Source organism: Alcanivorax quisquiliarum (assembly GCF_023051175.1).
Lineage (GTDB): Bacteria > Pseudomonadota > Gammaproteobacteria > Pseudomonadales > Alcanivoracaceae > Isoalcanivorax > Isoalcanivorax quisquiliarum.
This window is the reverse complement of the sequence record NZ_JALKII010000002.1, coordinates 403,173-633,858: the sequence shown is the minus strand read 5'-3', so window position 1 is coordinate 633,858 and position 230,686 is coordinate 403,173. Positions and strand designations below refer to the sequence as shown.

The window sequence follows — 230,686 nt, the reverse complement described above, 5'->3', positions numbered from 1 at the left end:
AACGAAGTGGATCGCTTCCCGGTATTCACCGTGGAGCGCATCACCCACCGGCGTGATCCGATCTATCACAGCACCTATACCGGCCGCCCGCCCGATGAACCGGCAGTGCTCGGCGTGGCGATGAACGAGATTTTCGTGCCTATTTTGCGCCGGCAGTTCCCCGAGATCTCCGATTTTTATTTGCCGCCGGAGGGCTGCTCCTACCGCATGGCGGTGGTGACCATGAAGAAACAATACCCCGGCCATGCCAAGCGCGTGATGATGGGCGTCTGGTCTTTCCTGCGGCAATTCATGTACACCAAGTTCGTGATCGTCTGCGACGACGACATCAATGCACGGGACTGGAAAGACGTGATCTGGGCAATGACCACGCGCATGGACCCGATCCGCGACACTACCCTGGTGGACAACACGCCGATTGATTATCTGGATTTCGCCTCGCCGGTGTCCGGCCTGGGTTCCAAGATCGGCTTCGATGCCACCAACAAATGGCCGGGCGAAACCGACCGGGAATGGGGCCAGCCGATTGTCATGGACGAGGCCGTGAAACAGCGCGTGGACAGCCTGTGGGACGAGCTGGCGATCTTGCCGGCCGAAACGGACGCTACACGTTAGCCCGCGGCCGAGCCTGGCGGGCCAGTGGCACTGCACGCGCAGTGACACCGGCCACCCCCGGCCTCCCGGCCACCCGAAAAGCGCCCTCGCAAGCCGCTATCCACTACCGCCGGAGCGCAGCTCCCGCAACGCCTGCCGCAAGATCAACGTGGCGCTGTGCAGAAACAGCCCGGCCATGGCCCCGGCCACCAGCAGATCCGGCCAGCCACTGCCCAGCCAGGCCACCAGCCCGGCAGCGCCCAGCACCGCCACGTTGCCGATGGCATCGTTGCGCGAGCACAGCCACACCGAGCGCACATTGGCATCGCCATCGCGGTAACGCAGCAGGATCAATACACTGGCGACGTTCGCCGCCAGCGCGAGCAAGCCGATCACGCCCATCACTTCCGGCTGTGGCTGGTGCACGGTGAACGCCTCCCATAATGTGCTCCCCAGCACCCAGCCGCCGATCAGCAGCAGCGACACACCCTTTGCCAACGCCGCGTAACTGCGCCAGCGCAGCGGCTTGCCCAGCACCCAGAAACTCAGGCCGTATGTCAGGCTGTCCGCAAGAAAATCCAGCGCATCGGCCTGTAGCGCACGGGAGCCAGCCAGCGCGCCGGCCAGCATCTCGATCACGAACATGCCGCCATTGAGCACCAGCACCCATATCAGAGCGCGGCGGTAGCCGGCGCTCATGCCATCGAAAGCGGCGCCGTGATCGTGCCCCGAGGCAACACTGCTGTGGCAACGCGTAGAGGGGCAATGCGTAGACATGACAACTCCAGATCAGCACTATCAATACTCGACAGGCTAATACCTATAGCAACTGGAGGTTCAAGCATGTCCGCGCTCAGTATCGGCCAGTTGGCTCGCGATACAGGCTGCAAGGTGCAGACAATTCGTTACTACGAGGAGATCGGCCTGTTGCCGCCAGCGGCACGCAGTGCCGGGAATCAGCGCCGCTACAGCCAGGCGCAGCTGCGCCGGCTGCGCTTTATCCTGCATAGCCGGGAGCTGGGCTTTGCGATTGCGGATATACGGCAGCTGCTTGAGCTGGCCGACCAGCCGCAGCAGCCCTGCGCCGAGGTGGATGCGCTGGCAGAGCGGCACCGGGCCAATGTGCGCCAGCGCATCACCCGCTTGCGCGCCATGGAGCAGGAGCTGACGCGCATGTTGCAACATCATCAGCATGGCGAGATTCGCGAATGCCGTGTCATTGACGTGTTGGCCGATCACGCGCTATGCAGCACCGTCCATGCGCCTGCGCCGGGCCTTGCACCGGGCGACGATGACGAGCACAACGCGATAAATCCTGCCGAATCTCGCTGACAGCGCAGCGGCACGCAACGGCCCGCAACGTCAGGCACCGACGCTCAACTAGCCCGCTACGGTGGCCAGCGGCGCTATCGCTCGTTAGCATGGGGGCTCATTCACCAACCGACCGGATGTTTCATGCAAATTGCAGAGAACGCCGTAGTGGCGATCCACTACACCCTGACCAACGATGCGGGCGATACCCTGGACTCCTCCCGTGAACGCGACGAACCGCTGGCCTACCTGCACGGGCATGGCAATATTATTCCGGGTCTGGAAAAGGCACTGCTCGGCAAGCAGTCTGGCGATACGCTCAAGGTTACTGTCGAGCCGGCCGAAGGCTACGGCGAGCGCCATGAAGGGCTGATTCAGGAAGTGCCACGTGAAGCCTTCCAGGGCGTGGACGAGCTGGAGCCGGGCATGCAATTCCAGGCCAGCACCGATGCCGGGCCGCGCATGTTCACCATCACCGACGTTCAGGACGACGTGGTGACGGTAGACGGCAACCACCCGCTGGCGGGCGCAACGCTGCACTTCGACGTGGAAGTCGCCGACGTGCGTGCCGCCAGTGCGGAAGAGCTCAGCCACGGCCACGTGCACGGCCCGGGTGGCCACGAGCACTGAGTCGGCTGGCCGGCGACCCTGCACGCCGCGCCCGTCGTTGAGGGGGCGCGGCGTGCAGCCGTTCGACGACCGATCAGCCACCCATCGGGTGGCAATCGCCTAAGCCTGAACCATCAAAAGTGCAGCACCGTGCGAATGCTCTTGCCCTCGTGCAGCAGATCAAATGCTTCGTTGATCTTCTCGAACGGCATATCGTGCGTGACGAACTCGTCGATCTTGATCTCGCCGTTCATGTATTGCTCCACATAACCCGGCAGCTCGCTGCGACCTTTCACGCCGCCAAACGCCGAGCCGCGCCAAACACGGCCCGTCACCAGCTGGAACGGCCGCGTGGAAATCTCCTCGCCTGCACCGGCCACACCGATGATGATCGATTCGCCCCAGCCCTTGTGGCAGCACTCAAGCGCCGAACGCATCACGTTGACGTTACCGATGCACTCGAACGAGAAGTCCACGCCACCGTCGGTCATGTCGACGATCACCTGCTGGATCGGATCGCTGTAATCCTTCGGGTTGACGAAATCGGTGGCGCCGAACTGACGCGCCAGCTCGAATTTATCCGGGTTCACGTCAATAGCAATAATGCGTGCTGCTTTCGCCATCACCGAGCCCTGAATCACTGCCAGACCAATCGCACCCAGGCCGAACACTGCGACCGTCGCCCCTTCGTGCACCTTGGCCGTGTTGAGCACTGCGCCAATGCCGGTGGTCACGCCGCAGCCGAGCAGGCAGATCTTGTCCAGCGGTGCTTCCTTGGAGACTTTCGCCAGCGACACTTCCGGCAGCACGGTGTATTCCGAAAACGTCGATGTACCCATGTAGTGGTGCAGCATCTTGCCGTCCAGCGAGAAGCGCGAGGTGCCATCCGGCATCAGGCCCTGGCCCTGAGTGGTGCGCACGGCGCCACACAGGTTGGTCTTGCCCGAGAGGCAGAATTTGCACTTGCCGCACTCGGCGGTATACAGCGGGATCACATGATCGCCCGGCTGCAGGCTGGTCACGCCCGGCCCGACCGCTTCGACGATCCCGGCGCCTTCATGCCCCAGCACAGAAGGAAACAACCCCTCCGGGTCTTTGCCGGAGAGCGTGTAAGCATCAGTGTGGCAGACGCTGGTGGCGACAATACGCACCAGCACCTCACCCGCTTGCGGGTCTTGCACGTCGATTTCCGTCAGCGTCAGGGGCTTGCCAGCCTCCAGTGCGATCGCGGCGCGTGATTTCATGGGAGCACTCCTTACAACAGAGCCGGCAAAGCCGGCAACAAATGACTTAAAGTGGACGGCAGTGTAGATTATTGCCCCCTGCCGGATAAAGGTGCCGGACATCACAACATCATTGCCGTGGAGCAACAATGAAGCAATGGAGCAGCATCGAAGCGTTTGTCGAAGTGGTGCGCCAGGGCTCGTTTTCCGCCGCAGCGCGCCAACTCAAGGTGTCGGCCTCTCACATTAGCCGGCTAGTGAGCCAGCTGGAAGCCCGGCTGGGCGTGCCATTACTTTATCGTACCACCCGGCAGATTCGCCTGACCGAAGCCGGCGAGCTGTACCACGCCCACTGCCGCCACGCGCTGGATGGTTTCCGCGAGGCCGAGGCCGCGCTCGGCGATACCCTGGCCAGCCCGCGCGGCTTGCTGAAGCTGACCGCCTCCACCACCTTCGGCGAGCGCCATATCGCGCCGCTGGTAAATCGTTTCATGCAATGCCACCCGCAACTGGAAGTGCGTATGCACTTTACCAACCGCCGCGTGGCGCTGATCGACGAAGGCTATGACGTGGCCATTCGGCTGGGCCAGTTACGGGATTCCAGCCTGATTGCGCGCCGCCTGTGCGAGCGCCGCGAGCACGTGGTCGGCAGCCCTGCTTATTTTGCCTCGCACTCGCCACCGGCCCATCCCAACGAGCTGACGCGCCACGCCTGCCTGCTGGGCTCGCTGGATAGCTGGCGTTTCATGATCGATGGCCAACGGCGAGAAATTCGCGTGACGGGTCGCTGGCAAGCCAACTCCGGCCCGGCGCTGCTGGATGCCACGCTGCGTGGGCTGGGCCTGAGCCAGTTGCCGGATTATTACGTTGATGAATACATCGCCAGCGGGCAGCTGATACCGGTGCTGGCGGATTTCCGCTTTGCTGATACGGCGGTATGGGCGGTTTATCCGCGCCACCGGCAACTTTCACCCAGCGTGCGCCAACTGGTGGATTTTCTTGCGCAGCAATTGCAGCAACCTGCTGGACAGGGCAGCAGCGTGGCCATGCCGGATTCAAGCATCGCGCCGGAATGAGCATCAGCACGGCACCAGGAAAAGCGGCGCGCAAGATCGGGCACCGCATCAGGTCAAGCGCTGCGTCAGAATAAAAACAACATCAGAATAAACTCAGCGCCAAAAACCTGGTAACAGAAAAGTCAGTATCAAAATATACTGCGCCTAGCCCTAGCAGAACAGACGCAGCGCCACCTCGAACATCGGCGCTGTGCAGCGGCGCCAACTACATCAGGAAGCCAATTGCCTGGCCAGCAACATGCCCAGATACAGCGCGCCGATACCAAGGATCAGCGTGCTGCCGATATACAGCCCGGCCACGGCAATTTCGCCTTTCGTATAAAGCGACACCACCTCCAGCGAGAAGGCCGAAAACGTGGTGAAACCACCGAGCACGCCAGTAACGAAGAAAAGCTGAAGCTGCGGCGGCACCCCGTCGCGGGCGGTAGCCCACCAGGCCACCAACACGCCCAGCAGCAATGAGCCGATGATATTGACCAGCAGCGTGCCCAGCGGATAGTGAAACGAGTTGCCCGGCAACCGGGCCACCAGCAGGCTGACTCCGTAACGCATCACTGCGCCGAGGCCACCCCCTGCAAAGACGACAAGAAATCCCATGCTGGCCAGCCTTCCGGGGCGCAAGCGTGTTGCGACATCAACAGAAAAGCGGATCGCTCAGGCTATTGCCCGTGCGATCCGCCACGATTCACCGTTATCCGGTTATCCACCCTGAATGGCACCAGCCGCGCTGCCGGCAGATCACCCGACGCTGGCGAGCGACGCACGCACCGCCGCCACGCGCCCAACGGCCGACAGCACTGCCTGCAAAGCAGCCGAGGTGGTATCGTCGGCCATGGCTGCGGCACTGCTGAACTCATCGCCGACCCGCACCCGCACACACGCCATGGCGCTGGCATCGGTGCCTTCGTTCAGCGCGAATTCGTCGAAGCCTTCCACGGCAATATCTTGTCCCGTGCAGCGTTTGATGGCTTCCACCAATGCCTCGACACCCCCACGGCCCTCGGCAGCCAGCACCGTGGTGTCGTCGCCATCACCGCCGATGCTGATGCGGGCATCCACCACATCGCGCTCGCGATTCAGCTCATAGGCGTGCAGCTGCCAGCCTGCCGGCGTGGCCAGATAATGCTTGTTGAACAGCGCATGAATCTGCTCGCCGTTCACCTCGCCTTCCTGCTCTTCCGCCTGCTCCTGCACCACGCGGGAAAACTCGATTTGCAGCCAGCGCGGCAAGGTTATGCCGAAATCACGCTCCAGCACATGCAGCACACCGCCCTTGCCGGATTGCGAATTGATGCGCACGACTTCTTCGTAGCGGCGGCCCAGATCACGCGGGTCGATGGGCAGATAGGCTATCTCCCAGACATCGCCTTCCTGATAAGTGCTCAGGCATTTGCGGATGGCATCCTGGTGGCTGCCCGAAAAGGCCGTGAACACCAGCTCACCCGCGTAAGGATGCCGCGGGTGGGTGCTGATTTCCGTCACCGATTCCACTGTCTCCGCAATCTCGCGGATATTGGAAAAATCCAGCATCGGATCAACGCCCTGGCTGTACAGGTTCATCGCCATGGTGACGATATCCATGTTGCCGGTGCGCTCGCCGTTGCCCATCAGGGTGCCTTCCACACGATCCGCCCCGGCCATCACGCCCAGCTCGGCAGCGGCCACACCGCAGCCACGGTCGTTGTGGGTGTGCAGGGAAATCTGGATGTGCTCCCGATGATGCAAGTTGTCGTTCATCCACTCGACCATATCGGCGTACACGTTCGGCGTGCTCACCTCCACGGTGGCCGGCAGATTGATGATGACCGGCTGGCCTTTATGCGGCTGCCACACATCGATCACCGCGTTCACGACCTCGGCCGCCACCTCGAGTTCGGTGCCGGTGAAACTCTCGGGCGAATACTGGAATATCCACTCGGTCTCCGGCGCCTGTGCAGCGTGACGCGCCACCGATCGCGCTCCGTTGACGGCAATCTCGCGGATGCCGGCAACATCCATGCGAAACACCTTCTCCCGTTGCACACGCGAAGTGGAGTTGTACACATGCACCACCGCGCGGCGTGCGCCCTTGAGTGCTTCATAGGTGCGCGCAATCAACTCTTCACGAGCCTGAGTGAGCACCTGAATGGTGACATCTTCCGGCACCAGATCTTCTTCGATCAGCTTGCGCACGAAATCGAAGTCAGGCTGCGAGGCGGCGGGAAAACCCACTTCGATTTCCTTGAAGCCCACTTTCACCAGCAGCAGGAACAGGCGCGTTTTCTGCGCCACGGTCATCGGCTTCACCAGCGCCTGGTTCCCGTCGCGCAGATCAACCGCGCACCAGTTCGGCGCACGCTCGATGACCTTGTCCGGCCAGCGCCGCTGGGGCCGGGCGATGGGTGTAAAAGGGCGGTATTTGCGGTGGTCGAATGCCATGATCTGTTGTCTCCGCTGGTGCTATGTCTGCTTGCTGGGCCTGCTTGCCGGGCCTTGAAAAACCAAACGGGCCAGGGGCCCGTCTGCCACAGGGCGATACGCCCTGCCTGTGTCGGTCTGCCGTGGCGCTTGTGGCGCTGGCGGCTGCCCGGATAGGGCGGGTGGCGACACAATGCCCTGGGCTTGTGGCCGGGGGCTCGTGTCGACAAGGAACAGTCTAGGCGTCTGCGCCCGCAATGTGCGTGCTAATCTCGGGTGATTTGGCATTGATTCGGTGATAAATTGCTATCAACCCATCTATTTCGGTGATTTATTGCCATGAAAGACAATTATGTGAAACTGGATCGCTTCGACCAGCGTATTCTCGCCGCCTTGCAGCGTGATGGCGGCCTGAGCAACCAGCAGCTGGCGGAAGAAGTGGGCCTGTCTGCCTCGCCCTGTTCGCGGCGGGTACAGAAACTGGAGGAGGCCGGGATTATCCGCGCCCGTACTGCGCTGCTTGAGCCACGGGCGCTGGGGCTGGACATGACCGCGCTGATCCAGATCAGCATGGATCGCCACACGCCAGAGCGCCTGGAAAACTTCGAGCGCACTGTGGCGAGCTATGAAGAAGTGCAATGGTGTTACCTGATTACCGGCCAGGCCGCCGACTATGTACTCAAGGTGATGGTGCCGGACATGGAGCGCTACCAGCAGTTTCTGCTCAACAAGATTACTCGCATCGAAGGCGTCAGCGGCGTGCAATCCAGCTTTGTGATGCGCAAGGTAGTGGATTCCACCGCCGTACCGCTGGGCTATTTATAGTTATAGCCTTTTAGCCGGCCGCGACTGTGCCGCAGCGTGAGCGCTCGGCTATGCCCGCCCTGCCAAAAAAACCGGTGCCGGGCGGTGCCCGCGTCACTCCGAGGCTGCCTGCGCCTGGGCCTGCTCACGCAGCTGGCGCAACCGTACACTCGCCTGATAGTTGATCAAGCAGATACCCACCAGCCCCACCATCGGCACCAGCAGCGAGCCGACCAGTAACAGCACCGCCCACACGGCGCCGCGCACCACATATGCCAGCATCGCCATGAACACCACTGCCGCCGTGCCGGTGGCCAGCATCAGCGTTGTCAGGTGCCTCAACGTGGTATCGGCCAACGACACATCGCCGTAGCGCAACCCACCGAGCAGCAGCGCGACCCCGAGGCTGATCGCCACCATGATCCACATGGCCTTGCGGCGGTAGGTGATGAGATGCTGCTGGCGCTGATTGTCGTTCACGAGTGGCTCCTGAAGAGTAAGGCAGCGTAAAACAGGCGCCATGATAACGCGCCGCCCAGGTGATGCCGAGTCGGCGCGGCTGTTTCCGGGCCGTATCCACTGCTCAACTGCCGCGCAAGCATGACGTTCGCACCAACGAATGAAAACCATTTCCATTTATAACTGGTAATCATTATCATTCGCAAAACTTGGAAAAACGGACTCTGCTCATGCGCTTCCACCCTCCCCTGCATCGCCCCGTGCGCCATGGCTGTGCCCTGCTGCTGCTCGGGCTGGCAGTGTCCACACCCGCGAGCCAGCTGCTGTCCCCGGTGGTGGTCACCGCCACACGCACTGACAAAACCCTGGACGACACCCCGATCCGCACCGAGCTGGTCACCCGCGACGAGATCGAGCGCACCCACGCACGCAGCCTGAAAGAGGCGCTGGAAAATATTCCCGGCCTGCAATTGCGCGAAATCCACGGCAAATCCGGGTTCGAGGTGTCGTTGCAGGGGCTCTCCAGCGAGCAGGTGCTGGTGCTTATCGACGGCCTGCCGATCACCGCCAGTACCGGTTCCACCGTGGATCTGAGCCAGTATGCGCTGGCCGATGTGGAGCGTATCGAGGTCATCAAGGGCGCCGCTTCGGCACAACACGGCAGTGCCGCCATGGGCGGAGTCATCAACGTCATTACGCGCCGGCCGGCACCGGGCTTTGCCGGGCAGGTAACGCTGGACGGTGGCAGCTACGGCCGGCAAAACCCGTCTGGCCGCACGCTAGATCTCAGCCGCCAGCACGGCCAGGCCATTGTCGAGGGCGGCTCGGAAACATGGCGGCTGCGGCTGGGCGCAGACCGCCAGGATGGCGACGGCTTCACCCTCGACCCGGATGCCTGGCGCCAGCAAGGCGATGCGGTGCTGCGCGATCAGCTCAGCGGCTATCTCGGCTGGCAACCCGGCAGCGGCAAGCGAGTGTGGCTCGATGGCAACCGTTACCGGGAAGATGCCGAGCAACGCTTCACGTTGCTGGCGCCGCCGAATCTGGTGCCACAACGCAAACTTGAACAGATTGAACGTGACCGCCTCACCGGTGGCGCGGAATGGCGCTATGAGAGCGGCCTGGCCTGGCAGATCAAGGGGCTGGCGGAGCAATACGACAGCCACTCGGTGACGCGCTCCAATACTGTCGCCACCGCTGATCGCCGCGCCGCCCTGGATACCTCGCACCTGAGCACGCAGCTGGACCTGCCGCTGTGGCGTCGCCAGCTGTGGCAGATCGGCGCCGATCTGCACGAGGAGGAATTGCAGCAAAGTGTGAACGGCAGCTCCGAGCTGGATGGTGATCGCGTCACGCGCAACAGCCGCGAACTGTTCGTGCAGAACGACATTCTGCTCACCGAGGCCACCGAAATCGTCCTCGGGGTGCGCTATCAGGACGATTCGGATTTCGGCGGCCACACAGCGCCGAAAATTGCCCTGCGCCATGATTATCTGGATGGCCGGCGCTGGCGCGGCACGTTGCGCACCAGCGTGGGGCAAGGCTATCGGGTGCCCAATCTCAAGGAGCGTTATTTCCGCTTCGATCACAGCAACCTGGGCTATCGCGTGGTCGGCAACCCGGCCCTTGAGCCGGAATCCTCCACCAGCTGGCAGCTGGGCAGCACCTTGCAAAGCGATCGCATCACGCTGGATATCAATGCCTTCTACAACCGCGTGCGTGATCTGATCCAGATTGATGAAGAAAACGGCAGCACGGTGGGCGGCATCACCGAATACAGTTACGACAACATCGCCAGCGCCCAGACACTGGGGCTGGAAAGCAGCCTCACCCTGCAACTTGGCCCGCGCACCCGCACGCGCCTGGCCTACACCTGGACTGACACTGAAAACCGCGACACCGGGGAGAGCCTGACGCGCCGCCCGGCGCATATTGCGCTGTTGTCGCTGGATTGGACGCTGCCCTCGGAAACCACCTCGATCTCGCTGCGCGGCCGCTACCAGAGCCGCGAGCTGGTGAGCACCGAAGACCGTACCTGGTCATCCGCCTGGGCCACCATGGATCTCGCCATCAATCAGGACATCACGCCGCTGCTCCGCGTGTTCGCCGGTATCGACAACCTGTTCGACAAGCAACGGGATTTCAGCGACAGCACTGATTTCGGCCCGCTCTCCGGCCGCTTCGGCTATCTCGGTGTGCGTTACCAATGGGGCCGTTGATGCCCTGGCACGCCACCGTCTCCGGCGCCGGGAGCGCCGCGCACAGCACTGTGCGCCCGGGCGCAGCAGGTCACACCTGGGCGCTGGGCCGCGCCTGTTTTTCTCGCGCTGCCGCAACGCGCCTTTTTACCCCTTGTCGCTTTTTTACCCCTTGCCCCTTTACCCCTTGCCACAGTGGAGACTCGAACCATGACGGACCGCACCTTCTCTCGCAGCACAACCGCTCGCAACACACTGCTGCAATACGGCGCCCTGCTGTTGCTCGCCGCTGGCCTCGCGGCTTGCGGCGGCAGTAGCAGCAGCCATCGCGGCGGCAACAACGACGGCCCGCCCACGGATGACACCGCCTTTACCGACACCGCCAGTTGGACGTTCCAGTTGCCCGGCAATGGCGGCCAGCTTTGCTTTGATTTCGATACCAATACACAAGTTGACGACTGCACCGGCACCGGCTGGGATGTACGAGTGCGTAGCGGTGGCCGCAGCGCGACGTTCTGGACGAATAGCGGCACCACCCATGCCGCCGGCCAGGGCGGCGCCTTTGCCGGCCCGTTCGACTACAGCTGGAGCGCGCTGCAAGACTGGCAAAGTGGCCTGACAGATGGCGATGGCACCACCATTCCGGCAAACCTCTATGTTGCCGATGGCACCAGCGGCGTGTTTGTCGGCGACAACGGCATTCAGGCCGCCGCGTTTGAATATGGCATCGGCGGCGGGCACCAGTTGTTTCCCAATTACCGGGTGTTTCTCATCACCACGGACAGCACTGATGCCAGCAACGAGAGCAACGAGAGCAACGGCAGCACGCGAGTGTTCGCAGTGCAGATTACCGGCTATTACGGCGGCCCCTCCGGCACTGCTTCCGGCTACCCTTCCCTGCGCTGGATCGAGCGCACCGATGGCGCCAGCGTGCAACAGGAGACCATCAATGCCTCCGGCGGCGAGTGGATTCATTACGATCTCGTCAACCAGACGGTGGTGGATGCACCGAACGCCAGCAACTGGCAGATCGCGTTCAACCGCTACAACATCAAGCTCAATGGCGGCGAATCCGGCGACGGCACGGTAGCCGGTTACCTGGGCAAGACCCCCGCCGGCTTTTACGACAGCGAAGGCCAGCCCATTGCCAGTGCGTTTCTCAACAGCAGCCCCGCCGCCACACTGGCCGACCTGACCGCCGCCGATATGGCCACACCGGCCAACGCTCATGCCTGGGTCAGCGACGGCACACAATCACGCCTGAACGCGGCCTACCGTGGCAGCCATCCGGCACCGCTGGATTTCGGCTGGTACACCTACTACTCGCAGGCGGCCGATGCGCAGGCAGTGCTCGGGCCAGACGCCGCGGGCCACATGCTGGCCGCCAATCCCGAAAACGGTGGCATGATCCGCTCCGGCACCGGTGACAGCTATGCCCGCCTCCACGTCACCAATATCCAGTACGCCGATATCAGCGACAACAGCAGCGCGCAAACCTGGACGATCGAATTCGACGTGCAGCCGGCGCATTGAACGGCAAACACCGGGGCGTGCCACGGTGCCCCGGCGTCTGATAACCCTGTTAACCAGTGGCCGGCCGTTAGTGGCTGGCTAGCAGCTGGTTAGTGGCTGGAAAACACCGACACCCCGCCGGTGTCATCCAGCAACAACACGTCATAGGCATCGTTGGCGCGCCCCGGCACTTCCATGCCGGGCGAACCGATCGGCATCCCCGGCACCAGCAGCCCTCGCCCTTCGGGTGCCTCGGCCAGCAGGCGTTTCACATCGCTCGCCGGCACATGGCCCTCAAGCAGATATTGCCCGACCGTAGCGGTGTGGCAGGAGGCATAACGCGCCGGCACGCCCAGCCGCGTCTTGACCTGATGCATGGCAGGCTGCACGACATCGCGCACGCTGAAGCCGGCCGCGCGCATATGCGCAATCCAGTCACCACAACACCCGCAGCTGGGGCTGCGCCATACGGTCACTTCAGGTAGGGCCGCTTCAGGCAGGGCCGCTTCGGATAGCGCCGCTTCCGCACGGGCCGAGCCTGGCGGTGCCCCTTTCGACACGCTCGCTTCCGGCAGCGCCGCGCCAGACAAGGCCGCCTCGGCGCCCATGGCCAGCATCGGCGTACCACCCACCAACACGCCGGCCAGCAGCCAGCGCAATATCAATCTGCGTGATAATTGAGAAAAGCTCATGCTGTGCCTCGCGTAGCAATTTATCAGTGGCCGCTTTCCGGTCGCTGCTTTCTGTTCATTGTGTTCTGGCCAGTGCGTTCTGACCGATACTTTCCGAACGATACTTTCTGACCGCTGCTTTGTGCATTCTGTACATTTTTTCTGTGCATTACGTCGATCACTCCAGGCTAATCCCTGCACGCTGATCGACAACGACTGCCATCAACGATGACGCCAGCCAGCATTGACCTTACCATGATGGGAAGGTCAATCATGTCAGCCTGCACCTGCCTTACAACGGAGACGCCACCATGCCCGATCAACCCCGCGATGATACGTCGCCTCGCACGCTGCGCCTGCATATCGAAGGTATGCACTGCGCATCCTGTGTCGGCCGCATCGAGGGCGCGCTCCAGAACGTGCCGGGTGTGCAAAGTGCGCAGGTCAATCTCGCCACTGAAACTGCCGAAGTGGCCGGCAATGCCGCGCTGCCGGCCGAGACGCTGGTGACGGCGGTAAAAAGCGCCGGCTATCTGGTGCAAACCCAGCAGCTCACCCTGAATATCGACAAGATGACCTGCGCCTCCTGCACCGCCCGTGTGCAAAAGGCGCTGGCGGCAGTGCCCGGCGTCCTGTCGGCGAGCGTCAACCTGGCCAGCGAACAGGCCAGCATCACGGTGCTCGAAGGCACCGCCCCCTCGCTGCTACGCGATGCGGTGCGCGAGGCCGGCTATCAGGCCAGCCTGCCCTCGGCGGATGGCCCGGATCGGGAAGCCCGCCGCGAGCAGGAGGCGCGCAACCTGAACCGTGATTTCTGGCTGGCCCTGGTGCTGACGCTGCCCGTGTTCATCATGGAAATGGGCAGCCATCTGTTCCCGCCGTTTCATATCTGGCTGATGCTGAAACTGGGCCATGACACCAACAACCTGATCCAGTTTGTGCTCACCACACTGGTGCTGATCGGCCCGGGGCGGCGCTTCTTCACACAGGGCGTGCCGGCGCTGTGGCGGCTGGCACCCGACATGAACTCGCTGGTGGTGGTCGGCACCACGGCAGCGTGGGGCTATTCCGTGGTGGCCACCTTTGTGCCGCACTGGCTGCCCCGTGGCACCGATAACGTCTACTTCGAGGCCGCTGCCGTGATCGTCACGCTGATCCTGTTGGGGCGCTATCTGGAAGCCCGCGCACGCGGCCGCACCAGTGATGCGATCCGGCATCTGGTCGGCCTGCAACCGCGAGTGGCGCGGGTGCGCCGCGATGGCGCGCTGCATGACGTGCCCATCGCCGAGATCGACGTCGGCGACGAACTGGTGGTGCGCCCCGGCGAAAAAATTGCCGTGGACGGCGAAGTGATCGACGGGCGCTCGCACATTGATGAATCCATGCTCAGCGGTGAATCCGAGCCAGTGGTGCGCGAAACCGGCGACGAGGTGATCGGCGGCACGCTCAATACCAGCGGCACGCTGACCTACCGCGCCACCCGTGTGGGCAGCGACACGGTGCTGGCGCAGATCATCCAGATGGTGGAAAACGCGCAGGGCGCACGGCTGCCGATCCAGGCGCTGGTGGATAAAGTCACCCTCTGGTTCGTGCCTGCGGTCATCGGTATCGCGCTGGCCACCTTTCTGGTGTGGCTGGTGTTCGGCCCGCCGCCGACGCTGGCGATGGCGCTGGTCAATGCCGTGGCAGTGCTGATCATCGCCTGCCCTTGTGCCATGGGCCTGGCGACGCCGACATCGATCATGGTGGCCACCGGCCGCGCCGCCAGCATGGGCATTCTGTTCCGCCACGGCGAGGCATTGCAGGCGCTGCGCGAGACGCAGGTGATCGCCTTCGACAAGACCGGCACTCTCACAGTGGGCCGCCCGCAACTGACCGATCTGGAGCCGGCCGAGGGCGTTGATCGCGACAGCGCACTGCGCCTGATCGCCGCCGCCGAGCAGGCGTCGGAGCATCCCAGTGCCCGTGCGCTGGTCGAGGCCGCAACAGCAGCGGGCCAGACCCTGCCGCCCGCCAGTGATTTCCAGGCCCGCGCCGGCTTCGGTGTCAGCGCAGAGGTGGAAGGTCGCCAGGTGCGAGTGGGCAATGCCCGCCTGATGGCAGAGGCGGGGATTGATACCGCGCCGTTTCGTGAGCGGGCCGACACCCTGGCCGGAGCCGGCAAATCACCGCTGTTCGCAGCCCTCGACGATCAGCTGATTGCCGTGCTGGCGGTGGCGGATACGCTCAAGCCCGGCGCCGCGGAAACCATCCGGGCGCTGCATGCACGGCAAATCGAGGTGGTGATGATTACCGGCGACAACCGCCGCACCGCCGAAGCCATCGCCCGCGAGGCAGGCATTGATCGCATGTTTGCCGAAGTATTGCCGGATGGCAAGGTGGCCGTGATCGAAACGCTGCGCGAGGGCGGCCGCCGTGTTGCATTTGTCGGCGACGGCATCAACGATGCGCCCGCGCTGGTGGAAGCCGATGTAGGCATTGCCATCGGCACCGGCACTGACGTGGCCATTGAAAGCGCTGACGCCGTGCTGATGTCCGGCGACGTGCTCGGCGTTACCCGAGCGGTGGAGCTGTCGCACGCTACACTGCGCAATATTCGCCAGAACCTGTTCTGGGCGTTTGCCTATAACGGCGCCCTGATCCCGGTGGCAGCCGGCGTGCTGTACCCGGCCTTCGGCTTGTTGCTATCGCCGATGTTTGCCGCCGGCGCGATGGCCATGTCGAGTGTTTTCGTGCTCACCAATGCTTTGCGGCTGCGGCGCTTCACGCCGGGCCATTGAGTCGGTTTTTTTGAAACGGGTTTAGAAGCGGGCCTCGAAACAGATATTGAAACCCGCCCTGCAGGAGGCGCACATATGAACATCGGCGCAGCGGCAACAGCGACCGGCATTTCGGCAAAGATGATTCGCTATTACGAATCCATCGGCCTGCTGCCGGCGCCAGCACGCTCGCCCTCCGGTTACCGGCATTACACCGATGACGATCTGAACAGGCTGCACTTCATCCGGCGTGGCCGTGACCTGGGTTTCTCCATGGCGCAACTGACGGAGCTGTTGAGCCTGTGGCGCGATCAGGATCGCGCCAGCGCCGATGTGAAACATATTGCCGAGCAGCATATCGAAAACATGAACCAGCGTATCCGGCAGATGCAGGAAATGGTGGCCACGCTTTCGCACCTGGCGCGTAGTTGCCACGGCGATGACCGGCCGCACTGCCCGATCATTGATGCGTTGCAACACCCCGAAGACGCGACGGGCAGGAGGTAGCCATGGCCGAAAAAACACTACTGATCGTCGCTCATGCGCCATCCGAAAATACCCGCCGTCTGGTCGAGGCTGTTTTGCACGGCAGCCGCCACCCCGATCTGGAAGCCGACGTGACCAGTCGCTGGGTGCCGCCGCTGGAAGCCGGCCCGGAAGACGTGCTCAGCGCTGATGGCATTATCCTCGGCACCACGGAAAATCTCGGCTACATGAGTGGCGCGCTGAAGGATTTTTTCGACCGCACTTACTACGCCGTGCTGGAAGAAAAACAGGGCCTGCCCTGCGGCGTTTTCATCCGCGCCGGCCACGATGGCACCGGCACCCGGCGCGCACTGGAGAGCATCCTGACCGGGCTGCGCTGGCGTATGGTACAAGAGGTGCTGATCTGCCGGGGCGATTGGCAGGACGATTTTGTGACGCAATGTGAAGCTCTTGGCCTGGCACTGGCAGCGGGCCTGGATGCAGGTATTTACTGATAGCGAGTCTCTCGACTTCTTAACCTTCCAATCGCTCGACTCTAACCGTTTGTCTGCCACTCGCTTGCCTCTCACCCGCTTGTTTAATCGCCGGCTTGTCTATCAGACTCGCATTTTCTGACGTCTCGTTTCCCGATCTTTCGCCAGCTGCCCGCGCGTCTCATCGCCTGGCCGGAACCAAAAACCGGCATATCCGCCGTCGCAATAAAGCAAAATGCAACGCTGCGGCTGCGTTGCCCTGCCTAACCCTGTTCCGCTCCGCGCCGTTTTGCTCTGCGCTACATAATCCCTTCACAACCGCTACCATGAACACATTGCCATCGAATCCGGAGTGCGCATGTCTGTTTCCACAAGTCAGATTCTGGTGCTCGCTGCCATCGGCTTGCTTCTGCTGAATATCGGCTACGTCAAACGTGCCTCTCGGGCCGGCATGGTGATGCTGTGCCTGGGCGTCATTTGCATGGTGCTGGTGATCAGCGGCGGGGTTTACGTGGGCTTGCACGGCGGTTCGGCAACGTTCTGACACACCGCAATCGTGCTTGCGTTAACGTTTTGCCGGGCGATGGTCGGGGCTGATAGCGTTCATGCATCACAACGCGATCTGCCGATGGCGGGATGAAAGACAGCTGCTCTCCCCTTGTGGGACAAACGGAGAGGGGAGCGAAAAGCTGATTCGCTTGCCCTTCGGGCCTACCTGCGGCTGTTCTGCGCTTCGCTTGTCCCACGAGAGAGAGACTAAAGAGAGCGGTATTTTGGACAACCCCGTAGGTGCTTTCACGGATATCGAAAATGCCTCCAAAGAAATCAATACTGAAGTTTTCTTAGCCCCTCTCCCCTTGTGGGAGAGGGGTTGGGGAGAGGGGGGATTATGGCAAGAATATATACTCGGCACTTTATTTGGAACGAAACTGGCTAGCGCTCGGTATTTTTTGGCTGTGGAGTTTTTATGGAAATTTCTACTGAAAATAAGTGAAAGTAGCGCAACATGTAGCGGGCATCGTAACAACTGCATGTTCGTCGCCCCCTCTCCCCCGACCCCTCTCCCACGAGGGGAGAGGGGAGTAAAAAAGACCGGCATTTTGGACAACCCATTGGTGCTTTCTCGGATAGCGAGAATGCTTCCACGGACATCGACATAGCCGCCACGCCTTATCGTCGCCGGTCAGCGCAGCCGGCCAGTGCCGAGGGTCAGTACCGAGAGCCAGCGCCGAGCGTCAGTACCGCGAGTGAGTGCCCGGAGCGAGTGCCGAGAGTCAGCGCCGCTGGATATTCAGGCTGTAGCTGCCAGCCCCGGTATCGTCGTAACTCTGTGCCACCAGCAGATATTCACCGGCCTCCAGCGTCAGGTCCAGCCGTGCATCCAGGCCGCCGCCGCTGTCGTCATCGGCAGCGCCCATGTCTGCGCTGTAAAGCGTCAGGGCGGCATCCAGCGCCTGGGACTGCATATCCAGCTGGTAACGCCCGGCGTGGGCAATCACCAGGCGGTATTCGTCCCGCTGCCCTTGTGCCAGGTTGGCTTCGTGGCGGCTGCCGTCGCGCAACACCGGCAAGCCGCGCAAACGCTGCGGCAGATTCACCGGCGTCACTTGTGCCAGCAGTGTGAACAAGCCGCCTTCGCCGCCGATATCCGCTGCCTGCAGCTGGTATTCACCTGGCGGCAGCAGCGCTTCGATGCGTGCATCCAGCCCGCGCCCGCCTGGGCCGCTGTCGTCATCCATGAAAAAGATGCCGGCGCCGCTCAGCTCCAGATAGCTGTCGATCTGCGCCGAGCGCATGTCGATCACCACTGACGACAACTGCGTTACCGCAAGTTGATAATCCAGCGGCGCACCTGCGGCCCAGCCGGTGACGGGGGCGCCGGACAGTAGTTCGCCGCCCAACTGCAACGCGTCGTCGGTGGGCAACGGCAGGCGCTGCACCGACAGGGTGTAGCTGCCGCTGGCCTGTGTCTGCGCCCAGCCTGTTTCGATGCTGTATTCGCCGGGCGAGAGCACCGTGGAAATGCGTGCGTCCAGCCCGCCGCCACTGTCATCGTCCTGCGTCTGGATACCGTCGCCCGCCAGTTTCAGGTAGGCATCCAGCTCGTGCGAGCGCTGCGCAATGTGGAAAAGCCCCGCATCTTCCACCGTGAGGGTATAGCGGTTCGTGGCACCATCAAGCCAGCCGGTAATTTCGTCTCCGGGCACAACGGCGCCGCCTTGACGCGTTTCGACTTTCATCGCCGAAACGCGAAACGGGCCGAAGGCGTCGCTGTCACCACCACTGACCGCCAGCACATAGGTGCCCGCCTCATCGGCCCGGCGCGTCAGCACTACTTCATCGCTGCGATAGCCGTATCCGGGGCGGCCAAGGCTGCTGCCGATAAAGTCGCCCGCCGGGCCATGCAACGACAGCTCGCCCTGCAAGGCACCGGCGAGCGTGAGGCGCACCACCTCGTCCGCCGCCAGCGTCAGGCGAAACGTCTGGTAACGGCTGCCGTCTTTCAGATTCACGGGGCTGTTGCTGGTCAATTCGCCGCGTGCGGTATCGCCCAAGGCGAGCGGCGCAGAACTGCCGCCTGTCGGCAATTGCGCACAGGCGCTCAGCAGCGCGGTCGTAGCCAGTAATGCGGCGGAAGTTATTCGGGAAGTTTTCATCAACCGGTTTCCAAAGGGGTGGCCAAGAGGCGAGACTCAGCCGGCAATCTAGCAAAAGCCCCGCTGATGCGCTCTATCTTTCGGATACGTGCCATCACGCATGCCGCCGCCCAGCGGATTCCGGCTGCGATATCCATCAGACGCTCCCGGTTTCCAACGTCGTGCCCGGTATCGGATTTGCGCACCCGAACCGTAAAAACATTCACGGCAACCGCTATGATGCCACCCGCCCGAGAGGCGCTGCGCAATTCAGCTTCCGCCCACAGCGCTCGGATGCGCCGTGGCTGCCTTGCCTCTCGCGCTCAACGCGCCGCTTCAAACGGCCAACAGTTCATGGCATTCAGGGTATCGGTACTGGCTCGTAACATGACCGTACAACGCAGCCGGCCTCACAAAGGCGCGCTTGCAGATGCCCTTTATGCCCACCCCTTTCGCCTTTAGCGTCATTAGCTCTTCATCAGAGGACGCGCCATGCAGATTGTCATCGCGCCGGATTCCTTCAAGGAAAGCGCCTGTGAGCACGATGTTGCGCACGCCATCGCCGCTGCGTAAACCGCGTCTATCCCGATGCGACACTGTATTGCCTGCCGATTGCCGATGGCGGTGAAGACACCACCGGCTGGCGGGATCGGCTTTGCGCTAATGAGCGTGCCGGGTGCACAACCTGAATCCTGTATCGCGCTGCTGCTCGACGCGATCGGCCTTGATCGTTATCTCGAACATGCCGATCTGCTGATCACCGGCGAGGGCCGCATCGATGCGCAAACCGGCCACGGCAAGGCGCCCAACGGCGTGGCCCAGCGCGCACGCCATTCCGGTGTGCCTGTCATTGCACTGGCCGGCTCGGTGCCTGCCACGGCACCGCCGCCCGGCTCACCGTTTGATGTCTGGTTCAGTGTTCTCCCTGGGTCAGTGCCGCTACCGACGGCAATGGCGAGCACCGCCGCTTATCTGACAACCGGCAGCGAGCACATCATGCGCTTGCTGGCCAGCCGCATCCGATAGCGCGCCGCTGAAGCCCATGCGAAAGCCGGGTATGCGGGCCATCGTGCGCTCCTGTTTTCACCAGCGCACGACCGTGCGAATGTCGAAACCGTTTCCATCAGTAAAATAGCGCCATCGCTCCAACGGTTTTGCCAAACCGCTGCGCCATCCGCCTCGCCGGTCAGTGACAAATGCCGGCAACCGCCTAGACTGCCGCTCCACCTTCAGGTTTCCCGGAGCCCACCGATGCGTTTGCCGTCGCTACCTCGCCCCCGCCAACTGACTCAGGCCGCCAGCAACGCCCGCGCCTGGCTGCGCCGTGATCCGGCCGTGATGCGTGCCGGGCAAACACCTTTCCAGGTGATCCATCAGCATGACATCGCGCAGCTACGCTATTACCCGCCGCTGCCAGCCGGCCAGATCGACGTCGATGGCGAGCCGCTCGACGTCGCCCGGGATCGCCATGCCATCCCACTGGTGCTGGTGGCACCGCTGGCGGTCAACATGCTGATCTATGATCTGTTCCCCGAGCGCAGCCTGGTACGCTATCTGCGGGCACGCGGCTTCGAGCTGTATCTGGTGGATTGGGGCCGGCCGACCCGTGCGCACGATCACTGGAATCTTGGCACTTACATAAGCGAGCTGTTGCCGCAGATGCTGAGCAAAGTGCGCGAGCACAGCGGCGAACAAAAACTGTCACTGCACGGCTGGAGCTTCGGCGGGCTGTTCAGCCTGTGCCACACGGCGCTCAGCGATGACAAAGATATCGTCAATCTGGCGCTGATCGGCGCCCCCTGTGATTACCACGCCAACGGCGCGCTCGGCGTGCAGTATCAGCGCCTGGCGGCCGCCATGGGCTGGCTTGAGCAGCGTGCCGGCTGGCAGGTGCACCAGAGCAAACCGGGCCGCTGGCGCTCACCCGGCTGGGCCAACAGCCTCGCCTTCAAGCTGACCTCGCCGGTGGCCAGCGCGCGCAGCTACATAGAGCTGATCGCCAACCTGCGCGACCATGAATTTGTCAGCAACCATGCCACCAACAGTGCGTTTCTGGACGATATGGTGGCCTATCCCGGCGCGGTGATGCAGGACATCATCCAGTACCTGTGGACCGACAATGTACTGCCGACCGGCCAGTTGCCCATCGCCGGTTGCGATGCCCGTTTCTCTGCCGTGACGGCGAACACGCTGCTGGTCAGCGGGCGCCAGGACATGATCGTGACACGCGCTTGCACGGCGCCGATTCAGCAGCTGGTCAGCAGCAAGGATGTTTCGCTGATCGAAGTGCCCGGCGGGCACACCGGCATTCTGGGCGGCAGCCAGGCGGCCCGAGCCATCTGGCCGGCGGTGGCAGACTGGCTGGCAGAGCGCTCCGGCACGGCGACCGATAGCGCCCGCGCAACCGCCTGACGCAACCCTCGAGCGGTGCCGTGTATCACACCCGGATACGCGGCGCCGGCAGCCACTGCTCCAGCGTGGCAATATTGTCGGCCTCGGCCGCCATCGCCGTGCCGGGCACGGTGTTGGCCACCCAGCCTGCCAGCGGCAGGCCGTCACGCATGATCGCCTCGGCGGTGAGCAGGGCGTGATTCAGGCAACCCAGTCTCATCCCCACCACCAGGATCACCGGCAGTTGCAACGCCACTGCAAGATCGGCCATTGTTTCGCGATCATTCAGCGGCACCCGCCAGCCGCCCGCGCCTTCCACCAGCAGCAAATCCGGCTTCGCCGCCATCGCCCCGCGCACATAACCTGCAATGCGCGTGGCGGCCAGGGTGCGCTGCTCCCGCCGTGCGGCCAGATGCGGCGCCATCGGTTCGCGCAGCAGGATCGGGTTGACCTGTTCGTAGGGCAGTTGCACGGAAGATGCTGCCATCAGTTGCTGCGCGTCCTCGTTGCACCACTCGCCGGCCACCTGCTCCGCGCCAGCCGCCACGGGTTTCAGGCCTAGTGTGGAAAGCCCCGCTGCACGCGCTTGCCGCAGCAGCGCACAGGCCACCCAGGTCTTGCCGGCATCGGTGTCGGTGCCGGTAAGAAAATAATGGCCGCTCAAGAGAGATGTCATGGGTTCATGCCTCGCGATGTGCCGTCAGGCCGGTTTGCGCAGCACGGCGTAAAGGACCTGCCAACTCAGCGGCAGGCCCTGAGAGGTGCGCAACTGCTCATAAGCAGACTGGAACGCGGCATAGCGGCGGCGCCCGGTCAGCCCGGCCGGCGCTGCCCGCACCACATGCCCGGCGCCGGTAGCACGCAGCATGGTGGCGATGGCGCGCACATCCGGGTAATGCTCGCGCACCTGATGCGTGTGCGCCGTGTCGACCTGCAGGCCGGCCGCCTGTAACGCCGCCAGCCAGTCGTCGCTGCGCTGAAACCGGTTCACATGGGGCGCATCGTCCGCCGCGGCCCAGCTTTCCCGCAGCTCGGCCAAAGTGCCCGCCACCGGCAGGCAAAAGGCAAACACGCCACCGGGCGCCATCACCCGTGCAATCTCCGCTGCCAGCGGCGGCAATGCCGTGCACCACTGCAAGGCAAACGAGGAAAACACCAGCCCGGCACTGGCGGCGGCCAACGGCAGTTGCATGGCATCTGCGCATACCGGCTGGCATTGCCCGACAAAGCGGCCACGTGCCACGCCTTCGTGCAACATCGGCTCGGCAATATCCAGCGCCAGCCAGCGCGTTTTCGGCAGTTGCTCGCACAGGGCGCGGGTAACAGGCCCGGTGCCGACGCCAAGATCAACGGCCCAGGCGGGCGCCAGATCTTCCGGCAGCATGCCTTTGAGGGTGCGCGCTGCCGCCAGTTGCAACCGCGCATGGGCATCGTAGCTGCGTGCTGCCCGGCCGAAGCTTTCTGCTACCGCACGGCGCGTCGCCACCGGCTGCTGTGGCGCTTGCTCAGCGGACAATGCCGTGCTCCCGGTAAAAATCGGTCACCGCTTGCAGATACAGCGCCGGGGCGGAAATAAACGGCACATGCGCCAGCTCGCTGAGGGTCGCCAGTGTGGCATCAGGGTGCAGCGCTCGAATATCGGCCTGCACCGCGGCGGGCACCAGATGATCGTGTTCACCGAACAACATCAGCAGCGGCGCCTTCAATTGCGCAAGCTGCTCACGCAAATCGGTATCGCGCAAGATATCCAGCCCGCCGCGCAATGCCCGCCCGGCCGGCAGCCCGCAGAAGTAGAGAATGTCTTTCAGCTTGCGCACATCGTCGCGCAATGTGGTGCTGCCTTTGCAATTGAGAGCCAGGAAACGGATCAGGGTGCCGTGTTCGTCCTCTCGCAGCACCTCGGCAAACTTTGCCAGCACCTCGGGCGCCATGGCAGCGGGCCAGCCGGGCGCCGCCGTGAAGCGCGGCGAGGTGCCGGTAGTCACCAGAGACTGCACACGCTGCGGGTGGCGCAATGCCAGTTGCAGCGCCACCAGCCCGCCCAGTGACCAGCCCATCACATGCGCACGCTCGGGCATGACGGCGGCCACCTGATCGACCAGAAAATCCAGTGTGTAATCCGCAGCCGGCAACGGGCTTTGCCCCATACCCGGCAAATCGATCACCGTGACCTGAAAGTGCGCCAGCAAGCCCGGCATGATGTCGTCCCAGACGATCGAGTGCAGGCCCCAGCCATGTAGCAACACCAACTCGCCAACAGGCGTTTCGCGGGTGCTGCGGTAGGTGTTGTGAAATGGAACCAGTGCCGACATGACGAGTGCCTTTGCGTGTCGTGAAGAATGTCTTTGTGTGTCGAAAAAGCGCCTTTGCGTGTCGATTGCAATCAATCGGGTGTATCGCCCGGCGCGTCGCCCAGCGCGGCCAGCAGGCGGGCAACATCCTCCGGCTGGTGCGCGGCCGACAGCGTGACCCGCAACCGCGCCGTGCCTTCCGGCACCGTCGGCGGGCGAATCGCGGACACCAGCACGCCCTGCTGTTTCAGCGCATTGCTCAGGCGCAAGGCGGCGGCATCATCGCCGATCAACAGCGGCTGGATCGGTGTTGCTGAATCCATCAGTGCGAAGCCCTGCGCCTGCGCGCCATGGCGAAACTGCGAAATCAGTTGATGCAATTTGTCCCGGCGCCAGCTTTCCGCACGCATGATCGCCAGGCTCTGCAACGTGGCTGCGGCCAGCGCCGGCGGCATGGCGGTGGTGTAAATATAAGGCCGGGCGAACTGGATCAGTGTTTCGATCAGCGCTTCGCTGCCGGCAATAAAAGCACCGAAGGTGCCCAGCCCTTTGCCCAGCGTGCCCATGTGAACCTGCACCCGCCCGGCCACGCCTTGTGCGGCGGCGGTGCCGGCGCCCTGCGGCCCGAGCACACCGAAGCCGTGTGCGTCATCGACCATTACCCAGGCGCCGTGCCGTTCGGCCACGTCGCACAGCGCGGCAAGCGGCGCGGTATCGCCATCCATGCTGAACACGCCATCGGTGACCACCAGCTTGCGGCGCGCATCAGCCTTCGCCAGTTGTGCTTCCAGACTGCCGGCGTCGTTATGCAGATAGCGGCGAAAACGCGCGCCGCTGGCCAGCCCGGCATCGATCAACGAGGCATGATTAAGGCGATCCTGGAACACCGCATCACCCTTGCCCAGCAAGGCGCCGATGGCACCCAGATTGGCCATGAAACCGGTAGAAAACAGCAGCGCACGGGCCTGCCCGGTTGCCTTCGCCAGCTGCTCTTCCAGCGCGTGGTGGTAATGGCTGTGGCCACACACCAGATGCGAGGCGCCGCTGCCCACACCCAGCTCGGCGGCAGCAGCCTGCAAGGCCGCGATAACTTCCGGGTGGTTGGCAAGCCCCAGGTAATCGTTGGAACAGAAATTCAGATAACGCCGACCATCGATGACCGTTTCACGGCCAGCAGGCGCGGCGGTGTTCAATCGCTGCCGATAACGATGCTGGCGCTGGCGTTCAGCCAATGCCGCACCGAGATCGAAGGGACAAGCCTGGTTCATCTTGCGTGCTCGTGTGGCGCGCTCACGCCGAGGCACTCGTGCACGCGCATCAGGCGCGTTTGTCGAGTACTGGCTTGGCCGGGCGCCGGCTCATGGCGTCATAAAACAGCCCCTGCTCCTCGGCTTCCTGCTCAGCGATCTGCCGCTGCAAGGCATCCTCGGCGGCCTCGTCGGAATAATCGCCCAGCAACTCAAGCGGGTGAATGCCCAGGCGTCGGAACAGCTCGCGATCGTGATCGGCTTCCGGGTTGTCGGTGGTCAGCAGGCGCTCGCCGTAGAAGATCGAGTTGGCACCGGCCATGAAGCACAGCGCTTGTGTCTGATCATTCATTTCCTGACGCCCGGCAGAAAGGCGCACAAACGATTGCGGCATCAGGATGCGTGCCACGGCAATGGTGCGCACAAACTCGAACGGATCAAGATCATCCACATTCGCCAGCGGCGTGCCTTCGATCTTCACCAGCATATTGATCGGCACCGATTCCGGGTGGTGCGGCAGGTTGGCCAGTTGTTGCAACAGGCCAACGCGATCCTGACGCCCCTCGCCCATGCCGACAATACCGCCACAGCAGATTTTCATGCCGGCATCGCGCACATTGGCGAGGGTGTTCAGGCGGTCGTCATAGGTGCGGGTGGTGATCACCTTGCCGTAATACTCCGGCGAGGTATCCAGGTTGTGGTTGTAGTAATCCAGCCCGGCGTCGGCCAGCGCCTCGGCCTGCTCCTGATCGAGCATGCCCAGTGTCATGCAGGTTTCCATGCCCAGGGATTTCACCTGGCGCACCATCTCCAGCACATAAGGCATGTCCTTGGCACGCGGGCTGCGCCAGGCGGCGCCCATGCAGAAACGCGAGGCGCCTTTCTGTTTTGCCTCGCGGGCTTCAGCTACCACTTTCTGCACTTCCAGCAGTTTTTCCTTTTCCAGCTCGGTGTTGTGGTGGCCGGATTGGGAACAGTATTTGCAATCCTCGGGGCAGGCGCCGGTCTTGATCGACAGCAGCGTGGATACCTGCACGGCGTTGGGATCGAAGTATTGCCGATGCACCGTGGCCGCCCGGAACAGCAGATCATTGAAGGGCAGATCGAACAGCGCCTGGATCTCCTCACGGGCCCAGTCATGGCGTACAGGCGCCATGGCGAATGTCGTCGGTAAATTGAGGGCTTCGGCGTTCATGCTCGCATCTCCGGGCGAATTATCATTGGCGCAGGCTAGGTTTTCACCCAGGAGCTGTCAACCACATGAACGCAAGCAAAGTTTACAAGAGGTCAATTATTGATCTTTTCCGTCTCGGCAGTTGCGTGCTCTGCCGCCACAGCGCCAGCGTGCAATCCGGCCTGTGCCACAGCTGCCGCGCAACACTGCTGCCGGCGCCAGCGCCAGCCTGCCGCTGCGGCCTGCCCTGCCCGAGTGCCGCGCCCGGCGGCGAGACGGCGCAAGCCGCGCCGTTATGCGGCAATTGCCTGGCCCGGCCCCCGGCCTTTTCCAGAATCTGTTGCGCGCATAGCTATGCCTTCCCGCTGGATCAGCTGTTCAACCGCTACAAGCACCGCCGCCAACTCTCTGCCGAACGGGCGCTGGAGCAACTCTGGCAGGCCGCGCTGCCATTCCCCGGCCCGCTGCCGGATGCCCTGGTGCCGATGCCCTCCCACTGGCGGCGGCGCTGGTGGCGCGGCTTTGATCCTGCCGCCCGGCTGGCACAGCAGGCCGGCGAACAACTGGCGCTGCCGGTACTGGACGCGTTGCGCCGCACCCGCGCAACGCCCCGGCAGCAGGGCCTGACGGCGGCCCGCCGGGCACGCAATCTGCGCGGCGCGTTGGTGGCTTGCCAGCCGGTCGCAGGGTTGTCGCTGGCGTTGGTGGATGATGTGGTCACCACCGGCAGCAGCGCGCGCGAGGCCAGCGCCCTGCTGCTGGCGTCCGGCGCCACTGACGTGCAAGTCTGGGCGCTGGCACGCACGCTGCCCGGTCGCAACTGGTGAGTCTTTAACGAGTGAACTTTACTTTCCTGTGAACCGTGCCCGCCGTACTGGCCGGGGCGCAGCGCAAAGGGGATGATATTGCCTTCGCTCATATCTCCCGCAGGTGCTGCATTGATTATCCAGATTGCCCAGGGGCATCAGCCGCCCCCGAATCCCGATGGCGTGACCGTTGTGATTGATGTGATCCGCGCCTTCACCACCAGTTTTTATGCCTTTCGCGGCGGCGCCAGCCGCATTTTGCCGGTGCCCGACCCGCAGGCGGCGTTTGCACTGCGCGAGCGCTATCCTGACGCGCTGCTGGCTGGCGAGATTGACGCGCTCCCCATTGAAGGCTTCCAGTTCGGCAACTCGCCCTGGGAAATCAGCCAGGCCAATGTCAGGGGGCGCACACTGATCATGCGCACCACCAATGGCGTGACCGCAACGCTGAACGCCCGCCCTTGTGCTGCCCTGTTCGTGGCCGCGCTGGTGAATGCCGCCGCCACCGCTCGGGCCATCAAAAAGCTCGTCCCGGAAAAAGTGGTGCTGGTGGCCTCGCACCCCACCGGCGATGAAGACGTGGCCTGTGCGGAATATATCAGCCACCTGCTGGGCGGCAGCGGCATCACACAGGACGAAGCCATCGCCCGCACTCGTAACGCACGCGCCGCGCAGAAATTCTACGCCGGCACTCATCCGCGCCTGCGCGCTGTCGATATCGACATGGCCGCGCAGTGCGAAGCGGAGGGCTTTGCCATGCGCGTCGCCGATGACGATGAGCTGACCATTCAGGCGCTGCCCGCCTGAACATCTGATTCTGCCCCGGAGGCCACATGATCCAGTGGAACGAACAACAACAAATGATCCGCACCATGGTGCGCGGCTTCGTGGAAAAGGAGATCGTGCCGCAGCTGGATGCGATCGAATACGAAGGCGTGCCGCCCTACGATCTGTTGCGCAAGATGATCCGCACGTTCGGCATGGATGTGCTGGCAACCGAGCAGTTCAAACGCCAGATTGCGCGCGAGCAATCCGGCAACGAAGCCGGCGAGCACGCCGAGAGCAAGCAACACGACCCGGCAGCAGCCGCCGAACAGGCCGCCATGCGGATGATTCCGATCATCGAGCTGTGCCGCCACGCACAGGGACTGGTGACGGCCATGGGAGTATCCATGGGGCTCGCTGGCGGCGCCATCATGAGCAAAGGCACACTGGCGCAGAAACAACGCTGGGCGCTGCCGCTGCTGACGCTGGAAAAAATCGGCGCCTGGGCGATCTCGGAGCCCGATGCCGGCTCGGATGCGTTCGGCCAGATGCACACCCTGGCCCGCCGCGACGGGCAAGGCGGCTATCTCATCAACGGCAGCAAGACCTGGACCACCAACGGCCCTTATGCCGACACCATCATTCTGATCTGCAAGCTTGATGAAGACGGCGTGGCGCCGGCCCAGCGCAAGATCGTGGCGTTCATTCTTGATGCCGGCATGTCGGGACTGACGCAATCGAAACCGTTTCAGAAGATGGGCATCGGCAGCTCGCCCACCGGCGAGCTGTTTCTCTCCGATGTGCAGGCCGGCCCCGAGCGGCTGCTGGGGGAAAGCGAGGAAGCCTACGGCCGCAGTGGCGCCAAGGGCACCTTCATGCAGGAGCGCGCCGGCATTGCCGCCATGGCGCTGGGCATGGTGGAGCGGGCGCAAGAGCTGTCGGTGCAATATGCCCGCGACCGCGTGCAATTTGGCCAGCCCATCGGCGCCAACCAGCTGATCCAGCTGAAGCTGGCGAAGATGGAAGTGGCGCGCATGAATCTCCAGAACATGGTGTTTCGCTATATCGAACTGGTCGGCGCCGGGCAACAGATGAGCCTGGCGGAAGCCTCCGCGATGAAGCTGTATGCCGCTCAGGCGGCCATGGAAGTCGCCACCGAGGCCGTGCAGATTCACGGCGGCTACGGCTACATGCGTGAATCACGGGTGGAGCAATTGATGCGCGATGCGAAGATTTTGCAGATATACGCCGGCACCGACGAGATGCAAGTGCTGGCCATCGCCAGGGATCTTCTGAACCGCTGAACCTGCCCGGCGGTGGGGCTGGCGAGCCGGTTGGCTGTGCTATCATCGCCCGGCGAACACATTTCGACAGGGTGGATAATGAAAATAATCAACGCACCCGTATGGTTGGCTCTGCTGGCGCTGTTGGGCGGCTGCCAGGCTCTACAGGGCGAACGCGACGGCGACACCTACCATGCCCCGGCGGCGGCTTACAGCATTGATCTGGGCATCAACACCTTTCGTGGCAAGGTCACACTGGACGAGCGCTGCGACGCGCACGGCGGCTCCACCACCTTCTGGGATGGCAGCGGCCGGCAATTTCGCATTGATTACCTGCACGCCGAAGATCACCCGCTGGCCGAGGCGCCGCGCTTTGCCTCCGACATGACCCGCCTCAATCTGGTGCTGAACAATTACCTGCGCCAGCGGGTCGCGAGCGCGCCGATGGTCACTTCCGTGGAACCGGCGCACCGGGAGCTGCTGGACACCAGCTCGCCACGCACCTTGTTTGCGGTGGTGCGGCTGGATATCGACCCGGCCCGTGAACCAGGCAGCAACGCCGTGGACGGCCCGCACTATTATGGCTTTTTGTTGTTTCGCCAGGGTGAGATGATTTATGTGCTCCAGCACCGGCAACCGGTGCTGATGCCCGAGAAAATGAAATCAGTGCTGCTGCGGCTGGCCGAAGCACTGACTATCCCCGGCCAACTGCGCAGCGACACCGATACCAGGCGCTTGCGTGCCACGCTGGCGCGCATGGCACCGGCCGGCAAGCAGTCCCCGTTGCGGCTTTGCACGCCAGGCAACTGACGGAGCGCTGTTGGCAAGCGCTGGTACCCGCCGCCGGGCTTCGGCCCGGCGCCGCAAAAAGGAGATTGCCATGGAGTTGGGAAAGCAGCATTGTGTCGCCTGCCAGGAAGGCGCCGAGGCCGCCACGGACAAGGAAATCCACGCTTTGCGTGGGGAAATACCGGAGTGGAAACTGATCGGGGAAGATGGCGTGCAGAAATTGCAGCGCCAGTTCAGTTTTCCGGATTTCGTCAGCGCGATGGCCTTTACCCAGCGTGTCGCGGATCTGGCGGAAGCCGAAGGACACCACCCCGCGCTGCTGACCGAGTGGGGTAAGGTGACCGTCACCTGGTGGACGCACAAGCTGGACGGCCTGCACCAGAACGATTTTATCTGTGCCGCCCGCACCGATGCCCTGATCGAATAATAGCGACTCATCAGCAGGGCAGGCGCGGCACGTTACACCCGCCGCCACCGGCGCTTGCCGGGGGCGGTTTGTGCATGAGGCTTGCCAACATTGAACAGCGTTTCTCTTCCTTCCGGCCCGTCCGGCTCGCCCGGCCGCGCCCTGCTCGGTATCGCCGCCGCTGGCCTGCTCGGCCTGCTGATGTTTTCCCCGACCCTGCTGCTGCATTACCAGATCCAGACGCCGGAAGCTGAAGCAGAAGAAGACACTACACCGCCCATCTGGCCGCTGCCCGATGACGAGACGGCGCTGCGCAAGGCGCAACTTATCAATTTGTTATTGCCGGCGATCCAGGCCAACAACCGCGAGCTGCTCGCCTTGCGTGCCGAGGCCGAGGCAATTCACCAGCGTTTTCGCGCCCGGCGGCTCACCGCGCAGGATTTCGACTGGCTTGTGGCCCAAGCGCGCCGTTATCGGCTGGAGCCGCCCGCCACGCCGGCCACGCTGACAGAAGACTGGTTCGCCACCCTGCTGCGGCGCATTGATATCGTGCCGGCCTCGCTGGCACTGGCTCAGGGCGCCATCGAATCCGCCTGGGGCACCTCGCGCTTTGCCGAAGAAGGGAACAATTATTTCGGCCAGTGGTGCTTCACGCCGGGCTGCGGCATGGTGCCGGCGCGGCGCCCGGCCGGTGCGCGCTATGAAGTGCAGCTGTTCGACACGCCGGACGACGCGGTACGCGCTTACATGCTGAACCTCAACAGCCACCCCCGCTATCGGCATCTGCGGCTGCTGCGCGAGCAGGCCCGCGCCCAGGAAAAGCCCATTTCCGGCCACACCCTGGCCGCCGGCCTGGAGGGCTACGCGGAAATTGGCGATGAATATATCTCGCGCCTCCGCGCCGTCATGCGCAGCAACGATTTCCGGCGCTTCGAGAGTTTCTGACGCGCCGGGCCGCCCACTTACTCGCTATACCAGCTCTCGCCACGGTGCATCCACAGCCAGGAATACCAGTAGAAACGGCCCTGGCCGGCGCTGGCGGTACAATTCACCAGCGTGCGGCCCGGTGTCAGATCGCGGCCCGGCGTGACGCGCAGTTGCACGCCGTCGCTGTGCACCTCACGCACAATCCCGGCGGCACCGCCGGCGAAGCAATTGACGTTGCGTTGCGCCCAGTCTGCGGGCAGCACCAGCGTCAGGGCTGGCCGCTTGTCGGTAGTAATCCCTGAGGCCGGCGACACCTGCTGCACCGGCATCGGCAGCGCCCGCACCTTGTCGCCGAGGCTGTCCCAGCCGGCGTAATGGCGGTTTACCGGAATACGCGGCACGTTCTGCCAATCCACCGGCGCGCCCACCGCGCCGCTGCGCTGGGCAAAACCGATATAACCCAGCTCGCGTAACAGCTCACGCACCTTGGCGTCGTGCTCGCCGTAGGGATAGGCAAAAAACTTCGGCGGCGCTTTTTCCAGCCACTGCGCCAACAGCTCCTCTGCCTGAGTGATATCCTCGCGCAGCCGCGCCAGCCAGGCACGCTCGGATTCATCCGGCTGACGGCGCACCATGTGCAAATGCTGGTGGCCGTGGTTGGTCAGCAGCCAGCCTTCGCGCTCAAGTGCACGCAGATCATCCGCGCTCATGATGTTGCCGCCTTGGCCGACCGCTTCGGTGGCGACGAACACGGTGGCGGGCCAACCCTGCTGTTTCAGCAGCGGCAAGGCATTCTCAAGAATGCTGCGGTAGGCATCGTCGAACGTGATCGCCGCCAGGCGGCTTTGCGCCGGCTCGCCCGCACGCACCCGCTCCACCAGCTCATCCAGACGCACCACCTGAAAGCCTTCGTCCGCCAGCTTCTGCAAGTGCTCGGCAAATTGCGCCGGGGTGACGGAGGTGGCCGCCGGCGTGCGCTCCGAGACATGATGATAAAGCAGGACGACGGCGGCCTGGGCGGGCAGGCTCAAGGCCAGCGCAAGGCAGGCTGCCGCTGCTTGTAGCAGAAATCTGTTCAATTGCGTCATTCCCCTGTCAGTTTCGGTTAGCCGCCGTTGTGCGGGTCGGTGCTAGCATGGGCCTCGATCATGAGCCGCACGGCTCTGTTTTCTTCTGCTTTTCTCGGCCATGGAGACTGCCATGTCGCTCTCACGCGAACAACTCGATACCCTGAAAACGGCAGCTGCCGCACCGTTTCCCTTCGTCAGCCGGGTCGGCGCTGTGGTGGAGGAGCTGGAAGTCGGTTACTGCAAGATGCGTATGCCGTTCGAGCCGAACGTGAACCACGTCGGCACCATGTATGCGGGCGCGCTGTTCACGCTGGCGGAGCTGCCCGGTGGCACCATCTATCTCAGCAGCTTCGATACCAAGCGCTTTTATCCGATCGTGAAAGACATGCAGATCCGCTTCCGCCGCCCGGCCACCACCGATATTACCGTGGAAGTGCGTATCAGCGATGAAGAAGTGCAGCGCATCCAGAGCGAAGCCGACGCGCAAGGCAAGGCGGATTTCGAATGGGAGTGCGAGCTGAAGGACGCCACTGGTGAAGTGGTGGCCATTTCGCGCAACACCTATCAACTGCGCAAGATCGGAATCTGACCATGATCGCTCCTGCTCCCTGGCAATTGCGTGGCCGCGCCTATGCATTCGCCCTGAAAGCCGGCCCCGACCAGCGTGTCGATCAGGCCGGCGCCGCGCCACAGCTTGGCGCACCCGGCGGCGGCCGCAGCATCATGATGTTTGTCGATTACGAGACATCCGATGTCGGCCCCTATCACGAGCTGCTGTTCATTCCCGGCCATTATCGCTTCCCCGACGGCCGGCGCTATTCCTCCATTGGCCGCATTTATGTGTCCAGCCAGGCCAGCGTCGACAACGGCCGCCGTAATTGGGGCATTCCCAAGGAGCTGGCAGATTTCGAGGTGGTGCGCGGCAACCGCACCGATGCGGTCACGATCTCGCTGGGTGGCAAGGCGTTTTGCCGCTTGCAGCTGTCCCACGGGCGCCTGGGGCTGCCGGTATCCTCCACCTGGCTGCCACAACGGCAGCTCACGCTGGCGCAGCTGCTGGATGAAAAGATGTTTCGCTATACGCCGGTATCACGCGGCCGGCTGTCCCTTTCCCGGCTGCGGGAATTCTGGGCCGATGGCGAGCACTTTCCGGCTCTGAGCGCCGGCCGCGGCACCGTTGGTGGCTACATGAGCAATTTCCAGATGACGTTTCCGGTGGCGAAAATTACCGAGCTTTGAATCGCACCTGCCCATGGCCATCGGCGGTCATGCAGAACAGCCGATGGCTGACTCGAAGGGCTAGAAAATACATTGTCGACTTTCGTGGAGCCATTTCAGATCTCCGCGAAAGCACCAAAAGGTTATTCAAAATAGCGCTGCTTTTGCTCCGCTCTTTCCTTGTGGCAAAGCCACCCATAAAGGCTCCACCGAAATCGATGATGAACCATAGAAGAGCCCCGCCACAGGGCGGGGCTCTTCTATTCAGGGGCGGCTTCTTTTGCGGGCCTTTTGCTTGCGGCTGTCGGGCCGAGAGCAGCCACTCAGCGGGCGCTGAACTCGTGCACGGCATCAATGAAAACACCTGCGTGCACGGGATCCACTTCGGGGGTGATGCCATGGCCGAGGTTGAAGATATGCCCGTTGTGCGGGCCGAAATCCGTCAGGATGCGTTTCACTTCGGCGCGGATCGCATCCGGCGAGGCGTATAGCACGGCCGGGTCCATGTTGCCTTGCAGGGCGACGCGATCGCCCACGCGCTCACGCGCCTTGCCGATATTGATCGTCCAGTCCAGACCCAGCGCATCGCAGCCGGTGGCCGCCATATCTTCCAGCCACAGGCCACCGTTCTTGGTGAACAGGATAACCGGTATCTTGCGGCCTTCGTGCTCGCGGATCAGGCCATCGACAATGCGCTGCATGTAATCCAGCGAAAACGTCTTGTAGGCTTCCGCCGACAGCGAACCACCCCAGGTATCGAAAATCTGCACCGCCTGCGCGCCGTGGCGAATCTGCGCGTTCAGATAATCGATCACCGATTCGGTCAGCTTTTCCAGCAACCGGTGCGCCAGCTCCGGCTGGCTGTAGGCCATCGCTTTCAGGTGGCGAAAATCCCGTGACGAGCCGCCTTCCACCATATAGGTGGCCAGCGTCCAGGGGCTGCCGGAAAAGCCGATCAGCGGCACCCGGCCACCCAGAGCGTGGCGAATGGTGCTCACCGCCCGCATCACATAATCCAGATCCGTTTCCGCCTTCGGCACCGGCAGGGCATCGATATCGGCTTCCGTGCGCACGATCTTGCGGAAGCGCGGGCCTTCACCCGTCTCGAAATACAGCCCCAGACCCATGGCGTCGGGAATGGTGAGGATATCGGAAAACAGGATGGCGGCATCCAGCGGGTAACGCTCCAGCGGTTGCAGCGTGACTTCGCAGGCCATCTCGGCGTTCTTGCAAAGATCCATGAACGAGCCGGCCTTGGTGCGCGAGGCGCGATACTCCGGCAGGTAGCGTCCTGCCTGGCGCATCATCCACACTGGCGTCATATCGACTTCCTCGCGATTCAGCGCACGCAGGAAGCGGTCATTCTTGAGTGTCGGAAAGCTCATTGCTTGATCCTTGTCGGCAGACGCCGGGCTTGCCCGGCGTGAATTCACTGCACACACAACAAGGCCCGCCTGTGCGGGCCTTGTTGTGCTCGTAAGGTGGTGCGCCTGAGAGCTCAGACGCCCAGATAATCCAGTATACCCCTGGCGGCCTCACGGCCTTCCCAGATCGCCGTGACCACCAGATCTGAGCCTCGCACCATATCACCACCGGCAAATATTTTCTCGTGGCTGGTCTGGAACGGGAACGCCTGCTGCTCCGCTGCCAGCACCCGGCCGGCATCGTCGAGGGCGATTTCATGGCCCTCGAACCAGGCCGCAGGGCTGGGGCGAAAACCGAACGCAATCACCACCGCATCGGCCTCCAGCACCGTCTCGGAACCGGGTACCGGCTCCGGCAGGCGCCGGCCGTGGGCATCCGGCTCGCCCAGGCGAGTTTCCACCACTTGTACACCAGTGACCTGCCCGTGCTCGCCCACGATGGCGATCGGCTGCCGGTTGAAGAGAAACTGCACGCCCTCTTCACGCGCGTTGGCCACCTCACGGCGAGAGCCGGGCATGTTTTCCTCATCGCGGCGGTAGGCGCAGGTAACGCTCGCCGCACCCTGACGAATGGCGGTGCGATTGCAATCCATGGCGGTATCGCCGCCGCCCAGCACCACCACCCGTTTGCCGGCCATATCAATGAAATCCGCTGCGCTTTTCTCGAAGCCCAGGTTGCGGTTGGCGCTGGAAATCAGATACGGCAGTGCCTCGAACACGCCCGCGAGTTGCTCGCCGGGAAAGCCGCCTTTCATATAGGTGTAGGTGCCCATACCCATGAAAACCGCATCGAACTCGGCCAGCAGCGCATCAATAGTGATATCGGTGCCGATGTCGGTATTGAGACGAAATTCCACACCCATGCCTTCGAACACTTCCCGGCGCTTGGCCATTACCGGTTTTTCCAGCTTGAATTCGGGTATGCCAAAGGTCAGCAGGCCGCCGATTTCCGGGTAGCGATCGAACACCACCGGCTTGACGCCGTTGCGCACCAGCACATCGGCGCAGCCCAGCCCGGCCGGGCCGGCGCCAATCACCGCCACGCGTTTGTCCGTCCACACCACACGCGACATATCCGGGCGCCAGCCCATGGCCAGTGCGGTGTCGGTGATATATTTTTCGGTGGCGCCGATTGTGACCGCGCCGAACCCATCGTTGAGCGTGCAGGCGCCTTCACACAACCGGTCTTGCGGGCAGACGCGCCCACATACTTCCGGTAGCGAATTAGTCTGATGGCACAGCTCCACGGCTTGCAGCAGATTGCCTTCGGCAATCAACTTCAGCCAGTTCGGAATATAATTGTGAACCGGGCACTTCCACTCGCAATACGGATTGCCGCAGGCGAGGCAGCGGTGAGATTGCTGCTCCACTTCTCTGGTTTCGTACGGATAATAGATTTCCGCATACTGCCCGCGACGTAATTCCGCCGGTTTCTTTTTCGGGTCCTGCCGTGGCACGTCGAGAAACTGAAAGCTGTTGTCGAGACGTTCAACCATCGCTTTTTCTCCGCTGTTGCCCGGTCACGCCGGATTGGCCCGCATACTCTTGAGGAGGTTCTCAAGATTCGCAGCCTTCGGTTTCACCAGCCAGAACTTGCGGCTCATGCCGTCAAACTCATCCAGCACATGCGCGCCCCATTCACTGCCGGTCTCAGCAACGTATTCCCGCAGCACCGTGCGCAGATGGCTGCGATGGGCCTCCATCGGCTCCGTGCTGATGCGATGCAATTCGATCAGCTCCGGGTTGATGCGATCAAAGAAACGGTTATGCAGATCCAGCACATAGGCGAAGCCGCCGGTCATGCCCGCACCGAAGTTGTAGCCCGTCTCACCCAGCACCGTGACATATCCGCCGGTCATGTATTCACAGCAATGATCGCCCGCACCCTCTACCACCGCATGGGCGCCGGAGTTGCGCACGGCGAAACGTTCGCCGGCCAGACCGGCGGCAAACAGTTTTCCGCCCGTGGCACCGTACAGGCAGGTGTTGCCGATAATGGCTGTTTCCTGAGTGTGGTACGTGCTGCCCGCCGGCGGCCGGATAACCAGCTTGCCGCCCGCCATGCCTTTACCCACGTAATCGTTGGCATCCCCTTCCAGATAGAGGTGCAAGCCGCCAGCGTTGAACACGCCAAAGCTCTGGCCGGCCGTGCCCACGAGGCGCACTTTCACCGGTGCTGTTTCCATGCCCAGATTGCCATGGCGGCGGGCTATCTCGCCGGACACTCTGGCGCCAATGGAGCGGTTGCAGTTGGTGATCGGATAATGGAACGAGCCGCCGCTGCCGCGCTCGATGGCCGGCAGGATATCGCGCACCATTTGCTCGGCCAGTTCGCCTTTGTCGAAGGGTTCGTTGCGCGGTGTCTGGCAGAACTGCGGCTTGTCTGCGGGCACTTGATCGTTTCGCAATACAGGCAGCAGATCCAGTTTCCCTTGACGCGCTGTCTCGCCTTCGAGGCGCCGCAGCAGATCGGTGCGCCCGATCAGCTCCGCCAGGCTCCGCACGCCCAGCGCTGCCAGCAGCTCGCGCACTTCCGTGGCCACGAAAGTGAAATAATGAATCAGCATTTCCGGCCCGCCGACAAAATGCTCCTTGCGCAAATCTTCCCGTTGGGTGGCGACGCCGGTGGCGCAGTTGTTCAGGTGGCAGATGCGCAGATATTTACAGCCCAGCACGATCATCGGCACGCTGCCAAAACCGAACGACTCGGCGCCCAGTATCGCCGCCTTGACCACATCCACGCCGGTCTTCAGGCCGCCGTCAGTTTGCAGGCGAACCTTGCCGCGCAAATCATTGCCGCGCAGTGCCTGGTGCGCTTCCGCCAGCCCCAGCTCCCAGGGCGAGCCGGCATAACGGATCGAGGTCAGCGGGCTGGCCGCCGTGCCGCCGTCATAACCGGAAATGGTAATCAGATCAGCGTATGCCTTGGCCACCCCCGCCGCGATGGTGCCGACGCCCGGCTCCGATACCAGTTTCACCGACACCAGCGCCTCGGGATTGATCTGCTTGAGATCAAAAATCAGCTGCGCCAGATCCTCGATGGAATAAATATCGTGATGCGGCGGCGGCGAGATCAACGTCACGCCCGGCACCGAATGGCGCAATCGGGCAATCAATGCGTTCACCTTGCCGCCGGGCAGCTGGCCGCCTTCGCCAGGCTTGGCGCCCTGCGCGATCTTGATCTGCAGTACTTCAGCATTGACCAGATATTCCGGCGTGACACCAAAACGCCCCGAGGCCACCTGCTTGATCTTGGAAACCCGCTCCGTGCCATAGCGCGCCGGATCTTCACCGCCCTCGCCGGAATTGGAACGCCCGCCAAGACGATTCATGGCAGTGGCAATCGCCTCGTGGGCTTCCGGCGACAACGCGCCCAGCGACATACCGGCAGAGTCAAAGCGCAGCAGGATATTTTCTATCGGCTCCACATCACTCAGCGGTACTGGCGTGACATCGTCACGCAGTGCCAGCAGATCACGCAGGGTCGCCACCGGGCGCTTGTTCACCAGCTCGGCAAAGCGCTGATACGCCGCGTAATCACCGCTGTTGACAGCATCGTGCAAGGCGTGGATCACGTCCGGATTGAAGGCGTGATATTCCTTGCCGTGGATATATTTCAGCACGCCACCCGCATCCACCGGCTTGCGCTGTTTCCAGGCATCGCTGCGCAGCGATAGAAAATCCGCTTCGAAATCGCTGAAATCCGCACCGCCGATCCGGCTTGGAACACCAGTGAAACAGAGCTCCACCACGTCATCGGCAATACCGATGGCCTCGAACAGTTGCGCACCGCGATAAGAAGCAATAGTGGAGATGCCCATCTTCGACAGGATCTTCATCAAGCCTTTGTTAATGCCTTTGCGGAAATTTTTCTGTAGCTCTTGCACATCGCCGAGCAGCTCGCCCGTGCGCGCCATATCCTCGATCACATCGTAGGCCAGATAGGGATAGACCGCCGTGGCGCCAAAGCCGAACAGCACCGCGAAATGGTGCGGATCGCGCACCGTCGCGCTCTCCACAATAATATTGGCATCACACCGCAACCCGAGGTGGCTGAGATGGTGATGCACGGCGCCGGTGGCCATGGCCGCATGAATGGTCAGCTTGTCCGGCTCGATGCCGTGATCCGACAGCACCATCAATACCTTACCACTGCGCACCGCCGCCTCGGCGCGCGCGCATAGATTCACGATGGCCTGGCGCAAACCGGTGACCGCGTCGTAATGCAGCGATAACCGCTCGCTGCTGTAGCCGGGCCGCTCGATGCTGAGCAAGGCAGCAAATTTCGAGTGCGACAGGATTGGCGTGGAAAGAATCGCCCGGTCGGCATGTTCGGCGGTTTCTTCAAACACATTGCGCTCGGCACCGACGCAGGTTTCCAGCGACATGACGATGGCTTCGCGCAGCGGATCAATAGGCGGGTTGGTGACCTGCGCAAATTGCTGCCGGAAATAATCATACAGGGGCCGCACGCGGCGCGACAGCACGGCCATCGGCGTGTCATCCCCCATGGAACCGACCGCCTCCTGCCCGTTTTCCGCCAACGGCCGCAGCACCTGATCGCGTTCTTCAAAGGTGATCTGAAACAGTTTCTGGTATGCCAGCAACTGCTCGGCCGGCACGTTATCAAGGCGCGGTGTCTCGACGCCGTAATCTGCTTCGATACGCAGGCTGTGATTTTTCAACCACTCGCGATATGGCTGGCCCACCTTCAGGCGCGCATCAATATCTTCCGTGCGCAGCAGCTCGCCGGTTTCGGTGTCTACCGCCAGGATCTGCCCTGGCCCGACCCGGCCCTTTGCGACGACATCTTCGGCGGCATAACTGTACACACCGATTTCCGAAGACAGTGTGATGAAACCGTTGCGGGTAATCACCCAGCGCGCCGGCCGCAGGCCGTTGCGATCCAGCATGCAGACCGCGTAGCGCCCGTCGGTGAATACCAGCCCGGCGGGACCATCCCATGGCTCCATGTGCATGGAGTTGTATTCATAGAATGCGCGCAAATCGGCATCCATGGTTTCCACGTTTTGCCAGGCCGGCGGCACCATCATGCGCACGGCGCGAAACAGATCCATACCGCCTGCGAGCAATATTTCCAGCATGTTGTCCATGCTGGAGGAATCCGAGCCGCTGCGATTGACCAACGGCCCGAGTTTCTCCAGCTCCGGCAACAATTCATTGGCAAACTTCGGTGTGCGCGCTACCGACCAGTTGCGGTTACCGGAAATGGTGTTGATCTCGCCGTTGTGTGCCAGATACCGAAACGGCTGGGCCAAGGGCCAGCGCGGCATGGTATTGGTGGAGAAACGCTGGTGGAAAATAACAACTGCGGTGGCCATGGCCGGATTCCCCAGATCGGGGTAAAACCGGGGCAGATCCACCGGCATCATCAGGCCTTTGTATGAAACGACGGAGGAGGAGAGGGAGCAAACGTAGAAGTATTCATCAGTGCCGAGTCGGTTTTCGGCGTGGCGGCGGGCGAAGAACAGGCGACGATCAAGCTCTGCCTGCGATAACCCTGCCACGCCTACCAGCACCTGGGCAAAGCCCGGCATGCTGGCCGTGGCAATGGGGCCGAGGCAGGCGGCATCAGTGGGTACCTCCCTCCAGCCATATACCTCCACCTGCTGACGCCGAAGCTCTTCCTCCAGCACCGCACGTTGCAGGGCTGCCTGCTCGGCCTCCGGGTGCAGAAACAACATGCCGACGCCATAGTGCTCTGGCAGGGTGACGCCCTGTTCGGCTGCGATGTGTCGAAAGAATGAATCCGGTTTCTTCAGCAACAGCCCGCAGCCGTCGCCTGTCTTGCCGTCTGCGTTGATGCCGCCGCGGTGCGTCATGCAGGTCAGCGCTTCGATTGCAGTACGCAGAAGCTCGTGGCTGGCCTGACCCTCGGTGTGAGCGATCAGGCCAAAGCCGCAGTTATCCCGATAATCTCCGGGACCACAAAGCCCCTGCACCAGCCTTGAATTCTGCTGCATCCAATAGATTCCTCTTCAAATTCATATAGTTACAGAGGAGAAACAGACGCCCGGCGTGCGACGCCGAAAAAAAAGGGAGGCCATCTTACATACGGAAAGGGCATGCGCACAAATCAAATTTTCCGCTGAGCAAGAGAAAAGGCGCTACTGATCCGCACACCAGCCCACCATTGTGCGCCCATCACGGCCGGTGTGGCGAGCGAGCGGGCTCGTGAATTGCCGGGTTGCCAAGCACCATGGAAGTGCTGTCGTCAGCGCATAACGGCTGCTATGGGAGTGCTGTAGCAGGCTGCTGCGAGGAGTGGTATGCAGAGCGGTATGAGAAGCGCTATTGCGCGCGCCATGACAAACACCATGGAGAGCGGAGCGCGCTAGGGCAACTGTCGTAGCGTGTACCCGGACGAGCGCACAGGAAAGCGCCGTGCAAGGAGCCGATCGCGGGGAATTCTGTGCGGGCATGCTGCGCAGCAAGCGCCGCTCGGAAAGCGCTGTGCTGACGTTTGCCCAAGCTACCGTCTACCAAGCGTTTTCTACCAAGCCCGCTTTTATCAGCCTGTCTTTTATCGAGCTGTCTGCATCGAACTGTCGCTATCGGTAACACGGCGCAGAACTGCCTTGGCACTAGCACCCGGCAAGCCGCACCGCTTCAGATCTGTCGCCCGGCGAGGGAGGCCGCAAGAACCTGGCACAACAGGATACATGGCAGATCGCAGGCGCCGAGGCGAAAGAGTCGCGTCAACAAACGTGCATCATGCGGCCTTGGCGGAGTGTAAGTGCCCACCACCGCACGCGAGATGCCGCATCAGAAGCGGCGAAAGCGGGAAAAGAGCCCGACCTGACGCACCCGTGGTGCGCTCGATTGCCCCCCTCAGTTGCCGCGCATCTCTTCCTGAATGGCACTGATCTGCCGTGGAAACGGGCCAGCGGCGGCCAGTCTGGCCGGCAACTGCTCGCGGCCGCTGGTGGCAGCAGCTCGATCCGCGTAGGGGCCGGCCAGCACGATGAATACGTTGCGGCCATTACGGTTGCCACGATAGTAGGCTGCCTGTTGCGCGCCGAGCTGATCTACCAGGGCACGGGCGGCATCTTCCGTACTCGCCAGGGTGACTTGCAGCATCCAGGCATCGCCAGCCGCGCCGAGTAGCCATTCTTCACGGCGATAACCCAGCTCGGCATCCAGGCCCGATAGTGATGGCGGCTGATCGGCGCGCACGATTTGTGGCGCGGCGGGTTCTGGCGCGGCGGGGGCCGGTTGTGGGGCAGCGGGAGCGGGTGTCGGCTCTGCTATTGTGCTGGCAGGCTCTGGCCGCTGCGCGGGCAGCTGTGCTGGCGCAGGTGCCTCCGCCTGACGCGGTGCCGCGCTGGGCGCCTCTGTTGTCTCGGCGGGCGAGGCAGCGGTATCGTTTGTCAGGGGTTGCGGCGTGTCCGGCGGCGGCGAAGCAGGTTGCGTAGGCTGCGCAGGCCGGCCTGTGGCTGGCGTGCTACCCGCCTCGGCAACAGCTTGCCCGCGAGGCGGCGCGGTAACCGTATCCGCCACGCCATGGGCCGGCAACGCCAGGCTCACGATCTCTTCCCCGGCGTCATCACGCGGCCAGAACAACAACACTACCAGCAACAGCCCGCCGACTGCGGCCAAGTGTTTCCAGGGCAAGCGTACGCCGCTCAATCGCGAGCCGGGCGAGAGCACCGGTGGCGGCGCCTGAGCCAGCAGAGCGCCCGGCCAGCCGCCGCTTTCTTCCCGGCGCAGCTCGGCGTCTTCATCGTCCAGCTCTTCACCGATCACATATCCGAGAAAAGCGGCGCATTCATCGGCGGTGAGCGGCGCAAGCTCCACTTCGTCGGTGGCTTCCAGCCCGCCATGGGCCAGCTTGCCGGCCAGGCCGGGCAAACCGCCCAGCAGCAATGCAAACCTCGGCCCCAACCGCTCGCGCAGCAACACCAGGGTCGTCAGGGCTTCATCGCCCAGCTGTTCGGCGTTATCTACCACCAGCACCAGCGGCTCGCTGGCCAGCGCACGCTCCAGTGTGGCGGCAAAATCTTCCTTGGTGACACCAAAATGGCTCAGCAGCGCCCGCATCAGGATGTTGCGGGTGGGGGTATCGCGGCCATCCACACGCACCACGGCGGCGTTATCCACCAGCGACATGGCGGCCTCGCCCAGCAGGCGCGACACGCCGGCGCCTTCAGGTGCGGCCACTACTACGCAGCCGCCGCGCAAGCCGGCATCACACAGCAGATCAAGCGCTTCCAGTCGGCCAGCGCCACGGTAGAACGGATAGTCCTGATTCAATGCTGACACATCTTCTCCAGCAGGCGCTCAAGAGCCTGCGCCGCGAATTGATCGGTAACCACCGCGCTGCCGATCGCTTTCAACAGCACCAGACGCAGGCGGCCATCCATGACTTTCTTGTCCAGCGCCATCAGATCGCGAAACTGCGCGGCGGTCACGCCCGGCGGTGGCGCCAGCGGCAGCCCGGCACGTGCCGCCAGGGCACCGATACGCTGCACATCCGCCTCGCTGATCCAGCCCAGATCAGCCGAGAGCTGCGCCGCCATCATAGTGCCTGCGCCCACCGCCTCGCCGTGCAACCAGTCACTGTATCCGGTCGCCGTTTCGATGGCGTGACCGAAAGTGTGGCCCAGGTTCAACAATGCACGGTTGCCCTGCTCGGTTTCGTCTTCCGCCACCACCTCTGCCTTGTTGCGGCAGCTTTGCAGTATCGCCTCGGAGAGCAGCGCCGGGTCGCGGGCTACCAGGCCATCCATATTGACCTCAAGCCACTGATAAAAATCCGCATCGCGGATCAGGCCATACTTGATCACTTCTGCAAGGCCGGCACTCAGTTCGCGCTCCGGCAAGGTGTTCAAAACGGTGGTATCAATCACCACCGCGCGAGGCTGGTGAAAAGCGCCGATCATGTTCTTGCCACGCGGGTGGTTCACGGCTGTCTTGCCGCCCACGGAGGAATCCACCTGCGCCAGCAGGGTGGTGGGCACCTGTAAAAAATCCACCCCGCGCTGATAACAGGCTGCCGCAAAACCGACCATATCGCCAATCACGCCGCCGCCCAGCGCGATCAAGGTAGTGGTGCGGCTGTGCCGCTGCGACAACAGCGCGTCAAAAATGGTTTCCAGCGTGGCCAGCGTCTTGTACTGCTCACCATCCGGCAAAATCAGCGTATTCACATCCAGCCCGCTCAGGCTCTGGCGCACGGCATCCAGATACAGCGGGGCGATGGTTTCATTGGTAACGATCAGCGCCTGGCTGGCGCGAATGTGGCGGCGCAGCAGATCCTGCTCAAGCAGGCTCTGGCCAATATAGATGGGGTAGCTGCGCGCACCCAGTGCAACATCAAGCGTGTGCATAAATTCCTCCTGCAAGCAGCCATTATCCGGTGCACACCGGGAGGATGGAAGGTGTCTCGCAGCTCGCCGGGCTATCGCGCTGCGCCCACCATACCGCGCTGTTCAGGCCAGCCTGGGGCCACGTTCAGGCCGAGTGGCTGTGCAGGCACTCCAGTAACTGATCGGCGACCTTGCGCAGATTGCCCGATGCGGTGGGGATCACATAATGCGCCACTTCCCGATAAAGCGGATCACGCACGGTCATCAAGTCCGTGAGCACGCGCTCCGGGTCGGCGGTCTGCAACAGGGGCCGGTTGCGATCATGGCGAGTGCGCGCCAGTTGCACATCCACTGGCGTCCACAGGTAAAACACCACGCCACGCTCGTGTAGATAGCGGCGGTTGGCCTCCCGCAGCACGGCGCCACCACCAGTGGCGAGCACGATTTCCGGCAAGCGGGTCAGATCCTCGATGATTTCCTCTTCACGGCGGCGAAAACCTTCCTCGCCTTCCATGTCGAAGATCCACGGGATATCGGCGCCGGTGCGGTCAACGATTACCTTGTCGGAATCGTGAAACGGGCGGCCCAGCTGCTGCCCCAGATAACGGCCCAGAGTGCTTTTGCCGGCACCCATCGGGCCTACCAGAAAAATGGACGGCAATGCTGGGCTCATCAGTATCCTTATCTACCTGCGTAGGCATCTTTCAACAGGCGCGGCGTGATGAAGATCAGCAGTTCCTGCTTGTCATCACTGGAAAAATCGCGCCGGAACAGGCGGCCGATCCAGGGCAGATCGCCAAGGAACGGTGTTTTTTCCACGCCTGAGCGTTTCTCCTGCTGGAAAATACCACCAAGCACCACCGTTTCGCCATCATCCACCAGCACAGTGGTTTCCACGCGGTTGGTGTTGACGCTGGGGATACCCGCGATGACGCTACCCACCGAGTCGTTATTGACCTTGAGATCCATGATGATACGGCCATCCGGCGTGATACGCGGCGTCACTTCAAGACGCAGCTCGGCACGAATGAAGGAGACCGCCGTAGCACCGCTGGACGATGCCTCCTGATAACCAATCTGTGTACCGGAAGCAATCACTGCCGGCTGCTGATCGGCCGTCAGCACTTTCGGCGTAGCCACAACTTCGCCCTGCCCCTCTGCCGCCAGCGCGGAAAGCTCAAGTTCCAGAATACCGGCATTCACATCCACGAAGCCCAGTGAGAAACGGGTGGCACGGTCGTTGATGGCGCCGAAATCCACCACCATGTCGCCTGGCGACTCGACTTCGATGTCGTCACCGTTGAGCACACCGATGCCGAAGTTCAGCGAGTTGGTCGCATTACCCGTAAAGGAGAAGCCCCGGCCATCTTCTGCGATACGATCGCCCTGGAATGCCAGCCCGCCCCAGCGTACGCCCAGTTCATCGGTCAGGTCGGAGGTCGCGATCACCACGCGGGCTTCGATCAGCACCTGCTGCACGGCCACATCCAGAATACGGATCACTTCACGAATATCTTCCAGCTTGCGCTCGGTATCCTGAATGATCAGCGTATTGGTGCGCTCATCCACGGTGACAGAACCACGGTTGGACAGCAGTGAACCTTCGGTCTTGATCAGCGATTCCATATCGCTGGCCTTGGCATAGTTGATGCGCACATATTCGGTGCGCAGCGGCGCCAGGGATTCGATCTGCGCCTGGCTCTCAAGCTCCAGCTGTTCGCGAGCGGCGATCTCGTCAGCGGGAGCTACCAGCAGCACGTTACCGATCTGGCGCTTGTCCAGGCCCTTGGTTTTCAGGATCAGATCCAGTGCCTGATCCCAGGGCACGTTCTGCAAGCGCAGGGTGATGCGGCCGGACACGGTGTCCGAGGCAACCAGGTTGAGGCTGGTGAAGTCGGCAATCAATTGCAGCACCGAGCGCACTTCGATGTCCTGAAAATTCAGCGACAACTTTTCACCTGTATATTGGAAAGCGTCCCGGCGACGGCGTGATTCTTCTGCTTCTGTTACCGGCTTCACGTTGACGCTGAATTCGTTGTCGGCCTGATAAGCCAGATATTCCCAGTTGCCGGATGGTTCGATGGACAGCAGCCCGGTTTCACCGTCGGCGGAGGCATCCACATACCGCACCGGCGTGGCGAAATCGGTAACATCGAGACGGCGGCGCAGCTCCTGGGGAATGCTGGCGCCGACGAAACGCACCTGAATGCGGCCACGCTCTTCTCGCACATCAACCGGGATGGACGGGTTGGAGAGCGTCACCACGATGCGGCCTTCGCCGCCTTCGCCACGGCGGAAATCAATCTGGTCGACGGTATTGCTCCGCCCTGCCAGGCTGGCCGGCGCCGCCTCATCCGTTTCGAATACTTGCGCCTGCTGCGCCTCGGCACCGATGGTGAGCACCAGCTCGTTGCCTTCGACGCGGGTGTCGTACCCGGTCGGCTGCGTCAGGTTGACGATCAGGCGCGTCCGATCCTGCGCTTCAACGACCGTCACGCTGCGGGCGTTGCCGGTGCCCAGATTATGGTTGCGGCTATCAAGCGCGCTTTTCGCCCCGACCAGATCCAGCGCAATCCGCGCCGGCCGTTCGATGCTGTAGCTGCGCACGTCCGGCGGAGTCTGATCGAAGCTCAGACGCACCTCGACCCGGTTGCCCGGCAACGTGGAATAATTGATGTCCTGCAAGCTGGCCGCATTTGCTGGCGACGCCAACAGCACCCCAGCCAGCCCCAGTAACACAGCCCCGATCCAGTTTCGCATTGTTGTCGTTTCGCCCATGCTTTTCATTACCGGCCCCCAGCAAGCCTTATTCCGAGAGCGTGACGCCGCGTGGCCTTTCGACCCAGCCGTCATGCCCGTCCGGCACTATTTCAATCATTTCGATTCGGGTCTCGCTCACATCTGTGACGCGACCAAAATTACGGCCCATATGGCTGCCCGAGCGCACCCGGTTGACCGAGCCCGTCGGGTCCAGGATCAGCGCCTGCAAGGGTTCGCCCGGCCGCGAAATAGTACCGACCATGCGCAGCGAATCCAGCGAGAAGCCTTCCAGATATTCACGCGGACGTGTCATGTCCGGTTCCACTTGCTTGCCTTTCGGCAGATCTCGCGCCACCTCTTCCACCGGGCGCGAAAACGGCGCACGCAGCTGATGCGCTGCGTAAGAGAAGGTGGCAATCGGTTTGAACTCCGGCGGCGGCTCGATACGGCCACGCGGGCGCGCCTTGATTTCCGCGATGCGGGCATCAAGCTCCGCCAGGTTGGCAGAGTCACTGCACCCGGCCAGGCCGAGCAGCGCCGGCAACACCAGCAGCAGGCAGCGGAGCGTACGGAATCTGATTGTCATATCGCCCCCCTCAACGCCGGCGTGTATTACGGTTTGCTGGCGCTGGTGGCGGCGCCGTTGCATACCGATAGGTTTTCGCGGTGATATTCATCGCCAGCAGATTGGTGGCCTCGGGGCTGCCGCCCCGGCCCCGGCTGGCCGGCGCATTGATCTCGAAATCGTGCAGCGTCACGATCCGCGGCAGCGCTGCCACGCCACTGACGAACGCACCAAAACCATGATAATCGCCGCGCACGGTGATCTGGATCGGCAATTCCGCATAGAACTCGCGCTGGGTTTCCTTGGCCAGCTCGATCTTGTCGAACTCCAGGCCACTGCCCAGACCAGTATGGGTAATATCTTCCAGCAGGCCGGGCACTTCCGTTTCCCGCGGCAGCTGTTGCAGCAAGGTGCCGAAAGTTTCTTCCATCTCGGCCAGTTGCTCGCGGTATTGATCCAGATTGTGCGCCCGGTGCGCCCGGCTCTCCAGTTGCTGCATCAGATTGCTTTCTTCCGCCTGAGCGCGAGATAGCTGATCGTTGAGGCCCGTGATGCTGAAGCTGTAACCCAGCACCAGCACCAGTGCCAGCACTATGACGGCTGCACCTATCTTTACCGGCGCCGGCCAGGAGCCGACGTTTTCCATATCCAGATTCTGGAGTTTCTCGAACAGCTCCTGGATATCAATATCTTTCAGATCGGAGGCTTTCATTGTTTTTCATCCCCCTCGGCCTTCGGCGCACTCTGGCTGACAGTCAGCACAAAGCGGTTCGCCTGGCTGGTGCTGTCCACTGCCATCACGCTGATCAGCGTCGGCTCACCAAACCAGACGGAATCCCCCAGATTCCGCATTAACCGGGAAATCCGGTTATTCGATTCGGCCACACCATTGATAGTGTAAAGATCGCCGGCCCGCTTCACCGAGGTGTAGTAGACACCGTCAGGCAATGTGCGTACCAGCTCGTCGAATACATATACGATAGTCGGCCGGGTGCCTTGCAGCTCCTGGATCACCCGCATCCGCTCGACCAGCTCGGAGCGGCGCTGCTCAAGCTCGTCGATCTCGCGAATCTGCTGGTTCAGCTCGGCTATCTGCTTCTGGATATGCTGGTTGCGGATGCTCTGGCTGTTGACGCTGCCCTGCACGGCCCCCTGCCATACAAACCAGATCAGGCCACCGAGAATCGCTGCCAGGATCAGCAGCATGGCAAATTCCTGCTGCCGCTTCTTGCGCCGTGCTTCGCGCCAGGGAAGCAGGTTGATGGTGGTCGTTCTCATTCGTCGAAGCTCCTCAGCGCCAGGCCGCAGGCGATCATCAGCGCCGGGGCATCGTTTGCGATACTGGCCGCACTCACCTTGCTGGCGAGGGTCATGTCGGTGAACGGATTGGCCACCGAACAGCTGGCGCCGATCTTGTCCTGCACCAGCTCGGGCAGCCCGGCAATGGAGGCCGAACCACCGGCCAGCAGGATATAGTCCACTTCGTTGAACTGGGTGGAGCCGTAGAAGAACTGCAACGAACGGTTGATTTGCTGAACAATCGCTTCCTTGAACGGCTGCAGCACTTCGGTGTCATAATCGTCCGGCAGCTCGCCGGTTTTCTTCGCCAGCCCGGCCTCTTCCATGGAGATGCCGTAGCGGCGCTGGATTTCTTCGGTGAGTTGCTTGCCGCCGAACAATTGCTCGCGGGTATAGACAGTGCGGCCCTGATGCAGCACATTCAGGGTCGTCATGGTGGCACCGATATCGAAAATGGCGACGGTTTCCAGCTCATCGCCGTGCGGTAGCTGTGGCAGCACCAGCTGAAACGCTCGCTCGATGGCGTAGGCCTCCACATCCACGCCACCGGGTTTCAGGCCGCCGATCTCGATGCAATCCACACGGCGCTGTACGTTCTCGGTTCGTGACGCCACCAGCAGCACTTCGACCCGGTCGGGGTTATCCTCCACCTGGCCCATGACGCAGAAATCCAGCCGTACTTCATCCAGCGGAAAAGGAATGTACTGATCGGCCTCGACCTTGAGCTGGTTCTCCATCTCGTCTTCATTGAGCGAAGCATCCATCTCGATGGTCTTGGTAATGACAGCGGACGCCGGCACGGCCACCGCAGCCAGCTTGGAAGCCGGCCGGGCACGGGACAGCAGCCGCGCTATTGTTTCACCGACGCTGGGCTCGTCATTGATGGTTTTCTCGACCACGGCATTGGGCGGCAACGGCTCGACACCGTAGCTGTCTACGCGATAGCGATCGCCGCTTTTGGACAGCTCCAGCAGCTTGACCGCCGTGGTGCTGATGTCGACCCCCAGGACCCTCTGGGCCTTCTGACTCAGGAAAGGCAGCACGTTTTATTCGCCCCGACAAGTTATTATTTAGGTTTTTCCCAGTAGAAAGATATAGTTACGATGGTTTTATGCCTAACCACTTTAGGAACAAGTAATAACAGAAGTGATGTTAGATCACAACAACCATTACCGCGTATAATGACGCGCTTCACGGAGAAGAGTCTTACGTTTCTCCTAAGACTTCCATCTTAGCCTGCCCGAGTTGCTATGCTGTTAACGAAAACCTGGTCCCGCCTGCTTCTGGCCGCCATGATCCTCTCCGCCAGCGGCGCTGCCATGATCCTGTCAGCCAGCTTTTTATACCTCGGGCCGCATCTGCCCCCAGCCGCGCAATTGCGCGAAACCACCTTTCAGATTCCACTGCGGATTTATGCCAGCAGCGGTGAGCTGATCGGCGAGTATGGCGAGCAGCGCCGCACCCCGATCAGCTTCGATCAGGTGCCCCCGCAGTTCGTGCAAGCGCTGACCTCGGCCGAAGATGAGCGCTTCTTCCGCCACAACGGCGTTGATCTCAAGGGACTCACCCGCGCCGCCAGCGAGCTGCTGCGCTATCGGGAAATCCGCTCCGGCGGCTCCACCATCACGATGCAGGTGGCGCGCAACTTCTTCCTTTCGCGAGAGCAGAGTTTTCTGCGTAAATTCAATGAGATAGTGCTCGCTATTCAAATCGAGAACATCCTCTCGAAAGAAGAAATCTTCGAGCTGTACATCAACAAGATCTATCTCGGCCACCGGGCCTACGGCGTCGAGGCTGCGGCGCAAGTCTACTATGGTAAATCGCTCGGTGAACTGGATCTGCCGCAGCTGGCGATGATCGCCGGCTTGCCGAAAGCGCCCTCGGCCTACAACCCGCTGACCAACCCCCAGCGCGCTTTGGCACGCCGCGACTGGATTCTGGAGCGCATGCTGGAGCGCCGGCGGATCAGCCAGGAGCAGTACGAACAGGCCGTGGCCACGCCCAACACGGCCCGCCACCACGGCACCGCGTTGGCCGCCGAAGCCTCGTACGCCGCAGAAATGGTGCGCCAGGAAGCTCTCGCATTAATCGGCCCGCGCATCTATACCGATGGCATTCGCATCACCACCACGCTCGACGTTGCCATGCAGAAAGCAGCCGTCACCAGCTTGCGTCACGGGCTGCATGTTTACGACGAACGGCATGGCTGGCGGGGCGCCGAAGGCCACGTGGATATTTCCGCACTGCCGCCGCTGCCGGCTGACAGCAGCGGGCTGAGCGCCGGCGAGGCCAGCAGTGACACCCCCGAGAGCGATACTGAAGACACCACTCCGCAGCCAGCCCGCCTGGCCGAGGTATCGCCGGCCCAGGCGCAATGGGCAACGGCGCTACATGATTATCAGCGCATTGGCGAACTGGAACCCGCGCTGGTAGCAGAGGTGCAGGCCGAATCCGTACGGCTGGTGCTGCCCCACGGCCAGCTCGCCGTGCTGCCCTGGGCGCAGATGGAATGGGCGCGCCCTTATATCAACGCCAGCACCGTCGGGGCCCGGCCGAAAAAACCATCGGATGTGCTTGCGCCGGGCGACATCGTGCGCCTGCGCCCGGTAGCCAATGAAGGCGCTGAAGGCAGCGGCGAAACAGTGTGGCGGCTGGCGCAAATCCCCGCCGCACAGGCCGCGCTGGTGGCGCTGGACCCGCAAACCGGCGCCATTCGCGCCATCCAGGGCGGCTACAGCTTTGCCCTGTCGCATTACAACCGCGCCGTTCAGGCCGAGCGACAAGCCGGATCCGCCTTCAAGCCGTTTGTTTACGCCGCTGGCATTGACCGGGGCATCACACCGGCCACGCTCATCAACGATGCACCGATAGTGTTTCAGGATGATCTGCTGGAAGACGCCTGGCGGCCCACCGGTGCCAGCAACCGCTTCTACGGCCCGACCCGAGTGCGCGAGGCGCTGGCCCGCTCGCTGAATCTGGTTTCCATCCGCCTGTTGCAACAGGTGGGCATCGGCAACACGCTGCGCACGCTGAACGACTTCGGCCTGCCTGCCGGCCGCTTTCCGCGCGACTTGTCGCTGGCTCTGGGTAGCGCCAGCGTGACCCCGCTGGAAATGGCCACCGCCTACACAGTGTTTGCCAACGGCGGCTACTATCTGCCGAGCTGGCTCATGCACCAGATTCACGACAACGAGGGCAATCTGCTGTGGCAGGCGCCGGAAGTTGTGCTGTGCGAGCCCGACGCCTGCGGCGTCAACTGGCAGGGCGCACCCCAGCAGATCGTGGAAACAGACAGTGCCGAAGCCATCGCCTCGCCACTCGCCACGGACGAACCCGAGCAGCCGGCACCCCTGATTCCGCCGGCACCGGAATACACCTGGCAACCGCGCACACTGGATGCACGCACCGCCTGGCTGATGGATTCCATGTTGCGCGACGTGATCCGTCGCGGCACCGCCGGCGCCGCACGCTCCCTCGGCCGCTCCGATCTGGCCGGCAAGACCGGCTCTACCAACGACTATATCGACGCCTGGTTTGCCGGCTACACCTCAGGCGGCGTGGTCGCCACCGCCTGGACAGGGTTTGATACGCCAGCAACCCTCGGCAACGGCGAGTTCGGCGGCCGTGTGGCGCTGCCGATGTGGATTGATTTCATGGGCCAGATACTGGATGCGGTGCCGGAGCAAGCACTGCCGCAACCACCGGGCATCGTTTCCGTGCGCATCAACCCGGACAACGGCCTGCGCGCGCGGCCGGGCGACAGCAGCGCTATCTTCGAATACTTCCGCGATGACAGTCTGCCGGAGTTCGACGACAGCCTGAGCGCCCCCGGCTATAGTGGTGGCGAGGAGCAGGTGCGGCCGGAAGACCTGTTCTGAGGCTACCCGCTGTCGCGGAACGCCTTGGCCAGACAGGCATGAGAAAGCGGGCACAATGCCCGCTTTTCATTGATAGAGCCTGAATGGCTCTTTCCATGGCGCTTTCTTTGATCAGCTATTTACTAATCACTTTTAGCCCTGCGCTTACAGCTCGCCGGGAAAAATGTCCTCTACCGTCACCAGCGGATAGTGGCCCGGATACCCTTTGCGTGCCACACCACTTTCCACTGCCGCCTTGGCCACGGCGGCCGATACCACGCCCAGCAGGCGCGGGTCGTTTGGCTTGGGAATGATGTAATCCGGCCCGAAGGTCAGCGCCTCACCCGCGTAGGCGCGCCTGACCTCTTCCGGCGCCGTCTCGCGCACCAGCGACGCAATCGCATGGACTGCTGCCAGCTTCATTGCTTCATTGATGGCGCTGGCACGCACATCCAGCGCGCCACGGAAAATGTAGGGAAAGCACAGCACGTTGTTGACCTGGTTCGGATAATCCGAGCGGCCCGTGGCGATAATCAGATCCTGACGCACCGAGCGTGCCAGCTCCGGGCGAATTTCCGGATCGGGGTTCGCCAGCGCAAACACAATCGGGTTCGGCGCCATGCTCTCTATCATTTCTGCCGTGACCATATCCGGCCCGGATACGCCGATGAACACATCCGCGTCGCGCATGGCATCAGACAGCGTGCGCTTGTCCGTATCTACCGCAAATGCGGCCTTGTACTGGTTGAGATCGTCGCGACGGCTGTGAATCACGCCTTTGCGATCCAGCATCAGGATGTTCTCACGGCGCACACCCATCTCGATCATCAGCCGCACCGATGCCACGCCCGCCGCGCCTGCGCCGACACACACCACCACGATGTCCTCGACCTTCTTCTTCTGTAACACCAGCGCGTTGAGCAGGCCGGCACAGGCCACGATGGCGGTGCCGTGCTGATCGTCGTGAAAGACCGGGATATCGCACTGCTCTTTCAGGATGCGCTCGACCTCGAAGCACTCCGGCGCCTTGATGTCTTCCAGGTTGATGCCACCGAAAGTGGTGTGGATGCGCGTCACGGTATCAATGAACGCCTGCGAATCTTCCGCTTCCACCTCGATGTCGAACACATCAATGCCGGCAAAGCGCTTGAACAGGATGCCCTTGCCTTCCATCACCGGCTTGGAGGCCAGCGCGCCGAGATTGCCCAGCCCGAGGATCGCGGTGCCATCGCTGATGACGGCGACCAGGTTGCCTTTGGAGGTATAGCGATATGCCAGCTCCGGTTCACGGGCGATTTCGCGCACCGGCTCCGCCACTCCGGGGCTATAAGCCAGCGTCAGATCCGCCCCGGTATCAGCCGGCTTGGTAATTTCGACGCTGATCTTCCCCGGGCGCGGCTTGGCGTGGTAATCAAGCGCCGCCTGCTTGAAATCGTCCGACATGGTGAGCTCCCTGGTCTTCCCAAAAGCCCGGCTATTGCACCGGGAAGTCTAAAAAAACTAAACATGCTGTTCGGTGGCCCCAAAACACAAAAAGCACCCGCCAGGGTGCTTTTTGAGCTGCTGCTAACTTGTGAGTGTCAGCGGGGCGGGTCAGCTCTTCTTGCGTGAGCTGATCACACCAAAGCGTTGTTTGAACTTGTCGATCTGCCCGCCGGTATCAGCCACCTTCTGGGTGCCAGTGTAGAACGGATGGCACTTGGAGCACACGTCCACCAGGAAATCTTCCGTACGGGTGGAACGGGTATGCATGACATTCCCGCAGGAGCAGGTAATGGTCACGTTCTGGTAATCCGGGTGAATCTCTGCTTTCATGGCTCGACTCCGTACAGTGTCGCTACCCGATCCGGCCTTCGTGAAGGGATGTCTCCTGGTCACGAAAACTCAGTCAGGCACCACACATTGGCTTGCGCCGGGCAAAAGGGAACGCGAATACTACCAGCTTGACGACATTCCGCAAGTCAAAAACACCACCTGCACACCACCAGAATAGAGAGAAGGAAGGCTCCGTTGGCGCAGCATAACCTGATCAGGGTCGCGGTCCCGGTGCCACTGCGTCGGCTGTTCGATTATCTGCCGGCCGGCGGGCCACTTCCCGCGCCCGGCTGCCGTTGCGAAGTGGCCTTCGGCAACCGACGCCTGATCGGCGTAGTGTGGGAGATTGCCGCCCCCGGCGACACCGATCAGCCGTTGAACAAACTGCGCCCGATAGAGCGCGTGCTGGATAGCCGCCCGGTGCTGGATAGCGACCTGCGCGAGCTGTGCCAGCGGGCCGCCACTTATTATCAGCACCCGATTGGCGAGGTGCTGCAAACCGCCTTGCCCGTGCTGCTGCGCCAGGACACACCGGCAGATCGGCCCGGCGAGCTGGTCTGGCGCCTGACCGCCCGAGGCCGGTTTGCCGACCCAGCCCAGCTTTCTCGCGCACCACGACAACAGCAAGCACTCACCATCCTGGCGGAGCACCCGCACGGCCTGAGCCGGCCGATGCTCACCAGCCTGGGCCTCACGAGCCCGCCATTGCGTGCACTGGAAAAAAAAGGCTGGGCGGAACTGGTGCTGGACGAGCCCACACCGCTGCCGCCCACCAGCCAGTCGCCCCTGGCGGAACCACCACTGACCGCTACCCCCGAACAGGACGCCGCCATCCGCGCCATTATTGCCAGCGAGGGTTTCGCGCCCTTTTTACTCGATGGCGTCACCGGCTCGGGCAAGACCGAGGTGTATCTGCAAGCGATGGCGCACCAGCTGGCGCACGGCCGGCAAGTGCTGGTGCTGGTGCCGGAGATCGGCCTGACGCCGCAGACCATCCGCCGATTCCGCAGCCGCTTCAGCGTGCCGGTGACGGTGTTGCACTCCGGGCTCTCCGATCGCGAGCGCTTCAAAGCCTGGTGCGACGCCCGGGATGGCCAAGCACGCATCGTGCTGGGCACCCGCTCCGCCATCTTCACGCCGCTGGCGGCGCCGGGGCTGATTATCGTCGATGAAGCCCACGACACCTCCTTCAAGCAGCAGGACGGTTTTCGCTATTCCGCCCGTGATCTGGCCGTGTGGCGAGCACAGATGCTGGATGTGCCGGTGGTGCTCGGCACCGCCACCCCGGCGCTGGAGACGCTTTACCAGGCGCAGTCCGGCCGCTATCGCGCACTGCGCCTGACGCATCGCGCCGGCGAGGCGCGCCCGCCAGTGATCCAGCTGGAAGATTGCCGCGGGCTGCCCGCCGATACGCCCTTGAGCCCACGCAGCCTGGAGGCACTGGGCGCCACCCTGAAAGCCGGCCGGCAGGCGCTGGTGTTCATCAACCGGCGCGGCTATGCACCGATGCTGCTGTGCCAGGATTGCGACTGGCAATCGGAATGTGGCCGCTGCGATGCCCACATGACCTGGCACCGGGCGGCACGCGAGCTGCGCTGCCATCATTGTGACCATCGCCGCCCGATCCCGCACCGCTGCCCGCAATGCGGCTCGCAACATCTGCGCGACATGGGCGCCGGCACCGAAAAGCTGGAAGCGTTGCTGCGGCGGCAATTTGCCGACGCCCGCCTGATTCGCATCGACCGTGACACCACGCGCCGCAAAGGCAGCCTGGATGCCAGCCTGGAGGATATCCAGCGCGGCGGCGCGGCCATTCTGGTGGGTACGCAAATGCTCGCCAAGGGCCACCATTTCAGCGCGCTGGATCTGGCCGTGATGCTGGATGCCGATGCCGGCTTTCTCAGCGCCGATTTTCGCGGCCCGGAACAAGCCGCGCAGCTGATCCTGCAAGTGGCCGGGCGCACCGGCCGCAGCGATCGCCCAGGGCGGCTGTTATTGCAGACACGCCAGCCGGATAACCCGCTGCTGCAACTGCTCTGCCAGGGCAACTATCACCGCTTCGCCGAACAATTACTGGCCGAGCGGCGCCAGACCGGCCTGCCGCCCTTCGGCTTTCTGGCGCTGGTGCGAGCAGAATCGCTCCAGCCGGACGCCGGGCTGACGCTGCTGCAAGATGCCGGCGACGCCCTGCCGCTGGACGGCGGGCTGCAATTGCTCGGCCCGGTGCCGGCCCCCATGGAACGGCGCCAGGGGCGCTTTCGCAGCCAGCTGTTGTTACTGGCGCCCACACGCGGCCTGCTGCACCGGCAGTTGCCACCGTTGCTGGCGGCGCTGAACGCCCACCCGCTGGCACGAAAATGCCGCTGGCACCTGGATGTCGATCCCACCGACCTGCTGTGAGACTTGCGACGAGGCGGGGCGGGGCGAGGACAGAACTGATAGACAGGCAAGAGGCAAGCTGCCGGCATTTACCGTACAATCCCGACCCCGCACCCGCAGCACGAAAGCGCCATATGAAAGAGAAAATCATCCAGCGTGTCGAAGACGCACTCGCGCAATTGCGCGCCCAAGGCACCCTGCCGGAACAGCCGCAGCCCGCAGTGCAACTGGATCGCACGCGTGACAAGAGCCACGGCGACTTCGCCACCAACATTGCGTTGCTGCTGGCCAAGCCGGCCGGCATGAAACCACGCGAGCTGGCCGAGGCGATCGTCGCCGCCCTGCCGGCTGATAGTACCATCAGCAAAACCGAGATCGCCGGGCCCGGATTTATCAATTTTTTTCAAGCGGGCGATGCTCTGACCGCCAGCCTCTCAGCGGCGCTGGCCGACGAGCATCTTGGCGTTGCGCGCGCGGCCCGCGCCCAGACGGTAGTGGTGGATTATTCCTCGCCCAATCTCGCCAAGGAAATGCACGTCGGCCATTTGCGCTCGACCATCATTGGTGACGCAGTGGCGCGCACGCTGGAGTTTCTCGGCCACAAGGTAGTGCGCCAGAATCATGTTGGCGACTGGGGCACACAGTTCGGCATGTTGCTGGCCTATCTTGAAGAACAGCAAGATCAGGCCGAGCTGTCCGCCGAGCTGTCCGATCTGGAAAACTTCTATCGCGCCGCCAAGCAGCGTTTCGACGAGGATGCCGAATTCGCCGAGCGCGCACGGGCGTTGGTCGTCCAGCTGCAATCCGGCGACAGTCATTGCCTGAAGTTGTGGCACGATTTCAATCAGGTATCGCTGCGCCACTGCTTCGAGGTCTACGAGCGGCTCGGTGTGAGTCTGCAGCCGGAAGATGTGCGCGGCGAGAGCGCCTACAACCCGGATTTGCCACATATAGTATCGGCCCTGGCCGACGCCGGGCTGTTGCAGGAAAGCAATGGCGCCCGCTGTGTTTTCCTCGATGAATTCAAGAACAAGGAAGGCGAGCCGCTGCCGGTCATCGTGCAGAAAGCCGATGGCGGCTACCTGTACGCCACCAGCGATCTGGCCGCGCTGCGCTACCGCGCTCGAGAGCTGGGCGCAGATCGCATTCTCTATTTTGTCGATCAGCGGCAGGCTCTGCATTTCCAGCAGGTATTCCAGGTGGCACGCCTGGCCGGTTTCGTGCAGCCGGACACCGAGCTTGCGCACATGGGTTTTGGCACCATGAACGGCCCGGACGGGCGCCCGTTCAAGACCCGCACCGGCGGCACCGTGAAGCTGGTCGATCTGCTCACCGAAGCGGAAGACCGTGCGCTGGCACTGGTGCAGGAGAAAAATCAGGAGCTGGATTCCGAGGAGCTGTTCAACATCGGCCGCGTGGTCGGCATCAGCGCAGTGAAATATGCCGACCTGAGCAAACACCGTAGCAGCGACTACATTTTCAATTTCGACCAGATGCTCAGTTTCGATGGCAACACGGCGCCTTACCTGTTGTATGCCTACACCCGTGTGGCCAGCATTTTCCGCCGCGCCGAGATCGACCCGGCAGCGCTGGCCGCAGACGCGCCGCTGACACTGGAAGCCGAGCAGGAAACCGCGCTGGCAACGCTGTTGCTACAGTTCGGCGAAACACTGCACCAGGTGGCCGACAAAGGCGTGCCGCATGTGCTGTGTGCCTATCTCTACAATCTGGCCGGGGCATTTTCGAGCTTCTACGAACACTGCCCGATCCTCACCGCCGAACAGCCACTGCGCGATAGCCGCTTGCAACTGGCCTGGCTGACCGCGCGCACCCTCAAGCAGGGCCTGGCGCTGCTCGGCATTCAGACACTGGAGCGAATGTAGCCATGGCGCGCAAACCTGCACCCCGCCGCGGCGCCAGCAAGGCCGCCGCCAGCCGCCGCACCGTGCCCGGCTGGGTGTGGCTGTTCACCGGCGTTGTCAGCGGGCTGTTCATTGCCTTTTTGTTCCACCTTGGCCAGCGGCAAATGGCCGACCAGCAGCCTCGTACCGCCGCCAGCGAAGCAGCAGCACCGGCCGCCGAGAGCGCAGGCAAGGACAGCAAAGATGGCAAGGAGCCACGCTTCGACTTTTACGCCGTGCTGCCGCAGATGGAGGTGATCGTCCCGAAAGGCGACGACGCACCAGCCCAGCAAAGCCGCCCCAGCCAGCCCAGCGACAGCCGCACGGCGAGCAGCGCTCCGGCACGCGCCCGGCAGCACTTTCTGCTCCAGGCGGGCAGCTTCCGGCGCGACCAGGATGCAGATCGCCGCCGCGCCGAGCTGATCCTGCAAGGGTTCGACGCACGAGTGCAGCCGGTCAATCTGGAATCCGGCGATACCTGGCATCGGGTGATGATCGGGCCATTCGACAACAGCAACGCCATGCACCGTGCCCAGGACAAGCTGGCCACGGCCGGCATCGAGACATTACCGATCCAGGTCAAAGACCCCGGTTGAACTGACAGTGCTGCGGCACCGGGGGCGTGGCTCGCCGGCGCCGCAGCCAGATCGCGGCGCTCCCTGACCGGCGTCGCTGACCAACCTTTCGGCCAAGCTCTGGCCAGCGTCTGCCATGCCGCACCCGGCAGTGGCCAAAGAACTTGAGTTCCCCCTGCCGGCCCCCCATATCCCCTTCCACACACCCGTGGCGAAGGAGCCCCCATGGAACAGTATCGCGGCACCACCATCGTATCCGTCCGGCGCGGCAACAGCGTCGTCATTGGCGGCGATGGGCAGGTGAGCTTGGGAAATACCATCATGAAAGGCAACGCCCGCAAGGTGCGGCGCCTGTATCACGGCCAGGTGATTGCCGGGTTTGCCGGTGGCACCGCCGATGCCTTCACGCTGTTCGAGCGCTTTGAAGCACAACTGGAGCGGCATCAGGGGCAACTGGTGCGCGCTGCCGTCGAGCTGGCCAAAGACTGGCGCACCGACCGTGCCCTGCGGCGGCTTGAAGCGCTGCTCGCTGTGGCCGACAAAGACAACTCGCTGATCATTACCGGCAACGGTGACGTCATCGAGCCCGAAAACAACCTGATTGCGATTGGTTCCGGCGGCGCTTTTGCACAATCCGCGGCGCTGGCATTGCTGGAGAACACCGAGCTGCCCGCCCGCGAGATCGTCGGCAAGAGCCTCACCATTGCCGGTAACATCTGCATCTACACCAATCTCAATCACACTTTTGAAGAATTATCCTGGTGAGCGACATGCCCTCTTTGACTCCCCGCGAAATTGTTTCCGAGCTGAACCGCCACATCGTCGGCCAGGATGCGGCCAAGCGCGCCGTCGCGCTGGCGCTGCGTACCCGCTGGCGGCGCATGCAACTGCCGCCCGAGCTGCGCAACGAAGTGGCACCGAAAAACATTCTGATGATCGGGCCGACCGGGGTCGGCAAAACGGAAATCGCTCGCCGGCTGGCACGCTTGTCCGATGCTCCCTTCATCAAGGTAGAGGCCACCAAGTTCACCGAAGTCGGCTATGTGGGCCGCGACGTGGAATCCATCATTCGCGACCTGATGGAAATGGCGATCAAGCTGCTGCGCGAAAAAGAAATGAAGCGCCAGCAACACCGCGCCGAGGATGCCGCCGAGGAGCGCATTCTCGATGCGCTGCTGCCGCCGGCTCGCGGCAACGACACCCCCACCGATAACAGCACCCGCCAGCTGTTTCGCAAAAAACTGCGCGAAGGCGAGCTGGACGATCGGGAGATTGAAATCGACCTGGCGGCGCAGCCGGTGGGCGTGGAAATCATGGCGCCGCCCGGCATGGAAGAGATGACCAGCCAGCTGCAACAGATGTTCTCGCGCATGGGCGGCGGCAAGCGCAAATCACGCAAGATCAAGGTGGCCGAAGCGCGTCGGCTGGTGCGCGACGAAGAAGCTGCCCGGCTGGTGAACGAAGACGAGATCAAGCTGCGCGCTGTCGATCTGGTGGAAAACAACGGCATCGTTTTTCTGGACGAGATCGACAAAGTGGCACGGCGTGGCGAATCCAGCGGCACCGATGTCAGCCGCGAAGGCGTGCAGCGCGATCTGCTGCCGCTGATCGAGGGCAGCACCGTGAGCACCAAATACGGCATGGTGCGCACGGATCACATTCTGTTCATCGCCTCCGGCGCGTTTCACCTGAGCAAGCCGTCTGATCTGATCCCGGAGCTACAAGGCCGGTTGCCGATCCGGGTCGAGCTGAGTGCGCTCTCGGTGGCGGATTTCGAATGCATTCTGACGGAGCCCAACGCCTCGCTGACGGAACAATATCGAGCGCTGCTGGCCACCGAAGGGCTGAACGTGGAATTCACCCCCGATTGTATTCGCCGCATTGCCGAGGTGGCCTGGCAGGTCAACGAGCGGGTCGAGAACATCGGCGCTCGGCGCCTGCACACAGTGCTGGAAAAACTGCTCGAAGAAATCAGCTTCGATGCCGACGATCTGGCCACGCAGTATCATGAGAAGCCTCTGATCATCGACGCTGCCGCCGTAGATCGCCACCTGGGCGAGCTGGCTGGTGACGAAGACCTCAGCCGTTATATTCTCTGAGCACGCTGTTCTCGGAGCACGCTGTTAGCCGATCACCCTATTCACCGATCAGCCTGACCACAGCAACAGGCGCGGCCAGCCGGCCGCGCCTACTCCCCCCGCGCCCCGCCTGCTATGATCGCGCCTCACACCCGGACGGTGGCGGCGATGGCAGCTGGTGCACGTTTACAACAGACTCTGGATCGTTTCTTCGCCCTGCAACAGCATGGCGACGATGTGCGCTTCCGGCAGCGCCTGCAACGGCTGCAAACCTGGCAGAGCGAGCGCTTGTACCAAAGCCATCGCGATATTCTGGAACAGCCTGAGACCGCCCCGGCCGTGGAGTTTCTGTTCACGGACGTCTATGGCGGCCGTGATCTCAAGCCGGTTGCGGAAAATATCCGCCGCGCCCTCCCGAAAGCACTGAAGCTGCTGCCTGATCGCGTCATGCTCACCTCCGCCACGGTGCTGGAAACCGCCGTGCTCACGCAGGAGCTGGATGAGCACCTGGCCGCTATCTTGCAGGCGCAGCTGGATCAGCCGTTGACGGCAGAGCTTTACGCTGCGGCCTACCGCAGCCAGGGCCGCGAGGCCGAGCGCGCCCGCCAGCTGACGTTGGTGGCCGAGATCGGCGCCCAGATTGATCGTTATGTGCGCAGCCGCATGATCCAGACCACTTTTCGCATGGTGCGCCGGCCGGCCCATGCGGCCGGCCTCGGCAGCCTGTATGATTTCCTCGATCACGGTTTTCGTGCGATGCGCCCGCTGCGCAGCGTCGATGGCCTGCTGCGCCAGCTGGCGGCGCGCGAGCAGCTCATCATGCAGCGGCTACTGGCCGGCCGCGAAGCGCCTTTTGCCGCACCCTTTACCGAGCCTTTGGCACCCTTCACGGAGCACTGACCATGGCGGACGACAACACCACCCATTTTGGCTATCAGCAAGTGCCGCTCCAGGAAAAGGCGAGCCGCGTGGCCGGCGTGTTCCGCTCGGTGGCGCCGAAATACGATCTGATGAACGATCTGCTGTCGATGGGCATTCACCGCGCCTGGAAGCGCTTTACCATCGAGCTTGCTGGCGTGCGGCCCGGCCACACCGTGCTGGATCTGGCCGGCGGCACCGGCGATCTGGCGATCAAGTTTTCGAAGATCGTCGGCGATACCGGGCAGGTGGTGCTCGCCGATATCAACGAGGCCATGCTGGCCGTGGGCCGCGATCGTCTGTTCGATGCCGGCTGTTCGCACAACACCCGCGTGGCGCAGGTGAATGCCGAGGCGCTGCCATTCGAGGACAACACCTTCAACACCATCACCATCGCCTTCGGCCTGCGCAACGTGACCGACAAGGAAAAAGCACTGCGCTCGATGCTGCGTGTGCTCAAGCCGGGCGGCCGGCTGCTGGTGCTGGAGTTTTCCAAACCGGTTCATGCACCGCTCTCGAAGCTGTATGACTTTTATTCCTTCAACGTGTTGCCCCGACTGGGCAAGGCAGTGGCCAACGACGCCGACAGCTACCGCTACCTGGCCGAATCCATCCGCATGCACCCGGATCAGGCCACGCTGAAATCAATGATGGAAGACGCCGGCTTCGCCCGTTGCGACTATTTCAACATGACGGGCGGCATCGTCGCTCTGCACCGCGGCTTCAAGGTCTGATCATGACGGCACCCACCCCGCGCCCACCCGGCCTGCTTGAAACCACCGTACTCGCCAGCGTCGAGCGCGCCGTCAATGCCGCCCTGCGTGCCGACCCCGCCAGCCTGCACGCGCTGGCCGAGCACAGCGGCCGGCTGGTGGCGGTGCAATTGCGCTTCCCGCCGCGCACCGTGTTCATGCTGATTATCGAGGACGGTATCGAGCTTTATCACAGCAGCGATGCCGAGGCCGATGTCAGTGTCAGCGGCGGCGTGCTGGAGCTTGCCGCCCAGTTTCTCGACTGGCATAACGCGCCCGGCGTGATCGGTGGCCCGGTGAGCATTCGTGGCGACCGCGAGCTGCTGCAAGCCCTGACCACCATTGCCCGGGAGCTGGAGCTGGATTGGGGAGCACTGCTGGCGCCGGTACTAGGCAACGAACTGGCACAACAACTGGATTACGGCGCACGGCAATTCTTCAGCTGGGCCCGGCAGGGGCTGACTCGCCTTGCCCGCCAGGGCGGCGACTATCTCAGCCAGGAAAGCGGGCTGCTGCCCAGCCGCCACGCCCTGCGCGAATTCGGCCGGGATGTGGAAGAACTGGAGATGGCCACTGAACGCCTGGCGGCACGCTTTGAACAATTGAAAGCACGCCGGCGCGAGGCGGGCGCATGAGCCTGGCCCTTCGCATTCTGCACGTGGTGCATGTGATCTGCCGCTACCGGCTGCTATCGCTGCTGCCCGCTCACCCAGCCCGACTGCCGCTGGTCATCCTGCAATATCTGGTACCGTCCAGCTGGTTCGGCCCGCGCCGCCTCAGTGAAGGAGAGCGGCTGCGCGCCGCGCTGGAACAGCTTGGCCCGATCTTCATCAAGTTCGGTCAGCTGCTGGCCACACGACGTGATCTGCTGCCGCCGGAATGGACGGACGCGCTGGCGCGGCTGCAGGATCAGGTGGCACCGTTCCCGGTGGCGCTGGCGCGAGCCCGCATCGAAGCAGAGCTGGGCCAGCCGATCGAGGCGGTGTTCAGCCGCTTCGATGATACGCCGCTGGCCTCTGCCTCGATTGCGCAGGTACACAGCGCGGCGCTAGCCGACGGCACCGAGGTGGTGGTGAAGATTCGCCGCCCCCGGCTGGGGCATATCGTCGAGCGGGATCTGGCGGTCATGCTGTTTGGCGCGACCTGGCTCGAGCGACTGTGGGCCGATGCCCGCTATTTTCGCCCGCGCCAGGTGGTGCAGGATTACGCCTTCATCATTCGCGCCGAGCTGGATCTTTCCGCCGAGGCGCGCAACAGCGAGCTGATGCGGCGCCAGTTCCTGTTCAGCCCGCTGCTGTTCATCCCACCGATTCATATGCAGTACACCACGCCGAGGATGCTGGTGATCGATCGCATCCACGGCATTCCGGTGAATGACATCGAGCGCATCCGCGCCGCCGGCATCGACCCGAAGGTGCTGGCGGAGCGCGGTGTCGAAATCTTCTTTGCGCAGGTGTTCCGCTACAACTTTTTCCACGCCGACATGCACCCCGGCAATATTTTCGTGAACCCGGCGCGCCCGGATTCACCCCAGTATCTGGCCATTGATTGCGCCATTGCTGGCCGCCTCGGCCCGCATGATCTGCAAGTGCTCGGCCGCATGGTGCTGGCGGTGATGCGCGCCGATTACGCCGGGCTGGTGGATGCGGTGATCCGCGCCGGCTGGAGCACGGCGCCGATCGACCCGCACCGCTTCGAGCGGGCGGTACGCGAAATTGTCGAGCCGCTGGTATCGCAGCCGCTGGACAAGCTCGAATTTGCCCCGCTGGTGATGCGCCTGTTCGATACCGCACGCGCGTTCCATATCGAGGCGCCAGTGCAGTACATCCTGCTGCTGAAGACGCTGGTGCATATCGAAGGGCTGGGCCGCAGCATCTACCCGCAACTGGATATCTGGCGCACCGGCCGGCCACTGCTGGAAGCCTGGATGATGGAAACCTACGGCCCTTCCGCCACGCTGCGTAAATTGCAGCAGCGCGGGCCGGAGTGGATTGCCCAGTTGCCGGAAATGCCGGATCTGCTGCGCGACGCGCTGGAGAACCTGCGCCACCTGCCGTACCAACAGCGCCAGCTGGAAGCCCGCCTGGCCGATGGGCAGGCACGGCACCGCCGCAAACTGCTTGCCGGCCTCGGCGGGTTGGGCTTGCTCGGCGGCAGCCTTGTGCTCACGGGCGCATGGCTCGGTGCCGCTGCGGTGGGCGGCGCCGTGCTGCTGCTCTGGGCCGTGCGCCGTTAGGTTGCTGCGAGCTGTCAGGCTGCCGCTCTCTGTGCAGACCGTGCAGACCGTGCAGCCGGTACAGACGGTACAGACACACCGCTGCCATATTATTCTGCTAAACTCGGCAGTCAGATATAAGCTTGCGCACCGCAGCCTGACGCGCCTTCCGTAGCGCAACGGAGCGCCACGTCGGCGCGGCGGCCCTTGCCAGATAATGAGGCCCCACCAGGTATGTACGGCGCCCGCGCCAGGAGTAGAAAAAGCCCATGAGTGACGTATTGACCCGGCTGCATCAGGTGCTCGATGCCCGCAAAGACGCGGAGCCGTCGTCGTCCTATGTGGCCAGCCTGTATCACAAGGGGCTCAACAAGATTCTGGAAAAGGTCGGCGAGGAAGCCGTGGAAGCCATTCTCGCTGCCCGGGATACCGAGGCCGGCGGCGATCCCCAGGCGCTCATCAACGAGACTGCCGACCTCTGGTTTCATACACTGGTCATGCTGGCCAAGCTCAATATCGGGCCAGAGCCAGTGCTGGCCGAACTGGAACGCCGTTTCGGCCTGTCCGGGCATGATGAAAAAGCCGCCCGGCCATCGCAGGACACCTGATTCGGGCGGCACCCACCGCCTTCCTCTCGCTCAGGAGCACAACCATGTTATCCGGTATCAGTCTCACCCAATTGCTGATTATCCTCGCCATCGTGGTGCTGCTGTTCGGCACCAAGAAACTGCGCAATATCGGCGGCGATCTTGGCGGCGCCGTGAAAGGCTTCAAGCAGGCTGTGAAAGAAGGCGAGGATGAGCAGAAAAAGCAGATCGACGGTAACAATACCGCGCAGCGCGAACAGAGCACCACGCTGGACGAGCACGGCAATCCGGTGCAGGACAAGGACAAGGCCTGATTGATGTTTGATATCAGCTTTGCCGAACTGGCGCTGGTATTCATCATCGCGCTGGTGGTGCTTGGCCCCGAACGCCTGCCGAAAGCGGCCCGCAGCATTGGCCACTGGATGGGCCGTGCGCGGGCGGCGTTCAATCACCTGAAGAACGAGCTTGACCGTGAAGTGGTCAACCAGGAAATGCAGGACATGTTCCGGCAAAAAGCGGACAGCCTGCGCAAGGAAGTCGAGCAGATGAACCGTTCACTGAACGAAAACCTGCTCGAGCAGAAACAAGCCGAAGGCAGTGAAACGGCGCCGCCGGCCGCGCCCGCCGCTACGCTCGAAACACAGCCCGAACCAGAGCCCGGCACCACGCCTGCCGTAACGCCGGGCACCAATGAGCCGGGCGATATCGGCACCACGCCGGCCGCAGAGACGTCACGCCCGCCCGCCGCCAACCGCGCACCAGAACAGGACAAGGCATGAACCGCGAGGATCAACCGCAGACGCTGATCGGCCACCTGCTGGAGCTGCGCTCACGCCTGCTGCGCTGCATTCTGGTCATCGTCGCGCTGTTTCTGGCACTGTTTTATTTTGCCAGGGATATTTATGCGTTTGTGGCCCAGCCGCTGATGCGAGCGCTGCCGGAAGGCACATCGATGATCGCCACGGATGTTACCGCGCCCTTCATGGTGCCGTTCAAGCTGACGCTTTACCTGAGCGTTCTGCTGGCGGTGCCGTTTATCCTGCATCAGGCGTGGGGCTTTATCGCACCGGGGCTGTACCGGCACGAGCGCCGGCTGGCCTTTCCGCTGCTGGTCAGCAGCGTGCTGCTGTTTTACGGCGGTGCTTCCTTCGCCTACTTTATTGTTTTCCCGCTGATCTTCGGTTTTTTCACCAGCATCGCGCCGGAAGGCGTGGCCATTGCCACGGATATCGGCAGCTATCTGGATTTCGTGATGACGCTGTTCATCGCATTCGGTGCTTCGTTCGAGCTGCCGATTGCGATTGTGCTGCTGGTCGCGTCGGGCATCACCACGGTGGACAGCCTGAAGGCAAAACGGCCTTATATTATCGTCGGCTGTTTCGTGGCGGGCATGCTGCTGACTCCACCCGATGTATTGTCACAGGCTTTACTCGCAGTACCGATGTGGTTGCTGTTCGAAATCGGCCTGCTGGTGGCTCGCTGGGTCAAACCGCGTGAGTGCGAGGCCGGGGACGGCAATAATCAGCCTGCCGGCTCGGGCAGCGACTGAGCGCCACAGGCGTCTTCCATAAACCGTACCAGCCGATCACGCACCGATTCATCCCGCCCGGCCGCAATATGCTCGCCCAGCAATGCCTGAAACTGCTTGGGTTGGGCGGCGGCGGCGTACAGCGCCTCGCCTTCGCGAAACGGAATAATACTGTCGTCCCGGCTGTGCAAAATCAGCAGCGGCATCGGTGAGAGCGCGGCAATATGATCGGCCGCGTCCCACTGCCTGGGGATGGTCGGCGCCACCACGAAACTGAACGGCCACAGCAACCAGCTCCGGCGCATGATATCGGTGGTGATGCCGCGAAAGCTGGTAAAGCCCGCTTCGAACATAGCGCAATCCGGCGCCTGGCCTTTATCGGCCGCAAGTACCGGAATGGTCATGCTCGCTCCCAGGCTTTGCCCGAACACCACCAGCGGCCCTTGCACTCGGCCAGAGGCGCGCAACCAGTCCAGCCCGAGCTGGATATCCGCCATCGCCTCCGGCAGCCGTGGCTTGCCTTCCGACAGACCATAGCCCCGATAGTCCAGCAGGAAAACCTGATAGCCCCGCGCCGGCAACCAGGCCACGTTCATCAAATGCGTACTGATGTTCTGCGCATTGCCGTGCAGGAAGTAGACGGTGCCGGCAACCTCTTCGGTCTGCGCCGGCAGCCACCAGCCGTGCAGCCGCAGGCCGTCGGGGTGCAGGAGGATAATATCTTCATAATCCAGCCCCTGGCGGGCCGGGTTCTGCACCCAGGGGCTCATGGGATAAAAGAAGATGCCGGTGCAGCCGCTGAGCAGAGCCGCCAACAACAGCAACAAGGTGCTCCGTTGCCAGTAGTGCCTGCCCATTGTCGCCCTCTCCTTTTGCACGCTATCCCATCGGCCGCCCACGGCGGCCATCAATCAAAATAATGCCGCCAGGACAGGCGCCACTCTGTGTCACCATCGCCGCGCCAGCCGACGCGCTCAAGTTCCAGGCGCACCGCATTGCGGCGCCCCAGCGGCACGTTTGCAGTGAGGCTGGTGCGGTGGCGATACGCATCGTTGGTCAGGTAATAGCCCTGCGCGCCGACGCCCAGCTCTGCCACCGGGGTGTACCAGACCAGTCCGCTGGTCAGGCCCGCAGCGGCCTCGATAAAATTGTCCCAGCCGCCGCTGTTTTCCGCACGAAAAGTGGCGTAGGCATAGGGCACTACATCGCCCACCCGCCAGCTCATGCCGGGGCCGCCCTCGATAAAGCGTGCCAGCCGGCGCTGGCCGCCCGCCTCGGCACGCTCGATGCCGCCGTGCACATACCAGGACACCGGCTTGAAGAACGGGCTGCGCGGCGCCAGCGAGCGGATATTCACCACATCCAGCCGCTCCAGATAAAAATCGTCTTCTTCGTCACTGCGCAGGCGGATATTCAAGCCCTCGATCTGCGCACCACGCAGAAAGCCGGTGTTGTTGTCGAACCAGTCGTGATAGGTGAAACGGTATTGCAACTCACCGAAACCCGCGTCATCCCGAGCGCCGCCACTGACCGCAAACATTTTTGTCGGATGGCCCGACTCCGGCGGGGTGGGTGGTGGCGGCACGGTGGGCGGGCCATCGGCCGGCTCGGCGTGCACTCGACGCAGCAGCGCCATGCTGCGGCGCGCCACGTCTGCGTCGCGATCTTCGGTGCGATGCCGGAAGCGCAGATACTCATACGCTGTTTGTGCCACCAGCCGGCGCTGTGCGGACGGCATGCGCTGGTAGTCATCAGTTTCGGCAAGCGACGGGTCTTGCGCCAGCTTGCGTGCCAGCCGTTGCGCCGGGCGCGGTAACTGGCCCGCCAGGTGCGCAAGCTCGTTGGCCTTGGATGGCCGGTATTCGCGGCCATCCACCAGACCGGCATCGATCATGCTGCGCACGGTGTTCACCGGCACTTCGGCAAAGCGGAAATCCTCCAGCAATGCGGTGCCCGGCCGCGCCACTTCCATCAGTTCCAGCAATCGGAAGGAGCAGTTTTCATCGAAGAAATAATATTCGAAGCGGGTGTCTTTCAACTCCCACAAATGGTCGATCAGCCAGCTCAGTTCATCACGGTCAAGCGACAGCGGATATTCCCACATATCGCGGTTTTCCAGGTGCGCATAATCCTGAATCTTGTTGACGTAAGGCACGATGGAAAAATAACCGGGATAACCGCCGGCCAGGCCACGGTAGATATAAAATATCGAGTTGTCGCTGCCATCCACCATGGCGCCAAAATTCACCGCCCAGGACAGCCAGACACCCTCGGCATCAGGCCGATCCAGGCGCAACAATGTGTGCCCGAACATGGAAGACGGGCTGTTCAGATACGCCGCCGGAAAAACCAGCACGGCGCGGCCATCCGGCACGTCCGAGCGCCACTGCAAAAACTCGTCACAATGGGCAAACGGCGCGGCCTCTTCGGGCCAGCCGAGTGCTTCGGCAATAAAACGATAGCGGGCGGGAAAACGGCATCGGGCTACGCTGCCCTGAGGCGCCAGCGCGGCGATACTGGCCGCCAGTTCTGCGGCCGGATGTTCACGGCCATCTTCAGCCAGAAAAAAACTGTCGTCGACAATATAGCTGTTGCCACGTTGCCGCCAGGTCGCGCCCTGATTGATATGCAGCAGTGCCTGCCATCGCGGCTCGGCTGCCAGCTCGGCAACAGTCGGGGCGGCATGAACGGTGGATGCCGTAGCGGCTACGGCGGCACATAACAGGAATAATAAAGGCAGACGCATCGGGGAAAGAATCGCTATGCACAGTGATCAGACGGATCACAATAAAATGCCCTGCCTTGAAGGCAGGGCATTGTCGCGGAGCAGCTGCCTTATACGGAGTATTTGGCCAGCGTCTCGTCAGACTTCATCAGCGCTTCGATGCTTGCAAGCACTTCCGCTGCGGTCACGTCTTCGCTCGGGAAGATCACGGCGAAGTTCTGGTGCAGCACCTGGCTGAAGTGTGAACGGTCTTCGGTGGTGATACCCATGGCGACAGACAGTGCAGTCAGGGCTTCGCCCTCACCGACGGCCACGTCACGCGCCACTTCTTCCAGCACGCCATTCATGGACAGCAGGCTCTGGCCGCTGTAGGTCAGGGTGCCGCTGGTGTCACAGCCGTTGGTGCCGGTGGTCATGCCGAAGGTGGCGTTACCGGAAGTACCATTCACCAGAGATGCCAGCAAGTGCATCGGCAGGCCGCTCTGGCCTTCGAACAGCAGGTTGCCCCAGCCACAACCCGGGCCGCCCGGTGCAACAGCGGATGCAGACATAGAAGCCCCCAGCAGGGCACTGGCCAATACGAGACGTTTCATGCGTATTCCTCCACGATATTTTTTTGAATCCCTCCGCTCACATTGGCGTGAGCTGGAATCATCATAGAGCAGCACTTAGGCAAAGCAATAGCGCTTTTCGCGCACTGGTTCACTGACTGAAACATAAACACGACAAACCGGATCAAGTGGACTCAAGCAAAAAAGTCACCGGCCCGTCGTTGATCAACTGTACTTGCATGTCGGCGGCGAACACGCCTGAGCGTACTGGCACGCCGGTTTCGTCGAGCGCCGAGGTGAGCGCCGAGAGAAATGCCTGGTACAGCACTTTGGCGTTCTCGGGCGCTGCCGCCGGGCCGAAACCCGGCCGGCGCCCGCGGCGGGTATCGGCAGCCAGTGTGAATTGGGAAACGACCAGCAGTTCGCCGCCTGCGTCGCGCACATCAAGATTCATTTTTCCTTCGCTGTCGGCAAACACGCGATAGCCGACCACCCGTTCGGCCAGCCGCGCCACCGTATCCATGCTGTCACCCTGTGCAATACCGACAAACAGCAACAGGCCCGGCCCGATCTCACTTACCGGCTGGCCACCGATATGTACCGATGCCGCGCTGACGCGCTGTAGCAATACTCTCATGCCCACTCCTGTCTGCCCTGAGGGATTTAGCCTCGCCTTCTGCCGCACCGCTGGCAGGCACCCGTGCCATGGCGACCGTCCCAACTGGCCCTGGCAGCGGCGATCAGGATAAAGTGCGGGCTCAACGGGGAAGCTCACATCATGAATAAACATTCAAAGCGCAAAGCATACGTCGCGCTGCCATGGCTGCAAGCCATGCTGACGATCTGGCTGGCCGGCTGTAGTGCACCACCCGCCGAAGAAGGCATCCGCGAAGCGTTGCACGAGATGGCCGAAGCCATCGAGGCGCGCCAGGCCGGCCCGGTGGTGCGGCGCTTGAGTGATGATTTCAGCCTGCACCGCAGCAGTGGCGAAATGGACAAGGAGCAAACGCGCCGACTGCTGACCGCCACGTTGCTACGCTACCCTGACATCCATCTCGCGCTGACCGGCATCAGTGTGCTGCCCGACGGCGCCCGGCATGATCAAGCGCAAGCTGCCTTCTCCGTGCTGGCGACCGGCGGCAGCGGTGCGCTTCTGCCCGAAACGGGCCAGTTATATCGTGTCGAATCACACTGGCAGCTGGATGGTGGCGACTGGATACTGCTTCATGCCAAGGCAAGGCGGATGCTGGAGTGAGAGGCGCGGCGAATGCCGGAATGATCGGCGCGACGCCGTAACTTGCCGGGCCAAAACCGCCCAGCGGCAGCACACGCGGCCAGAGGGGCTCGGCCACAGCGCAGTCACTCATCGGGCGCGGTGGGCAGATCGTTCAAGCCCAGCTCGCGAATCTTGCGGGTGAGCGTATTGCGGCCCCAGCCGAGCAGCACGGCTGCATCGCGGCGGCGGCCGCCGGTGTGCGATAGCGCCACCTCGATCAAGGCGCGCTCGAACGCCGGCACGGCCTGTTCGAGAATATCCTGCTCGCCGTTGCCTAACGCTCGCTCGGCCCACTGTCGCAAGGATTTTTCCCAACTGCTGCCGCTTTCCTGCCGCATCTCGTGGGAACGCATCTCCGGCGGCAGATCATCCACCATCACCTCGCGCCCGGTGGCCATTACCGTCAGCCAGCGGCAGGTGTTTTCCAGCTGCCGCACGTTGCCCGGCCAGGCCAGGGTGGCGAGATATCGCTCGGTATCCGGGTGCAGTGTTTTCGCTTCCACGCCCAGCTCGCCGGCAGCGCGATTCAGAAAATGCCGGGCCAGGCGCGGGATATCCTCCCGCCGTTCCGCCAGCCGGGGAATATGAATGCGGATGACGTTCAGCCGGTGGAACAGGTCTTCGCGGAAGCTGCCATCCTTCACCTGTTGTTCCAGATGCTGGTGCGTGGCGGCGATGATGCGCACATCCACCTTGATCGCGGTGGTGCCGCCAACACGATAAAACTCGCCCTCCTGCAACACGCGCAGCAATCGGGTTTGTGCTTCGATCGGCATATCGCCGATTTCATCCAGAAACAGCGTGCCGCCATCGGCTTGCTCGAAACGCCCCACGCGCTGGCTGTTGGCACCGGTAAAGGCACCTTTTTCATGGCCGAACAGTTCCGATTCGATCAGGTCTTTCGGAATCGCTGCCATATTCAGAGGCACAAATGCCCGCTCACGCCGCAACGAGTGCCGGTGCAGGGCATGGGCCACCAGCTCCTTGCCGGTGCCCGACTGGCCGTTGATCAATACCGTGACGCTGGAGTGCGAGAGCCGTCCGATGGCGCGAAACACCTCCTGCATTGCCGGTGCCTCGCCAATGATTTCGGCTGGCGGCTCGCTTGTCGGCGCCTCGGCCTGGCCGGCATCGCGGCGAGACTGTGCATGGTGCCGGGCGGCGCGCTTGACCAGCGTCACGGCCTCGTCCACATCAAACGGTTTGGGTAGATACTCGAACGCCCCCCCCTGATACGAGGCGACGGCGGAATCCAGATCGGAGTGAGCGGTCATGATGATGACCGGGAGCTCCGGGTATTTGCGCTGCACCATCTTGAGCATGCGCAAGCCATTGGTGCCCGGCATGCGCACATCCGAAATCAGCACTTGCGGCAGCTCGCCGGCTTCCAGCGCATCAAGCGCGAGATCGGCTTCTTCGTAGCACACCGGCTCGAAGCCGGCCTGGCTCAGCGCCTTGTCGAGCACCCAGCGAATCGACCGGTCATCGTCCACTACCCAGACTTTCACGCCCATGCGGATTCTCCCTCGGTGCCGGCTGCATGTTGCTCAAACGGCAATAACAGGCTGAACACGGTGCGGCCCTCCCTGCTGTCACACACCATCATGCCCTGGTGCTGGCTGACGATAGCCTGTGCAATCGACAGCCCCAGCCCAGTGCCCTGAGCGCGGCCACTGACCATCGGATAGAACAGCGTTTCACGCAGTGGCTCGGGGATGCCCGGCCCGTTGTCCTCGATATCAATGCGCAGCACCAGCCGGTGGCGCTGCGCGCCGATGGTGAATTGCCGCAGGATGCGGGTGCGGAAAATCACCTCGGGCGCGGGCACGCTGACCTCTGTCAGCGCCTGCACCGCATTGCGGGCCAGATTCAGGATCACCTGAATCAACTGATCGCGATCCGCCGGCAGCTCGGGCAGGCTGGTGTCATAATCTCGCCGCAGGCGCACGCTGTGCGGGTGCTCGGCAAGGATCAGCTGGCGCACGTATTCCAGGCATTCGTGCACGTTGAGCAGCCGGAACTGCGGCGCCCGCCGTGGCCCGAGCAGGCGATCCGCCAGTGCCCGCAAGCGATCTGCTTCGTCGATGATGACGCGGGTGTATTCGGTCAACTCCGCCGCTGGCAGCGCCCGCTCCAGTAACTGCGCCGCACCACGAATACCGCCGAGCGGGTTCTTGATCTCGTGCGCCACGCCGCGCACCAGCGCACGCGTTGCCTGATGGGCGTGGGTGAAGGCTTCTTCGCGGGCGATGCGCAGCATCCGATCCAGCGGCTGCAGTTCCAGCAGCAGCGCCGGCGCCCTGCCCGGCTCTGCCAGCTGCGTTACCGAATAATCCACGGTGACGCTGTGGCCCGGCATGATTTCAAGTCGCGCTTCGCGGCGCGTGAATGAGTGGCCTTCCTCGGCACAGCGGGCCAGCGCGGCGCGCGCTTCGGGGTCGCTGAAAAAGCCCTCCGGCAACGGCTGCCCCAACACCCGCTGGGCACTGGCCGCCAGCAGCACTTCGGCCGCCGGATTGAGGTAGCGGGGGATCAGCACATGATCCAGCAGCAAGACCGCCGTGCCGAGATGATCCAGCAGGCGCTTGTGCAACGAGTCGTCAGTGTAGGTTGTGATTGCCATGCCTGAGCCTTAGCAAGTTTCAGGCCACTCGGCTGGCAGGAAGAAAGCTCGGGGAGGGAGGGGCTGTGCTGCTTACCAGATACTTTCCCGGTTTTTCCCGGTGCTTGCCCAGTGCCTTGGGATAGCTTCCAGTGCTTAACGATGCTGCCCAGTGCGTGTCGGCGTTTGCCCGGCAGGTTCCCGGTGTTGCCCTGATGCTCTCTCCCGTGCGCCAGCGTCGGGGGGCTGGCCATCAGAATACTCCATGCACCAGCATGGTGCATATCGCCTCGTCAGCCGCAGCCGCCGGCATTACGCCACGTTTCTGCGCCGAGCCAGAATATCACCGCTCGGCAGGATACCAGGGCAGGATCTGCACCAGATCTTCGACTGCCTTGCCCTTCTCTTTGCCTTTACCGTCGCCATCATTGTCGCGCCGGGCACCCGGCCCCAGCAGCACGCTGGGACGGTGGACATGCACCGTGACGGCGCCGGATTCCGCCAGCACCTTGCCGTCGTCATCCAGCACCTGCGCTACCAGTGTGTGAGCGCCTCGCACCGGCTGCACCAGTTGCGTGCCAGCCAGAGGCGTGCCGTTATGCAGGATGCGCAGCTGATGCCCCGCCTGCAACGCGGGTGTCACGCCAACCTGCACGCTGATCGGCTGCTGCGGATTCTGGAAGGTCTGATCCGCTGCCGGTGCATGGATGACAATTTCCGAATACCCGGCAAACGCATCGGGCGATGCCGGCGGCGACGGGCGAGCCTGCCCCTGTGGGCGGGCCGGGGCCGGCATGATGTTGGACGGCTGCGGCCTGACCTCGCGGGCATCAGCACCGGCCGGGGGCGAATCGGTGAAGATTACCCTGCCCTGCTCGTCCGTCATGCGGTAGATGCGGCCTTCACCTGCGCCTGCAGGCGCCCTTGCTTCGGCCTCGGCCGGCGGCCTCGATGGCTCCGCCTGGGCAGGGCCGAGCAACAACACCCCCAGCAAACAGATCAGGGTCGATAAACCGCGCATGATGTACTCCGGCGATGACAATGTACCGATTGTGCGCTGCCGCCGGCACGATGACAAAGCAGCACAGCACAAACGCAAGGTGCCGGGCGATGAATGCGCAATGAGTCATGTTGCTGTGAGATAGCAGTGGCAGCAGGACAGTGCCGGATACTCGGCTGGCCATGCTCGGACGAGCGCCGGGCTGCCATGGCCGCCGCTCACCAGAGCGCCGTTCTGCCGCTGGCGATAAAGGTATCGGGGCCGAGGAGAGGGAAGCGCCCCGGCAGTGAGCCGGGGCGGTGAGGGTGCGTCAGAGGGAGTAGTACATATCGAACTCCACCGGGTGCGGTGTCATGTTCAGGCGCTCCACGTCGCTGCGCTTGAGCGCGATGTACGCTTCCAGCATATCTCTGGAGAACACATCGCCTTTCAGCAGGAACTCGTGATCCTGCTCCAGCGCATCTAGCGCCATGGTCAGGGTATGCGCCACGGTCGGGATGGCTGCCGCCTCTTCTGCCGGCAGGTCGTACAGGTCCTTGTCCATGGCATCGCCGGGGTGAATCTTGTTCTGGATGCCATCCAGGCCGGCCATCAACAGCGCAGAAAACGCGAGATACGGGTTCGCCGTCGGGTCGGGGAAGCGGGTTTCGATACGGCGCGCCTTCGGGTTTTTTACAAACGGGATACGGATCGAGGCGGAACGATTGCGTGCCGAATAAGCCAGCATCACCGGCGCCTCGAAGCCCGGCACCAGCCGCTTGTAGGAGTTGGTGGACGGGTTGGTCAGGGCGTTGAGGGCACGTGCGTGGCGGATGATGCCGCCAATATAGTAGAGCGCGGTTTCCGACAGGCCGCCGTACACATCGCCAGAGAACAGGTTTTTGCCGTTCTTGCTCAGCGATTGGTGCACATGCATGCCGGAGCCGTTATCGCCGATCAGCGGTTTGGGCATGAACGTGGCGGTCTTGCCGTAGGCATGGGCCACGTTCTGCACGCAGTATTTCAGAATCTGCACCTCATCGGCCTTGCGGGTCAGCGTGGCCGGGCCGACGCCGATCTCACACTGGCCTGCAGTCGCTACTTCGTGGTGGTGCACTTCCACCACCAGACCCATCTGCTCCATGGCGGCGCACATCGCCGCGCGCAAATCGTGCAGGCTGTCCACCGGCGGCACCGGGAAGTAACCGCCTTTTACACGAGGCCGGTGGCCGATGTTGTTCTTGTCGAAGTCTTCGCCGGCCACCCAGGCCGCCTCTTCGGAGTAGATTTCGTAAGACTGGCTGTTCATGGAGGAATTCCACTTCACGCCGTCAAATACGAAAAACTCCGGTTCCGGGCCGAACAGGGCAGAGTCCGCGATGCCTGTGGACTTCAGGTACTCTTCCGCACGCTGGCCGATAGAGCGGGGATCGCGGTCGTATCCTTGCATGGTGGCCGGCTCGACGATATTGCAGCGCACATTAATGGTGGCAACATCGGTGAACGGATCCAGCACCGCCGACTCGTCGTCAGGCATCAGGATCATGTCGGATTCGTTGATGCCCTTCCAGCCGCCGATGGAAGAGCCATCGAACATCTTGCCGTCCTGAAAAAAGTCTTCATCCACATCTGACGCCGGGTAGGTGACGTGCTGCTCCTTGCCACGGCTGTCGGTGAAGCGCAGATCCACCCACTTGACGTCGTTCTCTTTGATCAGTTTCTGTGTCTTTGAAGACATGGTGAAGCATCCTCCTGGAACAGCATGAAATTTTACCTGGCCCGGCATAAACGCGGGGCGAGGTGGCCGTTACTGACCTAGATGTATTGCCGGGGCGATGCAAGCACCGCCGTTCTGCTCCAGTGAAAGAGCAAATTACATGCCATGCCGGAACCGCCCGTAACTCGTGCATTCCGTCTCATGCTCATGCTTTTCCCGCACCAACAAAGTGCACTGCCCAGCGCGGCGCACTTTATTGGTGCGGCGAGTTCACGGCTGTGTCGCGAACCACTTGCAGACGCACGAAGATGATGCCGTCACGCCGCCCGCTCTCCAGCACCTGGTGGCCGTTGATGCGCGCCCAGGCGGGCACATCATTGAGCACACCCGGGTCTGTGGCAAGCACTTCGAGCACATCACCGTGCGCCAGCTCGCGCACCCGGTTTTGCGTCTTGATAACAGGCAGCGGGCACAACAGCCGGCACGCATCCAACTGGTAATCAGCCACGGCGCTTTTCACCCAGATACCAGTCCTGCGGCACTTCTTCCGGGCTCAGTGGCCGCACGCTCAAGAGTTGCGATACGCCGCCGGGCCGGTTGTACTGCACTTCCACGCGCTCGGCGCTACGCCCTTGCGAGAAGCGCGCCACAATCGCCGCCGCCAGCTCGGCTTCTTCGGTGCTGGCAAACTCACCATCCACCAGCGTCAGTGGCCCGCCGTGGCTGACCAGCTCCAGGCTTGGAAACTGGTAACGGTAGCCTTCCAGGAAATTGCCCTCGCCTTCCTCGCGGCTGATGATCAGCTTGAAATGCGGGCGCGGGCGCAGGTGCCGGCCCACTTTCAGCAACATGATGTCGTCCAGCTCGTAGTCTCGCTTGTTCCGCGCCTGCCACAGATCAACCAGCTTGTTGGAGTAGGCTTCATCGGTGAGGAAGCAGCAGCCGCCCGCCGGCTGGGCAAAATCTTCCAGCCCGAATTGCCGCGCCAGCTCCATCTGCGGCTTGCGATTGCGGCCACTGAAGCCGTGCAGCTGCGAGCGATCCACCCAGCCTTCACGCTCGGGTAGCGTCGGCTCCAGGATTTTCGCCGACAGTGGCCGCAGCAGGCGATCATCGGCACCGGACTGCCGGGCGATCACCGGCATGGTCCACTTCAGCTGGGATTTCGGTCGTTGCCCGACCACTTCGCCGGTGATGATGAAATCAAAACCTTGCTCACCTTGCTGCACCTGGGTATCGGCCAGCTCACGTGCCTTGTCCAGCATCAGCGTGGCCTGGTTGACCATGAATATCTTGCAGTCCAGGCAGGGGTTCATGTTGGCGCCATAACCGTGCTTGGGATTCAGCACCACGTCCTTGTATTCTTCCGAGATATCCACAATGTGCAGCTTGATCCCCAGCTGCTCTGCCACCCACAGGGCATTGTTGCGCTTCGGCTTTTTGCGATCACGCTCACGGATCGCATGGGTATGGCCCTCGACGCAGAAGCCAGTGAAAAAGTTGACGCCTTCCACCTCGACCCCCTGGGCCTGGATGACCTTCACGGCCAGCATCGAATCCAGGCCGCCGGAAACCAGCGCCAGGGCGCGGCGGCGGGGCGTGCTCGGTGGTGTTGCGGGTGATGAATTCATGAGTTATCCGGGGCAAAGCAAGACGCCTTGACGGCAAAACCGCAAGGCGTCGGGTTGGCAAAAGTGCTGCCCGCAGTATAACAAACGTTGGTCACAGAATCGCCGTCCGTTGCGGCTGGCGCTGTTCCTTGTGCCTCAGGAGGAAACTGGCACGCTGGCCAGGGAAAGCTCACCGGTGGCGAACTTCTGCTGGCAGTATTGCAGCCGCTCTGCCACGGTTTCTGTTCGCCCGGTGGCCTCAAGTTGCTCCATATGCCGCTCGATCACGGCACAGCGCCGGGCCAGGCCGGAATCATTTGCTACCTGAATGCTCAGGCCAGGGCGGGCATTGAGCTCCAGCATCATCGGTCCACGATCACGATCCAGCACCAGGTCCACGCCCAGATAACCCAGCCCCGTCAGCTCGTAGCAGCTGGCGGCGATGGTCATGAATTCCTGCCACTGTGGCAGCTGCACGCCAGCCACCGGGTTGGCTGTATCCGGGTGGCGCTGGATCACGCGATCATGCCAGGTGCCGTTGAGGGTGATGCCGGTAGCCAGATCCACGCCGACACCGATGGCGCCCTGATGCAGGTTGGCCTTGCCCTGCGATTGCCGTGTCGGCAACCGCAGCATGGCCATCACCGGGTAACCACACAGCACGATGATGCGAATATCCGGCACGCCTTCAAAGCTGATAGCGCCAAATACCTTGTCGGGAGTCACGCGATATTCCACCAGCGCCCGGTCGCGGTGGCCGCCCAGCGAGTAGATGCCGGAGAGAATGCCCGAGAGATGGTGGCCGATATCGTCTTCGGACAACAGCCGCCCGGACGCCGTGCGGTACAGCCCCTCGAAACGATCAGTAATCACCAGAATGCCGTCGCCGCCGGCGCCCTGAGCCGGCTTGATGACAAAATCCTTGCGCTCGGCCAGGGTCTTCGCCAGCCGCCCGATACCATGCTCGCTATCCACCACGGCATACATTTCGGGCACGCGAATACCCGCTGTCAGGGCACGCTCCTTGGTGAGCACCTTGTCGTCCACCAGCGGATACAGGCGGCGCCGGTTGTAACGCAGCACATAATCGCCGTTACGCTGGTTGATCCCCATCACCCCGCGCTTGCGCAGCGCCCGCCAGATGCCGATCATCAGGACTTGCCCGCCAGCGCCCGGAAGCGCAGCAGCTCGGTCAGGCGATAACCCCGATAATGGCCCATCAGCAACATGATGCCGGCCATTACCAGCAACACGCCGGGGAATGTGAAGCAGAAATACATCAACGGCGGCCAGGTCATCAGCAGATGGCCGACGGTCGCGGCCACCAGTGTGCCGATGCCGGCCTTGAAGGCATTGAGGCCGCCGCGCTCCTCCCACATGATCGACAACCGTTCGATCACCATGGTCAGGATCACCATCGGGAACAATGCCACGGATAGCCCACGCTCCCAGCCGAGCTTGTGCCCGAACAGGCTGATCAGCGCCATCAGGATCACCACGAAGGTGAGCACCACCGAGAGCCGTGACAACAACTGCAATCGCAGATGCTCAAGGTAGGAGCGCAGCGACAAACCGGCGGTGGTGATCACGGTAAACAGCACAATCCCCCAGATCACCTCCGTCTCGCGGAACGCCAGCGCCACCAGCACGGGCGTGAAGGTGCCCAGGGTTTGCAGCCCGATCAGATTGCGCAGCAGCAGGATCAGCAACACCCCCACCGGGATCATGATCATCACGCTGAACACTTCCTGCGTGGCGACGGGCATGTCGTACAGCGAAAAACTCAGCTTGGCGCTGTCACGCACAATCTGCGATTCCTGCGCCAGCTGAATAGCGCTGACTTCCGAGCTGGTGATGCTGAAGGTGACAGTGGGCCGCGAGGCGCCCTCGGCCTGCGCCACCGGTGTGGCGCCGATCCACCACACGATACGGTCGTCAGGCAGGCCCTGATCGCCGGTGGCGGGGTTGAAGTAGGTCCACTGCGTGCCGTTGAAACTGCGCAGCCATAATTCCGGCGTCTGGCTCTGGCTCGCCACCAGCCGCAGGGTGTGCACCTGCTCGACCGGAATATGCGCCACGGCGAGCAAGGTTTCGATCACCTGGGCACGCCGTGCGATGCCGGTGTCGTTGGCCAGCAACAGGCCCACATTTTCATCCTGAAGATTGCTGACGCGCTGGATGGTTTCACTGATGAAAGTATCCACATCGGCCGAATGTTGCCGGATCGGCGCCAGCAGCGCCTCGGCGGCAATCCTCTCCGGGCCTTCCAGCGCCGGGCGCGCCCGGAACTGCGGCCCCATTTCCACCGCTACCTGCTCGCCACCGAAACGCCGTGACAGCATCTTGCGATAGTAAAGTGTCTGCTCGCCAGTGGCCCGGCGCACCGACCAGGTCACCTGACGATTGGAGCCGACCCGTGCCACGTTAACGCCGTAATTCTGCGAGATGAAGCTTTCGTTGAGCACCAGATAGCGCTCACTGCCCGGCGGCACGAACATTTGTACCTTGACCGGATTGTTAGCGGTAGCGCGAAATTGTACTCGCGCATCGATCACCCACACCGGGTCGGTAACGCTGGGGCTGACCGGAATATTCAGCACCGTGACCTGATAAATTGCACTGCCGGCTCCCACGGCGATCAACGTTAGCGCAAGTAGCAGCGCGTGCAGTTTTACTCCGCGCATACTCCCCCCGTCAGTTGCCCCGGACGCTTCATTGTTATCTATCCTCTTCTTCGCCGTGTTCGTCGTCGAGGTTCGCCAGCGTTACGGTACACCTTGGGCTGCCGCTGGAAAATGCCTGCGCCGGATCAACCAGAGAACGCAGGTCACGCAAACCCTCGGCACCTAACAGCAGCGCATAGGAAAAGTTTCGCCGGTCTGTAAGGTTGACGCGCATCGGCACCTCGCGCTCGCCGACGCATACCGTCAAGCGTACTACCGGCCGGCTGGTGGCCGTCTGCGTGAGGTCGCCATCCATATCCGCGATGCGCCGGCGAATGCGTACGGTATCGTCCAGCGGCAGCTCTCGCCAGCCGGCATCGTCTGCAATGCCCAGCCGAAATCGCACCCATTCTTCGCCGTCACGCATTACCGGCTGAATGTCATAAGCGCTGAGCGAAGCACTGACAGCGCCGGTATCCAGCTTGGCCTTGATATCCAGCCCAAGCTCCTTGATTCTCGCCTCTTCATGCAGGCCCAGGATCACCTTGTGGTTGATCTCGACCGCGTCCTGGGCCATGGCGCCCAGCGGTGTTGCCAGCAACGCCAGCAACAGCTTCTGCGATAATTTCATCAGCCTTTCCAGTTACTTGCGTGTATCAACACCGGAGCAAGCCCCTCCGGCTCTGCCGCCTTCGACCGTCGAATCGGCTCAGGGTTGCAGCAAGGGCGCCCATTCTAGAGCAAGCCGCAGCGGAAATATCGGGGCGTCGGTAAAACTGTCTAATATATAAGCATGTGCCTGAACCCCGGCGCCTGCTATACTCCGGCCCCCTCTTTTTGCCCGGATCGGATCATTTTGTGAGTATCGAACGCCTGCGCAACATCGCCATCATCGCCCACGTAGACCACGGCAAGACCACTATTGTCGACAAGCTGCTACAGCATTCCGGCACCTTCGGAGAACGCTCCGGCCCCATCGAACGTGTCATGGACTCCGGCGATATCGAAAAAGAGCGCGGCATTACCATTCTCGCCAAGAACACTGCGCTGAAGTGGAACGGCTACCGCATCAATATCGTCGACACCCCCGGCCACGCCGATTTCGGTGGTGAGGTGGAGCGAGTCATGTCGATGGTGGACTCGGTGTTGCTGCTGGTCGACGCCGTAGACGGCCCCATGCCGCAAACACGTTTTGTCACGCAGAAAGCATTCCAGGCCGGCCTCAAGCCGATCGTCGTCATCAACAAGATCGACCGCCCCGGGGCGCGGCCGGACTGGGTCATGGATCAGGTGTTCGATCTGTTCGACCGCCTGGGCGCCACCGATGAGCAGCTCGATTTCCCGGTGGTCTACGCCTCGGCCCTGAACGGCATTGCCGGCCTTGATGTAAACGATATGGCCGACAACATGGAGCCGCTGTTCGAGACCATCGTCGACAAGGTGCCACCGCCAGACGTGGATCTGGACGGCCCGTTCCAGATGCAGATTTCCTCGCTGGATTACAACAGTTACGTCGGTGTTATCGGCATCGGTCGTATCAAGCGCGGCCGCGTGAAGACCAACACGCCAGTGAAGGTCGTCGATACCGCCGGCAAGGCGCGCAACGGCCGTGTGCTCTCGATCATGGGCCACCATGGGCTGGAGCGCGTGGAAGTGCCGTCGGCCGAAGCGGGCGACATTATCTGCATCACCGGGCTGGACCCGCTGGATATCTCCGACACCCTGTGCGATCCGAACCACGTCGAAGCACTGCCGCCGCTATCGGTGGATGAGCCGACGGTGAGCATGTTCTTCCACGTGAACACCTCCCCCTTCGCTGGCCAGGACGGCAAATACGTCACCTCGCGCAATATCCGCGAACGCCTGCAGGAAGAGCTGCGTCATAACGTGGCGCTGCGCGTGGAAGATACCGACAGCCCGGATCGTTTCCGCGTCTCCGGCCGTGGCGAGCTGCATCTTTCCGTATTGATCGAGAGCATGCGCCGCGAAGGCTTCGAGCTGGCCGTTGGCCGGCCCGAGGTGATCGTGCGAGAAGAAAACGGCATCAAACAGGAGCCTTACGAACAACTGATCCTGGATGTGGAAGAGCAGCACCAGGGGCCGCTCATGGAGCAGATGGGCCTGCGCCGGGGCGACATGACCAATATGAGCCCGGATGGCAAAGGCCGCGTGCGGCTGGAATATCTGGCGCCTTCCCGTGGCCTGATCGGTTTCCGCTCGCTGTTCATGACGCTCACCTCCGGCACGGGCGTCATCAACTCGGTGTTCTCCCACTACGGCGACTTCAAGCCGGGCCAGCTGGCGGAGCGCAACAACGGCGTGCTGATCTCCAACGTCAGCGGCAAGGTGCTGGGCTTCTCGCTGTTCAATCTCCAGGAGCGCGGCCGCATGTTCATCGAGCCGAACGTGGAAGTCTACGAAGGCCAGATCATCGGCATTCACTCCCGCGACAATGATCTGGTGGTGAACCCGACCAAGGGCAAGCAGCTCACGAATATGCGCGCTTCCGGCACTGACGAGAACATCATCCTGACGCCGCCGATCCGGCTCTCCCTTGAGCAGGCCATCGATTTCATCGAAGACGACGAACTGGTAGAGGTGACGCCTAACTCGATCCGCCTGCGCAAGAAACTGCTGACGGAATCGGAGCGCAAGCGCGCCTCACGCTGACCGCTCAGGCCCGCCACCCGGCGGGCCTGCTTCTTTACTGCGACCCCCGCCATGCTGCATATCGCCCTGTATGAGCCTGAAATCCCGCCCAATACCGGCAACGCCATGCGGCTGGCCGCCAACACGGGTGCCCAGCTGCATTTGATAGCGCCGCTGGGTTTTGTGCTGGAAGATAAACTGTTGCGCCGCGCCGGCCTGGATTATCGTGACCAGGCCACCGTTCACGTACACGACGGCTGGCCTGCGTTTTCGGCGTGGCTGGGCGAGCGCCGCCTGTGGGCGCTGACCACCAGGGCCCGTCGTTGTTACAGCGCCGCGCAGTTTGCAGCGGAAGATGTTCTGCTATTCGGCCCGGAAAGCCGTGGCCTGCCGGCAGCGCTGCTCGACAGCCTGAGTGACGAGCAAAAACTCCGCCTGCCCATGGTGCCGGATAGCCGCAGCCTGAACCTTTCCAACAGTGTGGCAGTGGTGGTGTACGAAGCCTGGCGGCAAATGGGATTCACCGGCGCAGTCTGATCTGGCATCACGTCGCGCGCCATCACAGGCGCGATGACTGAGCGAGGCTAAGCGGACTGAAGAAACTGGGGAAACTGGAGAGGCCGGGAGAGCAAGCCCGCACCATCGCGCGAAGGCTGCCCCCTCCTCTATAGCGGCATGCCCGCCATGCAAACCGCCCCGAAGGTCGGCTCTGTCCAACCTTCGAGGCGCCGCTCACAAGCCCGAGGCCCGAGATGCGCACCGGGCCTTGCAGCGCAAAGGTTACGCCGCAGCCTGCGTCAGTGCGTGCTGCCTTCCGCCGGCGCACCTTCACCCGCCGCAGCGCGAGCCTTGGCATCCTGGTAAAGCGCATCGAAGTTGATCGGTTGCAACAGCAACTGCGGGAAGGTGCCACGGCTCACCAGATCGGTGATCAGCTCACGGGCATAGGGGAACAGCAGGTTCGGGCAATAAGCACCCAGCAGCTGGTCACGCTCCTCGCCCTCGATACCGATAATCGTGAAAATGCCAGCCTGTTTGACCTCGACCAGATACACCGTCTTGTCTTCGTTGTTTGCGGTAACAGTCAGGCTGAGCACCACTTCATAATCCGTCTCGCTCTCGCCCACTCGACGTGTTTCGGTATTCAGCTGCACGTTCACTTGCGGCTGCCACTGCTTGAGAAAGACGTCCGGCGCGCCCGGCACTTCAAAGGAAATATCCTTGGTGTAGATACGCTGTAACTGAAAAGCTCTTTCTGGTGCATCACTCATTGTTGTTGTCCCGAATCCAGCATTGCATCAAGGCGGCCGGCACGCTCCAGCGCGTAGAGCTCGTCGCAGCCTCCCACATGGGTGCCGCCAATCCATATCTGCGGCACCGTGTTACGCCCCGCACGCGCCGCCATCTCCTTGCGCAGCGCAGGGTTCTCCTCCACGTCGATATTGGTGTACTCCACGCCCTTGCTGTCCAGCAGCCGCAAGGCGCGCACACAAAACGGGCACCATGCCGTGGTGTAAAGCACTACCTCGGCCGCCATCAGCTGCGCACCACCGGCAGGCTGTCGGCACGCCAGCCCTGGATGCCGCCCCGCAACCGGTACAACGTGGCGAAACCCCGACCCTGCAGCACGCGCCCGGCATTGCTGGCCTGGTTGCCCATGCCGCACACCAGCACCACAGGCTTTTCTCGAAATTTCTCCAACTCGCCGACCCGCTCATTGAGCTTGGCGAACGGAACATTGATACTGCCGGCAATATGGCCCTTGCGGAACTCATCGTCATCACGCAGATCGATGACCACACCCTCTTCCCGATTGATCAGACTGGTTGCTCGCTGCGAGCTGATAGCCAGGCTGCCGCGGCGGGACTCCAGGAAGAAGAACAGGGTCCAAAGCAGGAAAAACGCCGACACCAGGATGTAATGATTGGCAGCGAACTCGAAAATACGATCCATAACAGCGTCCGATAAGGGTGGAAACGGCGCCAAGTATAGGCAAGGCGCGGCCAATCATCCATGACTGCGCTATCGTTGCCTTGATCCCGACGCAGAGGTAAAACCCGTTCATGATTCGCTCCCTGCTCTCCTGCCTGTTGCTGCTGGCACTGCTTGCGCCCGAGCTTGCCCGCGCCGAGCAGGCTTCGCCGGCACAACTGCGGGCACTGCGCGAGCGTATCCAGGCGCTACAGGAAACCCAGCGCAAGGATCTGCGCGAACGTGACGCACTGGCCGCCGAGCTGCGCGAGCGCGAGCTGGCCATCTCGGCGCTGGAGCGTGAGCAGGATCAGCTTGCCACCAGCGCCCGGCAGGCGGCACAGGAGCTTGAACAATTGCGCGAGCGCCAGCGCCAGATGGCGGCTGAACAGACCACCCAGATCAACTGGCTCACCCGCACAGTGCGCGCCAGCTACTTCAGCGGCCGTGAGCCCACCTTGAAGCTGCTGCTGAGCCAGGAGCAGCCCGACCAGCTGGCGCGCCTGATGCGCTATCACGAGTACGTGCAGCGAGCCCGCACCGAGCGCCTGGCGACGCTGGAACAGGAGCTGTCAGCGCTGCTGACGCTATCCCTGGAAGTCGCCGCCGCCCGTGACCGCCACGACAGTCGGCGCAATGCTGTGGCAGCTCAGCAACAACGGCTGGAAAACGCCCGCCGCGAGCGCGAGCAGGCGCTGGCGAAACTGAATGCGCGCGTGACCGATCAGGGCAGCCGGCTGACCAGCCTGCAAGCCGATGCCGAGCGGCTCGACAAACTGCTGCAAGAAATGAACCGCGCTATTTCCGATATCCCCGCTGATCTTGGCGGCGCTCCCTTCGGGCAAATGGCCGGCAAGCTGCCGTGGCCGCTGGAAGGCCGCCAGCGGGTCAGCTTCGGTGCGCGCCGTGATGGCGGCCTGCGCTGGAACGGCGTGTTGCTGGAAGCACGCGAAAGTACCCCGGTGCGAGCGATTCACCCCGGCCGGGTGGTCTACGCCGACTGGCTGCGCGGTTACGGGATGATGTTGATCGTCGATCACGGTAACGGCTACCTCACCCTGTATGGCCACAATCAAAGCCTGATGCGAGACGTGGGCGATTGGGTGGCAGCCGGCGATGTGCTGGCGCGGGCCGGCAATTCCGGCGGCAGCGGCATACCGGGCCTGTACTTTGAAATCCGCCGCGAAGGGCGCCCGGTAGACCCGGCCCGCTGGTGCAATCAGCGTGTTACACTGCCTCCCCTGGCGGAACGATAAGGCGGGGGGAACCGCCCGGCGCTCTGGCCATTCACAGATATCAGACAGCCGCTGCCCTCCGGCCGCAGCCGGCACGAACTGTCCTGACAGGGCGTTGACAGAGAGAGACCGACGCGCATGAAACGCTTCCTTTGCCTTGCCTTACTGGCGCTGGCCCTGCCCGCTCACGCCGTCAACAGCAGCCTGGATGCACGAGCCGCACAACAGGATATTCCCGTCACCGAGCTGCGTATTTTTGCCGAGGTGCTGGAGCGCATTCGCGCTGTTTATGTCGAAGACATCGACGACCGCACGCTGCTGGAAGCTGCCATTCGCGGCATGTTGCTGGATCTTGACCCCCACTCCGCCTATCTCACACCCGACGAGTTCGACGATCTGCAAGTTTCCACAAGTGGCGAGTTCGGCGGCGTCGGCATGGAAGTGACCATGGATGACGGCTTTGTCACCGTGGTCGCCCCGATAGATGACACCCCCGCCAGCCGCGCCGGCATTCAGGCCAGCGATGTCATTCTGAAAATCGACGACACCTTCGTCAAAGGCATGACGCTGAACGAGGCGGTGAACCTGCTGCGTGGCGAAATCGGCACAGACGTGGTGCTCTCGATCATGCGCAGCGGCGAGAACAACCCGCGCACCCTCACCCTCACCCGCGATCGCATCCGCATCCAGAGTGTGCGCAGCGAGCGGCTGGCAGATGCCTACGGCTATGTGCGCGTCACCCAGTTCCAGAACAACACCGGCCGCGATGTGCAGCGGCAGATTGATCGCCTGAAAGCGGACGGCCCGATGCAGGGCCTGATTCTGGATTTGCGCAACAACCCCGGCGGCGTGCTAGGTGGTGCGATTCAGGTAGCCGACCTGTTTCTGGAGCACGGCCTGATCGTCTATACCCAGGGGCGCACCGAAGACTCCCGCATCAACTACGGTGCCAGCCGTGGCGATACGCTGGACGGGCTGCCGCTGGTAGTCATCGTCAATGGCGGCTCTGCTTCGGCATCGGAAATCGTTGCTGGTGCCTTGCAGGATCACGGCCGCGCCGTGGTGGTGGGCCGCCGCACATTCGGCAAAGGCTCCGTGCAGACAGTGCTGCCGCTCCACGACGACCGCGCACTGAAGCTCACCACTGCACGCTATTACACGCCGAACGGCCGCTCGATCCAGGCCGACGGCATCCGCCCGGATATCCAGGTGAATGTGGCCCGCGTGGAGCTGATGGAGCGCGGCGAAGGCATTCGGGAAGCCGATCTGCCGCACCATCTGGCCGCCGGCACGGCCGCCGCCGAACGGGACAGCCCGGCCGATGACCTGGCCAGCCGGGATTACGATCTGTACCAGGCGCTGTCGATCCTCAAGGGCATTCATCTTTCACGCGCCGGGGCACGCTGACGGAGTGTTGCGGTTGTTTCATTCTGCACGCGCGCCACTGACCGGGCTCGCCGCCCGACTGCTGACGCTGATCGCCGTCGCCCTGCCCTGGCCCGCCGCTGGCACGCCCCGCATTGCCATCGTCATTGATGACATCGGCTACCACGCCGAGCGCGGCCTGCGTGCTATCCGCCTGCCGGCCGCGCTGACCTGCGCCGTCATTCCGTTGTCGCCCCACGGCCCCCGGCTGGCACGGGAAGCCGCGCAGCAAGGGTGTGAAGTCATCATTCACATGCCGATGGCGGCCAATAACGGCCAGCCGCTGGATGCCGGCGGCATCGATACCCATATGGCCGCCGAGCTGATCCAGGCCCGCATCAGCGAAGCGTTTGATCTGTTGCCGCAAGCCCGCGGCCTGAATAATCACATGGGCAGCCTGGCCACCAGTGATCCGGCCACCATGGACGCCGTGATGGCCAGCCTGGCCCGGCACGGTGCTTTTTTTCTGGATAGCAGAACCTCGGCGCAATCGGTGGGCGAGAGCGCTGCCCGCCGGCATGGCCTGCCCGCCGCCGGGCGCGACGTGTTTCTCGACAATCAGCGCGACCTGCTGGCGATCAATGAGCAATTCAACCAGCTGCTGCGCATCGCTCGCCGGCGTGGTAGCGCCATCGCCATCGGCCACCCCTACCCGGAAACACTGGAATATCTGGAGCGCGTACTGCCGTTGATGCCACAGGCGGGCATCGAGATAGTGCCGGTATCCCGGCTGCTGCGCGCCGGCGATGCACCGGAACTACCACGCAACACCGGCCCCGGCCGCCGCCCGGAAGAGCCTTTTACCACGCCGCAAAGGCCACCATCCGCTCCACAAGCACATCCCGGCCCGGGCGGCGCGGGCCAATTACCGCCCAAGCACGAAAACAAGCACGAGAAACAGCCTGCTGCTCTGCCCGAGAAAGGCCGGTTGCCGCCCACCGTGAGCGCACAGCCACGCTCCTGAGTGCTCAGGCTGCGGCGTCTTTCTCTCCGCCAATACCCATCAAGCGGCTCGCACCCAGCAGCAGAAAACCGAACGCAAACATCATCAGCCCGTAGACCGCCGCAGGCACCGAGATCTCAGGGGAATTCAATAGCGTCAGCGCGATCATCAGCCCCAGCGTGCCATTCTTGATGCCCAGCTCCACCGCCACCGTGAAAGCCGCCGGCCGCCGCAGGCCCACCAGCCGGCTGCCGCCGTAGCCGATCAGAATCCCGGCAATATTCAGCAGCGCAGCCGCCGGCCCGGCAGCGCGCAACAAGGTGCCCACCTGATCCCCGACGCTGATCACCACCGCCGCAATCACACCGATCAGCACCACCAGCCCGAACACGCTCACCAGCTTTTCCATCTTCGTGGCCACCGCCGGAGAGATGCGGCGGATGGCCATACCAATCGCTACCGGCACCAGAATAATCACCACCAGCGTTACCACCGTGCGCAGCACCGGCAGCACCACCCTGGCGGAGGCATCCATGTAGCGCTCCATGGCGAAATTGATGAACAGCGGCAGCGTGCCGATGGTAATCAGGCTGGCCAGCACCGTAAGAATGATAGACAGCGCCAGATCACCTCGGCCGATAAAGGCGAACAGATTGGACGTAGTGCCACCCGGGCAGGCCGCAATCAGCACCAGCCCCACGGCCAGCGCCGGCGCCAGCCCGAGCAGGCCGACCAGCCCGAACGCAACCACCGGCATGATCAGTATCTGCGCCACGGCGCCGTAAATCACAGCGCGAGGCGCCAGCACCACAGCACGAAAATCCCGCACCGTGAGCGTCAGGCCCATTCCGATCATGATGAAAAACAAGGCAATAGGTAGCCCAAGCCCAATCAGCGGCCCTTGCTCCATGTCGTGCTCCCGGGTTGTTGTTATCCCCCCGAGAGTAACGGAGAGCGGAAACCGGGGCCACGGGAATACCAGCCACCCGAGCCGGTGCAGCATGGCTCATCAAGCATTGAGCAAAGCCCGCCCTCTCAGCCACCCCCCACGCTCCACAACGGGTGTAGCTCATGTCATCCGTTTGCTCTGTTACCGCTGTTGCCGGTTCAAGGATTATCGCCCGAGAAGGCGATGTATTACCCCTCTCACCGGTTCGCACAGCGCAACTCCGTCTCCCCTCGTGGGACAAGCGAAGCGCAGAACAGCCGCAGGCTGGCCCGAAGGGTGAGCGAAGCGAACAAGGGTTGGGGAGAAGGGAAGAACAACGGCCCGGCAGCACAACATACACCGGGCCCCCGTATCAGAAACACGCCGGCCAGCAGCCGCTATAGGCGCATTTCGATACCGGCAGCGGCGAGGTATTCCTTTGCTTCGAGGATACTGAATTCGCCAAAGTGGAAGATGCTGGCCGCCAGCACCGCATCGGCACCGCCTTGCAGGATGCCATCCACCAGGTGTTGCAAGGTGCCGACGCCGCCGGATGCAATCACGGGCACGGACACCGCATCGCTGACGGCGCGCGTCAGGGCGATGTCAAAACCGTTCTTGGTGCCGTCGCGATCCATGCTGGTGAGCAGCACCTCGCCTGCGCCCCGGTCGGTCATCTGCCGTGCCCAGTCCACGGCATCAATGCCGGTGGGCTTGCGGCCGCCGTGGGTAAAGATTTCCCAGCGGTTCGGCTCGCTCTCGGCGCTGACTTTTTTCGCATCAATGGCCACCACGATGCATTGCGCACCAAAACGACTCGCCGCCTCGTGGACAAAATCGGGATTGCTGACAGCGGCGGAATTGATGCTGACCTTGTCTGCCCCGGCATTGAGCAGATTGCGGATATCGCCCAGGGTGCGCACGCCGCCCCCCACCGTCAGCGGAATGAACACTTCGCTGGCGATCCGCTCCACCGTGTGCAGCATGGTGTCGCGGCCTTCGTGGGTGGCGCTGATATCCAGAAAAGTGATTTCGTCGGCGCCAGCCTCGTTGTATCGCCGGGCAATTTCCACCGGGTCACCGGCATCGCGGATTTCGACGAATTTGACACCTTTGACGACGCGGCCCTGATCCACGTCCAGGCACGGGATGATGCGTTTGGCCAGACCCATTTGAAGACACCACTGCGGTTAGCAAAGGAGTGAATTCTAGCAGACCTGACGCCGAGACGAACCCGTGTTTGAACGCGTTCGCATCGGAATAGCGCCCGCGCCTGACAGCGCGAGCGCAGCGGCGTGCTCAGGCGCCGATCAGCTTGTCGGCCAACGCCTGACCTTCGGCAAAATCCAGCGTGCCTTCGTAAATGGCCCGGCCGGTGATGGCGCCGCTGATGCCTTCGCCAGCCACTGCGCACAGGCCGCGTATGTCATCGAGATCGGTGATGCCGCCGGAGGCGATCACCGGAATGGAGATTGCCTGCGCCAGCCGCACCGTGGCCTCAACGTTCACGCCCTGCATCATGCCGTCACGGTTGATATCGGTATACACGATCGCCGAGACGCCATCGTCCTGAAACTGGCGCGCCAGCGAGACGACTTCCACATCCGTGACATTGGCCCAGCCATCGGTGGCCACCATGCCGTCTTTGGCATCCAGCCCGACGATGATATGGCCGGGGAACTGCTCGCACATCTCTTTCACGAAGGCCGGCTCGTTCACCGCCTTGGTGCCGATGATCACCCACTGCACCCCGGCATCCAGATACGCCTGGATGATTTCCGGGCTGCGGATGCCGCCGCCTATCTGGATCGGCAGCTCGGGGTGCTCGCGGGCAATCGCCTTGACGATCTCGCCGTTCACCGGCTCGCCAGCGAAGGCGCCGTTGAGATCCACCAGATGCAGACGGCGGGCGCCCTGCGCCACCCAGTGCCGGGCCACCGCCACCGGATCATCGGAAAACACTGTGTCGTCTTCCATACGGCCCTGCCGCAGGCGCACACACTTGCCGTCTTTCAGGTCGATGGCGGGAATCAGTTGCATAGTGAGTCTCTTGATAGCAGGTGTTTCGATATTCGGGAGAGTGGCTCAGGCGGCCGGCGTCAGCCAGTAACACCGAGCCACGCGACGGTACTAGTCACGGTTGCCAGCGCAGGAAATTCTCCAGCAGCACCAGCCCGTGCGGCGCACTTTTCTCGGGGTGAAACTGCACCGCAAAAACATTGTCGCGCACCGCAGCAGCAGCGAAATGAGCACTGTATTCACAGCTGCCGGCGATCTGTTCTTCCGGCAACTCCGTTACATAGTAGGAGTGCACAAAATAAAACCGGCTGTGATCCTCGATGCCTTCCCACAGCGGATGCGATGTTTGCTGCACACGGTTCCAGCCCATATGCGGCACTTTCATGCGCTGCCCCAGCTCATCCAGCTGCTCGGGAAAGCGGCGCACCACGCCAGGGAACAGACCGAGGCAATCCACGCCGTCGTTTTCCTCGCTGTGGCTCATCAGGGCCTGCATGCCGGCACAGATAGCCAGCAGCGGCCGGCCAGCAGCGGCCACGCTCAGGATCGCCTGGTCCAGGCCGCTTTCACGCAGCACTCCAATACAGTCACGAATCGCCCCGACACCGGGAAAAATCACGCGATCAGCAGTGCGAACCACGTCGGGATCGCCGCTGATGACAATTCGCTGGTGATCGGCGGCCCGTTCCAGCGCCTTGCCCACAGAGTGCAGATTCCCCATGCCGTAATCGACGACGGCGACTGTTTCTGTCATACGCGTCAGCCCTGCGCCGGAGTTTCGGTGAGCGTGCCCTTGGTGGAAGGGGTCATGTCGGCCATGCGCGGATCAGCCTCCAGCGCCATGCGCAGCGCCCGGCCAAACGCCTTGAACACCGTCTCGGCCTGGTGGTGCGCGTTACGGCCACGCAGGTTGTCGATATGCAGCGTGACCATGCCGTGGTTGACCCAGCCCTGGAAGAATTCACGGAACAGATCCACATCGAAATCACCGATGCGGGCACGGGTAAATTCCACGTTCATCTCAAGCCCCGGGCGGCCGGAGAGGTCGAGCACCACGCGCGTGAGCGATTCGTCCAGCGGCACATAGCTGTGGCCGTAGCGGGTGATACCTTTTTTGTCACCCCACGCCTGGGCAAACGCCTGCCCCAGCGCGATCCCGATGTCTTCTACGGTGTGGTGAGCATCAATATGCAAGTCACCGTCGGCCCGCACCTCCAGGTCAACCAGACCGTGGCGAACCACCTGATCCAGCATGTGATCCAGAAACGGCAGGCCGGTCTCAAGCACACCTTTGCCGGTGCCATCGAGATTGACAGATACCTGAATGCGAGTTTCCAGCGTGTTACGCGTCACGCTGGCGCTACGTTGCTTCATGAATGACCTCCACAGAATGGCCGGGTATTATACGCTTCCCCTGCCATACCGACCAGCGACCACCACATATGCCACTGATAGCCCGGGAACATCACCTGAACAGCGGTAGCACGGAATACTTCGCCCGCGTGCTGCGCGACTTGCCTGAAATCCAGGCGCAGCTTGCCGCACCGCCTGCTGGCACACGCCTGATCGAAGGGCACTTCAACGGCAAACCACTGGCATTGTTACTGGCAGAACCGGCCGGCGCCGGGTGGCAGGTCAAGACGATAGCCGTGCACCCGGCAAGCCGGGGACGCGGCGTTGGCAGCACGCTGCTGGCGCAGGCCGGCGCCCTGCTCCCTGGCCTGGGCTGGCCTGACTGTCTGGAGGGAGTGGCCCGCCGCGCGGGCCTGTAAGCGTCACACCACCGCCGCCGGCAACTGCACGGATACCGTGGTGCCTCGGCCACGGCCGGGGCTTTGCGCCCACATTTGCCCGCCCATATGCCGGATCATCACCCGCGCCATGGGCAGCGAAAGCCCGAAACCATCGGCGTGGTGCCCCGAGCCGATCATGAAGAACGGCTGGAAGATGCCTTCCAGATCCTGCGGATCAATACCCCGGCCCGCATCTCGCACTCGCAGCACAACCTGCCCGCCGGACTTTGATGCTTCGACATGAATCTCGCCACCGGCATCGCTGAACTGGATGGCGTTGTCCAGCAACATGCCCAGCACTTCATTGAGCTCTGCCTCGCAGGCCACCACCTGCAAATCCGCAGGGATGCTATTGCGCACAGTCAACGCTCGCGCTTCCACCAGCGCCTGCCGCTGGCGCAACAGCCGATCCACCAGCCACATTGGCAAGCAATGCGACAACGACGGCGCCTGCTCACGCCCGGCAAGGTCAAAATAGCGTAGCGACGTGGCCACCAGCTGCTGCAGGCGGTCTTGCCCCTTTTGCACCATGTTGACGGCATCCGCCAACTCCGGCGGCAATTGCCCCGCTTGCAACAGCCTCGCCCCCGCCAGCCAGTTCAACGGCGTGTTCAGCTCGTGGCTCAGGTATTCCAGAAACAGCAACTTGTCGCGGTCGAGCTGCTCCACATCCTGCACATGCTTTTCCAGCGCTTCGCGCGCCTGCGCCGTGATGGCATCACGCTCCGACTGCAACAGCTTGATGCGCTCGCCCAGCGCCAGCGACAGCAGCAGGATCGCCCAGATACCGCCGAAATGAGGCGCATAGTTGGTGAACATATTGTGGGGCAACACGCCTATGTTCAGCAGCGCAAACACACCGCAACCCAGCAGAAAAAAACACCACGCGAGCACATACAGCCTGGCGGCACGAAAGCCCGCCCGCCACGAGCGCCAGCTGACCACCGCCAGCACCGAGATGATCACCAGCACCACGAACACGATCATGTGATAGGACAGCGGCGGCGGAATAAGCGCCATCAACACCGTCAACAGGATGGTGATGCCGAGCAGGTAACGCAGCACCCGGTCGGATGCCGGCGCCCGCCCGCGCAGCTGCATGAAACGGCGCGTATACTGGATCACGCCAATCATCGACAAGCCGATGATCGACGGAAAATACTCATTCAGCCGAGGCATCTGCGGCCATAGATACTGCAAGCCCAGGCCATTGATGTTCAGAAACGATACCGAGAAAAACGCGATGAACATCAGGTAATACAGATACGCAGAATCGCGCACCGTCACCAGCAGCAGCACGTTGTAGAGCAACATCGCCACCACGCCACCAAAAAACAGCCCGGTAATCAGCTGTTCCCGGTAGGTGCGCTCCACTAGCCCCTGAGCGGAGGTAAGCCTCAAATCCACATGCAGCGCGCCCAGGCCATGGATCTTCATGTAATAGGTTTGCGGACCGGAAAGATCGCTCGCCAGGGGAAAAACAAACTCCCGCACCTGCATATCCCGCTCACCGAAGGGCAGCGTATCGCCCATATGGCGCACGCTGAAGCCGCCTTTTCCATCGGGCGTGTAGAGATACATGTGATCGATGATCGGATGCCGCTGCACCAGATACCACTCGCTGCCCTGCACCTGATCAAGATCCAGCGTCATGCGCAGCCAGATCACCGAGCGAGTGAAACCAAAACTGGGATTGCCGCTCTGATTCGGCAGAAAGCGCGAGGCGAACACCGAGCTCACCTGCTCGATCGACCAGTTACCCTCGGGATCTACCAGTACCTCAAGGGCGGCGGCCAGCGGCAGCTCCGTATCTGCCGGGCCCGGCACAGCGATGGCGGCAACCGCGCCACCCGCCATCGACGAGAGCCCCCACAGCCAGCCTATCACCAGCCCCCAGCGCAGGAACTTTTGCACACCCGACTCCCCTAATCCGTCATGCGCCGGCTTGAATCGCGGCCATGCCTTGCCCCTGCGGGCCGCCAGCGCTATCCAGCGCAGCCCCGCTTGAGGCTGCTATAATCAATCCCCCGTCATCCTCGTGCAAGGAGAGCTCAATGGCCCGCGCCGCCCGTATCGTTCTCTATACTCTGATCGGCCTGCTGGTATTGATTGCGGTGGCCGTGTTTGTCATTACGCGCGTCATCGACCCGAACGACTTCAAACCCCAGATTTCCGAGCTGGCACATCAGCACGCCAATATAAATCTCGATATTCAGGGCGATCTGGGCTGGACCTTCTGGCCATCGCTCGGGGTTTCCGTCGGCCGCACCGAAGCTCGTATTGGAGACGACGAAGAGCTGTTCGCGGCAATTGACGAGGCCCGCCTCGGCGTCGCTGTATGGCCGCTGTTGTTCGGCAACGTGGAAATGGATGCCATCAGCCTCGCCGGCCTTGACCTGAATCTCGTCGAAGGCCCGGACGGCGGCAACTGGGAGCGCATCGCCGCCAGCGACGCGGCCGCCAGCCCGGAAGAGCTTGCCGAAGAAAGTGAAGGCTCGGCGATAGATATCCCGCTGAGCATCCCGGAAGTGACGCTCAGCGACAGCCGCCTGCGCTACCGCAACCTGGGCGACGGCACCGACATCACCATCGAACACCTGAACGTCAGCGCCCGCGATGTGCGGCTGGACGAACCGTTCCCCGTCACCGCGTCACTACGCTACCAGGATCAGGACGATATCCGTATCGATCTGGAGATCGATACTGTCGCCAGCCTGGGCCTGGACACCAATCACTACCGCCTCGCGCCGCTGGAAGTGAAAACCGCCATCGGCGGGCTGACCGCAAAGCCGGTTACCGTGACCGTCTCGCTGAACCTGGATGCCGCGCTGGACGACGACGTCGTGCGCGTCACCGATCTGCTCATCAGTGCCGCCGGCACCCAGACCTCCGGCAACGTCACCGTGAGCGGCCTCTCCACACAAATGCAGTTCAGCGGCAGCCTGGCCACCGCGCCCTTTGATGCCAATGGCGCCCTGCGCGCCATCGGCGAGGCGCCCATCGACACGCGCAGCACCGATGCGCTTAAACAAGTAAGCATGCAAGCCACCCTGAGCGGCCCGGCCAACAGCCTGCTGCTGGAGCCGCTGACCATCACCATTGACGACAGCACCATCAGCGGCAAGGCCGGCGTCACCGATCTGGACACCCTGGCGATGATGTTTGATCTGGTGCTCGATGAAATCAACCTGGATCACTACCTGCCGCCGGCCACCGAAAGCCCTGAAGCAACCACTGCGGAAGGCGAAAGCAGTGCGCCGCCCGTGTTGTCCGAGGAGCCGCTGCTGCCACTGGAGACGCTGCGCGAGCTGACTCTGGACGGTAAATTCCGCGCCGGCAAAGTGCTGGCGGAAGGGCTGGAAGCCAGCGAGATCGACGTAACTGTCAGCGCTGCCAATGGCGTCCTGCGCCTGCAACGGGCCAACGGCAAGACCCTCAACGGCACCTTCACCGCCGAAGCACAGCTGAATGCGCGCACCGATACGCCGACGATGAGCTTCGAAAGCCGCATCAACACCGTACAGATACAACCCCTGATGCAGCTGGCGCTGTCGCGCGATCTGTTCACCGGCATCGCCTCCATCCACACCGAGCTGAACACACGCGGCAACAGTGAAAAAGCATTGTTCGAGAACGCCGCCGGCAGCGTCAATTTCAACCTTGCTGATGGAGTCCTTCGCGGCGTGAACCTGCACGACACGCTGATCGGCGGCCTCAATGACATGCTCGGCAACTTCCAGGCTCTCACGGCGCTGATTCCGCAGCTCGAACAGGGGCGGCTACCACGCGAGCTGAGCGAAGACACCCGCATCCTTGATCTGCAAGCCATCGCCCGGCTGGATGACATGGTGGCCTCCGTAGAGCGGCTCACCGCCAATCTGGATCGCGGTGCCACCGTCAACGGCAGCGGCTGGCTGAATATCCTGAATGAAGATTTCGATGTTTCGCTGGGCATGAAGCTGCCGCAAATCAGCGACGACCCGCGCCTGAGCGAACGCGAATGGCCGCTGCGCTGCGCCGGCAACCTCAGCGGCAGCCCGGCGCGCTGGTGCTTGCCCAGCAGCGATGCCTTCCGCGATGCCGGCCGCGAGCTGGTGGCCCGCCTGGCCAGCGACAAACTCGGCGTTGATCTGCCGCAAAGCCGTGAAGAATTGCAGGAAGAAGTGCAGCAGCGCATCGACGAGGAGCGCGAAAAAGCCGAAGACAAGCTGCGTGATCGTGCTCGTGAGCGGCTTGAGGGCCTGTTCAACCGATGACCGACGCCCTGAACCTGCCGCTGCCACCCGCGCAGTTCCGCAACGCCGTGCTGGCCTGGTATGACCAGCACGGCCGCAAGGATCTGCCCTGGCAGCAGCACATTACGCCTTACCGCGTCTGGGTGTCGGAGATCATGCTGCAACAGACCCAGGTAAGCACGGTAATCCCGTATTTCGAGCGTTTCATGGCCCGCTTCCCCACCGTGGAAGCGCTGGCCGAGGCGCCCACCGACGACGTGCTGCACCTGTGGACGGGCCTGGGTTACTACGCCCGCGCCCGCAACCTGCACAAAGCTGCGCAACAGGTGGTGCACGAACACGGCGGCGAATTCCCCCGTGATCTCGACGCGCTGATCGCACTGCCCGGCATCGGCCGCTCCACCGCCGGCGCCATTGCCAGCATCAGCATGGAACTACGCGCCCCCATCCTCGACGGCAACGTCAAACGTGTGCTCACCCGCTTCCTTGCCCTGCCCGGCTGGCCCGGCGAGCGCGCCGTGGAGCAGCAGCTCTGGGCCGTGGCGGAAGCGCTGACGCCAGCACAGCGGGTGCGCGATTACACCCAGGTGATGATGGATCTCGGCGCCACCCTGTGCACCCGCCGCAACCCGAACTGCCCGGCCTGCCCGCTACAGCGCCAGTGCCGCGCCCATGCCGGCGGCAACCCGCACGACTATCCGACATCCAAACCGAAAAAAACCATCCCCGTGCGCCAGACCACCATGCTGCTGGCCCGCAATCCGGCCGGGGAGATATTGCTCATGCAGCGCCCGCCCAGCGGCATCTGGGGCGGCCTGTGGTGCTTCCCGGAAAGCGAGAGTGAAGACAACGCCACACTGATGCTCACCCGCCTCGGCCTCAAACCCGGCCACACCGAACCACTGCCCGGCTTCCGGCACACATTCAGTCACTTTCACCTGGATATCACACCACTGTTGATCGACACCCATGGCGCGCCGCAACTGATCGCCGAGCAATCGCTGGCCTGGGTCGACCCCACCGCCCCCGGCACGCTTGGCCTCGCTGCCCCAGTGAAGCGGCTACTGGAAAGCCTGGCCGAGCCGCGCCAGCTTTCCGCCCTGTCAGGCATGTTATAGTCACCCCGCCCCCGAAGAATGAGGGGAGAGCTCTCATTCTTCGCCCGGGCAAAGAACCAGAGATAAAGAACCAAGGAAGCCTCATGAGCCGTACCGTCATCTGCCGCAAGTACCAGCAAGAACTCGAAGGTCTTGAGCGCCCGCCGTTCCCCGGCGCCAAAGGCGAGGAGCTGTTCAACACCGTATCGAAAAAAGCCTGGCAAGAATGGCTGGCGCAGCAAACCATGCTGATCAACGAGAAACACCTGAACGTGATGGACCCGGCCACCCGGCCCTACCTCGACGCCCAGCGTGAGCATTTTCTCGACAACGAACCCTTCGATCAGGCCGAAGGCTACGTGCCACCGGACAAGGATTGAGCAAACAACCACCGCCACCTTGACGGCAACCAGCCGAATCGCTTTAATAGCGCCCTCTTTTGCCCGGATAGCTCAGTCGGTAGAGCAGAGGATTGAAAATCCTCGTGTCGGTGGTTCGATTCCGCCTCTGGGCACCATATAAATCAAGCACCTAGGCCGCTTTCACTCGAAGCGGCCTTTTTGCTTTCTGGGGTATGTAATGGGAAATGTAAGTGGATTTCCCGAAAGATGCCCGCGCCATCGCTTCCAGATCCACGCCACCAGCCCGTCATCCACGTCACCAGCCTGCATCGCACTATATCTGCGGCCTGCATGGTCTCTGCAAGTATCAGGCCGTGGGTGGCAATGTCTGGATAGAAAAATATCATGACAGGCACCGGTTGCCGCCGGTGAACATTCCGAACAGCAGGCAAAAAAAAGCCCCACATCACTGCAGGGCTGTATCTCGGCTGGCGGCTCTCGGTGGCCTCAAATGAATAAGCTCCGGCCTTTTCTCGTATGCCCGTGCGATACCCTCTGCAATCTCCGGTCTGTGCCCCTTGTCGATCAGGGCGCGGCGCATTTGCCGACGTAGTCCTGCATCCCAGTCGCTTGCCGTGGCAGTACGGGCCTGCTCCAGCAGCTCGTCAAAGCTGAACTCAGGTTCAGCAGAACGTGTGCGGCGGCGTGGTTTTCTGTCTGGTGAAGGCATTTAAAAATCTCCTGATAAATCTAATCGAAGCGCTCGGCTGTGAGCCAGCAGGGCGCGGCGTGCTTCGGCTTCGACCTGCAATAATGGGTGCGGCCTTGGCTGGCCTCCTGATCCCGCTACCACCAACCCATCACGCGCTACCGCTTCCCGGCATTGGTTCAGGCGGTCTACCGACTCGCACATACTCCGCAAAATCGCCAGACTTCCGGCATCGGTGATTTCATACTCCCGGCGCAATTCAGCCCATAGCTTCCGGCCATCGGTGCCAAGTGATTTGGGTGGAGTGATTTTGGTTGCCATCGTGTGTACCTCTGAAAATTGGAAAATTGCCCGGCACATTGCCTGCGTGAGGGGGGGCGTGGTCAGGGAGGCAATCAGCTTTTTCTGTCGACCCACCCCCCCCACCACTCTCAGCCGCCGCCCAGCTCCTCTGCCCGCTTGACAGAGTCGTGGCATGGCTTGCACAGCGGCTGCCAGTTTTTACGATTCCAGAACAGCTTTTGATCCCCACGGTGGGGGATGATGTGGTCCACCACCGTCGCCTCCACGACCCTGCCCTCTGCCTCACAGTAGCGGCAGAGCGGGTTGGCCGTGAGGTACCGCAGCCGCTCCCTCTGCCACTTTCCGCCGTAGCCTCGCTGGGCAGTCGTCTTGCCCGACCTCCAGCTGCTAGGGTTCACCTGGGCAAGGCTGCGCTCTGGAGCCTTGGCGATCCTTGGCGGCAGAGTCTTGAGCCGTGCCATCAGTCCAGCCCTAGCTCTTCCCGCAGTGCCTGAGCGAAATCTTCCATGCCCGGCAGGTCGTCGAAGTATCCGCGTGCCGTCTGCTCACATAGCCGCATGAATGTCGGGCCGTCCAGCCAGTCGGCATGGCGGGCAATGATGTTGGCCAGCTCGTTGAGAATTTCGTTTTCGTCGTCGGTGTGGTGGCTCATTCTTTATCCTCCAGTACAAATTCTTCCAGCGCGGCAACCCGTGCTTCGAGCGCTTCCGTTTCCAGCTCGGCCTTTGCAATGTGCGCAACTAGCACACCAACAACTGCGGCCATAGACTCCGGCGTTTGCGTGCCGTCCCGCTCAATTACCGGGGCAATCTTTTTGCGAAATATGATCTCCGCTCTTTGAATGATCTTTTCACGAGTCATAGCGCGGTGCCTCCGATTGCCCGAACTGCAAGCTGTGCGCTGCCCCGGAACCGCTTGATTAATTCAGCCTCAAGTGCTGGGCTCCAGGCGTTGGTCGGTAGCTCGATGCCGTGGGTTACGGTCTCGCCGCCTACGTCCATGCACAACAGGCGCAAGGTGTCGTTGCAGCGGATTAGCTCGGGATTAGTGATAGTGCTATCACCAGTTCGCCGGGCGGCTTCTTCCGCTAACCGGGCGAATTGGAGTTGGTCGCTTTCAATCTGGGATAGGCTCATGTTGATCACCAGTCCGTGCCATTTAGATAAGCGACAGCGCCGGGTGCGGCGTGCCAGTTGAGCCAGCGAGTCACGCGGTAGGCCAGCAGGTTGTTCTGCCACAAGTTGTAAGGGGCGATCTCTTCTCCCTGCTGAGTCAATAGCGTCGCATCGTGGGCTATATCAATTTCCAGCCCGTCATCGGCCAGCATGATCCGGCCTGGCTCGATAATCGCCACGCTGTCGTCTGGAATAGCCGAACTGGTCACATGCCCGATTCCAGAGACCTCACCACCTCGCGCGCCGGTGCCGTCGAATACGGCGGCCAGCTTCACACCAGAGCGCGGACTGGTCAGCAGAACAGCGCCTTCCAGATCGCCGGTGAAGGTGTCGATAAGGCTGGCAATATCATCGGCGGCGTTGGTGGTGCCGGTGCCTGCGGTCACACCAGCCAGGATGCCTGCCGGGCTAGCAGGGCTGCCTGCGGATGCGCTGTAGAATGCACTGGACTCGCCTTGTGCTACTGCTCGGGTCAGCTCTCTGCCGAAGGCTTGTTCCGCTGGCATTGCGGCTGCCAGCTCCTGCGTGATGGGCACAATGCCAGACAGCTTGCGGCGGGGCAGTTCGCGGCTGGTGAATGTCTGTGCAGTCACTGGGATCGGGTGGCCTTCTGCTACAAAAGCCACGGTGGCGGCGTTGTCCTGCTCCAGTGCTGGCACTTCAAACGGCAGCGTGCGAAAACCCGCCACGGCCTCGATCTTGCCGATAAGGCTGCGGCGGCGGGCAAGTCCTAGCATCTCGCGGTAGGCAACGCGCAAGTCGCCATTAATGCTGGCGGTCGAGCTTCCAATGGATTTGACCATTGCTTGCACGTCAGGCGACTGGGCCAGGCCTTCAGCGGCGGTTCGGTTGCCTTCTGCTCGGGCCAGGACTTGCAGGGCTTTGATTAGATTTTGAGCGTGTCGCATAACAATTTCCTCTGTGATGAATGTGAGCATTGTCGCCCTGCGGTTGGCGCAAGGCCCGGCGGGGTTCAACGGGTTTCAGCAGTCTTCCACATCGGAACCCAGGAACTCGGCCAGATCGCTCAGCCGGTAGCGCCATCCGGCCTTTGTTTTCCTGCATGGCAGACGGCGGTCAGTGCCGCGCCAGTAACGAAGGGTTTCAGGCGAGCGATCCAGCATGGCGGCGGCGGTCTTTTCACTCACTTCGTCAAACGGCAGAACCTGATAGCCGTTCTGCTCGCACCAGTCGCATAACCGTTCAATATCGTTGCTGTCGGAAGTCATGATTTTGCTTTCCTCCGGATTAACCGGATAAAGCGGATTAATTCCCACCCATACATGAAATATGTCACTGACAGTTTTCTGTTTGGGGTTGGAAAATATCCGGTTAATCCGGTTAATCGGGTTTGATTGGTCAGAAACGCATGGTTACGCGCCAGCCGGGCTCGTTATGCGACGGGTCGCCCACATCAAGGCGCAAGCCACCGACCACGCGCCCTTTATGTCGTCGGAGCCACCCAGCGAAGTACCTGCCGTTGAAGCCACCACGCGGCGGCGCTATGTCGGCCACAGCTTCAATAAATGCGGCCTCGGCCTTGGTCTTGCCAAAGTCACCAGCATTCACCAGCTTGGTTATCTCGCGCACCCTGACCACGCTATCGCCGTATAGCTCCCACCAGGCTTGCAGCACTTCAATATGCTGCTGGCGGTAGGGATCTTCGGCCTTGCTTAGTTTCAGCACTTCCACCGGGTCAGCCACCGGGGCAGGGGCCACGCCTTCACGGATCAGCCAGCAGACGCATTGCCTCACCAGGCGCTCCCATTCGTCAAAGCTGCCCAGACCGCCATCACCGACAACGGGCGCGCCTTGCTGTTGATAGGTCAGCAGCACCGACAGCAGGTCGGCCCGGTAGGCGTCCAGCCGGTCGCGGATCAGGTCGCGGGGGTTGAATGAGAATTTGCGCGTTTCGGGTGACTCACAGTCGGCGTCCAGCCCAATCGGCAGAATGCGCCGGAACGTGTCGCCTCCGGCGGTGACGTTGTTCCCGTTCAACACCCACAACACACGGTTAACGGCGCTGCGGATCTCGGATTGCCCCAAAATGCGCCCCTCGGGTTCGGCGCTGGTCAGAAACACGCACAGGTCGGCGCTGTCGATAACGCCGGTCAGGTTGTCCAGCACAGCACCGGCCCGGCCCGTCAGCAGGATGGAAAACAGGCGTTTGCCGATTTCCTCGGGGTTGCCTTCGGGCAGTGGCATTGCCTTAACGGGCGCGCCCACCAGCAGCATCAAGCATTCAGACAATAGCGTTTTGCCCGTGCCTGCCGTGTAGGCTCGCACCAGGTAGCCCGGCGCGGTCGGCAGTGCAGCGCGGCAAACGGTGGTCAGCAGTGCAGCCAGAAACACGCCCCGGCTTGTGTCGCTGTCGAACGGGAACAGGGCGAACGGTTCCCAGATCCGGCGCAATGCTTCCACCAGTGCGGCCCGGTCGAGCGGGTGCGGTATGGGTCTGCTGTTGCTGTCGCTCAGGTACAGCAGGCCGGTTGCATCATCAAAGCCCGGTTGTGTGATAACGCTGCCGTCCGGGCGCATTACGGGAAACGATACCAGGCCGGTGACTTTCGGCAGATCCCACGCGCCACGGGCTGCCATGACACGGGCGGCCACCTTGTCGGGGCAGTCACGCACCGACCACTCTTTACTCCGGCCATCGAACACCAGAAAGCGGAACGCTCCCTCGAGGTACGTTTGCAGCCACGGCTTTTCAACGGTCAGCAGCTCGCCATCAGCCAGGCGCATCAGGCGGCCACCGCGCTCGAATATCTCGCCGTCCACTGCTAGGCGCTGCATGATCTTGGGCAATATCTGGGGTAGCTCGCCTTGTTGCAGCTTCAATTGCTGCACCGGACGCAACAGCCGGTAACGGGTGCCGCCATGCGCGTGACTGTATATGTACGGGGTGCCACCGCTTTTCAGGTTCGCCCACGCTATCCGCTTGTCAGCGTTGGAATAGTCCGGCTCCAGCGGGTCATGGAAACGCTCGCCGTGCCACTGGTCGGGGTTGTCCAGCAGATCCCCGACCATCACGCGGCGGCCACTCGAATGGATCAGCTCGAAGTCACCAAACAGGCGGCCACGCTCCACCGCATCACGCAGACGCTCGCGGGCTTCCTCTTGCTCGGCTTCGGGCAGGTCAGCCACTGCGGCCATGCGTTCCTCTATCCATGATTCACGCACCAGGTGGATCTCTGCCAGCAGGTCATCACAGCCACGCTCAGCGGCCTGAATGTCGGCCAGTTGCTGGCGTTCGGCTTCAGTCAGATCCGGCAGGGCTTGGGCAGTGTCCAGCGGTGCGGCGTCGTTGTTCAGCGCTTCGGGCGCTGGTCGGCGTGCTTCGAGCGGTGGAATGCACACAGGGGGCGCGGCAAAGTCGAGCCGGTTGGTCTGCCACACACTTGCGTCCACGGGGGCGCGGCTCAGGGTCTGGCCTGATTTGCTCACGACATAACGGCCATGCCCGGCCAGCCATAGGCGTTCAAACAGTGCCTTGCCAGCTCGCGGAATGTCGCGGGCATCAGCCACCAGCACATAAAGCCGTTGCCCTCGAACGCCTGTTACCTGCTCGCCGGTATCGCTGTTGTAAATCATGCTCGAACTGCTCACGCCCCACACGCAGGGCGCATCAGCCAGCGCGGGCGCTACCTCATACAGCAGCGCCAGCCACTGGTCACGGGTTAGCGGCTCATCACCGGGCAACGGGTCGCCATCCAGCAGCAGCCAGCCTGGCCCGGCGTGCCATCTGAAGGTTTCTTTTGTCCGGGCAATGGTGCCAGCCGGTGCGCTCGGCAGTTGCGCTTGTGTGACCACAGGCGCGGACGCCACAGGCGGCAGGCCAAAGATTAACGCCTGGTTGCACTCCAGTTGCTCAAGAGCTGCGGCGAAGTCGGCAGGGGTCGGCAGATCCACCACGGTGGCGTGACCGGCGACCATTTCCCCGGCGTGCTGTTTCACTGGTTCGCCGTCCTCGATCTGCCATAGCTTGGTCAGGCGCTGGGGGTTTGTACTGGTTGCGATAGTCAGGGCGGCGCTCATTTTGCACGCTCCTGCACTACAGGCGTGCTCAGCTCGATTTGAACCTGGGCAATTGAGAACCCGGCGAGATACGGCAGGACGCAGAACACCAGAAAGATTAGGATTTTGCTATGATGGGGGCGCACGTCCGCACGACGTTCGTTTTTTGCGCCCTGGGCTTTTCGGCTCGGGGCGTTTTTCATTTTGTTACCCCCAGTACGCGCTTAATCTCAGCAACCGGCCATGCTAGGCGACCATTCACACGGACGGGGCGAACAGGGCCGCTCCCTTTGCATGCCCAAATGTGCAGGGTCTGCATTTTTCGGTCGAGGTAGTAAGCTGCTGCTGCCGTGCCTACGGTGGGGCGGTGCTCTTGGTCGAGCGGAATAAAAGCCGATTGATGTGTCATGGTTCTAGCCTCTTGGTTTCAGTTGACGAGGCTAGATTCCGCTTTTGCGTGTTTTTTATATGCGTAGCTATTTAAGATATTTTTTTCAATTAGCTACGCAATGCCATATTTTTTGAGCTGCCGGCGGATTTGCTCCGGCTCAACCGATAGCAAGCGTGGGTTACTTGGCGGGTTGAGTGTGCCGTTAAACGGCTCGTATTTCGCGCCCATCGCTTGTGGGTCGTTCAGAATATGTGCAGCGCATGCCAAAGCGTCATCCCCCCGGGTAGGCTCGTCGCACACCTCTCTAATACGCTTGGCGAGCGCGTACAGGAATGCGTACTCCCTGCGCATGTCCTTAGCGCCACGGGAACCAGTCACGCCTTGTAACTGCGCATGCAGGCTTTTCGCAATATGCCGCTTCACCTCCAGAGTATCCCGCATCTGCCGTGACGTGTCCGAAGTGATGCCCTGCTGGTATTCCCGCAAACGGATCGCGCTGGATATCCCCTGCGGCAAGTTATCCGCCGCCAAAAACTCAATCATGCTGTCCAGCGTTTTGATGTAGGTTGCAAGCATGGATTTCTGCTCAGTTGGTGTGCCCATGTCGCCACTGGTAGCACGGTAAAAGCTCAACTCACGTCCTAGCCAATGCTGGAGTTTTAGAAACGGCTCGGCTGTAATCTGCTCCTGCGAAAGCTGCATATACGATTTCAGGAATAGCCCGATTTCGGGCGCTGTCTCGTCCGGGCGGCCACTGGTTGGGTATCGGCGCATGGTCAAGCCCCTTTTCCAGCGACTACGCGCAAACCGCCGGGCTGTTGGTTCCGGTCGAAGCTGATACCGGCCTGCTCTAGGATCCACGCCTCGAAGCGCTCATGATGCAGCGCCAGCAAATCCAGCTCCCTCACCCGGTAGTGCTTTTCGGCTGTGGCGCTCGGCTTGTGTCCCTGTATCTGTGCAATGACTCCTGCCGGGATCTCCAGCCACTCGCTCAGGCTTCCAAATGACCGGCGCAAGCCGTGAAGGCTCAGGCCATCAATACCGGCTACCCGGGCAACGTCCATCATTCGATGCCGTGGCGGGTTGATAGGCTGATTCAGTGTTGGGCTGGAAAATACCCACTCACTCCGGCGCGGTAAGCTCGCCATCAGGTGCCAGACATAAGGCGTTAGGGGTATCTCCCGCGTACCGTCCTTGCCGCCTTTGGATTCGTCCTTGTCGCGCAGGGTGATGCTTTTCCAGCGCTCGTTAATGTCCCCCCACTTGAGCGCCAGCCATTCGCCGGGTCTTGCGCCAGTGAGTAGCAGGGTCTGCATATAGGCGCTAATGGTCGGACTGCTCAGCCCCTGGGTTGCTGCAAAGAAGGCTGGTAGCTGGCCCTTCCTTAATACGTCCTGTTTTGCCTTTGGGGTGCCCAGCGATTCGCGGGCTGTCTTTGTGCTGGCCGGATTGTCAGGCGTTAGGGCTTTGTATTCGTCCTGATTGCTGCACCACGACAAGAAAGCCTTGAACAACCGCCAGCTTAACCGGGCTGTGGTCGGGCGTTTCTGCCCTTCACGCTCTGCCCACTCTTCCACAAGTCTCGGAGTCAGGTCAGCAAGGCGCTTGTCCATGAAAAAGTGCAGCGGGCCTGCCGTGGACGGCCTGCCGGTCTTGGTGGTGCCTGCCGCACGGGCCAGCCGGGCATGGTCACGCTTGTGATATGCGCCCCACTTGGTCGAGCGGGCGGCGATGTACGCCTGCCACGCTTCGGCCACGGTGACGGCCTCGGCTGCCTGTTTGGCTTTCGCTGCTTCGGCTTTGGCCAGGGTCTGCCGTTTCTTCTCGCGTGGGTCGATCCCTTCATCAATCAGGCGCTGCAATTCCCGCGCCTTGGCTTGCGCGTCGGATATAGACCACGCCTCCGGGCTACCAATGGTGATGCGTAGGGTTTTTCCTTGATAAACACTCTGGAATACATAGGCGGGCTTGCCGGTGGGCGTTGCTCGCAAGCCTAACCCCAGCGTGGCGGCATCCCACAAAAACGCCTGCCGCTTGTCGGTGGGACAGGTGAACTCTCTGACTCGTTTTGCCGTGAACGATACCTTAGCCATGCTGTGCCCTCGCTTCTTACATCGCTAGGTATGTAACGGCAGATGTAAGAGAATTTTCCAAAAACCAACCAATCCCAATCAATGCCCCTTCTGTGGATAACTCACCCTAAGCATTGATTTATATGGATTCTATCAAGGGTTATCAAGCATGGCAAAAGGTTATTGGAGAGGATTGAAAATCCTCGTGTCGGTGGTTCGATTCCGCCTCCGGGCACCATCAGTTCAATGACTTCGGTCATTCAAAAGCCCAGCGTTGTCTGGGCTTTTTTGTTTCAGCCCCGCTATCAGAACGCCAGGATTGCCCGTGTAGATGCCTCCTGTGTGCTTCTCCCCGAAATGCGTCAAGCAGGGCAGCTTCCACACCTTTGACTGCGCAGGAATACCAGCCCTTAGCGAACATCTCGCCAGTCAGAAATGATTTCTCTGCGCTGACGCATGCTGTAGAGCCACTCCCTGCCCGCCTTCCGCTTGCGGAACAGGCCGTAATCCACCAGATCGTTCAGCACTTTTGCGGCAGTGTTGTAGGAACAGCCCAAGCGATCCGCGACATTGGTGATGGTGAAAACATTCGCCAGGCCGGCACGCGCCACTTGCAGCACCAGCTGGTGCCGATGTGACATGCGCTGATTCAGCCCCGACCGATCAAGCCAGGCATTGCACTCTTCGATATCCCGCGCTACGCGCTGAAAATTCTCCTGAAACAGCGCGATGGCCCGCCCGATCACTTCGCATTGATACTCGATGAAGTAGGTCAGGTCCAGGCCGTCGGTTTCCGAATACAGATAAGACCTCCCGTATCGTGTTGCCGCTCTTTTCAACAACACGCTGATAGCAATGTAGCGAAATGCCGCATATTCGTTCTTGAACATGAACCAATAGAACAAGGCCCGCGCTACCCGGCCGTTGCCATCTCGGAACGGATGCTCGAAGCCGATCGTGAAGTGCAATACAACGGCCTTGACCAATGGGTGGATATACTCCGGGCGCTGGGCATCATCGTGGCACGCGTTGACCCAGTCGCACACACTTTGCAACCGCGCCTCAAGCCCCTCCGCCGGCGGCGGCTGGTGCACTATGTCACCGTCCTGATCGACCACTACAACGTCATCGGTGTCGCGAAACGCGCCCGGGCGGTATTGATCATCGTCAATTCCGGCTACGGCAATGCGGTGAAAATCGCAGATCATTGCCAGCGACAAAGGCTGGTCACGAACTTGCCAGGCATGCTGCATCAGCTTGTAATTGCCGAGGATCATCCGCTCGTCCGCCGTGCGCGGCTCCCGATTGCGGCGCAACATCTTTTTTGCCACATGCAGGGTGGTAGCGGCACCTTCCAGCTGGCTGCTGCTGATTGCTTCGTCCTCGATCAGCCCTTCCAGCAGATAACCCAGCCTTTCACGCTCGCCCACCTTGTCGCTCATCCCTTGCAGGGCATGAGTAGTCGCGTATCGATCCGCCTGCGACACTGTTCTCTGGATCAGCGGAGTGAGCATGAACGAAGCACTGGCCAGCGGCGGTCTGGGGAACATCAGCGACTGTTGCTGTTGGCGCCGGGCCGACTTGATGATCCCCCACGCCAGTGTGATGTCCATGCTTTCCGGGAAGCGATAGAAAAGCTCATCAAACGGCAGGTAGCGCCCTTGCTCGTCCAGGGGCGAATGAAGCGCCATATAAGCTGCCTGTGCTTCAGGATCGAGCCTGGCGATATCGCGAAACAGAGCTTCCATGGGAATGTCGGGAGGCCGCCTCATCACTTCATCTCAAAAAATCACAATATTGAGACAAGCCTACCCTAAAGAAGCCCGATATCTCAAAAAAAGTGCTTCCTGAGACAAGAGCCACCAAAATACCTCCGTCATCTCAAATTTCCCTTCTTTCGAGAAAACACCTCCGCATCGCACCCGCTGCCGCAGCGACACCAGCCTGAGTACTGCAAAGACTGCAGACGTCGCACAGAAATGCGCCCTCCGCCCGTGCCACGCTGGGCAACTTCGGACATGGCTCATGAGAAGGCCGGCATTGATCAAGCTGAACCAGGCAGGTTTAGAGGAAGAGCAGGGCCGCAGAATTGGATAAGGCCGCAGGACGGAAGAGAGGGGGCAGCGCCTGACGGTACCTCTGGGGCCACGATTTCCGCCACTTTGGAAACGTTGGGACACCAGCCTTCACCAGACGCCGTGGCTATTCTTCCACTCGGACAAACCTGTGGCAACCGGCCAAGACAACCCGGTAGCTCCGCATCGGGGGCTGTAACAGTGAGACGCCACGTTGGGCGCGGCCAAAGCAGCCAAACCGATCCAGGAGAACGCCACCCGGCTCGCATTGCCTGAAAACAAAACCCCCGGCAATAGCCAGGGGTTCCGGGGCAGCACATGACAGCACGTCTGGGGCCGCTACTTCCGCCGCTTCGGAAGCGTTGGGACACCAGCCTTTATCAGGCGCTGGCTTCAGTTTCTCACCGGGCACACGCCACGACAAGCGGCAGCGCGCGTTGGTGGCGGCGCGCTCATGCCGTGCGCGGCGACACTTCCCTCACAATAGCCTTACCTGCTGCGATCTCGGCTGCTCTCAACTCGAACGCGGACTGTAAATTCAGCCAGCTTCGAGCATCCCCGCCGAAGTAACGTGCCAGCCGCAACGCAGTATCCGCCGTCACGCCCCGGCGCTCGCGCACAATGTCATTGATGCGAGTGGCGGTGACATTGAGCGCCCGCGCCAGTGCATTGGCGCTCATGCCAAGCGGCTCTAGATAGTCCTCTCGCAAAATCTCCCCCGGATGCACCGGGCGCATGCCGTTCTTGATCATGTTCCGATCTCCTGGCGCTTTCTGCGCCTGATACTTCATAGGGCAGCCGGTCGGCTATTTTTCAGTTTGAGCTGTTCCTGGGTTGAGCCTGCCACAACAGCGCATCTCATCTCAAAAATCCAATTTTTTGAGATGAAACCAGCCAAATAGCCTCTTTCATCTCAAAATTTCTTATTTTCAGGAAAGGTTTCAGGGCCGGCTTTCAGGGAAGGCGCCGCTCTCCTTGCACCATCCACCACAGCGGCAGCAGGCCCAACAGGTACAGCGCTGCCAGCAGGAAAAACGCCTGCCGGTAGCCCTGGGCCAGGGAGCTTGCGCTTTCTCCGGCCGGGCTGATGCCCGCGTGGCTTTGCAGCACCATGGCAGCCAGGCTGACACCGATCGCGCCACCGAATTGCCGGGCAAAGCTGATCACGCCTGCGCCCTGGTTGATCAGCGGCTCCGGCAGCAGGCGCAGGGAGCCGACGACCACCGGCGGCATCAACAGCGCCATGCCGATGCGGCCCAATGCCGCCCAGCAGGCGAGGCGCAGGAAGGTGCTGCCATCGGCGGCAAAGCCCAGTAGCAGGCTGGATGCCGCAAACACCAGCAACCCGCTGCCCACCAGCCAGAGCGTGCCGTACACATCGGCCATGCGGCCGACAATGGGGAAGACCACCGCCATCACCAGGCCGGCAGGCACCAGCAACAGGCCAGCTTCGGTGGCCGAAAAACCCAGCTCGGTCTGCACCAGCAGCGGCAACAGATAGATGGAGCCGAACAGGCCGGCACCGGTGAGCGCCGCCAGCAGAAAGGCACCGGCGAAGCCCGGCTGGAGGAACACCGCCATCGCCATCAAGGGCTCGCGGCGGCGTAATTGCACCCAGACGAAGATACCGAGGGCGATAAGGGTGGTAGCGATACCGCCGAGCAGCCACGGATCAGCCCAGCCGCGCAGGGCCGCATTGGAGAGTGTCCAGAGCAGCGCTGTCAGCCAAAGTGCCAGTAACATCAGCCCCGGCACATCCAGCCGGCGCCGGGTCAGGGCGATATCGGGCCGCGCCAGAAACGTCATCGCCATATACAGCCCGCCGAACACGACTGGCACCACCACCAGAAAAACCCAGCGCCAGCTGACCAGATCCATCATCACGCCGCCGAGCACGGGGCCGAAGGTCGGGCCCAGAATCACGCCCATACCGTAGATGCCCATCGCCTTGCCGCGCTCATTGACGGGAAATACCTGATAGATGATCAGCAGCGCCAGCGGCTGGATCAGGCCGGCCATCAGCCCCTGGGCCACCCGCGACGCCACCAGTACGGCAAACGAGGGCGCCAGCCCGCCCAGCGCACAGGCCAGCAGGAATATCGCCATCGCCCCCAGATATGTGCGGCGCAGCCCGAAGGTATTCACACACCAGGCGTTGACCAGCATGCCCACTGTCATGGCGGCCATGAACGCCGTCGCCAGCCATTGCACTTCGCTATGGCTGACGGCAAACGTCTGCATGATGCCCGGCAGGGCCACGTTCACGATGGTGGAAGAGAGCGACATCGCCATGGCTCCCACCATCGCGGTACAGGTGGCGAACCACTTGTACCGCTCTCCATGGCGGGCCATCAGCTGTTGCAGGTGCGTCTCGGACACAGCGGCTCCAGGCAAACCGACCGACACGCCGGCCCGGCCGCGCCACGCGCGTCAGGACAGCATTCGTAGCAGTATAGGGCAGCAGCCCGGTTGATGCCCGGATCCATGTAGAGGGCAGCGGGCTGGCTGATGCCCGGTTCCAGTATAAGCGGTGTGCAGCTTGATAGCCGGATCAACAGCGGTTCATCAGGCGCGGGCGGTCGTTGGCAGAATGCGTGACGTGACTGGCGGCAAGCGGCTCATCGGGCGCGTGGGGCTCGGCCCGAAAGCAGCAGGCCGGCAGCGCCCTCCCCAGGAACAGGCCGCCGCCGGGCCGAGCCTGATTCGGAAGCTCTCTTCAAGCTACGCTGCTCGCCGCAGCGGACGATGCCTGAACGAGCCTCGTTGAGAGGCGCTGGAGCGACTCCGGCCAGAAGGAAGCGAAGCCAGGCCACGCCCAGCCCAGCCCAGCCCAGCCCAGCCCAGCCCAGCCCAGCCCAGCCCAGCCCAGCCCAGCCCAGCAAAGCCTGCCAGCCCGGATCAGGCGTGCAATAGCTCCGGCAGGAAATCCCAACGCTCGCGCTCGCCGCCAAGCACCAGAAAATGCGGGTTGAGCAGGTTTTCTTTCTGGTATGCCAACGGCGCCAGGCGGGTATCCACGACCACACCGCCAGCAGCTTCCACCACGGCTTGTGCAGCGCCAGTATCCCACTCACAGGTCGGCGCCAGGCGCGGGTAGATATCAGCCTCCCCGGCCGCTACCAGGCACAGCTTCAGGGAGGAGCCCATGCTGGTGCGGGTCACCGGCCCGAAGCGCTCGCGCATTTCGGCTTCCAGCGCCTCCACCTGCTCGGCACCGTGGCGGCGGCTGGCCACCATCACCACCGGCGAGCTGATGGTGCGCACACGAATGGGCTGGCGCTGGCCGTCGCGTTCGCACCAGGCGCCAATCTCACGCGCACCGAGGTAGGTCACGCCGGTTACCGGCACATGCACCGCGCCCAGCACCGGCTCACCGCCCTGAATCAGGGCGATGTTGACGGTGAATTCGCCGTTACGATTGATGAATTCCTTGGTGCCATCCAGCGGATCAACCAGCCAGAAGCGGCGCCACTGCCGGCGCACTTCCCAGGGAATGTGCTCGGATTCTTCGGACAGCAGCGGGATGTCCGGGGTCAGTTCGGCCAGCGCCGCGCTGATGATCTTGTGGGCGGCCAGATCCGCGGCAGTCAGCGGTGAGTCGTCGCCCTTGCGATCAACGGCAATTTCTTCACGGCCATAGACGGCCATGATCGCCTCGCCCGCCTTCACGGCGATGGCGGCAATATCATCCAGTAGTGCTTGTGAAACCTGTGGTGTGCTTTCCACCCTGCTCTCCTTACAGTCAGCGTCATCGATCAAGCCTTGCCTGAGGCCGTCCCTGCTCGCGCCGGGGCGTTCAGCCCTGCTGGCGGTTGCGCACGATATCACGAGCCATGTAAAGCGCGGCAATCACACGCGCCTCGGTCATGTCTTCCCGCTGTATCAGTGCATCCAGCTCGGACAGCCGCCAGGTCAGCACTTCCAGCGGCTCCGGTTCGTCGCCCGGCAAGGTAGCCGGGAACAGGTCTTCCGCCAGCACTGCCCGGATCTGATGGCCCATATAGCCCGGCGAAAGCGTCATGCGCTTGAGCAGCGTCAGGCGCCCGGCGCCATAGCCGGCCTCCTCGCGCAGCTCGCGATCGGCGGCTTCGCGCCAGTCTTCGCCGTCATCCAGCGCGCCTTTGGGGAGGGTGAGTTGATACTCCTCCAGCCCGGCCCCATATTCACGAATCAGGACAACGGTATCGTCATCCAGCAACGGCACCATCATCACGGCAGCGATTGGCGGTGTGCGCAGCCGCTCGTAGGTACGCTCCGCGCCATTGCTGAAGCGGATTTTCATCTCCTCGATACCAAACAACCGGCTTTTGGCTATCAGCCGGGTTTCAAGGATCTCGGGTTTGTGTTGCATACTGAGCACTCCTGAAGCCTTGTGATCCCGGCGCACAGATTAGCGCGTTTGCGCAGGAAACAAATGATTGACTGGCAACAGATTGACACCGTTCTGCTGGACATGGACGGCACATTGCTGGATCTCGCCTTCGACAACTTCTTCTGGCAGGTCTATGTGCCGCAGCACTATGCCCGGCTGAATTCGCTCTCCGAACCGGAAGCGCTTGCGCTGCTGGCCGACTGGATTGGCCGTCACCAGGGCACACTGAACTGGTATTGCATGGATTTCTGGTCTGATGAGCTGGGCCTGAACATTGCCGCGCTGAAGCGCCAGGTTGCCGAGCGCATCGGTTACCGCCCCGGCGCCGAGGCGTTTCTGGCTGCGCTTCAGGCCAGCGGGCGGCGCGTGGTGATGGTCACCAATGCGCACCCGGATGCGCTGTCATTGAAGGTGGAGCGCACCGGCATCGATCGCTATTTCGATGCACTGGTCTCCAGCCACCAGTATCGAGCGGCGAAAGAGGAGCAGCCCTTCTGGGAGCGGCTCAGCGAAGCGCACCCGTTCACCCCCGAGCGCACGCTGCTGGTGGACGATTCATTGCCGGTGCTCGGCTCCGCGCAGCGTTACGGTATCGGCCACCTGTGGAGTATTCTGCACCCGGATTCCAGCGTGCCGGCGCGGCCGCACACCCGGCCGTTCCCGGCCATCGACCAATTCGATACCGTGCAGCCGCGATAATGGAAAGCGTCCGTATCGACAAATGGCTGTGGGCAGCGCGCTTTTTCAAGACACGCAGCCTGGCACAGCAAGCGGTGGATGGCGGCAAGGTGCAACTGGGCGGCCAGCGCGTCAAACCCAGCCGCGCCGTCAAGGTGGGCGACACCATCACCACACCGCGCGGGCACGACACTTTCACTGTGATCGTGACTGGCCTGGCCGAAAAGCGCGGCAGTGCAGCCCAGGCCGCCCTGCTGTATCAGGAAACAGAGGAAAGCCTGGTGGCACGCGAGCAAGCGGCCGCCCACCGGCGTGCAGAATACGCCAGCCGTGTTGCGCCGGATCACCGGCCCAGCAAGAAAGAACGCCGTGACCTGAGCCGCTTTCGCGCCCGCCAGGACACCTGAACGCAACCACCGCTACCGATCACACAAGCCGAGATGCCGATGACCCAGAATGATATCCGCCAGCGTTTCCTGTTTCCTGACAGCGATGTGCGGGGCGAAATAGTGCGGCTGGAAGCCAGCGTCAGCCAGGCGCTGGCGGGCCATGACTACCCGATGGTGATCCAGGGCCTGCTTGGCGAGGCGCTGGCCGCCGTCACACTGCTCACCGGCACACTGAAGCTCGAAGGCCGTCTGAGCTTGCAGGCGCAGGGCCAGGGGCCGCTGACACTGTTGCTGGCCGAGAGCACACACCAGAGCGAGGTGCGGGCGCTGGCGCGGGCCGACATTCCTGGCGAAAGCGCTGAAACCGCGCTGCCTGCGCTACTTGGCGAGGGCTTGATGGCGATCACCATACGCCCCGAGCAGGGCACCCAGTATCAGGGCGTGGTGCCGATGGAGCGCGCCGATCTGGCTGGTTGCCTGGAAGATTATTTCACCCAGTCCGAACAGTTGCCCACTCGCCTGTGGCTGGCCGCCGGCAATGGCCATGCCGCCGGGCTGCTGTTGCAGCGCTTGCCTGATCGCATCGCCGATCACCAGCAGAACGAACAAGCCTGGCAGCACCTGACTACCCTGGCCGGCACTCTCGCGCTGGAAGAGCTGCTGGATCTGCCGGTGGAAACAGTGTTGCATCGGCTGTTTCACGAAACCCCGCCGAGGCTCAACCCGCCCACTGCAGTTCGCTTCAGCTGCACTTGCTCGCGGGAAAAAGTCTCCAGCACGCTGCTTTCGCTCGGCGCCCAGGAGCTCCAGCAGATTCTCACCCATCAGGGCGAGGCACGGGTCAGCTGTGATTTTTGTGGCCAGGAGGAAGTGTTTGATGCCGTCGATCTGGGCGCGATGTTGCACGAGCTTGGCGCCCGCCCTCACTAACGCAGAGCGCCTTCGCGTGGCACCAAACGGTGGGTTCTGTCATAATTGCGCGCTTGCCGGTGGTCCCAAGCGGACGCCGGCAGGTCTTTGTGGCGCCCTCTCTGCCTTTTCGGTGCCGCTGCAGACCAGCACCGAAACCCGCGATTTCCGCACACACCCGGGCAACCCGCTCTCCGGGCGTTTGCGATACGGCCAAGAGCCAGGATAGAGAAGCCCAGGAATAGCCATGACCAAAGCAACTGTTTACAACGACCTGAGCCCGGCGCAACTCGTCGAGCTGGCCATCCAGCGCAATGAAGGCAAGCTTGCCAGCAACGGCGCATTAGTATGTGAGACCGGGCACCGCACTGGTCGCTCGCCGATGGATCGCTTCATCGTCGACGAGCCCAGCACCAGCGCCGATATTCACTGGGGCCCGGTCAACCGTCCCTTCGATGCTGCCCGCTTCGATGCACTGTGGGAGCGCGTGTCGGCCTTTGTGGCCGAGCAGGATCAGTTTGTTTCCCACCTGCACGTCGGCGCGGCTGCCGCGCACTATATTCCGGTGAAAGTGACCACGCAGACTGCCTGGCACAACCTGTTCGCCAACACTCTGTTCATTCGCCCGGAGCAGTACAACCCGGCCAGCAAGGAACAGTGGGAAGTGCTCCACGCCGCCAATTTCGAATGCCAGCCCGAGCGTGACGGCACCAACTCCGACGGCTGTGTGATCTTCCAGTTTGCCCAGCGTCGCGTGCTGATTGCCGGTATGCGCTACGCCGGTGAGCTGAAGAAAGCCATGTTTGCGGTGCAGAACTTCCTGCTGCCCGAAAAAGACGTGCTGCCGATGCACTGCTCTGCCAATGTTGGCGAAAACGGCGATGTGGCACTGTTCTTCGGCCTCTCCGGCACCGGCAAGACCACCCTCTCCGCCGACCCGGATCGTTACCTGATCGGTGACGATGAGCACGGCTGGGGCAAGGATGTGGTGTTCAACATCGAAGGCGGCTGCTACGCCAAGTGCATTGATCTGTCGCAGAAAAACGAACCAGTGATCTGGGACGCGATCAAGTTCGGCGCCGTGCTGGAAAACGTCGTGCTGAACGAAGAAACCCGCGTGCCGGATTACACCGATGTCTCGCTGACGCAGAACACCCGCGCCGCCTATCCGCTGGAAAATGTCGACAAGCGCGTGATCGAGAATCAGGCGGGCGAGCCGAAGCACATCATTTTCCTGACCTGCGATCTGACCGGCGTGCTGCCGCCAGTGGCCAGGCTCTCTCGTGAAGCAGCTGCCTATCACTTCCTCAGTGGCTACACGGCGCTGGTCGGCTCCACCGAGATGGGCGCCGGCTCCGGCATCAAGAGCACCTTCTCCACCTGCTTTGGCGCACCGTTCTTCCCGCGCCGCGCTGGCGAGTATGCCGAGCTGCTGATGAAGCGCATGGACGAATTCGGCTCCCGCGTCTATCTGGTGAACACCGGCTGGACAGGCGGCCCCTACGGCGAAGGCGAACGCTTCAGCATTCCTACTACCCGTGCAGTGGTGAATGCCATTTTGTCCGGCGCGCTGGACGAGGCGGAAACCGAGCATCTGGAAATCATCAACCTGGACGTGCCGAAAGCCGTTCCGGGTGTGGACGAACAGCTGCTGGTGCCGAAGAAAACCTGGAAAAACCCGGAGCAGTACGAAGCACAAGCACGTGATCTGGCGACACAGTTCAATACGAACTTCGCCGAAAAATACGCGGACGTCTCCGACGATATCCGCCAGGCTGGCCCACAGGCCTGACGCATCACGCGCCCTGCAAACAGGCCCGCTTCTGGCGGGCCTTGTTGTTTCCGGCCCGTCACTTGCTCGCCCTGCCCCCCAGTGGTACTTTTTCCGGGCCTGTGGTCCGCAATCCATGAGAAGCCGCACAGAACGGCCGTCGATGTCGCCGCGAGACATATCCGGCGCGCACCACTGCCACATATAAAACAATATGCGTTCTTTCTTGGCTTGCTGCCCGGACTACAACACCATGACAATCCACAACATTCTGATCGTCGATGACGAGGAGCATATCCTCAAGGCGCTGGCGCGCACCTTCCGCCACCAGCAGGATTGGCACATCGAAACCTTCACCCAGGCCAGCGACGCCCTGCGGCGCGCCCGCAGCCGCCTGTTCGATGCCGTCATCATTGATTGCGTGATGCCCGATATCGACGGCATCAGCTTTCTGCGCGAGCTGAAAAGCCTGCAACCGGATGCCGCCCGCATCTTGCTCACCGGCATGGTCAATATCGACACCGTCGTGGCCGCCATCAACGAAGCCTCTGCGTTCCGCTTTTTCACCAAGCCCTGGGATGACCAGCAACTGATCCAGGCCGTCACCGAGGGCCTGCGCATCAAACAGGTGCTGCTGGAAAACCGGATGCTGGCGCAAAAAGTGCGCGACCAGCAGCAGGAACTGGAGCAGTTGAGGCGCCAACGCAGCGTCTGAGCAGGGGCAGGGTATGGAAACGCTCGCCGAATGGCTGGCTCCACTGACCGACCAGCACAGCAGCATCTACATCATTGCCTCGATGCTGATCATGCTGGTGGTGATCTTTTTCATGCATCGCACCTACCGCGCATCGCTGAATGTCGAGGCGCGGCTTGCGGAGTTCTCCTCGCTCACCGGTAGCGTCTTCGGCAACAAGCTGCGGCTGATCGAAGCCAGCGCAGATGCCTACCAGATCAATCGCAAGGCGCTGGGGCCGCTGGCGCGCATCATTGATGAATACTGCGTACTCACCACCGATCCACAAGGCATCATCACCTACGCCAACGAGCGCTTCATCAGCTTCAGTGGCGAACCGCTGCGTGCGCTGGTCGGCCGCCACCAACGGGATAGCGGGCTGCATACGCTCAGCAGCGAAGCCGCCAGCGAGTTGCGTGATACGCTGGCGCAGGAACGGGTCTGGCATGGCCAGTTGTGCCTGCGCACCCGCGACGGCACCCAACGCTGGCTGGATACGTTTGTATTCCCGCTGTCGTTCGTGACCGATCTGGATGCCGGCTGTATTTATTTCGGCACCGACATCACTGCGCTGCACACCCTGAACGATTCCCTGCGGCGACAAGTACGCACCCAGGAGGCACACCTGAACAAAGCCGAAGACATGCTGGTCAAGTCGGAGAAAATGGCGTCGCTCGGCGTGATTTCCGCTGGCATCGCGCACGAGATCAACAATCCGCTGGCCTACGTCAGCGCCAATATCAACCGACTTGGTGAATATCTGGCCAACATCTCCAGCCACGCCGGCAGCCAGGCGACCGAGGATGACGAGTTGCGTTACATCATCGGCGATTATCCGGCCCTGCTGCAGGAAACCCGCGATGGCCTCGGCCGGATTCGCAAGATCATCGATGATCTGAACAGCTTCTCCCACGCCGGCGAACAACCCCATGCGCCGGTCGATGTACACCGCTGCATCGACACCGCGCTGACACTGGCCCGCCATGAGTTGCGCGGCAATGTGCAAGTGCACACCGAGCTGGCCGCCACCCGCTCCATCGTGCAAGGCTCCGCCACCCAGCTGGCACAGGTATTTCTCAATCTGCTGGTGAATGCAGCACAGGCAATCCGGGCGAATGGCGCGCCGGGGCAGATCACCGTGCGCAGCGTCAACGAGGATACCCGGCTGATCGTCGACGTCAGCGACACCGGCCCCGGCATCGCACCGAGCGATCTGCCAGCGCTGTTCGAGCCGTTTTACACCACCAAGGCGGTCGGTGAGGGCACCGGCCTGGGCCTGGCGATCTCTGATGACATCGTGCGGCGCCACCACGGCGCTATCAGCGCCGCCAACAACGCCGAGGGCGGCGCCTGCTTCCGGCTGGTACTTCCCACCACCCCGCCGGAGCCGCCCCATGCCCACTGACATCCTGTATCGCTTCCGTTTTGCGGATCACAGCGAAGACGCCGTGCGCGTGGGCACCGCCGACGGCGCCCACCTGAGGACGCCGGCAGGCTACCAGCCGCCCGCCTGGGCGCAGCTGGCGCACCACCAATGCAGCCATTGCCCGCTGGACACAGGCCTGCAGCGCTGGTGCCCGGTGGCAGTGAATATCGCGTATGTCTTTGAACAGATACGGCCCGGCCGTTCCTTCACGCCAGTCACGCTGACCGTCGATACGGCGCTGCGCAGCTATCATGCGGAAACGACTCTGCAACGTGCATTGAGCTCGCTGTTCGGGCTGGTCTGTGCACTCAGCGACTGCCCGCACACCGCGCCGCTGTATCCGATGGCGCGCTTCCACCTGCCGCTGGCCAGCGACACGGAAACCTTCGTGCGCGTGTTGTCGATGACGCTGCTGCGCTTACACCTGTTACAGCAGCCCGGCGCTCAGGCGGTGGTCGAGCTTGAGCTGCTCTATCGCAACCTCAACCAGCTCAACCGCAGCCTGGCGCGGCGCCTGGGCAGCCAGAGCGAAGGCGAGCCGGCCGCCAATGCCATGGTACTGCTGGACGTACTCGCCCGTGATGTCACCGTCGAGCTGACGGATCAGCTACCCAGCCTGCGGGAGATGTTCGGTATCACCTCGCCGCCAGCCTGAGGGCTTCGTTTGCGGAAGCCCGTCGATTGACTGATTGCCGCGCTGTTTATAGAGGCAGCTTGTCCAGCCCGCGACGAATCCCGCGCTCAAGGCCGGCACGCACCAGCGGCCCTATCAACGGCAGCCGCCCCTCGAATTCGATGGTGTAGTGCAGCTCGGAGCCGCCCGCAGGCATCGCAGCAAAACGCATCACGCCCATATGATTGCGCAACGGGCTGCCTCGCGTAATCCGATACTCGATCCGCTCGTTAGGCACGTGCGCGGTAACGGTCTCCTCGAATGGCGGCGCAATCAGAATGCGCATCCGGCGCACCGAACCGAGGCCATCCGGTGCATCGCTGCCATCCTTGATGCGGCTGATCTTTGCCGGCGCAAAGATCGTTTCCAGATTCTTGTGAACACTGAGATGACTGAAGAGCATGTCCACGGACGCACTGAACTGCTTGCGAATCTCGATACGCTGCAAACTCATATGGAGCTACCCTGTGAGCGGAAAGGGGAGATCATGCCTGCCCTGCGGTCCGGCAACCACTCCAAACGGGACAATGGCACGACACTCGCACCCGGCCCGTTCGATGGACGGGCCGGGCAAGTGGCAGCTCAGTTGCCGTACACCACTACGGTAAATTCGGCGACGATGCCAAAAAAGTTTTGCGATTCATAATCCACGTAATGAATTTCGCGGATACCGCCGTTACGCGCGGCGGCATGAATACTGGCATCGCCGGAGGCAATCAGGCCCAGTATCGAGCGTGCCGACGCCCGGCCCACTCGAGTGGCCTGCTCTGGTGCGGCGGTTGCCGCCAGCGGCGCCTTGACGTTGCCATACATGAAACCGTTGACCGGCATGGTCGCGGTGGCACAGCCCGAGAGCAGCCCTGCCGCAGCAGCAGCGAACATTATTCTTTTCATTATGGTTCCTTCTAATGTGAATCTACCCCGGAAAACACCGGCGGCAGCCTGACAGCCGCTGCCGGTGAAAATACTCAAAGACGCAACATGACCTTGCGCAGCCCCGCCACATGCCGGCGGCTGACCACCAGCGTGTCCTCCAGCCCGCGCAGGCGTAACTGATGATGGCCCGCCGGCGCCTGCTCCATTCCTTCGATATAATTCAGCGCTACCAATGCATTACGGTGCACCCGTACAAACAGATCACCGAATTCCGCTTCCAGATCCTTCAGGGTCTCGTCTATCAGCACCTCACCACCGCTGTGGCGTACGGTGATGTATTTCTGATCGGCGAGAAAATAGCGAACATCCTCCACCGGCACCAGCTCCAGCCCACGGTGTGTCCGTGCGCTGATATGCTGCCGGCGCTGGCTGGCCTGCGCTTGCGGCAGCTCGTTGGCAACCGCCGCCCGCTGGGCGCGGGTGAGTGTTCGCGCACGGGCAAGCGCCGCGCTGAGATCATCACGGCTGACAGGCTTGAGCAGGTAATCCAGAGCGCGGACACGGAACGCATCCAGCGCGTGTTCGTCATAGGCGGTGCAGAAAATAAGCGCTGGTGGCTGCTCGCTGCGGGCCAGGCACGCCGCAGCCTCCATGCCATCCATGTCCGGCATGCGGATATCCATCAGCACCACATCCGGTTGCATGCGCCGCGCAGCCTGAACTGCTTCACGGCCGTTGGCAGCCTCCGCCACCACTTCCACGCCCTCCATCGTATCCACCAGACGCACCAGCCGGTCACGCGCCAGCTGTTCGTCATCGCAGACGAGTACTCGCATAGTCAGAAGCCCCCTGATCAGGCACTCGGGTAACGGAGGCTTACCCGATATTCATTATTATTTGCCGCGGCCTCAACGTGGGCGCGGTCACCATACAAAGCAGCCAACCGGTGCCGAATATTGCTCAACGCCATTCGGTTCCCGGAAACAGCTGCTTCAGCTTCCCCCGGTAGCGGATTGCTCATGCTGACAGCCAGCATATCGCCATCCCATACCACGCGCACCGTCACCGTACCCCCGTCCGGCCGTGGCTGGATACCATGATAAATGGCATTTTCCAGCAAAGGCTGCAAGGTCAGCAGTGGAATTAATACATGCTCTGCGCCAATTTGCACCTGCCATTCCAGCCGCAGCCGTTCTCCCATACGCAATTTCTCGATTCGCGCATAGCGTTTACACAGATCCAGCTCCTCTTTCAGCGTCACCTGGACGCCGGTTTCCCGCAGGCTGGCGCGAAACAGCCGGGCCAGATCTTCCACCGCCTGCTCGGCCGCCTCCGGGTCTACCGCGATCAGGCTGGAGATGATATTCATGCTGTTGAACAGAAAATGCGGGCGGATGCGGGATTGCAGGGCCTGAATACGCGCCTCAAGCTCTGCCTGCTCCTTGATACGCAGCTGCTCCTGCACATAGAAATAGCGCATCACGCCGCCGGCAAGAATCGCCGCGATTGCCACGTTGATCCACACATGTTGCGCCAGCAAGGCCGGCTCTGACAGCAGATCCGGCAAGGCCCAGGCCAGCACCAGGCGCGCCAGCACGCTGAACAGCAGCGTATTGAGCACCACCAGAATGACCACACCCGTCGCCGCCCAGGCCGGCCCGAGCCGGTTCAGGTGGCGGCGCAACATGCACAACAGCGCCGCCGAGGTCAGCGCCACCCACTGCATGAAAAACGAGGTCAGCGCCAGCCGCTCGAAGCTGAAGGCGCCGTAATAGCTGCCCGCCAGCGCCAGCACTATCGCCATCAGCTGGGCCACCACGACCACCACCAGCACGGCGCGCGCTTCGCACAAATCCGGCACAAACGCCCGCGCCGGAGCAGAAATATGGGGTTTTGGCATCATCCGTCCTTGCCAGAATGGGCAACTGCCCTTATACCCCGGAGCGCGCGCGGTACGCGACCGGGAGGTGTTATACTGCGCGCCTTTCCCGTCAAACGGTTGTTCAGGACTGCGTGCAGATGAGTGACAAGCAAAACAAGCTCTGGGGCGGCCGCTTCAGTGAATCCACCGATGAATTCGTGCAGGCGTTCACCGCCAGTGTCAATTTTGACCAGCGCATGTACGACCAGGACATCCGCGGCTCCATTGCCCACGCCACCATGCTGGCCGAAGCCCGCGTGCTCACCCCCGACGAGCGTGACGCCATTATCCAGGGCCTGAACGAGATTCGGGCCGAGATCGAAGCCGGCGAATTCCAGTGGTCCGTCGCGCTGGAAGACGTGCACATGAACATCGAGGCACGCCTGACCGAGCGGATCGGCGTCACCGGCAAAAAGCTCCACACCGGCCGCAGCCGCAACGACCAGGTCGCCACCGACATTCGCCTGTGGCTGCGCGATCACATCGACCTGATCGACAGCGAAATGAGCCGCCTGATGCACGGCCTGCTCGGCCTGGCCGAGCGCGAAGCCGCCACCATCATGCCCGGCTTCACCCACCTCCAGACCGCACAGCCCGTGACCTTCGGCCACCATCTGCTGGCCTGGTTCGAAATGCTGCGCCGTGACCGCGAGCGCCTGGCCGACTGCCGCAAGCGCGTCAACCGTATGCCGCTCGGCGCCGCCGCGCTGGCCGGCACCACCTACCCGATCAACCGCGAACGTACCCGCGAGCTGCTCGGTTTTGATGAAATCTGCTACAACTCGCTGGATGCGGTCAGCGATCGCGATTTCGCCATCGAGTTCTGCGCCCTGGCCGCGCTCACCATGACGCATCTGTCGCGCATGAGCGAGGAACTGGTGCTCTGGACCAGCGCACAATTTGATTTTATTACCTTGCCGGATCGTTTCTGCACCGGCAGCTCGATCATGCCGCAGAAGAAAAACCCCGACGTGCCGGAGCTGGTGCGCGGCAAGACCGGGCGCGTCAACGGCCACTTGATCAGCCTGCTGACGCTGATGAAAAGCCAGCCGCTGGCCTACAACAAGGACAACCAGGAAGACAAAGAACCGTTGTTCGACGCCGTGGATACCCTGCAAGGCTGCCTGCGCGCCTTCGCCGACATGGTCCCGGCGCTGGTGCCCAACCGCGAAGCCATGCGCGAAGCCGCCCGCCGCGGCTTTGCCACCGCCACCGACCTGGCGGACTACCTGGTGCGCAAGGGCATCCCGTTTCGCGATGCTCACGAGATCGTCGGCAAGGCCGTCGCCCACGGCGTGGCACAGAAGAAGGATCTCGGCGACATGAGCATCAGCGAGCTGCGCCAGTTCAGCGACCAAATCGACGAAGATGTGTTCGATGTGCTGACACTGGAAGGCTCCGTGAGCGCCCGCAATCACCCCGGCGGCACCGCGCCCGAGCAAGTCCGCGCCGCCGTCGCCCGCGCCCGCGCCGCCCTTGCCGGCTGACCGACGATAGCCGGGGGCGGGCTCCCGCCCCCTCGCTATGCCATCGCCATCCCGCTTGCCGCTACGCCCCCTGGTCAGCCAAACGCCCTTCGCCAACGTGATAGTGACGAGAATACAGGCCAGCAATGGGGCACATGGCGAGACGTCTGTGGCAACAGCATGGCCACCGACACAAGATGGAGGGAGCAGCCAGACGGGTCCGGATCACCTTTGGCCCGTACCGGCTTGATAGCCTTCAGGTCTTGTAACCTTGTCGCCTTGCAGCCTGGCGAGCTTTTCACGCGCAAGCGATGCGCCGGGCTTGTCTGTTGCCCGACTCGCTTGCCCCGGCACCGGCAATTGCCCGGGCAGGCGGGGCAAGCCATCAGGGTTCGAACGCCCGCAAATGCGGGAACTGCCCCTGCTTGATGTAGGCGTGCTCTGCGGGTGTTGATACGCGCCCGAGCAGCTCGTTGCGGTGGGGGTGGCGCCCGAAAGCGGCGATCACCCGGCGCACGTCGTGCGCCTGTTTCACCAGAGCGCGATAGATCGGCTGCAATGGCGCCGGTGCCTGCGCGGCTATCTCCTCGCGCAGTGCGATCAGCAGATCAAGCCGGCCGAGATGGCCCGGCCCCTCGCAATGCCCCAGCGGCAGGCCGTACACGATCTTCTGCCATGGCGTGGCCAGCGTGGTGTAGTGACCGTTGGCCAGCCCGGCCGTCACCCACTCCAACGCAGCAGCATCCTGAGCGAAGGCGCGAGCGCTGCCCCGCCAGACTGAGCGCGAAAATTGATCGAGCACGATAATCAGCGCCAGCCGGCCCTCGGGGCTCTCCGCCCAGCCATCCAGGCCGCCTGCCGCCGCGTCCGCAGTGAGAGCAGAGAAACGATCAACGATGACCTGATCTGCGCCGCCGCGCATGCGCCAGAACCAGTGATCCTGATGGACGCCCGGATCAACCCGCAACGAGTGCCCTTCGGGGAACCAGAAAGCAAGAACCTCCTGCCAGGCAATGCCATCGATACCCTGTGCCACGCAAACACCTCGCTGACATCTGTTGCTCGTCTACGGCCCGGCCCCAGGGGACATCACACCGCCTGACGGGCACGCCGAAAAGACAGGCGCCCGCAAAATGCCGAAAAGACCAAAAAGACCCAAAAGAAAAGGGCGGGTATGCTCCCCGCCCTTCACGTCTTTCATGCCACATCTGTGCATGTCATGAACAGCCGCATTGCGCCGCTCTGCACTGCTCTCAGAGCTTGTAATCCCCTTCGGCTTCCGGCTGATACTCCAGCTCCAGAATATGCATTTTCAACGGCTTGCCGCCCGGCCCTGGCCATTCGATGCTCTGGCCCACCGACAGCCCCAGCAGCGCCGCGCCAACGGGCGCCAGCACCGAGACTTTGCCTTGCCCCACATCCTGGGGGTAGACCAGCGTCAGCGTGTACTCCCGCCCGCTCACTTCCTCACGGCAGCGAACGCGGGAGTTCATCGTCACCACGTCGGGTGGCACATCAGCCGGCGCGACCAGGGTGGCGCGCAACAGCTCCTGTTCGAGGGCATCTGCCACATCGAGGTCCGCAGCATCACCCAGGATCGCCTCGATGCGCTGCACATCCAGACGGGAAACGATAATCGGGGGCTGATTCATGTCTTGCTCACTCCAGTTGCCATACGGCAAACAAACAAAAGGCGGCACCTGAGCGCCGCCTGTATCTCGTCGATATTAAGGCAGCCTGTTTTTTTCTCAAGTCATCGTTACCGGACGCTTGAGGCGCTATACTGGGCGCAATTCACCGGGCCAGTTGCCGCCCTCTGAAAAGCGCCACGTCACACGGCGCACCGGCTTGGAGTGCATCGTGAAACCGCTGTTGATCACTGGCCTGCTGTGCCTTGCCCTCAGTGGCTGCGGCCAGCGCGGGCCCTTGTATTTTCCCGAGGCGCCTGCCGCCGAACCTGCGGCGGCGGAGGCCGACAGCGAGGACGAGGCAGAAGCAGAATCCGGTGACACTGCCGCCCCCTGACATCAGGATCGACACATGGATCACTTTCAATACCGCGAAGGTCAGCTTTACGCGGAGGCCCTGCCGCTGACTGAACTGGCGGAACGCTTCGGTACGCCACTGTATGTCTATTCGCGTGCGATGCTCGAAGCCCATTACCAGGCTTTTGACGACGCCTTTGGCGAGCACCCCCACCAGATCTGCTATGCCGTGAAGGCCAACTCGAACCTGGCGGTGCTCAACGTACTCGCTCGCCTGGGCGCAGGGTTCGACATCGTTTCCGGTGGCGAGCTGGAACGGGTGTTGCGTGCTGGGGGCGACCCGCACAAGATCGTATTCTCAGGCGTTGGCAAAACCGCCGATGAGATGATCGCTGCACTGAAAGCCGGCATCCACTGCTTCAACGTGGAATCTGCTGCCGAGCTGGAACTGCTGAACCTGGTGGCCGGCGAGCAGGGTCTGGTGGCTCCGGTATCTGTCCGTGTCAATCCGGATGTCGATGCGCAGACGCACCCGTATATCTCTACCGGCCTGAAAGACAACAAGTTCGGCGTCGATATCGACGAGGCGCCAGCACTTTATCAGCGTGCCGCCGAACTGCCGCACGTTGAGGTACTGGGAGTAGATTGCCACATCGGCAGCCAGCTCACCAGCCTGGCCCCGTTCGAGGATGCCTTGCACCGGGTCTTGAAACTGGTCGACAAGTTATCCGCTCAGGGCATCGCCATCCGCCACCTTGATCTCGGCGGCGGCCTGGGCGTGCGCTACCGTGATGAACAGCCGCCTACCCCGGCTGCCTATGTGGCTGCCCTGCTCAAGCATGTACCGGCAGATATGCCGATCCATATCGAACCGGGGCGTGCGATTGCTGCCAACGCGGGCGTATTTCTCACTCAGGTACTTTATCTGAAACCCACCGCGCACAAGAACTTTGCCATTGTCGATGGCGCCATGAACGATCTGATCCGCCCGAGCCTGTATTCCGCCTGGCAGGATATCGTGCCGGTAACGCCGCATTCGGCGGACTGCCGCCACTGGGATGTGGTCGGCCCGGTTTGTGAAACTGGTGATTTTCTAGGCAAGGACCGCGCCCTGGCGCTGGAAACCGGCGACTTGCTGGCTGTGCGCTCGGCCGGCGCCTACGGCTTCTCCATGGCCAGCAATTACAACAGCCGCAACCGCCCTGCCGAGATCATGGTGGATGGCGATCAGGCGTTTATCGTGCGCCAGCGCGAGAGTTACGACGATCAGCTGCGCCTGGAATCGCTGCTGCCCTGAGTAGTCGCCTTCGGGCAATATTCCCTCATTGCCAACCGCAACGCGCCCGGCCCCGCCGGGCGCGTTATACTCTCCTGAATCGTCATTCCTTTCCTGCATGGGCCTGACAGGGTCATACACCATGGTTTCTTTCCTCCGCATGCGCTGGCAAGCCGCCAGCCGCCGGCAACGCATCCTGATTATTCTCGCCGCGCTTTACCTGTTGTATGTGGCACTGGGTTTCCTTGTTGTTTCGCCGCTGGCGCGGCAGCAAGTGGCCGACACCCTCAGCGACAGCACCGGCCGCGAAGTGCGGCTGGAAAAGTTGCTGTTCAATCCGCTGCTGCTGTCCGTCACGGCAAACAATTTTGCCTTGCTGGACGACGACGGCACCGAGTTCGTCGCTTTTGATCGCTTTCATGCCAACTTCCAGCTTTCTTCGCTGTTTCGCCGCAGCTGGCATTTCCGCGAGATCAGCCTGGAGCAGCCACGCGTGCAGGTGACCCAGTTCGCCGAAGGCCGCTTCAACTTTGACGATCTGTTGACGCCCGCGGAAGAGCTAGCCGCTGACGAGACATCCGCCGAGCCGGATGCCGAAGACAATGCCATGGCGCTGCCGGCGGTCTCGTTTGGCCGCTTCAGCCTGACCGGTGGCGATTTCCGCTTCGTCGATCAAAGCCGCGACACCGTGCAACAGCTCGCGCTGGCACCAGTCAGTTTCAGCGTGCTCGATTTCTCCACCCGTGGCACCGGCGAGGATGACAACCAGTATTCGCTGTTGGTCAGCGGCCCCGGTGGCGGCAGCTTCAGCTGGGAAGGCGGGTTCAGCGTTGATCCACTGCTGGCCACCGGCAGGCTGGCCATCACCGGGGTAGACCTGCCGCCGTTTGCCGAATTCATCGGCCACCAGCTGCACTTCACTGTCCCCAGTGGCCAGCTCGATTTTCAGACCGCGTACCGTGTCGAAACCGGCGAGGGCGGCATCCGGGCGTGGCTCACCGAAGGTGCCGTCACCCTGCGCGATCTGGTGATCCACGATCCGGCCCAGAGCCTGGATGTGGTGCAGCTGCCGCTGGTGGCGCTGGGCAACGTGCGGCTGGATACGCCCGCCCGCACACTCACTCTTGGCGAGCTTGCCATCACCGAGCCGCTGGTGCGCGCCCGGCTACTGGACAACGGCCTTGATCTGGCCGCCCTGTTCGAGCCTGTTACGCCGGAAGATACTGGCGAGCCGGCGCCCGCCATTGAAACAGCCACAGCACCCGGCGAGCCCTGGGCACTGGTGCTGGAAACCCTGCGCCTGGCTGATGGCAGCGTCGCGTTTCGAGACGAAACACTGCCCGAGGCCGGCGAGCTGGCCATCACACCGATCAACCTGACCCTGCACGATCTGGCCCTGAACGATCCTCGGCGCTTCAGCCTGGACGGCGCCCTGACACTGGCGGAAAGCGGCCAGATCACGCTCGGCGGCGAAGGCCAGATCGCGCCGCTGGACATCACCCTGACCATCAACGCCGCCGACCTGCCGCTGCCGGCGCTGGAGCCATGGGTACAAAGCGCACTGCTGGTCACGGTGCCCGAAGGCGCTGCGGCCGCCGAGCTGACCATCAATGCCAGCGGCGCTGAAGAAGTCGGCGTGATCGTCACCGGTAGCGCCGGAATCACCGGCCTGCGTATCAACGAAAGCCGCAACCGGCGCCTGCTGACGCTGGATGAGCTGACGCTGCAAGGTGTGCGGCTGGATACCACCGCACAGCGCATCTCCCTGCAACGCGCCAGTGTCAGCGGTCTGGATGCCATCGCACGGGTGGACAGCGATGGTCTCGGCGTTGCCGACCGCATCCTGCCGCTCACTGACGAGGCACCCGCCAGCACCGGGGAGCCCTGGGCCCTTCAGCTGGATGAATTGCGCATCAGCGACAGCCGCACCCGCTATGCTGACCAGAGCCTGACACCGCACTTTGCCATCGGCCTGACGCGCATCGACGGCACGCTGCGGGAGCTTGATGCCGCCGGCAGCCGCCCGGCCAGCATCGATCTCACGGCCCGCGTGGATGATTACGCGCCGCTGAGCATCAAGGGCCGCCTGAACCCGCTGGCGAGCACGCCCATGGTCGATCTCGACGTGACGCTGGATGGCTATGAAATGACCGGCCTGACACCGTTCACCGGCCGCTATCTGGGCTATGTCACCCGCACCGGCCAGCTCGGCATCAACAGTAACGTGAAGCTCGACGGCTCGCTGCTGGAAAGCAGCACCCGGGTAAAAGCTGCCAGCTTCTTTCTCGGCGACCGCGTGGACAGCCCCGAGGCGATCAGCATTCCCATCAAGCTTGGCCTGGCGGTGATTCGGGATCGCAATGAGCTGATCGATCTGCCAGTGCAGGCCCGAGGTGATCTCAATGATCCCTCCGTCAGCGTGCATGGCATCATTCTGCGCGCCTTGACCAACATTCTGGTGCGCGCCGCCACCTCGCCCTTTTCGGTGCTGGCCGGTCTGGTCGGCGGTGAAGACCTGCAACATCTGACCTTCCCCGCCGGCAGTGCCGAGATCGACACCACCACCCGCGAGCAGTTGGCCGCACTGGCGCAGGTGCTTGCCGACCGGCCCACCCTGAGCCTCAGCCTCGCCGGCAGCGCTGACACGGCGGATCGCGAAGCGCTGGCGGCGCTTGTGCTTGGCCACCGCCTGACCGGCGGCGACTGGACGAACCTGGAAAGCGCCCTCGGCGAAACGCGCTTCCAGCGCCGGGTATTGACCCAGTACGAAGAAGCCAACGGCCAGCCTGCCGATACCTTGCTGCCACCGCTGCCGGAAGGCGCCGACCGTGCCCAGCGAGACGCTTTCCAGCAACAACTGGCCCGCCGGGCCTTTACTGCTCTGGCGCAACAGCAGGCCGCCAGCATCAATACCGAAATGCTGCGTGGGCTGGCGATACGCCGCGCCAACGACGCCAAGACAGCACTGATGGACGATTTCGGCCTCGCTGGCGAACGACTGCGTATCAGCAGCCCCGAGGTCGAAGGCGCCGAGACGGTGCAAGGCGTGAATATCGGACTGGTGCCAGACTGAACAGCCCGCGCCATCGCGAGCCACGTTGCTGACCCGGCTCGATACTCAGGCGATCATCCTTCGCCAGGCTCTCGAACAGCGCGCCGGCTCTGCCGGCGCGCCTCCCCCGAAAGGACAAGCCGGAGCGCAGCCATGCCAATCCGCGCTATCTCGTTGACCGGACTGGCTTGCGGGCCCGTCTGACTCTCTGCCCGGCTCTCTGCCCGGCTCTCCTACTGGTTTTTTACCAAGCTCCCCTGCATCGCCACCACCGCAGACCTCGCGCAAAACCCGGCCTCTGCCTCGCCCCTCTTGCAGCCAGCCGCCGAGCCACCCAGAATCCGGCAGTGCCCATCATGCAAGGAGAGCCGAATGTCGACCGCAACAGTGCAACACCGTGCCTTTATCGTGTTGCTGATTCTGGTGACACTGGCGTTCTTTGCCTTGCTGGCGCCGTTCTTCGGCGCCGTGCTGTGGGCCGGCATCTTCGCCATCATCTTCATGCCGCTGCAAAACCGCATCCAGGCGAAGATGCCCCATTCCCCCACGCTGGCCAGCCTGTGCACGCTGGCCATCTGCATTGTCGTGGCGATCATCCCGCTGACCGCGATCACGTTGTCACTGGTTCATGAAGGCACCAGCCTCTACCAGCGTATCCAGAGCGGCGAGCTGGATTTCGGCGCCTACCTGGATCGGCTGCGCGAGGCCGCCCCGCGTGTCGAAGCGCTGCTCGGGCGAATCGGTGTGGATTTCGCCGAGGTTCGCGAAGGGCTGAAAAGCGTCGCCACAACCAGCAGCAAGGCGCTGGCACGCAACGCGGTGAATATTGGCCAGCTTTCGGTCAGTTTCCTGATCGGCTTTGCGATCATGCTGTATGTGCTGTTTTTCCTGTTGCGTGACGGCAACCGGCTGGCGCGGCAGATTCGCGATGCCATCCCGCTTTCGGAGGCGCACAAGCAGCGCCTGTTCCGCAAATTCGGTGAAGTGGTCCGCGCCACTATCAAGGGCAACGTGCTGGTGGCCCTCATTCAAGGCGCACTGGGCGGTCTGATCTTCTGGATACTGGGGATTCAGGGTGCGCTGCTATGGGGCGCTCTGATGGCGATTCTATCGCTGCTGCCCGCTGTGGGCGCCGCACTGATCTGGCTGCCGGTGGCCGTCTATTTTCTGCTCACCGGCAGTATCTGGCAGGGTGTCGTGCTGGTCATCTTCGGGGTCGGGCCAATCGGCCTGGCCGACAACCTGCTGCGCCCGCGCCTTGTGGGCCAGCAAACGCAATTGCCGGATTATCTGATTCTGGTAACAACACTGGGCGGCCTGGCGCTGATGGGCATCAGCGGCTTTGTGATTGGCCCGTTGATCGCGGCGCTGTTCATTGCGGTGTGGGATTTGTCACTGAACGAATTCAGTGACCGCCGGCCGCCAGCACCTGAAACGGCACCGGCAGCGGCGGACGAACGCAGCGACGGTCAGGCCGCAGGCTGAGCCAGCTCGGGGCGGTTGAGCATTTTTGCCAGCCGCTTCAGGCCAGCTTCGCGCAGCGCCCGGCTATCCTGTTGAGACGGATGGAAATCGCGGCGGTAGTAGGACAAATAGGCCGGGCCCAGCCGCCGTAGCCAGCCCGGCTTGCCGACCAGCCAGTTGATCCCGCGCAGCACCGAGCGCAGATCGCGCTTGTCGTCCATGCCGGCGCGCAGCTGGAAATAATGAAAGATGGTGAAGCCCAGAAACTCCAGCGTGGTGACGGCCATTTCGCTGGTGCGCGTCCAGTAACCACCTTCCTGATCCTGGTAAACATCAAACGCCACGGATTTATGCTCGCTTTCTTCCACCGCATGCCACAGCCACAGCGGCAGTACACGCTCGTCCATGCCTTCGAGCATCTCCGGGAATTCGAGAATGGTCTCGGCCAGCATCGCGGTGAAATGCTCCAGCGCGCAGGTCTTCGCCAGCTGGCGTTTCGGCGACAGGAACTTGCCCTGCCACTTCAGCCCGCGCCTGACAAAATCCTCGACCTTGCTGGCGGGGATGCCACGCGCTTCCAGGAAAGCATTGAAGGCTTCGTGTTCGTTGCCGTGGTGCGCTTCCTGGCCGATGAAACCTTTCACCTCTTCCTTCAGCTTGGGATCGGTGATGTGCGGCTGGTAATGGCGCACCGAGCGCACAAAAAACCGCTCCCCTTCCGGGAAGGTGCACGACAACGCGGATAGCAGCAATGTCTTGAACTGATCCCCGCCGACCCAGTAGCGCGGAACGCCTTCGTCAAATTCGAAATCCATGCGGCGCGGCTGAATGTCGCTCTGATTGGTTCGGCGTGGCGCCAGGTTGGCTTTGGCATTCATGATCGTGGGCTCCAGAAAAACAAGGCATACCGGTACAAAAAGCCGGCAAAGCAGGTACTTGCCAGTATCGCCGCCCGCGACCCGGGACGTGAGTGCCGTTTGTGCCAAATTCCCGGCGCCCCAGCCAACACGGTGGCCGGAAATGAGCCGGCTCAGCGTCGAAACCGCGCTTTTTACGCGACGGTGCTGCGGCGGCGCCACGCTGGCCGGGCGCCCGGCCAGCGCCTACAATGCTCCCACCAGCCACTGCCGCGGACCTTTCATGGATCTGAAATTCACCAAGATGCACGGCTTGGGCAACGACTTCATGGTGCTCGACGGCATCCGCCAGTCCCTGCCGGAAGAAGGCCCGCCGCTGCCAGCGGAAACGCTGCGGCGGCTGGCCGATCGCCATCTCGGCGTCGGTTTCGACCAGCTCTTGCTGGTCCAGCCGGCACGAGGCGATGCGGATTTTCGCTACCGCGTGTTCAATGCCGATGGCAGCGAGGTGAGCCAGTGCGGCAACGGCGCACGCTGCCTCGCGCAGTTCCTGCGTGACGAAGGGCTGACGCCGAAGCACGAAATCCGGCTCGAAACGGCTGGCGGGCAAATGATGCTGCGCCTGACCGACGATGGCCTGGTGACCGTCAATGTCGGCCCGCCCCGCTGGGCACCGGCCGACGTTCCTTTCCACGCCAGCAGCGAAGCCGATACCCATATTCTGGTAGCCGGGCAGAATGCCTACGAAGTCTCCGTGGTCGGGCTGGGCAATCCGCATTGCGTCATGCTGGTGGAAAATGTCGAGAATGCTCCGGTTGCCAGCGTTGGCCCGCTGCTACAGAGCCACCCTGATTTCCCCGAGCAGGCCAATGTGGGCTTCATGCAAATCGTCGATCGCTCACGCATCCGGCTGCGTGTGTTCGAGCGCGGCTCAGGTGAAACCAGAGCCTGTGGCTCGGGCGCCTGCGCGGCGGTGGTGTGCGGCCAGCGGCGCGGCCTGCTCGATGACACTGTCACCGTGGAGCTTGGCGGCGGCACCTTGCGCATCCATTACGACGGCAGCGGCGGCATTCTGATGACCGGGCCGGCGAGCCGTGTCTATGAGGGTGTCATCCCCGAGCCCCTGCTCACGCCATGATATCCTCGGACGCTTTCGGAGAAGCAATCCATGAGTGAACACCGGCTCAACGGCGATCAGGTGGCCGCCTGGTTACGCAACCACCCGGATTTCTTTCAAGGCCGGCAGGAGCTGCTGGAGCTGCTGCAACTGCCGGACCCACGCGGCGAAGCCGTCTCCCTGCTTGAGCGGCAGGCGCAAATCCTGCGCGAGCGGAATCACGACCTGCGAGAACGCCTCAACGCCCTGCTGTCGGTGGCTCGCGACAACGATCAACTGTTCGAGAAAACCCGCAAACTGGTGCTCACGCTGATCGAAGCTCGCGCCCCGGAAGCGATGTTTACGCAGCTCATAGCACAGCTGCAAAACGATTTCGGCGCCGATACCGTCTCCCTGCTGGTTTACGATCGCGATCTGGATCTCACCGGCGAATTGCGCAGCCAGGTGCGCTGCCTGGCCGCTGACGATCTGCACCAGGCCCTGCAAGCACTGCTGCGCTCGGGCAATGCCATTTGCGGTGTGCTGCGCGATGTCGAGCTTGAGCAGCTGTTTCCGCAGCAGGCCGAGGCGGTCAAATCCGCCGCCATGGTGCCGCTTGAGTGGCAGGGCCGGCAGGGGCTGCTGGCCATCGGCAGCTTTGATCCGCTGCATTTTCGCAGCTCGCTGGGCACCTTGTTCATCACTCATCTGGGCGATGTGCTGAGCCGCCGCATGCACGATCTGCTGCGCAACTACCCCCGTCTGGAGGCGCGACGTGCCTGATAGCGCCAGCGCCGCCGAGGGCTTCGCTGCCGGCTGCGCCGCGTACATCGAGCATCTGCGCGTCGAGCGGCGCCTGTCCGAGCACACCTGCACCAACTATCGTCGTGATCTGAAAAACGCCGCCCGCTTGCTGCAAGAGCGCGGCATCAGCGGCTGGGCCAGTGTGGGTGCGCAGGATGTGCGCCAGGTCATCGCCACCCTGCATCGCCGTGGCACCGGCGGCAAAAGCCTGCAACGGCTGCTTTCAAGCCTGCGCGGCCTGTTTCGCTATCTGTTGCGCGAGAATCTGGTGCGGGACAATCCTGCCCTTGGCATCAGCGCACCGAAAAGCCCGCGCCGCCTGCCGCGCACGCTGGATGCCGAATCCGCCAATCAGCTGCTGGATCACAGCGCCCGCAACGACGACCCGCTCGCCCAGCGCGATCACGCCATGATGGAGCTGTTCTATTCTTCCGGCCTGCGCCTGGCGGAGCTGGTGAGCCTGAATCTGGAAAGCATTGATCTCGCCGACGCCAGCCTGATCGCCACCGGTAAAGGCAACCGCACCCGCCACCTGCCCATTGGCGCTCCGGCGCTGGCGGCACTGCGCACCTGGCTGCACGCACGGGCGCTGCTGGTGCGCGATCCCACCGAACGAGCGCTGTTCGTCAACCGCTTCGGGCAACGCCTCACGGGCCGCTCGGTGCAACAGCGCCTCAAGGCCCGCGCCCGTGATGCCGGGCTGGATCAGCCACTGCATCCGCATATGCTGCGCCACTCGTTCGCGACTCATTTGCTGGAGGCCAGCGGCGAATTACGCGCCGTTCAGGAGCTGCTCGGGCACGCCAACCTGGCCACCACGCAGATATACACCCATCTGGATTTTCAACATCTGGCGCGTGTTTACGACGGCGCTCACCCGCGCGCCCGGCGCAAGGCGGCAGACCCGGAAAGCCCGGAACGCCCGGAAAGCTGACGCCATTTCGCTTGCCGCAGGCGCCGCGCTATCATGTGATCCATGGCCAAGATAAAGCTCATCACCTTCGACCTGGATAACACCCTGTGGCCAGTGGACGAGGTGATTCGCCGGGCGGAGCAGCAATGCCGCACCTGGATCGAAGACAAGCACCCGGACGCCGCCGCACTCATGACGGTGGCCAAGGTTCGTGCCATCCGGGATCAGTTATTGCGCGATGACGCACGCTACCTGCACAACCTGACCGCCCTGCGGCGCGATGCTCTGGCGCGTGGCTTTCGCGATGCCGGCTACAGCGACGCCGAGGCAATCCGTGTCGCGCAGCAGGCGTTCGATGTGTTTCACGAGGCACGCAATCAGGTAATGCTGTTTCCCGGCGCCAGAGAAATTCTCACCCATCTGGCCGACCGCTACATTCTCGGCGCGCTGACCAACGGCAATGCCGATCTGCGTCTTATCGGCCTTGCCGATCTGTTCGCGTTTCATCATTCGTCGGAAACCATTGGCCGCCGCAAGCCGGAGCCGGACATGTTCCTGGCGGCATTGAAATCGTCTGGCAGCCGGGCGGATCAGGCGCTGCACATTGGCGATCACCCGCTGGAAGATGTCGGCGCCGCGCTGGAGCACGGCTTTGGTGCCGTGTGGGCCAACCTGCTCTCGCAGCGCTGGCCGCAGGAATTGCCCGAGCACCCGCACCGCATCCAGACTCTCCCTGAACTTCGTGACCTGGTGACCTTGCTCGATGCCTGATGCCACAGTGGTAAAACATCTGCTCGACGAACTCGAAGCCACGCTACGCGACCTCGGCAGCTGGCACCAGCCGCCGCCGGCACCCGCCGCCTTCGAAAGCCAGGTGCCGTTCAGTGCCGACACCATGGCCTTTACCCAGTGGCTGCAATGGGTATTCATCGCCCGCTTCCGGGCGCTGCTTGAGGGCGGGCGCCCACTGCCGAGCCGCTGCCAGATAGCGCCGATGGCAGAGGAGGCCCTGCGCGGGCTGGAGTGCGACACGGCGCCGGTGCTGGCCGTGCTGGCCCGCATTGATGCGCAGTTCGATTGATCGCCCGGCCAAGACCCGGCGACCCGCCAGCGCGAGCATAAAAGAGCAAGCCGCGACCACCTCGAAGACGCCCGGCTACTGCGCGAACGCTCGGCAAAGCCGGCAAAGAAACCTCAGCCGCCCGCCTCCGCCAGCGCGGCGCCGTCTGGCGGCAACAGGCTATCGGCCAGCAACGTCCGCCAACTTGGCAGCTCCAGCCTGCCCCGACTGCGGCCACTACTGATAGTGAGCACCCGCTCTCCCGCAGTGTCGAACAGCTCCACCGTGGTCACCACACCGTCGGCGGACGGCTTGCGCACCCGCCACACCGACGCCACTTCACGCATGGCGAGGCTGAAGCGCATCCCCGCCCGGCAGAGCGACAACCTGTCGCCTTGCCACACCGGCAGCGGCAGCATGCCCTCGAAACGCTGCACGCAACCTTTATTGCCACAGCGCAAGCTCAACGGCGTCTGTCGTAGCGCGCCGAGCGTCAGCAGCGCCGATACGCTGTCCAGGCTCACCGGCCGGGCAAACTTGTCACGCACCAGCCGGTAGGCGCGCAGCCGGCGCAGCCCGTGGCGGCGCAACAGCGCGGCAAAATCCTGTGGTTCGCGCAGCACCGACCAGCCTTGCTCCAGCGCGGCAAGATTCACCCGCCCGGCATCCAGTGGCGTCGGCGCCGGGTGCGGGCGCGGCAATAGCGTCTGATCGGGATGCAGCATGGCGCAGACGAGCTCTTCAAACGCGTGCCGGCCGCTGCCGCCAGGCACATGCAACTGGCATTGCAGTGCGCCGTGGGCATCGAAAAAGAGCAAGGTGCCCGCGCCAATGTCGCCGACCGGCGCCAGCACGGCCAGCGCCAGCGCCCACTGGCGCGGAAACACTTCCATGGTGACCGCCCCTTGCCGCAAGCGGGCTACACCGCAATGGCTGCTGTAAGCCAGCCGCTGGTAGCTGGTGGTCTGGCGCAGCACGCAGGCACGATTGCAGGTGCCGGCCTCCAGGCTGCCGAACCGATACAGGCTTTTCAGCAGCGCTGTGGGCTCATCCTGGAGCCGCAACACACGGTCGCCCAGCTGAGACAGGCAAGTACCGAGTGGCGCCGGCCACTGGCTTGATTGCAAGGCATCAATTCTGGATACGGTATTCATCGCCATCGGCCTCGTGCGCAATTGAACGGATCAAGTGCGGACTGGCTGGCTGCTTGCGCGGGCTGGCTGATCCGTCAGGGGAGAAACACAGGGCGGGCGCTGGCCGGTTCGCCAGTTGTGGCAGCCCGCCGGTACCACAGGCAGAGCCGGGAGGCATCTGCCGAAAAACCATTTGCTCTATTTGGTCAGGATCAGTTTGCCCGCCGCCGTGCGGCGCAATTGATACAGGCCGCCCTGATGCTGAATCCAGAGCAGGCCGTTTTCGTCCAGCAGCGCACGGCTGTTTACGCGCCCATCGCGCACCGTGAGATGGCGCTGATGCCGGGCCGGGCGCTGCGGTGTGCTGGAGCCGGACATGGTCACCTCCTGTCGTAACCCTGACCATAGTGAGAACGATTATCATTAGCGAACTAGCTGCCGTCAAGCCCTTCCTGATCTTTTCAGCGCCCCCCGATCGCCACGGCGCCTCTTCAATCACAGTCACTTCAGCAGCCACACCAATTGCAGCTACTTCTTATAGCCACTTCATCACCGCCATCATGCGGCGTTACACTCACCGCATGACCGCTCCCGATCACCATCCTCTTTCGCTTGCGAGCAGTGCGATACACGCTCTCGCCGGCCTGCTGGACGAGCGCCGCCCGGCCTCGGTGCTGGTGCTGAGCCTCAATCCGCTACCCGCCGTGGCGCAGTGGTGCGCAGCGCACGGTGCCTCTCTGACGTCACTGGCCACACTTGATCCCGGCACCGCGCTCACCGGCCTGGGCCGCTTCGATCTGGTCGTGGTGGCCGATCAGCTGGAGTACATGAGCGCAGCCCAAGGCACGATCCTGCTCGGCACGCTGCGCAACCTGCACAGCAGCAGCCTGGCCGTGCTTTATCAGCCGGCGCTTGCTCCCGAGGCACTGCGCTGGCCGCCCAATGCGTTTCTCGCGCTCGGCCTGCATCGCGCGGCCGAATTTCAACAGGCCGAGCGGCACATGACGCTCTATCGCTACGAGCTGGATAGCTACAATTTTCACCGCACCTGGAACACGCCGGAGCATTGGGCCAACCCGCAGTACTGGGGGCGCTACTGGTGGTAAGCGGCTGCACGCAGCGCAAGGAGCCAGTACACTTGCGTGCCTGATCCCATCACCTCGGAAATTCGATGATTGCCCAACGTTTACAGGAGAGCCTGCGCTTCTGGTGGCAGTATCTGACTGCCCTGCTGCTGGTCACCGCGCCCTTCGCCGTGAGCGGCGAATTCGTGCAGTGGGGTTTCGGCCCGGCCTTGAGTGCCGACGAAAGCGGCCTGCATATCGGCCATTTGTCGGCCTTGCTGCTGTTACTGTTGCGACCGTTTGCCGAAGGCGCCGTGATGGCGCAGCTGGTGGCCATCGAAGGCGGCCGCCCCCGTGGCCTGGGCGATTGCCTGATGTTCTGTGTGCGTGCCGCGCCGACGCTGCTGGCCACCTTCCTGTTTCTCGGCGTGCTGGTGTATCTTGGCCTGATGTTGCTGATTTTTCCCGGCGTCTGGCTGTATGCGCGCCTCTGCCAGGCGCCGTTTATCGCCGTGCTGGAAGGGCAGACACCGGTGCAGGCCTTGCAGGAATCGTTCCGCCGCACCCAGACAGATCAGTGGCAGATACTGCTGGCCGTGACGCTGGCATACATGATGGTGCTGCTGGTGACAAATACGTTTGGTGTGCTGGTGCTGAACCTGCTGGGCGACCAGAAAATTTCGACCTTGCTGATCGCTCTGGCTACCAGCCTGCTCAGTGCCATGCCGACGGTGCTGATCTTCCGCTACTACGGCCTGCACCGGCCGTCAGCGCCGCCCACCGATAACGGCCACGGCTGAATATTGTTGCTGCGCTTCACCCACTGCCTCCGGCGTTATTCACGCGGCGTTGCGGGGCAGTGAACCGGCGCTGCGGCATCATTGCCGCTCGTAGATGACGAAACTGTAGTCGTACTGATTTGGCGGCGCGGCGGTAAAATGATCGCGCCCCACCTCGCGCCATTGGCTGGCATCAACGGTCGGGAAAAACGCATCGCCTTCGACCGCTGCATGCACTTCGGTGACGTACATGCGCCGGGTTCGCGGCAATGCCTGGGCGTAGATTTCCGCGCCACCAATCACCACAGCTTCATCCACACCATCAATCAGCGCGATATTCTCCGCCAGCGTCAGCGCGTCATCCAGTGACGGCACCACTCTTGCGCCTTCTGCCAGATAATCGGCCTGCCGCGTAATAACAATATTGGCGCGGCCCGGCAACGGCCCCTTGAGAGACTCCCAGGTCTTACGCCCCATGATGATCGGCTTGCCCATGGTGGCCTGCTTGAAATATTTCAGATCACCGGGCAGATACCAGGGCAACTTGTTGTTGCGCCCGATGCAGCCGTTTTCTGCCTTGGCGACGATCAGTGATATTTTCATCAGGCTGCTCTCTTCGTATCGTTTCCTTCGCGCCACTTTCTTCATGCCGTCGCGTCGGGCTTCTCTCGCTCGGTGGTGCGGACCTGACAAGGCTCCCACACCGTCTCGCGCCCACCTCAGATCGCCACCGGCGCCTTGATATGCGGCTGTGGATCGTAACCGGTCAGTTCGAAATCCTCGTAGCGAAACGCAAACAGATCGCGCACTTCAGGGTTGAGTTTCATGGTCGGCAAGGGCCCTGGTGTGCGTGACAATTGCAGATCGGTCTGCTCAAGATGATTGCTGTAAAGATGCGCGTCACCCAGCGTATGCACAAATTCACCGGGCGCCAACCCGCACACTTGCGCCATCATCAGGGTGAGCAAACTATAGGACGCAATATTGAATGGCACGCCAAGAAAAATATCGCCACTGCGCTGGTAAAGTTGGCAGGAGAGCTTGCCGTCGGCCACATAAAACTGGAACAGGCAGTGGCAAGGCGGCAGCGCCTGCCGGCCCAGCACGGCATTCTGCTCCGGTGAAATAGCCGGGTCAGGCAACACACCGGGATTCCAAGCCGATACCACCAGCCGGCGTGAATCCGGGTTGCGGCGAATTTCCGCCAGCACTTCGCTGATCTGATCGATCACGCGGCCATCATGTGTTTTCCAGCTGCGCCACTGTTCACCATACACCGGCCCCAGCTCGCCACTTTCGCTGGCCCATTCATCCCAGATGGAGACACCGTTTTCCTTCAGGTAACGGATATTGGTATCGCCTTTGAGGAACCATAGCAGCTCGTGAACAATGGATTTCAGATGCAGCTTCTTGGTCGTCAGCACCGGAAAGCCCGCAGCCAGATCAAAACGCATCTGATAACCGAACACCGCGCGCGTACCGGTGCCGGTGCGGTCGTTTTTTTCCACGCCGTGATCACGCACATGGCGCAGCAATTGCAGGTACTGTTTCATCGTGCCTTTACTCCCGCCCGGCTCTCTCCTGAGCCCGGCCGCTCTTGTCGATAGGCCCAGATCATCATGGCCGTTCCGGCTACCACCATCGGCAGCGACAGCAGCATACCCATGGTCAGCCAATCGAAAGCAATGAATCCCATATGTGCATCCGGCTCGCGGAAAAATTCGCCGATGATGCGCGCCGTGCCGTAACCCACACCAAACAGGCCCGTCACTGCGGCCGCCGGACGCGGCTTCGCGGAATAAAGCCACAGCACCACAAACAGCAACAGCCCTTCCATCAATGACTGGTAAAGCTGAGAGGGGTGGCGCGTGATCTGTAATGGATCGGCAGGAAACACCATCGCCCAGGGCACGTCGCTGGCACGGCCCCACAGCTCGCCATTGATGAAGTTGCCGATACGCCCGGCGCACAGCCCGATCGGCACCATCGGTACGATAAAATCCGCCACCTCGAAATAACGCTTGCCGGCCTTGCGGGCAAACCAGCCGAACGCCAGCAGCACACCGATGGCGCCACCGTGGAAAGACATGCCGCCCTCCCACAGTTTCACGATGGACAGCGGATCACTCACGAAACCGGAGAAATTATAAAACAGCGTGTAGCCGATCCGGCCGCCAAGGATCACGCCCAGCGCACTGTAAAACACCAGATCGCTGACCTGCTGCGGTGTCCAGTGGCTGCCCGGCTGCCTTGCCCGGCGTAGCCCCAGCCACCACGCGGCAACGAAGCCGAACAGATACATCAGCCCGTACCAGTGAACCTGCAACGGGCCCAAGGCGATCGCTACGGGGTCGATTTGCGGGTATTGCATAGGCGAGTTCCTTGGCAGAAAACACCAGGCGCGCCGCCTGGCGATGGGAAGTCAGCTCAACATCAGCCGCAGGCCGATGATAAACAGCACAACGGCGAAAATCCGCTTCAGTGTTTTGGCGGGCAGACGATGCGCCAGACCCGCCCCGACGCGCGCCATCGGATAGCTGGCCAGGCCGATACCGATTGCCGCCGGCAGATAAACGTAGCCCAGACTGCCCGTGGGCAGCGCCGGATTGCCCCAGCCGGCGATCACGAAACCGACGCCGCCAGCCAGCGCGATCGGCAGGCCACAGGCGGAGGATACCGCGACGGCCTCCTGCATTCGCACCCGGCAAGCGTTCAGCAACGGCACCGTCAGCGAGCCGCCACCGATGCCGAACAGGCTCGATACCAGGCCGATGCCGCTACCAGCTGCCATCAGCGCCGGCGTAGGCAGCAGCCGCTCGGGTTCATCGTGATGCAATGCTCGGCGGCTGCTGGTGAACATTTGCAGCGAGACAATAATCGAGAACACGCCGAACAACTGTATCAGCCGTGGCCCGGACAACCAGTCCGCCACGAAAGCGCCCACGAAGGCGCCGAGAATGATGCCGCTGCTGAGACGGTACACCAGTGGCCAGCGCAAGCTGCCGCGCTGATGGTGAGCACGAATGGCGCCGACCGAGGTGACGATGATGGTAGCCAGCGATGTCGCCACCGCGATCTGCATCATCTCGTCACCGATCCCCCACAGGTGGAACACCAGTAACAGGCCGGGCACAATCACCACGCCGCCGCCCAGCCCCAGCGCGCCGCCAAGCAGCCCTGAGAGCACACCCAGCAGCACGTAAACCGGAAACAACTCGATGGCCACGCAAGCCCTCCCGTAAAGGATGTTATGCTAGGCGCTGTCGTGGCGCTTTGCACCCCACACAGGGGGTAACGGGGTTTTTCCATGTGTATCGTCTTGTTTGCCTGGCAGTACCACCGGGAATTTCCCCTGCTTGTGGCGGCCAACCGTGACGAATTTCACCGACGGCCGGCCCAGCCGGCACGCTGGCGTGACAATGTGTTTTGCGGCCTCGACCTGACCGCTGGCGGCACCTGGCTTGGCATCACGCGTGACGGCCGCTTTGCAGCCGTCACCAACTTCCGCGAGCCTGTCGCCGCTCAGGAACGCGGCCCGCTGTCGCGGGGTGCGCTGCCGCTGGATTTTCTACAAAGCGACATCGCGCCTCAGGATTACGCCGAGGATGTTGCTCGCCGGCAAGCAGATTTCGGCCCCTTCAATCTGCTGGTCGGCGATACCGGAAACCTGTGGTATCTCAGCAATCGGGGTGCGTCGCCGCAGCCGGTGCCGCCCGGCGTTCACGGTTTGAGCAACGGACTGCTGAATACCCCCTGGCCGAAAGTGCAACGGGGCAAGAAGCGCCTCGGCGAACTGGCTGCTGCCCGACCGGAGCCGGATCAGCTGCTCACGCTGTTGAAGGATGAATGGCGCCCGGATGATTCCAAGCTGCCTGCCACCGGGGTTGGTCTGCCGTTGGAGCGGCTGGTGGCGCCGATCTTCATTCGTTCGCTGGAGTATGGCACCCGCGCCAGTACTGCCGTGAGCCTGGATGCCACGGGTGCAGTGGCCGCCGTGGAACAGAACTGGGGGCCGGACGGCGAGCCGCTCGGCCCGCCACGGGATAGCCGCCAGCCGGCGTGATCGCGCGGATCAGCCGCGCTGCCGGATGATCTCGGCGTAATGGCCCATGAAACGCTGCAACTCGTCGTTGCTCAAGCCTCGCAGCACTTTTGCGTTCACCGCCTGTAACGCCTTGCGGCTGCCCTCGACGCCCATATTGAGTGCCTTCTGAGTGACGAAGCCGACTTTTACCAGCCGCGTCTGGGCTACGAAAATATTGTCCAGAATCTCGTTGGTGAGCTGATCCATCACCTGCGCCACCAGCGCGACCTCGCTCTGGCCCCGGCCGGCCTCGCACGCCTCTGCTGCACGCCGGAAATCATTCGCAAAACGCTCATCCACCGGGATGCTGATATACGCTTGCTGGCCGTTATCATCACCCGCCTGCCAGTACATCGCTTCGACATTGCGCACGATCGGCGCGAACTCGGCGTTGCTGACTTTCTTGTAGATCTGCCGGGTCAGCATATGCGATGCCTTGCTGGCCGTGGAGACGGCAAAATCGATCACCTTGCGCTGCGTATTGGACAAATCGGCCAGCTGTGCCGGCTCTTGCAGGAACAGGCCGAGCATGCGGTCGGTGAGGCGATCGACCATGGTAATGAAGGCCGTGGCACCATCGCCGTTGCGCGAGACAGCTCGCAGAAAATCTTCGGTGCTGTTCACCAGGGCCGGATTGGCCGGAATCGCCACCACGTTCTGCATTGTCGTTTCCCCGTTCAGGTCAGCTGGTGCCCGAATCGCCCGGGCAAACAGCCGCGCATGATAGCCAGCTGCGAGGGCGACACCAAAGGCCCGTTCAGGCCGAAATGGCGCCGGGCAACGGCCCGGCGGTCAAACACTGCGGCGATATTGCAGCAAATCCGCCAGCCCGGCGCGCTTGAGATGCAGATCCACATGCGCGGCGATGACCTCGCCGCTGTCCATGCCCAGCACCTCCTGCAACAGCTGCCGGGCACTGCTCAATGCCACCTGACGAATCGCTGCCTTCACGCGGAGCAGGTTCGCCGCGTTCATCGACAACGCTTCAAAACCCATCGCCATCAGCAGCACCGCCGACGCCGGCTCGCCTGCCATTTCGCCACACACGGACACCGGCTTGCCTTCCTCATGCGCCGCCTCGACCACATGCATCAATGCCTGTAGCACCGCCGGATGGAACGAATCATACAGATCCGCCACCTGCTGATTATTGCGATCCACGGCCAGCAGATACTGGGTCAGATCGTTGGTGCCCACCGACAGGAAATCCACCCGCTGTGCCAGTGCTTGCGCCTGATAAACCGCAGCCGGCACTTCGATCATCACGCCGACCGCCGGCAGTGACACATCAAAGCCCTCTTCCCGCAGCTCCATCCAGGCCCGGTGGATCAGGTATTGCGCCTCCTCCACCTCGAACACGGACGTCACCATCGGCAGCAGGATGCGCAAATTGTCCAACCCCTGGCTGGCCTTGAGCATGGCCCGCACCTGCACCATGAACAGCTCTGGGTGATCCAGCATCACGCGGATGCCGCGCCAGCCGAGAAACGGATTGTCTTCATGGATCGGAAAATACGGCAACCCCTTGTCGCCACCGATATCCAGCGTGCGCATGGTCACGGCATGCGGGGCGAATGCCTGCAACTGCTCGCGGTAAATCTGCCGCTGTTCTTCTTCGGCCGGAAAGCGATCCCGCATCATGAAGGGGATTTCCGTGCGATACAGCCCCACGCCTTCGGCACCGCGCTCCAGCGAGCGGGAAATATCGGTCAGCAGGCCGGTGTTCACCTGCACCTGGATGCGATGGCCATCCAGGGTCTGTGCCGGCAATTCACGCAGCCGCTCAAGGCCGGCCTGAAGCGAACGCTCCTCCGCGATAAGCTGCTCGAACTGCTGCCGCAAATCGGCTGACGCATGCGCGATCACTCGCCCGCGAAAGCCATCCACGATCAACTCCTGCCCGTCGAGCTGCTTCAGCGGCAGGCTCTGCACGCCTACCACCGTGGGGATGCCCATGGCCCGCGCCACAATCGCCATATGCGAGTTGCGCGAGCCCACCGAGGAGGCAATGCCGCGCACGCACCCCTGCGGCACCTCGATCAGCATGGTGGGGGTGATTTCTTCGCCGATCAGGATCGCATCGGCCGGATAATCCCGCGCCAGCCGGTTTCGGCTTTGCAATTCCGCCAGCACACGGCGGCCCAGATCACGCACATCGGCCGCCCGCTCGCGCAGGTATTCATCGTCCATCAGCTCGAAGTTGCGCACGTGCGCTTCGATCACCATCCGTAGCGCGCCCTGCGCCCACTGGCCTTCGCGTATCTTGCTCGCGATCTCGCCAGCCAGCGCGTGTTTATCGAGCATGCGCAGATACACCTCGAACAGTGCCTGCTCCTCGGCGCCCAGCCGGCCGCGAGCACGCTCGCTCAAGGCGCGCACATCACTGCGCACCCGCATCAGCGCGGCTTCCAGCAGAGCCACTTCAGCTTCCACATCGGCGGCGGGGCGATCTGGCACCGCCGCCAGATCAGCTGGCGGGAACAACAGCACGGCGGTGCCGATGGCGGCTCCCGAGGCGCCCAGCGCACCGTCGTAAATCTTCGGCAGCCCGGCCTGAGAGCCGAGGCTTTCCAGCGCGCCGCTGGCACGGGCCTTCGCCACCGCCGCAGAGAGCTGCGCCGACAGCGTGACCAGAAAAGCCTCCTCCCCTTGATCAAAGCGCCGCGCATCGCGCTGCTGTACCACCAACACACCCAGCACGCGGCCATGGTGCATTACCGGCACGCCCAGAAAAGCGTGGAACGGGTCTTCGCCGGTTTCCGCCAGATAGAGGAATTTGGGATGCCGGAAGGCGTCTTCGAGATTGAGCGGTTCGGCACGCTGGCCCACCTGGCCGACCAGCCCCTCGGTCAGCCCCAGGCTGGCGCGCCCGATTGCCTCGCGGCGCAAGCCCTCGGAGGCCATCAGCACATAGCGCTGCCCGGCCGCATCCAGCAGATAGATCGAGCATACTTCGGTGCCCATGGCATCACGTACCCGGGCGGGCATCAGATCCAGAGCGCTCTTCAGGTCGGCGGCGCTGTTCACTTCCTGAACGATCCGCCGGAGTGTATCGAGCATGTGCGCCTGCCTTGACGGCCAGTGTCAGAGTTTGAGAGAGGCTTGGCGCTGTACAACCGGCGCCAGTTCCTTCAGCGCGCGGGCATAGACGCCGCGCTTGAAATGCACCACCTTGCGAATCGGATACCAGTAATTCACCCAGCGCCAGGCCTGAAATTCCGGCGTGCCGCTGCGGGCCAGATCAATGCGTTCTTCGTCGCTCATCAACCGCAACAAGAACCACTTCTGCCGCTGACCGATACACTGGCGGCCCAAAGCGTCTTCCGGACGGCGCCAAAAGCGCCGTGGCAAGCGGTAGCTCAGCCAGCCCTGCGTCGAGGCGAGCACCTGCACATCGCTTTCGGTCAGCCCGACTTCTTCTTCCAGCTCCCGATACAGCGCCTGCTCCGGCGTTTCGCCGGGCAGTAGCCCACCTTGCGGGAACTGCCAGGCATCCCGATTGCCGATCCGGCGGCCCCAGAAGACCCGCCCGTCGTCACCGATCAGGATAATGCCGACATTCAGCCGGAAACCCTGTTCATCAATAATGCCTGTCATCTTTTCGCCTGCATGGCCACGCCATCATTAAACCCGCGTGGCGGGCGCCGATCAACGCGAGCATTTTAATCCCGCTTTGCTATTCTAGCGGCCTTTCCCTGACGTGACCCCATGTTGCCGGAGATTCCATGACACTTGCCATTTTCGACCTCGACAACACCCTGATCGCCGGGGATTCCGATCACCTGTGGGGCGAATACCTCGTCAGCCAGGGCATCGTCGACGCTGAAGGCTTCAAGGCCACTAACGACCAGTTCTACGAGGATTATCTGGCCGGCCAACTGGATATCCACGCCTATCAACGCTTCGTGCTGAAAATCCTTACCGAGCACCCGCTGGAGCAGCTACTGCGCTGGCGCGAGGCGTTCATGGCCCGGGAAATCGCGCCGCTGATGCTGCCCAGGGCCGCCGAGCTGCTGGCGCAACACCGTGCCCAGGGGCACTTCCTGCTGATTATCACCGCCACCAACGATTTCATCACCCAGCCGATCGCCGAGCAGCTGGGCGTGGATCACCTGCTCGCTACCACCGCCGGACAGGACGACAGCGGCTATACCGGCGACATCACCGGCGTACCCTGCTACCGTGAAGGCAAGATCACCCGCCTGGAAGCCTGGCTGGCGGACACCGGCCACGACCTCGCCGGCGCCTACTTCTACAGCGATTCGCACAATGATTTACCGCTGCTGAGAAAAGTGGACAACCCGGTCGCCGTAGACCCGGATCCAACACTGGCCGCCACCGCGCGGGAGCAAGGCTGGCCCATCATCAGCCTGCGCTGATACGCCGCGCCCGGCGCAATCCTGGGGGATAGCCGCGCCGGGCGGCGGTTTGTGACGACCATAAAGCGGACACCGAACCATCATGAAAGCTTGCCTGACACTGCTGCCTGCGGCCCTTGCCGTCTTGCTGCTGGCCGGTTGCGACCGGGAACCTGCACCGCAACCCGAACCTGCCGCCGTGGCAGCGCCCACTGAAGCGGCCGCCGAATACGCCGCGCTTGCCAGCGCTTACGAGGAAGAAAGTGCGCCGCAACTGCGGCGGCTGGTGGTCGCGGCGCCGGGCTTTCGTGAAGCCGTGGGGGCGCTGCTGAGGCAACCGGATGCAGCGCAACTGGAGGCTGCGCAGAATGCCTGGGCGCTGCTCTACAGGCATTTCAGCCGAGCCTGGCCAGTGCTGGCCAGCCGTGCCGCGCTGACGCCGCAACTGGCGCCGCCGCTGGCGCGGGCAGATATCTGGCCGATCCTGCCCGGTTACGTCGATGCGGTGCCCGGCTGGCCGGAAAGCGGCATCGTCTACGATGTCACGCTGACGCTGGACACGGAAACCCTGCTGGCGCAACAGGACATGACCGATCCGGCGGAGGTCAGCGTCGGCCTGCAAGTTCTTCATCAATTGCTGGCCGGTGTGCCCGAAGCGCCCCGCGCCGCGCTGGATCTCACCGCCGTGACCGAGTTGCTGCCCAGCCACCAGCTGCCGTTGCGCGAGTTGCCGGAAAACCGCCGCCGCAGCTATCTCGATGTCGCCAGCGCGCTGCTGCTGGAAGATCTCACACTGCTGATCCAGCCCCGCGAGGCGCCGACCCCGGAGCAACTGGTCGCCGCACTGTTGCAAGCGCTGGCCGACGCCCAGCTGCGGCTGGCGAAACTGGCCGCCTATGCAGACGCCGGTGATCCCGGTGGCGGCGAATACATGGCCCCGCAAGCCCATCAGATCGCCAGCACCGAAACCAGGGCAGCGGTGGATGTATGGTTTGATCCACAAACCCCTCAAGGCGCTGCACTGGCAGCCGTGCTGGAAGCAGTGGCACCGGACTACGCCGGCGAGCTTGCCGCTCTGCTCACGGAAGAACCGCATGATCACGCCGCGCTTGCACGCCTGCTCTCGGCGCCGCCCGTCGGGCTGTTCTGAGGCGGGCACTGCGTTGGCGCACGCCGGCTGAACGCTCGCCAGCGATAGTTTTTTTCTCTCGGCCCGGCGGCGCTTATGGCCACCACATCATCGTCCCGGCCTGCGGGCCGGGCTTTCCAGCACTCACGTGTGCCTCTGCACCATAGCCCCTGTGTCAATGCCGGCGCGTAATAGAAAACCCCGGCATCTTCGAATTACCTCGACCAACGCCCAGAGCGCAGCATCAGACGCCACTCATTCCGGCCTTTGCGCCGGGCGCTTCAGCGAGGAATTGCCGGTGTGTTCATAGGCTCTGATATTTAACGGCACTTTTATTTGAAGATATTTGAAGACACTGCCATTTGAAGGCATCGTCATTTCAAGGCACCGTCATTTGAAAGGACGGTGCCTTGCAAGGACTGTCATGCGAAGGCACTGTCATGTGAAGGTGCTGCCATGCAAAGACACTGCCATTCGCAGACACTGCCGCCCGAGGGGCAGCCCCGGATCAGGGCCGGGGCGATGGATCGGGGCGCGGAGCGCCGGGCTCTGGCGCGCCCGGTGTATCGTTCAAAACGCCAGGCTGATCTTCACCTGCCCGCCGTAATCGCGCGTGTGCTCGCTGGTGCGTGCGGTGCCCGCCATGCGCAGGGCAAAGCCGTTGTGGTTGAGCAGATCGACACCCGCCGCCACATCGTAGGCCAGATCATCCACCTGTTCCGTCACCGTAAAAGTGCCGGCGCCGCCTGGTGCTGCCGCGAGCGCCGCTGTCATGCGCGGCTTGTCGCCGGAGAGCATCGCCGTCACGCCGGCACGCAGGTAAGGGCGCAGCAGCAGGCTCTCGCCCAGCGCCAGCTCACCACCCAATTCCACCACTGGCGAGGCCGAGAAATAGGTGTGCGTATCGCCTTGCACGCGCAGCGCCATGCTGCCGCCCCGCTCGGTGTAGCCGGAGTGGCCGACATGGGTAGCGGCGATGCCGAGCATCGGCTTGAGGTACAGATCACCGCGCTGGAAGGCGCGGCTGGCAACGGCATTAGCGGCCAGGTAGCGCAGTTTCTGCGTGCCCTCCAATTGCTCGTTCGGCAGGCCCGGTACCGCTACGCTGCGCATCACATCCATGCGGGTGAGGCCGCCCGACAACGAGCCGGCAAAAACCGAGTTGCCGCGCTGTACCTTGAACACGGCGCCCAGATGAAAGCGCGTGCCGTCGGTTTTCATGCTGCGGTTGGCATCGCCACGCAGCTTGTCATAGCCCACCGCAAAGCCGGCAAACCGATGATTATCCAGCTCGGCCTGCACGCCATAGCCGAAAGAGGTCACATCCTGTTGCCAGGCGGGCAGTTCGCGGGTCGCATCACGGCGCGTATGCTCACGCTGCACACTCAGCCAGGCGCACTCCTGCTCGGCCACAAAACGGTTGTCGCCATCACTGCTGCGGCAACTGAGCATACGATTGGCAAAGCCCTGGCTGGCATACAGTGTGGTCACCTCGTTGGCCAGATAGGCTGAAGGCAACATCTGCCCCGCAACCTGTGCATAGGTTTCCTCATCGGGAATATGAAACAGCGCATTGACCACGGCATCCAGCTCCGGCGAGCCGCCGGCCAGCTGGATATTGTTGAAATGCGCGCCCATTGCGCTCTGGTTGCCGTTCAGGCCATCAACCTGAAAATCAATGCCGTAATCCAGCTGCAATGTCAGCCCATCGACGATGGAATAATCGAACTTTGCCACCGCCGAGATCGGGTGCAGGAAGGCCAGCCCGGCGTCATACAAACCGGTATCGGAGGCCGCGATCACCACCGAATGGGCACCGGGTGTCAGTTGCGTGATGTTGTGCACGCGCACATCCAGCTCGCCCGCAAGAGTAATGTCGCCTGTGGCATTGAGCCGGTCGGCTTCATCCAGCTCGCCTGTGCGCGCCAGATCCAGATCAAGCCCGAAATAACCGCTGCTGCCTTGCTGAAAACCGCCCGCCAGCTCACTGGTCATCACCACGCCGGCACCGCCCGGCTCGAAGCGGCCTTCATTGCGGAGTGTGTTGCCGCTCCCCAGCCGGACAATTTTTCCGGCATCAAACTGCGCGCCGGCAAAATTATTGAAGGCATTGTGCCCGGCGCCCAGATCGACGGAGCCGATGATATGGCCGTAGTTGTCGATGGTTTCGTTGCCACCGTGAAAATCGTTGGCCGGATCGCTGCCACTGGCGTAAATCGCCCGGCCGCCATGTACACCGTTGGCGGTCATGATGGTGCCGTGGTTGCTGACCACGTTATCCTGCCCGTCGAGCAGCCAGAGCCCGATGCCAACGTATTCCGCGTATTCGTCCGGATCATCGTTGACCACTGCGCTGCGGCCACCACGCACCAGGCTATCGGCGCCGGCGATATGGATGTGGATATTGCCGTTGCCATCCTGGCCCGCACTGTGGGCCAGCACCCCGGTCGCGCCCAGCCCGCGCAGCGGTTCGTCATCGGTGCCATCCGCATCCTCCAGCAACGCCGCCATCACCACCGCGCCGGCCAGCTCGACGGTAACGTCGCCACCAACACCTTGGCCACCGCTGCTTTGCGCAAACACGCCCTGCGCCGAATTGCCGCTGGCGACGATATTGCCATCGACCGACACATCCACCGCACCGCCGTCGCCGGCATCGCCATTGGAGCCGATATGCCAGGACAACCCGTTCAGCACTGGCTGCTCGTTGCCCAGCTCGCCGCGCACACCACCGCCGCCGCCGACAGACTGCGCAAAAACCCCTGCACTGCTGTCGCCCCGCGTGACGATATTGCCGGCCACACTCACATCGACTGCGCCGCCATCGCCGCCGTCGCCCGCAGCACGCCCCAGCGCCAGCCCCACACCGATACCGAAACCGAACTCGAAATCCGTATTCACACCCGGATCGTAGCCGATCAGCCCCAGCGGCTTGCTCAGGCCGGCACCGAACATGCGATCCACATTCCCGGCAATGCCACCACCGCCGCCGATGGACTGGGCAAAGATGCCGTGTGATGCCGTGCTCTGTGTTTCGATGGTGGCGCCGCCGTCCTGCCACACTTGTACGCGCTCGCCATCGCCGCCCGCGCCCCCTTCGCCGCCAAGGCCGACCTTGCCCATCAGGCCGATCACCGACAGGCCACCCGTGCCACCACCACCGCCAACGGACTGCGCAAAGATGCCGTTACTGTTGGCGCCGCGCGTCAGGATGCTGCTGCTGTTGTGCACCTGCACCTCGCCGCCATCACCGCTGGCGCCACCGTTGCCGCCCACCGTCACGCTGATGTCCTTGTAGAACGCCGTGTGGCTTTTCAACGGCGGGCCACCGGCAATGCCGTTGACACCGTTGCCACCGATGCCGCCACCGCCGCCGATGGATTGCGCAAAAATGCCGTCTGCGGTGTCGCCCAGCGTCACGATGCTGCCGGTATTGATGACATCAACCCGGTCACCATCGCCACCCGCACCGCCAAACCCGCCCACATTGGCCGTCAACGCCATGTTGTTGCCGGAGTTGTTGATCTCGCACAAACCCGGCACGGTGCATTTGCCGCCGTACACCACATTCATGCTGTTGGCGCGGCCGCCGATGCCGCCGCCACCGCCTACCGACTGCGCAAAAATGCCGTAGCCGCCGATCCCCGTGATATAGGTGACGCCCTCCACCTCCACTTCGCTACCCGTGATGATGCTGCCGCTGTTCTCCACCTGTACCGCGCCGCCATGGTTGCCGCTGCCACCTTCGCCGCCTACCGAGGCGGCGATGTTGTAAGTGGCGGCCTTGGGCCCCGACGTATCGGCAATGCCCAACAACCCGGTATAGGCATCGCCGCCGTCGCCGCCACCGCCGCCCACCGACTGCGCGACAATGCCCATCGCGCTGTCATCGTGTACACGAATGTTGCCAGCGTTGGTGATTCCCACCAGGCCGCCCAGGCCACCATCGCCGCCCCAGCCACCCACACTGGCGCCCACATTCAGCGACCGGCCGCTGCCGGCAACATTCACACCACCATAGATCGCCAGGCCGCCCCGGCCACCGCCACCGCCCACCGACTGCGCCTCGATACCGTGCGCGCCCAGGCCGAAGGTGGTGATGCTGGCCCCGGCCAGATTCAGCACCTCGACACGCCCGCCCGCATTCCCAGTCCCCCCGTCGCCACCGATCGCCAACCCGATCTCGGCCGAGCTGTCCTGGCTTTTGCCGATCTGCCCGGTGACCGCCAGGCCACCATTGCCGCCACCGCCGCCAATCGACTGCGCCAGAATGCCCAGTGAACCTTCACCTCGGGTGATTACCTCGCCCGCATTGCTCACCTGCACCGTGTCACCCACGCTGCCCGTGCCACCTTTGCCACCGATGGCAACGCCTACCTGCCCGGCGTTGCCGGATATCGTCACCGTGCCACTGACCGCAAACCCGCCACTGCCGCCGCCACCACCAATGGATTGCGCCAGAATGCCGTTGGCCTGGTCACCGTCGGTCATGATCCGGGAGCTGCTGTCCACGCTGACCGTATTGCCGGTGCCGCCGTCACCACCACTGCCGCCGATGGCGAGCGAGGCACTGACGTTGGTGCTGGTGTTGCCGCCCAGCCCGGCGGCCAGCGCCAGGCCGAAGCCGGCATCGCCACCGCCGCCACCGATGGACTGCGCATGGATGCCGTCGGCGCCGTCACCGAATGTATGTAGCGCCTCGCCGCTGCTGGTCAGCGATACCGCGCCGGCATCACCGCCAGCGCCACCACTGCCGCCGAGCGCCATGGCGAAGCTCATGCCCTGCCCGAGCGCCAGTGCACCGGCCCCGGCAAAACCACCGGTGCCACCCCCGCCGCCCACCGATTGCGCAAACAGCGCGTGCGCGCTGTGCCCGGTGCGGCTGATCTCGCCATCCTGCTCGCTGCGGCTGCCGGTTTGCACCGAGCCGGTGTTATCCAGCACCACATCGCCGCCCCGGCTGGCCGTGCCACCGGCACCGCCGATGGCCACGGAAGCCCCCACCGCCGGGATGCTTTCAATGGATATCGCGACCGTCGCGGCGATGGCAGAACCGCCGTTGCCACCGCCGCCACCCACCGACTGTGCCAGCACGCCATAACTCAGATTACCGGTGGTCATCACCGTGCCGTGATTGGTCAGTGACACATCACCCGCATCACCGCCGCCGCCACCAGAGCCGCCCACCGCTGCGGCGGCCGACATCACACCGACCGCCGCCCCGAGTGCAAAGCCGCCATTGCCGCCACCGCCGCCAATGGACTGTGCGATCAGGCCGAATGCATTATCGCCGCCCGTCAGCACCTGATTGTGGTTGGTGAGCAACACCTCGCCACCCCTGCCGCCGCCTGCACCAGATCCGCCCAGCGCCACAGAAGCCGAACCACCGCCGACGCTGCCGGCGAGCGCCATGCCGCCGTTGCCGCCGCCACCACCCACCGATTGCGCCAGCACGCCGTGGGCGCCTTCGCCCGAGGTATGGACCCGGTAAGCGTCATCGTCCTCACCCAGCACCACGCTGACATCACGGCCATGTCCGGCGTACGCACCGCCGCCCCCCAGGCTGACGCTACCTGTAAGCGAACCGCCGCTGACCGCCGCCGAGAAACCGCCGTTGCCGCCCCCACCACCAATGGACTGCGCCAACATGCCGAACGACATCACGCCCTGCGTCACGATATCGCCCAGCAGATTTACATTGACCGCGCCGGCGTGGCCGCCCTCGCCACCCGAGCCACCGAGCGCCACCGCGATCGATGTGCCGCCGGAGACCGCCCCGGCAATGGCGCCGCCGCCGCTACCCCCACCGCCGCCAACAGATTGCGCGAAAATACCGTAGGCATGATCGCCAGTCGTGCTGACCACGCCATGCTGGTTGACGGTTACTCCGTTGGCGCTGCCGCCACGCCCACCGCTGCCGCCCATGGCCACGCTGGCGCTGAAAAGGGGATCGACACTGCCCGCCACCGCCATGCCGCCATTGCCGCCCCCGCCACCGATGGACTGCGCCTGAATGCCATGCGCCTGATGCCCGCGCGTTTCTATGAGGCTGCTGCCCAGATCAGCCAGCGTCTGCTGCGCAGCAAGCCGATTGATCACGACACCGCCGCCATTACCGCCCAGCCCACCGGCCCCGCCCAGCGCCACCGAGGCAGAGCTGCCACCGGACACCGCGTTGCCGCCGTTACCGCCACCGCCGCCAATGGATTGCGCCAGAATGGCGACCGCGCCGTCTGCGCCGGTCTGCACCGTGCCGGTGTTGCTCAGCGCAACGAGGCTCGCACCGCCACCGGAGCCGCCCCGGCCGCCGACGGAGAACAAGCCGCCCGCGCTACCGCCGTTGCCACCCCCACCGCCGATGGATTGCGCCAGAATGCCGTAGGCATCCAGCCCGTGCGTCACCACCGTGCCCACGTTGGCGACGGTAATCGCGCCACCGCTGGATTCCCCGCCACCATTGCCGCCCAGCGCCACCAGCCCGCCGGAGCTACTGCCAGAACCAGCGCCTGCGCCGACACTTTGTGCAAAAATGCCGTGCGCCGCCTCGCCGTGTGTCGTGATTTCGCCGTAATTACTGACGCTGACGTCACCAGCATCACCGCCGTTGCCGCCCTTTTCGCCCAACGCCACGGCGCCCGACGGGCGCCCGCCGTTACCGCCATCGCCGCCGGTGCTGTAAGCAAATACCCCGTGCCCGCCCTTGCCGTAGGTCTGCAACACCGCGCCGGTATTGAGCAGTACGGCGACGTCGCCGCCTTTGCCACCGTGCCCGCCCGAGCCAGCGCTGGACGCAAACAGCCCGAAAGAACCGCCGCCGTTGCCACCTGCGCCGCCGACACTGGACGCCCGGATGCCGTAGGCATCATCGCCGCGCACGATAATTTCGCCGCTATGATTCACCGCTACCGAGCCTGCATTGCTGCCGCCGCGCCCACCCCGGCAAGAGGTGTAGAAGAGGTAGTTGGTGCAGCCACCATTGCCCCCTCGCCCACCCGCCGAGCTGATGGTGATGCCGTGGTTGCCATCGGTTTCAAAGGCGGCATGATGGTTGATGGTCAGGCTGCCGCTGACAGCGCCGCCATCGCTACCCACCGGGATGTTTTCCTCCAGCAGATAAGCCGCCAGCGCCTCACCATCGCCGAAACTGCGCAGCGTTTCGCTGGCGTTGGCCAGCTCGAATCGCTCATCGGGCAGCACTCGCAAGTAATAACCGTCGATCACCACCGGGTTGCCATGCTCGTCCGCCAGCACTTCCCAGTCATCAGTGCCATCGGGTTCGCCGGCATCGCCATCGTGATCGAACATCACTGTCTGGTCGCCGTAGTCGATCACCTCGATTTCATTGGTGCCCTGGCCGCCGGATTCGCGCAAGACGATGCCTGCCACGCCTGGCAACACAGCTGTGGCGCCCGCTCCCGCGTTCACAGTGACCGATTTGATTGCCGTGTTGGCGCGCTCGATACCGGCTTCCGGCAACCCCTGGCAAACAAGGTTCGGCCCACTGGTCGCGCAATCGGCGGCTGCGGAGGAAGCGCCCAGAGAAGTGAACAACAGCATCGCCCACTGGCGGCGGCTGCACCGCAGCCGTCGAGCGGCAAGATGCGCCACTGCCAGATGACGCCAGGCGCGCCAGCAGTGATCGAGAACAGGTATGTGGATGCGTGGCATGGTTTCTTCCCCCAATGATGGCCGTGGACAGGGGAAGGCCGGCTCCGATGGCCGGCATCTTGCGCGCTGGTTTGTCTGTTATTTTGCCCGGCCGCGCAGCCCGCAATACGGCACTGCGCAAGCCCGTTCTGTAGCGGCCCCATCCCTGACGCCATTTAACAGGGGCACGGGGGGCAGCGATATTGCGGAAAATGGGTATTTTTCAGGGCGGCAGGCTGGATTTCTGCGGTCACGCGGGCTTTCTGCGGAGCTTTCTGCTGGCTTCCTGCGGGGCTTTCACCCCGCATGGCGTGATGCGCATCACACTTCAGCCTGCCACGGCTGATCATTCACTCGAAGCGGCTGAAATCCGGCTTGCGCTTTTCCATGAACGCCATCATTGCTTCGCGGGCTTCCGGCGCGCCCAGCCGCGCCAGAAACGCATCGCCCTCGGCACGCATCTGCTTCGCTACCGTCTCGCGCTGGGCCTCACGCAGGAACGCCTTGGTCATGCGCACCGATGCCGGTGGCATGGCCGCCAGCCGGGCAGCAGCTTCGCGGGCGTGTTGCAGATATTCGCCATCGTCGAAGACGCCATTGGCCAGCCCATATTCCACCGCCTGCTCGCCGGTGAAAGTTTCTGCCAGCAGCAACAGTTGCGCCGCGCGCGGGTGGCCCATGATCTGCGGCAGCAGGTAGCTGGCGCCGGCCTCCGGGCACAGGCCCAGGCTCACAAACGGCATTTGCAAGCGTGCGCTGCGGCCGCAATAGACCAGATCGCAATGCAGCAGCATGGTGGTGCCGATGCCCACTGCCGGGCCGTTGACGGCAGCCACAATGGGCTTCTTCTGGTTCAGAATCTGGTCGAGAAAGCGCATCACCGGCGAGTCATTGCCGGACGGCGGGTTTTGCAGAAACTCCAGCATGTCGTTACCCGCAGTGAAGCAATCATCCACCCCGGTCAGCAACACCACTCGCACTGCCGGCTCGGCATCTGCCGCTGCCAGCGCCTCGGTCATGGCGGCGTACATTGGATGGGTCAGCGCATTGCGCCGCTCCGGGCGGCGGATACTGATTTCCATGATGCCGCTTTCGCGGCGAACAACGATTTCTGCACAAGCAGCTGGCTCGGCCATGCTGTATTTCTCCCGATCACCCGAACACTGAAAACAAGACACCCGGCAGAGCCTTGCGGGCCATACCGGGTGCGCTGGTATGCGGGCAGTGTCAGGCACCGCCTCGCTCTCGCCGGGAGAGTATAGCGAAGAGTGTAGCGGTCAGAAATTGTATCGGCCGAACAGGCCGAAATTGCTGGCATCACCGCCCAGCGCAATGCGCGCGCCGAGATCAACTTGTGGCCGCAATTTGTATAGCGCCTCGCCGTACACGCCCGTATCCCGCTCATCGACATTTTCATGGAATACGCCACCAGAAAGCTCGACCTGTTGCGCCGTATGGTGGCGCACACCGGCGCGCAGATCATAGCCGGTATCGCGATCCGTGCCGCCGCCTTCGACATCCGCACGCACACGCACAATGTCACCGCTGACCACCAGATCCAGGCGATCTTGCAACAACGTATTGAAACCCAGGCCAAGGTGCAGGCGCTCGCCATCCACATCTGCTCGCGAACCGCCGTTCAGATCACCATCATAAAAACTGACGCCGCCGCGCAAGAACAGGTTCGGATCAAACGCGTAGCTCCCTTCAAAGAACAGGGCATCAACATCTGCGTCCGGGTTCGCCACGTCGCCCGTCTGAAAGCCGCCTTGCAGCCAGGTATAGGAAAAATCATTGGTGCGGCCGGTTGTCGTCTGTTGCTGCGCCAGCGCCGGCGCCGCCAGCAGGCCGCCCAGCGCAGCGGAGAACAATGCTGCCGTGCCAATCTTGAATGCATTCATGTTACGTCCCTCGTGTCGTCGCAGATTCGTGCGCACAGGCCATCGCCAATGGCTACGGCGCGCTGCTCGCACACACTGATACAGACCCGTCACAGTAACGCAGTGTTCCGGCTGGCCCTTGTAAACTGTAGTTAAAGTGTGAGCGCTGGAGTACGAAACCCGAAGGAGCGGAAAAGACAGGAAAGTTGAGACGCTATCTGAACCCGGAGTGAACAAAGAATGAGCCGAGAGCGAATCGCGAATGAGTCAAGAATGAACCGGGAACGAATCGGGAGAGAATCGAGAGAGCTGCAACTGGATGGGGACTGAACGGCAGCTGAACGAGTTGTAACGCGAACTGAAGCAAAGCGGCACGAAAGACAACGCAGCCGCCGGCTTTCAATGCCAATAAAAAAATGAGATCAGCGAGAGTGTCAACCGTCGAAACACCGGTCGGCAAACGACAAACAGGAGTGCGGTTACAAGCCGGGCGAATCGCAGCCCGGCGATATGCACAGCAACGACGATATGAACAGCGACGAAGCGACGAATAGCCCGGCTTAATAATTCATCAGCACCCGCACAAACCAGCTTTTGAGATAGCCTGTTTCCGCAATCGCAGGGTGCAGCGGATGATCTTCCGCCTGCCCTTCGCTGGCAAACGCCTGCACAAAACGATCTACATGCCGGGCGCTGGAGCGCACCACATCGAGCAGCTGCTCCGAGGACAAATGCATCGAGCAAGAGGCCGAAATCAGCACTCCGCCAGGCGCCACCAGACGCAACGCCAGCTCGTTGATGGCGTGATAACCGGCAATACCATTCTTGATATCTTTCTTGCGCTTGATAAATGCCGGCGGATCAACAATCACCACATCGAAACGCTCACCCGCACCGATCAGCTCTTTCATTCCCGCAAAAGCATCTGCGTGCAGGGTCTGCACTTTTTCGCCCACGCCATTGGCTTGCGCATTACGGTGCACATATTCCAGCGCCATTTCAGAGGAATCCAGGCACACCACTTCGCTGGCGCCCTGTGTCGCCGCCAGCACACCCCAGGCGCCACAATAGGCAAATACATCCAGCACCCGTTTCTCGTTTACCAGCGGCCCGAGACGGCGGCGTGCAGCGCGGTGATCATAAAACCAGTCCGTTTTCTGCCCCGTCGAGAGCGGCGCAAGATATTCGACGCCATTTTCGACCAACGATAATTCCGCCGGCATGTCGCCCACCAGAGCGCGGGTATAATGCGGCAGCCCTTCCAGCTCGCGCACGCTGCTTTCATTGCGCGCTATCACGGCACGCGCGTCATATTGCGTGTGCAGAATATGCGCCACCTGCTCCTGCACCTGCTCGATGCCCGCCGTGCCGGCCTGCACCAAAAAGATGTCGCGATAGCGATCCACCACCAGCCCCGGCAGGCCATCCGCCTCGCCAAACACCGCCCGGTAGCACTGCCCCGGAAACAACTGCTCGCGAAAACTGATCGCCTGTTCCAGACGTTTTTTCAACAACGAGGACGACAGCCCCTGCTCTGCATTGCGGCTGAACAGCCGCGCACAGATCAACGAGCGCGGGTTCGCATAAGCACGCCCCAGCGGCTTGCCACGGTGATCTTCCACCACCACCTCGGCCCCGGGCACCAGCTCTTTCAAAGGCGTCTTGTCGGTATCCACTTCGTTGGAATAAATCCACAGATGGCCGGAACGCAAGCGGCGTTCTTCACCGCGTTTCAGGCGCAGGCGTGGGGGCTGTTGCTCATTCATGGCGGGTACTCACGGCGTCGGGCGGAGAAGGGAAAAAGGCCAATGGCCAGCCGGCTATTGTAGCGGGAAAGCTCACCGCCGTCGCTGCTGGCCCTGCTCTGGCGGGATGCGCCAAATCACCACCAACGCGGCCGCCACGACCGGCTTGCCCACCGGCTATCCCGACGGCCGCAGCAGGCGCTGCGGCCGGGTTCACTTGCTACTCCCTCGACCATGCAAAGAAGCAGGCAGCGGAGTGCAAACGGCGCCGCTACCGCGCCGACAGCCCGCACCTGGCAAGCGGACGCGGCATGGAACCATGGCGGATTGTGGCGGCAGGAAGGGGCGTGGAGCCTTGGCGGTTTGTGGCGGCAGGGAGCGTGCGGGAAAGACGGCGGCTCGGAGGCTCGCGGGAGCAATGCGGGGGCCATCACAGGCACCGGCCGCCTTTCCCCGACAGGTCGTCCTTGGCAAGGTCGTGCCAGACGGGTCGCCCCCGGACAGGCATTCCCGGCCGGCAACCCCCGGCGAGGAGCAAGCCAAACTATGTCGATGCCATCAACATAGTCAAAACCCATGTCGATTTTTGCCATCTTTTTCGACACGCCTGCATTGCTATGTTTATCGCGTCGACATAGACTCCCCTTTATTGGCATCTATGTCGAAAATACCAAGGAATTCGTACATGCCCTGGCGCGCAGACCAACCTTACAATCAACTCCCCCCACTTCCGCCAGCCAGGGAAGTCACGGAAACACTGGATATCCTCAAAGCCTGTATCCCCGCTCGCGCTGCCTTGGCCGAGCTGAAGCAGGCGGGTGAACTGCTCCCTAATCAGTCGGTGCTCATCAACTTGCTACCACTTCTGGAAGCCAAGGACAGCTCTGAAATAGAGAACATAGTCACCACCACCGATAAGCTGTTCCGGTATTCACAGGAAGACCAAGGCGCTGACCCCGCCACCAAGGAGGCGCTCAGATACCGCACTGCGCTATATAACGGCTTCCGAAAGCTCCAGCAACGGCCACTATGCACCAACACGGCCGTAGATATCTGTAGCACGCTTAAAAACGTGGGCATGGATATCCGCAAAGTACCTGGCACCGTCATCGGCAATCAGGATACCGGTGAGATTATCTATACCCCACCAATTGGCGAGGACACCCTGCGCAACCTGCTCACCAACTGGGAGAATTATCTGCACAATACTCTGGCTCCAGAGGATGACACCGACCCATTGATCAAAATGGCTATCAGTCACTATCAGTTTGAGGCGATTCACCCCTTCCATGATGGCAATGGCCGGACAGGCCGCATCATCAATGTACTCTATCTGATCGAGCAACAACTGCTGACTCTGCCCATCCTGTATTTGAGCCGTTACATTGTTCAGTATAAAAATGATTACTACAGATTACTGACCCAAGTCACTCGTACTGGCGATTGGCAGGAGTGGATCATCTTCATGCTCAAAGGCGTAGAGCAGGTGTCCTTATGGACATGTGGAAAAATTACTGCAATGCGGAAATTGATAACGCAAACAGAAGAATATGTCAGACACCAGCTGCCCAAGATATATAGCTACGAGCTGGTTCAGACTATCTTTGAACAGCCCTACTGCCGCATCAATAATCTGGTAGAAAAAAACATCGCCAGACGCCAGACAGCTTCAAGCTATCTGAAACAACTGGTTGAGATCGGTGTCTTGCAGGAAAAAACCGCCGGCAACGAAAAGCTCTTTCTCAATCCGCGCCTGCTGCACCTGATGACCAACGACAGCAACGAATTGCAACCGTATGAATGAATAATCGGGGGCGGGCGCTCCAGATTTGTATTGTGACAAGGCTTGTTAGCGGACTGTGGCGGCAAGGCAGGGTGCGGTAGAGACAGTGGTTCGGAGGCTTGCGGGAACGATGCGGGGGCTATCACAGGCACCGGCCGCCTTTCCCCGACAGGTCGTACTTGGCAAGGTCGTACCAGGCGGGCCGCCCCCGGACAGGCATCCCGGCCGGCAACCCCCGGCGAGGAGCAAGCCAAACTATGTCGATGCCATCAACCTAGCTGCAATTTATGTCGATGTTCTGCTCGTTTTTCGACATATGCGTCTCAAAGAGCATAAAAATCTGCTTTTTCCATACATATAATCTCGGCCGCACATAGGTTAAGGCTGTTTTTATATCAACCGCCCCTTGATGACGCTGTTGCTTGAGCGCGGCTGACGCCCATCACAGCGACAGGCTCAATCGCACAGTGGCGCGTGAGGCGCGCTGCACAAGCGCAGCCCCGCAAGCCGAGAGAGAAAGAGCGAGCCGAGAGAGTTTGCCGGCTCATAGCGCAGCGCCAGATGGCGTCACCCCGAGCGAGCCGGTTTTTTCCTTGGTCAGCGCGGCGCTTTCCACACCAGATCAAGCTCCCGCGCCGCCTTCACATCATCCAGCCGGCGCACAGGTTGCGTATAGGGCGCGCCTTTCAACATCTCGGGATTTTCTCGCGCTTCGGCCAGAATCTTTTCCATGGCGTCGATAAATTCGTCCAGTGTTTCCTTTGTCTCGGTTTCGGTCGGCTCGATCAGGAAGCACTCCGGCACCAGCAGCGGGAAGTAGGTGGTCGGCGCGTGCTGGTTGTAATCCAGCAGGCGTTTGGCGATATCCATCGCGGTCACACCCAGCTCCCTGGCTTCGCTGGCAAAGGTCAGCAGGAATTCGTGGCTGGCGCGGCGCTCCGGGTAAGCGGCGGTGCAGCCGATGGCTTGCAGGCGCTTGAGCAGATAGTTGGCCGCCAGCGTCGAATATTCACCCACGCGGATCATGCCTTCGCGGCCCAGCACGCGGGCGTAGAAATAAGCACGCAACAGCACGCCGGCATTGCCCATGAAGGCAGACAGATGCCCGATGCTTTGCGGAAGATCGTCAGTATCGAGCCAGCGATACTGCTCGCCGTCCTTGCCGACGATCGGCGTGGGCAAAAACGGCTTCAGCCGCTCACTCACGCCCACAGGGCCGGAACCTGGCCCACCGCCACCGTGCGGAGTGGCGAAGGTCTTGTGCAGGTTCATGTGGATCACATCAAAACCCATGTCTCCGGGGCGCACCTTGCCAAGAATGGCATTGAGGTTGGCGCCGTCGTAGTACAGCAGCCCACCAGCGCCATGCACGGTTTTTGCGATGGCGTCGATCTGCCGCTCGAACACGCCACAAGTAGACGGGTTGGTCATCATCAGGCCGGCGGTCTGTGGCCCGCAGGCGGCTTTCAATGCTTCCAGATCCACATCGCCGTCGCGGTTCACCGGCACTTCACGCACCTTGTAGCCGCACATGACGGCGGTGGCCGGATTGGTGCCGTGGGCGGCTTCGGGGATCAGGATTTCGGTGCGGCCGTCATCCTGCCGCGCTTCGTGGTAGGCACGGATCATGGCCACGCCGGCAAACTCACCCTGGGCACCGGCCATGGGCGTCAGCGAAACACCCTGCATACCAGTCACATCCTTGAGGAATTCCTGGAGTTCATACATGCAGGCCAGAAAACCCTGGCTGTGGCTTTCCGGCGCCAGCGGGTGGCGGCCCAGAAAACCCGGCAGCATGGCCGCGCGATTGGCGCCACGGGGGTTGTATTTCATGGTGCAGGAGCCAAGCGGATAGAACTGCTTGTCGATGGCGAAGTTGCGTGTCGACAAGTTGGTGTAATGGCGCACCACTTGCAGCTCGGAGACTTCCGGCAGCCCTGGCTTCTGCTTGCGGCGCAGTGTCGCTGGAATATTTGCCAGCGCCTGTTGCGGCAGCGCTTTCGGTGCCTGAGCGCTGGCGCGGCGGCCCGGCCGCGACAGCTCGAAAATCAATTGCTGATCGATAGACTTGCCGCTCATGCCAATACCTCCTGCAACGCTTTCGCATAGGCTTGCAGATCACTTTCCACGCGCGTTTCCGTGGCGCACACCAGCACGCAATCGGCCAGCTCGGGATAATCGCGGCCCAGATCATAGCCACCGAGAATATTCTTTTCGGCCAATGCGGCGAGCACTTCGGCCGCAGGGCGCGGCAGGCGCAACACGGCTTCGTGAAATACCGGCGCGCTGAACACTTCGCTAACGCCGTCGATGGCGGTGAGCTTGGCCACCAACGTGCGCGTATTGGCATGGCAGTGCGCGGCGACGGCTTCCAGCCCGTCCGGGCCGAGCAACGAGGCGTAGATCGTCGCGGCGGTCATCGCCAGGCCCTGGTTGGTGCAGATGTTGGAGGTGGCCTTGGAGCGGCGGATGTGCTGCTCACGGGCTTGCAGTGTCAGCGTGAATCCGGGCTTGCCTTCCAGATCGACGGTGCGGCCGATGATGCGGCCCGGCATCTGCCGGATGTATTGCTGCCTGCAACACATGAAACCGAAATAAGGCCCGCCGGATGACAGCGGCACGCCCAGCGGCTGGCCTTCGCCGACGACGATATCGGCGCCCTGCTCGCCCCATTCGCCGGGCGGGGTCAGCAGCGCCAGCGAGGTGGGATTGACCACCGCTATCACCAGCATGTTGTTGGCATGTGCCCAATCGGTGAGTGCGTGCACGTCTTCCAGGCCGCCAAAAAAATTCGGCTGCTGGATTACCAGCGCGGCAAAATCGTCACCCGCATGGGCGGCCAGCGCCGCTGGCGTGGTCAGGCCGGAGGCGGCATCAAAGACAACCTCTACCAGCTCCACATCCTGATTCGAGCAGATCGCATCGGTGGCCTGTCGGTAACGGGGGTTCACGCTGCGCGGCACCAGCACGCGGCGGGATTTCGATTTGCGATTGGCCCGCAGGGCCATCAGCACCGCTTCCGACAGGCCGGAGGCGCCGTCATAAACCGATGCGTTGCTGGCATCCATTCCGGTCAGCCGCGCCATCAGTGTCTGGTACTCATAAATGGTTTGCAGCGTGCCCTGGCTCGCTTCCGCCTGATACGGCGTGTAGGCGGTGTAAAACTCGCCACGGGTGGCAATCTCCCATACCGCCGCCGGAATATGGTGCTCGTAAGCACCCGCGCCGATAAAGCACAGCGCACCGGCATCCTGCCGGGCCCGCGCCGCCATCAGCGCCGTGGCTTCCATTTCCGACAGCCCTTCGGGCAGCGCCTTGAGCTGGCCGGCCTTGAGGTGTGCGGGGATTTCATCGAACAGGTCTTCGATGCTGTCGGCACCGATGGCCGCCAGCATTGCCTGCACGTCGTCTTCGGTATGGGGAATATAGGGCATATCGCTGTCTTCGCTGGGTAAGTGCGAACAGGAGGCCACGGGCGCGGGCGCGCCCGTGGCAATCGGGGCTATCGGGCCGGGCTCAGTCTTCGCTGTCGAGTTGTTCCTGGTACTCGCCGGCGCTCAGCAGCTCATCCAGATCGGCCTTGTCGCTGACGCGAATGCGAAACAGCCAGCCATCGCCGTAAGGGTCCTGATTGACCAGCTCCGGCGTGTCTTCCAGCGCTTCGTTGATGGCGACGATCTCGCCCGCCACCGGCGCATAGATATCCGAAGCGGCCTTCACCGATTCGACCACACCGGCATCGTCGCCAGCTTCCAGTTGCTGGCCGATTTCCGGCAGCTCCACGAATACCAGATCGCCCATGGCGTCCTGGGCGTGGTCACTGATGCCTACATAGGCGGTGCCGTCATCTTCCAGACGAACCCATTCGTGGCTTGCGGCATAGCGCAACTCCGGGCGGATATCGCTCATCGCTGTGTTGTCCCTTTGCGTTTCGTTTGCTGTGAATGTTGCAGTTACTGTGGTGAATAAACGGCTTTGCCATGGCGCACAAAGGGCGGCTGCACGATCTCGGCTGCCAGCCGCTTGTTGCGCACCTCGACCTCCACCGCGCCCTCGCTGCCGGCGGGCACGCGGGCCAGCGCAATGGCGATACCGAGCGTAGGCGAAAACGTCCCGCTGGTGATCTCGCCTTCGCCAGCATTGGTGAACACTTTCTGGTGTGCTCGCAGCACGCCTTTTTCGCGCAGAATAAGCCCTACCTGCACCGGGTGCCCGGCAGCCTGCTTGGCCACCAATGCCTTGCGGCCAATGAAATCGCGCTCGTCATCCAGGCTGACAGTCCAGGCCAGCCCGGCCTCCAGCGGCGAGATCGCTTCGTCCATATCATTGCCGTAAAGGTTGAGGCCGGCCTCCAGCCGCAATGTGTCACGGGCGCCCAGGCCGCAAGGGCGAATGCCAGCCTCGATCAGCTGCGCCCAGAGCACCACCGCATCATTGCCGGGCAGCATGATTTCCACGCCGTCTTCGCCGGTGTAGCCGGTGCGCGCTATCAGCCACTCGCCGTCTTCGGCGTAGCCGAACACCTTGAGCTTGGCGATCAGCTCGCCACGCTGGCCATTGAGCAGGCCGGCAAGCCGTTCCCGTGCGCGGGGGCCCTGAATGGCGAGCATGGCCAGTTCGGGGCGCTCGTTGATCAGCACGTCCGCGCCTTCGGCCTGAAGTGTCAGCCAGTTCAAGTCTTTTTCACGGGTGCCGCAATTCACCACCAGGCGGTAGCTATCGCCAAGCTGGTAGACGATCAGATCATCAATGATGCCGCCATCCGGGTTCAGCATGGCGGTATAGAGGGCACGCTCGCCGGTCATGCGTGCAACATCGTTGGCCAGCAACCGGCGCAGCCAGCTGCGTGCTGCCGGGCCGCTGATATCAATCACGGTCATGTGGGAAACATCGAACATGCCGGCGTCCTGGCGGACGGCATGGTGTTCATCCAGCAGTGAGCCGTAATGTACCGGCATATCCCAGCCGCCGAAATCGACCATACGGGCGTTTTGATCGATGTGGCGGTCGTAAAGCGGGGTGCGGTGTCCCATGCGCGTTCCTGCGGGGGCGGCCATCAATGCTTCGCATTCTACAACAGTTGCCGGGGCTGGTCATTGCAACCGGGCCCCGGCGGACGAGTGTAAAAAGGGAGAAAGGCCCGGCACGAAGCCGGGCGCAGCGGTCACATTTTGGCGGGCATGGAGATGTAGTTGAGGTTGGTGCCGCCGGCCGGAATCAACAGGCTCACCTCCGCATCAAGCAGACCCAGTACATTGAGCTGCACATTCAACGGCACATCCGTCAGGTTGAGCTGCTTGATTTCCATGCGCCCGTCGTCATGGAAGGTCAGCGGGCCACGCAGCGCCAGATCGAAGCCGAAGCTGCGCTGGTTGTGCGCCAGCGGCACTGCAATGACTTCATTCACCGGCGGCGGCGTGCCCAGCCCCAGCAGATCGGTAATGGCGCCGATCACTGTGCCAATGACCGTATCCAGCAGATCGGCCAGCGCGCCGGGAATCAGGTGCACCTTCGGCTCCAGCGCTGGCGAATCCAGGTAGAGGTTCAGCCGCGTGACAAACTCGGGGCCATCACTGCCTTCGACAATCCAGCCGGGCACCAGGCCCAGATCGTCCGGGCCGCATGGCTGGATCGGGCTGGAGTTCGGCGGATTGGGGGCCGCTGCGGCACCCCGCGCATCACAGGTGGGGCGCATGCGCATGGTCTGCGGGCCGGTGCTGGCAGGCGATGCCTCACCGATGGAGGCGTCGGCATAGACCACCGCTTCGCTGGTGCGGATTGCGGTGGGATACAGATACACCAGTACCCCGCCGCCGCTGACCACTTCCGGTGGCAACAGCGGATCGTCCAGGCCGATCAGCGCATCGATCTGATCGGGGCTGAGATAACCCACCACATCGCCATTGAGCGCGCCGGTCAGGTAAAGATATTTTTCTCTCGGGCAATCTTCACCAACCAGGCAGCCGATCTCGGCCGCCGTCACCGCGCCGCCTGTGCCAAGCACTTCGATGCGCGCGCTGTTGGCCTCAAGCTCCGCGTTGTCCACGGCGTTTTCCTCGCCCGGGTCACGTACCGCATTGCCGTTCACGTCGGCCGTGGGCAGGTTCACCAGCGACTGGAATACCCAGTGGGTGGGCGGCGCACCGCGGAAATAGATTTCCAGATCGGGGCCGCCGCCGTCGATGGCGGGCGCCTCGGCCGGCGTCTGCGCCAGGGTGCGGGTCTGCAATGGCAGGCCGTCGGCAGAGCAGATCATGGCGCCCGGGGTGCAGGCACTGCTGCGGCCGTCGCCATTGGAGGCGAGCACGTAGCGATACAGCACGCCATCTTCCCACGGCTCATCCGGGGTAAAACGCAGCAGCCGATCACGCAGCATCAGCTTGCCGGATACCTCGCCAAGAAAGGTGCCGTTCACATCCACCCGCTCGATGCGCAGGCTCTGCCCCAACACAATGCTGTCCAGATCCATCAGCTGCGAAAAGCGCACCTCGATATCACGCCCGGCAGGCATACGCGGCAGTGGCAGCCGGTCATCGGTTGCCATGCCGCCCAGACAATAACCGGCGCTGCCGTTGGCCAGATCCCGGCCGGTAGTGACACAGGGAAAACCGGGGTAGGTGATCAGCGGTAATGGCGCGATCGGACCCACGTCCTGATAGTGAGGCATGGTGAAGGACAGTGTTTGCGTCGGCAGCGGGTTACCGGACAGATCGGTAATTCCGTCACCCAGTTCGATCTGGTACTGCGCGCCATACGCCAGCGGCGTGTTGATGACCAGCGTCACGCCATCAAAATAGTGCTCGAACGGTGCCGTGGCGCCATTTTCCGTGACACGCAGTGCGCCGTCGAGGCTGCCGGGATGCAGCGGCTCATCAAAGTGCAGCAGGATCGGATCACCCGGCCGCTGCTTGCTGACGTTATCCGGAAAATCACCGCCACCGGGCAACCAGGATTGCAGCTGCGGCGCGCGCGTATCCTCCGCCATGGACGGCGCATTCTGCTGGTCGCGGTACGCTTCCATCCGAAAACTCAGCGTGCCGAACGCCGTCTCCAGGCCAAGCACTTCGCTCTCCACCACCGTCAGCGCATCGGCCACCAGAATGCCGTCCTCGACAATCGCCTGCCCGATCAGCTCCAGATGCAACACATCCTGATTGAACGCCGCGTTGGCCTGCGCAGAGCCGGTGGTGATGGCGACATCCATGAACACACGCAGTTGCCGTGGCGCGTCTTCGGACGTGCTGTAAGGCGCCGGCAACAGATAGCCAGTGGCATCGCTGATGAAATGCACCACTACATCACCGGAATCGAAACCCGCCGGCACCTCGCCGCCGATGTTCACCTCCAGCGCATCCCCGGCCAGCATACTGCCGCGAGGAATCCGCATCGGCGTGGCCTCGGGAAAATTTGGCACAAAGGCCAGTTCGGAATACACATCGCCCTGCTGCTGCGATTGCGTGTTATCGCCCAGCAACGTCGACACCACCGGCACCAGGTTGACGGTCTCGCCGGTCAGCTGCGAGGCTGCGCCACTGGCAGGCGCGTACAGCACCATTGTTTCTCGCGGTGTGGTTGCAAGCGGCGTGAAGCTGTAGCTGTGGCTGCCATCGAATGGCGCCTGCAAGGCAACTTCGTATTCGCTGGTCAGCGCAGGCGACAGCCGCAAGGTGTATGTCTCCTCTGCGGACAAATCACTGAGCGGATCAATGGTCAGAAAAGTACCCTTTGCCAGCACCGTGGCCTCGACCAGTTCGCCGTCACCGTCTTCCAGTGCCACGCTGCTGCCATATTCCACAGTGCGGGTATCAATCGGCTGGCTGAACTGAAACCGCACGCTGGAGAAATCCAGCAGCGGAAACTCCTCGCCATCCGGGAACATCCGCGTCACCACAAAATTATCGCTGGCAATGCGCTCGCTCTTCGGCCCCTTGCTGGCAAGCCGCGTGGTGAAGGGGAGGCTGTCACCCGGCAGCACAATCGGGCCTTTCTCGCCCTCCAGCCCGGTTATTTCGAGGCGGTAATCGGTGCCGAACGCCAATGGCTGCTGCGGCCGGATAACCAGGCTCTGGCCTTCGGCAACGACCGATACCGTCACCGGCACGGTGGTATCGCCTGCACGCAAGCGTAGCTGGTCTTGCGTCAGGTTTTCTGCGTTGACGATGGGCCTGGATGCACGCACGATCAGCGGCGCATGGATCGAAACTCCGGTCTGCCCGGCATCCGGGTAACTGAAAAATATTTCGCCACCAGGGTGCTGCTCGGGGAAAGTAACCCGCTGGCTGTCGCCGCCACCGCAACCGGCGAGCACCAGCCCGGCCACGAGCCAGGGGAGATAACGCTGAATCCTTGTCATGGTCTCACCCTCCTCAGAACTTCATTGTCACCGAGCCGGCGAACACATGAACCTCGCCGTCGGTGTTCACGGTTTCATAGGGATTGGTTGGCGCCGTGCTGTGTGAGAGATTGAAACTGCGTTCACGTAAATGATGATACTGATAGCCGAAATCCAGCCGCATCGGGTGCGCGAGAATCGGCGGGTTCTTAATTTCCAGGCTGCCACCGAGGCCGATCACATAACGGTCGTTATCGAAGTAATTCACATCCAGCGATTCGCGCCCTTCCAGCGGTGATTTCTCAAACGCTACGCCGGTGGTGATGGAGAACAGATCATTTACCTGATATTCCACACCGACCCGCGGAATAACGATGTCCTTGAAGCTCATCATCGCCTGATCCTTCAAGGTATCGCGCTCGAATTCCTCTTCCAGGCGCGACCAGCGCTGCCACTCTGCCGTCAGGCCGATGCGCGCTTTGCCCCAGTGATAAAGCAGGCCGGCGGTGATGATTTCGGGCTGGAAGGAATCCAGCGTCTGAATGGCCAGATCAAGGCCAGGTGGTGCAATAGTACCGGGGATGACCGCATTGGCGCTGACCTTGGTGCGGCTATTGGAATAGCCCTTGTACACCAGCGCCGTTTCAATGGCATCCATCCAGCAGGGCGACTGATCGCAAAACGTATCGCCCCACCGCACGTTGATTCCGATGATCGGCCGCATCACCGGCTTGGCCTTCACATTCAGGCTTTCCTGGCTGGTATCGCCGGCCAGGTTCGAGCGCGTGCGCATGGTCGCATCGGCGTGCAGCGTGACGCGCAACGACGCACCCACGTCAATGCCCCGCCACAAGTTCATGCCGCCACCCACATTGAGAAACAGCGGCTGACGGCCATAGTTGAAGAACTGCCCTTCTTCAGAAGTCTCCGATGTAAAGGCCAGCATTTCCTCGCCATACTTTTCCACGCCGGCCATGAAACCAAGGTACATGGGCTTGTCGAATTTTGTCAGTGATGACAAATCGGTTTTCATGCCGATCAGCACCTGTTGTGAAGGCGTGTCGCTCAGCACATCACCGCTTCGTGTCGGCGGATTGGCACCACCACGGCTTTTCACACGCAACTCGTGCTCCGCATGAAACAGCCCGCCAGTCAGTTCGCCACGGGAATCCCGAGCGAGATAGGCCGGGTTGTAGTAGGTCGCAGATACCTGCGTGTTGAACATCGACAGCGCCTGTGCCGAGGCGATATCCATCGGCAGGATGCCGTAGGTTGTCGCGGTGTTACCCATATTGGCAACAACCGGCGCAGCCACACCCAGCAAGCTGACGCAGCCGAGCAGAGTTAGCGGGCGGGCAACGCGCCGCAGCAACGCATGAGGGAAGGATATTGTAGCGGGCATCGGAATCTCTCCTTTGTCGTTATTATCAGCCCCGCCCCGCGGCGCCATGGCCAGTGGCACAACGGTGCCGAAAGCCGGGGCGGTTCAGGGAGACTGACACGCTGATTGCGTGTATTCAGCGGCAGATATTTAACCCCTGTCGCTTTCGTGTAAGACCCTGCAACGATTTGTAAGAGACTCGGATTAAATTCGGGGCGAGCGGCTGCGCCGTTGGTATGACACCGCCGTCTGTCGGCAGGTTTGCTGGCAGAAATGTAACGGCCTCCCTCTCGACGTTCGAGAAGAAGGCCGCAGGTTACACGCGCTTTACTGTTTTACCGGCGCGCTGATGTAGGTCAGATTTATACCCCCCTCGGGGATCAGCAGCCGCACAGCGGCGGCGCCGGAGGCGATGCTGACATTGATAGGCAACGCTCCGAGGCTCACCTGCTCGATCTGCATTCTGCCATCGCTCAGGAAGCTGATCGGGCCGGAAACCTGCACGCCGTCCAACGCATAGTTGTGCAAATTATGCGGTAACGAAAGCGGTGGGTGCAGATAAGGCGCATCCAGGAACAGATCCAGCGTGGCCTCGAATACCGGGCCGGCACCGCTATCCCGGATCCAGCCGGTAATCGGCTGCGTGCGCTGGCCGTTGTCATCCGCCTCGTAGCGCAGCCGCATCACCTGCGGGCCGGTGGGAATTTCCTGCGGCACCAGCAGGATAGTGGCGTGCACCGATAGCGAAGAGGCCATAAGCAGCGTCGGATAGACGGCCACTTTCACTGCACCTTCCTGCTCGTCCCAGCCGACAATATCCACATCCAGGCCGCCGGTGAGATAAATGAATTTCTCGCCGGGGCAACTACGCAGGGACTGTTCGATCCCGCTGAAGCCGCAACCGACGTTCACCTTGCCCACCAGGCCGCCACCGCCATTTTCGAGAATCTGCGTGGCGTTTGCCGGGGTCGGATACACGCCGCTGCCCGGTGGCGATTCCACCGCGCCCTGCTCACCCGCCTCCAGCCGAAAATTGGCGTTCACGTCGGCGGCGGGCAAGTTGCTCAACGGTTGCAGCACCTGCTCGGTGGGTGGCGCCCCGCGAAAATGGATGGCCATGGGCGGGCCACCGGCCAGTTCTGCATTCTCCCGCAGCATCGCTGTTTGCAGTGGTGCGCCGAAGGTCGCGCAGATTGCGTTCTGCCCGCATTGCGGCGCGCTATCCGATGCGAGCACATACCGATACAGCACGCCCGGCTGCCAGGGGCTGGCGGGTTCAAAGCGCAACTCGCGTGCGGAGCGTTGCAGATCACCCGCCACCACTGCTTCGCACTCACCCGTTGCGTTCACACGCTCCACACGGAAAGTACCAGTATTGCAGCTCTCGCCCAGCACAATGCTGTCGGCTGCCATCGCCTGGGAAAAACGCACGCGGATGGCGCGGTTCGCCGGCAAGGCCGTCACCGGCAATACATCACCGCCAGTGCCGTCCTTGCTCAGACAGCTGCCCTGAATATTACCGGCCAGATCCTGGCTGCCGGGCGCCACCGCACAGGGAAAACCGGGGTACGCCGTGATCGCAAACGGTGCCCGATCTCCGCTACCGACATAAGTTGCTGTGGTAAAACTCAACGTCTCCGGCGCCAGCGGATTACCCGCCAGATCGGTAATGCCGTCGCTGATATGAATCTCATACGCTGTGCCATACGCCAACCCGCCATCAGGCCGCAGCACCACCGAGGCGCCATCAAGATACCAATCCAGATCATCCACCGGCACACCATCGGCGTGCACTTCAATGGCATCTGCAAGGCTGTCGGGATCGAGCGCTTCGCTGAAATTCAGGATGACCGGATCACCGACACTGGCTTGCAGCACATTTTCACCCGGCGACCAGGACTGCAACACCGGCGGCTCGCTATCTGTCTCCGGGGCGGGCGCCTGCTCCTGATCCGCGTAGGCCTCCAGCCGGAACGACAACACACCCCATGCCTGCTCCAGCCCAAGCACTTCCGGCTCGACAATGCCGATAGCATTGATGACCAGCACACCGTCCTCGACGATGGCCGTGCCCGCCAGTTCGACATGCAGCAGGTCCTGGCTCAGTGCGCCATTGGCGGTGGTATTTTCCGCTGTCATCGCCACATCCATCAGCAGATGCACATGGCGCGGCGAATCCTCAGCCTGGGTGTAAGGATTCGGCAACAGAAAACCGGCCGCATCCGAAACAAAGCGCACAGAAATCTCCCCCGTCTCGAAGCCGGCCGGCACTTCACCGGCGATCTCCACCGCAACCGACGAGCCACGCAGCAAGCTACCGCGCGGCACCCGCAGCGGGGTCACGTCAGGGTAATCCGGCACAAACGCCAGCTCCGCATGAATATCGCCCTGCTGTTGTGAGCTTGAACGCTCGCCTAGCAACAGCGCATTGATGGGCACGGCGTTGATTGGTGCGCCAGTCAAAGGCGATACGATGCTGCCCTGCCCGGAATCCGCCGCTCGCTGCACCATGATTTCACGCGGTGCAGAATCCTGTGCCACATGAGAGAACTCGGCGCTCGCAAGCGGCTCACCCCAGATGCTGCGCACCTGCGAGCCCAGCGAAAAAGTGTAGCGCTCACCGGGCGTGAGATCGTCGCCGGGATCAAGGGTCAGGTACGGCCCTTTCACCAGCACGATCATCGGCACCAGCGCGCCCTGCTCATCCACCACCGAGACGGTATCGCCATAACGAATACTGTCGCGGGCGAGCGGTTGTGAAAATTGCAAACGGAAACTGGAAAAATCCATCACCGGCAAGGTATCGCCGTCGGGAATCATCCGCTTCAGCTCGAAAGTGTCGCCGGTGCCGGTCGCTTCGCGGCCGCCCGCAATCGCGGCGCGAGTGCGAAAACGGATACCGTCTTGCGGCACCCTTGCCGGGCCCTGAGTGGTGGCCACGGTATCCATTGTCAAGCGGTAGCCGGTGCCGGGCTGCAACGGCGCCTGGGGCGTAAGCAGCAAGCCGCGGCCACCATCGACCTGCTCACTGCTGAACAACACCGGCTCGCCATCGTCGCTCTGCCACTGGACAGCCGCCTCTGGCGCGGTATCGGTCAACGGGTGCGAAAAGCGCAGCGCCACCGGCGCACGCACGGATACCTCTTGCTGGGTGTCATAGGGGTAGCTGTATTCCAGCCGGGCATGTTCCCGGTTGGCAGTGCTGGTACGCTGGGAGCTGCCGCCGCCGCAGGCGCTTGTCAGGACAACCGCCGCCAACAGCATGACCCAGCCTGTGCTGAGTATTTTCATGATGCACTCCTCGTCTTTGCCGTCAGAATTTCAGCGTGATGGAGCCGCTGAACACATGCACCTCGCCATCGGCAGAGACGGTCTCGTAAGGATTGACGGTGACATCCGGATCGCTGGACATCAGCTCAAAACTGCGATCCCGCAAGTGGTGATATTGATAGCCGAGATCCAGCCGCACCGGATAGGAAAATACCGGCGCCTGCGCAAACTCCGCGCTGAGGCCCAGGCCGAACACCAGGCGGTCGTTGTCCAGATAGTTCACGTCCAGAGAGCGGTCGCTTTTCAGGGCCGATTTTTCGTACGCCACCCCGGTCGTCACGGAGAAAATATCGTTCAGCTGAAACTCGGCGCCCAGGCGTGGGATGAAAATATCGCGGAAGGAAAGGTTGGCCTGATTCCTGATGGTGTCGCGCTCGAATTCATCTTCCAGCCGTGACCAGCGTTGCAGCTCGCCAGTAAAACCGACGCGCATCCGCTCGAACTGATACTGCACACCGGCGGCAATGATTTCCGGCTGGAACGAATCCAGTGTCTTGATGGCAATATCCAGCCCCGGCGACGGGATCGTGCCGGGGATGACTGCGTTGGCTTGCACCCGGGTATGGGTGTTGGAATAACCCCGGTAGGAAAACGCCGTCTCAAGGCCGTGCAGCCAGCTGTCGCTGTCCGGGGCAAGCGTCTCGCCCCAGTTTACATTCAGGCCGAAGATCGGCCGGAAGACCGGTTTCGCTTCCACCGAAAGCGATTCGCGAGTGGTGTCGCCGGCAAGGTTGCTGCGCGCCTGCAAATCGGCGGATGCATGCAAGGTGATGCGTGCGGCCAGCCCCACATCAATGCCCCGCCAGAGTTTTGTTGCGCCACCGATATTCAGAAACAGTGGCTGCCGGCCATAATTCAGAAACTGGCCTTCCTGGGACGTGCGAGAATTGAACGCCAGCATCTCCTTGCCATAACGCTCGATGCCCACCATCAGGCCGAGGTACAGCGGCCGGTCGTAGCGCGTCAACGAAGTCAGGTTGGTCTTCATGCCGATCAGCACTTGCTGCGACGGCTCATCTTCCAGCACATCGCCGCCAGTGCGGACGATCGGATCAGGCCCGCCACGGCTGCTGACGCGCAGCTCGTGGTCGGCATGGAACAACCCGGCGGTCAGCTCGCCACGCGGATCACGCGCCAGATAGGCGGGGTTGTAATAGGTGGCCGACACCTGTGAATTGAATAACGAAAGTGCCTGCGCCGAGGCGATGTCCGCTTGCAGCACACCGTAAGTTGAAGCGAGATTTCCCATATTGGCGTGGGCTGTGGCAACGCTGAACAGCAACCCACCCAGGCAGATGGCCGCGCGGCCATAACGAGGTATCGCAGACATGCGAACTGCTCCTGAGTTAATTGTTATTAAACGGTTACGAGAGGTAACCGGAACCACCCCGACGCGCCGGAAAACACACCCGGCGCGTGAAGAAATGCGAGCGTGACAGAGGCGAGGCAGTGGGTCTGCGGGGGTTTGTTAAATAAGGTAGCCGGGATGTAATGCCGATGTAAGAATCTGTAAAATGGCGACTCAGTACACGCGCGTACGCCGCATCAATAAATAAACCGGCAATAAGCCGGCCAGCACCAAGCTGAGCGAAGGCAATGCGGCACGCGCCCATTCACCCTCGGCCGTCATTTCATAAATGCGCACCGAGAGCGTATCCCAGCCGAACGGCCGCAGCAGCAAGGTGGCGGGCATTTCTTTCATCACGTCGATCAGCACCAGCAGTAGTGCGGTGAGCACGCCGGGCGTCAGCAGCGGCAGATAAACCCGACGCACCGTTTCGGCCGGGCTGGCCCCCAGTGTGCGCGCTGCATCGATCAGCTTGGGGCGCACCCGTTCAAAAGCGGTTTCCACCGGGCCGAACGCTACCGCCAGAAAGCGCACCACATAGGCCATTTGCAACGCCAGCAAACCACCCATCAGCACTTGCCCGGTGCCGAAATACTGCGTCAGCAGCCGATCAATGGCGGCAAAACTCAGCACGATACCCACCGCCAGCACCGATCCCGGCAATGCATAGCCGGAAGTGGCGCCGCGAATGGCGATGTGCAACAGACGATGACGGCGCGTGCGCCGCACATAGCCCAGCAACAACGCCAGCATCACCGTGACGAAGGCAGCCCCCAGGCCCAGCAGCAAGGTGCGCCAGATCAAGCCGACGTAGCGTGCGTCCAGATCGCGCCAGGCGCTATCGGCTACCCAATAGATCAGCCGGCCTACCGGCAACGCGAAGGCGAGAAAAAATACCGTGCCGGCAAACAGCGTCAGCAACCAGGGGGCGATACCTCGTGGCCGCACCCGATGCACCTGCCGCCCGCCCTGCTCGAAGCGCGCCCGCCCGCGCCCGAAGCGCTCCAGCGCCAGCACCAGCAACACAAACACCAGCAACAGCGAGGCCAGCTGCGCCGCTGCGTTGCGATTGAACAGGCCATACCAGCTCTTGTAGATCGCGGTGGTGAAGGTGTCGTAATTGAACACCGCCACAGCACCAAAATCCGCCAGCGTTTCCATCAAGGCCAGCGCCAGCCCCGCCGCAATCGCCGGGCGCGCCATCGGCAGCGCCACCCGCCAGAACGCAGCATACGGCCCCAGGCCGAGAATGCGCGCCTGCTCCATCAGCGCGCGCCCCTGTGCCATGAAGGCAGTTCGCGCCAGCATGTAAACGTACGGATAGAACACCAGTGACAGCGTGACGATGACCAACCAGGGGCGGCGCACGCTGCCGCCAGCGAACGCCGGGATCAGATCGCGCAGGGTGCGCTGCACTGGCCCGGCATAATCCAGCAGATCCAGGGACACAAAAGCGATCACATAGGCCGGCACTGCCAGCGGCAGAAACAGCGCCCAGTCGAAGAAGCCCCGGCCGGGAAAATCCAGCGCAGATACCATCCAGGCCAGGCTGATGCCCAGCACCAGCACACCCACCGTCACGCCAACGACCAGCAAGATCGTATTGAACACCAGATCAGCCAGCACGGTATCGGCCAGATGCCGCCACACCGCCGACTCATCACCCAGCCACGACAGCGCCAACACCAGAATCGGCATCAACACCATAACCGCCAGCGCGAGCACCGCCAGCACCGGCACATCCGGCCGGCGTAACAGGCGTGGGCGGCTGAGCGCGAGCGAGGCCACTAGCAGGTTTTCCCGGCAAGCTCAGAGGAGGGAGCAAGGCTCATCGGGCACCACGCAAAGGAGCAGCTTGTGGCAGGCCCAACGAGTGCAGGGAGCGAATGCGCTGGTGTTTGTCAGGGTTCAACAACTTCTTCAAGCTCTGATGTTCCTGTGGTCTGGTCGCCCGTGAACCATTGCCGGTTTTCTTTCAGAACCAGCGCTCCATCCGGGTTCTGATGGAGCGTTGAGCGGCATTTACCCGCCATCAACTCGCCGTGGATGTCCTGGTGGTGACAGACAAACTCAAGGCTGCCATCGGACAACATTTTCCCTTGCAGGTGCCCGCTTGTTATCTCGCCACCGGCATAATCCGCCCAGATCCGATCCGCGTCCTGATAGCAATGAAAGCGCGTCGATGCGCTGACCTCGCCATTCGCCGAGCTGGATTTGCCACAAAACACGCGATTGTTAACGTTCACACCGCCCCCACCTGGCCGTTGGCTTGCTCGTGTTTGCACGCCCGGTTCTGCACCCTCGGCTTTGCCAATCTGTTTCGCAGTTCGTCGCACCGGCCGCACGACAACGGGCGCCACCGGCTGGCCGGGGCGCCCGTTGTCGGCTTGCCAGCGTCAGCTATTACCGATAGCCGGCCCGATCCATCAGCTTCACCGCCTCTGCCTGACGGCGGCCAGCAACTTCCACGTTCAGGTCATCGGCACGGAAGCTGCCCCAGGCAGCCACAGCCTCAGCCGGCGCCACCTCCGGGTTCACCGGAAATTCCATATTGCCGTCGGCCAGCAGCTTCTGGGATTGCTCCTGCGTCATCCACACCAGCAGCGCTTCCGCTTCGTCACGCCGTGGAGCATGGGCGGTAATACCCGCGCCGGAAATATTCACATGCATACCGCTCTCACCCGCACCCTGGTTGGCCCAGAACAGCTTGATCGGCATCTCCGGCTTGTCACGCAACATGCGGCCGAAATAGTAGGTATTGATAATGCCCACGTCGCACTGGCCGGCGGCGATAGCCTCCATCACCGCGTTATCATTCGCGAACACGTCAGTGGCCAGGTTATCGATCCAGCCGCGCACCACACGTTCTGCCTCAGGCTCGCCCAGGCGTTCGATCATGGTCGCCACAAGAGACTGGTTATAGACCTTTTTCGAGGTGCGCAGGCACAGGCGATCACGCCATTGCTCATCTGCCAGTGCCTCATAAGTGGATAGCTCGTCCGGCGACACACGCTCGGTGGAATAGACGATGGTGCGCGCACGCACCGACAACCCATACCAGCGCCCCTGCGGATCCCGCAGGTGCGCTGGTACGTTGCGCTCCAGCGTGTCGTTATCGACAGACTGCAACAGCCCGCGCTCGGCTGCTTGCCAGAGGTTGCCGGCATCTACCGTGATCAGCAGATCGGCCGGGCTGTTGCTGCCCTCGGCCTCAAGGCGGGTCAGCAGCGCAGCATCGTTATCCGTGATGTAACGCACCTGCACGCCTGTTTCAGCGGTGTAGGCGTCAAATACAGGCTTTACCAGATGATCCCCACGGGAGGTATAAACGACGACTTCGCGGGTGTCTTCCGACTCCGGGGAGCCGCACGCGGCCAGCACGGCGACAACGCCTGCCAGCAGCCCATTTTTCAGCCATGAATTCATCAAGATGATCTCCTGCGGGGGGATTTACGAACCGGACACAGTCAAGAATGATTCGCATTATCCTGCCAGTGCGCAGTTGATGCAAGGAAGAAATAATAATCAGTCTCGCCGGCAAACCCTTGCCGGAGCTCAGTTCCGCCGAGCCAGAGCCGGCAGATCACCGCTGCGGCCGAGCGCGTGACGGGTCAGCATTCGCTTCACCGGCGCGGCGCGGTTGAACAGGTTCATGCCCAGATTGCGCATCAGCCGCACCTCCAGCGAAGGCTGCTCGAACAACACCTTGAAACCATGCAGCACGTTCAACATCAGTGCGTTATGGCCACGGCGGCGGCGTTGATAACGCGCCAGCGCCGACTGGTGATAAAACGGCAGCCCGCGTGTGCTGGCACGCTCGAATTCTTCCGCCAGCACCGCCGCATCAAGCATGCCCATATTGATGCCCTGCCCGGCCAGCGGGTGCACCACATGCGCGGCATCGCCAATCAGCGCCACGCCGTCACTCACGTATTCGCTGGCGTGCAGCTCGTTGATCGGAAACAGCCCGCGTTTTCCGAGCAGCCGCAGCGCCCCGCAGCAGCCCTGGCTCGCCTGCGTCAATGCCACGTCAAACGCGTCGCCTTCCAACGCCATCAGCCGCTCGGCTTCGGCGGGCAGGCACGACCACACCAGTGAACAGTGATGACGATCGCCGCCCAACGGCAGCAGAGCCAGCGGGCCGGTATCCATAAAGCGTTGCCGGGCGCACCGCCCGTGAGGGCGCTCCATGGCCACGGTGCCGACAATCGCAAGATGCCCGGTGGGGCGCAGGGTGCCCGGAATCCCGGCATTTTCGCGCACACTGGAGCGGGCGCCGTCGGCGCCCACCAGCATCGGCGCAGCCAGCTCGCGGCCATCCGCCAACGCGATTTGCCAGCCCGCCGCGCTGCGCTGCAACCGGGTCACCCGCGCGTCGCAATGCCAGCGGACGTTGGTGGCCGTGGCGAGCGCCTGATGCAGCGCCGCTACCACGGCATCGTTCTCGACAATCCAGCCTAAAGAGGGCACTCCCGCCTCGACGGCATCGAACACCACTTCGCCTGTGCCATCGCCATCCCACACCTGCATACGTGTGTAAGATTGCACGCGCTCCGGTGGCAGTTTTGCCCAGGCGCCCGTGCGTACCAGCATCCGCTGGCTGGCTTCCGTGAGCGCGGAAACCCGCGGCCGCGCCAGCCCTTGCGGCATCTGTGGCACCGGTGCGGCATCCACCAGCTGCACCCGCAGCGGCCCGCCAGCCAGTATTGCCGCCAGCAACCCGCCGGCCATGCCACCACCGATGATCACCAGATCCACAGATTCAGTTGCCATGTGCCAACCCCATTGCTCTGGCTGCAAAGGCGCTGCGCAGGCCAGGCCATAAATCCAGCGCCGCAAGGCCAAGCTGGCGGCTATGCGCGAACGGCCCGAAACGCACCCGAAACAGCTCCGGCAGCCAGCGTGAGGCATGGCCGACCAGCGCCTGATCGGCAGCACGGCCAGCCACATATTGCGATAGCGTAGCCAGCGCGCCGGGCTGTTCACTTGCGCCAACACACTCCGCCAGCGCCGCCAGATCGCGCAGCGTCAGATTGAAGCCTTGCCCGGCCACCGGGTGCAGCGTGTGAGCTGCGTTGCCGACCACCACTGCATACGGCACCACCTGCGCGCTGGCTTGCGTCAGCACCAGCGGGTAACAGTGCCGGGTGCCCAAGCGAGTGAACGGATGCAGCCGATCAGGCCCGATGGCATCTTGCAGGGCGGCCAGCAAGGCGTCATCGCTCAGCGCATTCAATTCCGCCATGCGCGCTCGTGGCCCGGTCCAGATCAGCGCCATGCGCCTCCCCGGCAGCGGCAACAGCGCCAGCGGGCCGTCATCGAGAAAACGCTCCCAGGCGATGCCGTGATGATCCACGCCCAGCTCCACGTTGGCGATCAGTGCATCGTGGCCCAGATCGTGGTGGCGGGCGCTGATGCCCAGCGCCTCGCGGGTGCGCGAATGCGCGCCATCGGCGGCGATCAGCAAATCGCAGTGCAGGGTGGCCTCCGGCAACAGCACCGCGTAACCGTCCGCCAGCCGCCGCACGCCCTGTGTCTGCATGGGCGCCAGCACGCGGATGCCCTGGTCAGCAGCGGCGGCATCCAGCAGCACGCGCCCCAGCCAGCGGTTTTCCACCACGGCGCCGAGCATCGGCAGCCCTTCTTCGGCAGCGCTCATGCGGGTGTGCCCCAGCCGGCTGCGGCGTGATACATCCACGGTGGCAATAGGCGCCGCTTGCTGTCGCAGCGCAGCGCCAATTCCCAATGTGTCGAAAATCGTGAGGCTGCCGGCTGAAAGCGCCGTGCTGCGTGCGTCGAAGCTGGGCGTCAAGGGATCACCCGGCCCATCAAGCGGCGCCGCCTCGATCAGCGTGACCTGCGGCTGGCCGTGATGGCGCAGCAGCAGCGCCAGCGCCAGCCCGGCCATGCCGCCACCGACGATCACCACCGGGCAGCGCTGGGGATCGCTCATGCAGCATCACCCGCCTTGCTCATCAGGGCGTGAATATCGGCGACTTCCTTGGGCACATCGCCGGTCAGGATTTCATGGCCATCGCGGGTGACGGCCAGATCATCTTCGATGCGAATGCCAATGCCGCGCCAGCGGGCATCAACGCTGGTATCGTCCGGCGCCACATACAGCCCCGGCTCCACCGTGAGCACCATGCCCGGCTCCAGCACGCGCCATTGATCATCGACCTTGTAATCGCCCACGTCGTGCACATCCAGCCCCAGCCAGTGGCCGGTGCGGTGCATGTAAAAAGGCCGGTAGGCTTCTGTTTCGATCAGCTCGGCCACGCCACCCTTGAGCAGGCCGAGATCCACCAGCCCTTGCGTGAGCACCTGCACCGACGCTTCATGAAATGCGTTCCAGTGGTTGCCGGGGCGCACGGCCTCGATGGCAGCGTACTGCGCCGCCAGCACCACTTCATACAGCGCCTGCTGCTCGCGGCTGAAGCGGCCATTGACGGGAAACGTGCGCGTGATGTCGCTGGCGTAACTGTGGTATTCGCAGCCGGCATCCACCAGCACCAGATCACCGTCGCGCAGCTTTTCGCTGTTGTCGATGTAATGCAGGATGCAGCCGTTGGCACCGCCGCCGACGATGGAGGGATACGCCGGCGAGCGCGCACCGTGCTGCATGAATTCGTGCAGGTATTCCGCCTCAAGCTGATACTCGAACATGCCCGGCCGCACGGCGCGCATCGCCCGCACATGGGCAGCGGCGGCAATTTCACCAGCACGGCGCATGACTTTCAGTTCGCCTGCGCTTTTATATAGCCGCAGGTCGTGCAGCACGTGCGTCAGCGCGAGAAACTCGCCGGGCGGGTGCGCGCCGGTGCGCACGCGTGCACGAATGCTGTTAACCCAGCTCATCACCTGGCGATCAAATTCCGGGTCGCGGCCCATGTCGTAATAGACCCGGTCGCGGCCCTCGATCAGCCCCGGCAGAATCTCGTCGATATCATTGATCGGGAAGGCATCATCGGCGCCGAATTTTTCCACCGCGCCTTCCGGCCCGGCGCGGTAGCCGTTCCAGATTTCCATGGCCCGATCCCGCTCCCGGCAAAACAGCACGAACTCGCCATGCTCACGGCCGGGGATCAGCGCCATCACCGCCTCCGGCTCAGGGAAGCCCGAGAGATACCAGAAATCGCTATCCTGCCGATACGGATGCTCCACATCGCGATTGCGGGTGCGCTCCGGTGCAGCGGGCAAAATGGCAATGCTGTTTTCTTCCATCTCGGCCATCAACGCGCGGCGACGGCGAGCAAACTCCTGACGTGAAATCGACATGCCTGCTCCTGTTCTCAGTGCTTGACCACGGGCCCGGCGGGCGGGGGGGCATCCGGCCGGGCCGCCAGCGCCAGCTCGGTGAATACCATCATCGCCGCCATGCGGGCGTGCTCGGCCACCTGCTCGAACATCTGCTCTTCCTCTTCGCTGCCATCCTCCGGCAGAGCGATCTGGCTGATCGCGGCAATATCCGATAGCGCTTCCTGCAAGCCCGGCGGCAAATCGGCATCGCGCTTTCCGGCGCTGCCGGTGCCAAAGCCCACCAGAAAACCCTCGCACCACTGGCCCAGCGCCGCCACCCGGCTACCCAGCTCTTCCTCATCGTCGGGCAACAACAGCACCAGTTCCAGATCGTCGCCGGTGTAAGCCTCTTGCGCCAGATCGCGCACGGCGAGCAATGCCGTTGAAGCATCCGCCGACCACTGGCCAGCCAGCTCGGTATGCGCCGCCAGCATACCAAGCAGCTCTGCATCAACGCTGCCCAGCCCGGTACTCAGCAGCCCGCAGATCACCCCGTGCAGCTCCGCCGGGCCATGGCGCACGCCGGCACTGGCAAGCTCGTCTGCAAGAGGTTCAAAAAATTCTGCGGTTGTTCTGGGCATGGATATCATTCCAGCAATGGGCACAGAGCCGTGAATCGGTGGCGCGTTGACCCCCAATGGGCCGCTCTCTATAGTACAAGCGGGTTTCAGAGCCTGTTGACGCCTCCCGGTGCCCGGCCATCAGCCAGGGCCAACGCAACGGTCTGGCACGCACAGGCAGCCAGCAAACCGTCAACAAGGCGCGAGGAGTGTAGTTTGCCTGACCCGAATGAACAACGCGCAACGCGGCGCAAGCCGCCGCTGCGCCGTTGCAGAGCCGGCGCACCCCAGCTCCCGCATCAGCGGTATCGCCGACGGCACACGCCGCCGATGAAAATAATGTGAACACGCACCAGTGTGCATCAAGCCATGAAATCGGACGAACAATTACGGCAACTGGAAGCCCGCATCGAGCAGCTGATCGCCTTGAGCGCCCGGTTGCGCGAAGAGAACCAGACGCTGCATGCTCGTGAGCTGAAGCTGATGGAAGAGCGTGCGCAGTTATTGAAAAAGAATGATGTGGCCAAAGCCAAGGTCGAAGCGATCATCAGCCGCCTGAAATCCCTGGAGCAGGAATCATGAGCGACAGCGCTTCGGTAGTCGTACACCTGCTGGACAAGGAATATCGCGTCGCCTGCCCGCCCGGCGAGCGCGACAACCTGATTCGTGCCGCGCGCTTTCTGGATGATCGCATGCGCGAAGTGCGCGAAGCCAATGTCGTCGGGCTGGAGCGCATCGCCGTGATGGCGGCGCTGAACCTTGCCCATGAGTTGCTGCAAAGCAACTCCGCTCTGGACAACCGCGCCAACAACAGCGACCGCCTCGCGCAGCTGCTGCAAAAAATGGATGCCGAGATCAGCGCCCACCAGCGCCTGCGGGATCCTCGCGACTGATACTGGTGTGCCTTTTTCCGACAGCCTTGCACCTGCCCTCGTCGCTCCCCCCACTAAGCTGCTACAATGAACCCGGTGTTCCCTGGTGTGCTCGCCAGCGAGGCAATGTCCCTGAGCCGATGCTTTAAACCCCGGGGGCGAAGATGGCGCATCTGTGTGCAAGTCCGCTGCGGCGGGAAGCCTGAAGAATCGCCTGACGCCTCCACCTTGAACCGCAGGGTTCAAGGGCTACGCCATAGCAGCGGCACAATCGGGGAGCACCCATTCATTTTCTGTCACGGGATTTCCTGTGCCTGACTTCAGCAGCCCACTGCCTGCCGAAAGCCGCACCCGGCGCAACCAGTTGCGGCGCGCCATGCGCCAACGTCGCCGCGCCCTGAGCGCCGGCAGCCAGCGTCTCGCCGCCCGGCAACTGACCAGAAAACTGGCCGCCACGCTGCGCATCCGCCGCGCCCGCCGTATTGCGCTTTATCTCCCTGCCGATGGCGAGATCGACCCGCGTGGCCTGATGCAACATGCCGGCTTCAAACGCTGCGTCTTCTTGCTGCCCGTGCTTGATCCGCTACGGCCTGGCCACCTGCGCTTTGCGCCATGGCAACCCGGCCAGCCTTTGGCAAAAAACCGCTTCGGTATTCCTGAGCCACACTTGCGCGGCCCGCTTGCCGCCGCCTGGGCGCTGGATGTGATACTGATGCCATTGGTGGCGTTTGATGATGCCGGCAACCGGCTGGGAATGGGCGGCGGCTTTTACGACCGCACGCTGGCAGACTTGCCCCGGCGCCCGAAGCAACCGTGGCTGGCAGGCACTGCCCACCGCTTCCAGCGGGTTTCCCGGCTGGAGACTGCGAGGTGGGACAAGGCAATGGATTGCGTCATTACAGATTGATAAAGTTTGGCGAACGTTTTCTGATCAGCGCTGTATATTCAGCGTCTTGGCGCTCGCACTGGCGGCCATCTGATTCAACCGCGCCTCACTTCCCCCATATGTCAGGCTGCTTACCAGCACCCCCAAGCCAAAAACTATTGCCAGAATTACCAAAGCATCCGGTTTCTTTTTCATTTCCAGTGATGTCCCCAACGCCAGATCCTGCGATCTCTGCAACGGCCAATGTCCAACAGACGAAATGTCACCGGCCTTCCAGCCGTATGACCCAAAAAGGCTGATACCAGAATGGCATCAGCCTAAAGACGTAAAGCAACGAGGTGTGACCATACCGGCTTGGGGCAATCCAAACCGGAATAAGTTCAAAAAATGAACACTCCGTGATCAAAAGTCAACAGGTTACGGTGACAGGCTGAGGATTTACCTCAGCTTTCCCCCATATACTGTTCAGACGATCAGCTCAAGAACAGCTGATAGGCCGGGTTAGTGGTTTCTTCCAACATCGGGTAAGGCAGCGCTGCCAGCTCTGCCGCGAACCGCTTGCGCTCGCCCGGTGGCACCTGAAAGCCCACCAGCACCCGCCCGTAAGCGGCACCATGATTGCGATAGTGGAACAGGCTGATATTCCAACGGCCTCCCAGTGCCATCAGGAATTTCAGCAGCGCACCCGGCCGCTCGGGGAATTCCACCCGATACAGCAGCTCGTCCAGCTCAGTTTCGGCGGGCGTATGTCCGCCGACCATATAGCGAATATGCAGCTTGGCCATCTCGTTCTGCGTCATGTCCAGCACCGGATAGTCCTTTTCTTCCAGTGCCGCAACCAGTGTCGCCAGATCATCAGTGCCTGGGCGAATCTGCACACCGACAAACACCGTTGCGGATGACGCATCACGGTAACGGTAGTTGAACTCGGTAATCCCGCGCCGACCCAGCGTCTGGCAAAACTGCCGGAAGCTGCCCGGCCGCTCCGGGATGGTCACCGCCAGAATGGCCTCGCGCTGCTCACCCAGCTCGGCGCGCTCGGCGATATGCCGCAGGCGATCAAAATTCACGTTGGCGCCGCTATTCACCGCCACCAGCGTCTTGCCTTCGGCCTCGTTGGCCTGCACCCATTTCTTCAACCCTGCCAGCGCCAGCGCGCCAGCCGGCTCGACGATGGAGCGGGTATCCTCGAAGCTGTCCTTGATCGCCGCGCAGATTTCATCGGTGGTGCAGGTAATCACCTCATCCACGCAGCGGCGCAGCACCCGGAATGTCTCCTTGCCGATCTGGCGCACTGCCACGCCATCGGCAAACAGGCCCACTTCCGCCAGCTGCACGCGGCGCTTGCGCTCCAGCGCCACCTTCAGGCAGGCCGCGTCTTCCGGCTCCACGGCAATAATGCGCGTTTCCGGGCGCACATATTTGATATAGGCCGCCACCCCCGCCGCCAGCCCGCCGCCACCCACCGGCAGGAATACCGCATGCAGCGGGCCGCTGTGCTGGTGCAGGATTTCCATCCCGATGGTGCCCTGGCCGGCGATCACGTCCGGGTCGTCGTAGGGGTGCACGAAGGTGAGCTGTTCCTTTTCTTCCAGCTCGCGGGCATGGGCCAGCGCCTCATCAAAGCCGTCGCCCGCGAGCACCACGCGGCCACCGTGCTCGCGCACCGAGCGCACCTTGATATCCGGTGTGGTGCGCGGCATCACGATCACCGCACGCAGGCCGAGGGAACGGGCCGCCAGCGCCACGCCCTGCGCATGGTTGCCCGCCGAGGCACAGATCACGCCGCGCTGCTGCTCCTCCGGTGTCAGCCGGGAGATCATGTTGTACGCCCCGCGCAACTTGAAAGAAAAAACCGGCTGGAGATCTTCCCGCTTGAGCAGCACACGGTTGCCAATGCGGCGAGAGATCAGCGGCGCTTCATCCAGTGGGCTTTCTATCGCCACGTCGTAAACGCGGGCCTGGAGGATTTTCTTCACGTAACGATCGGGCATTTCGGGCTCGGGGTCGGCAATGGGCGGGCGGAAAGCGACAATGGTACGGCTGCGCCGGGCTAGCGTCCACGGCAGCGTTGGCGATGTCAGCCGGCGGGCAGCTTGTTATACTCTGCGCCATCTGCTTTCTTTCCTTCCGCCCACCCACGGACACTCTCATGGATCACAACGCACTGAAGAAAGCCGCCGCCGAAGCCGCACTCGCCTTCATCGAGCCCGGCATGGTGATCGGCGTCGGCACTGGCAGCACCGTCAATTACTTCATTGATGCGCTGGCCAGCCGCAAGGACGATCTGCGTGGCGCGGTGGCCAGCTCCGAGGCCACCGCAGCGCGCCTGCGCGAGCACGGCATCCCGGTGCTTGATCTCAACAACGTCGATGAGCTGCCGATCTATGTCGATGGTGCCGACGAGGTAAACGCCCATCGCGAGATGATCAAGGGCGGTGGGGGCGCGCTCACGCGGGAGAAAATCATTGCCGCCGTGGCGCGCAAATTCATCTGCGTGGTGGATGAATCCAAAAAGGTGCAGCGCCTGGGCGGCTTCCCCTTGCCGGTGGAAGTGATCCCCATGGCGCGCTCGCACGTGGCACGCCGTCTGGCAGCGCTGGGCGGCCAGCCCAAGTACCGTGAAGGCTTCGTCACCGACAACGGCAATGTCATTCTGGATGTGCACAGGCTGGATGTGTCGCGCCCGCTGAAACTGGAAGAACAGCTCAACAGCATCACCGGCGTCGTCACCAACGGGCTGTTTGCCCTGCGCCCGGCTGATCTGGTGCTGATCGCCACCTCGCAGGGTGTGGAACGCTACTGAGTTTCTGTTTATCGGGTGGTCAGGCCACGCTGGTGCGCAAGGCGAGAAAATTGCCGAGCTTTGCCACCAGCTGATCGCCCGACACCAGCGGCGCTACGCCGGCCGGCGTGCCGGTATAGACCACATCACCCGGCAATAGCGTGAAATGGCGGCTGATCTCCGCTACCAGCGGAAAGATCGGGAACAGCATTTGCCCGCTATGCCCGTGCTGGCGCACCTGATTGTTCACTTCCAGTGACACGGCCAGATTCTGCCTCGTCGAAACACCACGGGCATCGACAAAGCCGGATACCGGCGCCGCACCATCGAACGACTTCGCCTTTTCCCACGGCTCACCACGCTCCTTCAGGCGGCTTTGCAGCTCACGCAACGTGAGATCGAGCCCTACCGCGTAACCGGCGATGGCAGCCTGCGCCGCTTGCGGCGTCGCATCCGTCAGCGGCGTGCCGATCAGCACCACAATTTCCACTTCATGGTGCACCTCGCCGCGCCCCACCGGCAGCATCACCGGCGCGTTCAGATCACGCAGCGCGGTCGCCGGCTTGATGAACAACAGCGGCTCGGCCGGCACATCATTGCCCAGCTCGCGGGCGTGCTCGGCGTAGTTGCGGCCCACACAGACCACCTTGCCCACGGGCAGCTCGACGGCGCTGCCGTCAATCCATTTGTGCTCGTACATATCAGGGGTATCTCTTGCCTGGCCAGGGGAGCGGCCCGCTATCGAGCCGCTCGTTCTTTGCCGTTTCTTCAATCCAGCAGCTTGCCGGGGTTCATCACGCCGTTGGGGTCAAACAGCGCTTTCATGGCGCGCATGTAGCCGATCTCTTCCGGTGAACGGGAATACTGCAGGTAGGGCTTCTTTGTCATGCCGACGCCGTGCTCGGCAGAAATCGAGCCGTTATATTTTTCCACGATCTCGAATACCCACGTCGACACATTATTGCAGCGCTCGAAGAATTCTTCCTTCGACAACGCGGCCGGCTTGAGGATATTCAGGTGCATGTTGCCGTCGCCGATATGGCCAAACCAGACGATCTCGAAATCCGGGTACTCGCGCTGCACGATCTCGTCGACCTCTTGCACAAACGCCGGCACCTTGCTGACGGTGACAGAAATATCGTTCTTGTACGGCGTATGCGGCGCAATGCTCTCGGAAATCCGCTCACGCAGCTGCCACAGCTGCTCCAGCTGCGCCAGCGACTGGCTCATCACGCCATCAAGCACCCAGCCCTGCTCCACACAGTGCTCGAACAGCGCCAGCGCCTGCTCGCCGGCAGCGTCGGACAGCTGCTCGAACTCCAGCAGGCAGTAAAACGGCGCTTGCGTGTCAAACGGACGCGGCACCCCGTGCGCGAGCACATGGGCCATCGCCTTGTCGGAGAAAAACTCGAAGGCGGTCAGATCAATCTGCTGCTGAAACGCATGCAGCACTTTCATGACTTCAGTGAAGCCCGGCACGCCCAGCACCAGCACGGCGAGGTCTTTCGGCTGCCGGGTGAGCTTCACGGTCGCCTCGACGATAAACCCGAGCGTACCTTCCGAGCCGATAAACAGATGGCGGAAATCGTAGCCGGTAGCGTTCTTGATCAGCCCCTTGTTCAGATCGAGCAGATCGCCCTTGCCGGTCACCACCTTCAAGCCGGTGATCCAGTCCCGCGTCATGCCGTAGCGAATCACCTTGATGCCGCCGGCATTGGTGCCGATATTGCCGCCCATCTGGCTGGACCCGGCCGAGGCAAAATCCACCGGATAAAACAGCCCCTGCTGCTCCGCATACTCCTGCAACTGCTGGGTTATCACCCCCGGCTGCACGGTGACGGCGCGGTCATAAGGGTCGAAGGCGAGCACCTTGTTCATGCGATCGAACGCCACCACGGCCTCGCCACGGGCCGCCACCGCGCCAGCGGAAAGCCCGGTGCGGCCGCCGGATGGCACCAGCGCGATATCGTGCTCGTTGGCCAGGCGCACAATTTCCTGCACCTCATCGATGGTTTCCGGCAGCAACACGACACTCGGCGCCGGCGCCCAGGCGCGCGTCCAGTCCACCCCGAAGCGTTGGCAACTGTCGGCGTCGGTCAGGCAACGTTGCTCCCCGAGCAGGGGGCGAAACAGGTCGGCAACGGCGGTCTGGGTCATGGCTGCTCTCGTTCTCCGGGGTTTGCGCGGTCGGGCGCGATGTATAAAGGGTGCGTTATGCCAGCACGGCTGCCTGCTGCACCGGCATGGCGCCTCACAATAGCGGCTTGCACGGCCGGTTTTTCACGATTGGTCGGCGCGCCCGCCATCACAGGCGCTTTTCCCCACCAGGGCTGGCCGAACCGGGGGCGCGCCATGTTACCATACGCGCCCCTCTTTCTTTACAGGTTACCGGGACTGCGTCATGGCCAGAACTTCTCTTGAGAAGGACAAGATCCGTATTTTGCTGCTGGAAGGCATCCACGCATCCGCCGTGGCGACGTTCAAGCAGCACGGCTACACCAATGTGGAACTGTTGCCCGGCGCCCTCACGGGCAGCGAGTTGCAGGAGAAAATCCGCGATGCGCACTTTGTCGGCATCCGCTCGCGCACCCAGCTCACCGAAGAAATTATTGCCTCGGCTGAGAAACTGATGGCCATCGGCTGCTTCTGTATCGGCACCAACCAGGTCGATCTGGAAGCCGCACTCAAGCGGGGTATCCCGGTATTCAATGCGCCTTATTCCAACACCCGCTCGGTGGCCGAGCTGGTGGTAGCCGAAGCCATCATGCTGATGCGGGGTGTGCCGGCCCGTAACGCCGCCTGCCATCGGGGCGGCTGGCTCAAATCCGCCAAGGACAGCTTTGAAGTGCGCGGCAAGAAGCTGGGCATTGTCGGCTACGGTAACATCGGCGCTCAGGCCAGCGTGCTCGCCGAAGCCATGGGCATGCGCGTGTACTTCTATGATGTGGTCACCAAGCTGCCATTGGGCAACGCCACCCAGGTGCACAGCCTGGATGAGCTGCTGGCCATGAGCGACGTGGTCAGCCTGCACGTCCCCGACACCCCCAGCACCCGCTGGATGATCGGCGAAGCGCAGATTCGCGCCATGAAACCGAAAAGTTACCTGATCAACGCTGCACGCGGCAAAGTGGTGGATATCGACGCGCTGAGCGCCGCGCTGCGTGATGGCCACCTGCTGGGCGCAGCCATCGATGTGTTCCCGGAAGAGCCGAAATCCAACGACGACGAATTCGTCTCGCCGCTGCGCGAGTTCGACAACGTGATCCTGACTCCCCATGTGGGCGGCTCCACCCAGGAAGCCCAGGAAAACATCGGCGGCGAAGTCGCCGAGAAGCTGGTGCGCTATTCGGACAACGGCTCTACTCTCTCTGCCGTGAATTTCCCCGAAGTTTCGCTGCCGTCCCACCCGGACATGCACCGCCTGCTACATATTCACCAGAATGTGCCCGGCGTGCTCAGCCAGATCAACCAGGTATTCTCCGAAAACGGCATCAATATTGCCGCGCAGTACCTGCAAACCAATGCCACCATCGGCTATGTCGTGATTGATCTGGAAGCGAAATCCAGCCAGCTGGCGCTGGAAAAACTGCGCAACATCCCTGGCACCATCCGCACTCGCGTCCTTTTCTGAGCGAGTGCGGATCATGTGTCGAAGCAGGGATGCCTCGACAGTCAGCCAGTTCGGCGCTACCTTGAGCGCTGGATCGGCTGACTGCCTCATCATGCAAAATAATAATCTGACCCGACTGCTCCTGCTTGTTGGTGCACTGCTGCTGGGCGGCTGTGCCACCAGTTCATTATTCAATCCCTATCCCAACCAGGCCAATCACTGGAAGCAGCTTGCTGCCAGCGGTCAGGGCGATGCCGCGCTGGCGCGGCTGGAAAAAGGCGCTCGCGGCAAGGATCGGCTGCTATATCTGCAAGAAAGCGCCCGGGTGGCGCAACTGGCCGATCAGCCTGCTGAAAGTCAGCGACTGTTTGCCGAAGTGATCGGCCTTTACGACGAACAGGACGAACAGGCCCGCATTCGTGCCAGCAGCGCCGGCAGCGGACTCGGCGCGCTGATGGTGAATGACAACGCGCTACCGTATCGCGGTCAGGATTACGAGCGCATCGCCGTGCATGGATTACAGGCGCTCAATTACTGGCAGCAGCAGGATATCGAAGGGGCGAATGTCGAGTTTCGGCGACTGACGCTGGAACAGCGTGTCATTGAGCAACGTCATGAGCAGGAAATAGGCCGCGCAGAGGACGAGGCCGCCAGTAGCGGCGCACCGGGCATTGGCGATTTCGAAGGCCAGTTTGCCGGGCTCAACAGCGCCGCCGCACTGGTTCGCAGCAGCATTCAGAACCCCTACTTCTATTACCTGGCCGGTGTCTTCCGGGAAGGCACCGGCCAGTACAACGACGCCTTGGTCGATTACAAGAAAGCCTACGAAAGCGCGCCACAGCTGGTACAACTGAGAACCGACATCCAGCGTCTGGATGCTCGCCAGCGAGGCCGGCGCCAGCGGGCGCAGGGGCAAGTGGTAGTTGCCTACGAGCAAGGCTATATCCCGCCCCGCGAAGAAATCAGCCTGCCGATTCCCACCATCCACGGCTATTTTGCGGTGTCTTTTCCCACTTACAGCGGCGACACGCTGGTGCCCCGGCCGTTGCAGATCACCACCGAAAGCGGCACTCAGGCACGTACCGAAGTGATCGCCCGCTTTGATGGCATGGCCGCACGAGCGCTACGCGAGCAGGTGCCCGCCATGCTGGTGCGGCAGACGCTACGCGCCGCCGCCAAATACAGCGCCCAGAAAGCTGCCAACGATGAGCTTGGGCTGCTCGGCGCACTGACCACACAAATCTACAACCTGGTGTCTGAACGTGCCGACCTGCGCAGCTGGCTGACCTTGCCGGCGAACGCACAGATCGCACGCCTGACCCTCGCCCCCGGCACGCATCGCCTCGCGTTGTCTGGCCCGGGGGGCAGTGCTAACGTGGAAATCCCCGTCGTCGCAGGCGGCACGACCCTGGTACGGGTGATCGACACGGGCCAGTTGCACATCACCATCATGCCCGTTCTGGAGGAACCCTGATGAAACGCCATACCTTGTTATGGAGCTTTTTGTTGACCTTTATGCTGCTTGGCTGTGCCACCAAACCAGCGCAGCTGCCAGAGGAGGATCTGGCCGTGCTGCGCTACGACACCGCCTCCCTGACCGGCGCCTTCGAGCTGCTGGAAGTGAACCGCGCCAGCAGCGGCGACGTGATCCGCACGCAGGTGCAGCTGCGCAACAAATCCGCTTTCAGCGTGAACTACCAATACAAATTCCGGTGGTACGACCGCAACGGTTTTGAAATCGCGCCCGATGGCGAGCCGTGGCGCCCGCAGCGTGTGCCCGGCAAAGGCGAATTCCGCCTGCAGGGCGTAGCGCCCAGCGCTGCCGCAACCCGCTTTGAAGTATGGCTGCGCCAGGAATAAACATGCCGGGCCAGCCGCTTTGACATCAGGTGGTGGCCCTTTTTGTCCGTTTTGAGCTTGTTCAATCCAAGGAGATTGTTGATGCGCGTAATCATGATGGCCGTGCTGGCCACTGCCCTGCTGATCAGCGGCTGCACCCGTGTGCAATATGGCGATGCCACCGCCACTGAAACCGTGACAGTAGATTTCGGCTCCACCGATTTGCAAATGATCGCCTCGCAGATGGTCGATGATCTGCTCACCTTCCCGCCGGTGGTGCAAATGACCATGCAGCGCCGCCCGGTGGTGTTTGTCGATCGCGTGCAGAACCGCACCGTCGAGCACATCGATACCGAATCGGTCACTGACAGCATTCGCACCCGGCTGATCCAGTCCGGCAAGTTTCGCTTCGTCGATATGACGGTAGTAGATCGCGTGCGCCAGCAGATGGATTTCCAGACCCAGAGCGGTATGGTCGATCCCGCCACTGCGGTAACGCTTGGCCGCCAGATCGGTGCCGAGTTCATGCTCTATGGCGCGCTGACCAGCATCGTCAAACGCGATAACCGCACCAAAGACGTGTACTACAAATTCACGCTGAACATGATGAACCTGGAAACCGGCATCATCGAGTGGTCGAGCGAGAAAGAAATCCGCAAGACCCGCTCGCGCAGCCTGTTTGGTCTGTAATCGCGTGCGCCCGGCAGCCGCTGCCGGGCGCCACCGCGTTGCCTGAGGATAGCACTATGAAAATGCTGTTCCGCTCCCTGATCTCGTCCCTGGCCGCCACCGTGCTTTCGCTGTGCGTATTGCAGCCAGCCTTGGCAGAAAACGCCGATAACATCGTCACCCGCGAAGCCACCGGCTTCGGCCACGACCCGCAAACCGCCGTCGCCAATGCCTTGGTGGAAGCGGCACGCCAAGGGCTGGGGGTGACAGTGACGCTCAACCCCGATTTCCGCCGTGAAACTTACGACTGGGTTATCCAGGGCCGGCTCGCCACAGGCGCCTGGCACAGTGAACCGGAAGCACGCCTGCCAACGCTTGCGCCGGTTGCCGGATATCGCGTTCTGGAAACCACTCAGGTCAACGATGCCCTGTGGCAAGCACGTGTAGAAGCCCGCCTGCTGACGCCGAAGCAGATCGGCCCGGATCGCAGCGCGCTGCCCTCCGTGGCCATCGGCACGCTCCGCACCAGCGGCAGCAGCTATGATCTCGGCCGCCCGATCCCCCCTGCGGAAGTGCGAGCCCAGTTACGCAACGCACTGGTCAACAGCTTCACCGACAGCGGCCGGCTGCGCGTGCTGGATCGTGATTTCAGCGCCGACGTCGCCGGCGAGCGCGCCATCAGCGCCAGCAGCCTGCAACCGCAGGAGCAAGTGCGCGTGGGCCGCCAGCAAGGCGCCGATCTGGTGCTGGTTGGTGATATCGAATCCTTCCAGCTTGGCCGCCCCGGCCGCAGCTACTACGGCGCGCAGTTCAACACGCTGGAGCCAGTGGTGCGCGTGCAATATCGGCTGCTGGAAACCGCCACCGGCGGCGTGCTGCGTGCCGGCACCTTCACTTACCAGGAAAGCCCCGGCGCGCTGCGCAGCAAATTGCGCGACGCGGATATCGACCCGGATCGCGAGCCCGAGCGGATCGGCGAATTCCTGTACCCGGATGTCGCTCGCGCACTGACCGGCGAAGTGCTCGATGCGCTGTATCCGGTGCGCGTACTGAGCGTGGCAGGCGAGCAGGTTTATGTGACGCAGGGCAGCGGCCGCCTTGCCGTGGGCCAGCAGCTGAGCGCCCATCAGCTCCAGGGCGAGATGCAAGACCCGGACACCGGCCTGCCGATCCGGCTGGAGACACCGGCGCTGGCGACGTTGCGCATCGCCAGTGTGCAGCATGGCTACGCCGTTGCGGAGCTGGTGGAGGGAGATCGCAACAGCCTGAATGCACAAACGGTGCTGCGCGATATGCCCGCCGACAGCGGCCAGAGCAACCGCCCCGGCCGCCCCATGACACCCGGCTCATCGGAAGCACCGATCAGCTGGGATTAAACAAACGGGCGCAGCGGCCCGGCAGCCGTTGCGCCGTTTCTCGACCAATCTGGCCTGCTGCCGGCTCTGCCAGTTGCCCTGGCTCTCTGCCGGATCAACCTGCTTATTCGGACTTTCCAGCCCTCTCACCGGCAATCTGTTACTCGTCAGAAACGCAGTGACAGGATATCCATATCAACCCGAAGGGCACCGAGCGAAGGTGCACATTCCAGATTCCGGGCAAGCGCTTGATCCGGGCTCAGGGCCACGCCCACGCCGTACCGCTGCCGTCTTGCGAGCTGGAAAGTCGGTCTGCTTTGCCCGGCAAGCTACTATTGCGTTACTTGTCAGAACGAGTAGGTAAAGCCCAGCGACAAGGCATCCATATCGACCCGGCTGGCATCCAGCAAGCGCGCATATTCCAGATTCAGGGCAAGCGCGTGATCCAGGCTCAGATCCACACCCACACCGTAGCCGAAATCATCACGCGAGCTGGAACGCAGCTGCGGATCAGTTTTCACGCGGGTATAACCGCCCAGCAGATAAGGTGTCAGCTGTGTGTTGGTGGGCATCGCCAGCCGCACATAAGCACCGTAATAATGATCCAGCTCCACCTTGGTGCCGCGCACCCGATCACTGCCAAAACCAAGCCCCAGGCGCAGCTCGCCCGACAAATACGGATTGAACCCCAGGCCAAGCCGGCCGGTTAACGCATCCAGCTTGGCCTCGCCACCGGCGTCCAGCTCAACATAATTGTATTGCACACCAAAATAGGGCCGCGCTTCCTGTGCTTGCACGCCCGGCGTCAGCGCCAGTGCACCTGCGGCACCAGCCAGTATCATCCACGTTTTCATTGTCAGGTCCGTCCTTTCAATTAAAAAAATCAGTGCCGATCAGACATTGCCCGCCGGCCCCTGGCCTTTTTCCACTTCCTGCTGATGAATGCCTCGGCGGGAGCGTTGATCGTAGCCCGCATCCGGGTCTTCGATATGCGAGCCCAGATTGCGCTGTGCTACTTGCAGCCGGATAGCAAAGCCACGCTCAGCGATTTCCTCCCGCGCTTCCGGTGAACGGATACGCTCATCCGCCGCCACCAGCGCGGCGTGCACGCGCTCTTCGCGTGCTTCGCGCTCCCGCGCCTGCTCGGCTGTTTCACCGGTATCGCCAGCCGCCAGCACTGGCCCGGCCAGCGCCGCAAGCAGCGGCAGCATGGCTACTGCGCAGGCCCGCTTCATATGTATCGAGTTCATAGCCCCTCCAGCGCTGTCCTCCGATATTCTGACGCTTTCCTCATCACAATACTGGAACGCCGTCAGGCGAGCGGAGCAGGCAGCGTAAAAGATTCGAAAATCGAAGCGGCTCAGGCCAGGTGCCTGTCCAGAATGCGGTTGATCTGCTCACGAAAATCGCGGTGTTCATTGGCGAGCTGGTGGCGCGCACCCTTGAGGATATGAATCTCGGGCTCGCTGAATTTGTCCTCGATAATGGACAGGTTATGGCGCCAGTCGACGGTTTCGTCCATATCGCCCTGAATGATCACCGGGCTGATGCGCACCGAGGCTGCACGCTCGAAGCCGGGAATCCACTTTTTCAGCGCCCCGACCCAGCGGGCCGACAACTGGTGATGCTGGAGCGGGTCGAGATGTTCGAGAAAATGCAGAAAATCCGGGTCACTCGAATTCACCGTGAACACGCGCCGGATATAATCACGAAACGGGCTCACCAGGCTATGCAGCACACGGCCGGAGCGCCACCCCATCGGCCGCACCAGCGGCGCCAGCAGAATCACTTTCTCGAACGGTGCCTGCTCATTGCTGCCACCGGCACTGAGCAGATAATCCATGATGATCGCGCCGCCCGTGCTTTGCGCAAGCGCGTGCCAGGGCTTGGGAAAATTATTTTCCTGCCGCGCAAGGCACTGCGTCAGCACTTCGCGATAGACAAGAAAATTGTCGATGGCGGCACGCGGCCCCGATGACAAACCATGCCCAGGTAAATCGTAAGCCAGCACCGCATAACCCAGCTTCAGCAAATGCTCGATCACATGCCGATAAAGGCCCACATGATCAAAATAACCATGCAGCACCAGCACCGTCCCGCGGGGCGCAGCCGGCCGCCAGGCATGAATGGCAATATCGTGCCCCGCCGCTTCGAAATAACCGAAGCCGTGCAACAGGCCGGGAAAACGATCAGCAAATCCTATGCCGTAAAAATCAGCATAACGACGCGCCTCACCGCTGATCTCCTGCGGTGTTTTCCAATCAAGGGGCTGCCAGGCCCGCTGGATAGTATGCGCATCAAAAGGTGGCTGATTCATGGCCAATAGCATACCCACGCGAGCGCAGGCGCGGTAGCCGAACGTGACAGGTCAAAACAGCAAAAGCCCGAGAGGCGGCCGGCAACCCGGCAGGCATAGAAGAGCGAGATCACCCGCTCCCCGCTTTTCAGATTGGCTCAAGGTCGGATGAAATAGCCCCTCTCCCCTTGTGGGAGAGGGGTTGGGGAGAGGGGGCGATGATGGCAGCAAACTCTGGCTTTCACACCAAGCCCGCCTGGCCCCTGCATCTCCGGTGAAGCGGGGCAGGATCTCAGGCGACGCGAGGGTCGAGTTCGCCTTTTTCGTAGCGTTTGAACATTTCTTCCAGCGAAACCGGTTTGATCTTGCTCGCTTGCCCGGCAGTGCCGAAGGCTTCGTAACGCGCCAGGCAGATTTCTTTCATGGCCTGGGTGGAGACGGCCAGATATTTGCGCGGATCGAACTCGGAACGGTTTTGCGCCAGGAAGCGGCGGATAGCGCCGGTGCTGGCCAGGCGCAGGTCGGTATCAATATTGACCTTGCGCACGCCATACTTGATGCCTTCCTGAATCTCTTCCACCGGCACGCCGTAGGTCTCCGGAATCTCGCCACCGAATTCGTTGATGACTTTCAGCCACTCCTGCGGCACCGAGGAGGAGCCATGCATCACCAGGTGGGTATCCGGGATGCGCTCGTGAATCGCTTTGATGCGATCAATGGCAAGGATGTCGCCAGTGGGCGGTCGGGTAAATTTGTAGGCGCCGTGGCTGGTACCGATGGCAATTGCCAGGGCGTCTACTTTGGTGGCTTTGACGAAATCGGCAGCTTCTTCCGGGTCGGTCAGCATCTGCTCCAGATCCAATGTGCCCTCGGCGCCGATGCCGTCTTCTTCACCCGCCTGCCCGGTTTCAAGTGAGCCCAGGCAACCCAGCTCGCCTTCCACCGAGACGCCACAGGCATGCGCCATGGCCACCACGGTCTGGGTGACTTTCACGTTGTAGTCGTAATCCATCGGCGTCTTGCCGTCTTCGCCCAGCGAGCCATCCATCATCACGGACGAGAAGCCCAGCTGGATCGAGCGCTGGCACACCGCCGGGCTGGTGCCGTGATCCTGATGCATGACCACCGGAATATGCGGAAATTCTTCAATGGCCGCCAGAATCAGGTGGCGCAGGAAGGGCGCCCCGGCATATTTGCGTGCGCCGGCAGAGGCTTGCACGATCACGGGCGAATCGGTTTCATCCGCCGCCTCCATGATGGCGCGCATCTGCTCCAGGTTGTTGACGTTGAATGCCGGCACGCCGTAGCCGTATTCGGCGGCGTGATCCAGCAACTGACGCAGGCTGATCAATGCCATGGGGTTATCCTCTTCGTCCGTTGGCGGCTAGACAGCCGCCGTACATTGTCCATATCCATACGCTTTGTGCCGAGCGCAAGCGCGCTCCGCTCGGCCTTTGGCGTGCTTAATCTTTTGCCCGTTGCTGCAATACTGCCACTGCCGGTAACGTCTTGCCTTCCAGAAACTCCAGGAACGCACCACCACCCGTGGAGATGTAGGAGATCCTGTCGGCAATGCCATATTTATCGACTGCCGCCAGGGTGTCGCCACCGCCCGCGATGGAGAAGGCGTTACTGTCGGCGATGGCTTGCGCCATTTCCTCGGTGCCGGCGCCAAACTGATCGAACTCGAACACACCCACCGGGCCGTTCCATACGATAGTGCCGGCTTCTTTCATCAATGCGGCAAACACATGCGCTGTCTGCGGGCCGACATCCAGAATCATGTCATTCTCGCCGACCTCATCGACACTTTTCACGACCGCTTCCGCATCAGCAGAAAACTCGCTCGCGACCACCACATCCATCGGCAACGGAATATGCACTTTTTCGGCAATTTTCTGCGCCGCAGGAATCAGATCATGCTCGCACAGGGATTTGCCCACCTGTTTGCCCGCTGCCGCCAGAAAAGTGTTGGCGATCCCGCCGCCGACGATCAGCTGATCCACTTTTTCGGCCAGCGATTCGAGCACCTCCAGCTTGGTCGACACCTTGGCGCCGCCGACAATGGCAACCAGCGGCTTGGCCGGTGCTTGCAGCGCCTTGCCCAGTGCATCCAGCTCCGCCGCCAGCAAGGGCCCGGCACAGGCAAGCGGTGCAAAGCGTGCCACACCGTGGGTGGACGCCTGGGCGCGGTGCGCGGTGCCGAATGCGTCCATCACGAATACATCGCACAACGCGGCCATTTTTTTCGCCAGCGCTTCGTCGTCTTTTTTCTCGCCCTTGTTGAAGCGCACGTTCTCGCACAGCACCAGCTCGCCGGGCGCCACGTCCACACCGTCAAGCCAGTCACGCACCAGCGGCACCGGCCGCTCAAGCAGTGTGGCCAGGTGATCGGCAACCGGTTGCAGCGAGGCGCTTTCATCAAACACGCCTTCCTCCGGGCGGCCCAGGTGCGAGAGCACCATCACACGCGCGCCGGCCTCCAGGGCGTGGCGAAGGGTCGGCAGCGCAGCGCGGATGCGTGCATCACTGGTGACCTTGCCGTCTTTCACCGGCACGTTGAGATCTTCGCGGATCAGCACCCGCTTGCCGTTCAGGTCCAGATCCGTCATGCGAAGAATGGACATCGTGTTTGCACCTCAAAGCGTTTACGTGTTCGATCGCTGCCAACCGCCTGGCTATCGGCGTTCATGACATCGGTGTTCATGGCCTCGGCGCTCATGACATGGGCGTTCATGACCCAAGCGCTCATGGCATGAGCGCGCATGAGTAGCGCCGTGTGTCAGGCCGCGCCTTGCTCGGCCATCCAGCTGACCAGATCCAGCAGCCGGTTGGCGTAGCCCCATTCGTTGTCGTACCAGGCGACAATGCGCACCATATCGCCTTGTACGCAGGTCTGGGTTGCATCAAAGATCACCGACTCACTGCGGTGATTGAAATCCACACTCACCAGCGGCTCGACATTGTAGCCGATCAACCAAGAGGCTTCGCCAGCACGACGCGCAAACAGCTCGTTGAGCTGTGGCACCGAAGGCGTGTGCGTCAGCCGCAGTGTCAGATCGACCATCGCCACGTTCAGCGTCGGCACGCGAATCGAGTCGCCGCTGATACGCCCTTTCAGGCGCGGCAAAATCTGCTGGATGGCGCCGATCGCGCTGGATGTGGTCGGCACGATATTCTGCGCCGCCGCCCGGCCCCGGCGCGGGTCGCGGTGCACATGATCCAGCAGGCTCTGATCCGAGGTGTAGGCGTGCACCTCTTTCATCAATACCTGCTCCACCCCGAACGCATCGTCGAGCACCGACAACAACGGCGCAATCGCGTGCGTGGTGCAGGAGGCGGTCGATAACACCCGCTGGCAGGGCTGCAATTGTTCGTGGTTGATACCATACACCAGCATGGCATCGGCCCGATCAAACGGCACCGCCCCCATGATGACCCGGCTGGCGCCTGCCGCCAGGTGTGCGCTGGCCTCGTCATGGCCGCGAAACTTGCCGGTGCACTCCAGCACCAGCCCTGCCTCCAGCGCCTGCCATGGCAGCGCTGCCGGCTCGGCCACCGCCAGTACTCTGGCGCGGTGCCGCCCCAGCACCAGTTGCGGGCCGTCTTCCAGCGCCACCGGCACCGGGCACGGCCCATGGGTGCTGTCGTAGCGGCTCAGGTAAAGCAGATCCTCGGGGCTGCCGAGATCATTTATCGCCACCAGCGAGAACGGCGCCCGCCAACCGCTCGCTTCACGCCCGAGCAACGCCCGGACAAAAGAGCGGCCGATACGACCATAACCGTTCAGCGCAACGCGCATGGTGTCATCCAAAGGGCTAGCCGATCAGCTCGGCAACTGCCTGCCGAACCGCCTCAGCCGTAATACCAAAGTGCTTGAACAGCTCGCCTGCCGGCGCCGAGGCACCAAAGCTGCGCATGCCGACAATGCGGCCATCCAGGCCCACGAAGCGATACCAGTAATCGGCAATACCTGCCTCGACGGCAACCCGCTGGCGCACGCTGCCGGGCAACACCTGCTCCTGATAATCCGCATCCTGCGCCAGGAAAAGATCGACGCAAGGCAGCGACACAACGCGCACATTGCGGCCCTGCTCGCCGAGCGCCGTCGCCGCTTCCATGGCCAGCTCCACTTCCGAGCCGGTGGCAATGATGATCGCTTCCGGCGTGCCGGTGCCGGTCTGGTGCAGCACATAACCACCGCGTGCCACATTGGCGAGCGTCGCTTCGTCACGGGCCATGCATGGCAGATTCTGGCGGCTGAAAATCAGCGCAGTGGGGCCATCCTTGCGCTCGATGGCGGCTTTCCAGGCCACTGCGGATTCCACCGTATCGCAGGGGCGCCAGGTGCTCACATTCGGCGTCAGCCGCAGGTTGGCAATCTGCTCCACGGGCTGGTGCGTGGGGCCATCTTCGCCCAAGCCGATGGAGTCGTGGGTGTACACCAGAATGGTCGGCTGCTTCATCAGCGCCGCCATACGCACCGCGTTGCGGGCATATTCCATGAACATCAGAAAGGTGCCGCCATAGGGGCGCAGGCCGCCGTGCAGCTGCATACCGTTCATGATCGCGGTCATGCCGAATTCACGCACGCCGTAGTGAATATAGTTGCCGCCAGCATCTGCCGCTGTGATCGCCTGGCAGCCTTTCCAGACCGTATTGTTGGAGCCGCCGAGGTCAGCCGAACCGCCGACCAGCTCCGGCACCAACGGGCCGTAGGCGTCCAGCGCGTTCTGGCTGGCCTTGCGCGTGGCCACTTTTTCCATCTTTTCCTGGCACTGGCGAATATAGGCATCCGCCCGGGCGCTGAAATCAGCCGGCAGCTCGCCACTGAAGCGGCGCTGAAGTTCAGCGCCCAGTTCCGGGTGCGCCTGCGCATAGGCTTGCAGCAGCTCGTTCCACTTCGCTTCTTCGCGAGCACCCGCATCGCGGCCATCCCATGCGGCATAGATATGCTCCGGGATCTCGAAGGGGCCGTGCGGCCAGCCCAGCTCCTGGCGGGCCAGGGCGATTTCTTCCAGCCCCAGCGGCGCGCCGTGGCTGTCTTCCTTGCCCTGCTTGTTCGGTGAGCCGAAGCCGATCACGGTCTTGCAGCAGATCAGCGTCGGCTGATCGGTGTTCTTGCGGGCATTCTCCACCGCTGCCTGGATTTCCAGCGCGTCGTGGCCGTTCACATTCGGAATCACATGCCAGCCGTAGGCGCGGAAGCGCTCCACCGTATCGTCGGTGAACCAGCCATCCACTTCGCCATCAATGGAGATGCCGTTGTCGTCGTAGAACGCAATCAGCTTGCCCAGGCCCATAGTGCCGGCAAGGGAGCAGGCTTCATGGGAGATGCCCTCCATCATGCAGCCATCGCCCAGGAAGCAGTAGGTATAATGATCGATCACCGGGAAACCATCCCGGTTGAAGCGGCTCGCCAGCATCTTCTCTGCCAGCGCCATGCCGACCGCATTGGCGATGCCCTGCCCGAGCGGGCCAGTGGTGGTTTCCACACCCACACACTCTTCATATTCCGGGTGGCCAGCGGTGGGGCTGTGCAGCTGCCGGAAGTTTTTCAGATCATCCAGGGAAAGGCTGTAGCCGGTGAGATGCAACAGGCTGTAAAGCAGCATCGAGCCGTGGCCGTTAGAGAGCACGAACCGGTCACGGTTCGGCCAGTCCGGGTTGGCCGGGTTATGCTTCAGAAAACCCCGCCACAGCACTTCGGCGATATCAGCCATCCCCATCGGCGCCCCCGGATGGCCGGAATTGGCTTGCTGCACGGCATCCATGCTCAGAGCACGAATGGCATTGGCGAGTTCGCGTGAAGCCAGCGAATGGGCGGACATGGGGCGTTCTCCTGAGACCTGGGGAATCAACAGCAGCGCCCACATGAAAGTGGGCGCCGGTATAAAGGGGCGGTATTGTCGCCTAGCCGGGAGTTGGCGGCAAATGTGGCGGGGCTACGTATGGCGAAATCGCGTTATTGTAGGCGCGGCAGAGGCAGACGCGGGGCGTTCATGCCCCATACGGGACGCCGGGCACAATAACCAGGCCAACGCCGCCCCGGAGTTGATCCGGGCCACCTGCCGATGGCGTCGCGCTCTTTGCTGTTGCCGGCTGCGGTAGCCGAACTGTAGCCGGAGATGCCGGATCAAGCTCGGCGTGACGCGAGACGCGAGGAAATTTGGCCGGGTGCGCCGAAAAATGGCCGCAAATGCGGCAAACGGCGTAAAACTGACCGCACCGGCGCGTTCCCGGCCAAACTTGTGCAAATCTTCTGGTTTCCGGCCATTAATCGTCAAACCCGGTCAAATTCAGTCGCCTACACCGCCCTAGGTTTATTTTGGCAGCTTGGTTAATGCTCGCTACTCTATCTGCCCGAGCCATGCCAGCGGATCAGAAGGAATGAGCCAGCTCCGCAGACCGACCATGACGTCTTTCGTTAAACGCGTAGCGACGCAGCCAGACCAGACCCGCCAGAGTAGAGACCGCCACTGACGTTCGGTATAGGCATTGGCTGATTCGGACGCAGGGCATCAGCCATTAAGCGGCTCCCGCATCGCCAAACACAGTTGCCTGCGCACCGCCCGATGGGCGACCCTCAAGCGATGGACGCCGGGCGCTTTCGACCACTCGGCCGCTATGCATCGCGAGGAAGACACGCCATGAACGGCAACGCATTGCTTGAAAACACCTGGCACGAAGCGGTGACCGAGAGCGGCATCAACGCACCGCCAGCCTTGCGTGACGCGCTGCTGGCCGCCTACGCCGAGCCGCATCGCGCCTACCACAATCAGCAGCACCTGGCCGAGTGCCTGGCGCTGGCACGGGCGCACCGTGCGCTGGCACCGGATGTGGGCCAGCTGTTGTTTGCGCTGTGGTTCCACGATGCCGTGTACGACACCACGCGGCAGGATAACGAGCAGCGCAGTGCAGAATGGGCGCGCCAGGCGCTGGCGGAGGCCGGTGCCAGCGCAGCGGCGCAGGAGGCGGTGTATCGGCTGATCATGGTGACCCGGCACCATAACTTGGCGCAGCAGGCGGATGAGCAACTGCTGGTGGATATCGACCTTGCTATTCTTGGCGCCGAGCCGGCCCGTTTCGAGGAGAGCAATCGGCAGATCCGTGCCGAATATCAGTGGGTGCCCGAGCCACTGTATTTGCACAAGCGGCGCGAGCTGCTGGCCTCTTTTCTTGCCCGGCCCTTCATCTATAACACCGCCGCCTTTCGCGCTACTCACGAGGCGCAGGCGCGCGCCAATCTGGAGCAGGCGCTGGCCGCACTGGATGCGGCGGCCGGGGGCCACGATCCTGAAGCCGGCTGAGGCGAGCAACTGCTGGCACCCTGCTGACAGTGGTCGCCCCAGCTGCCGTTGCGTTAAGGTTGGGGCTTCTTTCTCGGTTTTTTCGAGGCAGGCAAGGGCAGCAAGGAGAAGTGCGATGGCATCCATACGGGCGCGGCTGCTGTTTGACCTGATCATGCCGGTGATGGGCATGAAGCAGCGTTACATGCCGCCGCTGGATGGCGAGGTGCTGTTGCGCCGGCGCCGGCGCCCTGGTGCACCGCCTGCGGGCGCGCAGATTTCCAGCTTTCGCGGGCGCGATATTGTGCATGTGCCGGCCGGGGAGGCACGGCAGCCCGCGCCGCTGCTTTATCTGCACGGCGGCGCCTTCGTCAATCCGATCACGCCCCATCACTGGCGGCTGATCAGCGAGCTGGCGCAGCGCACGCAAAGCAGCTGCGATGTGGCGCTTTACCCGTTGGCGCCGGAACAGCAGCTGGACGACATCATCGATTTTGTCGAAGCGCTCTGGACGCAGCGTTACGCCCGCCAGCCGCCGATCGTTGTGGCGGATTCCGCCGGCACGCTGCTGGCGTTACGGCTGGCACAAACGCTGCGTGACGCCGGCCAGCCCCAGCCGGCCGCGCTGGTGCTGATCAGCCCCTGCCTGGATATCACGTTCGGCGATCCGCGCTCGCGCCCGCTGGATGCCCGCGATCCGATGCTGGCACTCAGCGGCCTGCCTGCCGTCAGTCGCGTGGTGGCCGGCACCCGCGACCCGGACGATCCGAGCCTGAATCCGTTGCTGTGCGGGCTGACAGATTTGCCGCCGATGCTGGTGCTGGCCGCTGGCCGCGATGTGCTGTGGCCGGATGCCATGCGGCTGGTGGAGGGTGTGCAAGCCGCAGGCGGCGAGGTGACGCTGATGGAGGAGGCGGAAATGGTGCATGTGTGGCCGGTGATGCCGATCCCGGAAGCGCGTGAGGCGCGTGCTGCCATCGCCGCGTTTGTCATGCAGCACCTGAGCGCCAGCGCTCCCGTCGCAGCGCCGGCGCCGCTTACCAGTTCACTCCCAGGCTCATGATGTAGCGCCGCAGGCTGATGCGGCCATCGTCGCCGGTAACGCGATCCCATTCGATGCGCGTGCTGAACGACGCCCAGCTGGTCAGCCGATAGCGCAGGCCGATTTGTGCATCAAGCTTTTCCGAAACACTGCTCGACAGTGGCAGGCCCACCTCGCCGCTGCTGAACACTTCGATCGCCTTGCCCACCAGAAAGCGGTTGTAATCCCACTTCATCGCCACCGTATAGGTGCGCGCCGCGCCGCCATCGGCATAGTCGAAATCATCGCGGTTCAGCAGTGAGGTGAGCGATAGCGCACCCAGCTCGTTATCCCAGAACTGGTAACCGGGGCCGCTACCAATGGAGCGGCGCCGGGCGATCTCTTCGATATCATCCCGGCGATATTGAAGGCGCCCCTGCCAGAACCATTTTTCGTCGATGAAATAATCCAGCGCATACTGGGTATGCCAGTTATCCACCGAGCGCACATCGTCCTTGTATTCGCGGTTATATTCGCCGCGCAGGTTATGGCGCCAGTCGCCATGGCGAAAATCCGTGGTGACGGCGATATCGTGATCATCGATATCCGTATCACCGCGCTGGATATCCACTGAAAAATCAATGCTGCCGCGCCAGATCCACTCTTCCAGAAATTGCCGCCGTGGCAGAATCTGGCGAATGTCCGTCAATCTCACCAGCCGGGTTTCGCCGTTGTAGATCAGATAAACATGCCCCGGCGTGGCCGGTCGCAGCTGGGCATAAACGCGGCTACCTTGCAACCGATGTGGCCGCACCAGCATCACCGAGCGCGTTTCCAGTGTGGCGACGGATTTGCCGCTGATGCGCACCAGCCCGCCGTAATCCGTTTCCAGCAATAGTGTGCCGCCATCGTACAGGCGCACCTGCCCGGTCAGCCGATCGCCGTTGGTCAGCCAGACGGAATCGGCCACAGCAGGCAATGAGAGAAACAGCGGGAGGAGCAACAACAAACGCAAAGGCAGCATGGCTTCAGACAGCTCGGCAAACAGCAATTCGGCAGCGGTGCATTATGCGCAAACCGGGCGCCTACGGTAACCGGCGGACTGCAAAATCCGCTGCCGGCGAGGCTTTTCCGACGCCTGACGACAGCAGCATCAAAAAATGAGAACCGCTCCCCAAAACCGCTCTACCCGGCTAAAGCCGCTCTGCGCTAGTATCCTCGCGGCCTGCATTGTCAGGAAACTGTAATAACAATACGCGGGCGTCAAGGGGACGCCTCTCGCTGACTTACAAGGATCTTTCGGATGAAACTTCGTTCTGTTATCGCGGCGGCCTGCCTGGCCCTGCCCGCAGTCTCTCTGGCGGAAATCAATTACACATACGTCCAGGGCACCTACCAGGTGGCCACAGATGCGAAGGTGCATAAATGGCAGATCAAGGGCTCCTACCGCATCAACGACAGCCTGTATGTGGCGGCCGAAGACGGCGGCGTCTTTGATTTCCGCAACGCCAGCCTGGGCTTTATCGCGCCGATGGACAGCCTGCACCTGTACGGCCAGCTTGGCCTGGGTGACAGCGCCGACGGCATCAACCCGGTGCTGGAAGGCGGTGCCCGCATGGCGCTGAGCGACGTGCTGGAGCTGCGTGGCGCGATCCGCTATATGCCGGAAGTCTACGAAAAGGCTGTCGCGGCTGAAGTGGATGACGACAATGAGCTGCTGTTCATTCTGGAAGGCAACTATCTCGCCAGTGACAAAATTTCCCTCGTCGGCGGCATCTCGGTGCCTACCGAAGCGGATGGCGTAATTATTGAATTCGGTGCGCGGTTCAACTTCTGATCGCCCTGCGGGGCCGGCAGCTGCCGGCCCCTGCCTGCGTTGTCTCGATCTCGCTCGATCTTCCCTCGGCCTTCCCTTGCTCCGCCCCACTGCCCGACCCAGGCCCACGCGCTCGGCCACGACCTGCGGCGCCTCGATGTTTATATGGTTCTCTTGGCCCTCCGGCCATGTCAGGCAGCCTCTCACACATTCGCTGATCTGCCGGCACCGCGCTCCGATCTGATCCGACACGCCTGTCTCGCTCCACTGCCTGCCCCGTCTGAGCCCCAGCCCGATATTGACGAGGTTTCTGCCGGCGCGCCCCGCCTCCAGCCCCCCAGGTTTGTGCCGCCCAGCACTTCGCCGACAATCTATATCAAAAAGTTTTGATATAGATAGGGCAATCCCCTACACTCCCTCGCTTATGACGATGCCAGAGCAGGCGCCCGCCGCCACCCAGACCGAGCTGGAAACGATGGCGGCGCTGTTGAAGGCCGCTGGCGATCCACTGCGCCTGCAAGCATTACAGGTGCTCGGTTACAGCAGCTTCGCCGTGCTGGAGCTGGCGGAAATACTGGATATGCGCCAGTCCGGCATGAGCCATCATCTCAAGGTGCTGACGAAAGCCGGCCTGGTGGAGCAGCGGCGCGAGGGCAACACGATCTTTTATCGGCGCCAGTTGCCGGGGCCGCACGCCACCAGCGGCACCTTGCACCGCGCCCTGCTGGCGCGGCTGGATGCACAGGATCTGGCGCCCGAGGTGGCGGCCAGGCTGGCGCAGGTAGAGGCACAGCGGGCGGCGCAGAGCAGGGCGTTCTTTGAGCGCAATGCCGGCGAGTTTGAAGAACATGACGACCTGATCGCCGATTATGAGCAATACGGCGATCTGGCAGCAGAGCTGTTGGCCCGCGCATTGCCGGGTGGCGGCGAGGCCGCACTGGAGATCGGGCCGGGCGATGGCCGTTTTCTGCTCCAGCTGGCGCGGCAGTTCAAGCGCGTCACCGGCCTGGAAAGCAGCGATGCCATGCGCGCCAGAGCGCGCCAGCGGATGCAGGCGGCTGCGGCAAGCAACGTGCAGCTGATCGCTGGCGACTGGCCGCAAGCCGCGCCGCCACGGCAATTTGATGCCGTCGTGCTGAACATGGTGTTGCACCACTTGCCCAGCCCGGCCGAATGTTTCATCACCGCCGCCCGCCGGTTGCGCCGGGGCGGGGTGTTACTGATCACCGAGCTGTGCCGGCACGATCAGGGCTGGGCACGGGATCGCTGCGGCGATCAGTGGCTCGGCTTTGATGAAGAGGAGCTTCACGGCTGGGCGCAGCGCGCCGGGCTGACGCTGCTGGAGATCCAGTTTCTGGCCCAGCGCAATGGTTTTCAGGTGCAGGCTTGCACCTTTGTGCACCAGGACGACAACGCAACCCGTTAACTTGAACCTTCAACCAGAGAGCCACCAACGTAATGAGCGAATATTCCATTTTTACCTCGGAATCCGTCTCCGAAGGCCACCCGGACAAAATGGCCGATCAGATCTCGGATGCCGTGCTCGACGCCATCATCAAGGATGATCCGCACGCGCGCGTTGCGGTGGAAACCCTGGTGAAGACCGGTATGGCCGTGGTTGCCGGTGAGGTGACCACTTCCACTTATGTGGATCTGGAAGATGTCGTGCGCGGCGTCATTCTGGATATCGGCTACGACAGCTCCGATGTCGGTTTCGACGGCGCCAGCTGTGCCGTGCTCAACGCCATCGGCAAGCAAAGCCCGGATATCGCCATGGGCGTCGATGCCAAGGAAGACAAGGAAATCGGTGCCGGCGATCAGGGCCTGATGTTCGGCTATGCCACCAACGAAACCGACACGCTGATGCCCGCGCCGATTTTCTATTCCCACCGTCTGGTGGAGCGGCAGGCGACGCTGCGCAAGAACGGCGTGCTGCCGTGGCTGCGGCCGGATGCCAAAAGCCAGGTGACGCTGCGTTATGAGCATGGCAAGCCGGTCGCCATTGATGCGGTGGTGCTCTCCACCCAGCACGCGCCGGATATCGACCAGGCAACGCTACGCGATGCGGTGATGGATGAAATCCTGCTGCCGGTGCTGCCGAAAGAATGGCTGCATGAAAAAACACGCTTCCATATCAACCCGACCGGCCAGTTCATCATTGGCGGCCCCATGGGTGATTGTGGGCTGACCGGGCGCAAGATTATCGTGGATACCTATGGCGGCATGGCGCGCCACGGCGGTGGTGCTTTTTCCGGCAAGGATCCGACGAAAGTGGATCGCTCTGCCGCGTACGCTGGCCGCTACGTGGCAAAGAACATTGTCGCCGCCGGCCTGGCTGCCAAGTGTGAAATTCAGGTGAGCTACGCCATCGGTGTGGCCGAGCCGACCTCGATCTCGGTCAACACATTCGGCACCAGCAAGATTGCCGATGATCTGATCGTGGAGCTGGTGCGCAAACATTTCGACCTGCGCCCACGCGGCCTGATCGAGATGCTTGATCTGCGCCGGCCGATCTACCGCGCCACCGCCGCCTACGGCCACTTCGGCCGGGAAGGCGACGGCTTTACCTGGGAAAGAACCGACAAAGCCGAGGCCCTGAAAGCTGACGCCGGCATCTGACAGCACTCCCGGCCACTGCGATCAATGCACGGCGCGGTGGCCGGGCACAGCTCGACGAATACGCTCGGCTCCTTTAGCCGGATTTTATTCAGGCGCCTCGCTGCGCCTGTACACCTTAAGCGTCCGGCGTCCGCTTTTTTTGACGCCCGACCTGCAACGGAGGAACCATGAACGCCAAGACCACGCCCACCGCTGATTACAAGGTTGCCGATATTTCACTGGCCGATTGGGGCCGCATGGAAATCGAAATTGCTGAAACAGAAATGCCCGCACTGATGGCCATCCGCGAGAAATATCGCGCAACGCAGCCACTCAAGGATGCTCGCATCATCGGCTGCATCCACATGACCATCCAGACCGCTGTGCTGATCGAAACCCTGCGCGCGCTGGGTGCCGAGGTGCGCTGGTCGAGCTGCAATATTTTCTCCACCCAGGATCATGCCGCCGCCGCCATGGCTGCCGCCGGCGTGCCGGTATTTGCCTGGAAAGGCGAAACCGAAGAAGAGTATATCTGGTGTATCGAGCAAACCTGCCGTGATGCCGATGGCAAGCTGTGGGATGCCAACATGATTCTGGATGACGGCGGTGATCTGACCGCGCACATTCACGACAACTATCCGGAAATGCTGGAGAAGATTCACGGCATCACCGAAGAAACCACCACCGGCGTGCATCGTCTTTATGAAATGCTCAAGGCAGGCACATTGAAAGTGCCGGCGGTGAACGTGAACGATTCGGTCACCAAATCCAAGAACGACAACAAGTACGGCTGCCGCCACTCCCTCAACGATGCCATCAAGCGCGGCACCGACCATCTGCTTTCCGGCAAGAAAGCGCTGGTGATCGGCTACGGCGATGTGGGCAAGGGCTCGGCGCAATCGCTGCGCCAGGAAGGCATGATCGTGCGCGTCACCGAGATTGATCCGATCTGCGCCATGCAAGCCTGCATGGATGGCTACGAAGTGGTGAGCCCTTACATCGACGGCATCAACACCGGCAAGCCGGACAGCCTCGATCGCGAGCTGCTCGGCCAGATTGACGTGGTCGTCACCACCACCGGCAACGTGAACGTGTGCGATGCCAATATGCTGCAAGCACTCAAACCCGGCTGTGTGGTCAGCAATATCGGCCACTTCGACAACGAGATCGACACCGCCTGGATGCGCAGCAACTGGGAGTGGGAAGAGGTCAAGCCGCAGGTGCACCGCGTCTGGCGCAATAAACAGCAAGGCGATTTCCTGTTGCTGCTGTCCGAAGGCCGGCTGGTCAACCTGGGCAATGCCACCGGGCACCCGAGCCGCATCATGGATGGCTCCTTCGCCAACCAGGTGCTGGCGCAGATGTATCTGTTCGAACAAGGCTATGCCAACCGAAGCGAACAGGAAAAAGCGCAAATGCTCAAGGTGGAAGTGCTGCCCAAGCAACTGGATGAAGAAGTGGCGCGTTACATGGTGCAGGGCTTTGGCGGCGTGATCACGCGCCTCACCGAGACTCAGGCCGACTACATCGGCGTGAGCGCGGACGGCCCCTTCAAGCCGGAGCATTATCGTTACTGAGCAAGGCCGGTTCGGGGCGCGGCGCGCCCCACAACCCACCCTGCCGGATGATGAGATAATTACATGACAGCCAAACGTATAAGTTTCGAGTTTTTCCCGCCCAAAACCAGTGAAGGGCTGGAAAAACTGCTGGGTGTGCAGCAGCAGCTGCTGGCGCGCAAGCCCGCGTTTTTTTCCTGCACTTATGGCGCCGGTGGCTCCACCCGCGACAATACCCTTAACACCGTGGCACAGCTGCGCGAGCACCACGCGGATACCGCGCCACACCTGAGCTGCATCGGCGAAGGGCGCGAAGAACTGGTGAAGCTGATCAACGGCTACCGCGACAGCGGCGTAACCCGTATCGTGGCACTACGCGGTGATCTCCCCTCCGGCATGGGCTATGCCCAGGGCGAATTGAAATACGCCGACGATCTGGTACGGCTGATTCGCGAAGTGAGTGGCGATCATTTCACTCTGGAAGTGGCCGCCTACCCGGAAATGCACCCGCAGGCACGCAGCTTCGCCGACGATATTGCCCACTTCAAACGCAAGATCGACGCAGGCGCCAATGCCGGGCTGACGCAGTATTTTTATAACGCCGATGCATACGGCTTCTTTATGGACGCGCTTCAGAAGCAGGGTTGTGATGCGCCGGTGTATCCCGGCATCATGCCGATTCTGAACGTGGCCAACCTGATCCGCTTTTCCAATACCTGCGGTGCTGACATCCCGCGCTGGCTGGCGAGCAAGCTGAATGACCTGAAAGATGACGAAGTCGCCGTGCGGGCTTTCGGTACCGAAATCGTCACCCGTTTGTGCGAGCGTTTGCTTGCCATGGGCGCGCCGGGGCTGCATTTTTATACCATGAACCAGGCCGCCCCGACGCTGAAAGTGCTGGATAACCTCGGCCTCTGAGACGTAACGTGTCACCGGGCGGCTGCTCTGCCAGACACCGCCCGGCGTTTATCAGCAAAACCGCCACGCGGTCAGGCTGCGTTTGCCTTGCTCACTGGATAACGGGTTGAACGGAGTACCGGCATGTTGCGCAACACCTCCGAACGATTTTATTCGCTGGTCGCCAACGAAGAAGATGCGCGCGTCTGCACGGATATTTCCGACGACGCCTGCCGCGAAGTGCCCGGCAACTTCCTGCTCATGCTGTGCAGCCAGGTGCTGACCAGCATCGGCGATCTGCTGATCAATCCGAAAACCGTGCTGGCCTGGCTGATCCCTGCCTTGGGCGCTCCGGCGGCACTGGTATCGCTGCTGGTGCCCATTCGCGAATCCGGCTCGATGATTCCGCAACTGGCCATCGGCGCCTGGGTGCGGCAGCACCCGCAACGCAAGCCGTTCTGGGTGCTTGGCGCTGTCCTGCAAGGCGTGGCCGTGCTCGGCATGGCCGCCAGCGTGTGGCTGCTCAATGGCCTTGCCGCCGGGCTGGCGATCATTGTGCTGCTGGTGGCCTTCAGCCTGGCGCGAGGCCTGTGCTCGGTGGCACTGAAGGATGTGCAAGGCAAAACCATTCCGAAATCCCGGCGCGGTCGGCTCAGCGGTCTGGCCGCTACCCTTTCCGGCCTGGTCACGCTGGCGCTGGCGGTGGCGCTGTTTCGTGACAGCACCGAGCCCTCGCTGGCGCTCTATACCGGCCTGCTGCTGACCGCAGCCGGTGCCTGGCTTGTTGCCGCCTGGTTGTTTGGCCGCGTCAGCGAGTTCGGTGGCGAAACACACGGCGGCGGCCACGCACTGCGTCAGGCCATACACAGCCTGTCGCTGCTGCGCGATGACGCACCGTTTCGCTGGTTTGTGATTTCCCGAGCGTTATTGATGGCCTCGGCGCTGGGCTCGCCGTTTATTGTCGTGCTCGCGCAACAGGAAGGCGGCGGCGCGCTGCTGCTCGGCAGCTTCATGATCGCCGCCAGCCTCGCCACCGCACTAAGTGCTTCCATCTGGGGCTTCATGGCCGACAGCTCCTCGCGCCGGGTAATGATCCACGGCGGCACCCTGGCGAGCCTTTCCTGCCTCGCCGCTGCCGCCCTGGGCACCATGCCCGGCGCCACCGGCGCCTGGCTGTATCCACTGCTGTTTTTTGTGCTTTCGGTGGCGCACGCCGGGGTGCGCATTGGCCGCAAGACTTATCTGGTCGATATGGCTGGCGGCAACAAGCGCACCGATTATGTGGCGGTCAGCAATACCGTTATCGGCGTGCTGTTATTGGTGGCGGGCGGGCTGAGTGCGCTGGCTGCGATGATTTCCACGCAAGTGGTGCTGTGGCTGCTCGGCGGCATGGGGCTGGCTGGCACGCTGGCGTCTGTCCGGCTGCGCGAAGTTTCAGCCGGCCGGTGATCCACCGCGCTTGCGGCTGGAGTACTCTTGGCCTGATTTGTCTTGCTGGGGAAACCGATGCGCCTCTTACTGCCGCTATTGATAGCTTGCCTGCCGGCCGCCTGGCCACTCCTTGCTGCGGCGGACAGCTATGTGCGCCTCGGCGCGGGTGTCTCCCGCACTACCGCAGCCGGCGACTATCCCGGCAACCGTGGCAACCCCCGATTTCGTGACACCGATGTGGCGGCCATCGCCGGGCTGGGCTGGCGTTTCAATCGCTGGCTGGGCGTGGAAGGCACGCTCACGGGCACCGATCTGTTCTTTTCCGATGAAGCGCTGGAGCGCGATGCGAACGCCTATGGCTACGGGCTGTCGGCTATCGCCAGCCTGCCCGTGAGCGAACGCTGGGCGCTGACCGCCCGCTACGGCACCTGGCGCTGGCGGCTGGATATGCAGCCCACTTCTGGCCCCTGGAGCAGCACCTTTTCCGGCAGTGATCGCGTGCGCGGCGCCGGCGTGGAGTTCCGGGCCGGGCCTGATGCGGTGCTGAATCTCGCCTTCGATGATTACCGCATGGAAAACATCAAGCTGCGCCTGGTGACGATCAGCCTGCACTGGCTGCTCGGCGGCACTCAGTCAGCGCGGGAATAAAGCAGATCCCAGACCCCGTGGCCCAACCGGGCGCCACGGCGCTCGAATTTGGTCTCCGGCCGCCACACCGGGCGTTCGGCATAGCTGCCCGGCCCGGCTTCGTTGCGCCAGCCGCCAGCGCCTTCCATCAGCGCCCGCATGTGTACGGCGTAATCTTCCCAGTCCGTCGCCATATGAAACACGCCGCCCGGTGCCAGCTTGCGGCGTACCAGCTCGATAAAAGGTGGCTGCACGATACGGCGCTTGTGGTGTTTTTTCTTGTGCCAGGGATCAGGGAAATAAAGCTGCACACGAGCCAGGCTGGCGTCGGGGATGCACAGCTCCAGGATGTCCACGGCATCGTCGCAGTAACTGCGCAAGTTGGTAAGGCCCCGCGCCTCGATCTCCATCAGCAACGCCCCCACCCCCGGCCGGTGCACTTCGATACCGATAAAGTTCTGCTCGGGTGCAGCGGCCGCCATGTCCGCAAGAGACGCGCCCATGCCGTAGCCGATCTCCAGCACCACCGGTGCTTCCCGGCCGAAGGTCGCCCTGGCATCCAGCTCGCCCTGGCTGCGCAGCAGGCCGTAGGTGGGCCACAGTGTCTCGATAGCGTTCTGCTGGCCGGTGGTGAGGCGCCCTTCGCGCAATACGAAGCTGCGCACCTTACGCATCACACGGCCGGTGACGGGGTCTTTATCCTGTCTGATGAAATCAAGCATGGCGGGCCAGCATCTGTTGATCGGCCCGCCATTTTACCTCAGTGGCCGGATAACTTCCCCGGTCTGGTTGTCGGCCTATAGTTCATCGTCAAAAGCGCAGTGCCGTTGCAAGCGCTGCATGTCTGCCTCGGACAATGCGCTGCCGTTGACCATCACGATGCCGTCGCCGAACGTCACATCATAGGTATCACCGCCAACCATGGTGATGGCCAGCTCGCCGCCGATGATGGTTTCGTTCTCCAGATCATGATTGCGCACTATCAACGGGCTGATGGTCTCGTAAATCGCATCAAAGGCGCACGGATTGCCCCGCATGGAGAAACCCATGCGGCCGTTCAGCACGCGCTCGCCCTGGCCGCCCACCGTGCCGGATGAGCGCATTTGCAGCGGCTCGGCAAGGCTGTCGCCCATAATGATATTCATGCTGGTGTTCTCGATCGCTTGCTCTGTGCGCAGGAACGCAAGCATTTCGAACTCGCTGCCATGCTCAGGCGCACTACAGCCCTCGCACACATGAACGATACCCCGCGTCTTGATATCCATATTCGGCATACCCCCCGAACCGGACATGCTGCTGTGGTAAAAACCACCGATATCGCCCGTTGCATCAGCGGCACGGAAATACATCACCTTCTCGTTTTCCGCATAGCCAATCTCGAACACCCCATCCGTGTAGGAACTGAACGACATCCCGCCGCCGCTGAAACTGAATCGGCAGGCGTCGGCATCAATGACGGTTTGCTCGAACTCACCGGCAAAATAGGGCGAAGGCAATTCCGCCGGGCTAGGCCCCGTGCGCTCCAGGAGTGTCTGGCTGCCCGATGTGCACAGTTCGGGCTCATCCAGTGTGCCCACGCGAGGGGTAACGTCGCCAGAGCCACTCATGGGCTGCACCGGCTCGCTGCCTTCGATATCCCCGGCCACGCCGATGCCAACCTGTGCCATGCTGGCACCGGCCAGCCCGGCCATCACAGCCCGGTCGTGCTCGGGCAGCGCCGCCCCGCCCCGGCTGCTGCTGCCGCCGGAACCCCCGCAAGCGGTGAGTGTGACACCCAGCGCCAGGCTCAGCAGCCCGGCAACCCTGCGACCTTGAATCATCATGTTGTGGCTCCCTATCTCTTTTATCCTGAGCGCCCCATCTTGACGCTCGAAGCGGTGCATCCACCACCCCTCAAGCGGGTTACCCCACTCGCTCCCCGCACTGCCTCATAAGGTATTTTCCGATAGCGAACCGGGGCGCTCATTCACCGACACTCCCGCTTTCGGCGGGCCGAGACTCCGGTTATGCTTCGCGCTGGCGCCAGCACATCAGGCACCGGGCGCGCCGCGGGCACAACTATTACAGGCGGCTATATACAGGCGGCGCGATATCTTCTGGAAGGGGGCTGTTTCACGATGATCATTATTCTGGCCGTGATCGCCACATACGTCGGCTCGATCCTGTTTCTCCGCTGGCGCTGTGCCAATACGCTGAGCCTGCGCCGGCAGCTGACGGATTTCTCCACCTTCATGGTGCCGTTCAACCTGCCGGCTTATCTGCTGTCGAAAGTCCCCACTACATCGCGTGTTGATCCGGCGCTGTTTCCGGGCTTGAAAGTGCTGGAAGAAAACTGGGAAACCATCCGCGACGAAGCGCTGGCGCTGTATCAGCACGGCCATATCGCCGCCAAGGATGACCTGCCGGCCAGCTCCTTCTACAAGGACAATCGCTGGAAAAGTTTTTATCTGAAGCTGTACGACAACAATATTCCATCAGCGCGGGAACTGGCGCCCAGAACATTGGCGCTGATCGAGCAGGTGCCCGGCATGAACATGGCGCTGTTTGCGGTGCTGATGCCGGGCAAGAAGCTCAACAAGCACCACGACCCGTTCGCCTACACGCTGCGCTATTCTCTTGGCCTGAGCACGCCGAACGATGAAGGCTGCGGGCTGTTTGTCGACGATGCCGATTACACCTGGCGCGATGGTGACGCAATCCTGTTTGATGAAACCTATCTGCACCACGCCTACAACAATACCGAGACACCGCGCATCATTCTGATGACGGATGTGGATAGGCCGCTCAGGAGCCGCCTGGTGCAACGCCTTTATTTCGGCTTCGGGCGCTTCTTCAATCGCCTGTTTGCCGTGGATAATCTCGATCCGGCGCACAACGGTATCGGCAACCAGCTCGGACAATATGTGCTGGCCTACAAGAACGCCCTCAAGCGCATCAAGAAACGCAACCGGGCGGTATATGTCACCGGCAAGTGGGCGGTGATTCTCGGGGTGCTCACCCTGAGCGCGTGCGCACTGATCTGATCGCAGTTCTGCTTGAGGTCGCCGCCCCGGTTGGTTAAGGTGCGGCGGCGCCCTCAAGGATACCTCGCTTATGTGGATCAAGAATCTCTGTGTCTTCCAGAGCCCGGAGCCGTTTGCCTTCAGCGCTGCCGAACTGGAAGAATACCTCGACGCCACCCGCTGCCCGAAAATCACTTCGCAGGCTCTCAGCGTGGAAGGCTTTGTGCCACCGCTGAAAGATCAGGCCGCAATGCTGCATATCGGCGAAGGGCTGCTGTACTGCGTTTATCAGGAAACCGCACGCTTGCTGCCCGGCGCAGTAGTAAAAGAAGAGCTGGAAGAGCGCGTGCTGGAGATCGAAGCGAAGGAAGGCCGCCGGCCCGGCCGCAAGGAACGCGCTGATCTGAAAGATGAAATCACTTTTGAGCTGATGCCCCGCGCCTTTACCCGCTCGCGTCGCACGCACCTGCTGATCGACACGCTGCGGCATCGGGTGCTGATCGACAGCGCGTCCGATACGCGCGCCGAGCAGGCGCTGTCCATGCTGCGTAAGGCGGTTGGCTCCTTGCCAGTCACGCGGCCAACCGCCAATATTTCGCCCGCCACACAAATGAGCGCCTGGCTGAAAGACCCGGCGCAGCTTCCAGCGGGCTTTACGCTCGGTGATCGCTGCGAGCTGAAAAGCACCAGCGACGAAGGCGCCAGCGTACGCTTCACGGCGGTGGACCTCAGTCGCGAGGAAATCCTTGCACACCTGGAAACCGATATGCAGGTGGTGAAACTGAATCTGGTCTGGAATGACGAATTCGAGTTTGACCTCACCGACACCTTGCAACTCAAGCGCATCAAGCCACTGGATATTGCTCAGGACAACCTTGACAACCTGCGCGATGACGACGCACTGGCCGAGCTGATGGCACGCATCAGCTTGCAGAACGGCCTGCTGCGCACCGTGCTGGATCGTCTGTACCAGCACTTTGAAGCCACCGAGTGAGCCGCGCACCGGCAAACAACTGAACCGCCCGCCGTAGCGCGCATAATAAAACGGCACAGCCGGTGTTTTTCAAGATAGTTGTCACTGTTTCCAAGCTAAGCCGCTTGCTTCATAAGCTGTTCCTTTTCCGGGTTCAACGTCGTCGGCCCGACAGGCTCGCAGTTTCTGACGGGGCGTGTACCCCAACGTGACGGCATGCTCTGTTTGGCCTGCTCCAGCACCTGCTTGCGCTGCTCCAGCAGCACAGCATCTTCACCGTTATGCCGCTGTTCCGGCGTCACGAAGCGCAGCTTGCTGTGCCGATGCTCGGTGTTGTACCAGCGAACGAACCGATCTACCCATAGCCGAGTATCATCCAGCGAGGTGAAGCCACGGGAAGGCCACTGGGGACGGTACTTCAGTACCCGGAACAGCGATTCAACGAAGGCGTTGTCGTTGCTGACACGGGGGCGGCTGTACGAGGGCAGTACGCCCAACTCCTCCAGCTTGGCCTTCATGGTCTGCGCCTTCATCGGCGCACCGTTATCCGAGTGCAGTACCAGCGGCTGGTGCAGGCACTGCTCACGCAACTGGCTACGTTGCAGGAGCTGGGCGGCATACTCGCCACTCTCCGTCTCATGGACTTCGTAACCAACGATCTTGCGGCTGTAGAGATCCTCGAACAGGTACAGGTAGTAGAACTGCCCACGCACCGTCGAAGGGCAGTAGGTAATGTCCCAGCACCAGACTTCGCAGGGGCCGCTGGCTGTGTGAGTCGTCGGCGCCGGACTGAGCCTGGGCGCCAGTGACCGTCCCCGATGATGCAGCTGACCTGCCTCTTTGAGCACACGGTAGAAGGTGGGCTCCGATGCGAGATAAACCCCCTTGTCCAGCAGGTCAGGCACGATCTGGCTCGGTGGCAGCTGGCTGTAGGCCGGACTGTTGCACAGCTCGACAATCTGCTCCTGCTCCGTTGCGGATAGCTTATTGATAGGAGCGGGTCTGACGGCTGCGGGGCGCTTGTCATCTTGCACGACGCCGTCACGATACCAGCGCCGGTAGGTGCGCAGACAGATGCCCGCTTCAGCACAGGCCTTGGTCAGGCGGGCGCCATCTCGGTTCGCTTGCTGGGTCAGATTGATAATGGATTGGCGCTCCGGGATGGAGGTCATGCGTCCTCGTTGCTGTCGTTGTCCCAGAGCGCATTGAGCTTTTTTCGCAGGACCAACAAGGCAGCGGCTTCAGCCAGCGCTTTCTCCTTGTGCCGTAGCTCCCGGCGCAACTGCTTGATTTCCTGCTTGTCGCTGCGCGCCTGCTGGCGGATGGCCTTTTCCTGCTCTGCACTGTGCTGGAAGCCCTGCAAGGACTCCGCCTTCCACTGCTTGACCTGCTCGGGATACAAGCCCTTTTCCCGGCAATACTGGCTGAGCTCCGCTTCGGAGAGAGCGGCGGTTTCGATGACGGTTGCGAGCTTGGCTTCAGCTGACCATTGCTCTGATGTGGCTTTGCGACCTGGCACGGGGCGTCCTTCTGACTTGGCTTTGTTACGCCAAGTATAAAGGGTCGGCTCAGAGATGCCTTCCTGACGGGCCAGCTCCGCCACGGTCATGTTGTAGGGAGGTAGAAGCTTGCTCAGTACGGCTTCCTTACGTTCTTCGGAATAACGGGCCATGATGTTTCCTTGCCGCCTATCTGGTTGAAATCAGAGGGTGACAACTATCCTGCCAGAGGGGGCAGCCATCTGACTGTGCCGTTTTTTTTAAGCCCCTCTCCCCTTGTGGGACAAGCGAAGCGCAGAACAGCCGTAGGCTGGCCCGAAGGGTGAGCGAAGCGAATAAGGGGTTGGGGAGAGGGGGAGATTATGGCAAGGAAATACATACTCGGCACTTGATCTAGAACGAAGCTGGCTGGCTCTCTGGATTTTTTGTTGTGGAATTCTTATTAAAATCTCTACTGAAGATAAGTGAAAGTAATGCAACATGTAGCTGGTATCGTGACAGCTGCACGTCCGCAGCCCCCTCTCCCCCAACCCCTCTCCCACAAGGGGAGAGGGGAGTAAAAAGCCGATTCGCTTACCCTTCGGGCCAGCCTGCGGCTGTTCAATGCTGCCATTGTCCCATACGGAAAAAGGGGAAAAAAATCAGCATTTTGCACAACCCAATGGTGCTTTTGCGGATATCGGATATGGCGCCACGAAAATCGGCGATGCACCTTTTTTAGCCCCTCTCCCCTTGTGGGAGAGGGGGGAGATTATGGCAAGGAAATATATACTCGGCACTTGATCCAGAACGAAGCTGGCAAGCAATTGCTGTTCGACGATCCGTAATTCCGAAGATTGCCGACTACTGCCCGATCACGCCCGCCAGCGGCGATGATGCGCTGGCGTAAGCGCGCTTCTCCATGCGGCCGGCCAGAAATGCCTCGCGCCCGGCTTCTATGGCTTTTTTCATGGCGCTGGCCATCAGCACCGGTTTTTGCGCGTGCGCGATAGCGGAATTCATCAATACGCCTTCGCAGCCAAGCTCCATGGCCAGTGCTGCATCGCTGGCTGTGCCGACACCGGCATCAACAATGATTGGCACTTTTGCTTCTTCGATAATGATGCGCAGGTTATGCGGATTGAGCAGGCCGAGGCCGGAGCCGATCAGCGAGCCCAGCGGCATTACTGCCACGCAGCCCATCTCTTCCAGTTTTTTCGCCGCGATCGGATCGTCGTTGGTATACACCATCACCTTGAAGCCATCTTCCACCAGCGCTTCAGCCGCCAGCAAGGTTTCGTGCATTTCCGGGTACAGCGTCTTGTGATCGCCCAGAACTTCCAGCTTCACCAGATCGTGGCCATCAAGCAGTTCACGCGCCAGCCGGCAGGTGCGCACGGCTTCGTCGGCGGTGTAGCAGCCAGCGGTGTTCGGCAAGATGGTGTACTTTTCCGGCGGAATGAAATCCAGCAGATTTGGCGCGCCGGCTTCCTGGCCAATATTGGTGCGCCGGATTGCCACCGTCACGATTTCTGCACCGCTGGCTTCGATAGCCGTGCGCGTTTCCTCGAAATCCTTGTACTTGCCGGTGCCGATCAGAAGGCGGGATTGAAACCGGCGGCCGGCGATCTCGAAGGTGTCGTGAGTCATAGAATCTCCTGAATGTGCGCGGCGGCCGTTCAGCCGCCGCCGATGGCGTGTACGATCTCCACGATATCGCCGTCGCTCAGTGCAAACTCGCCGTGTGCACTTTTCGGAATGATCTCGCGGTTTACTTCGACCGCCAGGCGGCGGCCGTGGATTTCAAGCTCGGTCAGCAGATCGGTGATGGTGCGCCCACCGAATTTGATCAAATCACCATTTACCTGAAGTTGCATGATAACGCTCATCAATCCGGGTGAAGCCGAGGCAACTGCGTGCCGGCCTGTCGCGGGCGGCTCACGCTGCCCGGTACAACGCCCAGGCCAGCCACAGCCAGCCGATAATCAATGCGGTGCCGCCCAGTGGCGTGATCGCCCCGAGCCAGCGTTGCCCCGTCAACACCAGCAAATACAGGCTGCCGCTGAACACCACCATGCCGGCAAACAGAATCCAGCCCGCGGTGACAATACCGGCAGCACCAAACTGGCGCGCCAGCACGCCTGCCAGCAGCAGTGCCAGTGCATGATAAAGATGATAGTCGCTGGCCGTGGCCCAGGTCTCCAGCAAGGCGCTGTCCACCCGTGCTTTCAGCCCATGGGCGCCAAAGGCGCCGCAGATGACCGCCAGGGCGGCGTTGAGTGTGCCGAGAATCAGCAGGGATTTCATGCTGCACGCTCCGTCTGTTTGCGATGCGCGCCGCTCAATCGGCGACGCCGCCCGAAGGCGGCGTCAATGTTACCTTAATCGGCGCCCTTGCGGTGCGCTCGGCGATGCGATTTTACGCCACCATGGCGTTGCGCAGCTTGCCGATGGCGGCATTTTCCAGCTGACGGATACGTTCTGCGGAGACGCCATATTCGTTTGCCAGCTCCTGCAAGGTGGTCTTGTCGTCAGCCAGCCAGCGCCGCTCAAGAATATCGCGGCTGCGGTCATCCAGGCTTTGCAGTGCCGAGCCCAGGCGACGGCTGCTCTGATCCTGCCAATCGTCTTCGGCAACGATATCGGCCGGATCGTCGTCACCGGCTTGCAGGTAGTGCGCCGGCGCGACAATCGGGCTGTCGTCATCGTCGTCCATCGGGCCGTCGAACGACGCATCGAACGCTGCCAGGCGACCTTCCATTTCCTGCACATCTTTCAGGCTCACGCCCAGATCGTCGGCCACGCGCTGGGATTCTTCCAGCGTCAGGCGGCCCAGGCGCTTTTTCGCGCCACGCAGGTTGAAGAACAGCTTGCGCTGCGACTTGGTGGTGGCAACCTTGACGATGCGCCAGTTTTTCAGCACGAACTCGTGAATTTCCGCTTTGATCCAGTGCACGGCAAAACTGACCAGGCGCACGCCCACGTTCGGATCGAACCGGCGTACTGCCTTCATCAGGCCGACGTTCCCTTCCTGGATCAGATCGCCCAGCGGCAGGCCATAGCCGGAATAGCTGCGTGCGATATGCACCACGAAGCGCAGGTGCGACAGCACCAGGCTGCGGGCGGCATCCAGATCCTCTTCATAGAACAACCGCTCCGCGAGCTCCCGCTCGGCTTCCGCACTGAGCACCGGTACGACGTTCACCGCCTGAATATAACTATCCAGGCTGGCGCCGGGCACATTCAGTTGCAGGGCTTCCAGCTTTTGCAGTTGTGTGGTCATGTTCCTTATCTCCCAGTACCTTCGTTTCCAGTACTTTCCATCTCCAGTACTTTCAACCCCAGTGTTTTCATTTCAGTGACTGGAGCCGAGTGCGATTTTAGCACTCGCATCGTTGGAGTGCTAAAGGCGTGGTTAGTTCCCTTGAAAGCTTGTGCCTATGGCGTGCAGCAGGCGTAGCGAGCCTTGCCAGGCTTGCCCCTGCCAGAAGTGCGGCGCCGATACCGGGTCGGCTCGCTGGCCAGTAGAGCGTCAGAGCAGATGCGGATCGACATCCTGCAAATGCCGCGATACCGCCAGCCAGGCGCCCATCAGCCCCAACAACCCGGCGAACAGAGGCAGCACCAGCGCATTCACAAAGCCCATGCCGATTAGCGAATACTCACTTTCATAGAGCGACGTGAGCTGCGCCACCGGCGAGCCGATCCACAGCAACGCCACCTGCACCAGCACCACCGCCACCAGACCGCCCGCCAGGCCATACCAGAAGCCGGTATACAGAAATGGCCGCCGCACGAAGCCGTCGGTGCCGCCGACAATCTTCACCACCACGATCTCTTCACGGCGGCTCTCGATGGCCAGCCGGATGGTGTTCACCACCACCAGCACCACGGCCAGCGCCAGCGCCAGCGTCAGTGCCGCGACGATGCGGCTGGCCACTTCCAGCATGGCGTGCAGGCGTTTCACCCAGAGCACATCCAGCTGCACCAGATCCACTTCGGTGGCGTCGCCCAGCTGTTGCTGGAGCCGCTCCAGCGCCTCCGGGCTGGTATCGCCGGGATAGACGATCAGCAGCGGCGGCAAGGGATTGTCAGGCAGCGCATCGATCACGTCACCGAAGCCGGACAACGCCCGAAACTCCGCCAGCGCCTGCTCGCGGGTCACCACGTCCACGCGCTCCACATCGGCGCGCTCGCCCCAGCGGCTGGCCAGTGCCTGCTGGCGTGCGGCATCGGTATCCGGTTTCAGAAATACCGACAGATGGGCGTTGCCATCCCAGCCCTGGGTGGCCGCCCGGGCATTCTCCAGCAGCACGGTGATACCGGCGGGTAGCGCGAGCGCAATGGCAATCACCAGCACGGTCATGGCGGTGGCGGCGGGGGTCACGCGCAGGCGGCGCAGCGCATCCAGGGCGGAATCCCGGTGGTGCAGGCGCCAGGCGTGGAAGCGGTGTTGCCAGCCGCTCCGGGCGATGCGGGCACCAGCGCGGGGCGGCCGGGCCACTTTCTCTTTGCGCGGCGTTTTCAACGGCGTGGCGTTACGCGCCATCGGCATCATCCTCGTCGGCGTCCCGATCGGCGACCAGCCGGCCTTCCCGCAGCGACAGCAACCGATGCCGGTAACGGGCGATCAGCGTCAGGTCGTGGGTGGCGATCAAGACGGCCACGCCGACCCGAGCGAAATCCTGAAACAGATCCATGATTTCCGCCGAGAGCGCGGGATCAAGGTTGCCGGTAGGTTCGTCGGCCAGCAGCAGCGGCGGCTTGTTGACCACCGCACGGGCGATGCCCACGCGCTGCTGCTCGCCCCCGGAGAGCATTACCGGATTGAGCTTTTCCTTATCCAGCAGCCCGACTTTATCCAGCGCGGCGCGCACCCGTTTGCCGATATCGGCACGGGGAAAGCCGGCGATGATAAGCGGCAGCGCCACGTTGTCGTAGACACTGCGGTCGAACAGCAGCTGGTGATTCTGGTGCACCATGCCGATCTTGCGCCGCAGCAGCGGAATGCCGCTGCTGCCGATGCGATTGAGCGACACGCCTTCGACAAAGATATCGCCGGAGGTAGGCCGCTCGATCATCATGATCAGCTTCAGCAGGGTGCTTTTGCCGGCACCGGAGTGGCCGGTCAGAAATGTCAGCTCGCCCGCCGGCAATTGCAACGACACCTGCCGCAGCGCGTCCTTGCCACCACCGCCGGGTGTGGGATATCGCTTGCTGACTCGGTCGAGCTCGATCATCCACGCCTCATGGGGTCGTTATCTGGCCACGTCTTCGAACAGCGCCTGCACGAAATCTTCGGCATTGAAGGGGCGCAAATCTTCCAGCTGCTCGCCCACGCCGATAAAGCGGATCGGCAGCCCGGTGCGCTTGGCCAGCGCGAACAGGATGCCGCCCTTGGCGGTGCCATCGAGCTTTGTCAGCGCCAGCCCGGTGACGCCCACCGCCTGGCGGAATTCCAGCGCCTGGTTGATGGCGTTCTGGCCGGTGCCGGCATCCAGCACCAGCAGCACTTCATGGGGCGCGTCCGGGATCATTTTCTTCATCACCCGCACCACTTTCGTCAACTCGTCCATCAGGTTGGAACGGGTATGCAGCCGGCCAGCAGTGTCGGCAATCAGCACATCCACGCCACGGCTCTGTGCGGCCTGCACGCCATCGAACAGCACCGAGGCGGAATCTGCGCCGGTGTGCTGGGCGATCACCGGAATGTCGTTGCGCTCGCCCCACACTTGTAGCTGCTCCACTGCCGCTGCCCGGAAGGTATCCCCGGCCGCCAGCATGACGGTTTTGCCTTCGCTGCGAAAACGCCGTGCCAGCTTGCCGATGGTGGTGGTCTTGCCGACGCCGTTGACGCCCACGGTGAGAATCACATAGGGCTTTTTGGCGGCATCGATCATCAGCGGCTGCTCCACCGGCATCAGCAGGTTGCGCAATTCTTCCTGCAACGCCTCGTAGAGTGCATCCGCATCGACCAGTTCCTGCCGGCCGACGCGATCGGTCAGCGCCTGGATGATGGCATCGGTGGCTTCAACCCCCACGTCGGCCACCAGCAGCTGGGTTTCGATATCTTCGAAAATCTCGTCGTCGATTTCCTTGGCGCCGACCAGCAGATCGGCCAGGCCCTTGCCCAGCGATTGCCGGGTCTTGCCCAGGCCAGCCTTCATGCGCGACCAGAAGCTCTCGCCCGGCTGTTCCTCGGCTGCGGCCGGTGCTGGTTCGGCGGGCTTTTCCGTTGCTGCTGGCGCTGATGGCTCTCCTGTCGCTGACGCTTGTGCCGCCGCCGGCGCGCCTTCCGCGCCTTTTTTCACGCCCTCGCTCGCCCCGTCGTCCGTGCGCCGGAACATCCGCGAGAACAGTCCGCCACGGGGCTTTTCAGGCTGGCCCGGCTGACTTTCGGGGCGGCCATCCTCATGATCGGGATCGGGGCGGGAAACTTCATCGTTCATCGCAGGTCTTTCCGTGCAGGTCTTTCTGTGGATGATGCTGTGGGTGGCGAGCCGAAACAGGCTGGCGCACGCGAGCCGGGTGATGCGCCGCTGGTCACGGGCGATGCGGCTGGCGCCGGGCTATCCTATCATCCCGCACCAACCTTAGAAATGCGCGCACCTGACGTGCGCCGCAGGGGGAACACCATGCGCACACTCTGGCTGCTGGCGATGTTGCTGGCCAGCACCGCGCCACAAGCCGGCAACTTGCCGCCGACACATGAATGGACATTGGACAACGGGCTGACGGTAATCGTGCGCGAGGATCATCGCGCCCCGGTGGTCACCGTAATGCTCTGGTATCGCGTCGGCAGCATCGACGAGCCGGCCGGCATGACCGGCATCAGCCACATGCTTGAACACATGATGTTCAAGAACACCACGCACCTGGCGCCGGGCGATTACACCTCGCTGGTGTCGCGCTTCGGCGGCCAGACCAATGCCTTCACCTCCTACGAATACACCGGCTATTACCAGCAGTATGAAGCCTCGCGGCTGCCGCTGGCGCTGGAGCTGGAAGCCGAGCGCATGGCCAATCTGGAAATCGATGCGGAAGAATTCAGCCGC

The 230,686-nt window shown here is 62.4% G+C and carries 210 protein-coding genes, 1 tRNA gene and 1 other RNA gene (2 of these 212 only partly in view); 92 read left to right on the top strand and 120 right to left on the bottom strand.

Going from position 1 to position 230,686, the window contains the following annotated elements:
* Positions 1 to 615 carry the final stretch of a 4-hydroxy-3-polyprenylbenzoate decarboxylase gene (gene ubiD / locus MU846_RS05855; protein ID WP_246950145.1) on the top strand. The gene continues 876 nt to the left of window position 1, outside the view, so only the last 615 of its 1,491 coding nucleotides appear in the window; the start codon falls outside the window, past its left edge; the stop codon is at positions 613 to 615.
* 96 nt (positions 616 to 711) lie between these two features.
* Here the strand turns inward: ubiD and MU846_RS05850 are convergent, their stop codons facing one another.
* A complete protein-coding gene (locus MU846_RS05850; protein ID WP_246950143.1) occupies positions 712 to 1,371 on the bottom strand; it encodes a cation efflux transmembrane domain-containing protein in 660 nt (219 codons plus the stop codon).
* 66 nt (positions 1,372 to 1,437) lie between these two features.
* On the opposite strand from MU846_RS05850, the gene MU846_RS05845 reads away from it, so the two are divergent.
* Both MU846_RS05845 and MU846_RS05840 read left to right on the top strand, forming a co-directional pair.
* Positions 1,438 to 1,926: a MerR family transcriptional regulator gene (locus MU846_RS05845; RefSeq protein ID WP_246950141.1), complete on the top strand. Its 489-nt coding sequence runs from the start codon at positions 1,438 to 1,440 to the stop codon at positions 1,924 to 1,926.
* Between the two features lie 123 nt (positions 1,927 to 2,049).
* Positions 2,050 to 2,535, top strand: coding sequence for an FKBP-type peptidyl-prolyl cis-trans isomerase (locus MU846_RS05840; RefSeq protein WP_246950139.1), 486 nt, complete (start codon positions 2,050 to 2,052; stop codon positions 2,533 to 2,535).
* 113 nt (positions 2,536 to 2,648) lie between these two features.
* Here MU846_RS05840 and MU846_RS05835 read toward each other — a convergent pair whose 3' ends face one another.
* Positions 2,649 to 3,758, bottom strand: coding sequence for an S-(hydroxymethyl)glutathione dehydrogenase/class III alcohol dehydrogenase (locus MU846_RS05835; RefSeq protein ID WP_246950137.1), 1,110 nt, complete (start codon positions 3,756 to 3,758; stop codon positions 2,649 to 2,651).
* A 128-nt stretch (positions 3,759 to 3,886) separates the two neighbouring features.
* On the opposite strand from MU846_RS05835, the gene MU846_RS05830 reads away from it, so the two are divergent.
* Positions 3,887 to 4,813 (top strand): LysR family transcriptional regulator, encoded by a 927-nt coding sequence (locus MU846_RS05830; protein ID WP_246950135.1) that lies wholly within the window; start codon positions 3,887 to 3,889, stop codon positions 4,811 to 4,813.
* A 210-nt stretch (positions 4,814 to 5,023) separates the two neighbouring features.
* Here MU846_RS05830 and crcB read toward each other — a convergent pair whose 3' ends face one another.
* Complete coding sequence (crcB, locus tag MU846_RS05825) at positions 5,024 to 5,410, bottom strand: fluoride efflux transporter CrcB (RefSeq protein ID WP_246950133.1); 387 nt, start codon at positions 5,408 to 5,410, stop codon at positions 5,024 to 5,026.
* Positions 5,411 to 5,551: 141 nt separating this feature from the next.
* Positions 5,552 to 7,231 carry a 2-isopropylmalate synthase gene (gene leuA, locus MU846_RS05820; protein ID WP_246950131.1) on the bottom strand — a complete coding sequence of 560 codons (1,680 nt, stop codon included), beginning with the start codon at positions 7,229 to 7,231 and terminating at the stop codon, positions 5,552 to 5,554.
* A 318-nt stretch (positions 7,232 to 7,549) separates the two neighbouring features.
* On the opposite strand from leuA, the gene MU846_RS05815 reads away from it, so the two are divergent.
* On the top strand, positions 7,550 to 8,035 hold the full coding sequence (locus tag MU846_RS05815) for an Lrp/AsnC family transcriptional regulator (protein ID WP_246950129.1): 486 nt from the start codon (positions 7,550 to 7,552) through the stop codon (positions 8,033 to 8,035).
* 93 nt (positions 8,036 to 8,128) lie between these two features.
* Here MU846_RS05815 and MU846_RS05810 read toward each other — a convergent pair whose 3' ends face one another.
* Positions 8,129 to 8,494, bottom strand: coding sequence for a hypothetical protein (locus tag MU846_RS05810; protein ID WP_246950127.1), 366 nt, complete (start codon positions 8,492 to 8,494; stop codon positions 8,129 to 8,131).
* A gap of 209 nt (positions 8,495 to 8,703) precedes the next feature.
* On the opposite strand from MU846_RS05810, the gene MU846_RS05805 reads away from it, so the two are divergent.
* A complete protein-coding gene (locus MU846_RS05805) occupies positions 8,704 to 10,692 on the top strand; it encodes a TonB-dependent receptor plug domain-containing protein (RefSeq protein ID WP_246950125.1) in 1,989 nt (662 codons plus the stop codon).
* Positions 10,693 to 10,881: 189 nt separating this feature from the next.
* Positions 10,882 to 12,204: an HmuY family protein gene (locus MU846_RS05800; RefSeq protein ID WP_246950123.1), complete on the top strand. Its 1,323-nt coding sequence runs from the start codon at positions 10,882 to 10,884 to the stop codon at positions 12,202 to 12,204.
* Between the two features lie 89 nt (positions 12,205 to 12,293).
* Here the strand turns inward: MU846_RS05800 and MU846_RS05795 are convergent, their stop codons facing one another.
* Positions 12,294 to 12,875, bottom strand: a complete 582-nt coding sequence (locus MU846_RS05795) for a DUF411 domain-containing protein (protein ID WP_246950121.1) — start codon at positions 12,873 to 12,875, stop codon at positions 12,294 to 12,296.
* 290 nt (positions 12,876 to 13,165) lie between these two features.
* On the opposite strand from MU846_RS05795, the gene MU846_RS05790 reads away from it, so the two are divergent.
* The 4 genes from MU846_RS05790 (at position 13,166) to MU846_RS05775 (ending at position 17,116) form a co-directional block, all read left to right on the top strand.
* Positions 13,166 to 15,634 (top strand): heavy metal translocating P-type ATPase, encoded by a 2,469-nt coding sequence (locus MU846_RS05790; RefSeq protein WP_246950119.1) that lies wholly within the window; start codon positions 13,166 to 13,168, stop codon positions 15,632 to 15,634.
* A gap of 75 nt (positions 15,635 to 15,709) precedes the next feature.
* Positions 15,710 to 16,120: a Cu(I)-responsive transcriptional regulator gene (gene cueR / locus MU846_RS05785; RefSeq protein ID WP_246950117.1), complete on the top strand. Its 411-nt coding sequence runs from the start codon at positions 15,710 to 15,712 to the stop codon at positions 16,118 to 16,120.
* 2 nt (positions 16,121 to 16,122) lie between these two features.
* Positions 16,123 to 16,593, top strand: a complete 471-nt coding sequence (locus MU846_RS05780) for a flavodoxin family protein (RefSeq protein WP_246950115.1) — start codon at positions 16,123 to 16,125, stop codon at positions 16,591 to 16,593.
* 337 nt (positions 16,594 to 16,930) lie between these two features.
* Positions 16,931 to 17,116, top strand: a complete 186-nt coding sequence (locus tag MU846_RS05775) for a hypothetical protein (RefSeq protein WP_246950108.1) — start codon at positions 16,931 to 16,933, stop codon at positions 17,114 to 17,116.
* 730 nt (positions 17,117 to 17,846) lie between these two features.
* Here the strand turns inward: MU846_RS05775 and MU846_RS05770 are convergent.
* Positions 17,847 to 19,229, bottom strand: a complete 1,383-nt coding sequence (locus MU846_RS05770; protein WP_246950106.1) for a hypothetical protein — start codon at positions 19,227 to 19,229, stop codon at positions 17,847 to 17,849.
* Between the two features lie 597 nt (positions 19,230 to 19,826).
* Here MU846_RS05770 and MU846_RS05765 point away from each other — a divergent pair.
* Both MU846_RS05765 and MU846_RS05760 read left to right on the top strand, forming a co-directional pair.
* On the top strand, positions 19,827 to 20,234 hold the full coding sequence (locus MU846_RS05765; RefSeq protein ID WP_246950104.1) for a glycerate kinase: 408 nt from the start codon (positions 19,827 to 19,829) through the stop codon (positions 20,232 to 20,234).
* 225 nt (positions 20,235 to 20,459) lie between these two features.
* Positions 20,460 to 21,620 (top strand): alpha/beta fold hydrolase, encoded by a 1,161-nt coding sequence (locus MU846_RS05760; RefSeq protein ID WP_246950102.1) that lies wholly within the window; start codon positions 20,460 to 20,462, stop codon positions 21,618 to 21,620.
* Positions 21,621 to 21,645: 25 nt separating this feature from the next.
* Here MU846_RS05760 and bioD read toward each other — a convergent pair whose 3' ends face one another.
* The 5 genes from bioD to bioB all read right to left on the bottom strand — a co-directional run bounded on the left by bioD (position 21,646) and on the right by bioB (position 26,332).
* Entirely contained in the window at positions 21,646 to 22,275 is a 630-nt protein-coding gene (gene bioD / locus MU846_RS05755) for a dethiobiotin synthase (protein WP_246950100.1), read from the bottom strand.
* A 24-nt stretch (positions 22,276 to 22,299) separates the two neighbouring features.
* The gene (locus tag MU846_RS05750) at positions 22,300 to 23,115 is read right to left on the bottom strand and encodes a methyltransferase domain-containing protein (RefSeq protein WP_246950098.1); all 816 of its coding nucleotides are present in this window, start codon (positions 23,113 to 23,115) and stop codon (positions 22,300 to 22,302) included.
* Entirely contained in the window at positions 23,105 to 23,911 is an 807-nt protein-coding gene (gene bioH, locus MU846_RS05745; RefSeq protein ID WP_246950096.1) for a pimeloyl-ACP methyl ester esterase BioH, read from the bottom strand. Before bioH ends, MU846_RS05750 begins: the two co-directional genes overlap by 11 nt.
* 71 nt (positions 23,912 to 23,982) lie before the next feature.
* Entirely contained in the window at positions 23,983 to 25,158 is a 1,176-nt protein-coding gene (gene bioF, locus MU846_RS05740) for an 8-amino-7-oxononanoate synthase (RefSeq protein ID WP_246950081.1), read from the bottom strand.
* A gap of 49 nt (positions 25,159 to 25,207) precedes the next feature.
* A complete protein-coding gene (bioB, locus tag MU846_RS05735) occupies positions 25,208 to 26,332 on the bottom strand; it encodes a biotin synthase BioB (protein WP_246950079.1) in 1,125 nt (374 codons plus the stop codon).
* Between the two features lie 65 nt (positions 26,333 to 26,397).
* Between bioB and MU846_RS05730 the strand changes: the two genes are divergently transcribed.
* The 6 genes from MU846_RS05730 to MU846_RS05705 all read left to right on the top strand — a co-directional run bounded on the left by MU846_RS05730 (position 26,398) and on the right by MU846_RS05705 (position 31,305).
* Entirely contained in the window at positions 26,398 to 27,138 is a 741-nt protein-coding gene (locus tag MU846_RS05730; RefSeq protein ID WP_246950077.1) for a ComF family protein, read from the top strand.
* A gap of 111 nt (positions 27,139 to 27,249) precedes the next feature.
* On the top strand, positions 27,250 to 27,924 hold the full coding sequence (locus MU846_RS05725; protein ID WP_246950075.1) for a 2-phosphosulfolactate phosphatase: 675 nt from the start codon (positions 27,250 to 27,252) through the stop codon (positions 27,922 to 27,924).
* 26 nt (positions 27,925 to 27,950) lie between these two features.
* Entirely contained in the window at positions 27,951 to 29,186 is a 1,236-nt protein-coding gene (locus MU846_RS05720; protein ID WP_246950073.1) for an acyl-CoA dehydrogenase family protein, read from the top strand.
* A 78-nt stretch (positions 29,187 to 29,264) separates the two neighbouring features.
* The gene (locus MU846_RS05715) at positions 29,265 to 29,975 is read left to right on the top strand and encodes a hypothetical protein (protein WP_246950071.1); all 711 of its coding nucleotides are present in this window, start codon (positions 29,265 to 29,267) and stop codon (positions 29,973 to 29,975) included.
* Positions 29,976 to 30,045: 70 nt separating this feature from the next.
* A complete protein-coding gene (locus MU846_RS05710) occupies positions 30,046 to 30,381 on the top strand; it encodes a 4a-hydroxytetrahydrobiopterin dehydratase (RefSeq protein ID WP_246950061.1) in 336 nt (111 codons plus the stop codon).
* 90 nt (positions 30,382 to 30,471) lie between these two features.
* Positions 30,472 to 31,305 (top strand): glucosaminidase domain-containing protein, encoded by an 834-nt coding sequence (locus tag MU846_RS05705; protein WP_246950058.1) that lies wholly within the window; start codon positions 30,472 to 30,474, stop codon positions 31,303 to 31,305.
* A gap of 17 nt (positions 31,306 to 31,322) precedes the next feature.
* Here the strand turns inward: MU846_RS05705 and MU846_RS05700 are convergent, their stop codons facing one another.
* Positions 31,323 to 32,366 (bottom strand): polysaccharide deacetylase family protein, encoded by a 1,044-nt coding sequence (locus tag MU846_RS05700; protein ID WP_246950056.1) that lies wholly within the window; start codon positions 32,364 to 32,366, stop codon positions 31,323 to 31,325.
* Between the two features lie 121 nt (positions 32,367 to 32,487).
* On the opposite strand from MU846_RS05700, the gene MU846_RS05695 reads away from it, so the two are divergent.
* Positions 32,488 to 32,946, top strand: a complete 459-nt coding sequence (locus tag MU846_RS05695; protein WP_246950054.1) for a YiiD C-terminal domain-containing protein — start codon at positions 32,488 to 32,490, stop codon at positions 32,944 to 32,946.
* A 2-nt stretch (positions 32,947 to 32,948) separates the two neighbouring features.
* Positions 32,949 to 33,596 carry an acetoacetate decarboxylase family protein gene (locus tag MU846_RS05690; RefSeq protein WP_246950052.1) on the top strand — a complete coding sequence of 216 codons (648 nt, stop codon included), beginning with the start codon at positions 32,949 to 32,951 and terminating at the stop codon, positions 33,594 to 33,596.
* A 302-nt stretch (positions 33,597 to 33,898) separates the two neighbouring features.
* Here MU846_RS05690 and hemE read toward each other — a convergent pair whose 3' ends face one another.
* From hemE to gltB, 3 genes are all read right to left on the bottom strand, one after another.
* Positions 33,899 to 34,960: a uroporphyrinogen decarboxylase gene (hemE, locus tag MU846_RS05685; RefSeq protein ID WP_246950050.1), complete on the bottom strand. Its 1,062-nt coding sequence runs from the start codon at positions 34,958 to 34,960 to the stop codon at positions 33,899 to 33,901.
* Positions 34,961 to 35,073: 113 nt separating this feature from the next.
* Entirely contained in the window at positions 35,074 to 36,495 is a 1,422-nt protein-coding gene (locus tag MU846_RS05680) for a glutamate synthase small subunit GltD family protein (protein ID WP_246950048.1), read from the bottom strand.
* A 24-nt stretch (positions 36,496 to 36,519) separates the two neighbouring features.
* Positions 36,520 to 40,983, bottom strand: coding sequence for a glutamate synthase large subunit (gene gltB, locus MU846_RS05675; protein ID WP_246950029.1), 4,464 nt, complete (start codon positions 40,981 to 40,983; stop codon positions 36,520 to 36,522).
* Positions 40,984 to 41,404: 421 nt separating this feature from the next.
* On the opposite strand from gltB, the gene MU846_RS05670 reads away from it, so the two are divergent.
* Positions 41,405 to 41,581, top strand: coding sequence for a hypothetical protein (locus MU846_RS05670; protein ID WP_246950027.1), 177 nt, complete (start codon positions 41,405 to 41,407; stop codon positions 41,579 to 41,581).
* A 270-nt stretch (positions 41,582 to 41,851) separates the two neighbouring features.
* On the opposite strand, the gene MU846_RS05665 is transcribed toward MU846_RS05670, so the two are convergent.
* The 8 genes from MU846_RS05665 to MU846_RS05630 form a co-directional block, all read right to left on the bottom strand.
* Positions 41,852 to 43,282 (bottom strand): SPOR domain-containing protein, encoded by a 1,431-nt coding sequence (locus tag MU846_RS05665; RefSeq protein ID WP_246950025.1) that lies wholly within the window; start codon positions 43,280 to 43,282, stop codon positions 41,852 to 41,854.
* A complete protein-coding gene (gene aroB / locus MU846_RS05660; RefSeq protein WP_246950023.1) occupies positions 43,270 to 44,349 on the bottom strand; it encodes a 3-dehydroquinate synthase in 1,080 nt (359 codons plus the stop codon). Before aroB ends, MU846_RS05665 begins: the two co-directional genes overlap by 13 nt.
* A 124-nt stretch (positions 44,350 to 44,473) precedes the next feature.
* Positions 44,474 to 45,001 carry a shikimate kinase AroK gene (gene aroK / locus MU846_RS05655; RefSeq protein ID WP_246950021.1) on the bottom strand — a complete coding sequence of 176 codons (528 nt, stop codon included), beginning with the start codon at positions 44,999 to 45,001 and terminating at the stop codon, positions 44,474 to 44,476.
* Positions 45,002 to 45,009: 8 nt separating this feature from the next.
* Positions 45,010 to 47,115, bottom strand: a complete 2,106-nt coding sequence (locus tag MU846_RS05650) for a type IV pilus secretin PilQ (protein ID WP_246950019.1) — start codon at positions 47,113 to 47,115, stop codon at positions 45,010 to 45,012.
* A gap of 19 nt (positions 47,116 to 47,134) precedes the next feature.
* A complete protein-coding gene (locus tag MU846_RS05645) occupies positions 47,135 to 47,674 on the bottom strand; it encodes a pilus assembly protein PilP (protein ID WP_246950017.1) in 540 nt (179 codons plus the stop codon).
* Positions 47,675 to 47,684: 10 nt separating this feature from the next.
* Positions 47,685 to 48,365: a type IV pilus inner membrane component PilO gene (locus MU846_RS05640; protein ID WP_246950015.1), complete on the bottom strand. Its 681-nt coding sequence runs from the start codon at positions 48,363 to 48,365 to the stop codon at positions 47,685 to 47,687.
* Positions 48,362 to 48,931: a PilN domain-containing protein gene (locus MU846_RS05635; protein WP_246950013.1), complete on the bottom strand. Its 570-nt coding sequence runs from the start codon at positions 48,929 to 48,931 to the stop codon at positions 48,362 to 48,364. Before MU846_RS05635 ends, MU846_RS05640 begins: the two co-directional genes overlap by 4 nt.
* The gene (locus MU846_RS05630; RefSeq protein ID WP_246950011.1) at positions 48,928 to 49,995 is read right to left on the bottom strand and encodes a pilus assembly protein PilM; all 1,068 of its coding nucleotides are present in this window, start codon (positions 49,993 to 49,995) and stop codon (positions 48,928 to 48,930) included. Before MU846_RS05630 ends, MU846_RS05635 begins: the two co-directional genes overlap by 4 nt.
* A 207-nt stretch (positions 49,996 to 50,202) precedes the next feature.
* On the opposite strand from MU846_RS05630, the gene MU846_RS05625 reads away from it, so the two are divergent.
* On the top strand, positions 50,203 to 52,830 hold the full coding sequence (locus MU846_RS05625; protein ID WP_246950009.1) for a penicillin-binding protein 1A: 2,628 nt from the start codon (positions 50,203 to 50,205) through the stop codon (positions 52,828 to 52,830).
* A gap of 144 nt (positions 52,831 to 52,974) precedes the next feature.
* Here MU846_RS05625 and MU846_RS05620 read toward each other — a convergent pair whose 3' ends face one another.
* Both MU846_RS05620 and rpmE read right to left on the bottom strand, forming a co-directional pair.
* Positions 52,975 to 54,252, bottom strand: a complete 1,278-nt coding sequence (locus MU846_RS05620) for a malic enzyme-like NAD(P)-binding protein (protein WP_246950007.1) — start codon at positions 54,250 to 54,252, stop codon at positions 52,975 to 52,977.
* 150 nt (positions 54,253 to 54,402) lie between these two features.
* On the bottom strand, positions 54,403 to 54,624 hold the full coding sequence (gene rpmE / locus MU846_RS05615; RefSeq protein WP_246950005.1) for a 50S ribosomal protein L31: 222 nt from the start codon (positions 54,622 to 54,624) through the stop codon (positions 54,403 to 54,405).
* Positions 54,625 to 54,819: 195 nt separating this feature from the next.
* Here rpmE and MU846_RS05610 point away from each other — a divergent pair, with 195 nt between their 5' ends.
* The 13 genes from MU846_RS05610 to tatC all read left to right on the top strand — a co-directional run bounded on the left by MU846_RS05610 (position 54,820) and on the right by tatC (position 67,578).
* Positions 54,820 to 57,024, top strand: a complete 2,205-nt coding sequence (locus tag MU846_RS05610; protein ID WP_246949997.1) for a primosomal protein N' — start codon at positions 54,820 to 54,822, stop codon at positions 57,022 to 57,024.
* Between the two features lie 113 nt (positions 57,025 to 57,137).
* Complete coding sequence (argS, locus tag MU846_RS05605) at positions 57,138 to 58,886, top strand: arginine--tRNA ligase (protein ID WP_246949995.1); 1,749 nt, start codon at positions 57,138 to 57,140, stop codon at positions 58,884 to 58,886.
* A gap of 2 nt (positions 58,887 to 58,888) precedes the next feature.
* Positions 58,889 to 59,500 (top strand): SPOR domain-containing protein, encoded by a 612-nt coding sequence (locus tag MU846_RS05600; RefSeq protein ID WP_246949993.1) that lies wholly within the window; start codon positions 58,889 to 58,891, stop codon positions 59,498 to 59,500.
* A 204-nt stretch (positions 59,501 to 59,704) separates the two neighbouring features.
* On the top strand, positions 59,705 to 60,244 hold the full coding sequence (hslV, locus tag MU846_RS05595) for an ATP-dependent protease subunit HslV (RefSeq protein WP_246949985.1): 540 nt from the start codon (positions 59,705 to 59,707) through the stop codon (positions 60,242 to 60,244).
* Positions 60,245 to 60,249: 5 nt separating this feature from the next.
* Positions 60,250 to 61,578 (top strand): ATP-dependent protease ATPase subunit HslU, encoded by a 1,329-nt coding sequence (gene hslU / locus MU846_RS05590; protein WP_246949983.1) that lies wholly within the window; start codon positions 60,250 to 60,252, stop codon positions 61,576 to 61,578.
* Between the two features lie 147 nt (positions 61,579 to 61,725).
* Positions 61,726 to 62,457 (top strand): DUF8198 family protein, encoded by a 732-nt coding sequence (locus MU846_RS05585; protein ID WP_246949981.1) that lies wholly within the window; start codon positions 61,726 to 61,728, stop codon positions 62,455 to 62,457.
* Positions 62,458 to 62,459: 2 nt separating this feature from the next.
* A complete protein-coding gene (gene ubiE / locus MU846_RS05580; RefSeq protein WP_246949978.1) occupies positions 62,460 to 63,209 on the top strand; it encodes a bifunctional demethylmenaquinone methyltransferase/2-methoxy-6-polyprenyl-1,4-benzoquinol methylase UbiE in 750 nt (249 codons plus the stop codon).
* 2 nt (positions 63,210 to 63,211) lie between these two features.
* Positions 63,212 to 63,862: a ubiquinone biosynthesis accessory factor UbiJ gene (locus MU846_RS05575; protein ID WP_246949976.1), complete on the top strand. Its 651-nt coding sequence runs from the start codon at positions 63,212 to 63,214 to the stop codon at positions 63,860 to 63,862.
* Positions 63,859 to 65,463 (top strand): AarF/UbiB family protein, encoded by a 1,605-nt coding sequence (locus MU846_RS05570; protein ID WP_246949968.1) that lies wholly within the window; start codon positions 63,859 to 63,861, stop codon positions 65,461 to 65,463. Before MU846_RS05575 ends, MU846_RS05570 begins: the two co-directional genes overlap by 4 nt.
* Positions 65,464 to 65,711: 248 nt before the next feature.
* Complete coding sequence (locus tag MU846_RS05565; protein ID WP_246949966.1) at positions 65,712 to 66,050, top strand: phosphoribosyl-ATP diphosphatase; 339 nt, start codon at positions 65,712 to 65,714, stop codon at positions 66,048 to 66,050.
* Positions 66,051 to 66,094: 44 nt separating this feature from the next.
* Entirely contained in the window at positions 66,095 to 66,343 is a 249-nt protein-coding gene (gene tatA, locus MU846_RS05560) for a Sec-independent protein translocase subunit TatA (protein ID WP_246949964.1), read from the top strand.
* 3 nt (positions 66,344 to 66,346) lie between these two features.
* On the top strand, positions 66,347 to 66,808 hold the full coding sequence (tatB, locus tag MU846_RS05555) for a Sec-independent protein translocase protein TatB (RefSeq protein WP_246949962.1): 462 nt from the start codon (positions 66,347 to 66,349) through the stop codon (positions 66,806 to 66,808).
* Complete coding sequence (tatC, locus tag MU846_RS05550) at positions 66,805 to 67,578, top strand: twin-arginine translocase subunit TatC (protein WP_246949954.1); 774 nt, start codon at positions 66,805 to 66,807, stop codon at positions 67,576 to 67,578. The genes tatB and tatC overlap by 4 nt, the downstream gene beginning before the upstream one ends.
* Here the strand turns inward: tatC and MU846_RS05545 are convergent.
* The 4 genes from MU846_RS05545 to dtd all read right to left on the bottom strand — a co-directional run bounded on the left by MU846_RS05545 (position 67,551) and on the right by dtd (position 71,470).
* On the bottom strand, positions 67,551 to 68,414 hold the full coding sequence (locus tag MU846_RS05545) for an alpha/beta hydrolase (protein ID WP_246949949.1): 864 nt from the start codon (positions 68,412 to 68,414) through the stop codon (positions 67,551 to 67,553). The genes tatC and MU846_RS05545 overlap by 28 nt on opposite strands.
* Before the next feature lie 50 nt (positions 68,415 to 68,464).
* On the bottom strand, positions 68,465 to 70,303 hold the full coding sequence (locus MU846_RS05540) for an Lnb N-terminal periplasmic domain-containing protein (RefSeq protein WP_246949947.1): 1,839 nt from the start codon (positions 70,301 to 70,303) through the stop codon (positions 68,465 to 68,467).
* Between the two features lie 89 nt (positions 70,304 to 70,392).
* Entirely contained in the window at positions 70,393 to 70,875 is a 483-nt protein-coding gene (locus tag MU846_RS05535) for a DUF3015 domain-containing protein (RefSeq protein WP_246949945.1), read from the bottom strand.
* A 142-nt stretch (positions 70,876 to 71,017) separates the two neighbouring features.
* A complete protein-coding gene (dtd, locus tag MU846_RS05530; protein ID WP_246949943.1) occupies positions 71,018 to 71,470 on the bottom strand; it encodes a D-aminoacyl-tRNA deacylase in 453 nt (150 codons plus the stop codon).
* Between the two features lie 141 nt (positions 71,471 to 71,611).
* On the opposite strand from dtd, the gene MU846_RS05525 reads away from it, so the two are divergent.
* Complete coding sequence (locus MU846_RS05525; protein WP_246949938.1) at positions 71,612 to 72,088, top strand: nuclear transport factor 2 family protein; 477 nt, start codon at positions 71,612 to 71,614, stop codon at positions 72,086 to 72,088.
* Between the two features lie 104 nt (positions 72,089 to 72,192).
* Here MU846_RS05525 and glnG read toward each other — a convergent pair whose 3' ends face one another.
* The 9 genes from glnG to MU846_RS05480 all read right to left on the bottom strand — a co-directional run bounded on the left by glnG (position 72,193) and on the right by MU846_RS05480 (position 82,311).
* Positions 72,193 to 73,623, bottom strand: coding sequence for a nitrogen regulation protein NR(I) (gene glnG, locus MU846_RS05520; RefSeq protein ID WP_246949935.1), 1,431 nt, complete (start codon positions 73,621 to 73,623; stop codon positions 72,193 to 72,195).
* Positions 73,614 to 74,732: a nitrogen regulation protein NR(II) gene (gene glnL / locus MU846_RS05515; RefSeq protein ID WP_246949933.1), complete on the bottom strand. Its 1,119-nt coding sequence runs from the start codon at positions 74,730 to 74,732 to the stop codon at positions 73,614 to 73,616. Before glnL ends, glnG begins: the two co-directional genes overlap by 10 nt.
* A gap of 322 nt (positions 74,733 to 75,054) precedes the next feature.
* Complete coding sequence (locus tag MU846_RS05510; protein WP_246949931.1) at positions 75,055 to 75,732, bottom strand: DUF4124 domain-containing protein; 678 nt, start codon at positions 75,730 to 75,732, stop codon at positions 75,055 to 75,057.
* Between the two features lie 289 nt (positions 75,733 to 76,021).
* On the bottom strand, positions 76,022 to 77,428 hold the full coding sequence (glnA, locus tag MU846_RS05505; RefSeq protein ID WP_246949923.1) for a glutamate--ammonia ligase: 1,407 nt from the start codon (positions 77,426 to 77,428) through the stop codon (positions 76,022 to 76,024).
* 232 nt (positions 77,429 to 77,660) lie between these two features.
* A complete protein-coding gene (locus tag MU846_RS05500; protein ID WP_246949921.1) occupies positions 77,661 to 77,927 on the bottom strand; it encodes a sulfurtransferase TusA family protein in 267 nt (88 codons plus the stop codon).
* On the bottom strand, positions 77,908 to 79,038 hold the full coding sequence (locus tag MU846_RS05495; protein ID WP_246949919.1) for a tRNA (5-methylaminomethyl-2-thiouridylate)-methyltransferase: 1,131 nt from the start codon (positions 79,036 to 79,038) through the stop codon (positions 77,908 to 77,910). Before MU846_RS05495 ends, MU846_RS05500 begins: the two co-directional genes overlap by 20 nt.
* Before the next feature lie 135 nt (positions 79,039 to 79,173).
* Complete coding sequence (locus MU846_RS05490; protein ID WP_246949910.1) at positions 79,174 to 80,169, bottom strand: alpha-L-glutamate ligase-like protein; 996 nt, start codon at positions 80,167 to 80,169, stop codon at positions 79,174 to 79,176.
* The gene (locus MU846_RS05485) at positions 80,169 to 81,701 is read right to left on the bottom strand and encodes a UUP1 family membrane protein (protein WP_246949908.1); all 1,533 of its coding nucleotides are present in this window, start codon (positions 81,699 to 81,701) and stop codon (positions 80,169 to 80,171) included. The genes MU846_RS05490 and MU846_RS05485 overlap by 1 nt, the downstream gene beginning before the upstream one ends.
* Before the next feature lie 34 nt (positions 81,702 to 81,735).
* Positions 81,736 to 82,311, bottom strand: a complete 576-nt coding sequence (locus MU846_RS05480) for an ATP-dependent zinc protease family protein (protein WP_246949903.1) — start codon at positions 82,309 to 82,311, stop codon at positions 81,736 to 81,738.
* 227 nt (positions 82,312 to 82,538) lie between these two features.
* Between MU846_RS05480 and typA the strand changes: the two genes are divergently transcribed.
* Together typA and MU846_RS05470 are read left to right on the top strand one after the other, a co-directional pair.
* The gene (gene typA / locus MU846_RS05475; protein WP_246949896.1) at positions 82,539 to 84,350 is read left to right on the top strand and encodes a translational GTPase TypA; all 1,812 of its coding nucleotides are present in this window, start codon (positions 82,539 to 82,541) and stop codon (positions 84,348 to 84,350) included.
* A 51-nt stretch (positions 84,351 to 84,401) separates the two neighbouring features.
* Positions 84,402 to 84,866, top strand: a complete 465-nt coding sequence (locus tag MU846_RS05470) for a tRNA (cytidine(34)-2'-O)-methyltransferase (protein ID WP_246949874.1) — start codon at positions 84,402 to 84,404, stop codon at positions 84,864 to 84,866.
* Positions 84,867 to 85,126: 260 nt separating this feature from the next.
* Here the strand turns inward: MU846_RS05470 and secB are convergent, their stop codons facing one another.
* From secB to MU846_RS05455, 3 genes are read right to left on the bottom strand one after another with little or no spacing between them, the layout of a single operon-like run.
* A complete protein-coding gene (secB, locus tag MU846_RS05465) occupies positions 85,127 to 85,600 on the bottom strand; it encodes a protein-export chaperone SecB (RefSeq protein WP_246949870.1) in 474 nt (157 codons plus the stop codon).
* Positions 85,597 to 85,866: a glutaredoxin 3 gene (gene grxC, locus MU846_RS05460; protein WP_246949868.1), complete on the bottom strand. Its 270-nt coding sequence runs from the start codon at positions 85,864 to 85,866 to the stop codon at positions 85,597 to 85,599. The genes secB and grxC overlap by 4 nt, the downstream gene beginning before the upstream one ends.
* A complete protein-coding gene (locus MU846_RS05455) occupies positions 85,866 to 86,282 on the bottom strand; it encodes a rhodanese-like domain-containing protein (protein WP_246949865.1) in 417 nt (138 codons plus the stop codon). Before MU846_RS05455 ends, grxC begins: the two co-directional genes overlap by 1 nt.
* 110 nt (positions 86,283 to 86,392) lie before the next feature.
* On the opposite strand from MU846_RS05455, the gene MU846_RS05450 reads away from it, so the two are divergent.
* The 3 genes from MU846_RS05450 (at position 86,393) to MU846_RS05440 (ending at position 89,924) form a co-directional block, all read left to right on the top strand.
* Positions 86,393 to 87,556 (top strand): murein hydrolase activator EnvC family protein, encoded by a 1,164-nt coding sequence (locus MU846_RS05450; RefSeq protein ID WP_246949862.1) that lies wholly within the window; start codon positions 86,393 to 86,395, stop codon positions 87,554 to 87,556.
* A gap of 117 nt (positions 87,557 to 87,673) precedes the next feature.
* A complete protein-coding gene (locus MU846_RS05445; RefSeq protein ID WP_246949859.1) occupies positions 87,674 to 88,942 on the top strand; it encodes a S41 family peptidase in 1,269 nt (422 codons plus the stop codon).
* Between the two features lie 13 nt (positions 88,943 to 88,955).
* A complete protein-coding gene (locus MU846_RS05440; protein ID WP_246949856.1) occupies positions 88,956 to 89,924 on the top strand; it encodes a divergent polysaccharide deacetylase family protein in 969 nt (322 codons plus the stop codon).
* A gap of 4 nt (positions 89,925 to 89,928) precedes the next feature.
* Here MU846_RS05440 and MU846_RS05435 read toward each other — a convergent pair whose 3' ends face one another.
* The 5 genes from MU846_RS05435 to hisB all read right to left on the bottom strand — a co-directional run bounded on the left by MU846_RS05435 (position 89,929) and on the right by hisB (position 94,224).
* The gene (locus MU846_RS05435; RefSeq protein WP_246949854.1) at positions 89,929 to 90,813 is read right to left on the bottom strand and encodes a bile acid:sodium symporter family protein; all 885 of its coding nucleotides are present in this window, start codon (positions 90,811 to 90,813) and stop codon (positions 89,929 to 89,931) included.
* A gap of 416 nt (positions 90,814 to 91,229) precedes the next feature.
* Positions 91,230 to 92,003 carry an imidazole glycerol phosphate synthase subunit HisF gene (gene hisF / locus MU846_RS05430; protein ID WP_246949849.1) on the bottom strand — a complete coding sequence of 258 codons (774 nt, stop codon included), beginning with the start codon at positions 92,001 to 92,003 and terminating at the stop codon, positions 91,230 to 91,232.
* Between the two features lie 127 nt (positions 92,004 to 92,130).
* Positions 92,131 to 92,871 carry a 1-(5-phosphoribosyl)-5-[(5-phosphoribosylamino)methylideneamino]imidazole-4-carboxamide isomerase gene (hisA, locus tag MU846_RS05425; protein ID WP_246949835.1) on the bottom strand — a complete coding sequence of 247 codons (741 nt, stop codon included), beginning with the start codon at positions 92,869 to 92,871 and terminating at the stop codon, positions 92,131 to 92,133.
* A gap of 94 nt (positions 92,872 to 92,965) precedes the next feature.
* On the bottom strand, positions 92,966 to 93,604 hold the full coding sequence (gene hisH / locus MU846_RS05420) for an imidazole glycerol phosphate synthase subunit HisH (RefSeq protein WP_246949821.1): 639 nt from the start codon (positions 93,602 to 93,604) through the stop codon (positions 92,966 to 92,968).
* A gap of 5 nt (positions 93,605 to 93,609) precedes the next feature.
* Positions 93,610 to 94,224 (bottom strand): imidazoleglycerol-phosphate dehydratase HisB, encoded by a 615-nt coding sequence (gene hisB, locus MU846_RS05415; protein ID WP_246949806.1) that lies wholly within the window; start codon positions 94,222 to 94,224, stop codon positions 93,610 to 93,612.
* A 68-nt stretch (positions 94,225 to 94,292) separates the two neighbouring features.
* Here hisB and MU846_RS05410 point away from each other — a divergent pair, with 68 nt between their 5' ends.
* The gene (locus MU846_RS05410) at positions 94,293 to 94,622 is read left to right on the top strand and encodes a GNAT family N-acetyltransferase (protein WP_246949791.1); all 330 of its coding nucleotides are present in this window, start codon (positions 94,293 to 94,295) and stop codon (positions 94,620 to 94,622) included.
* Positions 94,623 to 94,625: 3 nt separating this feature from the next.
* Here MU846_RS05410 and MU846_RS05405 read toward each other — a convergent pair whose 3' ends face one another.
* Positions 94,626 to 96,557: a sensor histidine kinase gene (locus MU846_RS05405; protein ID WP_246949788.1), complete on the bottom strand. Its 1,932-nt coding sequence runs from the start codon at positions 96,555 to 96,557 to the stop codon at positions 94,626 to 94,628.
* Positions 96,558 to 96,697: 140 nt separating this feature from the next.
* Here MU846_RS05405 and MU846_RS05400 point away from each other — a divergent pair, with 140 nt between their 5' ends.
* The 4 genes from MU846_RS05400 to MU846_RS05385 all read left to right on the top strand — a co-directional run bounded on the left by MU846_RS05400 (position 96,698) and on the right by MU846_RS05385 (position 100,492).
* A complete protein-coding gene (locus tag MU846_RS05400) occupies positions 96,698 to 98,899 on the top strand; it encodes an AsmA family protein (protein ID WP_246949785.1) in 2,202 nt (733 codons plus the stop codon).
* Positions 98,896 to 99,996 carry an A/G-specific adenine glycosylase gene (mutY, locus tag MU846_RS05395; protein WP_246949782.1) on the top strand — a complete coding sequence of 367 codons (1,101 nt, stop codon included), beginning with the start codon at positions 98,896 to 98,898 and terminating at the stop codon, positions 99,994 to 99,996. The genes MU846_RS05400 and mutY overlap by 4 nt, the downstream gene beginning before the upstream one ends.
* Before the next feature lie 83 nt (positions 99,997 to 100,079).
* Positions 100,080 to 100,355 (top strand): oxidative damage protection protein, encoded by a 276-nt coding sequence (locus MU846_RS05390; protein ID WP_246949777.1) that lies wholly within the window; start codon positions 100,080 to 100,082, stop codon positions 100,353 to 100,355.
* 61 nt (positions 100,356 to 100,416) lie between these two features.
* Positions 100,417 to 100,492, top strand: a tRNA-Phe gene (locus tag MU846_RS05385).
* A 554-nt stretch (positions 100,493 to 101,046) separates the two neighbouring features.
* Here the strand turns inward: MU846_RS05385 and MU846_RS14740 are convergent.
* From MU846_RS14740 to nudE, 15 genes are all read right to left on the bottom strand, one after another.
* Positions 101,047 to 101,346 (bottom strand): P27 family phage terminase small subunit, encoded by a 300-nt coding sequence (locus tag MU846_RS14740; protein WP_371738621.1) that lies wholly within the window; start codon positions 101,344 to 101,346, stop codon positions 101,047 to 101,049.
* A gap of 110 nt (positions 101,347 to 101,456) precedes the next feature.
* Complete coding sequence (locus MU846_RS14735) at positions 101,457 to 101,789, bottom strand: HNH endonuclease (RefSeq protein WP_371738619.1); 333 nt, start codon at positions 101,787 to 101,789, stop codon at positions 101,457 to 101,459.
* The gene (locus MU846_RS05380) at positions 101,789 to 101,980 is read right to left on the bottom strand and encodes a hypothetical protein (protein WP_246949760.1); all 192 of its coding nucleotides are present in this window, start codon (positions 101,978 to 101,980) and stop codon (positions 101,789 to 101,791) included. Before MU846_RS05380 ends, MU846_RS14735 begins: the two co-directional genes overlap by 1 nt.
* Positions 101,977 to 102,189, bottom strand: coding sequence for a hypothetical protein (locus tag MU846_RS05375; protein ID WP_246949758.1), 213 nt, complete (start codon positions 102,187 to 102,189; stop codon positions 101,977 to 101,979). The genes MU846_RS05380 and MU846_RS05375 overlap by 4 nt, the downstream gene beginning before the upstream one ends.
* A 280-nt stretch (positions 102,190 to 102,469) precedes the next feature.
* On the bottom strand, positions 102,470 to 103,480 hold the full coding sequence (locus MU846_RS05370; RefSeq protein ID WP_246949756.1) for a phage major capsid protein: 1,011 nt from the start codon (positions 103,478 to 103,480) through the stop codon (positions 102,470 to 102,472).
* A gap of 6 nt (positions 103,481 to 103,486) precedes the next feature.
* The gene (locus tag MU846_RS05365) at positions 103,487 to 103,732 is read right to left on the bottom strand and encodes a helix-turn-helix domain-containing protein (RefSeq protein WP_246949754.1); all 246 of its coding nucleotides are present in this window, start codon (positions 103,730 to 103,732) and stop codon (positions 103,487 to 103,489) included.
* Between the two features lie 130 nt (positions 103,733 to 103,862).
* Positions 103,863 to 106,541 (bottom strand): hypothetical protein, encoded by a 2,679-nt coding sequence (locus tag MU846_RS05360; protein WP_246949750.1) that lies wholly within the window; start codon positions 106,539 to 106,541, stop codon positions 103,863 to 103,865.
* On the bottom strand, positions 106,538 to 106,723 hold the full coding sequence (locus MU846_RS05355; protein WP_246949747.1) for a hypothetical protein: 186 nt from the start codon (positions 106,721 to 106,723) through the stop codon (positions 106,538 to 106,540). Before MU846_RS05355 ends, MU846_RS05360 begins: the two co-directional genes overlap by 4 nt.
* A gap of 299 nt (positions 106,724 to 107,022) precedes the next feature.
* Complete coding sequence (locus MU846_RS05350) at positions 107,023 to 107,685, bottom strand: hypothetical protein (RefSeq protein WP_246949744.1); 663 nt, start codon at positions 107,683 to 107,685, stop codon at positions 107,023 to 107,025.
* 2 nt (positions 107,686 to 107,687) lie between these two features.
* On the bottom strand, positions 107,688 to 109,004 hold the full coding sequence (locus MU846_RS05345; RefSeq protein WP_306799245.1) for a tyrosine-type recombinase/integrase: 1,317 nt from the start codon (positions 109,002 to 109,004) through the stop codon (positions 107,688 to 107,690).
* 389 nt (positions 109,005 to 109,393) lie between these two features.
* Positions 109,394 to 110,731, bottom strand: a complete 1,338-nt coding sequence (locus tag MU846_RS05340) for a Fic family protein (protein WP_246949738.1) — start codon at positions 110,729 to 110,731, stop codon at positions 109,394 to 109,396.
* Positions 110,732 to 111,510: 779 nt separating this feature from the next.
* A complete protein-coding gene (locus MU846_RS05335) occupies positions 111,511 to 111,810 on the bottom strand; it encodes a HigA family addiction module antitoxin (RefSeq protein ID WP_246949732.1) in 300 nt (99 codons plus the stop codon).
* A gap of 202 nt (positions 111,811 to 112,012) precedes the next feature.
* Entirely contained in the window at positions 112,013 to 113,437 is a 1,425-nt protein-coding gene (locus MU846_RS05330; protein ID WP_246949715.1) for a DHA2 family efflux MFS transporter permease subunit, read from the bottom strand.
* A gap of 519 nt (positions 113,438 to 113,956) precedes the next feature.
* Entirely contained in the window at positions 113,957 to 114,784 is an 828-nt protein-coding gene (gene cysQ, locus MU846_RS05325) for a 3'(2'),5'-bisphosphate nucleotidase CysQ (RefSeq protein WP_246949699.1), read from the bottom strand.
* A gap of 70 nt (positions 114,785 to 114,854) precedes the next feature.
* Positions 114,855 to 115,409, bottom strand: a complete 555-nt coding sequence (gene nudE, locus MU846_RS05320) for an ADP compounds hydrolase NudE (RefSeq protein WP_246949696.1) — start codon at positions 115,407 to 115,409, stop codon at positions 114,855 to 114,857.
* Between the two features lie 63 nt (positions 115,410 to 115,472).
* Here nudE and yrfG point away from each other — a divergent pair, with 63 nt between their 5' ends.
* The 7 genes from yrfG (at position 115,473) to MU846_RS05285 (ending at position 121,991) form a co-directional block, all read left to right on the top strand.
* Entirely contained in the window at positions 115,473 to 116,129 is a 657-nt protein-coding gene (yrfG, locus tag MU846_RS05315; RefSeq protein ID WP_246949693.1) for a GMP/IMP nucleotidase, read from the top strand.
* Positions 116,129 to 116,515 (top strand): RNA-binding S4 domain-containing protein, encoded by a 387-nt coding sequence (locus tag MU846_RS05310; RefSeq protein WP_246949689.1) that lies wholly within the window; start codon positions 116,129 to 116,131, stop codon positions 116,513 to 116,515. The genes yrfG and MU846_RS05310 overlap by 1 nt, the downstream gene beginning before the upstream one ends.
* A gap of 39 nt (positions 116,516 to 116,554) precedes the next feature.
* The gene (hslO, locus tag MU846_RS05305; protein ID WP_246949686.1) at positions 116,555 to 117,427 is read left to right on the top strand and encodes an Hsp33 family molecular chaperone HslO; all 873 of its coding nucleotides are present in this window, start codon (positions 116,555 to 116,557) and stop codon (positions 117,425 to 117,427) included.
* Between the two features lie 226 nt (positions 117,428 to 117,653).
* Positions 117,654 to 119,198, top strand: a complete 1,545-nt coding sequence (locus MU846_RS05300; RefSeq protein ID WP_246949679.1) for a phosphoenolpyruvate carboxykinase — start codon at positions 117,654 to 117,656, stop codon at positions 119,196 to 119,198.
* A 232-nt stretch (positions 119,199 to 119,430) separates the two neighbouring features.
* A complete protein-coding gene (locus MU846_RS05295; protein ID WP_246949676.1) occupies positions 119,431 to 119,892 on the top strand; it encodes a response regulator in 462 nt (153 codons plus the stop codon).
* A gap of 13 nt (positions 119,893 to 119,905) precedes the next feature.
* Positions 119,906 to 121,315, top strand: a complete 1,410-nt coding sequence (locus MU846_RS05290; RefSeq protein WP_246949663.1) for a sensor histidine kinase — start codon at positions 119,906 to 119,908, stop codon at positions 121,313 to 121,315.
* The gene (locus tag MU846_RS05285) at positions 121,305 to 121,991 is read left to right on the top strand and encodes a DUF6901 family protein (RefSeq protein ID WP_246949660.1); all 687 of its coding nucleotides are present in this window, start codon (positions 121,305 to 121,307) and stop codon (positions 121,989 to 121,991) included. Before MU846_RS05290 ends, MU846_RS05285 begins: the two co-directional genes overlap by 11 nt.
* Positions 121,992 to 122,037: 46 nt before the next feature.
* Here the strand turns inward: MU846_RS05285 and MU846_RS05280 are convergent, their stop codons facing one another.
* From MU846_RS05280 to MU846_RS05265, 4 genes are all read right to left on the bottom strand, one after another.
* On the bottom strand, positions 122,038 to 122,463 hold the full coding sequence (locus MU846_RS05280; RefSeq protein ID WP_246949647.1) for an SRPBCC family protein: 426 nt from the start codon (positions 122,461 to 122,463) through the stop codon (positions 122,038 to 122,040).
* A 128-nt stretch (positions 122,464 to 122,591) separates the two neighbouring features.
* Positions 122,592 to 122,903, bottom strand: coding sequence for a TRL-like family protein (locus tag MU846_RS05275; protein ID WP_246949644.1), 312 nt, complete (start codon positions 122,901 to 122,903; stop codon positions 122,592 to 122,594).
* Between the two features lie 74 nt (positions 122,904 to 122,977).
* Positions 122,978 to 123,721, bottom strand: coding sequence for a LytR/AlgR family response regulator transcription factor (locus MU846_RS05270; RefSeq protein ID WP_246949641.1), 744 nt, complete (start codon positions 123,719 to 123,721; stop codon positions 122,978 to 122,980).
* A 17-nt stretch (positions 123,722 to 123,738) separates the two neighbouring features.
* Positions 123,739 to 124,785 carry a sensor histidine kinase gene (locus MU846_RS05265; protein ID WP_246949638.1) on the bottom strand — a complete coding sequence of 349 codons (1,047 nt, stop codon included), beginning with the start codon at positions 124,783 to 124,785 and terminating at the stop codon, positions 123,739 to 123,741.
* Between the two features lie 119 nt (positions 124,786 to 124,904).
* On the opposite strand from MU846_RS05265, the gene argH reads away from it, so the two are divergent.
* A complete protein-coding gene (gene argH / locus MU846_RS05260; RefSeq protein WP_246949635.1) occupies positions 124,905 to 126,293 on the top strand; it encodes an argininosuccinate lyase in 1,389 nt (462 codons plus the stop codon).
* A gap of 364 nt (positions 126,294 to 126,657) precedes the next feature.
* Here argH and MU846_RS05255 read toward each other — a convergent pair whose 3' ends face one another.
* Both MU846_RS05255 and rnk read right to left on the bottom strand, forming a co-directional pair.
* Positions 126,658 to 127,308 (bottom strand): DUF924 family protein, encoded by a 651-nt coding sequence (locus MU846_RS05255; protein WP_246949631.1) that lies wholly within the window; start codon positions 127,306 to 127,308, stop codon positions 126,658 to 126,660.
* Positions 127,309 to 127,525: 217 nt separating this feature from the next.
* The gene (gene rnk / locus MU846_RS05250; RefSeq protein ID WP_246949627.1) at positions 127,526 to 127,924 is read right to left on the bottom strand and encodes a nucleoside diphosphate kinase regulator; all 399 of its coding nucleotides are present in this window, start codon (positions 127,922 to 127,924) and stop codon (positions 127,526 to 127,528) included.
* Between the two features lie 208 nt (positions 127,925 to 128,132).
* Here rnk and lptM point away from each other — a divergent pair, with 208 nt between their 5' ends.
* The 4 genes from lptM (at position 128,133) to MU846_RS05230 (ending at position 134,070) form a co-directional block, all read left to right on the top strand.
* Positions 128,133 to 128,297 carry an LPS translocon maturation chaperone LptM gene (gene lptM / locus MU846_RS05245; RefSeq protein WP_246949613.1) on the top strand — a complete coding sequence of 55 codons (165 nt, stop codon included), beginning with the start codon at positions 128,133 to 128,135 and terminating at the stop codon, positions 128,295 to 128,297.
* 15 nt (positions 128,298 to 128,312) lie between these two features.
* Positions 128,313 to 129,554, top strand: coding sequence for a diaminopimelate decarboxylase (gene lysA / locus MU846_RS05240; RefSeq protein WP_246949611.1), 1,242 nt, complete (start codon positions 128,313 to 128,315; stop codon positions 129,552 to 129,554).
* 121 nt (positions 129,555 to 129,675) lie between these two features.
* Positions 129,676 to 132,606: a DUF748 domain-containing protein gene (locus MU846_RS05235; protein WP_246949607.1), complete on the top strand. Its 2,931-nt coding sequence runs from the start codon at positions 129,676 to 129,678 to the stop codon at positions 132,604 to 132,606.
* 351 nt (positions 132,607 to 132,957) lie between these two features.
* Positions 132,958 to 134,070 carry an AI-2E family transporter gene (locus MU846_RS05230; protein WP_246949603.1) on the top strand — a complete coding sequence of 371 codons (1,113 nt, stop codon included), beginning with the start codon at positions 132,958 to 132,960 and terminating at the stop codon, positions 134,068 to 134,070.
* Here MU846_RS05230 and MU846_RS05225 read toward each other — a convergent pair.
* Positions 134,055 to 134,927, bottom strand: a complete 873-nt coding sequence (locus MU846_RS05225; protein ID WP_246949600.1) for a metal-dependent hydrolase — start codon at positions 134,925 to 134,927, stop codon at positions 134,055 to 134,057. The genes MU846_RS05230 and MU846_RS05225 overlap by 16 nt on opposite strands.
* A 262-nt stretch (positions 134,928 to 135,189) precedes the next feature.
* Here MU846_RS05225 and dapF point away from each other — a divergent pair, with 262 nt between their 5' ends.
* The 5 genes from dapF to MU846_RS05200 are packed head-to-tail and all read left to right on the top strand — an operon-like array spanning position 135,190 to position 138,800.
* On the top strand, positions 135,190 to 136,044 hold the full coding sequence (gene dapF, locus MU846_RS05220) for a diaminopimelate epimerase (RefSeq protein ID WP_371738653.1): 855 nt from the start codon (positions 135,190 to 135,192) through the stop codon (positions 136,042 to 136,044).
* Positions 136,045 to 136,074: 30 nt separating this feature from the next.
* Positions 136,075 to 136,785 (top strand): DUF484 family protein, encoded by a 711-nt coding sequence (locus MU846_RS05215; RefSeq protein WP_246949596.1) that lies wholly within the window; start codon positions 136,075 to 136,077, stop codon positions 136,783 to 136,785.
* Positions 136,778 to 137,740 carry a tyrosine recombinase XerC gene (gene xerC / locus MU846_RS05210; protein ID WP_246949594.1) on the top strand — a complete coding sequence of 321 codons (963 nt, stop codon included), beginning with the start codon at positions 136,778 to 136,780 and terminating at the stop codon, positions 137,738 to 137,740. Before MU846_RS05215 ends, xerC begins: the two co-directional genes overlap by 8 nt.
* Positions 137,741 to 137,782: 42 nt before the next feature.
* On the top strand, positions 137,783 to 138,490 hold the full coding sequence (locus tag MU846_RS05205) for an HAD family hydrolase (protein ID WP_246949591.1): 708 nt from the start codon (positions 137,783 to 137,785) through the stop codon (positions 138,488 to 138,490).
* Positions 138,483 to 138,800, top strand: a complete 318-nt coding sequence (locus MU846_RS05200; RefSeq protein WP_246949589.1) for a YqcC family protein — start codon at positions 138,483 to 138,485, stop codon at positions 138,798 to 138,800. The genes MU846_RS05205 and MU846_RS05200 overlap by 8 nt, the downstream gene beginning before the upstream one ends.
* 113 nt (positions 138,801 to 138,913) lie before the next feature.
* On the opposite strand, the gene MU846_RS05195 is transcribed toward MU846_RS05200, so the two are convergent.
* A complete protein-coding gene (locus tag MU846_RS05195; RefSeq protein WP_246949574.1) occupies positions 138,914 to 139,939 on the bottom strand; it encodes a ChuX/HutX family heme-like substrate-binding protein in 1,026 nt (341 codons plus the stop codon).
* A gap of 171 nt (positions 139,940 to 140,110) precedes the next feature.
* Positions 140,111 to 140,290, bottom strand: coding sequence for a hemin uptake protein HemP (gene hemP / locus MU846_RS05190; RefSeq protein WP_246949571.1), 180 nt, complete (start codon positions 140,288 to 140,290; stop codon positions 140,111 to 140,113).
* A 182-nt stretch (positions 140,291 to 140,472) separates the two neighbouring features.
* Here hemP and MU846_RS05185 point away from each other — a divergent pair, with 182 nt between their 5' ends.
* Together MU846_RS05185 and MU846_RS05180 are read left to right on the top strand one after the other, a co-directional pair.
* On the top strand, positions 140,473 to 141,018 hold the full coding sequence (locus MU846_RS05185) for a DUF6231 family protein (RefSeq protein WP_246949563.1): 546 nt from the start codon (positions 140,473 to 140,475) through the stop codon (positions 141,016 to 141,018).
* A gap of 65 nt (positions 141,019 to 141,083) precedes the next feature.
* On the top strand, positions 141,084 to 141,776 hold the full coding sequence (locus MU846_RS05180) for a hypothetical protein (RefSeq protein ID WP_246949560.1): 693 nt from the start codon (positions 141,084 to 141,086) through the stop codon (positions 141,774 to 141,776).
* Between the two features lie 78 nt (positions 141,777 to 141,854).
* On the opposite strand, the gene MU846_RS05175 is transcribed toward MU846_RS05180, so the two are convergent.
* The 4 genes from MU846_RS05175 to MU846_RS05160 form a co-directional block, all read right to left on the bottom strand.
* Positions 141,855 to 142,403 (bottom strand): dihydrofolate reductase, encoded by a 549-nt coding sequence (locus MU846_RS05175; protein ID WP_371738608.1) that lies wholly within the window; start codon positions 142,401 to 142,403, stop codon positions 141,855 to 141,857.
* A 71-nt stretch (positions 142,404 to 142,474) separates the two neighbouring features.
* The gene (locus MU846_RS05170) at positions 142,475 to 143,308 is read right to left on the bottom strand and encodes a thymidylate synthase (RefSeq protein WP_246949553.1); all 834 of its coding nucleotides are present in this window, start codon (positions 143,306 to 143,308) and stop codon (positions 142,475 to 142,477) included.
* Positions 143,305 to 144,126: a prolipoprotein diacylglyceryl transferase gene (gene lgt / locus MU846_RS05165; protein ID WP_246949545.1), complete on the bottom strand. Its 822-nt coding sequence runs from the start codon at positions 144,124 to 144,126 to the stop codon at positions 143,305 to 143,307. The genes MU846_RS05170 and lgt overlap by 4 nt, the downstream gene beginning before the upstream one ends.
* Before the next feature lie 51 nt (positions 144,127 to 144,177).
* Complete coding sequence (locus MU846_RS05160; protein ID WP_246949515.1) at positions 144,178 to 144,981, bottom strand: sulfite exporter TauE/SafE family protein; 804 nt, start codon at positions 144,979 to 144,981, stop codon at positions 144,178 to 144,180.
* Between the two features lie 81 nt (positions 144,982 to 145,062).
* Here MU846_RS05160 and MU846_RS05155 point away from each other — a divergent pair, with 81 nt between their 5' ends.
* The gene (locus tag MU846_RS05155) at positions 145,063 to 145,818 is read left to right on the top strand and encodes an NRDE family protein (protein WP_246949510.1); all 756 of its coding nucleotides are present in this window, start codon (positions 145,063 to 145,065) and stop codon (positions 145,816 to 145,818) included.
* A gap of 9 nt (positions 145,819 to 145,827) precedes the next feature.
* On the opposite strand, the gene MU846_RS05150 is transcribed toward MU846_RS05155, so the two are convergent.
* The 3 genes from MU846_RS05150 to MU846_RS05140 form a co-directional block, all read right to left on the bottom strand.
* Positions 145,828 to 146,502, bottom strand: a complete 675-nt coding sequence (locus MU846_RS05150; RefSeq protein ID WP_246949507.1) for a hypothetical protein — start codon at positions 146,500 to 146,502, stop codon at positions 145,828 to 145,830.
* A gap of 129 nt (positions 146,503 to 146,631) precedes the next feature.
* Positions 146,632 to 148,899: a phosphoenolpyruvate--protein phosphotransferase gene (ptsP, locus tag MU846_RS05145; protein ID WP_246949504.1), complete on the bottom strand. Its 2,268-nt coding sequence runs from the start codon at positions 148,897 to 148,899 to the stop codon at positions 146,632 to 146,634.
* A gap of 24 nt (positions 148,900 to 148,923) precedes the next feature.
* Complete coding sequence (locus MU846_RS05140; RefSeq protein WP_246949501.1) at positions 148,924 to 149,436, bottom strand: RNA pyrophosphohydrolase; 513 nt, start codon at positions 149,434 to 149,436, stop codon at positions 148,924 to 148,926.
* Between the two features lie 128 nt (positions 149,437 to 149,564).
* Between MU846_RS05140 and MU846_RS05135 the strand changes: the two genes are divergently transcribed.
* On the top strand, positions 149,565 to 150,218 hold the full coding sequence (locus tag MU846_RS05135; RefSeq protein ID WP_246949499.1) for a histidinol-phosphatase: 654 nt from the start codon (positions 149,565 to 149,567) through the stop codon (positions 150,216 to 150,218).
* A gap of 82 nt (positions 150,219 to 150,300) precedes the next feature.
* A complete protein-coding gene (locus MU846_RS05130; RefSeq protein WP_246949484.1) occupies positions 150,301 to 151,347 on the top strand; it encodes an imelysin family protein in 1,047 nt (348 codons plus the stop codon).
* Positions 151,348 to 151,896: 549 nt separating this feature from the next.
* Here MU846_RS05130 and MU846_RS05125 read toward each other — a convergent pair.
* From MU846_RS05125 to MU846_RS05110, 4 genes are all read right to left on the bottom strand, one after another.
* Positions 151,897 to 158,994, bottom strand: coding sequence for an autotransporter outer membrane beta-barrel domain-containing protein (locus MU846_RS05125; protein WP_246950207.1), 7,098 nt, complete (start codon positions 158,992 to 158,994; stop codon positions 151,897 to 151,899).
* 329 nt (positions 158,995 to 159,323) lie between these two features.
* Complete coding sequence (locus MU846_RS05120; RefSeq protein WP_246949481.1) at positions 159,324 to 160,109, bottom strand: enoyl-CoA hydratase; 786 nt, start codon at positions 160,107 to 160,109, stop codon at positions 159,324 to 159,326.
* Between the two features lie 141 nt (positions 160,110 to 160,250).
* Positions 160,251 to 160,874, bottom strand: coding sequence for an outer membrane beta-barrel protein (locus tag MU846_RS05115; protein WP_246949478.1), 624 nt, complete (start codon positions 160,872 to 160,874; stop codon positions 160,251 to 160,253).
* 539 nt (positions 160,875 to 161,413) lie between these two features.
* Positions 161,414 to 162,619 (bottom strand): class I SAM-dependent rRNA methyltransferase, encoded by a 1,206-nt coding sequence (locus tag MU846_RS05110; protein WP_246949475.1) that lies wholly within the window; start codon positions 162,617 to 162,619, stop codon positions 161,414 to 161,416.
* A 664-nt stretch (positions 162,620 to 163,283) separates the two neighbouring features.
* Between MU846_RS05110 and fic the strand changes: the two genes are divergently transcribed.
* Complete coding sequence (fic, locus tag MU846_RS05105) at positions 163,284 to 164,402, top strand: protein adenylyltransferase Fic (protein WP_246949472.1); 1,119 nt, start codon at positions 163,284 to 163,286, stop codon at positions 164,400 to 164,402.
* A gap of 576 nt (positions 164,403 to 164,978) precedes the next feature.
* Here the strand turns inward: fic and gcvPB are convergent.
* The 15 genes from gcvPB to MU846_RS05030 form a co-directional block, all read right to left on the bottom strand.
* Positions 164,979 to 166,460 carry an aminomethyl-transferring glycine dehydrogenase subunit GcvPB gene (gene gcvPB, locus MU846_RS05100; RefSeq protein WP_246949469.1) on the bottom strand — a complete coding sequence of 494 codons (1,482 nt, stop codon included), beginning with the start codon at positions 166,458 to 166,460 and terminating at the stop codon, positions 164,979 to 164,981.
* Positions 166,457 to 167,815, bottom strand: a complete 1,359-nt coding sequence (gene gcvPA / locus MU846_RS05095; protein WP_246949452.1) for an aminomethyl-transferring glycine dehydrogenase subunit GcvPA — start codon at positions 167,813 to 167,815, stop codon at positions 166,457 to 166,459. Before gcvPA ends, gcvPB begins: the two co-directional genes overlap by 4 nt.
* A gap of 82 nt (positions 167,816 to 167,897) precedes the next feature.
* Entirely contained in the window at positions 167,898 to 168,290 is a 393-nt protein-coding gene (gene gcvH / locus MU846_RS05090) for a glycine cleavage system protein GcvH (protein WP_246949449.1), read from the bottom strand.
* 44 nt (positions 168,291 to 168,334) lie between these two features.
* Complete coding sequence (gene gcvT / locus MU846_RS05085; protein WP_246949447.1) at positions 168,335 to 169,414, bottom strand: glycine cleavage system aminomethyltransferase GcvT; 1,080 nt, start codon at positions 169,412 to 169,414, stop codon at positions 168,335 to 168,337.
* Positions 169,415 to 169,545: 131 nt separating this feature from the next.
* Entirely contained in the window at positions 169,546 to 172,734 is a 3,189-nt protein-coding gene (locus MU846_RS05080) for an Ig-like domain-containing domain (protein ID WP_246949444.1), read from the bottom strand.
* 13 nt (positions 172,735 to 172,747) lie between these two features.
* On the bottom strand, positions 172,748 to 174,115 hold the full coding sequence (locus tag MU846_RS05075) for an outer membrane protein transport protein (protein ID WP_246949416.1): 1,368 nt from the start codon (positions 174,113 to 174,115) through the stop codon (positions 172,748 to 172,750).
* A 306-nt stretch (positions 174,116 to 174,421) separates the two neighbouring features.
* Positions 174,422 to 177,385, bottom strand: a complete 2,964-nt coding sequence (locus tag MU846_RS05070; protein ID WP_246949398.1) for an Ig-like domain-containing domain — start codon at positions 177,383 to 177,385, stop codon at positions 174,422 to 174,424.
* Positions 177,386 to 177,407: 22 nt separating this feature from the next.
* Positions 177,408 to 178,754 (bottom strand): OmpP1/FadL family transporter, encoded by a 1,347-nt coding sequence (locus tag MU846_RS05065; protein ID WP_246949396.1) that lies wholly within the window; start codon positions 178,752 to 178,754, stop codon positions 177,408 to 177,410.
* A gap of 192 nt (positions 178,755 to 178,946) precedes the next feature.
* A complete protein-coding gene (locus tag MU846_RS05060) occupies positions 178,947 to 180,560 on the bottom strand; it encodes an ABC transporter permease (RefSeq protein ID WP_246949387.1) in 1,614 nt (537 codons plus the stop codon).
* 113 nt (positions 180,561 to 180,673) lie between these two features.
* Positions 180,674 to 181,018: an avidin-fold protein gene (locus tag MU846_RS05055; protein ID WP_246949383.1), complete on the bottom strand. Its 345-nt coding sequence runs from the start codon at positions 181,016 to 181,018 to the stop codon at positions 180,674 to 180,676.
* Positions 181,019 to 181,175: 157 nt separating this feature from the next.
* Positions 181,176 to 182,198, bottom strand: coding sequence for an extracellular solute-binding protein (locus MU846_RS05050; protein WP_246950202.1), 1,023 nt, complete (start codon positions 182,196 to 182,198; stop codon positions 181,176 to 181,178).
* 129 nt (positions 182,199 to 182,327) lie between these two features.
* Positions 182,328 to 183,545, bottom strand: coding sequence for a UbiH/UbiF/VisC/COQ6 family ubiquinone biosynthesis hydroxylase (locus MU846_RS05045; RefSeq protein WP_246949380.1), 1,218 nt, complete (start codon positions 183,543 to 183,545; stop codon positions 182,328 to 182,330).
* A complete protein-coding gene (locus MU846_RS05040) occupies positions 183,535 to 184,725 on the bottom strand; it encodes an FAD-dependent monooxygenase (protein WP_246949377.1) in 1,191 nt (396 codons plus the stop codon). The genes MU846_RS05045 and MU846_RS05040 overlap by 11 nt, the downstream gene beginning before the upstream one ends.
* Positions 184,722 to 186,050, bottom strand: a complete 1,329-nt coding sequence (gene pepP / locus MU846_RS05035; RefSeq protein WP_246949365.1) for a Xaa-Pro aminopeptidase — start codon at positions 186,048 to 186,050, stop codon at positions 184,722 to 184,724. The genes MU846_RS05040 and pepP overlap by 4 nt, the downstream gene beginning before the upstream one ends.
* Positions 186,051 to 186,064: 14 nt before the next feature.
* Positions 186,065 to 186,652, bottom strand: coding sequence for a UPF0149 family protein (locus MU846_RS05030; protein WP_246949362.1), 588 nt, complete (start codon positions 186,650 to 186,652; stop codon positions 186,065 to 186,067).
* 348 nt (positions 186,653 to 187,000) lie between these two features.
* Here MU846_RS05030 and MU846_RS05025 point away from each other — a divergent pair, with 348 nt between their 5' ends.
* The 4 genes from MU846_RS05025 (at position 187,001) to MU846_RS05010 (ending at position 188,410) form a co-directional block, all read left to right on the top strand.
* Positions 187,001 to 187,213 carry a TIGR02449 family protein gene (locus MU846_RS05025; RefSeq protein WP_246949359.1) on the top strand — a complete coding sequence of 71 codons (213 nt, stop codon included), beginning with the start codon at positions 187,001 to 187,003 and terminating at the stop codon, positions 187,211 to 187,213.
* Complete coding sequence (locus MU846_RS05020) at positions 187,210 to 187,524, top strand: cell division protein ZapA (RefSeq protein ID WP_246949356.1); 315 nt, start codon at positions 187,210 to 187,212, stop codon at positions 187,522 to 187,524. Before MU846_RS05025 ends, MU846_RS05020 begins: the two co-directional genes overlap by 4 nt.
* 76 nt (positions 187,525 to 187,600) lie before the next feature.
* Positions 187,601 to 187,785: non-coding RNA, 6S RNA (gene ssrS, locus MU846_RS05015), on the top strand.
* 28 nt (positions 187,786 to 187,813) lie between these two features.
* Entirely contained in the window at positions 187,814 to 188,410 is a 597-nt protein-coding gene (locus tag MU846_RS05010; protein ID WP_246949353.1) for a 5-formyltetrahydrofolate cyclo-ligase, read from the top strand.
* 452 nt (positions 188,411 to 188,862) lie between these two features.
* Here the strand turns inward: MU846_RS05010 and ilvA are convergent, their stop codons facing one another.
* Positions 188,863 to 190,383 (bottom strand): threonine ammonia-lyase, biosynthetic, encoded by a 1,521-nt coding sequence (gene ilvA / locus MU846_RS05005; protein ID WP_246949349.1) that lies wholly within the window; start codon positions 190,381 to 190,383, stop codon positions 188,863 to 188,865.
* A gap of 158 nt (positions 190,384 to 190,541) precedes the next feature.
* Here ilvA and rpiA point away from each other — a divergent pair, with 158 nt between their 5' ends.
* Positions 190,542 to 191,195 (top strand): ribose-5-phosphate isomerase RpiA, encoded by a 654-nt coding sequence (gene rpiA, locus MU846_RS05000; RefSeq protein WP_246949338.1) that lies wholly within the window; start codon positions 190,542 to 190,544, stop codon positions 191,193 to 191,195.
* 19 nt (positions 191,196 to 191,214) lie between these two features.
* Here the strand turns inward: rpiA and MU846_RS04995 are convergent, their stop codons facing one another.
* Both MU846_RS04995 and MU846_RS04990 read right to left on the bottom strand, forming a co-directional pair.
* Entirely contained in the window at positions 191,215 to 191,874 is a 660-nt protein-coding gene (locus MU846_RS04995; protein WP_246949335.1) for a fumarylacetoacetate hydrolase family protein, read from the bottom strand.
* A 68-nt stretch (positions 191,875 to 191,942) separates the two neighbouring features.
* Positions 191,943 to 193,331: a D-2-hydroxyglutarate dehydrogenase gene (locus MU846_RS04990; protein WP_246949310.1), complete on the bottom strand. Its 1,389-nt coding sequence runs from the start codon at positions 193,329 to 193,331 to the stop codon at positions 191,943 to 191,945.
* A 244-nt stretch (positions 193,332 to 193,575) separates the two neighbouring features.
* Here MU846_RS04990 and serA point away from each other — a divergent pair, with 244 nt between their 5' ends.
* The 5 genes from serA (at position 193,576) to MU846_RS04965 (ending at position 198,668) form a co-directional block, all read left to right on the top strand.
* Positions 193,576 to 194,805, top strand: a complete 1,230-nt coding sequence (gene serA / locus MU846_RS04985; RefSeq protein WP_246949306.1) for a phosphoglycerate dehydrogenase — start codon at positions 193,576 to 193,578, stop codon at positions 194,803 to 194,805.
* 91 nt (positions 194,806 to 194,896) lie between these two features.
* Positions 194,897 to 196,258, top strand: coding sequence for a COG3014 family protein (locus MU846_RS04980; protein ID WP_246949303.1), 1,362 nt, complete (start codon positions 194,897 to 194,899; stop codon positions 196,256 to 196,258).
* On the top strand, positions 196,258 to 196,644 hold the full coding sequence (locus MU846_RS04975; RefSeq protein WP_246949300.1) for a YcfL family putative periplasmic lipoprotein: 387 nt from the start codon (positions 196,258 to 196,260) through the stop codon (positions 196,642 to 196,644). Before MU846_RS04980 ends, MU846_RS04975 begins: the two co-directional genes overlap by 1 nt.
* Before the next feature lie 81 nt (positions 196,645 to 196,725).
* Complete coding sequence (lpoB, locus tag MU846_RS04970) at positions 196,726 to 197,313, top strand: penicillin-binding protein activator LpoB (protein ID WP_246949297.1); 588 nt, start codon at positions 196,726 to 196,728, stop codon at positions 197,311 to 197,313.
* A 56-nt stretch (positions 197,314 to 197,369) separates the two neighbouring features.
* Positions 197,370 to 198,668 (top strand): CsgG/HfaB family protein, encoded by a 1,299-nt coding sequence (locus MU846_RS04965; protein ID WP_246949294.1) that lies wholly within the window; start codon positions 197,370 to 197,372, stop codon positions 198,666 to 198,668.
* A 326-nt stretch (positions 198,669 to 198,994) separates the two neighbouring features.
* Here the strand turns inward: MU846_RS04965 and MU846_RS04960 are convergent, their stop codons facing one another.
* The 8 genes from MU846_RS04960 to tkt all read right to left on the bottom strand — a co-directional run bounded on the left by MU846_RS04960 (position 198,995) and on the right by tkt (position 206,774).
* Positions 198,995 to 199,501: a porin family protein gene (locus MU846_RS04960; protein ID WP_246949280.1), complete on the bottom strand. Its 507-nt coding sequence runs from the start codon at positions 199,499 to 199,501 to the stop codon at positions 198,995 to 198,997.
* A 39-nt stretch (positions 199,502 to 199,540) separates the two neighbouring features.
* On the bottom strand, positions 199,541 to 199,897 hold the full coding sequence (locus tag MU846_RS04955; RefSeq protein WP_246949277.1) for a hypothetical protein: 357 nt from the start codon (positions 199,895 to 199,897) through the stop codon (positions 199,541 to 199,543).
* A gap of 110 nt (positions 199,898 to 200,007) precedes the next feature.
* Positions 200,008 to 200,964, bottom strand: coding sequence for an alpha/beta hydrolase (locus MU846_RS04950; protein WP_246949274.1), 957 nt, complete (start codon positions 200,962 to 200,964; stop codon positions 200,008 to 200,010).
* A gap of 271 nt (positions 200,965 to 201,235) precedes the next feature.
* Entirely contained in the window at positions 201,236 to 202,300 is a 1,065-nt protein-coding gene (gene fba, locus MU846_RS04945) for a class II fructose-bisphosphate aldolase (protein WP_246949271.1), read from the bottom strand.
* Positions 202,301 to 202,406: 106 nt separating this feature from the next.
* Positions 202,407 to 203,570: a phosphoglycerate kinase gene (locus MU846_RS04940; RefSeq protein ID WP_246949258.1), complete on the bottom strand. Its 1,164-nt coding sequence runs from the start codon at positions 203,568 to 203,570 to the stop codon at positions 202,407 to 202,409.
* The gene (locus MU846_RS14600; protein ID WP_306799244.1) at positions 203,552 to 203,680 is read right to left on the bottom strand and encodes a hypothetical protein; all 129 of its coding nucleotides are present in this window, start codon (positions 203,678 to 203,680) and stop codon (positions 203,552 to 203,554) included. The genes MU846_RS04940 and MU846_RS14600 overlap by 19 nt, the downstream gene beginning before the upstream one ends.
* 45 nt (positions 203,681 to 203,725) lie before the next feature.
* Positions 203,726 to 204,745 carry a type I glyceraldehyde-3-phosphate dehydrogenase gene (locus tag MU846_RS04935; RefSeq protein WP_246949254.1) on the bottom strand — a complete coding sequence of 340 codons (1,020 nt, stop codon included), beginning with the start codon at positions 204,743 to 204,745 and terminating at the stop codon, positions 203,726 to 203,728.
* A 16-nt stretch (positions 204,746 to 204,761) separates the two neighbouring features.
* Positions 204,762 to 206,774, bottom strand: a complete 2,013-nt coding sequence (gene tkt / locus MU846_RS04930) for a transketolase (protein WP_246949251.1) — start codon at positions 206,772 to 206,774, stop codon at positions 204,762 to 204,764.
* A gap of 819 nt (positions 206,775 to 207,593) precedes the next feature.
* On the opposite strand from tkt, the gene MU846_RS04925 reads away from it, so the two are divergent.
* Both MU846_RS04925 and MU846_RS04920 read left to right on the top strand, forming a co-directional pair.
* Positions 207,594 to 208,253, top strand: a complete 660-nt coding sequence (locus MU846_RS04925) for an HD domain-containing protein (RefSeq protein WP_246949249.1) — start codon at positions 207,594 to 207,596, stop codon at positions 208,251 to 208,253.
* A gap of 115 nt (positions 208,254 to 208,368) precedes the next feature.
* On the top strand, positions 208,369 to 209,295 hold the full coding sequence (locus MU846_RS04920) for an alpha/beta hydrolase fold domain-containing protein (protein ID WP_246949247.1): 927 nt from the start codon (positions 208,369 to 208,371) through the stop codon (positions 209,293 to 209,295).
* Here MU846_RS04920 and MU846_RS04915 read toward each other — a convergent pair.
* Positions 209,270 to 210,277: a DUF481 domain-containing protein gene (locus MU846_RS04915; protein ID WP_246949243.1), complete on the bottom strand. Its 1,008-nt coding sequence runs from the start codon at positions 210,275 to 210,277 to the stop codon at positions 209,270 to 209,272. The two genes, MU846_RS04920 and MU846_RS04915, sit on opposite strands and share 26 nt — an antisense overlap.
* A 279-nt stretch (positions 210,278 to 210,556) precedes the next feature.
* Between MU846_RS04915 and MU846_RS04910 the strand changes: the two genes are divergently transcribed.
* The 7 genes from MU846_RS04910 (at position 210,557) to MU846_RS04880 (ending at position 218,199) form a co-directional block, all read left to right on the top strand.
* Positions 210,557 to 211,090 (top strand): hypothetical protein, encoded by a 534-nt coding sequence (locus MU846_RS04910; protein WP_246949239.1) that lies wholly within the window; start codon positions 210,557 to 210,559, stop codon positions 211,088 to 211,090.
* A gap of 403 nt (positions 211,091 to 211,493) precedes the next feature.
* On the top strand, positions 211,494 to 212,495 hold the full coding sequence (locus MU846_RS04905; RefSeq protein WP_246949236.1) for an ArsR/SmtB family transcription factor: 1,002 nt from the start codon (positions 211,494 to 211,496) through the stop codon (positions 212,493 to 212,495).
* Positions 212,496 to 212,527: 32 nt separating this feature from the next.
* Complete coding sequence (gene metK, locus MU846_RS04900) at positions 212,528 to 213,688, top strand: methionine adenosyltransferase (protein ID WP_246949227.1); 1,161 nt, start codon at positions 212,528 to 212,530, stop codon at positions 213,686 to 213,688.
* 167 nt (positions 213,689 to 213,855) lie between these two features.
* Complete coding sequence (gene ahcY / locus MU846_RS04895; protein ID WP_246949201.1) at positions 213,856 to 215,244, top strand: adenosylhomocysteinase; 1,389 nt, start codon at positions 213,856 to 213,858, stop codon at positions 215,242 to 215,244.
* A 63-nt stretch (positions 215,245 to 215,307) separates the two neighbouring features.
* Entirely contained in the window at positions 215,308 to 216,141 is an 834-nt protein-coding gene (gene metF / locus MU846_RS04890) for a methylenetetrahydrofolate reductase [NAD(P)H] (RefSeq protein WP_246949198.1), read from the top strand.
* A gap of 123 nt (positions 216,142 to 216,264) precedes the next feature.
* Entirely contained in the window at positions 216,265 to 217,569 is a 1,305-nt protein-coding gene (locus MU846_RS04885; protein WP_246949183.1) for an MFS transporter, read from the top strand.
* A gap of 57 nt (positions 217,570 to 217,626) precedes the next feature.
* On the top strand, positions 217,627 to 218,199 hold the full coding sequence (locus MU846_RS04880; protein WP_246949180.1) for an outer membrane beta-barrel protein: 573 nt from the start codon (positions 217,627 to 217,629) through the stop codon (positions 218,197 to 218,199).
* Here the strand turns inward: MU846_RS04880 and trmB are convergent.
* A complete protein-coding gene (gene trmB / locus MU846_RS04875) occupies positions 218,181 to 218,900 on the bottom strand; it encodes a tRNA (guanosine(46)-N7)-methyltransferase TrmB (protein ID WP_246949178.1) in 720 nt (239 codons plus the stop codon). The genes MU846_RS04880 and trmB overlap by 19 nt on opposite strands.
* A gap of 75 nt (positions 218,901 to 218,975) precedes the next feature.
* Positions 218,976 to 220,001 carry a hypothetical protein gene (locus MU846_RS04870; RefSeq protein ID WP_246949159.1) on the bottom strand — a complete coding sequence of 342 codons (1,026 nt, stop codon included), beginning with the start codon at positions 219,999 to 220,001 and terminating at the stop codon, positions 218,976 to 218,978.
* Positions 220,002 to 220,295: 294 nt separating this feature from the next.
* On the opposite strand from MU846_RS04870, the gene MU846_RS04865 reads away from it, so the two are divergent.
* Together MU846_RS04865 and MU846_RS04860 are read left to right on the top strand one after the other, a co-directional pair.
* Positions 220,296 to 221,201, top strand: a complete 906-nt coding sequence (locus MU846_RS04865) for an aspartyl/asparaginyl beta-hydroxylase domain-containing protein (RefSeq protein ID WP_246949156.1) — start codon at positions 220,296 to 220,298, stop codon at positions 221,199 to 221,201.
* A gap of 70 nt (positions 221,202 to 221,271) precedes the next feature.
* Entirely contained in the window at positions 221,272 to 222,174 is a 903-nt protein-coding gene (locus tag MU846_RS04860; protein WP_246949152.1) for a recombination-associated protein RdgC, read from the top strand.
* Between the two features lie 95 nt (positions 222,175 to 222,269).
* Here the strand turns inward: MU846_RS04860 and MU846_RS04855 are convergent.
* The 8 genes from MU846_RS04855 to ftsY form a co-directional block, all read right to left on the bottom strand.
* Positions 222,270 to 223,825, bottom strand: a protein-coding gene (locus tag MU846_RS04855; RefSeq protein ID WP_371738596.1) for an IS3 family transposase whose coding sequence is annotated in 2 segments (ribosomal slippage) — positions 222,270 to 223,372 and positions 223,372 to 223,825 — 1,557 coding nt in all. Because the reading frame shifts where the segments join, the coding sequence is not laid out codon by codon here.
* Between the two features lie 670 nt (positions 223,826 to 224,495).
* Positions 224,496 to 225,281: a thiazole synthase gene (locus MU846_RS04850; RefSeq protein WP_246949147.1), complete on the bottom strand. Its 786-nt coding sequence runs from the start codon at positions 225,279 to 225,281 to the stop codon at positions 224,496 to 224,498.
* 29 nt (positions 225,282 to 225,310) lie between these two features.
* On the bottom strand, positions 225,311 to 225,508 hold the full coding sequence (thiS, locus tag MU846_RS04845) for a sulfur carrier protein ThiS (RefSeq protein ID WP_246949142.1): 198 nt from the start codon (positions 225,506 to 225,508) through the stop codon (positions 225,311 to 225,313).
* Positions 225,509 to 225,569: 61 nt separating this feature from the next.
* Positions 225,570 to 225,938: a DUF423 domain-containing protein gene (locus MU846_RS04840; protein WP_246949139.1), complete on the bottom strand. Its 369-nt coding sequence runs from the start codon at positions 225,936 to 225,938 to the stop codon at positions 225,570 to 225,572.
* Positions 225,939 to 226,050: 112 nt separating this feature from the next.
* Positions 226,051 to 226,914, bottom strand: a complete 864-nt coding sequence (gene rpoH, locus MU846_RS04835; protein WP_246949136.1) for an RNA polymerase sigma factor RpoH — start codon at positions 226,912 to 226,914, stop codon at positions 226,051 to 226,053.
* A gap of 249 nt (positions 226,915 to 227,163) precedes the next feature.
* A complete protein-coding gene (ftsX, locus tag MU846_RS04830) occupies positions 227,164 to 228,180 on the bottom strand; it encodes a permease-like cell division protein FtsX (protein WP_246949133.1) in 1,017 nt (338 codons plus the stop codon).
* Positions 228,170 to 228,871 carry a cell division ATP-binding protein FtsE gene (gene ftsE, locus MU846_RS04825; RefSeq protein WP_246949119.1) on the bottom strand — a complete coding sequence of 234 codons (702 nt, stop codon included), beginning with the start codon at positions 228,869 to 228,871 and terminating at the stop codon, positions 228,170 to 228,172. Before ftsE ends, ftsX begins: the two co-directional genes overlap by 11 nt.
* 18 nt (positions 228,872 to 228,889) lie before the next feature.
* Positions 228,890 to 230,080 carry a signal recognition particle-docking protein FtsY gene (gene ftsY, locus MU846_RS04820; RefSeq protein WP_246949108.1) on the bottom strand — a complete coding sequence of 397 codons (1,191 nt, stop codon included), beginning with the start codon at positions 230,078 to 230,080 and terminating at the stop codon, positions 228,890 to 228,892.
* 186 nt (positions 230,081 to 230,266) lie between these two features.
* On the opposite strand from ftsY, the gene MU846_RS04815 reads away from it, so the two are divergent.
* Positions 230,267 to 230,686, top strand: partial view of a M16 family metallopeptidase gene (locus MU846_RS04815; protein WP_246949105.1) — the 5' end (the start) only. The gene runs 933 nt beyond the window's last position; 420 of the gene's 1,353 nt are visible here — the first part of the coding sequence; it begins with the start codon at positions 230,267 to 230,269; its stop codon lies off the right edge, out of view.

Bases quoted from the DNA above. Each gene is read 5' to 3' on its own strand.
- MU846_RS05495 (WP_246949919.1), bottom strand. From the start codon at position 79,038: ATGAATTCATCACCCGCAACACCACCGAGCACGCCCCGCCGCCGCGCC.
- MU846_RS05140 (WP_246949501.1), bottom strand. From the start codon at position 149,436: ATGACAGGCATTATTGATGAACAGGGTTTCCGGCTGAATGTCGGCATT.
- MU846_RS05775 (WP_246950108.1), top strand. From the start codon at position 16,931: ATGTCTGTTTCCACAAGTCAGATTCTGGTGCTCGCTGCCATCGGCTTG.
- MU846_RS05835 (WP_246950137.1), bottom strand. From the start codon at position 3,758: ATGAAATCACGCGCCGCGATCGCACTGGAGGCTGGCAAGCCCCTGACG.
- MU846_RS05310 (WP_246949689.1), top strand. From the start codon at position 116,129: ATGGAAAGCGTCCGTATCGACAAATGGCTGTGGGCAGCGCGCTTTTTC.
- lpoB (WP_246949297.1), top strand. From the start codon at position 196,726: ATGCGCGTAATCATGATGGCCGTGCTGGCCACTGCCCTGCTGATCAGC.
- MU846_RS05380 (WP_246949760.1), bottom strand. From the start codon at position 101,980: ATGAGCCACCACACCGACGACGAAAACGAAATTCTCAACGAGCTGGCC.
- MU846_RS05200 (WP_246949589.1), top strand. From the start codon at position 138,483: ATGCCTGATGCCACAGTGGTAAAACATCTGCTCGACGAACTCGAAGCC.
- gcvH (WP_246949449.1), bottom strand. From the start codon at position 168,290: ATGAGCGATATCCGCCCGGAGTTGCGCTATGCCGCAAGCCACGAATGG.
- aroB (WP_246950023.1), bottom strand. From the start codon at position 44,349: ATGCACACGCTTGATGTTGCACTGGGTGCGCGCAGCTACCCCATCTAT.
- secB (WP_246949870.1), bottom strand. From the start codon at position 85,600: ATGAGTGATGCACCAGAAAGAGCTTTTCAGTTACAGCGTATCTACACC.
- glnL (WP_246949933.1), bottom strand. From the start codon at position 74,732: ATGGCAATCACAACCTACACTGACGACTCGTTGCACAAGCGCCTGCTG.
- MU846_RS05795 (WP_246950121.1), bottom strand. From the start codon at position 12,875: ATGAGCTTTTCTCAATTATCACGCAGATTGATATTGCGCTGGCTGCTG.
- MU846_RS05710 (WP_246950061.1), top strand. From the start codon at position 30,046: ATGGAGTTGGGAAAGCAGCATTGTGTCGCCTGCCAGGAAGGCGCCGAG.
- MU846_RS05270 (WP_246949641.1), bottom strand. From the start codon at position 123,721: ATGCGAGTACTCGTCTGCGATGACGAACAGCTGGCGCGTGACCGGCTG.
- lgt (WP_246949545.1), bottom strand. From the start codon at position 144,126: ATGCAATACCCGCAAATCGACCCCGTAGCGATCGCCTTGGGCCCGTTG.
- MU846_RS05195 (WP_246949574.1), bottom strand. From the start codon at position 139,939: ATGGCGATGAATACCGTATCCAGAATTGATGCCTTGCAATCAAGCCAG.
- MU846_RS14735 (WP_371738619.1), bottom strand. From the start codon at position 101,789: ATGGCACGGCTCAAGACTCTGCCGCCAAGGATCGCCAAGGCTCCAGAG.
- MU846_RS05365 (WP_246949754.1), bottom strand. From the start codon at position 103,732: ATGACTTCCGACAGCAACGATATTGAACGGTTATGCGACTGGTGCGAG.
- MU846_RS05720 (WP_246950073.1), top strand. From the start codon at position 27,951: ATGATCCAGTGGAACGAACAACAACAAATGATCCGCACCATGGTGCGC.
- MU846_RS05300 (WP_246949679.1), top strand. From the start codon at position 117,654: ATGACCAAAGCAACTGTTTACAACGACCTGAGCCCGGCGCAACTCGTC.
- ahcY (WP_246949201.1), top strand. From the start codon at position 213,856: ATGAACGCCAAGACCACGCCCACCGCTGATTACAAGGTTGCCGATATT.
- MU846_RS05045 (WP_246949380.1), bottom strand. From the start codon at position 183,545: ATGGCAACTGAATCTGTGGATCTGGTGATCATCGGTGGTGGCATGGCC.
- MU846_RS05075 (WP_246949416.1), bottom strand. From the start codon at position 174,115: ATGCCCGCTACAATATCCTTCCCTCATGCGTTGCTGCGGCGCGTTGCC.
- MU846_RS05510 (WP_246949931.1), bottom strand. From the start codon at position 75,732: ATGCGCGGTTTATCGACCCTGATCTGTTTGCTGGGGGTGTTGTTGCTC.
- cueR (WP_246950117.1), top strand. From the start codon at position 15,710: ATGAACATCGGCGCAGCGGCAACAGCGACCGGCATTTCGGCAAAGATG.
- MU846_RS05525 (WP_246949938.1), top strand. From the start codon at position 71,612: ATGAATAAACATTCAAAGCGCAAAGCATACGTCGCGCTGCCATGGCTG.
- fic (WP_246949472.1), top strand. From the start codon at position 163,284: ATGCCCTGGCGCGCAGACCAACCTTACAATCAACTCCCCCCACTTCCG.
- MU846_RS05340 (WP_246949738.1), bottom strand. From the start codon at position 110,731: ATGGAAGCTCTGTTTCGCGATATCGCCAGGCTCGATCCTGAAGCACAG.
- MU846_RS05780 (WP_246950115.1), top strand. From the start codon at position 16,123: ATGGCCGAAAAAACACTACTGATCGTCGCTCATGCGCCATCCGAAAAT.
- MU846_RS05625 (WP_246950009.1), top strand. From the start codon at position 50,203: ATGCTGTTAACGAAAACCTGGTCCCGCCTGCTTCTGGCCGCCATGATC.
- MU846_RS05680 (WP_246950048.1), bottom strand. From the start codon at position 36,495: ATGGTTGAACGTCTCGACAACAGCTTTCAGTTTCTCGACGTGCCACGG.
- mutY (WP_246949782.1), top strand. From the start codon at position 98,896: ATGACCGACGCCCTGAACCTGCCGCTGCCACCCGCGCAGTTCCGCAAC.
- gcvT (WP_246949447.1), bottom strand. From the start codon at position 169,414: ATGGGACACCGCACCCCGCTTTACGACCGCCACATCGATCAAAACGCC.
- aroK (WP_246950021.1), bottom strand. From the start codon at position 45,001: ATGAGCCCAGCATTGCCGTCCATTTTTCTGGTAGGCCCGATGGGTGCC.
- MU846_RS05455 (WP_246949865.1), bottom strand. From the start codon at position 86,282: ATGGATCGTATTTTCGAGTTCGCTGCCAATCATTACATCCTGGTGTCG.
- bioH (WP_246950096.1), bottom strand. From the start codon at position 23,911: ATGTCGGCACTGGTTCCATTTCACAACACCTACCGCAGCACCCGCGAA.
- MU846_RS05050 (WP_246950202.1), bottom strand. From the start codon at position 182,198: ATGAATTCATGGCTGAAAAATGGGCTGCTGGCAGGCGTTGTCGCCGTG.
- metK (WP_246949227.1), top strand. From the start codon at position 212,528: ATGAGCGAATATTCCATTTTTACCTCGGAATCCGTCTCCGAAGGCCAC.
- MU846_RS14600 (WP_306799244.1), bottom strand. From the start codon at position 203,680: ATGAACGCCCATGTCATGAGCGCCGAGGCCATGAACACCGATGTCATG.
- MU846_RS05715 (WP_246950071.1), top strand. From the start codon at position 29,265: ATGAAAATAATCAACGCACCCGTATGGTTGGCTCTGCTGGCGCTGTTG.
- MU846_RS05635 (WP_246950013.1), bottom strand. From the start codon at position 48,931: ATGAGAACGACCACCATCAACCTGCTTCCCTGGCGCGAAGCACGGCGC.
- MU846_RS05485 (WP_246949908.1), bottom strand. From the start codon at position 81,701: ATGCGCGGAGTAAAACTGCACGCGCTGCTACTTGCGCTAACGTTGATC.
- rpmE (WP_246950005.1), bottom strand. From the start codon at position 54,624: ATGAAAGCAGAGATTCACCCGGATTACCAGAACGTGACCATTACCTGC.
- MU846_RS05690 (WP_246950052.1), top strand. From the start codon at position 32,949: ATGATCGCTCCTGCTCCCTGGCAATTGCGTGGCCGCGCCTATGCATTC.
- grxC (WP_246949868.1), bottom strand. From the start codon at position 85,866: ATGGCGGCCGAGGTAGTGCTTTACACCACGGCATGGTGCCCGTTTTGT.
- MU846_RS05840 (WP_246950139.1), top strand. From the start codon at position 2,050: ATGCAAATTGCAGAGAACGCCGTAGTGGCGATCCACTACACCCTGACC.
- MU846_RS05600 (WP_246949993.1), top strand. From the start codon at position 58,889: ATGGCGCGCAAACCTGCACCCCGCCGCGGCGCCAGCAAGGCCGCCGCC.
- bioD (WP_246950100.1), bottom strand. From the start codon at position 22,275: ATGACATCTCTCTTGAGCGGCCATTATTTTCTTACCGGCACCGACACC.
- MU846_RS05130 (WP_246949484.1), top strand. From the start codon at position 150,301: ATGAAAGCTTGCCTGACACTGCTGCCTGCGGCCCTTGCCGTCTTGCTG.
- tatB (WP_246949962.1), top strand. From the start codon at position 66,347: ATGTTTGATATCAGCTTTGCCGAACTGGCGCTGGTATTCATCATCGCG.
- dapF (WP_371738653.1), top strand. From the start codon at position 135,190: ATGGATCTGAAATTCACCAAGATGCACGGCTTGGGCAACGACTTCATG.
- ilvA (WP_246949349.1), bottom strand. From the start codon at position 190,383: ATGCCCGATCGTTACGTGAAGAAAATCCTCCAGGCCCGCGTTTACGAC.
- MU846_RS05115 (WP_246949478.1), bottom strand. From the start codon at position 160,874: ATGAATGCATTCAAGATTGGCACGGCAGCATTGTTCTCCGCTGCGCTG.
- hslO (WP_246949686.1), top strand. From the start codon at position 116,555: ATGACCCAGAATGATATCCGCCAGCGTTTCCTGTTTCCTGACAGCGAT.
- MU846_RS04920 (WP_246949247.1), top strand. From the start codon at position 208,369: ATGGCATCCATACGGGCGCGGCTGCTGTTTGACCTGATCATGCCGGTG.
- MU846_RS04840 (WP_246949139.1), bottom strand. From the start codon at position 225,938: ATGAAATCCCTGCTGATTCTCGGCACACTCAACGCCGCCCTGGCGGTC.
- MU846_RS05285 (WP_246949660.1), top strand. From the start codon at position 121,305: ATGCCCACTGACATCCTGTATCGCTTCCGTTTTGCGGATCACAGCGAA.
- MU846_RS05040 (WP_246949377.1), bottom strand. From the start codon at position 184,725: ATGAGCGATCCCCAGCGCTGCCCGGTGGTGATCGTCGGTGGCGGCATG.
- MU846_RS05845 (WP_246950141.1), top strand. From the start codon at position 1,438: ATGTCCGCGCTCAGTATCGGCCAGTTGGCTCGCGATACAGGCTGCAAG.
- MU846_RS05030 (WP_246949362.1), bottom strand. From the start codon at position 186,652: ATGCCCAGAACAACCGCAGAATTTTTTGAACCTCTTGCAGACGAGCTT.
- MU846_RS04950 (WP_246949274.1), bottom strand. From the start codon at position 200,964: ATGAATCAGCCACCTTTTGATGCGCATACTATCCAGCGGGCCTGGCAG.
- hslU (WP_246949983.1), top strand. From the start codon at position 60,250: ATGCCCTCTTTGACTCCCCGCGAAATTGTTTCCGAGCTGAACCGCCAC.
- MU846_RS05830 (WP_246950135.1), top strand. From the start codon at position 3,887: ATGAAGCAATGGAGCAGCATCGAAGCGTTTGTCGAAGTGGTGCGCCAG.
- MU846_RS05640 (WP_246950015.1), bottom strand. From the start codon at position 48,365: ATGAAAGCCTCCGATCTGAAAGATATTGATATCCAGGAGCTGTTCGAG.
- hisB (WP_246949806.1), bottom strand. From the start codon at position 94,224: ATGAAGCAACGTAGCGCCAGCGTGACGCGTAACACGCTGGAAACTCGC.
- MU846_RS05290 (WP_246949663.1), top strand. From the start codon at position 119,906: ATGGAAACGCTCGCCGAATGGCTGGCTCCACTGACCGACCAGCACAGC.
- MU846_RS04935 (WP_246949254.1), bottom strand. From the start codon at position 204,745: ATGCGCGTTGCGCTGAACGGTTATGGTCGTATCGGCCGCTCTTTTGTC.
- tkt (WP_246949251.1), bottom strand. From the start codon at position 206,774: ATGTCCGCCCATTCGCTGGCTTCACGCGAACTCGCCAATGCCATTCGT.
- MU846_RS04975 (WP_246949300.1), top strand. From the start codon at position 196,258: ATGAAACGCCATACCTTGTTATGGAGCTTTTTGTTGACCTTTATGCTG.
- MU846_RS05180 (WP_246949560.1), top strand. From the start codon at position 141,084: ATGATTGCCCAACGTTTACAGGAGAGCCTGCGCTTCTGGTGGCAGTAT.
- glnG (WP_246949935.1), bottom strand. From the start codon at position 73,623: ATGGGCGTGAAAGTCTGGGTAGTGGACGATGACCGGTCGATTCGCTGG.
- MU846_RS04850 (WP_246949147.1), bottom strand. From the start codon at position 225,281: ATGACTCACGACACCTTCGAGATCGCCGGCCGCCGGTTTCAATCCCGC.
- MU846_RS05355 (WP_246949747.1), bottom strand. From the start codon at position 106,723: ATGAAAAACGCCCCGAGCCGAAAAGCCCAGGGCGCAAAAAACGAACGT.
- MU846_RS05070 (WP_246949398.1), bottom strand. From the start codon at position 177,385: ATGAAAATACTCAGCACAGGCTGGGTCATGCTGTTGGCGGCGGTTGTC.
- serA (WP_246949306.1), top strand. From the start codon at position 193,576: ATGGCCAGAACTTCTCTTGAGAAGGACAAGATCCGTATTTTGCTGCTG.
- gcvPB (WP_246949469.1), bottom strand. From the start codon at position 166,460: ATGAGCGGCAAGTCTATCGATCAGCAATTGATTTTCGAGCTGTCGCGG.
- MU846_RS05185 (WP_246949563.1), top strand. From the start codon at position 140,473: ATGCGGCGTTACACTCACCGCATGACCGCTCCCGATCACCATCCTCTT.
- yrfG (WP_246949693.1), top strand. From the start codon at position 115,473: ATGATTGACTGGCAACAGATTGACACCGTTCTGCTGGACATGGACGGC.
- bioF (WP_246950081.1), bottom strand. From the start codon at position 25,158: ATGAACCAGGCTTGTCCCTTCGATCTCGGTGCGGCATTGGCTGAACGC.
- rnk (WP_246949627.1), bottom strand. From the start codon at position 127,924: ATGAATCAGCCCCCGATTATCGTTTCCCGTCTGGATGTGCAGCGCATC.
- MU846_RS05080 (WP_246949444.1), bottom strand. From the start codon at position 172,734: ATGACAAGGATTCAGCGTTATCTCCCCTGGCTCGTGGCCGGGCTGGTG.
- leuA (WP_246950131.1), bottom strand. From the start codon at position 7,231: ATGGCATTCGACCACCGCAAATACCGCCCTTTTACACCCATCGCCCGG.
- MU846_RS05800 (WP_246950123.1), top strand. From the start codon at position 10,882: ATGACGGACCGCACCTTCTCTCGCAGCACAACCGCTCGCAACACACTG.
- MU846_RS04990 (WP_246949310.1), bottom strand. From the start codon at position 193,331: ATGACCCAGACCGCCGTTGCCGACCTGTTTCGCCCCCTGCTCGGGGAG.
- MU846_RS05650 (WP_246950019.1), bottom strand. From the start codon at position 47,115: ATGAAAAGCATGGGCGAAACGACAACAATGCGAAACTGGATCGGGGCT.
- MU846_RS05170 (WP_246949553.1), bottom strand. From the start codon at position 143,308: ATGAAACAGTACCTGCAATTGCTGCGCCATGTGCGTGATCACGGCGTG.
- MU846_RS05375 (WP_246949758.1), bottom strand. From the start codon at position 102,189: ATGACTCGTGAAAAGATCATTCAAAGAGCGGAGATCATATTTCGCAAA.
- pepP (WP_246949365.1), bottom strand. From the start codon at position 186,050: ATGTCGATTTCACGTCAGGAGTTTGCTCGCCGTCGCCGCGCGTTGATG.
- MU846_RS05815 (WP_246950129.1), top strand. From the start codon at position 7,550: ATGAAAGACAATTATGTGAAACTGGATCGCTTCGACCAGCGTATTCTC.
- MU846_RS05620 (WP_246950007.1), bottom strand. From the start codon at position 54,252: ATGTCGGACGATTTCAAGCAGGCGGCGCTTGATTACCACGCCAAGCCG.
- MU846_RS05535 (WP_246949945.1), bottom strand. From the start codon at position 70,875: ATGAAACGTCTCGTATTGGCCAGTGCCCTGCTGGGGGCTTCTATGTCT.
- MU846_RS05120 (WP_246949481.1), bottom strand. From the start codon at position 160,109: ATGGCCGAGCCAGCTGCTTGTGCAGAAATCGTTGTTCGCCGCGAAAGC.
- MU846_RS05850 (WP_246950143.1), bottom strand. From the start codon at position 1,371: ATGTCTACGCATTGCCCCTCTACGCGTTGCCACAGCAGTGTTGCCTCG.
- MU846_RS04940 (WP_246949258.1), bottom strand. From the start codon at position 203,570: ATGTCCATTCTTCGCATGACGGATCTGGACCTGAACGGCAAGCGGGTG.
- gltB (WP_246950029.1), bottom strand. From the start codon at position 40,983: ATGCAGCAGAATTCAAGGCTGGTGCAGGGGCTTTGTGGTCCCGGAGAT.
- MU846_RS04915 (WP_246949243.1), bottom strand. From the start codon at position 210,277: ATGCTGCCTTTGCGTTTGTTGTTGCTCCTCCCGCTGTTTCTCTCATTG.
- MU846_RS05065 (WP_246949396.1), bottom strand. From the start codon at position 178,754: ATGTCTGCGATACCTCGTTATGGCCGCGCGGCCATCTGCCTGGGTGGG.
- MU846_RS05760 (WP_246950102.1), top strand. From the start codon at position 20,460: ATGCGTTTGCCGTCGCTACCTCGCCCCCGCCAACTGACTCAGGCCGCC.
- MU846_RS05570 (WP_246949968.1), top strand. From the start codon at position 63,859: ATGAGCCTGGCCCTTCGCATTCTGCACGTGGTGCATGTGATCTGCCGC.
- MU846_RS05435 (WP_246949854.1), bottom strand. From the start codon at position 90,813: ATGGAGCAAGGGCCGCTGATTGGGCTTGGGCTACCTATTGCCTTGTTT.
- MU846_RS05645 (WP_246950017.1), bottom strand. From the start codon at position 47,674: ATGACAATCAGATTCCGTACGCTCCGCTGCCTGCTGCTGGTGTTGCCG.
- ftsY (WP_246949108.1), bottom strand. From the start codon at position 230,080: ATGAACGATGAAGTTTCCCGCCCCGATCCCGATCATGAGGATGGCCGC.
- bioB (WP_246950079.1), bottom strand. From the start codon at position 26,332: ATGAACGCCGAAGCCCTCAATTTACCGACGACATTCGCCATGGCGCCT.
- gcvPA (WP_246949452.1), bottom strand. From the start codon at position 167,815: ATGCCCTATATTCCCCATACCGAAGACGACGTGCAGGCAATGCTGGCG.
- trmB (WP_246949178.1), bottom strand. From the start codon at position 218,900: ATGCTTGATTTCATCAGACAGGATAAAGACCCCGTCACCGGCCGTGTG.
- crcB (WP_246950133.1), bottom strand. From the start codon at position 5,410: ATGGGATTTCTTGTCGTCTTTGCAGGGGGTGGCCTCGGCGCAGTGATG.
- MU846_RS05205 (WP_246949591.1), top strand. From the start codon at position 137,783: ATGGCCAAGATAAAGCTCATCACCTTCGACCTGGATAACACCCTGTGG.
- ftsE (WP_246949119.1), bottom strand. From the start codon at position 228,871: ATGATCGAGCTCGACCGAGTCAGCAAGCGATATCCCACACCCGGCGGT.
- rpoH (WP_246949136.1), bottom strand. From the start codon at position 226,914: ATGACCACACAACTGCAAAAGCTGGAAGCCCTGCAACTGAATGTGCCC.
- MU846_RS05175 (WP_371738608.1), bottom strand. From the start codon at position 142,403: ATGAAGAAAGTGGCGCGAAGGAAACGATACGAAGAGAGCAGCCTGATG.
- MU846_RS05235 (WP_246949607.1), top strand. From the start codon at position 129,676: ATGGTTTCTTTCCTCCGCATGCGCTGGCAAGCCGCCAGCCGCCGGCAA.
- MU846_RS05770 (WP_246950106.1), bottom strand. From the start codon at position 19,229: ATGAAAACTTCCCGAATAACTTCCGCCGCATTACTGGCTACGACCGCG.
- dtd (WP_246949943.1), bottom strand. From the start codon at position 71,470: ATGAGAGTATTGCTACAGCGCGTCAGCGCGGCATCGGTACATATCGGT.
- MU846_RS05025 (WP_246949359.1), top strand. From the start codon at position 187,001: ATGAAATCGGACGAACAATTACGGCAACTGGAAGCCCGCATCGAGCAG.
- MU846_RS05410 (WP_246949791.1), top strand. From the start codon at position 94,293: ATGCCACTGATAGCCCGGGAACATCACCTGAACAGCGGTAGCACGGAA.
- glnA (WP_246949923.1), bottom strand. From the start codon at position 77,428: ATGTCTTCAAAGACACAGAAACTGATCAAAGAGAACGACGTCAAGTGG.
- MU846_RS05540 (WP_246949947.1), bottom strand. From the start codon at position 70,303: ATGCGTCTGCCTTTATTATTCCTGTTATGTGCCGCCGTAGCCGCTACG.
- nudE (WP_246949696.1), bottom strand. From the start codon at position 115,409: ATGCAACACAAACCCGAGATCCTTGAAACCCGGCTGATAGCCAAAAGC.
- tatA (WP_246949964.1), top strand. From the start codon at position 66,095: ATGTTATCCGGTATCAGTCTCACCCAATTGCTGATTATCCTCGCCATC.
- hslV (WP_246949985.1), top strand. From the start codon at position 59,705: ATGGAACAGTATCGCGGCACCACCATCGTATCCGTCCGGCGCGGCAAC.
- MU846_RS05225 (WP_246949600.1), bottom strand. From the start codon at position 134,927: ATGAATGCCAAAGCCAACCTGGCGCCACGCCGAACCAATCAGAGCGAC.
- MU846_RS05335 (WP_246949732.1), bottom strand. From the start codon at position 111,810: ATGATCAAGAACGGCATGCGCCCGGTGCATCCGGGGGAGATTTTGCGA.
- MU846_RS05360 (WP_246949750.1), bottom strand. From the start codon at position 106,541: ATGAGCGCCGCCCTGACTATCGCAACCAGTACAAACCCCCAGCGCCTG.
- fba (WP_246949271.1), bottom strand. From the start codon at position 202,300: ATGGCATTGATCAGCCTGCGTCAGTTGCTGGATCACGCCGCCGAATAC.
- hisA (WP_246949835.1), bottom strand. From the start codon at position 92,871: ATGCAACTGATTCCCGCCATCGACCTGAAAGACGGCAAGTGTGTGCGC.
- metF (WP_246949198.1), top strand. From the start codon at position 215,308: ATGACAGCCAAACGTATAAGTTTCGAGTTTTTCCCGCCCAAAACCAGT.
- tatC (WP_246949954.1), top strand. From the start codon at position 66,805: ATGAACCGCGAGGATCAACCGCAGACGCTGATCGGCCACCTGCTGGAG.
- MU846_RS04910 (WP_246949239.1), top strand. From the start codon at position 210,557: ATGAAACTTCGTTCTGTTATCGCGGCGGCCTGCCTGGCCCTGCCCGCA.
- rpiA (WP_246949338.1), top strand. From the start codon at position 190,542: ATGGATCACAACGCACTGAAGAAAGCCGCCGCCGAAGCCGCACTCGCC.
- ubiE (WP_246949978.1), top strand. From the start codon at position 62,460: ATGGCGGACGACAACACCACCCATTTTGGCTATCAGCAAGTGCCGCTC.
- MU846_RS05155 (WP_246949510.1), top strand. From the start codon at position 145,063: ATGTGTATCGTCTTGTTTGCCTGGCAGTACCACCGGGAATTTCCCCTG.
- ftsX (WP_246949133.1), bottom strand. From the start codon at position 228,180: ATGGCGCGTAACGCCACGCCGTTGAAAACGCCGCGCAAAGAGAAAGTG.
- MU846_RS05350 (WP_246949744.1), bottom strand. From the start codon at position 107,685: ATGCGCCGATACCCAACCAGTGGCCGCCCGGACGAGACAGCGCCCGAA.
- MU846_RS05565 (WP_246949966.1), top strand. From the start codon at position 65,712: ATGAGTGACGTATTGACCCGGCTGCATCAGGTGCTCGATGCCCGCAAA.
- MU846_RS05585 (WP_246949981.1), top strand. From the start codon at position 61,726: ATGGCAGCTGGTGCACGTTTACAACAGACTCTGGATCGTTTCTTCGCC.
- hemP (WP_246949571.1), bottom strand. From the start codon at position 140,290: ATGTCCGGCTCCAGCACACCGCAGCGCCCGGCCCGGCATCAGCGCCAT.
- MU846_RS05450 (WP_246949862.1), top strand. From the start codon at position 86,393: ATGATTCGCTCCCTGCTCTCCTGCCTGTTGCTGCTGGCACTGCTTGCG.
- ptsP (WP_246949504.1), bottom strand. From the start codon at position 148,899: ATGCTCGATACACTCCGGCGGATCGTTCAGGAAGTGAACAGCGCCGCC.
- MU846_RS05490 (WP_246949910.1), bottom strand. From the start codon at position 80,169: ATGATCGGCATCTGGCGGGCGCTGCGCAAGCGCGGGGTGATGGGGATC.
- MU846_RS04880 (WP_246949180.1), top strand. From the start codon at position 217,627: ATGCGCCTCTTACTGCCGCTATTGATAGCTTGCCTGCCGGCCGCCTGG.
- MU846_RS05765 (WP_246950104.1), top strand. From the start codon at position 19,827: ATGGCGGTGAAGACACCACCGGCTGGCGGGATCGGCTTTGCGCTAATG.
- MU846_RS04925 (WP_246949249.1), top strand. From the start codon at position 207,594: ATGAACGGCAACGCATTGCTTGAAAACACCTGGCACGAAGCGGTGACC.
- argH (WP_246949635.1), top strand. From the start codon at position 124,905: ATGAGTGACAAGCAAAACAAGCTCTGGGGCGGCCGCTTCAGTGAATCC.
- MU846_RS05695 (WP_246950054.1), top strand. From the start codon at position 32,488: ATGTCGCTCTCACGCGAACAACTCGATACCCTGAAAACGGCAGCTGCC.
- MU846_RS05445 (WP_246949859.1), top strand. From the start codon at position 87,674: ATGAAACGCTTCCTTTGCCTTGCCTTACTGGCGCTGGCCCTGCCCGCT.
- MU846_RS05020 (WP_246949356.1), top strand. From the start codon at position 187,210: ATGAGCGACAGCGCTTCGGTAGTCGTACACCTGCTGGACAAGGAATAT.
- MU846_RS05790 (WP_246950119.1), top strand. From the start codon at position 13,166: ATGCCCGATCAACCCCGCGATGATACGTCGCCTCGCACGCTGCGCCTG.
- MU846_RS05125 (WP_246950207.1), bottom strand. From the start codon at position 158,994: ATGCCACGCATCCACATACCTGTTCTCGATCACTGCTGGCGCGCCTGG.
- MU846_RS05110 (WP_246949475.1), bottom strand. From the start codon at position 162,619: ATGAATGAGCAACAGCCCCCACGCCTGCGCCTGAAACGCGGTGAAGAA.
- thiS (WP_246949142.1), bottom strand. From the start codon at position 225,508: ATGCAACTTCAGGTAAATGGTGATTTGATCAAATTCGGTGGGCGCACC.
- hemE (WP_246950050.1), bottom strand. From the start codon at position 34,960: ATGAGCTTTCCGACACTCAAGAATGACCGCTTCCTGCGTGCGCTGAAT.
- MU846_RS14740 (WP_371738621.1), bottom strand. From the start codon at position 101,346: ATGGCAACCAAAATCACTCCACCCAAATCACTTGGCACCGATGGCCGG.
- MU846_RS05265 (WP_246949638.1), bottom strand. From the start codon at position 124,785: ATGCCAAAACCCCATATTTCTGCTCCGGCGCGGGCGTTTGTGCCGGAT.
- MU846_RS04885 (WP_246949183.1), top strand. From the start codon at position 216,265: ATGTTGCGCAACACCTCCGAACGATTTTATTCGCTGGTCGCCAACGAA.
- MU846_RS05575 (WP_246949976.1), top strand. From the start codon at position 63,212: ATGACGGCACCCACCCCGCGCCCACCCGGCCTGCTTGAAACCACCGTA.
- MU846_RS04905 (WP_246949236.1), top strand. From the start codon at position 211,494: ATGACGATGCCAGAGCAGGCGCCCGCCGCCACCCAGACCGAGCTGGAA.
- MU846_RS05150 (WP_246949507.1), bottom strand. From the start codon at position 146,502: ATGCAGAACGTGGTGGCGATTCCGGCCAATCCGGCCCTGGTGAACAGC.
- MU846_RS05215 (WP_246949596.1), top strand. From the start codon at position 136,075: ATGAGTGAACACCGGCTCAACGGCGATCAGGTGGCCGCCTGGTTACGC.
- MU846_RS05470 (WP_246949874.1), top strand. From the start codon at position 84,402: ATGCTGCATATCGCCCTGTATGAGCCTGAAATCCCGCCCAATACCGGC.
- MU846_RS04860 (WP_246949152.1), top strand. From the start codon at position 221,272: ATGTGGATCAAGAATCTCTGTGTCTTCCAGAGCCCGGAGCCGTTTGCC.
- MU846_RS05230 (WP_246949603.1), top strand. From the start codon at position 132,958: ATGTCGACCGCAACAGTGCAACACCGTGCCTTTATCGTGTTGCTGATT.
- MU846_RS05345 (WP_306799245.1), bottom strand. From the start codon at position 109,004: ATGGCTAAGGTATCGTTCACGGCAAAACGAGTCAGAGAGTTCACCTGT.
- lysA (WP_246949611.1), top strand. From the start codon at position 128,313: ATGGATCACTTTCAATACCGCGAAGGTCAGCTTTACGCGGAGGCCCTG.
- MU846_RS05400 (WP_246949785.1), top strand. From the start codon at position 96,698: ATGGCCCGCGCCGCCCGTATCGTTCTCTATACTCTGATCGGCCTGCTG.
- MU846_RS05135 (WP_246949499.1), top strand. From the start codon at position 149,565: ATGACACTTGCCATTTTCGACCTCGACAACACCCTGATCGCCGGGGAT.
- MU846_RS05280 (WP_246949647.1), bottom strand. From the start codon at position 122,463: ATGAGTTTGCAGCGTATCGAGATTCGCAAGCAGTTCAGTGCGTCCGTG.
- MU846_RS05545 (WP_246949949.1), bottom strand. From the start codon at position 68,414: ATGGGCAGGCACTACTGGCAACGGAGCACCTTGTTGCTGTTGTTGGCG.
- MU846_RS04960 (WP_246949280.1), bottom strand. From the start codon at position 199,501: ATGAAAACGTGGATGATACTGGCTGGTGCCGCAGGTGCACTGGCGCTG.
- MU846_RS05295 (WP_246949676.1), top strand. From the start codon at position 119,431: ATGACAATCCACAACATTCTGATCGTCGATGACGAGGAGCATATCCTC.
- MU846_RS04980 (WP_246949303.1), top strand. From the start codon at position 194,897: ATGCAAAATAATAATCTGACCCGACTGCTCCTGCTTGTTGGTGCACTG.
- argS (WP_246949995.1), top strand. From the start codon at position 57,138: ATGAAAGAGAAAATCATCCAGCGTGTCGAAGACGCACTCGCGCAATTG.
- MU846_RS05805 (WP_246950125.1), top strand. From the start codon at position 8,704: ATGCGCTTCCACCCTCCCCTGCATCGCCCCGTGCGCCATGGCTGTGCC.
- MU846_RS04870 (WP_246949159.1), bottom strand. From the start codon at position 220,001: ATGATGATTCAAGGTCGCAGGGTTGCCGGGCTGCTGAGCCTGGCGCTG.
- hisH (WP_246949821.1), bottom strand. From the start codon at position 93,604: ATGACAGAAACAGTCGCCGTCGTCGATTACGGCATGGGGAATCTGCAC.
- MU846_RS04965 (WP_246949294.1), top strand. From the start codon at position 197,370: ATGAAAATGCTGTTCCGCTCCCTGATCTCGTCCCTGGCCGCCACCGTG.
- hisF (WP_246949849.1), bottom strand. From the start codon at position 92,003: ATGGGTCTGGCCAAACGCATCATCCCGTGCCTGGACGTGGATCAGGGC.
- MU846_RS04865 (WP_246949156.1), top strand. From the start codon at position 220,296: ATGATCATTATTCTGGCCGTGATCGCCACATACGTCGGCTCGATCCTG.
- MU846_RS04955 (WP_246949277.1), bottom strand. From the start codon at position 199,897: ATGAACTCGATACATATGAAGCGGGCCTGCGCAGTAGCCATGCTGCCG.
- MU846_RS05730 (WP_246950077.1), top strand. From the start codon at position 26,398: ATGAACGCAAGCAAAGTTTACAAGAGGTCAATTATTGATCTTTTCCGT.
- MU846_RS05275 (WP_246949644.1), bottom strand. From the start codon at position 122,903: ATGAAAAGAATAATGTTCGCTGCTGCTGCGGCAGGGCTGCTCTCGGGC.
- MU846_RS04995 (WP_246949335.1), bottom strand. From the start codon at position 191,874: ATGTACGAGCACAAATGGATTGACGGCAGCGCCGTCGAGCTGCCCGTG.
- MU846_RS05480 (WP_246949903.1), bottom strand. From the start codon at position 82,311: ATGAAATTATCGCAGAAGCTGTTGCTGGCGTTGCTGGCAACACCGCTG.
- MU846_RS05390 (WP_246949777.1), top strand. From the start codon at position 100,080: ATGAGCCGTACCGTCATCTGCCGCAAGTACCAGCAAGAACTCGAAGGT.